Source organism: Emticicia sp. C21 (assembly GCF_003418935.1).
Taxonomy (GTDB): Bacteria; Bacteroidota; Bacteroidia; order Cytophagales; family Spirosomataceae; genus Emticicia.
Map to the genome: position 1 here is coordinate 230,687 of NZ_QVMT01000005.1, position 230,686 is coordinate 461,372.

The following is a 230,686-nucleotide window of genomic DNA, read 5'->3' on the forward strand; positions in this document are numbered from 1 at the left end:
CTTCATAAAACAAACAACGTTCAAATATTCATCATCAACCCAGTAAACTATCAATCAACAAATTAGTTTTAATCATTGGATTAAAACTTGCTTATAAATTTTAGTAATTAAAACCAGATAAAATATCATACACTGCACAGTACAAAACCCACAGAAAGTGGGCATCCCAAATAGATGTTCCCTTTTAAAATCTGTGATTCGTACATTTTAACATTTGAAGCATTATTAATGAAAGATAATTACGTAATTATAATGGCAGGAGGCGTAGGAACGAGATTCTGGCCTTTCAGCCGCACCACCAACCCAAAACAATTTCACGATGTTTTAGGCGTTGGTAAAACTATGATTCAACAAACTGTTGAGCGTTTTGAAGGTGTTTGTCCAAAAGAAAATATCTATATAGTTACGAGCGAAGAATATTACGATTTATGCAAGCAACAAATGCCGTATCTGTCAGACGACCAGATATTGTTAGAGCCGAGTCGTAGAAATACAGCCCCTTGTATTGGGTATGCCTGTTATAAAATTGCTTCCAGAAATCCAGATGCGAATATTGTGGTAGCACCTGCCGACCATATTATTTTAAAAGAAGATGAGTTTCGTGAGAAGATTAAAATAGCGTTACATTTTTCAGCAAAGAACGATGTATTGGTTACACTGGGTATTAAACCTACCCGCCCGGATACAGGCTATGGATATATCCAGTTTATGGAGTCAGAGGGAGATATTAAGCGGGTAAGAACTTTTACAGAGAAACCAAATCTTGAATGGGCTGTAAAATTTATTGAAAGCGGAGAGTTTGTCTGGAACGCAGGTATTTTCATCTGGAATGTACAGACAATCAAGAAATCTTTTGAAATGTTCTTACCTGAAATGGCCGAGGCTTTCGAAGAAATCAAGAAAGATTTTTATTCTGATAGAGAAGCTGAAGCTTTGAAAAAGGCATATCCACAGTGCAAAAATATCTCGATTGATAATGGTGTGATGGAAAAAGCCGAAAATGTTTTTGTTGTGCTTTCGGATATTGGCTGGTCTGATTTAGGTACCTGGAAATCGTTATATGACGTATCTCCCAAAGATGAAAACCAGAATGTGATAGACGGAGAAACCTTGCTATACGATACAAAGAACTCGATTATCAAAACTCCTCACGATAGACTGGTCGTAATCAATGGCTTAGATGGCTATATTGTAGCAGAGTCTGATAATGTGCTGATGATTTGTAAAAAAGAGGACGAACAGAAAGTAAAAGAGTTTGTGGCAACAGCCGGAAATAAAGGGAAAGAATTTGTTTAGTAACTGATATAATACAGTACAATAGTAAATTGCCACAATGTACACCAAGGTACGATGTTACACAATTGGCTCTAATAGTGTAACCTTGTGTTTCTCTTGTTTACATCGTGGCAAAATTGTTTACTAAAATTAAGGAATAATATATGAAAAATAATAAATTCTGGATAGTAGGCATATTTCTGACGCAATTTGGTTGCTCAAACCTGGAGCGTTTAGATACTACTGAAGTAAAGCAAGAAATGGAAGGCTACAAAATAAAGCGTATTTCGCCCGCACAGATTATGGAGCAAGTAGAGATTCTGGGTAGTGGTATTGCGGCCACTTTGACCAAAGATTTTGAGAAGCAGATGAAAGAGGCTTCAGAGGCACGTACTGAGGAAATCTGTCAGCTGAAAAATATGCGGATAATAGATTCAGTATCTAAAAAGTATAACCTAAAAGTCCGTTTATTAGGTCAGCCCGATATTGGGAGTAATAAAAGCCTGTATCCTAAAGAAAAAGAGGTATTGGAAGCCTATGCCGATAATGCAATGCAAAGGCTGCCTATGAGCAATAATATCCAGAGTATAGACGATTCGCTTTTTGTATATACTGCTCCTATACGGGCCGATAAAGGTGTAGGAAAGCTCTGTTTCAGCGATGATTCTGGTTTTGCTATCTGGAGTATTGTTCTGAAGAAATCAGAGGTTGTAAAAAGTATCAAACCTAAGAAATAGAAAGAGAGCTACCCAATAGGTAGCTCCTTTAAAAACAAAACTATAAAAAACCTAATTTTGAAAATCCTTAGTTGTTATTATTATTATCTCCTGCCTTCACATCATCATTTCTCACCGATTTTGTTTTCTTTTGCTCAACCATTCTCATATTACCAATTTTGTAGCTGAAAGTCAGTTTCACGTTTTGGTTATAGATATTGTTGATGCTTGTTTGCTTGAATTGAGCAGTATTTAATGTTGACTTCATCACCATACCTCCCAGGAAGTTGTCTGTAGCTAAACCAAGACTTCCTTTCTTGTTTTTGAAATCTTTTCTGAAACCAACCGAGTACATATAGAAGCTACCTTGTATACCCTGTAATTGTATCTGGTTACCTCTGAAAAAGCTGAATCCTTGAATACCCCAACCGTTTTTCAATTGGATTTGCGTCTGTAAACGGCCACCGATTACTACACCCGAATTGCTTATTAGTGTAGATTTACCGTCCAGGCCTTGCGCTTGTCCTTCCAGGTAGTTATAGAACACATCAATACCTGCATTCACTGACCATTTTGGTGTGATGCTTACGTTTCCGTAAATATTAGAACCAAATACCTGTTGTGTACCGATATTCTGAAATGTTGTGATAATAGCACCAAGCAATGTATCAGAAGGAGAGCTCAGACGAATGATTGAGTTATTTGTCTGACGACCAAACACTGAAGCATTCAGATATACTTTTTTAATGTTTGAACTGGCACTTAATTCAAAGTTATCAGTGATTTCAGGGCGAAGGCTTGGGTTACCGATGGTAATATTCTGAGGGTTAGCTAGATTAAAGTTTGGGTTCAATTGTTGTAAGCCCGGGCGTTGAATACGTTTGTTATAAGCCGCTTTCAAGGTTGTATTACCAAAAGTCTTCGAGACGTTTACACTTGGTACCAAGTTTCCGTAAGCCGGAATATTAATGTCTTTTGTCTGGTCTCTGGCATCAATGGTAGTATATTCGTAACGGGTACCTACTTTAAAAGTATATTTATTCTTGGTTGAATACGTATAAGACAAATATACCGAAGCAATGTTCTGTGAGTAATCTAACAAACCGGCAGGGTTTCTTACATCAGAAGCAAACTCTCCTGTTGAACCTGCAACCAGATAACTGAAATCGCTATTTACCTGACGGAATATACCTTTCACACCTAATTCCAACATCTGATTAGTTTTGATTGGTGTCTGGAAATCTGTTTGTAAGGTAACCTCCTGGTTTATATTGTTATTGAGGTTTTTCTGTCGGCTCAATGTAGTGCCTGAATCGTTCAATAAATCAGCTAAGAAATTATTTTTAAGATTACTCTTGCTGTATTGAGTTGAAACCGACCATTCTTGCGAAGGTTTGAAAGTACGTATATAATCTAAATTAACATCAACAGAGTTTGACAAGTCTTTACTATCTACATTTCTAAAAGAAGTCGAATTTAAAACGTTGTTACTATAGATATTTGTGGTAAAATCCTGAGTTCTGATAAAATTACGAGTACCAAAGTTAACACCTGCGGTTAAAGACTGGTTTTTAGAAATATCATAATCGAAACCTAAGTTATAACGGCCAAATAAACCGTTATCAAAAGCATCAGCCGTTTGTTTAGTTAATATTGTATTCCCATTTACTAAAGTACTTTGGGCTAATGAAACACCTGCTTTGTTATAGAAAGCACGGCCACCGCCACCCATGGTCACACCTAATTTACCTTTACGGATGCTACCATTCAAACCTAAGTTAGAACCACGAATACCTGCACCAGCATCAACGTTTAATGTTAAGCCTTGAATCGTACTTTTCTTGGTAATAATATTAATGATACCTCCTGAACCTTCAGCATCATATTTAGCAGATGGCGAAGTAATCACCTCTACCGATTTAATCAAGTCAGAAGGAATCATTTTCAAGGCATCAGCAATACTGCTGGCAATGATTGTAGAAGGTTTGTTGTTGATTAAAACTCTGATGTTTGAAGTTCCACGTAAAGATACGTTGCCGTCAAGGTCAACAGTCAATAAAGGTACCTTGCGCAATACATCAGCGGCATCACCACCTTTAGATGTAATATCTTTTTCTGCATTATAAACCAATCGGTCAACTTTCTCTTCAATCATTGATTTTTCGGCTGATACTGTTACTTCATCCAATTGTTTGGCACTTGTTGCCAGCTTTATCACACCTAAATCAATGTCTTTTCCTTTCTCAACTTTTATATTATCAATTGTTTTTTCAGCATAACCAATGAAAGTTACCACCAATTTAAATTCACCTGCAGCTACTCTTGATAAAGTGAATTTTCCTTTTTCGTCAGCCATTGCTCCGTCTACTACTTTATTATCTTTATTGTAAAGTGCAATGTTGGCAAACTCCACTGCTGTGGTTACGGCTTCATCAATTACAAAACCTGTAATCTTAGAGTTACCTTTTGGTGCATTGCCTTCAAGATTTAAAGTTGGTGTCTGTTGTTGGCCCAGACGTCCGTTTCCATCTCCTCTCTGACCACCTCTACCTCCCGGGCCACCAGGACCTCCTCCGGGAAATTGTGCCATTATGGAAGTGCTGGCCAAAGAAATTAAACTTAGAATAGTGATAAACTTTTTCATTGTAATTATTTTTTATGTTTTGTTTTTTCTGTCGCTAATGATTTAACGACACAAAATAAACGTGTGTTTTTTGTACATTTTTATAGAATAGATGAAATACAGAAGATAGACGATGAAAGATGAAATAAGGCTTATGTAGATAGAAAAACGCTTCAAAATAGACGGAAAGAGGGTTTTGATTGCGCTTTAAGGATTTTTGTCTTCGAATTGAGAACTTTGGTCTGTTTGATGATAATTGAATTATTTTAATAGTATAGATTTGTTTGCGTTTTGTACTTTCCGCATCTTATAAACTAGCTAAACTATAAACTTGAAAAAGTGCAAAATTTTATAAAAACAATTTAACAATTAATGACTATACTTAATAGAAAAATATCAGTTGAATACCTCTTTCGTCTGCTGTTTCATATATTGTTCTGGGGAGTATGGGTGGTTTGGCCCATTATTAATGCCTACCTGAATGACACCGAAAGAGACAGATGGTATTTAGGACATATTGCACCACTATCCATTACGCACGTCCCTCAGTTTTTTATCAATACATTAATATTAATGCCTTATTTCCTTCGCAAAAGGGGCGTTGGGTCTTATATATTCTCCGTAATTGTATTGAGCTTTGTTTTCATAATTATTCAGTATTTTTTGAAACTCGGATTGTGGGAAAACCCTGTTGATATGAATGGGCATCAAATAAAGCTTTTTGAGATGAAGACCATGTTTCCGATTCTTTTTGTGAGTGCCATAAGTACCGTATATGGACTTATTCTTTATATGGCAGACCAGGAAAAGACTAAGCAGGAGGAAAAACAGGAAAAATTGCAAGCCGAGCTATCGTTTCTTCGCTCACAAATCAGCCCACACTTTATTTTCAATGTACTTAACAGTATTGTATATCTTATTCGCACCAAATCAAGTGCAGCCGAGCCCGTTACCATTCAGTTATCAGAATTAATGCGTTACATGTTATATGAGGCCGATGACGTGCAGGTATCTTTAGATAAGGAAATTAATTATCTGAATAACTATATTGATTTGCAACGAGTGAGGTTTGAGGAAGATGTAGAGATAAATATGAAAGTAGAGGGGAATATCGGCTCACAGATTATAGAACCCATGTTATTGATTCCGTTTGTAGAAAATGCTTTTAAGCATGGGGTGGGGATGATAGATACTCCTATAATTGATGTACTGGTAAGATGCGAGGGCCAGGACCTATATTATGAAGTAAAAAATAAGATAGCTCCTGAATTAGCCGAAGATAAAGACAATAGCTCAGGTATTGGTTTGAAGAATGTGAAACGCAGATTAGAACTCTTATACGCTGATAAGCACAAGTTAGAGATTAAAAAAGAGGATAATTGGTTTATTATTTCTCTATTTTTACAATTAAAAACGATTGGCTCATGACACTCAGATGTATTGCCGTTGATGACGAAAGTATGGGACGCAAACTCCTCGAAGAGAATATCAAACAGATACCTTTCCTGGAGTTAGTTCGTACCTGTAAAAATCCTTTTGAAGCCATGCAGGCTTTACAGGAGGAGAAAATTGACCTGATGTTTCTGGATATTCAGATGCCCGGCATGTTAGGAACCAAGTTTCTGCAAAGTTTGAGAGAAAAACCACTCGTAATCTTTGTAACTGCTTATGCAAACTATGCAGTTGAAAGCTATGATTTAGATGTGGTTGATTATCTGATGAAACCCGTCAGCTTAGAACGCTTTACTAAGGCAACGTATAAAGCCTTAGAAATATATACCAAAAACCACATGGCTGCTACGGCCCCTGCCACAGTATCTACCGAGCCTGCTACAAAAGCGGATGAATTCCCTGAGTTTTTCTTCATTAATGTTGAGTACTCATTAGTGAAGATTGTCATTAAGGATATTACGCATATAGAGGGTTTGAAAGACTATATCAAAATCTTCCTGACAACCCAGACCAAACCTATTCTTACTAAATCGACCATGAAGGCAATTGAAGAGAAACTGCCTTCAAAGCAGTTTATGCGTATCCATAAGTCTTTCATTGTCAATACCGATAAAATAGAATCAATCAGAGGGCAACGGATTAAGATAGGCATACATGATATTCCTGTCAGTGAATCAAGTATTGATGAGTTATTAAAGCTATTGAATTATTCTAAGTAATAAGAGTTGGTAGAAAATATCTGGCCTTTTCCACTATGTATGGCATATTGTCTCTAATATTTATTTTTACTTATACAAAAACCCGTTTACCAGTTCAAACTATGATGAACAAGAAATTTACAAAACTCTTTGTAGGAGGACTATTTATTGCCCTGCAAAGCCTTGCCCAGGTGCCCGAAGAAAATCGCTTCACCAAGGTTGTACTCGGTGAGAAACTAGATGAACCGATGGAAATGGCCTTATTAAAAGATGGCCGTGTGCTATTCGTGGAGCGTAAGGGAGCCTTAAAACAGTATAGTCCTGTAACGAAAGAAATCAAAATCTTGGCCACAATTCCGGTTAATACCAAATATACGAACCGTGAAGGTGTAAAGCGCGAGGCAGAAGAAGGCTTGATGGGTTTGATACAAGACCCGAATTTTGAGAAAAATCACTGGATTTATATGTATTATGCTGATCCTGATGTAGCTAAGCACGTATTGGCTCGTTGGGAATTAAAAGGTGAAGAACTGGTAGAAGCTTCAAAGAAAGTAATTCTGGAAGTACCAACTCAAAGACATGAATGTTGCCATACTGGTGGTGGTATGGTATTCGATAAGGCAGGTAATTTATTTCTGACCGTTGGTAATAATACAAGTAATAGTAATTCAGAGGGATATGCAACAATCGATGAACGCCCGAATCAGGAAGACTGGGATGATCAACGTGGTGCTTCCAATACCAATGATTTACGTGGTAAAATCCTGAGAATTAAACCGGAAGCAAACGGTACTTACTCAATTCCAAAAGGAAACCTTTTTCCTGAAGGAACACCTAAAACCCGTCCGGAAATTTATACAATGGGTCACCGCAATCCATGGAGACCAAGTATTGATAGCAAAACAGGTTATTTATACTGGGGAGAAGTTGGCCCTGATGCCTCGAAAGATTCGGAACGTGGTCCTCGTGGATACGACGAGTTCAATCAGGCCAAAGGCCCGGGCTTTTTTGGTTGGCCATATTTCATCGGTGATAGCAAACCTTATACAGACTGGGATTTTGTCACCAATAAACCAAAGTTGGATTCAAAGTTTGACCCTGCCAAACCTATCAACGATTCTCCGAACAATACAGGTTTGAGAGAATTACCTCCAGCACAAAAAGCCTTTATCTGGTATCCGTATGCAATTTCAGAAGAATTCCCGTTAGTGGGTAGCTCTGGCCGTAGTGCTACGGGTGGTCCAGTATATCACCGCTCTGATTTCCCGATAGCTAAACGCCCTTTTCCTGATTATTATGAAGGTAAATGGTTGATTGTAGAGTTTATGCGTGGCTGGATTATGAGTGTAACGATGGACGAAAACGGCAACTATAAATCAATGGAGCGTTTTATGCCTAATACCGATTTCGGTAGCGCTATCGATATTGATTTTGCCCCTGACGGAGATTTATATGTATTAGAATATGGTACGGCGTGGTTTAAAGGTAACGACAATGCAAGATTAGTAAAAGTAGAATACAATGCGGGTAACCGCAAACCGGAAGTACAGATTGCTTCGGATAAAACGGGTGGTGCTATTCCGTTAAAAGTAAATTTCTCTTCAGAAGGAAGTAAAGATGCTGATGGCGATGCCCTGACCTACGAATGGAAAGTGAGTAATAAAACTGCCGGCACAAGAGTATTTAAAACAGCTAATCCAACAGTAAGTTTTGATAAAGCAGGGGTTTATAAAGCTACTTTGACTGTAACAGATGCCAAAGGCGCTAAAAACAGCCAGTCTTTAGATATTAAAGTAGGTAACGAACCTCCGATAGTTGCTTTTGATATCCTGAAAGGTAATAAAACGTTCTACTTCCCGAATAAACCAATTGAGTATGATGTAAAGGTAGACGATAAGGAAGATGGTAGCCTGAGTAATGGTAAAATCAAACCAGAACAAGTGGCCGTGAATATCGATTATATGCCTATTGGTTACGATAAAATTGAAGTTTCTCAAAACCATAGAGGAGCTGACGCCGCAGCCTTCGCATCAACCGGTCAACGTTTGATGGCAGCCAGTGACTGTAAAGCCTGCCACGTGATTGATAAAAAATCTGTTGGTCCAAGTTATACCGATATTGCCAATAAATACAGAGGTAATGCCGGAATTACTGAGCAATTAGCTAAGAAAGTAATCAGTGGTGGTATGGGTGTCTGGGGAGAGCATGCCATGAGTGCCCACCCGACATTATCACAAAGTGATGCTACTTCAATGGTTGAATACATTTTAAGTATTGGTGAGAAAAAAGATGTGAAAACTTATCCGACTAAAGGTAGTTATACAACAGCTATTCCTGCCGGACAAAAAGAAAACGGCTCATTTGTGCTAAGGGCTTCTTATAAAGACAGAGGTACGAAATTGATGCCCGCTTTAGCTTCTGAGCAAACGATTGTATTAAGACACCCATTCCTGGATCCTGAATTAGCCAATAAAGCCAAAGGCACACAAAAAGTAATGACTCCATCTAAGTCATTTTTTGTAGTAGGTGATAACGCTTATATTGGTTATGATAAAATAGACTTTACTAATATAAGTCAAATAGACTTTTTAGTAATGGCTACTACACGTGTAGGTGCTGCTGGAGGTGTAATAGAAGTTCATTTAGATTCTCCAAACGGACCATTAGTAGGCAAAACAGAAATGGTAGAGGTGAAAGAACCTGCTCCATTCCGTCCGCCTGCCACTACACCAGCTGCTCCGGCGCAAGGAAATGCTGCTAATCAGCAACAGCAAAGACCTGCTAATACAACGGCTCCGGCTATGCCTGATATGAATGCGATGATGCGCAGAGGAGCAACTAAAGCAACGGTGAATGTTTCAACCAGTGGAACGCATGATGTGTATTTCGTCTTTAAAAACGAAAAAGCATTGCCAACACAAATATTAATGCAGGTAATAGGAGCAGAATTTAAAAGTAATACTAACTTGTAATTCTTTTCAACTCAATTACTATTTAACCTCTTGATATGATGAAAATCTTAAACTTAAGAACAATCCTTTTAGGGATTGTTCTTTTTTCGTTCAATTTCGTTTCGTTCGGGCAAAAACTGGCTTCCGGGCCACAGGTACTTACTTTCCATTCTGATGTGGATGATACCGAACAGCCTTACGGCTTATACTTGCCCAAAAACTACAATGCCAAGAAAAAGTATCCGCTTGTGGTAATGCTTCATGGCGCAGGTTCTAATCATCGTCTGGCTTTACGTCGGGTTTTTGGTAAAAGTAATGCTGAAGGAGAGTCTGATGTAGAAGCAAGTCGCTATTTTCCTGAATGGAAAGATGTCGATTATATTGTGATAAGTTCTTTTGCCCGTGGTACTATGGGCTATCAGGGCGTAGCAGAAAAAGATGTCATGGACATGGTAGCCGATGCTAAGAAACGCTTTTCTATAGATGAAAACCGTACTTACCTGACTGGCCTTTCAATGGGTGGTGGTGGAACCATGTGGATTGGATTAAGCTATCCTGATATGTGGGCAGCTATTGCCCCTGTTTGTCCGGCCCCTCCTGGTGGAACACTCGAATTAGTACCTAATGCAATTAATTTTCCTGTTTATTTCTTTCAGGGAGATGCTGACCCTGCAGTAAAAGTAGATTCTACTCGTAAATGGGTGCAACGTTTCAAAGATGCAGGTGTGCAGGTAGAATATACCGAGTATCCGGGTGTGAAACATGATAGCTGGGTAAATGCCTACAAAGATGAGTTTATTTTCGATTGGTTTGCCAAGTTTAAACGTAATCCTTATCCTGACCATGTGCGTTTTGCGGCTACTCAGTATAAACACAATAAATCTTATTGGGTAACTTTAGATGAATTTACACCGGGAACAACAGCATTGATTGATGCGAAGTTTACTACAAAAAACCGTTTGGAGATTAGCACCAAAGGTTTAAAAACTTTCACACTTAATCTGACAGACCATCCAAGTTTCAAATCAAAATCTCCTTTGGAGTTAGTGATTAATGGACAAACCATTCGCGCAGAAGCAGGTGCTACTTTGACATTGACACAAAGTGGAGATGCCTGGGCAGTAAATACATTGAATACTTTAGCTTCGGCCAAGAAACGTGGTGCAGAAGGCCCGATGTCAGAAGCAATTGCTGACCGCCATGTATATGTCTATGGCACAGGTGGCAGTCCATCACAAGACGAATTAGCTAAAAGACGCGCAGAAGCTCAAAAAGCTATGGAATGGTCTACCTATAGAGGTGATTTCTTAGGTAGAGTTATGGTTTTTCCGCGTTTATTGAGTGATAAGGAAGTTCGTCCAAGCGATATTGAAAGCTCAAACCTTATTCTTTTTGGTACTAAAGAAACAAACAGTTTGATTGAGAAATATAGTGATAAACTGCCTGTATCATTGAAAGCAGCGGCTGAGGGCTATGGCCTGGCTTATGTATTTCCAGTGGATAATCGTTATATATTAGTTAATTCTGGCTTACCTTGGTGGACATTATCAGACAATCCGAATGCACCTACCCGTCAGAACACACCTGCGCCAATGAATGTTCTGGGCAGATTCCAGGATTTTGTGCTTTTCAAAGGAACTATCAACAATGTGGTTTCAGGTGGAAGATTCAATAATGACTGGACATTACCAAACACAGAAGTAGATAAAATGAAAGCCTCAGGAGTGGTGGTTTTTAAATAATAGACTTTTATTAAATCAATATACGTGCATTGTTCCGGATATAATTTTCCGGAACAATGCACGTTTTAGTTTAAATCATTGAAATTTTGGCATTAGATTTGACTTATTTGGAGAAATTCTTGTAGCTTTGCAACCCTAAATGAGAAAAAATACTTACATATCACGTTCTTTTGGACTTTTAATGTTCATCATTGTGGTTGTGACGAGTGTGATGGGTAAACAGATTTACCATGCACATTCGAATCAAGCTCCTGTTGCTACAGAAAAAGTAAAGCCTAATAAGGCCGAAAAAGGAGAGCAGTCTAAAGAACAGACTGTTGTAAGTGAAGTGTCTCTGGAAGTAGTAGTGCCGAGTCATGCCTTCGATTTCGGCTATGATGCTATCATTTTACCTCTTCCGCAAGTAATTTATGTAATTGTTGAGACTTCTGTTAAAACTTTTACAAAACCGCTTTATAGGCTATCGTATTTCGAAAAATTGTATGAGCATCATATTGCTCCCAACGCCCCGTAATTGATGACCCTGAAAAGGGTACCTCTTTCTTTTTATTCATGAGTCCTTCATGAAGTAATTTACTCAATTCAATTTTATTTTTTAAACATTATTCCCTATAATGAGCAACAGAGGTGGAATTATAGCACTTTTAGTGGCATTTCTGACACTTAGTGTTTACTTTTTATTACGTACCTGGAAAGCAAACGACATCAGAAACGATGCTGAAGCATTTGCTACTGATAAATCAGGTAAAATAGATTATGCTAAAAAACAAAGATATCTTGACTCTTTGTGGAAACAGCCGGTATTTTTAGGTACAACAACCGAAGACCTTACCAAACAAGAATTAGGCTTAGGTCTTGACTTGCAAGGTGGTATGAGTGTAATTCTTGAAGTATCTCCTGCCGAAATCGTTCGTTCTTTGGCCGGAAGCTCAAGAGATTCAAGAGTAGCTACTGCTCTTGCCAATGCGCAAAAAAGAGCCGTATCAAGCACAACAAACTTCGTCGATTTATTTGCTGATGAATTCAAAAAAGTAGCGCCTGATACCAAATTAGCGAATGTATTCTCTAATAGCTCTAACCGTGGCACGCTTAGCCTGGAATCATCAGATAATCAGGTTGTAAGCTATATCAAAAAAGAAGTAGATGGTGCATTTGACCGTGCGTTCAGAATCATCCAGACACGTGTCGATAAATTTGGTGTTGCTAACCCTAACTTACAAAGATTGTCAGGTACTAACCGTATCCAGGTAGAATTACCGGGTGTTGATAACCCTGACCGTGTGCGTAAATTATTGTCTGGTGCAGCGAAACTAGAATTCTGCGAAGTATATACGATGCAGGAAATCGCTCCATCTTTCGATGGTTTGGCAAGTATCTTATTGCAAATGGATATTGATGCAAAAGGTAAAACAACAGCAACTACCGGAGCTAAAAAAGATACAACAGCTACAGCCACTGCAGCGAGTACAGATACATCTAAAAACAGCTTAAGTGCACAGTTAACAGGTGGTGGCGTCAAAGGCGATTCAACTAAAAAAGATTCAGCTTCATTGGCACAACGTCAGAACAATGCATTCAGTAACCTTTTTATTCCAACGGGTTATGGTGTAGCAGTTCGCACAAAAGACGTAGCACGCGTAAAAGAGGTAATGGACCGTTCAGATGTTCGTGCTTTGTTCCCTGCTAATTCAAGCTATGTATTTGACATTAAACCACGTGCAAACGGCACAAACGTGAACGAGGAAATCGTGGATATGTATTTCGTGAAAGATTTAGGCAAAGCCCCTTTAGAAGGTGATGTGGTAACCAATGCTAACCAGGATTATGACGAGCGCGGAAAACCAGCCGTAGAAATGCAAATGAATGCAGAAGGTGCCAGAAAATGGAAAGCCCTTACAGGTGCAAACATTGGTCGCCCGATTGCTATCATTCTTGATAACTATGTATATTCTGCTCCTAACGTAAACGGTGAAATCTCAGGTGGTCGTTCAAGCATCGCTGGTAACTTCACAGTTGAAGAAGCGCAAGACTTAGCAAACGTGTTGAAAGCCGGTAAATTACCTGCACCAACCAATATTATCTCTGAAGACATTGTAGGTGCTACGGTAGGTTCTGAAGCTGCTCAGGCAGGTATTATCTCGTCATTGGTAGGTTTATTGGTAGTATTAGGCTTTGTGTTGATTTATTATAATAAAGCCGGTGTAATTGCCGATATCGCCCTTATTGTTAACTTATTCTTATTATTAGGGGTTATGGCATCATTTGGTGCTACGCTTACACTACCAGGTATTGCAGGTATGGTATTATCGGTTGGGGTGTCTGTCGATGCTAACGTACTAATCTACGAACGTATCAAAGAAGAATTGGCCTTGGGTAAAACGTTTAAAGATGCGGTAAGAGACGGTTTCAAAAATGCGATGTCATCAATCATTGACTCAAACGTAACGACATTGATTACCGGGGTTGTCTTATTTGCCTTTGGTACAGGTTTGATTCTTGGTTTTGCCACTACCCTTTTGATTGGTATCTTCACCTCATTATTCTCAGCAATCTTCGTTTCTAGATTATTGTTCGAATACTATATTGGCAAAGGAAAAACCATTTCTTTCTCTACTAAATGGTCGGATAAACTTTTCAAAGATTCAAAATTCGACTTCGTTTCGAAACGTAAATTATATTACACTATTTCTAGTGCGATTATCATTGCAGGTATTATCTCTATCGCAGTTAAAGGCTTCGGTTTAGGTGTAGACTTCTTAGGGGGACGTACTTATATCGCCAAATTTGAGAAAACGGTTAATACCGAAGATATTGAAAATGCTTTGAAACCAACTTTCGAAGGTCAGGCGATTGAGGTAAAAACATTCGGTGGTTTTGATCAGGTAAAAATCACGACTCCTTACAAAATCGAGAATACCAATACAGAGGTTGAGCAGGAATTACAAGCGAATGTAAATAAAGCAATCACTAATGTAAATGGTAACTCAGGTAAAGTAGTAAGTTCATCTAAAGTTGGACCAACCATTGCGAATGATGCTATCTGGGGTGCTGTAAAAGCAGTATTACTATCAATTATACTGGTATTTGCTTATATCTATATCCGATTCCGTAAACTCGCTTTCGCTTATGGTGCATTGGTGGCCTTATCTCACGACGTCTTGATTATTCTTGGGGTGTTCTCAATCCTACGTGGTTTCTTGCCATTCTCTTTGGATGTTGACCAGGCTTTTGTAGGTGCGGTATTGACTATCATGGGTTATTCAATGAACGATACGGTCGTGGTATTTGACCGTGTACGTGAATATTTAGCTGAAAAACGTGGGGTAAGAGAAGATATTCCAACGGTTATCAACAATGCCTTGAACAGTACTTTGAGTAGAACAGCCGTAACCGGTTTCTCTACCCTATTGGTACTATTAGTATTATTGATTTTCGGTGGTGAAACTATCCGTGGTTTCGTATTTGCTATGTTTATCGGGGTAATCGTAGGTACTTACTCTTCACTGTTCGTAGCAACACCAATTGTTGTAGACGGTATGCAACGCGATATCAAGAAAGAAGATGAAAAACTGGCGGCTGCTCCGGTAGTAGTTGAAACCAAAAAGACTAAAAAGTCTTAATAGTTAGCGTTTATACAAATAAAGCCCTGACTTGCAAAGGTCGGGGCTTTTGTTTTATATAGATATCTGAAATAAGGTAAATCATGCCTTATGTTCAGCAATTTCTATTAATTGACTGATATGTGTGATAATACTGGTATCTGGTCGGGTTTCAATACCTTGTCCGATTACCTGAAAGCCTGTTAGAAGAATCTTGATATTGGGAAATCTTTTTTCCAGTTTGCTGACATACTTCTGGGTTTCATCCTGAGAGGGATGTGAAGTAATGGCAGTAAATATATAGTCTGGCTTTTGAGTATCGCATACGTAAGCCAATTCATCAAAAGGTAAGGTCTGCCCTAGATAAATGACTTTATTATTGCGACCCCTCAATACATAATTGGCAAAGAGTAAAGAGAGCTCATGCAATTCACCTTCGGGCAAAAATAAAACGAATTTTTTAGAATGAGGATTATGTCTTATTACCTGTCCATCAATCGCTACAATCAATTTCTGGCGAATCAGATTTGAAATAAAATGCTCTTGCGCTGGGCCGATAGACCCTGTCACCCATAAAATACCGATTCTATTGAGAAACGGATAAATGATATTAATCATCATATCCTCAAAGCCGAATTTCAACGCATTGGTAGACATGATTTTCTCAAACTTTTCTTCGTCGAGGTCAATCATGGCAATGGTCAACGCATGAATCTGGTCAGGATAATTCTGTTTTTTGTCAGTAATACTAATGACCTCAGTCGACAATCGTTCAGCAGAGAGCTTGGCGATTTCAGAAATTTTATACTCGTGTTCTTTCAGCAGAGCGATATTCAGAACCAGTTTTAAGTCCTGGTCATCATAAATACGTATGTTCGTATCTGTTCTTTTAGGCGCAATAATATTATAACGTTGTTCCCAGATTCTGAGAGTATGCGCCTTAATGCCGGATAATTGCTCTAAATCTCGTATGGAGTAGTTACTCATTATATGTTAGGTTTTTCGCTTGAAAGGTGGTGTTTTACTAAAGGTGGAATTTTAAATAAATTCAACACAGCTTTGGTTTATAGTATAGATATAACTTAAACCAATAGAATTTGTTTAAAAAATTAATGTCTAAGGTTTTATGTATAAATGATGTTAAAGATAATCAAGAAAATTGAGTAGTTTTGCACCCTGATTTATAGGAATGATAAATCAGTTTATTGAAAATAATTTTAAAACGCATAATATGACTACCGAACAATTGAAGGAGTTAAAAGCCAGAGTAGCGGCTTTAAGGGGGTATCTTTGACTACGATAGTAAGAAAGAACAGTTAGATGACCTCGAAAACCAAACTGCTCAACCGGAGTTCTGGACAAATGCTGAAAAGGCTGAAAGCGTAATGAAACAAGTACGTGCCCTGAAAGGTTGGACAGTAGGCTACGAAAAGGCAGAAAGTGCTATCGGCGACCTTGAAACCCTATTTGAGTTTTACACGTTAGGCGAGGCTACCGAAGAAGAAGTAGACGAAGAAGGAAAGAAATTTGATGAAATACTGGCAGAACTGGAATTGAAAAAAATGCTTTCGAATGAGGAAGATCAGTTTAGTGCAGTATTGGAGATAAACGCAGGTGCAGGAGGAACAGAAAGCCAGGACTGGACAAGTATGTTGATGCGTATGTATATGATGTGGGCCAATAAAAAAGGCTACAAGGTATCAGAACTGGATTATCAGGATGGTGATACAGCCGGAGTGAAATCCGTATCATTGCAGATTGAAGGCCCAATGGCCTATGGTTTCCTGAAATCAGAAAATGGGGTGCATCGTTTGGTAAGGGTTTCACCGTTCGATTCTAATGCCCGTCGCCACACTTCGTTTGCCTCAGTATACGCTTATCCATTAGTAGATGATACTATTGAGATTGAGATAAAAGATGCTGATATTGAAATCCAGACATCTCGCTCAGGTGGTGCAGGTGGACAGAACGTAAATAAGGTAGAAACAAAAGTACAGCTGACTCACAAACCCACTGGTATTATGATTACCTGCCAGATAGAACGTAGCCAGCACGCTAACCGTGAACATGCGATGCAGATGTTAAAATCGAAATTGTATCAATTAGAGGTTGAAAAACGTAATGCGGCTAAAGCAGAAACGGAAGCTGGCAAGATGAAAATTGAGTGGGGTTCGCAGATTCGTAGTTATGTATTAGACGACCGTCGCGTAAAAGACCATCGTACCAATATTCAGACATCTAATACCGAAGCAGTTTTAAATGGTGATATTGATGAATTTATCAAAGGCTATTTAATGGCTAGTTAATCGGCTCTGCTTATAAACAAAAATGCCCTGTAGAAATTCAAGGTTTTGAACCCTACAGGGCATTTTTTATTTTAAAAGATTTCTCTTTTTCCAGATCAAACTTATACTTGGAATAATACTCTGCATCTTTCTTCCCTTTTGTAAAAGCATAGTAAAGAATACCAACACCTAGTAATACAGCCGGAATACTTAGTATCTGGCCCATATTTAAAGTCATACTGTCTTCAAATGTTTCCTGATTTTCTTTTAAAAACTCGTAGAAAAAACGCAAGGTAAATACCCAGATAAGCGATATGCCCAGTAATAATCCATGTGGCGTTTTTTCTTTTGTGCGATTCCACAAATAGAATAATAGCCCCCAAAGTATAAGGCAGGAAAGTGCTTCGTATAATTGCGCAGGGTGTCTGGTAAATGTTTCCGGGGTCATTGTCAAAGAACCATCAGGATTCATGCTGAATACATTGAAACGAAAAGCCCAGGGTACATTACTTTGTTTTCCTAAAATCTCGTGGTTCATCAGGTTTCCTAAGCGAATAAATGCTCCACCTAAAGCAGCAGTTATCACAATTCTGTCAGTAACCCATAAAAAAGGCTGGTCTTTATGTTTTCTGCTATAGATAAACAAGGCTATCAGGGTACCAATAAGAAATCCGTGACTGGCAAGGCCACTATAAGGTGGCATAATCATATCTATCAGGAATTTGCCGGGATTTTGCTTGAAACTGTCAAATTCATAGAAAAAATAATGACCAAAACGAGCACCGATAACCGTAGCAATTATCATAGTAAATAAAAGGATATCAAGGTCTTTGGCAGGTTTATGTTCTTTCTTGAAGACATGAGACATAATCTGGAAACCAATCAGGAAGCCAGAAGCAAAGAGTATTCCGTACCAACGCAGTTCAAATCCGCCAAGTTTCGCAATGATTGGATTGACATTCCAGGGGATTTCTAAAAATATCATATTCTAGTGGTTTGATTTTTTCGCAAAACTATAAGTTTTATCTGATACTTGGATAAAAGGAGATTTTACTTTAATGTAAACCGGGGATTATTTTATAATGAAAACAATACAGTATTAATGCTCTAAAAGCGTGAGCCATGGAATTAAATGTTAAGAAGAGAGGGAAAGATTGAGATCGAAGCTAGTCAGGATTGATAAAAATAAGGGTGTCTGAGTTTTTCTTCGCCAATAGTATTTTGCAGTTATTGACTTTTAGACACCCTTATTTTTTATTTCGATTTGGCAGGTTTAGCTGTTTCAAATGTATGAGTAGAATAATACTCAGCATCTTTTTTGCCTTTTGTAAAGGCATAATATAGAACACCAATGCCTAATAAAACAGCCGGAATACTTAATATCTGCCCCATATTCCATGTCATTTTATCTTCAAATGCTTCCTGATTTTCTTTCAAAAACTCATAGAAGAATCTTAGCGTAAACACCCATATAAGGAATATTCCTAATAATAATCCATGTGGCATTTTTTCTTTGAAGCGGTTCCACAAATAGAATAGCAATCCACAAAGAATCAGACATGAAAGCGCCTCATATAGCTGTGCCGGATGACGAGTGAATGATTCTGGAGTCATCTTCATAGATCCATCAGGATTCAAGCTGAATGTATTAAAACGGAAAGCCCAGGGTACATTGCTTGGTTTGCCTAAAATTTCATGGTTCATCAGATTTCCTAAACGAATAAACGCTCCACCTAATGCTACGGTTATTACCACACGGTCGGTAACCCATAAGAAAGGCTGGTCTTTATGTCTACGACCATATAGAAAAAGGGCAGTAAGAATACCGATAGTAGCTCCATGACTAGCCAGACCATTATAAGGTGGTACAATCATATCAATCAGAAATTTGCCCGGGTTTTGAAGGAAACTATCGAATTCGTAGAAGAAATAATGTCCAAAACGAGCGCCAATAACTGTGGCAATAATCATCACAAATAAAAGTGCATCAAGGTCTTTTTCAGGTTTATGTTCTTTTTTGAAAATATGCGACATTATCTGGTAGCCAATCAGGAAGCCCGAAGCAAATAATAATCCATACCAACGCAGTTCAAATCCACCAAGTTTTGCAATAATGGGATTGACATTCCAGGGAATTTCTAAAAATATCATGTTGTAGGTGTTTGATTTTTTCTCAAAAATATAAGTTTTATCCGATAGATGGTTGCAAAAGTTTTAAAGAACTATGAAGATACGTTTAAAAAAGTATAATTTTGTTAACTATACTTTTTAAAATGCAAGCTGTGAAAAAGTTTTTGAACGATATATATGAGGGGTACTATACTTTTCAGCTCTGGCATATAGGCCCGACGCTGGCACCAACCTATACTCAAGACAGATTTCCTTTTATTTTCTTAGGCTATTATGCTGGATTTATGCTATTACTTATCAGAATATTTTTCAGAATTCTGTCAATATATCATCTTACCCATCTGACATATATCTACCTTATCACAGCTTTTGGTTTTTTAATCCCGTATCTATTTATTTATCGATTAATCAGAAAAGAAATTGGCAAAAGAGACTTAGTACATCAAAATGAGATTGAAGCCCGTAAACAAAAGCTATGGAAATTCTTAATATTTATCCTTTTTTCTCTAATATCTATCATCTTTTTACCTTTACTTTATGATTTATGCTTGCTTTGGTAAAAGCGTAAATTAGTTCTACTATATTTAGAGAAATATCCCTTAAATTTGCAACAGAAACTTCTGCAAACTATCTATTGTTATACTACATAACCCATTAACCGGGCAAAATATCCTTGTACCAGCAATATTTTAATAAAAACATTACTCTTTGACAACCAGCTATCAATCCAACGATTGGTAAGGCTTTAAATTTTTACTCGTTTATGAAAATAAATATCGGAATCATCGGAGGGGCAGGTTATACAGGCGGAGAACTATTAAGAATCTTATTAAATCACCCGAATACAAATATTGCTTTTGTTAATTCTAAAAGTCAGGCGGGCAAACCGGTATACTCTACGCATGGTGATTTATTAGGTGAAACTGACATCAGATTTGCCGATGAACAGGATTTCAGCAAAGCAGATATATTATTTCTTTGTTCTGGGCATAATGAATCGAAAAAATTCTTAGCTGAAAACGCCATTCCAGAAAGTATAAAGATTGTTGACCTAAGTACTGATTTCCGTGATGAAAGCAATGGCTTTACCTATGGTTTGCCGGAATTGCAAAGAGAAAAGATAAAGACAGCTTCTAAAATTGCTAACCCTGGTTGTTTTGCTACAAGTATTGAATTAGCAGTATTGCCTTTAGCTAATGCAGGTTTGATAAAAGAAGACATACATGTAAGTGCGATTACCGGAAGCACAGGAGCAGGACAATCATTATCAGCCACTACACATTTTAGTTGGAGAAATAATAATATTTCTATTTATAAAGCATTTACGCATCAACATCTCAAAGAAATCACGCAAAGTATTAAATCTTTACAAGCTGATTTCGGAAAAGCCATAAATTTTATTCCCTATCGTGGGAACTTCACGAGAGGAATTATGGCGAATATTTATACCAAGTTTGAAGGTACAATAGCAGAAGCACATGAGCTGTATCAGCAATACTACGCCGCTCACCCGTTCACTTATATAAGCGATGAAGCAGAAATAGATTTAAAACAGGTAGTAAATACCAATAAATGTATTCTGCACCTTGAAAAACACGGTGATAATCTGCTGATAAGCAGTATTATTGATAACCTAACCAAAGGGGCATCCGGGCAGGCTGTACAAAATATGAACCTGATTTTTGGATTAGATGAGACAGCAGGATTGAAATTGAAGCCGGTTGGGTTTTAATATTGTAGAGACGTAATGCATTACGTCTCCGAGGGCATATCCTGATCAGTAAAAGTTATTTGGGGAGATGTTTTTCAGTAAAATAGTTTTTTTCTGCTTAAAGGCCAATAGAGACGTATTGCAATACGTCTCTACAAAAAATCCTAAAATATCTTCATCCACTTCCCTTGTTCTTTCATTACCATTTCTATAATCTCTCTTACTGCGCCTTTCCCTCCGTCTTTTGTTGATTTGTATAAGGCTATCTCCTGAATTTCATCTACAGCATCGGCAGGGCAGACTGATAACACATTCCTATGTTTCATAATCTCCCAATCAGGTAAATCGTCTCCCATATAGATAGTCTGGTCGGCTGTTAGATTATTGTCTATTAAATACTGGTCGAAAACAGATAATTTCTGGTCAGTTCTTACGCCTAAGAAAATATCTTTAATTCCCAATGGCGAAAGCCTTTCTCTAACGCTTTCTTCTTTTCCTCCTGAAATGATAGCAATATGATATCCTGAGCGTACGGCCTTTCCCATCGCATACCCATCTTTTACATTAAAGGTACGGGCTAATTCTCCACCTCTCAGCGCAAGTACAGTAGAATCGGTTAAGACACCGTCTATATCAAAAATAAAGGTAGTGATTTTACGAAGCTTAGATTTTAATTTTAGGTTCATGAAAAAAATAAGGTAATTTGAAACCACAATATTCGTGTAAATTCGTTTAATTCATGGCAAATTCTAAAAAATAAATTCGTGTTCAAGTCTCTCTCTCAAAAACTTTTCGGCTTCTTCTTTAAAAGCATTTATGGGAAAACGATTATTGTATTGTTGGGACTAATGATTCTGCTGAACCTGACTTTTCCACTAAAAATAAACACGAAATATTCCACCTTAATTACTGCCTCCGACGGCACACTATTACATGCTTTCTTAAGTCCCGATGATAAATGGCGCATGTATGTAGAATTAAAAGAAATTACGCCAACTCTTCGAAAAGCCATTATTACTAAAGAAGACAAGTATTTCTACTACCATTTTGGGGTTAATCCAATTGCTATTATCAGAGCATTATATAATAATGTTACTAAAGGTAGGCGCACTTCGGGGGCAAGTACGATTACGATGCAGGTAGTGCGTATGCTATATCCAAATGAACGGACATATTGGAATAAGCTATCTGAGATTGGAAAAGCTACACAATTGGAAATTTTTTACTCGAAAGAAGAAATTCTTCAAATGTATCTCAATCTGGTGCCTTATGGGTCTAATATTGAGGGAATCAAATCTGCTTCTTATTTATATTTTCAGAAATCGCCAGATAGATTGAGTCTGGCGGAGGTAACTACTTTGGCTATTATACCTAATAGACCCACAAGTTTGCAATTAGGTACTAAAAATCCTCTGATTGTGCAGGAAAGGAATAAATGGTTGGAGCGATTCAGAAAAGAAAAAGCATTTGAGAATCAGGCAATTAATGACGCAACCAAAGAGCCACTTCAAGTAAGTCGACATGAAGCGCCTAAATTAGTGCCACATCTGGCTTTAAGATTGAAAAAGCAGTATCCTGATGAGCCAACTATCAGAACTTATATTAAACAACCTATACAAGCAAAAGTAGAACAGATTGTCGGGAATTATGCCAACAGAGTTCGGGCGATGAATATCCATAATGCCGCTGTTCTGGTTATCAATAATGAAACCATGCAGGTAGAAAGCTACGTAGGTTCAGCAGATTTTTATAATAAGACGGATGGAGGGCAGGTAGATGGCATTCAAGCCATTCGTTCACCCGGAAGTGCCTTAAAACCTGTTCTTTATGCTACTGCCTTCGATAAAGGACTCATTACTCCCAAAAACATTATTAATGATGTACCAACGAATTTCAGCGGTTTTGAACCTGAAAACTTTGATAAGAAATTCAATGGTAAGGTAACAGTAGAATTTGCTCTGGCTAATTCATTAAATATCCCTGCAGTAAAAGTTGTAAGAGATTTAGGAAAGAAAGAATTGATAGAGGTATTAAAGAAAGCCAATTTTCAAACTGTAAAGAAGCAGGAAAAGGATTTAGGTCTTTCAATAGTGCTGGGAGGATGCGGAGTAACCTTAGAGGAAATGACGCAATTGTATGCCGTATTTGCGAATCATGGAAAATGGGAGAAAGCCAGATTGAAAAGAGAGGCAAAAGAGAGTAGAAGTGTATCGCCATTAGTTTCTCCGGAGTCTTGCTTTCTGATTACGCAGATTTTATCCCAAATTAAGAGACCAGATTTGCCTAATAATTTCGATTACACTTATCGCTTACCTAAAATCGCGTGGAAAACGGGTACTTCTTTCGGAAAACGTGATGCGTGGAGCATTGGCTATAATAAGAAATACACAATTGGAGTTTGGGTAGGTAATTTTTCGGGAGAAGGTGTTCCTGAATTGAGTGGAGCAGAAATAGCTACGCCTTTATTGTTTCAAATCTTTAATAGCATTGATTACAATTCCAATAACGAATGGTTTCAGCAACCCAAAAATGTGGTTTCTCGACAGGTCTGTGCCGAATCAGGTGATTTGCCGAATGAATACTGCCCCAATAAAATTCTGGATTATTCTATCAGGAATGTCTCACATACCCATAAGTGTGCCCATATCAAGCAATTTTTTGTCAATTATGCTGAAACTATCAGCTATTGTACGCAATGCTTACCTATGGATGGCAATTACAAGGGAAAGAACTACATGAACTACGCCCCTGAACTCATCAGTTTTTATGAATTGAAGCATATTCTTTATGAGCGTATTCCGCCTCACAATCTAGCCTGCACCAGAGTGTTTGGCACTGTTAATAATCTGCCTGTTATCACTAATCCTAACGAGGGAAGCGAATATTATATTAATGCTAAAGACCCACAACAAATGCAATTGGCTTGTCAGGCGGCAAATGACGTGAAAGAGGTGTATTGGTATCTGAATGATAAGTTACTTAGAAAAGCAAAAGCCAATCAACCTGTCTTTTTTGTACCGACTGCGGGTAAATTACGGATTTCATGTACTGATGATAAAGGAAGAAGTAGTACTATTTCAGTGACAATAAAGTCGGAATAAAACAAAAGAGAGGAACTCTTACGAATCCCTCTCTTGCTGTTGAAATTTCAACAATATTAATAACGATACATTTCTGATTTGAATGGACCTTCTGTTGATACACCGATATAAGCGGCTTGGTCAGCATTCAATGTATCTAATTTGGCACCTACGTGAGATAAGTGGAAAGCAGCTACTTTCTCATCTAATTGCTTAGGCAATACGTATACTTTCTTCTCATATTTGTCACTGTTGGTCCACAATTCGATTTGTGCCAATGTCTGATTCGAGAACGAACATGACATTACAAAAGATGGATGACCCATTGCACAACCTAAGTTTACTAAACGACCTTCAGCTAGAATGATAATTTCTTTACCATCGATTTCGTACATATCAACCTGTGGTTTGATAGTAGTTTTAGAATGTCCGTAGTTGTTGTTCAACCACGCCATATCGATTTCGTTATCGAAGTGACCGATGTTACAAACCACAGCTTTATCACGCATCGCTTTAAAGTGACGGTCACGGATGATGTCGATGTTTCCGGTTGCTGTTACAAAGATATTCGCACGGGTAGCTGCTTCGTCCATCGTAACTACCTCATAACCGTCCATAGCTGCCTGAAGTGCACAGATTGGGTCGATTTCAGTTACCAAAACTCTACACCCTGCACCACGCAATGAATCTGCCGAACCTTTACCTACATCACCATAACCAGCTACAACTGCTACTTTACCAGCCAACATTAAGTCAGTTGCACGACGAATCGCATCAACTAATGATTCACGACAACCGTATTTGTTATCAAATTTAGATTTAGTTACAGAGTCGTTTACGTTGATAGCCGGTAAGTGTAAAGTACCGTTTCTTTGACGCTCGTATAGACGGTGAACACCGGTAGTTGTTTCTTCTGATAAACCTTTGATATCGCCAATTAACTCAGGATATTTGTCAAACACCATGTTTGTTAAATCACCACCATCATCCAAAATCATGTTTAATGGTTGTTGTTCTTCACCAAAAAACAAAGTTTGTTCAATACACCAGTCAAACTCTTCTGCAGTTTGTCCTTTCCAAGCATAAACCTGAATACCAGCGGCAGCAATAGCAGCAGCAGCGTGATCTTGCGTTGAGAAGATATTACATGATGACCAAGTAACTTCAGCACCCAACTCTACCAATGTTTCAATCAAAACCGCAGTCTGGATAGTCATGTGTAAACAACCTGCTACACGTGCACCTGCTAATGGTTTTGATGGACCGTACTCTTTACGAATAGACATCAAGCCCGGCATCTCTGCTTCAGCTAATTTGATTTCTTTACGACCCCAATCGGCAAGGGCTATGTCTTTTACTTTGTAAGGAATGTAATTTTTTGTTGACATTATCTTTTAAGTTAATTTATCCTTATTAAATTGTTAATTTAGTTGGTTTTTCTAAATTACTGACAAAATTAGGATAAATTATTGTGATAATAAATTTTATTTGGATAATTTTATTTAGGGATAATAAATTGTGGGGCATCCGGGTAACGGTCGCTTCTAGTTCGCCTCACATTTTTCTAATACTATAAGCAAAACAACCCCTGTCCCTCTTGGATAGAATAAAGGCGAAGTATGACTTGACACAATAGACAGCTAATTTCATAATTCTTTATTGTCACATAAAGAACTCTAATCTAACTAATTATTCTTCAATCGCATCTTTCCATCGGTCAGAATAATCTCATCTTTTTTGTCCTGTTTTTTGTAGCCGTTTCCTTCGGGGTCAATGTTTGAGTCGAATCCGGTAGCCTGGGTGATCACTTTGTTTTCCATTTTGTCTTTCAGGCGGCCCAATCCACCAAATACAGTAGCTGATGCTTTCTCTTTCCAATAGGTACCAGTCAATTTGCTGCTAAATGTAATATCTATGAAACCATCACCATTATTCTTCACTTCCAAGGTCTCGTCATTGTTCTGAGATTCTCCCATATGGTATTCCATACGAGGTTCTTTGATTTCTTCTACATATCTGATGGCTGCAATACCTTTATATTTGCCCAAATCCTGTGCTTTTTTGATATTTTCTTTGGTGTCGGGATTATCGGCATTTACAATCAGATAAGTACCTGATTCTACAGCAGAGCGACCATAGAAATCACCCAGCCATATACGTAACATTTTGTCGGGTTTGTTAGCATTACCAGTAAAATATCCATAGTTGCCGATTTTAATCTGGCGGGGCTGTGTTTTATATTCAGTGCCATTAATCATAACACTCATGGTATTATCGTTTGATACTTGGGCCAAAGCATTTGCCGTAATAAATAGCAGAATGATGAATGCATAAGAGGTTTTCATGTCTTTATTGATTAAGTATATGAGATAATAATGGGCATCTATACCCGAAAAACATGCGAATAACGCTATTCCTGATAAAGCGTATAAATTTTTAATGATTATTGGTTTATAAAATTTACTGAAAGGTCGAAAGTATATATTTTCGGTTATATGGCATTTAATAGACGCTCTATTTGATTTAGTCAGGAGTATAGTTGAATCTATAACTAATGATGCCGAATTAAAATCTGTCTACCTGATTAAATAGCAAGGATTTATCTTTTGGTTTTTACTATATTTGGTTATTCTATTTCAATTCTTCTAAACCTTAACTATGAAAAAATTACTCTTCGCGCTCTTTGCCTGTTGGCAGATAAATACCTTTGCCCAGACAACTGAAGAAAAATATGCTGAAGACCCTGCGTCTATTGAACAGGCAGGTGTACCTAAAGGAGAAATACTAAAATTTGAATTTGCTGATTCCAAGATTTTTCCGGGTACCTGGCGCGAGTATTGGGTATATGTTCCGGCACAATATACACCTGATAAACCGGCCTGCGTATATATCAATCAGGATGGTATTCAATGGAAAGCTCCTACGGTTTTTGATAACCTGATTCATAAAAAAGAAATGCCGGTTACGATTGGTATTTTTGTGATGCATGGAAGAGTAAAGGCGGCTAATAGTGAAACATCTCTAGATCGCTTTAACCGCAGTTATGAATACGATGGTTTGGGAGATAATTATGCAAGATTCATTTTAGATGAAATTCTCCCTGAAGTAGAAAAGAAGAAAACGAGCGATGGTCGTGCTATTCGTTTATCAAAAAGCGGAAATGATAGAGCTATAGGCGGCTCAAGCAGTGGAGCAGTTTGCGCTTTTACAGCTGCCTGGGAACGCCCTGATGCCTTTTCAAGAGTATTTAGTGCCATTGGTACATATGTGGGTCTGAGAGGAGCCAATGAATATCCGACACTCATTCGTAAATACGAACCTAAGCCTATCCGTGTTTACTTGCAGGATGGTACCAATGATTTGAATATTTATGCAGGCGACTGGTGGAAATCGAATGAGCTGATGGAAAGAGCCTTGATTTTTTCTGGCTATGAAGTAAATCATGTTTGGGGTGAGGGTGGACATAATGGCAAACATGGAACTGCTATCTTTCCTGAGGCTATGCGGTGGCTTTGGAAAGATTATCCGAAACCTGTCACAGCAGGTAAAACCAAGAACCCGTTTTTAAGCGATATCCTACTTGATAATGAAGGGTGGGAATTGGTAGGTGAAGGTTATACTTTTACAGAGGGTACGGCTGCCAATGCGACAGGAGAAGTATTCTATCAGGATATTCCTAATTCAAAAACCTATAAAGTGGGATTAGATGGTAAATTGACAACCCTGGATATTGATGCTAAGAAATCAAGCGGCACGGCTTTTAGTCCTGATGGGAAAAGGTATGTAGTGGCAGGTGGAACAAAGCAAATAATCAGCCATGATGCAACAGGTAAAGAAACAGTCGTAGCTGATAACCAGACAGGAAATGATATTGTAGTAGCTAAAAATGGCAATATATACATTACAGCGCCTAATGGTGTAAGCAATCCAAGCAAATTGTATTTGATAAGACCGAATGGCGAAAAGATAGAAGTTGATGAGGGCTTAAAATTTGCCAATGGCTTGACTCTCTCGCCTGACCAGACACAGTTATATGTAACCGAATCAGCCTCTCATTGGGTATGGGTATACCAGGTTCAAGCTGATGGCAGATTATCTCATAAGCAAAAATATGGGTGGCTTCATGTACGCGATACGGATGAAAATGCTTGGTCGGACGGATTAAAATGTGATAGAGATGGCAGAGTATATGTTACAACACTCTCAGGAATACAAGTACTTGACCAAACCGGGCGAGTAAATGCCATTTTACCAGTACCTAAAACCAAGGGACAAGTATCAAATCTATGTTTCGGCGGGCCAAATTTTGATGTGATGTATATTACTTGTGTAGATAAGGTGTTTCGTCGGAAAGTGAAAGTAAAAGGAGCGAATACTTTTGATACGCCTAATAAACCGGCAGCGCCGAGGCTTTAACCTGTGGTTTGCGTGTCACGACTCTACTCTGACGAATATGGGCGTGGAACATTTAATGGTACTCTAAGTTAAGTAATAATTGGCTTAAATCTTTTGTTAGGTAAAATGGCAAAATTATGAAATTTATCAATTAATTGATAAAAATGCAAAAACAGCATTTAAATAAAAAATTACCGTAAAATAAATTTCTTAAAACAATGGCAATGAAATAAAAATAATTTATGTATATTTGGTTTATTAAAAAACAACATTCTGTGATATAAAAAACACTAAAACGCATACATTTTTTTGTGTCCGCCATTTCCTGCTTCTATTATACAGAAGTACTTATTTCTATTATTCTAAAGTATAAGATTCAGCTTTTCTCAATAAATTTCCTCAAAGTAGTCTTTAGAAATTTTTCAATTAATGTTTTAAAAGCATTTTTTCTGAACCTCATTATTTAATTAATTGTATTACCTAATATCTTAAAAATGTCATGAAAAAGAGTATTTTATTTTTATCAATATCAGCTATGTTAATGTTTTCATGTAGCATAAACCAACCTTCACCAGAAACCAAGCTTTATGCAGATTTATGCATTAGCCCAGATAAGTATAATTTACCTATTAAACTATCAGAATTTAAGGAAGCAAACGCTGTGATAAAATATGGCACCGGTGCTTCTTATGCTTATTTCTGGTATATTCAAATTGAAGGCCATGAAAACACACCTTTTACTCCTTGCATGTTCCCGGAAGAGTTTAAACGTAATGGAATGAAAGTAATAATTTCAGGAACTTCGTACACTTTAAATTGCAAAGCGGGAATGCCATGTGGAGGAATGGCAAGTGGACCCTTCGTAATCGATAGTATTAAACAGGTGGAAAATTAAATATTTTAAGTGATTATAAAGTTATAGGTGTTTTTTTGAGGATGCAAATTTTATTCACGTTTCTCCCAAACGGTGACTAGTCTTATGTAATGAATACCCGTGTATTATTTATCCATATAAAACAACAAATGTGATGAAAAAAAATCTGATTTTTTTAACCCTCTTTTTTCTTTCTTTTTTATCCTTTGCTCAACCCTCAATCACCTTAACTGGTTCTCCTGCAGACTTAAATAAGATTGAGGAAGATAAATTAAATGAAATATTCATGGAATATAAGGTTTTTACATTTTCTAAAAGTGAGTTAGAACTCGCAAAATCAAAAAAGAATATCATCTTTAATCTACCAGGTACATCCTTTCCTCAAGAATCTTTCGAATTCATAGATTCGGATTTATTTGCAGCGGATTACAAAAAAGAAAGTAATGAAGTCAAATCTCTGCTTGAAAATAATAGCTTTTTAAGAGCTATAAACCTTGAGAGGGAAACATTTAGTTTAACAATCAGTAAAGAATCAATTAGTGGACGATATCATTCAGGAGTGGATGGTGATTGGAATTTTTCAACAATCCGACATTTTTTTGGTAAAGATTTTAGTGAAGAAAAAGTCGTAGTTTATAGGTCTGATTCATACAAAAAAGGGCATGAAGATATGTGTGGAACGGAAGGGATTGTTCAAAATTTAAAAAAGAAATATAGAATTAATACCTTTGGAATAAATAATTATTGTCGGAAGATATTTGTGGCGATAGAAGGTGATAATGAATGGAATTCTTTCTTCGGAGTTAATGCTTCCTCTCAAATGGCTAGTATAATGAATACTGTTACCACAATATTTGGAAGTGAATTATCAATGGTAGTTCAGGTATCAAGTTCAACTCTTTGGACAACTACAGATCCATACACAAGTACTTCAATAACTAAAGGTCCTGCTCTAAGTGAATTTCGTAATTGGTGGAATAGTAATAGAACAGGTATCACCAGAGACTGTGCATTATTATTTTCTAAAAGAACTTTTGCACTAGAAGGAGGCCTTCAATACGTAGGAGTAGCATATGCTAATTCTCTTTGTAGTTCAGATGCTTATGGGATGATAGCAAATCCATTAAATATAGAAACAATAACTTGTCATGAATTAGCACATATTGTTGGCCATACGGGACATGATGATAGCCCTACAGGAACAATTATGGAGACGGCTAATTCAGGGAATATTAGTTCTTTTTCTAATTATTCTAAGGATTTAATCTGGAATAACTTAGCTAGTGGACTAGAAAACTGTATAATAACAGGTAGCTTTCAAATGTATAAAGATGGCATTCTTATTACAACCTCTGATATCAATTATGTATGCTTATCTAATTGGTATAATATGAATGCGGCGGGAATAAATAGTATTACTTGGAGTGTTCAAAACTTTGGAACAAGCGCATATATAGTCTCTTCAAGTAGCTCAAGTGCAACAGTATCAGCAGGAAGTAACGCTGGTACTTTTACAGTGAAGGCAAGTAAATCAAATGCTTGTGGTAATATTGATAGGTATTATCAATTCGATGCTTCGAGTTGTTTTAGGTACTCTGTTTTCCCTAACCCTTCAAGTTCTAAATTAACAATTGCTTTTGATGATTTAAATTCAATTGAAAATTTTCCTAATAAAATAGAGTTAATTAGTGATGCCACAAAATATTCGGCACTTTCGATTAATCTTTCGGAAGAATTTACTAAAAAAACAATCAAAGATGGTAGCAAGATAGAGCTTGATGTTAAAAGTCTTCCAAGAGGTATTTATTACTTAATAATTACCAACTTAAAACTCGAAAATAAACCTACAGAAACTGTTCGAATTCTAATAGAATAATTTTATTAAAGAAACTTAGAGCTTTTAATAAATTAAAGATTCAGTGTATGTGCAACGGTAATATTTGTCAGACATAGCCGTTGCACACTGAATTCATATTATGCCAATTTAATCTTCTTACCAGTGCGTGCAGCCTCATAAATAGCCGTCAGATATTTCATGTCTTTTAAGCCTTCTTCCCCTGAAATATGGCTTGGAAACATTTTGGTTTCCAGAAACTCACGAGCGATAGCTTCCAGCATATTAGCCTGATGATGCACAATTGGCAGATTCAGTTCTCCCTGACTTGTGCGGCCCTTAATTGGCCCGTAGCTATAAGCAGGACTTAACTGAACGAAGCCTTTTTCATAAGTAATATATAATTGTTCAATATTGGTTTTATATGATGTAAATCCATTGACAGTAACTGCATCGGGGAAGTCAAACTGCCATGAGAGAGACTCTTCCACATCTTTAAAACGAGTAGGGTCAGTAATAGGGCCAAATTGGGCTGTTACGGCTAAAGGTTCTTTACCTGTTATATACCGAGAGCCTTGTACACAATAAATGCCTACGTCCATCAATGGGCCACCACCTGCCATTGGTTTTTTCAATCGCCATTGAGTTGGGTCGCCAATGGTAAAGCCAAAGTTTGAGTTAATGAATTTTACATTACCAAAAACTTTCTCACGGCTCATTCTGATGACCTCCTTAGTAAAAGGCTCAAAGTGCATGCGGTAACCTACCCCCAACTGCACTCCGGCATCTTTACAAGCTTTTATCATCTCCTGGCATTCTTTTACCGTATTTGCCATAGGCTTCTCGCACATTACGTGTTTACCTGCTTTCGCTGCACGTATCACATATTCGTGGTGCATAGAGTTGGGTAGCACAACATATACAATATCAATATCTTTATTATCGGCTATCTGGTCAAATGTCTGATAGTTATATACATTCTTTTTCGGAATATTATATTTCTTCATCCATTCTTCGGCCTTAGATGGCGTACCTGTTACAATACCTGCCAGATAACAATTAGGAGTTTGTTCCAAACCAACGGCTAACTGATTTTTCGCATAACTCCCTAAACCCACTAAGGCAATACCCAATTTCTTGCCTTCATATTTGGATTTTGATTCGGGGATACTCACCAGAGAGGGAACAGTAAATGCTGCTGCTGTAGTGCCGAGCCCTACACCTAAATTTTGCAGGAATGAACGGCGAGATTGATTTTCAGTCATTAGATTCAGGTTTAATAGTTTAATTATCAATTCGATAAGTCACGAAAGCTAATTGCTTACTATCGGGAGACCAACTTGGTACATTAATAGTTCCCTGTCCGCCAAAAAATACTTCAGTTAAATCTTTAATTTTTTTGGTTTTCAAATCCATCAGGCGAAGTTTAACATCTTTACCAAACGGATGAGCCGCTTTCTGGTCTTCTATATAAGTAATAAAAACAATCGATTTACCATCGGGTGACGGGTGCGCAAACCAATTGCTATATTCATCATTGGTGAGTTGTTCCTGCTCGCTTCCGTCAGGTTTCATACGGTAAATATGCATTTTTCCGGTACGGTGCGAATTGAAATAGATGTATTTCCCATCTGGAGAATATTCCGGGCCATCATCCAGACTTTGGGCATCAGTCAATCGTTTTTCTTCGCCACCGTTAACAGGGATACTATATACATCAAATTCGCCATTTCTTGAAGCGCAATAGACTAAGGTTTGTCCATCAGGAGAAATGCCATGCCAGTAAGAGGGAGCTTTTTCTGTAATGAGTTTAGGCGTACCACCGTCGATTGGAAGAGTGAAAATGCGCGAAGTGCCGCCTTTATTCCCTCGCATAGTACTATCGTTATGGCTGATAACTATCATTTTGCCATCAAAGCTGATGCCATGGTCGTTATTGCATTTATTGGCAATGCCTGTATTGATAATGCCAAGTTTCTCACCGGAAGTAGAGACTCTTTCTAGTAACCCTTTGGCATTGATAATGAAGTATTTACCGTCTCTCGACCAGTTAGGGGCTTCAAAATGACGTTTTTCTTTGAGTATGATTGTTCGTTTGCCTGACTTTATGTCGATGGTTTCCAGTGTGCTTTCCACGTTCTGAGGTGCTTGGGCAAACACAGCAATGGGGAAGATAAAGAATAAGATTTTCATAGAATTGAATACATTAGGCTTATAGTTGAATAGAAACCAAATGTATTCAATTTTTAATCAATTTACTAGACTTATAGTACGGAATTCTCTGGTTTTCCGCCTAATTTATAAGGATAATCTGTCGTATAATGTAGTCCTCGGCTTTCTTTACGTTTCATAGCACAGCGAATCACTAATTCAGCGCATTGCACCAGATTGCGCAATTCACAAAGCTTTACTGAAAGCTTGGTTTTCTTGTAGAATTCTTCTGTTTCATCTTTTACCAGTTTCAGGCGACGTAAAGCGCGTTCTAAACGGAAATCAGAACGGACAATACCTACGTAGTCAGACATCATGCGTTGCACCTCACGCAAGTTGTGAGTAACCAGAATTTCTTCATTCGATTGTTCTGTACCAAATTCATTCCAATCAGGCACATTTTCCTGGAAGCTGATTTTGTCCACATCTTCCATTGCCTGATGAGCAATGCGATGTCCGAAAACGGCTGCTTCCAGTAATGAATTAGATGCTAAACGGTTAGCTCCATGTAGTCCGGTAGAAGAACATTCACCGCAGGCAAACAAGCGATGAATAGTTGAATGTCCATATTCATCTACTAAAATACCTCCACATAAATAATGTGCGGCAGGTACTACGGGAATCATGTCTTTAGAAATATCAAGCCCTATACTCAAGCATTTCTCATAAATGTTTGGAAAGTGCTGTAATATTAGTTCTTTAGGTTTGAATGAAATATCAAGATAAACATGATCTTCTCCCGATTTCTTCATTTCTGCATCTATCGAACGAGCCACTATATCACGGGGAGCCAAGGAGCCACGAGGGTCGTAGCTTTGCATAAATTCTTCGCCCTTTTTATTTTTCAATACCCCACCCTCACCACGTACGGCTTCGGTAATGAGGAAACTTGGATATTCACCCGGATTATATAAAGAAGTAGGGTGAAATTGTATCATTTCCATGTCTCTAACTCGGCCTTTGGCTCGATATATCATGGCAATACCGTCTCCCGTAGCAATCACTGGGTTGGTTGTGGCAGAGTAAATATTTCCTGCGCCACCAGTAGCCATTAGTGTAACCTTTGAAAGGATAGTTTCTACCTGATTGGTATGCACATTTAAGGCATAAACGCCAAAACAGGTAATATCACTCGTTTCACGTGTAACCTCAATCCCCAAATGGTGCTGGGTAATGATTTCAACGGCATAATAATGCGTCAGAATCTCAATATTCGGGTTTTTACTTACCTGTTCAAGCAAAGCCCGCTCAATCTCTTTGCCTGTAATATCTTTATAGTGTAGTATTCTCTTCTCTGAGTGTCCACCTTCACGTGTCAGGTCATATTCCGAACCATGTTTGTCGAAGTTAGTTCCATAATCAATTAATTCCTGAATACGGTCAGGGCCCTCGGTTACCACTATCTCTACAATTTTTCGATCGCAGAGTCCATCTCCGGCAATCAATGTATCGCTGATATGTTTTTCAAAAGAGTCGGTTTCAGGGTCAAAAACAGCAGCTATACCACCTTGTGCATATTTGGTATTCGTTTCGTCGGCGTTTACTTTCGTCAGAATCAATACCTTTCCTTTGGCTGCTGCTTTTAGCGCAAAACTCAAGCCTGCAATACCGGAACCTATCACTAAAAAATCTACTTTTTGCATGAGATAAAATTTGAATACTTTTCAATAAAGTTATTGAAAGCGGTCTTTAAATTATTCAAATATAGGGGTTAGTTGTTTAGTTTTACAAAACCTCCATCAATCAGGTAATCGCAGCCTGTAATGAATCCTGCTTCATCAGAGCATAGATATACAGCCAATGAGCCAATTTCCTCCGGTTTTGCCATACGGCCAATCGGTTGGGTTTTTGAAAGTTTATCAAACATTTCTTTTTCTTTACCCGGATAAGTCTTTTTCAGGAATCCATCTACAAATGGGGTGTGTACACGAGCAGGAGAAATGCTGTTACAACGGATATTATGTTTCAGGTAATCTTTAGCTACTTGTAAAGTCATGGTATAAATAGCTCCTTTACTCATCGAATAGGCAAACCTGTCGGGAATCCCGACTGTAGCGGCAATAGAAGCAATGTTAAGAATCACTCCACCGCCTTTCGCTCTGAAATGTGGGATAAGGGCTTGGAGACAGTTATAAGTACCTTTTACATTCACATTAAATACCTTGTCAAAATCTTCTTCTGAGGTAGTTTCAACCGTGCCTATATGAGCTATACCTGCATTATTCACCAGAATATCAATGGTATTTTCTTTAGCTATTTTGTCAATGGCTTTTTTTACCTCTCTTTGCTTGGATACATCTACCTGATGAAAGTAGGCTTCGCCACCATTAGCATTAATCAGGTCTGCTTCGCGTTCGGCTTGGTCGACATTTAATTCAAATATATGTACTGCTGCTCCTTGTTTAGCAAAAAGTCTGGAAATCGAAAGGCCTATGCCGCTTGCACCTCCGGTTACGATGGCTACTTTATTATCAAGACGAAACATTTTACGGAAAATTAATAGATTAAATTTGCTGACTAATACTTGAAATTTTCGTCAAAATTAGCAGTCAATTCGGTAAGTAAAAATAATTCTAAATACATTTGTTAAAATGATAGATGCATTTGTCTTTTATATTTTACCTAAAAGATTTTATTTCTCATAAATATTACTTGAAAAGGACTTATGAAAATTCAATTCTACGGAGCAGCGCAACGTGTAACCGGAAGCAAACACCTGATAACTACCCAAAAAGGAACAAAAATATTATTGGATTGTGGCTTATTCCAGGGTATTAATACTTCTGAATTAAATCTGAATTTTGGCTTCGATGCGAAAGAGATAGATATTCTGGTATTAAGCCATGGACATATAGATCACACAGGTTTAGTGCCAAGATTAGTAAAAAAAGGATTCAAAGGACAGATATATGCTACTAATGCTACTAAAGACTTATGCGACATTATGTTGTATGATTCTGCCTATATTCAGGAAAAGGATTTAGAAAGAGTCAATGAAAGAAGACATAAACGTGGAGAGTCTCTACTGGAACTGTTATATGGGGAAGAGGATGTAAGAAATGCTCTGTCATTATTCAAAACGATAGATTATCGTACCCCTTTTTATTTAGAAGAGGGTGTAAAAGCAGAATTTTATGATGCAGGCCATCTATTGGGAAGCGCAGGTATCTATCTGACATTTGAGGAAACTCAAGGTACTAAAACATTATTCTTTACAGGTGATGTGGGTCGGCCGAATGATAAAATACTGCGCAGCCCCGAAGCATTTCCACAAGCAGATTATATTATTAGTGAATCAACGTATGGTGATAGATTGCATGAGCCGGAAATTGATATGAAAGCTCACTTGCTTAAAATTGTTCATGATACCTGTGTGGTTCGTAGAGGAAAACTGATTATTCCGGCCTTTGCCGTTGACCGTACGCAGGAGTTAGTCTATGCCTTAGATCAACTGGAAAGTGAGGGTAGGTTGCCTAAGATACAGGTATATGTAGATAGCCCGTTGGCTGTAAAAGCAACGATAGCAATGAAAGAAAACGAAGAATGCTTTAATCCTGAAATTCTTGATTATATCAAGCACGATGGCGATGCTTTTAACTTTGATAATCTGCATTATATCAGTGAGGTGAATCAATCAAAAGCCTTAAACTCTTATAAAGAACCTTGTATTATTATTTCAGCCTCGGGTATGGCAGAAGCGGGTCGAATCAAGCATCATATTGCTAATAATGTTGAGAACCCAAATAATACTATATTATTGGTAGGTTATTGCTCACCCGAAAGTTTAGGGGCTGTTTTAAAAGGAAGACCTGAACACGTAAAAATATTTGGTGAGTTACACAAATTAAATGCAAAAGTAGAAGTGATGGATTCGTTCTCTGCCCATGCAGATTATTCCGAATTGATTACTTATCTGGGTTGTCAGGATGCTTCAAAAGTAAAGAGTTTATTTTTGGTGCACGGAGAGTTACCTACACAATTAGCTTTTAAGAACCGATTGTTATTAGCAGGTTTTAAAAATATTCTGATACCTGCCCAGGGCGAAGGATTCGATTTGTAATTGAGTGCTTAAATTGCGGCGCGACCGTCGCTCGGTTCGCGCCACAATTAACCGTGAATCTTTTCTCCGATTAGGGAAATTAATCATAGCTTTGTATAAAAATTTCAGGTGTTGATAGATTATTGGCATCTTTGCACTTCATTGGCTATTATTAATAGGTCTAAAAAATTTTCAAATGAAAATCGCCATTCACGGCCGAAAATTCAATGTAGAGTCTGTACCTTATATACAGCAGGTTTTTGATGAATTAAACAAATACAAAGTTGAAATTCAATTATCAGAAACCTTTAAACGTGTTTTGCTACAATCTGGCATTCAACTGCACTGCAAGAATGTCTACACTACTTCTCAGGAAATATTTAATGCAGATATTGCATTCAGCCTTGGGGGTGATGGTACTTTTCTTGAAACCCTTTCGCATGTCGGTAAAAGAGAGATTCCTATTCTTGGCTTTAATTTTGGTCGGTTAGGTTTTTTAGCCGCTATTTCTTACGAGGAAATCGAGACAACTATTGCCCAATTGGTAAACAGGCAGTATGATATTGATGAACGCACCATGCTTGCGGCATCAGCCGAAACAGAATTATTTGAAGAGGGCATGAATTTTGCACTGAATGAAGTAGCCATTTCCAAAACGGATACTTCTTCAATGATTGTGGTACATGCTTATATTAACGGAGAGTTTCTGAACAGTTATTGGGCGGATGGGCTTATGGTTGCTACCGCTACCGGCTCAACAGGCTATTCGCTCAGTTGCGGAGGACCGTTGGTAATGCCGCATTCGGCCAATTTTATCATTACGCCTATTTGTCCACACAATCTGTTTGTAAGACCCATGATTGTATCAGACGACAGCGTTATTTCGCTGAAAGTAGAAAGCCGTAGTAATAATTATCTGGTTTCTATGGACTCCAGAGCTAAGATTATTGCCACAGAAGAAGAAGCCACCATCACCATAAGAAAAGAGGCTTTTAAGGCCAGAATGATAAGAATGGACGGCAATAATTTTTTAAATACATTAAGAAATAAACTAAAGTGGGGGGTAGATGCCCGCAACTGATAATAAAACTTTTAATCTTACGTTAAATAATTCAGACTAACATTGCTATTCCATTATGAAATTTTTAGACTTCAAAGGAGCATTATTAAAAACGGTATTTTGTTTTTCTTTGGTACTTTTGATTACTGATGAAAGCTTCGCGCAAGGGGGGATGTTCAGCAAAAAAAATAAAATTAATCAGTACTCGTCGATTAGCATTGGGGGAGGCTCATCACATTATTTTGGTGATTTGTCGCCTTACAGTACTTTTTACTATGGTTTATATACCAATGTTCGTTGGAATGCTACTATTAATTATACCCGTCAGTTTACTCCTCAGTTTGCGGCCAGAGTAAGTTTTACGTGGGCACGAATCCTGGGAGATGATTATAACTATTCACAAAGAAATCTGACTAAATTCCATACCTATTATTTAAGAAACCTGCATTTCAGAAATGATATTAAGGAATTTGCCCTTACGGGGGTATTTAATCTTTTACCGCAAACCGGTAAAGGTCAGCAAGGCAGAAGAGCTTTTATGCCATACGGATTGCTTGGAATAGGTTTTTATGGCCACTCTCCTAAGGCAAGAGAAAACGCTACCGTTGATCCTACTACTGGCGAGGTAACATTAGGTGGTTGGTTAAACCTGAAAGAGTTGCAAACCTCGGGCCAGGGAATTATACCTGACCAGCCGAAGTCTTATTCTCTTTTGCAACCCGTATTTCCAGTGGGTTTGGGTGTAAAAATGAAACTTACTGAAAAACTGGATCTTAACCTTGAGGGAGGTCTTAGAATAACACCATTTGATTACCTGGATGACGTTGGCAGTTCGAAATATCCTAATCCTACTGTTCTTGCTGCTACCTCTCCAACAGGAGCACTTCTTTCTAACAGAGCTGGTGAAAATATTTCTGCCAGAACGGGTGAAGATAGAACACCGGTATTTGTACAGATTATGACCGATCCGGCCTATAGATATAATTTAGCTGGCGCTGGCATACAACCAAGTACAAATGCAGAGCAATTTGTGGGATTTTCGGCAAATACAATTAGAGGAAGCTCAAGATGGGATAGTTATTTTGTAACACAGATTACTATCAGTTATATCATCGGCAGTTCAGTTAAATGTCCACCAATTAAATAACATTTTAACTCATCATTATTTCATTGTTTATTTGATTTTTTTGTGAAAAAAAGCCTTTTTCTGATTTTATTGATTGGTGCATTACCTAAGCTGCAAGCCCAGATGTGGGAAGTTGGTGCAGGTTTGGGCGGCATGAATTATAAAGGCGATGTACTGCCTAAATTTAAGCCATTGGTAGTAGGCCCCGGAGCCAACATATTTGCCAGAATGAACTGGAGTCGCTCACTTTCGTTGAAAGCTAACGGTGTGATTGGTAAAATTCATGGAAACGACGCGGATATGGGTGATCCATATCATAGAATACGTGGATTTAGCTTCAATGCAACCATTTTTGAAGCAGGGGGCCAGATAGAATATAATTTTTTGAATTTCAGAACAAACGCTTCTCGTATTGTCAATAACTGGACACCTTATGTATTTGGTGGCGGAGCTGTAACTATGAGAAGTACCAATTATACATTACAGAACCTGATAGATACGGGTAATGGTTTTGTTTTCAATGGCACTACAACTGGTAGTAGCAGTACCCGTATCAATTCCTGGATTTTAGGAATTGGTTTTAAGAAGGAATTAAATGCCCGATGGAACTGGGGAATGGAGTTTGGTACCCGATGGATTAATGATGATTTTCTGGATGGTTTGGGGTACTATAAAAATGGTACCTATGATAATGATCCCCTTCCGGCCGCCGTTACAGATTTCGTGATATTGAACCGCAAACGTAGTGTGCCGGGTACCCGGGCAAAAGATATGTATTACTATACTAATATCTCAATCAGCTATTTATTCTACAAAGTACACTGCCCGCCAAGAAGATAATCAATCTATTTTGGGCTTCTATACGAAAGATTCTGCTGTTTTTTGTTAAAAAATATTAACAAAAGTCTACAAATCTGTAAAAACTTATCAAACAAAGTTCTTTTTTCCTAACTTTGCAATCCTTTTTATTAATTAGCATCATTGTTGGTTAATTACTCATCAATTGATAATAGGTTTTTACGTGAAAGAAAACATTAATTTAAGCAATTTACCTAAACACATAGCCGTTATTATGGATGGTAACGGACGCTGGGCTAAAAAGCAGGGTGCTATGCGCATATTTGGGCATCATCATGGGATAAAGTCTGTAAGAGAGACCGTAGAAGGCTGTGTGGAACTGGGTGTAAAATACCTGACACTTTATACGTTTTCGACTGAGAACTGGAATCGCCCTAAGCTCGAAGTAGAAGGTATTATGCAGTTGCTTATTAAAACAATTGGAGAAGAAGTACCCGACCTGAATAAAAACAATGTTCGCCTGAAAGCTATCGGCGATTTAGACTCACTACCCAAGTCTGCACGAAAAACATTACAGGATTCTATAGACCTGACAAAGAATAATACTGGGCTTACCTTAACCCTGGCGCTAAGCTATAGTGGTAAGTGGGAAATCGTAGAAGTAACCAAAAAAATTGCTCAACAGGTAAAATCAGGAGCATTAGCCATTGAAAATATAACAGAAGAGGTGTTTGCTTCATTTTTAGCAACTGAAAAAGCACCAGATGTAGATTTGATGATTCGCACCGGTGGCGATCATCGCATCAGTAATTATCTACTCTGGCAATTAGCCTATGCCGAGTTGTATTTTATGGACGATTTGTATTGGCCTGAGTTTCGTAAACAACACTTATTCGGGGCTATTTATGAGTATCAACAGCGTGAAAGACGCTTCGGAAAAACGAGTGAGCAATTACCTTCTGTAAAGGTATAAAACATATGATAATGATTTTTACTAGTAAAAAGTATCAGTTTAACCACCCCCCTTTCGGGATAAACACTACTACAATTAAAAAAGGTATCCTTTTTATTGCCCTCCTATTTTCTTCTACAGGAATATTTGCTCAATTAAGAATTGGTGTGGGAGCCCGGGCCGATCAGGCTAAAGATAATGGTGTTTCTTATGAAAGACCACAGGAGTATACCATTTCGAAAATTACGGTAAGTGGTATTAAATTTCTTGACCCCAATACCTTGATTTCTGTTTCTGGCCTTAGTGTGAATGATAAAATCTCCATTCCAGGTGAGAGAATCAGTACGGCTATCCGTCGTTTGATGGAACAAGGGATTATTGAAGATGTAGCCATTAATATCACCAAAATAGATGGTGATAAAGTAGAACTGGACCTGAATCTTCGTGAACGCCCGCGATTGAATAAGTTTACCTTTAAAGGGTTGCGTAAAGGGGAAATTGAAACGGTAAACGATAAGGTAAAAGCAAATAAGGGTAAGGTAATCACTGATGCCTTGATCAAGAATATTCAGCTGACTATCAAAAAGATATATGTCGATAAAGGCTATTTGAATACAAGTGTACAAATCAAGCAGGTAGTAGACACTATCCGTGCGAATAATGCCGCTTTGATTGTAAATGTTGACAAGAAAAAGAAAGTAAAAATTGATGATATTCAATTGATTGGTGTAGAGGAATTGCCTGACTGGAAAGTATTGGCAAAATTGAAGAGTACCAAAATAAAAGCACCATTAAGAATCTTCACTCCTTCAAAGTTTATTCCTAAGAAATTTGAAGAAGATAAAGAGAAATTGGTAGAATACTACAATAAAAAAGGATATCGTGATGCTCAGATTACTTCTGACTCTACTTTCTCGACAGATGGTAATAATCTGAAAATAGTTTTAAATATTAACGAAGGAAACCGCTTCTATTACCGCAAAATTACCTGGACAGGTAACTACTTACGTAAAACAGAAGATTTACAAAGAATATTGGCGATAGATAAGGGGGATATTTATAACCCTGAAGAGTTGAACAAAAGAATCAATGGTATTCCGCAAGGAGACGTGAGTTCGGCTTACATGGATGATGGCTATTTGTTTTTTAGCTGTGTACCCGTTGAAGTAGCCGTTGAAGGTGATTCTATTGATATAGAAATGCGTATTACTGAGGGTAAACAAGCTACTATCAACCGCATTATATTAAATGGTAATACCAAAACCAGCGACCACGTAGTCATGCGTGAACTTCTGACTCGTCCGGGACAAAAATTTAGTAAAACTGAGCTGATAGAATCACAACAGATATTAGCCAGAATGAACTATTTTGACCCACAGAAGATTGAACCCAAACCTATTCCACAAGCAGATGGTACGGTTGATATTGAGTATAATGTAGAAGAAAAACCGAGCGATAATATTGAGTTATCAGGTGGTTGGGGTGGTTTGCAAGGTTTTGTCGGTACATTCGGGGTAGTATTCAATAACTTCTCTGCCAAAAATATTGGTAACTTACAAAAATGGCGCCCTTTACCAGCGGGCGACGGTCAGAAATTAGCCTTACGTTTGCAAGCCAGTGGTAGATTCTACCAGACTTACTCTATTTCGTTTACCGAACCCTGGTTAGGTGGCAAAAAACCTAATTCATTTACAGTGAGCCTTTTCCATACTTCGTCTGATAACAGAGCTTATCAGCGTGCTTTAGAAAGACAATATGGTGCAAACTCTCCATATCTGGCTATGTTGGGAGGTACAAGCAGTATCTATAATGGTTATTTCAAGAATACAGGAGGATCAATTACTTATGGTAAACGTCTGAACTGGCCTGACAGAAGCTTTAGCCTTAATGCTTCATTATCTTATCAAAGATATAATGTAGATAATAGTTACTTTATTCCGGGTTTCCAGAAAGGGGTTGCTAATGATCTTTCTGCTATTGTATCGATTTCGAGATATTACTTAGATAATCCGCAGTTTACGCGTTCAGGTTCTCAGTTTAATCTGACTGCTACTTTTAATCCTCCTTACTCTGTATTGAGAGGGGCACCTGCAGCAGATAAATTTAAATGGATTGAAGGACATAAATGGATGTTTGATGGAGACTGGTATACACCAATTGTCGGTAAGTTTGTATTACATGCCAAAGCTAATTTAGGCTTTCTGGGTAAATACAGTGCCAGTTCAGAATATAGTCCGTTTGGTCGTTTCATCTTAGGTGGTGCAGGTTTAGGTATGCAGAATGCGATGAACGTAGGTGCTGATCTAATTGGTTTACGCGGATATGAAGAGGGTATTGTACATGAATTATCAATGGATGAAGCTGAAAGACTAAGAAAAGGTGAAATTACTTTGAGCCGTTTAGGTGGTTTGGCTTATAGCAAATATACTGCCGAAATTCGTTATCCGGTATCATTAAATCCACAGGCTACAATCTTCCTTCAGGTATTTGCTGAGGCTGGTAATAGCTGGGGTAGCTACAAAGACATTAATCCTTTCAAACTACGTCGTACGGCTGGTATAGGTGCAAGAATTTTCATGCCTGCATTCGGTTTGTTAGGTCTTGACTTCGGAAAGGGCTTCGATCCTATTCCGGGACTTCCGAACCGTGGGTTGAAATCGTTTACCTTTAGCATCGGTCAACAAATAAGATAAGTTTGTTAAATTCTGTTAATAAGATACATGCTTGGCTTTACCAACGTTAATAAGGCAATTAAGTAGCCGAAATGACGTTAATATTTGACCAAACAATAAATTATTAACCAAATATTATCCATTCGTAATTATTTTTGAATGAAAAAGACAATATTTTTGCTATTTTTGGCACTCTTTTCTGTACAGTCTTTTGCACAAAAGTTTGGGTACATTGATTCGGAGTTTATTACCAGTAAAATGCCCGACTATAAAAAAGCTCAGGAGGATATGGAAAAGTATTCTGAAAAATGGGTGCAGGATATTCAGACCAGATACACAGAATTAGAAAAATTGCGTCAGCAATATCAGCAGGAAGAAATTTTATTGACGGCTGATATGAAACGTGAACGTCTAAAAGCATTGGAAGATAAGGAGAAAGAGGTAAAGGAACTGAACAACAAGGTTTTCGGCATGAACGGTTTATTGTTTGCTAAGAAAAAGGAAATAATGAAGCCGATTATGGACGATATCTACAAAGCCTGTGAAAAAGTTGCCCGCCAGAAACAATTAATGTTTATTTTTGACAAAGCATCAGATATAAGCATGATTTATACAGACCCCCGCCATGATTATACCGATTATGTGATGGAGTCTTTAGGAATTTCGTTAAAGGAAGACAAAACTCAAAATAACCAAGTAACCAAACCAAAAAATTAGTAACAAAATGAAAACAAAGCTTTTTGCCTCTTTGATTGCGGCTATAATGTTTGTAGGTATTACGGCGAATGCTCAACAAAAAATTGGATATACCAATGTTGATTACATTCTGAATAACCTGCCAGACGCTAAAGATATAGAGACTAAATTGAAAACTGAAAAGGCACAATACGACAAATTGTTGCAAGACAAAGTTTCAGATTTTCAGAAAAAGTACGAAGATTATCAAAAAAATGCTCCTTCTATGTCTCCGGTAATCAAAGCAGACCGTGAGAAAGAATTGCAAAACCAAAACAATTCTATCCAGGAATTCCAACAAAATTCTGAAGGTGCATTGCAACAAAAACAACAACAATTGTTGGCTCCGGTATTAGACAAAATTGACAAAACTATCAAAGATGTAGCTAAAGAAAACGGCTATATTTATGTTTTCAATACTGATGCAGGCCCTGGTACTACACCAATTTTGTTAGTTGCTCCAGATGCAGATAACATCTCTGATCTGGTATTCAAAAAACTAGGTGTAACACCTCCGGCTAAAACAGCAGCAGCTTCAACTGCCCCTGCTACACCAGCAGCAACTCCTAAGAAAAACTAATTATTAGTAGTTCTTTAAATAGAAAATCCGCAGAATCTTGATTCTGCGGATTTTCTGCTTAATAAGCAAGTTAATTTTATCTTGTTAAGAAAAGTAGTGTAAAATCAATGAAGGTTTTCAAATCAAAAGAACAACGAAACTTAATTGTCTTTTTTACCTCTATAGTAATTATTTGTTTAATCTTATATGCCAGAACCCGGTATATTATGAGTCAGTGTACAAAAGTAACAGTTGGTACAGTAAAGAGAACTACTTTTGTCAATGACTCCGCTGTCAAAACTGTTTATTTCGATATTGAATATAATGGCGAAAAATTAACGATTGATGACGATTATGGAGGGAAAATGAAAAATAAGGGCGAAAGATATTTCATTGTTTTATCATGCACAAGACCTAATTTTAGCGAAGCCTATTGGGACATTCCTGTACCTGACACTTTAAAATTTATACCTCAAAATGGTTGGGACAAAATACCTTATAATTTGGAGAAGATTAAATAGAAATAAAATAGGTGTACCAAAGTAAGTATGCTTTTAGTACACCTATTAAAATAAATTCCATTTTAACTAATTCAATTAAATAGCCAATTGATTAATACTATTTCCAAGATTCTCTACTACTTTTTTGCTGTTTGCATCGGTTGCTTTGGCTTTTGCGCTCGCCAGGCTTGTTTTGGCTAAAGCTAATTCTTGTTTTGCTTTTGCAGCATCTCCAGCTTTTTTATATAAACGTGCCGACTCATATCTTCCATTAGCTATATCAAGTGGTGTTTTTAATTGTGGTATCGCCGTATTTAACCAATTACGTACCTGTGTAGCTAGTTTACCATCAGGGAAATTCACATTATAGAAAGTAACATAATAGACCAGCATCTGTGGTTGTGAAGTCTGACTAACCTGATTCTGAATGAAAGCCAGCGCTTTATCTGGCCCTTGTTCACGGATGAGTGCCTGTGCTTCTATCTGCCAGGTGTTGCTTGTAACATATTGCCCTGCCCCTATCAGATTCATGTATTGTTTTAGCTTATTTACCTTAGCTAATGAATATTTACTTGCTTTGGGGCTATAAATAGCCATTTGCACCAACATACCCATCGCATTAGTTTCAGTGCCTGCATGCCCTTTGGCTTCTTCGTATTTACGGGCCGTAGCAAGGTTTCTTAACCAGAACTCCGCAAAACCATTATCCACATCCATCAGGCATTTTTTGGCTATTTCCCAACTCTCTTGAGAACTCAATTTATCTTTTGGATAAACTCCATATAAGTCATTCGCTACTTTAATATTACGCGTAGTATCTTGTGTAATACGAAGCAGATAGGCCAGACCTGATAGCATACCTATATCGCGGCTACCAGCCTGGTATCTTTTCCAGGCCGTACCTGATTGGGTATTAGGGTCAAGGGCTGCTTTGGCATGGTTTACGAAATCTTTAGGTGTATTAACAGGGTCAGTATGATGTAAGATATTCTGGTTTTTATCGAAGTATAAAAACAAAGGGAAACCCGGCAAATAGATTTTCTTGTCGTTCAGAAACTTTACCTGCTTGGCATCGCTCAGATTGAGTTTATAATTAATAAAATTCTGATTATAGAATTTGCCGACCTCTGCATTTTTCAATGTAGGTTCAAGGCTCATACAAATAGGGCAGTTTGGGTGAAAACACTCTACAAAAACAGGTTTGTTCTGTGCCTTAGCTTTGGCAAATGCACCTTGTATAGTAGGCTCCCAGGTAATACCCTGAGAAAAAGCAAGACAAGAAATGAGAATAAAGGTAGTAGATAAAAGTATTTTTTTCATCGAAAACAGGGTGGTATTTGGTATGAATAATGATGATTTATTTGCAAAAAACGTTCCATAATATAAGAAATTGCTCATAATGGATACTTCTACTCTGAAACAGTAAAAATAGCGGATTCATTTCATAATATCTCCTTAAAAATAAAGCCACCATCTTATGGCAAGATGATGGCTGCAGAAATATTAAACAGGTTTACAATTATGCTAATTCTTTCTGTACTTTTTCAAGAAGTTTTTTAGTAGCCATAATACCGTCTGCATTTGATAAATAGCTAGTATCACCACCCATATCTCTCATCAAGCCTCCTTCGTATTCAATGCCTACATATCCACCAGTCCAGCCGGACGCTTTGATGATTTTGAATATCTTGATGAAATCAGTATCAATATCGTTACCATTCGCATCGAATTTATGGGTTTTAGCGCTGATACCTCTGGCATAAGGCATCATTTTTTTCGTTCCCTCATATTTATCATGCTCTTTCACACATTTGGTTGCCATAATGCCTTTCAAATCCTGTGTGACAGGTTTGCTTCTTTCAGCACAAAAATTTCCAAAATCAGGTAAGAAACCTTTATTTTTAGATTTTACGCTCTTCATTACACCTACTAACCAGTCTGGATCGGTTGAATAGCCAAAGTGGTTTTCCACAATCACATTCAGCCCGGCTTTTGCTGCATTTTCGCATACTTTTTCGTAGCCATCTGCTGCGGCTTTACCTACTTCTTCCATTGTTCCTTCTTCGCCTTTGCCAGATAGAGCCGACATAGCATCACCCAAATTAACCCGAATAGACGAACAGCCTAAATACTTGGCAGCATCAATCCATGAATTGTGTGCCTCTACGGCTTTCTGACGTTGAGTTGCATCTAATGAAGCGATGTTAGCACCGTCAACCATAATCAAATGGTTTTTCATGCCTAAATCGTCGCAACGTTGTTTTAATTCTTTCAGATACGTCTGGTCGGTATGTTTATTATTGAAGAAGCCAGATACATATTCTAAAACTGAAACACCGAATTCATTTTTTGCTCTGGCCGGGAAATCCATGTTTTTCATTTTGCCGGTAAATAATTCAGAGGCAAATGAGAATTCGGCAAGGGATATTTCAAAAGTAAATTTTTTGGCAGACTCTGCCGCAAAAAGCGTTTCGGGTAGTAAAGAAGATAAGCCAAGCCCCGCAGTAGCAAGACCCAATTGGCTAAGAAATTCACGACGGTTATTCATAAATTTAAGTATTGAGAGAGTGAAAGATTATGGTTCAAAAGTTACTGAAAACGGTACAAATAATGCCCCTTTAGATTTATCATTTTTGAAAACAAAGTATAAATCCTGGAAGCCATTCGTTGTCGGAATATTTACTGGGTAAGTCTTAGGTTTTTTTCCTCCTGTAAATGCCGCCATGTCGTCATTGGGCTCAACAAAGTCTGTTTTTCCTAAAAGTGGACCTTCTGCTGAACCTGTATGCACCTCAATAATTCCCCCTTGCGAGTTCAGTTGTTGTTTAGGTGCGGCTACAACGAAACTTAGTGTTTTTACACCTGTTAAGTCAATATTTTTTGCAGCGGCATAAGTATTAGCTCCCATCACAATCAATAGGTTTGTTTCACCCATTTTAAACTTCATGATATTTTTTGAAGTTTCCTCTGAGTTGCCTAGCAATAAAGTAGGGTTTTTCAGAACTATCAATTGCTCGGCTGTTTGAGCAGGTAGACCGTTTGCCCCTTTGTCAGTATAAGTAGCCAGAAGTTTATAAACACCCTTGCTTGGGTCTCCACCTTCAGGTATTTTGGCCGTTACATTACCTTTTGGTGGTAGCAAGGTAGGAGGGATTTTCTTATCGGCCAGACTTAGAATGTATTGTATCATCTGATTAGCTTCCGGCAAACCAATATTCGGGTGTGCCGACATAGCAACATCTCCCCAGACACCAGCACCTCCTTTAATAATTTTATCTGACAGAATAGCTACAGCATTGCTATTCGATTTATATTTTCTGGCAACTTCTATAAAGGCAGGGCCGACCGATTTTTTATCAGGAAAATGGCAGGCTTTACAATCACTTTTATCAATCAGGTTTTTTCCTGCAGTGAAGGTAACGGGCGCAGCCTGATGACCTTTTGACTGTGGCACATCTTCGGCATCCTGATAGGTAGCTGTGATTTTCACTTTTGAAGCCGGGATACGTTTATCTGCTAAACTACCATCTTCTTTATCTGATACACGTACCTCATACCCAATATCTTTATTCGGGAAGAAGAATGTTTTATTCCCTTCTGTTTGTTCCAAAGAAACTTGCGGAGGCTCGTTTCCGGCTTTTATAATCAATTCTTTTGAGTCTTTTAAGCCTTGAGCATCAGTGACAGTCAGAACGGCTTTATAAGTGCCTAATTTCTTGAATGTATAGCTTGGGTTCGCTTCAGCTAATACAATTGGAGCACCACCTGCCTGTGGCATTATTTTCCATTCATATTTTAATTCATCTTTATCAAAATCTTTAGTTCCCTCTGACGAAAGCTGCACAGTTAAAGGCAATGCTCCGGCTTGCTTATCCGATTTAGCTATTACCAATGGTTTGCGGTTTCCACCATTATATTCTATTCGTATAATTTTCGATTCCGGATTTGCTAAAAACCAGCCCTGACCGTATTCAATCATGTATAAATCGCCATTCGGGCCAAAGGCCATATCAATCGGGTGTTCTAATTTCAGATTAGGCAGGAAGCGTTCCATTTTTACATAATCTCCCTGCTCGTTCATCGTTACGGCAATAATCCAGTCACGCATCCATTCGTAGATGAAGAGTTTATTGTTGTAATAATCAGGATAGGCACGTTTTGCATTCTGGAAAAACTCTTTATGATAGACTGGTCCGGCCATGGCACTGCGTCCGCCTGTGCCTAGTAATGGGAATTTTTTGGAATCGGCAGCCGGATACCAGATAAATGCTTTCTGTGCAGGAGGTAATTCCTGCAAACCTGTATTATTAGGCGAATTATTGATTGGTTTTTCAGGATTAAATTTTTCTCCTGATTTCATGGTAGTGAAATCAAAATCCCAATAGGATTTGTTATCGCCTACAAAATAAGGCCAACCGAAATTACCTGCTTTGCGTGCTTGTCCGAATTCGTCTTCTGCAGCTGGTCCTAAGCCCGTTGAATCTTTCCCTGCATCGGGGCCTACATCACCCCAGTATAGGAAGCCATTCTTTTTGTCAATAGAAATACGATAAGGATTTCGGTGTCCCATGGTATAGATTTCAGGACGGGTTTTAGGCGTGCCTTTCGGGAATAAGTTTCCCTCTGGAATTGTGTAAGTACCATCTGCCTCAGGATGAATTCGGATGATTTTTCCTCTTAAATCATTGGTATTAGAAGACGATTTCTGGGCATCATAAGGGCTTCTACCCGGACGTTCATCAATAGGTGCATAACCGTCTGATGCTCTCGGGCTTGTATTATCTCCTGTTGACAGGTATAGATTACCCGCACCATCCCAATCAATAGAGCCCCCTGTATGACAGCACTGGTCTCTTTGAGTAGGAATTTCAAGAATAACCTTTTTACTGTTCAAATCTAAGGTATTCCCTTTCATTTCGAAACGGGCTAAGATATTCTTAGGGTCGTTTCCGGCCGGTGAGTAATAAAGATATACCCAGTGGTTTTGGGCAAAATCAGGGTCGATGTTTAGCCCTAATAGACCATCTTCGGCTTCCGGTTGTCCACCATCAGCGAAGTTGTATTTAGTGCTAACCGGAATTGAAGCTATCACTGTCGTTTTCCTGGTAACAGGGCTATACATTTTTACTAAGCCATGGCGCTCAATGAAGATTACTCTTTCATCTGGCAAAACGGCTAGTTCCAGTGGTTCATTCAGGTTTTCTGTCAGAACAACTTTTTGAAAGCGGTTTTCTTCGGGTACCTGCGCCAGAAGATATAGGGGCAGAAGACATATAAGAAAACTCTTGAATAATGTTTTCATAGATTAAATAGAGATTGTTTAATAGAATATCAGGGCATTTTGCCTTGAAAGAATACGCTTAAGTTGGGTAATGATTTAAGGGAAATGTTTTAAGACATGAGAAGTAGGATTGTTTATAAGTGAAAATATATAGGTCAATGGGTAAAGATTACACAATATTATAAATTTTTTCATTGTGTACAAAAAACACAAAGAATTTTTTAATTTTGATTTTTGAACGCAACTAATGATGGATCAAAGACTAAAGGAATACCTTGAACTTACGCTGAAAGAAGTGTCTATCGACTGTGTGATTTTCGGTTTTCATGCCGGAGAATTGAAGGTTTTATTGTTGAAATGGAAAGGCACAGATGGATGGAGTCTGCCCGGAGGACGAATTTATTTAGAAGAATCTGTTAATGATGCTGCAGTACGTATTCTGCAAGAGAGAACAGGCTTGAAAGAAATCTTTTTGCAACAGTTTTATACCTTCGGAAGCAATGACCGATATAAAAATATGGATGTGGAGGCTTTAATCAGGAAACTGGAATGGACGTTTGGGACAGAGTTCTATGACGAAAAGTATATGAAAAGGAATGTATCGCTCGGATACATGGCTTTAGTAGAATTTGAACAAGTAGTTGCTACCCCGGACTGGTACACAGATGAATGTATGTGGTGTGAAATATCTAACGTACCCGAATTACTTTTCGACCATAATGAAATGATAGATATAGCTTTAAAAGCTTTAAGGCGACAGGTAAGTTATCAACCTATTGGATATAATCTATTGCCTGAGAAATTTACGATGCCTGAATTACAGCGATTGTATGAGACTATTCTTGGCAAACAACTAGACCGCCGGAATTTTCAGAAATTGGTATTGAGTTATGGTATTTTAGAGAAGCTACCCGAAAAGCGCGTAGGAGGGGCATTTAAAGCTCCATTTCTTTACAGATTTGATAAAGAGAAGTACGATAGGGCTACGAAAGAAGAGATTTTGTTTGCGATATAAAGTAAAAGGCTCGATTCAATGTCGAGCCTTTCGTTTATTAGGTATATTACTGTTATTTCTCCCAATCAAAAGAGCGCTTCACTGCTTTTTTCCAGCCTTTGTAGAGAGTATTGCGTTGGGTAGCTTTCATTTTTGGCTTCCAGCGTTTGTCTACGCCCCAGTTCTGAATCAAATCATCAAAGCTTGTCCAGTAACCCACGGCTAAACCAGCCGCATAGGCTGCTCCTAAGGCAGTCGTTTCAATCATCGTCGGTCTGATAACAGGAACTTTCAGCATATCAGACTGGAATTGCATCAATAGCTCATTCACTACCATACCGCCATCTACACGCAAAGAGCTGATTTCAATACCTGAATCATTCTCCATGGCATCTAATACGTCTTTGGTCTGATAGGCGGTAGCTTCTAATACCGCGCGGGCAATATGTCCTTTATTAACATAACGTGTCAAACCTGCGATGACCCCTCTGGCTGATGATTTCCAGTAAGGTGCATATAAGCCTGAGAATGCGGGAACAACGTAAGCTCCGCCATTATCTTCTACGCTTTTGGCTAATTTTTCTATATCAGTACTTTTCTGAATGATGCCCAGGTTATCTCTTAACCATTGAACTAAAGCCCCTGCAATTGCTACCGAGCCCTCTAAGGCATAATGTACTGGTTGGCCTTCAAACTGGTAGGCTACGGTTGTTAATAAGCCGTGTTTTGATGGTACTAGTTCTGTCCCTGTGTTCATCAACATGAAACAACCTGTACCATAGGTGTTTTTGGCTTCTCCGGGTTGGTAACAGGTTTGTCCTACCAAAGCAGCCTGTTGATCGCCTAAATCTCCTGCTAATGGAATGCCTTGTAGTACTTCTGATGTAATCTTGCCATAAACTTTGCTGCTTGGCTCTATCTGTGGCAACAGTTGCAAGGGAATATTCATGATTTCTGCCAATTCAGCATCCCATGCCATTGTTTTCAGATTCATGAGTTGGGTACGGCTGGCGTTGGTTACATCAGTAATATGCAAGCCACCATTAATACCACCTGTCAGATGCCAGATGAGGAACGTATCCATATTGCCAAAAATGGCTTGTCCTTTTTCGGCATCTTCTCTTACGCCGGGGACATTATCTAAAATCCATTTGATTTTCAATCCGCTGAAATAGGTAGCTAATGGCAAACCAGTACGGTCTTGAAAAAACTGCGAGCCGTGGCTTTTCGTTAGGGCTTTTACGGTATCATCTACACGGGTATCCTGCCAAACGATGGCATTATAATAGGCTTTACCTGTACGTTTATTCCAGACAACCGCTGTTTCCCGTTGATTAGTGATTCCACAGGCTACTATATCTTCTGTTTTAATGCTTTTTTCTATACGAGCTCTGGCGATTACCTCCAACGTGTTTTTCCATATTTCTTCCGGATTATGCTCAACCCAACCCGGTTTCGGATATATCTGTTCGTGCTCTTTTTGTCCGACTGAAACGATAGTACCTTTGCGGTCGAAAATGATACAGCGAGTACTGGTAGTGCCTTGGTCGATGGATGCAATGTATTTCATAAGATTGAATAGATTGATTTGACACAAGAAAGGCAAGAGTTAATCTTGCCTTTCTTTACATATAAATAGGTTTTATTTACTGATTTTCGAGCCCGAGAAACCATACCAGGCAATGTAAGCAAACATGGCCACTGGTAATAGCATAGAAGTAGCCATTGAAGTACTATCGGCAATAGCTCCCATAATAGGCGGGAAAGCCGCACCACCTACAATACCCATAATGATAAATGAAGAACCCAGCTTGGTATATTTTCCTAAGTCTTTCACGCCCAAAGAGAAAATAGTAGGGAAAGTGATACTTTGGAAAAAGAAGAACGCCATAAGGGCATATACTGCTGGTTGGCCTTTTACCTGTGAGGCAACTAATAATGCCAATACGATACCGGTTGAATAAAGACCCAATAGCACATTAGGTTTCACGAATCGCATCAGGAATGTACCTACAAATCGGCCTATCATAAATACCAACATACCTACGGAAAGTAAGCTGGCAGCATCTAGTTTAGAAACGCTGATGGCTTCCATTACAAAGTTGATAAATAAGCCCCATACACAGCCTTGTACACCTACGTTTAAGAATTGTGCAAATGCCCCTAAGGCAAAATGTTTATGTTTAAATAATGCACTTAGCGATTCGCCAAAAGACGCGTTGTCTTTACCTCTATCTTCTTCATGAGTACTTGCTTCCTGAATTTCAGGCATTGGGGTTCTCAGAAATAATAAGGCAATCACTAATATAATAACTCCTACAATTAAATAGGGTAATTGAACCGATTTAAAACCCTCTTCTACCGATTGCGTATGCTCACTGAAAACCAACATTCTACCCACTAGCGGCCCGATAATTACTCCTAAACCATTGAATGACTGAGCGAGATTCAGACGTCTGTCCGAAGATTCTTGTGGCCCTAGTACTGTGGCGTAAGGGTTAGCCGCTGTTTCAAGAAAGGCCAGTCCGCAAGCTAATATAAATAGTGAAACTAAGAAGAATGTCCACGATTGTGCTTCAGTAGCAGGATATACCAGAAATGCTCCACCTGAATACAATAATAGACCTGCCAGAATCCCTTTTTTGTATCCCCATTTTCTCATGAAAATACCTGCCGGTAGCGCTATTAAGAAATAGGCACCATAAGTAACCACCTGTACCCAGGTAGATTGAGAAATAGTAAGATTAAGGGTTTCCTGAAAGTGTTTATTGAGTACGTCGAGCATACTGATGGCAAAGCCCCATAAAAAGAAAAGACTGGTAACCAGAATAAATGGAACGAGATAGTTGTTTTGAGTAGCGTTAGTCTGGAAGCTTTGTTTGTTCCCGGAAATAGAAGCCATAGTAATTTTTAGGGTTAAAATTGAATGTGTTTACTGTTTGCTCAGTAATTTGTTCAAAAATGATAATTTTTTAAGAAATAATAAGATAATTTTAAAATAAATCTCTGCCTAAAGCCATAATTAAGCGCATTTAAGAATAGAACAATAAAATAGCGAGGTGATTAGCCTCGCTATGAGTATTATATAGGAATGATTTAGCTTAACTGAGGAATTGTTTGACATAGTTACGGGCAGTCAGAATAGCCGTTGTTACATCATCAATATTACCCTCATAGGCTTTATCTTCAACCTCAATAACCACTGGCCCTCTATAACGTACATCAGTCAAAGCAGTAAAGAAGCCTCTCCAATTTACGTCACCCAAACCAGGAAGTTTTGGTGAATGGTATTCTAAAGGATTTGCCAGAATACCTACTCTATCCAGTTTATCACGGTACACTTTTACATCTTTGATATGTACATGGTGTAAACGGTCTTTGTATTGATAAATCGGTTTTATCTCATCCATCATCTGGAAAATCATATGTGATGGGTCATAGTTCAATCCGAAAAGAGGAGTCGGGAAAGTTTCGAACATGGCATCCCATACCGCAGGAGAAATAGCTAAATTTTTTCCACCCGGCCATTCGTCATTGGTAAAAAACATCGGACAGTTTTCGATACCTATTTTAATGCCTTCTTGTTCAGCTGTCTCAATGATGGGCTTCCATAACTTCTTGAAGATTTCGAGATTATCTTTAATATTCTTTTGCGGATCACGACCTATAAATGTATTCATAACCGGCACACCCAATTTATTACAAGCTCTGATAACTTTCTTGATATGCTCAATATAAAATTCAGACTTTTTAGTATCCGGATCAAGTGGATTTGGGTAATATCCGAGGCCAGAAATGGTGATGTTTCTTTCGCGGGTATAGTCTTTTATATATGTAATGTGTTTATCATCCAAATTATCGACATTGATGTGTGAAACACCAGCATAACGGCGAGCATCGCCATTATCTTTAGGCCAACACATCATTTCGATACAAGAAAAACCATTTTTTGAAGCAAAATCTACTACGTGTTCGAAGCCGAAATCGGCTAAGATAGCACTAACAAATCCGAGTTTTAACATAATTGTATGAAGGAGGTTGATAATTAGGGCGTAAATTAAGGCTTTTTTGTTCAATCGTCGAAAAAATAAGTAACGTTTATGAGGTAGGGTGGGAAGAAAATTTTTAATTTTTTTCATTTTTCGGCAACCAGATGCATTTATTTCTCGTATATGTGGAAAAGTAGAAACAGTAATGGGGAAATGTTTCTACAATGCTGGTTTGTTTAATTTATGGCCAAAAATGATGAACAAGAAAAATCGTTAAAAAATATACAATGGATAGATTTTAACGATTTTTCGATAAAAAAGTTAAAAAACTTTTGGTTTTATAAAAACTTATTATTTAGTTTTGTTTAACAATAATAACGCAAAAAATAAACAAGCCATGACAACTCTTGAATTTAACTACGCAATTTCAAAGACCTCGAAGTCTCTAAAGCCATTTGCCTTTCGATTGACAAAAGATTTAGAAGACGCCAATGACTTATTACAAGATACACTTGTAAAAGCATTTATGAACCGTGATAAGTATACCGATGGTACTAACCTGAAAGCATGGCTTTATACCATCATGAAAAATACTTTTATCACTAATTATCAGAGATTGCTTAGAAAAAATACGTTTATTGACACAACTGATAATTTGCATTTTATTAATAGTACCGATAGTAGTGTTGAGAATAATGCTTATTCTACTTTTGCTATGGAAGATATTAATAATGCAGTTGAGACTTTAGACGAGAGTTACAAGCAACCGTTTATGATGCATTTCAGCGGTTTTAAATACCATGAGATTGCTCAAAAATTGCAAGTGCCGATTGGAACAGTGAAGAACAGAATACATATAGCAAGAAAAGAATTGAAAGAAAAATTACAAGTATATGCCTATTAATACAATTGTATATAAATAACATTAGTCATGGAGATGGTTTACTATTGAACCATAAACAAAGAATTTTTTCGAGTCTAGTGGGACTCTGATAAAAAGAGGAAGGTTTTTAAAAGTTATCTGTATTACGGATAACTTTTTTAGTTTTTTGGGGATGCTATTATAGGTTCTAGCCACAGAGTTACTCCGGGTTTTGCACAGAGTTGCAAAGTTAGGTATATAAAGGCTGTTCCGTGCAACTCTGTGAGGTTAACTCCATTCTACTCCGTGGTTAGTAAAGTTTTAGATATTCATCCCACCAGAAACCTCAATTCTTTGGGCGTTTATCCATCTGGCTTCTTCGGTGCATAAGAAAGCTACTACTGCACCAATATCATCTGGTAAACCTACACGGCCTAAAGCAGTTACACTAGCTACCATTTGATTTACTTGTGCATTATCGCGCACTACTCCACCACCAAAGTCAGTTTCAATGGCTCCAGGAGCTACAACATTTGCCGCAATCTCTCGTGAACCTAACTCTTTAGCTAAATATCTGGTTAGTGTTTCAATAGCACCTTTCATAGAACCATAGGCTGAATAACCAGGCGTAGAAAAACGAGCTAAACCTGAAGAAATATTAATGATTCTTCCACCATCATTTAATAGAGTTAGCGCCTTTTGTGTAAGAAAGAAAACACCCTTATAATGAATATTTAAAAGTAAGTCAAATTCTTCTTCTGTCGTTTCTGCAAAAGAAGTATGGCGACCAACACCTGCATTATTTATCAGAAAATCGAAATTTGTGGTATTGAAAGTATCTTTCAGAACAGATTTTAATTGGTCAAAGAAAATATCGAAGCTTTTAATATCGCCTGTATTCAATTGTAAGGCTACAGCTTTTTGTCCTGCTTTTTCTATGTCGGCTACTACAGCAAAAGCCTCTTCCTTTTGGGTATTGTAAGTAAGAATTACATCAATTCCTTTTTCGGCAATTTTCAATGCCATGTTTTTTCCTAAACCTCTGCTACCTCCGGTAACTAAAGCTATTTTATTCGTTGTTATCATCTTGTTTTGTGTATTAATTTGATGACACAAAGGTAGAGTAGGTGTAGTGAATCAGTCTTGCGAGTTTCAAACTGTTATTTGCAAAATTCAAATAAGAGAGATATATTGAGAATGTTTAATACAAATTGAACCTAAAAATTATTTTTTTCTCCACCTTTCACACAACATATAATCATACCATTCTGCTCCTCCTTGCGGTTCATTTGGCAATCTCATTGACTCTAAATTAACACGTAGAGAAAATATAAATTGTGAAACTCACTAAAAATATCTATATCATGTTCGGTATAGGAATCACTATTTCTAACTTCTCAAGAAGGCGTGAATTCTCATTGTAAAATTTCCATCTATCTCAACCATGATTAGCAAAGAAAAGAAATATTTTTTCGCAACTTTCAAAATAACCGTCTGCTAGAAGGCTTTCTTCATAAATTCCATCTAGGCTTTTTTCCATCTTTCCATATTCATATACTCTCTAAATTCTGTCATATCTTCAGGCTCGCCAGGTAATATATCTTTTCGACTTGCTACACCAATTCCACAGACATCACTATGAAACTCCGATATTCTATTTATTTCATCTTGATTATATGAATCAATTCCAAATAGACGACTATTCTCTGTGTAAAATTTCCATCTATCCCATCGGTAGTAAGTAAAAAACTTAAAAATTGCATCATGTGTTCTAAACCAATCTATAGTTTCATCTTTAAAACAATCCTCATAAATTTTTTCCAGACTAATTTCTGTTTTCATTTTGACTATAACCTTTATTATATTAAGATAGACGGGTTTGCAAAATTCAATCTTATTTAATTTTGACCATATTATCTACTAAGAAAATTACTTATCTAAATTCTCATCAATCATCCCCTGGACTTTTTCTTTGATTGTGGTTTGAACTTTGTCTTTAGCGAAGATGAATGTTGTGAGAATGCCTACATAAATAAGAAAGATAATCAGATAACCTAGCCAGGCGCTTTTCAGCCAGATATTGAGGCCGACCGCCATTAATATACTAAGGAAGATGATAACAGTTATAGATAGGATAAACAGGAGTAATGCGTAAATTGCCTGAACGGCGATTCCTTCAATTTTTTCTTGAAAACCAAGCTTTGTTAATTCAAATTTTGCTTCAATGAGTTTAACGATGTTGTCACGAAACTCGTTGAATTTTAGCAAATCTGCCATAGTATCCTGTTGGATTGATGTTTAGGTGGCAGGTTGTATCAGATACCTGCTTTTTGACGGATGCAAGGTAGATAAAACCTGGCATCTGACAAAAAACTTATGAAGATTTTCAGTCTCTGCGGGCAATTCACAGAGACTGAAAAACGAAAATCAGACTTTTGGAGGTAATAATTTATACATGACCGGCGTAACAATACGAGTCAGAATCAACGAAGAAATCAGACCGCCAATCATTACCAATGCCAATGGAGAATAGAGTGGTGAGTGCTCTAATACCAGGGGTAGCAAACCACCAATAGCTGTGAGCGTAGTTAATACGATGGGAATAAAGCGGGTTTCACCTGCTTCTTCAATAGCTTCATCAATACTTAATCCCTGTTCTTTTCTTAAATAGTTGGTATAATCAACCAACAATATGGAATTTTTGACCTCAATTCCTGCCAAGGCAATGATACCTACAATAGCCGTGAAAGACAATGAGTAGCCAGTAAATAGTAGTATAAGAATCGCCCCAATCATACCTAATGGAATAACCGACAATACAATAATGGTACTCTTGAAAGTCTTGAACTCCAGAATCAGAATAGCCATGATTCCGAAAACAGTAATCAGAATGATAGTACCCAAACCGCCAAAAGTCTCTTGTGAGCGTTCTACCTCGCCTGCCATTTTGATTTCGTAGCCTTTGGGTAATTTCAGACTTGCTAATCTGGCTGTAGCTTCTTTGGTTACATTAGGCGTAAGATAGCCGCTTTGTATAAAAGAAGATACAATGGTATAACGATCGCGGTCGTAGTGATTAATTCTATTCGGCGAGGTTTCAAAATTAAGATTTGCCACCTGTTTCAGAGGTATCAGATTACCCATTTGGTTGGCAATGAACATTTTCGAGAAAGCGTCCATCCCTGCGTGTTCGCCACGAGGAAGACTGATATTAATATCTATTTCGTCTTCGTCATTCTGTTTATATGTACCCATATTTACTCCAGCGATACCCATTCTTACGGTTCGGTCAATATCTACTGTCGGGATACCCAACATTCCAGCCTTGTCTTTGTTGATATTTACTCTTAAATCAACGTTTTGTGCCGATAGTGGGTTTGTTACATACATCGTACCAGGTGTTTCTTTAAACAGTTTCTCTACCCGAAACGAAATCGCACGCAATGAATCAAGGTTTTCGCCAAATATCCTTACAGCTAAAGGCGCTTCTACCGGAGGGCCTTGTTCAAATTGAATTACTCTGATTTTAGCACCTGCATACAAATCAAACTTCTTACGTAATTCATCAATAAATTCTTCTCTTTCAGGTACTTCGACCTCATCCTGTAATTGTACGAAAATCTGTGCGAAGTTAGATTGTGTACCGCCTACAGGCAATACATTATAATAAATACGAGGATTTGATTTACCTACATTAGAAACATAGTTCTTAACAAGTTCATGTTTACTCAGTTCTTTTTCAACAAAAACAGCTGCTTTATTGGTCTCAGCCAGATTAGTACCTAATGGTGTATTAATATTAATTAAGAACTGAGGTTTTTCTGAACGAGGGAATACACTTGTTCCCACAACCGGAATCAAAGCCAGACTCCCTAAGAAAATAGCGAAAGCTACCAGGAGACTGATAATAGGATGTTTTAAGGCCAAGTGCAATACCTTACGATACGAACCTTCAATACCGCGTTTCATTAATCTCAAAACTATGTTTTCGCCATGCTCTTCTCTAGGCATTAATTGACTGGCTAAGAAAGGCACAATAGTCAATGAAACGAATAGAGACGCGATAATTGTCGTGATAACGGCCATTGGTAAACTTCGGATAAAATCTCCGGCTGCTTCTGGTAAGAAAGCAAGCGGCAAAAAGGCGAAAATTAAAGTAGCTGTACAACCTAAAACCGCTAAGCCGATTTGTTTGGTTGCTTCAATGGCAGCATCTCTGCGAGACATACCTGTGCGGAGGAATCTGGCAATGTTTTCAACCACTACAATAGAGTCATCAACCAAAAGCCCCAGAGCAATTACCAGACCTACCACGCTTAACTGGTTAATTCCAAAACCTGCTAAATCGAGCATAGTTAATCCCATTGCCAGGGATAGTGGGATAGAAATCATTACGATGATAGCAGCTCTGAACCCTAGTGGAATAAGCGTAATTAATACCAATAGGATGGCTATACCAAAGTCACGAGCCAGACCTAATAAACGAGTGGAAACACTCTTAACCTGATCAAAGCTTTGCTCGAATTTAATATTTGGTGGGAGACTGTTCTTAAAATCATCTATAATCGGGCGGATTTGCTCTCCTGTTTTGAAGATATTACTACCTGCTTTCATAGTAGCCGTGACAAAAACCGCTCGTTTACCATTCAATCTACCAATGTAGCTTTCTTCCTCATAATTCATCTTCACGTCGGCAATATCTTTCAGATAAGTAACAGTAGTGCCGGAGCTACTAACAATCGTATTTTTGATTTCGTCGACACTAGCATAACTTCCCGATGTTTTTACACTGAACTTACGGCTCCCGATTTCAATGTTGCCCGCCGGAATATTGGCATTTTCAGACTGAATGGCTCCTAAAACTCTATTAAGCGGAATACGAAGCTGTGCCATTTTATCTAGATTAATAGAAACACTAACTTGTTGTTTCGGGAATGCCCAGGTCTCGGCTGTCTTGATAGATTTTACTTTTAATAGATTATCCTTTAAGGTTTTAGCTTCTTTTTCTAAGTCTTTGTAAGGAGTTGTCTCAGACATCAGAGCGCATTGAACGATGTTTACACCTTCTGGCGTATATCTGAAAATATCCAGACTATAAAGGTCTGTTGGTAAAGAGCCGCGGATAGCGTTGATTTCTCTTACTACCTCATTATATTTTTCTTCAGTATCTGCAGTATGCTGAAATTCAATGACTACACTGGCTACTCCTTCATCAGAAGTGGAAGTAAACTTTTTAATATCGCTGATACCAGAGATTCTGTCTTCGATAGGGTCAACTATTAGTTTTTCCATATCAGCAGGAGATGTACCCGGATATACCACGACAATATTGTTGAAAGTAGCCTTTAAGTCCGGGTCTTCGGCTTTGGGCATATTCAACAGAGAGTTGATACCAACGGCTAATACCATTATAAATATAATGATAGTAAACTGGTAGTTTTTAACGGAAAATTCTGCAAGACGCATGGTAATGATGAATTAAGTGTAATGATTTTGCCGCTCTGACGAATGCTTGTCGGCGGCTTATATCTACAATTGACACATTTCTACTAATCGGCTTTAAGAATTAAAGCCAGTCAACATAGCATGAATTGTTCTGAGAGGTAAAGCTTATTATTTGATTACCTTTACCTTACTTTTATCACTCAGGAAATTAGCTCCTTTGCTAACAATCTGTGTTCCTTCTGCCAATCCGGAAGTAATAGCTACATCATTTCCGAATATGGCTCCGATGCCAATAGGATTTTTGCTGACTGATTGATTGTCAGGATTTAACGTATAAACAAAAGCCTTATCCTTATCCGCTTCGACTAATGCTTCTATAGGAATAACCAATGAAAGTGGGCCTTTGCCGGAAGAAATTTCGGCTTTAGCTACGAAACCTGAAATCAGTTTTTTACCATTCGATTGAATCTGTAATTCGGCTTCAAAAGTACCGGTCGCTGGATTAACCGTTTGGGCTATTTGCGTAATTCGGGCATGAAAAGGCTCATTTGGATAGGCATCCAGGTACACACTGGCTGCATCACCTAATTTAGCTTTTACAACGTCTTTGTCAGCCAAACCTACATTGACGATATACGCAGATTCGCCAGTACCTAAGATAAATACAGGAGAAAATGGGGTAATTAGTTCACCTTGCTCTGAAATCTTGCGGAGTATTCGGCCACTGGCAGGGGCATATATTTTAGATAGTTTCTGATTGAACTCTGCTACCTGTACGTTTTGTTTGGCTACGTCATAACCTGTAGTGGCATCCTGCACATTGGTAAGCGTGGTAGCTTCATCGGCATAGAGTTTTTTCACTCTTTCCAAATCTCTCTCCGATTTTTCTAAGCCTAATTTCGCCTGTTTTACCTGTGCGTCAATTTCAGATAAGTCTAATTCGGCTAATAGCTGTCCCTCTTTCACAAACTGGCCTTCGTTCACATATACTTTCTGAATCATTCCTCCCGTTTTGAAAGCGAGTTTCATCTCTGATTTGGATGATAATACACCACTGGCAACGATAGGCTCGTTTAATGCTTTTTTACCAACCGCTTGTACTTCAACTGGTATAATTTCTTCCGTCGACATGGCTGTTTCCTGTTTCGTTTCTTTCTTCTTACCACAACTCATCACCAGGAAAAATAGGGATGCGTAAATGAGCGGAAATAATTTCGTTTTCATATATAAATCTGTTTATTTCTGATTAAGTCCTAATTGTTCTACTTTTTTCAACCAATTCTCGCGGTAGTTCTCTTTTGAAAGTCTCAAAGGTCCGATGGTCGTGGTGCGCACAGGTTTGATTCCACAAAACTCTAAGGTCATTTGTTTCATGGCATGGTAGGTGGGTCTGCCATAACGAAACCAATAGAACCAGGCTGGTTGGTCGAGGGTACTAATGATATGGCCTGTTTTGCCTACCAAAAGTTTATCCCACCAAAGCGAGTTTTCACGTTTTTTAAAGGCAAAACCGGGAAGAAAGACTCTGTCAAGAAAACCTTTTAATAAGGCCGGAACAGAACCCCACCAAACGGGATAAAAAAATACCAGATGATCAGCCCATTTTATTTTCTCGATAGATTCCACCAGATCAGGCTCTAATTCTGTACGCTTCCTATAGCCAAAATGAAGGTTTGGGTCGAAATCCAGTTCATTAATAATAATTTCCTGAATATCTGCTCCTGATTGTGCTAGTCCTTTTTTGTAGGCATCAAATAGCGCAAAGTTGAAGCTTTCGCTGTCAGGATGCCCTTGTATGAGTAATACCTTTTTCATGCTTGTAGTGAGGTTATGAGTGCATTTAAACTTAATAACAGACAAAGCGGCGAGTAAAATCGGGTATCTAATTGGGCAAACTTCGTATTTTTGATTTTCTTGAAAAATCCTACATACCGGAACTCACCAATAGCCCTGATCAGAAAAATAAAGGCAATAATCCTGAGTGCATAAGCGTCTATCCACAAGGGTAGGTTTAATTCTATCAATCTCACCTTATCAATATGCAGTAGTGCCATAAAGAGTAAACCAAGAGCCACCACTAGGGTTTCGAATATTCGGGGTTTCAAAGCTAATTTTCCATCTGTACTGGCAGGTAGAACGGCATCACCACCCCATTTACCACCCAGAAGCCAATAGAAATGAATAGCAGAAATAAGACCTAAGATACTCGTATTAAAGATTGCGTAAAACATATTCGGGTATGTTTAGGTATGAATAAGGGATTATCTTACTGCGGCAACTTTATCTAAGGTGGCTTTTTTCAGCAAAATGTCGTACTTGGCCAAAGACTCCTGCAATTGGGCAGTTATCACTTCATTCTGAGCTCTCAGGTACTCTACGAGAATGGCTTGACCATTACGGTAGCGGCTATCAACCACTTTGAAATATTTTTCGGCTTTTACTGTACCGTCTTTAGCGGATGGCAATGTTTTTTGTGCAGCTTCTAATTCAAAATAGGCTTGAGAAACCTGTAATTGAATCTGTTTCTGCACTTCTTCCAGCTTGGTTTCCAGAATACTCTTCTGAATTTTTGCCTGTTGTATTTTTGATTTCTTTTCATGTCCATGAAAAACATCCCATGTTAAACCTAACTGACCAATGATATAAGCCTGATTTTTAAAAGTATAGCCATTGCCCTGAAACCCTGTGGTTCCTCCCACGAAGACCTGTGGCCTGAGCGAGTTCATTTCCTGTAACTTAATGGCCGAAGCACTGGCCTGAATATTCGCTTTTAGCTGACTAATCTCCTGACGGTTATTAATAGACTGCTGGCGAACATCAGTTACATTTACTTTTGTATTGGCATCAAGGAAGACAGTATCAGCGATTATTTCAGTCATAAAATCACGATTCATTAAGAAATTGAGATAGGCTTGTGCAGTGTAACGATTCTTGTCCATTACAGCTACTTGCTGGTCAAGCTTGCTGACTTCATACTCAGCAGAGTAAATCACATCTTTGGTAGCAACGTTATTATTGACTAATTTTTCATTCAGTTTTACGAAATCGCTTAACACTATACGAGAGGCTGAAAATATCTTTTCCACTTCTAAAGTTTGCAGGTATTGCAAGTAAGCAATGGTGATATTATAACGCACTTCGTTTTCAATAATTCGCTTTTTAGCCTCTTGGGCTGTCAGTAAATCACGCTGAATAAGCAGATTATAGCGAATGTCAGTATTGTAGATAGGATACTGAAAACTGAATTTGGTGTCGTGGAAATTATTAGGGGCTAATAACTCATTTACGTTCTCCACCTGTGGGAAATTGCTCGTATTAGTCAGCTTATTCAAGGTAGAATAAACCGGATTCAGTAAGTCACCTACCGGAAATGATAAGCGACGGCCACCTGCTGCAACTGTATAAGTAGGTGCAAAGGTAATTTTCGGTGAAAAATTTGCTTTTGCCTGTTTGATGCTTTCCTGAGCTTTTTCTATTTCTAAGCTCTCCTGTTGAAGTGCCAGGTTATTTTTCAATCCCTCCTGAATGTATGATTCGAGAACAGGCGAAGAAACCTGAGAAAAAGCGATGACAGGGGTGAGTGCTAAGAGTAAAATTAGGTTTTTCATATTTCACTGAAGCTTTTTCAATTAATGAACAGTGTTAAGTAAAAGTGCCAAATAAACCCGTCTTTTAGAAGACGGGTGGAAATAATTATATTCTTACGCCTGTAACCACCATATTGGAAGTACATTTGGCTACAATTTTATGGTCGGCAGTATAGATTCCACATTCAATATGGATTACAGTCTTGCCCGCTCTGATAATTTTTGATTTTACCAACAAGGTATCTCCCGCCTTGGCAGGGGCTAGGTAATCAATACTTAGATTGACGGTAGTATAAAAACTCTCTCTCCCCAACATATAAACAGTCATTCCCATCACATCGTCCATCATGGATGCGGCTGCACCACCGTGAAGAATATTAACCGGATTCGTCATTTCTTCTCTTACCACAAACTCTACCGTAATCGAACCCTCTTCTACTGCTATTAGCTTACCATTCAACCATCTGCCCAGGTGAGAGGGACTTATATCTGCGGCATGTTTGCCAATATTGGCTTTAAAAAATTCTGCAATCTGATTCATGCTTTTTCGTTTTGATGAATTTTCTTAGATTAGTTTTATAGCTGTATATTAAATTCTTCCCTGAATTAATTCTACAAATCGCTCATAGGCGTGCTCTAAACGAGGGATTCGTTCTCCCTCTCGGAACATCGTTGTGCGTTTTCTTAAATGAATCGTTACTAAACCGTGTACATTTGCCCAGATCATCATCGAAGTGCCCTCTACATCATCAATTTTAAAGTATCCGGCATCTATACACTCACGGACAATCTGACGGAGCATATCAAAGGCTACATGTCCATCTTCCCATATTTCCTCCCGACATTCAATCGTTTCTATAGGTGATGACATCAGGAACATCAACTCATATAACTCAGGGTTTTCGAAACCATATTGCATATAATACCGCCCCATGGTTGTTAGTCTTTCAAAAGGGTCTTTGATATTTAATACGCGCTGAAACTGTTCTATGAGTTTTTGAAAAGACTCCTGATGTAAATCAAATAATAACTCGCTTTTATCTTTATAATACAAGTAAATAGTTCCGGGGCTATACTCTATCTCATCAGCGATATTACGAATGCTTGTTTTTTCAAACCCTTGTTCAATGAAGAGCTTGCGGGCGGCATTCATGATGAGTCGCTTCATTTCGGCCTTTTCTCTTTCTTTTCTTTCGGTAATACCCATCTATGCTAAACTTGGTTAATTAACATTGCAAATAAAATGAACGGTGTTCAGTAAAACAAATGATTTGAGATTTTTTTGCTGAAAAATACATGAACGGTAAGATTTACAGGGGTTAGAGGAATGGGGAATAAAAAAGCCCACATATATGGGCTTTGATTTAATTATATTTCAATCACATTAAAGCTATAATCAAGCGGATCCATCGTCTCTAATAGCTTTTTGATGAAAAGATTATCGTTCAAATAGAAATTCAGGAAATTTTCTTTTCTTTCCTGCAAACCTCCTCCCGGGAATAATTTCTCTTTCAAAGCTAATAACTGGTTGACTGAGCCTTCCTGATTGCGTTCTTCGGCTCTTTTGATGCGTTTTTCGAGATGTTCTAAAGAGTTAATGCTTTTAGCTTTTACTGCTTCTACCGGGCCTTTCATGGTGGCTTCTATAATCAGGGCTTTTTTAAGGATACGCTCAAAAATATCGTTGATTTCATCAATCTCGAAAGCAAGGCTCAATGATTTTCTTGAATTCTTTTCTACGAAGCTTTTGCGTAAGGTTACTTCATCAGCAAAGAGTTCTTCGGTAGTAACCCCCAGTTTATCTATCTTCTTTCTGCTGGCATCGTTGACAACTAAAGCAAAATTACGCGGCATCAGCAAAGGGAATTGCTCCTGATAATGGTCAAATACACCTTTCAGTTGTAGCCAGTAAGGCACTTCTGATGGCCCACCGATATAAGCCAAATTAGGCAGAATCGTTTCCTGATACAAAGGTCTTAAAACCACATTCGGGCTGAATCTTTCAGGATTACTATCTACCAATTGTAGGATTTCGGTTTCTGAAAAGGTTGTGTCTGTGTGTAGAACTTTATATTCGCCATCTCCTTTGATGATTCTTTCTCTCAAACCGTCTTCCAGATAGAAGAAGTTAATTTCTCTTGGGGTGATTTGGGTATGGTAGCCTGATGTATGAAGTTTTTCAGAAGTTTCGGTAACGAGTTTGCTAGCGGTGTTGTGTAGAATGTCGTCTTTGATAATCGGGCTGAAAACAGATTTCAGGGCTGCGTCGTCGGCATCTAAACAAATCAAGCCCTCGCTCTCAAACAAATGACTCATATAACATCGTACCGCATTAGCCAAAGTACCATGATTTAAATACGCATTCTGGAAAAAATCTACTCTTTCGGGTATCTGGTCACAAATCGCTCTTAATTCTGCCGGATTCATACGCCCTACTGCTCCTTTCTGCGTTGTTTCCCATTTATAGTTTTTGCCGAATAGGTTAAAAACAGAAATCTCCTCAAAATCATGATCTTCACTTGCCATCCAATAAACCGGCAAGAAATTATATTCCGGAAACTCAGCTTTTAGTTTTTTGGCCAGATTGATAATGGTTACAATTTTGTAAATCACATAGAGCGGCCCGGTAAAAATATTCAACTGATGCCCTGTGGTTACTGTAAAGGTTTTATCATCTAATAGAGGAGAGAAATCTGGTTTGGAGTCAAGCGTTGCATATTGTCTTTCTAAAGCATCGACCAATATCTGGCGCTTTTTCTGGGTAAATACTCTTGATTGAATAGCTTTTCGGAATCCTTCTATATCAGGAAATTGGTTATAAAAAGTAGCTAGCGTTTCGTTTTTTGTGATATAATCTAAAAACAATTTTGGGAAAGCTCCAACGGCTTTCAACTCTAAGGTTTGCGAGGGCATATGTAAGGCGCGATTTCTTTATTTTCCAATAACACGAAAAAGAATAGACAGGTTTCAAATATACTAAATCGAAAGGATATTATTTAAGGGAATAAATTTTATCATACCTATAGCATTACTTAAAATAAGTAACGAAATTAAAGTCTGATTCTGAGAACTTATATGATTTTTTTATGAAAATACTCCTATTACTCTTCTTATCGTGTTATTGCGTTGCACAAGTTAAATCAGTTGATGTTTGTGTTTATGGTGGAACATCAGCTGGGGTAATTGCTGCGTATACAGCTAAAATGTATGGTAAAACTGTAATACTCATAGAGCCAACCAAAAGATTAGGTGGATTAACCTCCGGTGGACTTGGGCAAACAGACATAGGAAATAAATACGCCATTACTGGCATAGCCAGAGATTTTTATAGAAGAATTGGCAAACATTACGGTCGTTTTGAGCAATGGACCTTTGAGCCATCTGTAGCTGAAAAGACCTTTCAGCAATATATTAAAGAAGCTAATGTAGAGATACTATATCAGCATCATTTAAAGCAGGCTGAAAAACGTGGAACTAAGATTGAGAAAATTCTGGTAGAAAACGGTAAATCAAATCAATGGATTCAGGCAAAGGTTTTTATTGATGCCACTTATGAAGGAGACCTGATGGCAAAAGCAGGAGTAAGTTATACGATAGGTAGAGAAGCTAAGTATGTTTATAATGAAAAGTGGAATGGCATACAACTACTAGATAAACACCAGTTTCCCGATGGTATTGACCCCTATAAAAAACCAGGCGATCCGGCAAGTGGATTGCTTTGGGGCATAAGTAATGAAAAACTGGCAGAAACAGGGTCAGGAGATAAGAAAGTACAAACCTATAATTTCAGACTATGCCTGACAGATAGTCTTGAAAACCAGATTCCTATTACAAAGCCACTTAATTATGATGCCTCGAAATATGAATTGTTATTGCGCTATATTGAAAAGAAACAACCTAAAGAACTGAACTGGGCGCTGATGCATATTCAGCCAATGCCTTACCGGAAAACAGATATTAATAATTCAGGGCCTTTTTCGACGGATATGATTGGGGAGAATTACGATTATCCTGAAGCGGACTATACAACCCGCCAGAAGATTCAGCAAAAACATGAAGATTATATCAAGGGATTTCTGTATTTCTTAGGCAATGATACACGAGTGCCGGAGCATCTGAGAAAGGAAATGAAGAAATGGGGTTATCCGAAAGATGAGTATATGGAAAATAATCATTTCAGTCCGCAGATGTATGTGAGAGAGGCCCGAAGGATGATTGGGGAGTATGTGATGACTGAGCATCATTGTGAAGGCAGGCAAACGGTAGGAGATGGTATTGGCATGGCTGCTTATACGATGGACTCTCATAATTGCCAACGGATAGTGGTAAATGGGATGGTAAAGAATGAGGGAGATGTGCAACAGGGTTTAGGAGGATTGCCACCTTATCCGATTTCGTACTGGTCTATTCTACCCAAGAGGACTGAATGCACGAATCTTTTGGTTCCGATTTGTTTGTCTGCTACACATATTGCCTATGGGTCAATCCGGATGGAGCCTGTTTTTATGGTATTAGGTCAATCGGCTGCGGTGGCTGCCAGTATGGCGATTGATTCGAATAGAATTTTGCATGAGATTGAAGTAAAAAAGCTGCAACTTGAATTAGATATGAATCCATTAGCCAATAAAAATCAGGCGGAAATATTAATTGATAATGATTATTATCAGGTAAAACAAAACGGCAACTGGACTGTTGCACCCAGGGGCTATGGACGATATGGCAAAAACTATCTGATAGATGAATCGAAGGGAGCCGAAGAAAAATCTGTTATTTATAATCCTGGAATTCGAGTTGCAAAGAAGTATAAGATTTATGTCTATCTCCCCCGTTTTGAACAGTTATCGAACCAAATCAATGTTAATATCGTGACTGATTCAGGCAAAAAGAGCGTAGTGTTAAAACCACAAAATACAGAAAGTGATTGGTTATATGTAGGAGAGTTTTTCTTTGAAAGAGGATTTGGGAATACACTTGAAATCACCAATCAGGGGGCAGATGGAGCTGTAATTGCAGATGCGGTTTTGTTTATGCCGGAGAATGAGTAGATGATAAATTGCCATAATGTACACAAAATGCACGATGTTGCACAGTTGTGAAACTTTGTGTAACATCGTGTACATAGTGGCAAAACTATAATGAAGTTCTATTCATACATCCCCTCAATCAAATCCTTATACTTATTCATAATTACCTTTCTCTTGGGCTTCAGCGTTGGAGTTATTTCACCATTTTCAATCGTCCATGGGTTGGCCAATAATTCAATTTTCTTTACTTGCTCATAAGGAGCAAATTCTTTATTGAAGCGATTGACTTCGTCCATGATTAGTTTGTGTACATCATGATTCTTTACGACTTCAGCATCAGTAGTATACGGAATATTTTGTGCTTTGCACCATGCTTTCAAGGCAACAAACTCTGGGATAATCAAAGCCCCTGGGAACTTCTGTCCCTCGCCTACTACCATTATTTGCTCTACGTAAATAGATTCCTTAATTTTGTTTTCCAATACCTGTGGCGCTACGTATTTACCACCTGATGTTTTGAAGATTTCTTTTTTGCGGTCGGTTATTTTCAGAAATTTACCTTCTACTAGTGTACCAATATCTCCTGTATGCAGCCAGCCATCGGCATCAATGGCTTCTTTGGTTAGTTCAGGCAAATTATAGTAGCCTACCATTACGTTCGGGCCTTTGTAAAGAATTTCGCCGTCCTCAGCTATTTTTATCGTTCCGCCATCAATCACAGGGCCTACTGTACCGATTCTTAAATCCAAAGGTTTTACGCGATTGGTTGCAATTACCGGAGAGGCTTCTGTCATACCATATCCTTCTGAAACCGGAATACCAGCCGCCCAGAAAACTCTTGCTAAACGTGGCTGCAAAGCTGCTGCGCCTGAGCATATCATTCTGATATTTCCGCCAAGGGCTTCCTGCCATTTGCTGAAAACCAGTTTCTGCGCCAATTTTAATTGCTGATTATACCACCAGCCACCACTGACATTCGGGTCATATTGCAAGCCAAGGTCTAATGCCCATAGGAAGATACGACGTTTAAATCCTTCTAAGCCATATCCGGTAGCTACGATTTTGTCATATACTTTTTCAAGAAGGCGAGGAACTGTGGTAAATATTTGTGGTTTTACGTCTTTCAGGTCTTCGGCAATAGTAGCCATATTCTGAGCATAATAGATAGATACACCTAAACGCATATATAGATACAATACCATACGCTCATATACGTGATTCAGAGGTAGGAAACTCAATGCACGACAGTCTGCATCAATAGGGAAATAATCTTTGCACCCTTCAAAATCACTGATGATATTCTGATGGGTGAGCATTACTCCTTTAGGCTTGCCGGTAGTGCCTGAAGTATAAATCAAAGTCAATAAATCATCGGTTTTGATAGACTTTTTAATAATGTCTACTTTTGATTTATTTTCTTCACTGTCTATATCTGTTATATCTTTCCAATGGTTGGCTCCTTTAATTTTATCAAAGGTATAAATAGCCTTAACTGATGGAGCTACCTTTATGGCTTCTTCTGCTTTTTCTAACAAATCCTCATCCCCAACAAAAACATAACTGATGTCGGCATCCTGAAAGATATATTTATAATCTTCAACCGTAATATTCGGGTATAGTGGCACACTCACAGCACCCACTTGCTGAACTCCAAAGTCAACAATATTCCATTCGGGGCGACTTTCGGAGATTATGGCAATTTTATCTCCCTTTTTCACGCCAAGTTTTAAAAAGCCATAGCTAAGCTGATTGATGGTATCAATAAACTCACTGGCAGAAACCTTTACCCATTCGCCTTTGATTTTAGAGGCAAAAACGTCGGGTTTATTATACTTGGCAATTGATTCGGGTAGTAAATCGAATATACGGTTGATTGGTTGCGACATAGTTTTAACAGGCGTTTGAATATTGGCAAATGTAAAGAAAATATTCCCCGACAATACAAACATCTAAAAAACCTGATTGTTTTTTTTATTGAATGACCAAAATGGTGAGCATCAAGTGAGGCTCACCATTTATAATCGAAAGAAACTTGCCTATACTATACGGCGTCTACATCAACTACTACATCTACCTCTTTATGCTCTTTTGTCTGGTGAAGCGCATCGATCATTTCTCTCAAAAACACTTTCGCTGCTTTGATATTCAGTTTGTCTTTTTCAAGCTTTATCATAATATCAAACAAGAACTTATTACGGATACGCTCAATCAGCGATTTCTCAGGACCCAATACTCTTGCTTTACCCAATTTTTCCAGGAGTTTTTCGGCTAACCAATGAGCAGCTTTCTCGGCTTTTTCCTGTTCTTCATGTTTGAGCGTAATAGAAATCACTCGCGTAAAAGGCGGATAGAAATAGCTTTCGCGTTCGGATATTTCATGGGTGTAGTAACCAATATAATCGTTTACTACTACTTTTTGCAATAATGCCTGTTGTGTATCATTCGTCTGAATCAATACCAAACCCTTTTTTGCGCGCCGTCCGGCTCGTCCACTTACCTGTGTCAACATCTGGAAAGCCCTTTCTGCAGCCCTGAAATCAGGGAAATGAATCATACGGTCGGCATCAAATATTCCTACCAGGCTGACCTGATCGAAATCAAGTCCTTTGCTAATCATTTGTGTACCCACCAGAATGTCTGTACCGCCCTGTTCAAATTCGCTGATAATGTTCTGATAAGCGTTTTTGGTACGGGTAGTATCTAAATCCATGCGTGTAACACGGGCCGTATCAAACATGGCCTTTAAATCTTCTTCCAGTTTTTCAGTACCAAAACCAATGGTACGCAATTTACCAGAACCACAAACGGGGCAAGCTTTTGGAATTTCTTCCTTATGCCCACAATAGTGGCATCTTAATTCTGTTGAGTGCATGTGATACGTCAAACTCACAGCACACTGCTGACATTCAGAGACCCAGTTACATTCCTGACAGTTTAGGTAAGGCGAATAACCTCGTCTATTCTGGAAAATGATGGTCTGTTCCTTATTAGCCAGGTTCTGTTGAATCTGATTATACAATACGCTGGAAAAATCATTTTTCATGGTTTTGGCCTTGCGCTCTGCCTTTAAGTCTACCAGTGTAATGTCAGGTAATTGGGCTTCACCATAACGCTTATTGATAGTTACTAAGCCATATTTTCCTGTTTGTGCCTGATAATAACTTTCGATGGATGGGGTTGCAGAGCCCAGTAGGATTTTAGCGCCTTGTTTTAAGCCCAACATAATACCTACATCGCGGGCATGGTAGCGAGGGGCGGGGTCAAATTGTTTATAAGAAGTCTCGTGCTCTTCATCAATGATTACCAGACCTAGATTGTCCATTGGTAAAAATATAGCAGAGCGTACGCCTACCACAAACTGGTAGCGGCCTTCTACAATACCTCTCCAGACTTCTACTCTTTCGTTATCAGAGAATTTAGAGTGATATACACCCATTTTATCGCCGAACACCCTTTTAAGCCTGACTACTATCTGGGTTGTTAAGGCGATTTCGGGCAATAGATACAATACCTGTGAGCCTCCATCTAATACTTTCTGAATTAAATCAATATAGATTTCAGTTTTACCGCTACCTGTGATACCATGCAATAGTACGATGTCGCGTTCCGAAAAATTTTGCATGATTTCGTCACTTGCCGCTTGTTGGGCATCTGTCAGAGTAATTTTCAGTGGCTCTTCTGGCACCTCATCACCAAAGCGAGAGACAATTACTTCAAATTGCTCCAGAATACCTTTATCGATTAGTGTAGATAAGGCAGAGTCGGAAGTTTCGCCCTGAGTAAAAATAGATTTATCAACACCCAGGTTATTTCTTTCTCTAAGTTCGTTGACAGGAATATTTTTCAGGTATTCCATAATGATCGTTTGCTGCTTAGGAGATTTGGTCAACGAGTCAATGAGGTTGAATACTTCTTCGCTTCCCTCATATACGCGCTTTAAGCGGAGTTTCTTGGCAATTTTCGGCTTATATTTCTCTTTTACTTCTTCATACATAATGATGGCATGCTTACCAATCAGCGATTTAATCATCGGATTGATATTCGTTGCACCCACAAATTTGATGGCATCATCATAGGTAAGAGAAGTGTGAGTTTTCAGAATCTCCAGAAACTCTATCTCTTTTTCTTCCAGTAATTCGGGATGATCAAAATCAGGATTTAACTGCATTCTTGACTGACTACTTACTTTTAACCCTGAGGGTACGGCTACATTCATCACCTCTCCGATACAACACATATAATATTCAGCAATCCACTCAAAAAGCCATAATTGTGAGGGCGTAACAAGCGGGTCTATATCTAATAACTCAAGGATATATTTAGCCTGGTATTTTTCGGGTGGTTTGGTATGGATTTTCCCCACTAGGGCAGTTACTACTCTGTTTCGGCCAAACTGTACAATCACTCTTGCTCCTATTTTTATATCAGCTGCAAAATGGCGGGGAACGCGGTAAGTAAACATGCGTGGAATGGGCACAGGCAAAATTACATCAGCAAAGTAGGTGGTTTCAGTGGAAAAAGTATCTTCTGTCATCTTCAGATAATGGGATTAAAAATAAAACAAGCACATAATAGTTATTAACGATTATTTGCGTAATCGTTGTTCATGGGCTATCTAAGCTACTAAAAACCTAGATAATTAACAGTAATTGTAGATACTTAATTCAAAACACTGAAGAATTGAACAGGATAGAAGAAGGATAAAAAGTAGATAAGGATTTTGTTCTTACCTACTACAAATATAGAGAAAAAATCTTAAAAAATAGTATCAAAAAGCAAATAAGCATTTAAAGAAATTATGATTACCGCTACTACCCACGACGTATATTTTATCAGGTTTGAGTTCACAAATTCACCCATCTTCAATTTGCTTGAAGTAAAGGCTACCAAAGGCACTACGGCAAAGCTTAGTTGTAGTGACAAAATTACCTGACTCAGTACCAGCAAATCAGAAGTACCTCTTTCGCCGTAGATAATCGCTACAATTAAGGCTGGTATAATGGCAATAAGGCGAGTAATTAATCGGCGTAACCAGGGTTTTAGTTTGATATTCAGAAACCCCTCCATTACTATCTGTCCGGCAAGAGTACCTGTCAACGTCGAGTTTTGTCCCGCAGCCAATAAGGCTACTGCAAAGAATAAACCTGCCAGTTTCACACCCAGAATCGGGTCAAGTAAGTGATAGGCATCGGTGATATCGGCTATGTGCTGATTATCTGAAAAATGGAACGTAGCCGCTGCCATGATCAGTATAGCTGCATTGATAAAGAATGCGATAAACAAAGAAGCTGTAGAATCTATTGTCGCAAATTTAATAGCACTCTTTTTGGCCGCAGATGTATTCTCAATTTTACGGGTTTGCACGATGCTTGAATGCAAATATAAGTTATGTGGCATTACGGTTGCACCTAAAATCCCGATAGCAATATAAAGCATCTCAGGATTCACTACAATTTGTTGATTAGGTATTAATCCTTTAGCTACCCCAAACCAATCAGGATTTGAAACAACCATTTCATAGCCAAAACATAGCAAAATAATCAGAATTAATCCTCCAACAATTACTTCAATGATACGAAAACCTTTGTTCTGTAAGAATAGAATGAAGATTACATCTATGGCTGTAATGACGATCCCATAAGTTAATGGAATTCCAAAAAGCAGATTTAAGGCTACTGCTGCGCCAATTACTTCGGCCAAATCACAGGCGGCGATGGCTATTTCTGCCAGAATCCATAAAACAAACGAAACCGGTCTTGAATAAGCATCCCGGCAAGCCTGCGCTAAATCTCTGCCTGTAGCAATACCTAATTTTAAGGAAAGATGTTGCAAAAGCATGGCAAAGAGATTAGATATTAAAATAACGGAGAGAAGCGTATAACCAAACTTGGCACCTCCGGCAATATCTGTTGCCCAGTTACCTGGATCCATATAGCCCACAGCTACCATCAGGCCCGGCCCGATGAATGCAGAGAATTTTTTCCAGAAACCGCCTGATTCCGGTACATCTATAGTTCTATGTACTTCTGATAGCGATACATTACTTGATGATTTCTTCCATCCTTTATTTTTTTCAATGGATACAGTCTTATTCATAGAGGTCATATTACACTAAATCTATAACTCATGCAATATTAAAAACAAAAATATATAAATCAAAACTATTTTTTAGGTTTGTCTAAAAATTTGATTAATTGGTTAGAAAACTTACTTTTGTGGGGTATTATCATCAAGCTAAAGGCTATGACTTCATTTACCGAAGAAAATTATCTGAAAATTATATACATGCTTACTGAGCAGAACGGGGGGAATGAAGTAAGCACCAACGAACTGGCCGAGATTACACAGACCAAAGCTGCTTCGGTATCAGATATGCTACGCAAATTGGCGGAGAAAAATTTGATTAATTACCGTAAATATCAGGGAGTTACCCTAACCAAAGAGGGCCAACAAATTGCCTTGAGTGTGATTCGTAAACATCGCTTATGGGAGGTATTTCTGGTAGATAAATTAGGTTTCGGCTGGGATGAAATTCATGACATAGCCGAACAATTGGAGCATATAGATTCGAAAGAGTTAACTGAGAAGTTAGATAAGTTTTTGGGTAGTCCTCAATTTGACCCTCATGGCGACCCAATTCCTGATTCGAAAGGTAAAATGCCCTCGATGGCCTCTTGCAAACTTTCAGAAGTGCCGATTGACCAGACAGTGGTGATGGTAGGTGTATTGGTACATTCGCCAGCATTTTTGCAGCATTTAGATAAAAATCATATTACTTTAGGTTCTACTATCAAGATTCAGGAAGTGAGTGAGTTTGATAAATCATTTACAGTTTTACTGAATAATAATCAATCAGTTTTTGTGAGTAATGAAGTTGCTAAAAATCTGTTGGTGAAGTAAGCCTTGTTAAAGTTTTATAAAATCACTCAGGAATAGGTATGATTTCATAATTTTGGGCGTTAAAAAGAATATTTCGCAGGCAAGAGAATAGATTCTATTCTCTTTGTTGTTTACAAATAAGCCAACCATGAAAGGTTTGGCAGACATTAATGAATCCTTCATGAATATATTAGATAAATACTTAATCAAGCGATTCCTGACAACCTATGTATTTGCGGTAGTGGTAATTGTACTGATTATTATGGTGATTGATTTTGTAGAAAAAAACGATGATTTCATTCAGAAAGAAGCACCGATGCGTGCCATCCTCTTACAATATTACGCCAACCTTGCACCTTATTGGGCTAATTATATCAGCCCCTTAATGATTTTTATCTCTACTGTATTCTTTACGGCTCAGATGGCTGCCCATACCGAAATTGTGGCGATTCTGAGTAGTGGGGTTAGTTTCAGACGATTGATGCTCCCGTATTTCATTGGAGCTTCTATTATTGCTATTTTTTCTTTTGTGATGGTAGGCTGGATTCTTCCACGCGCTAATACAGAGCGTTTGGCTTTTGAAAATGTCTATGTAAATGATAAATTCTATTTCTCCACCAGGGATTTCCATATAGCTGTAGCACCGAATACCTATGCCTATATGTCGAGCTATAATAATGAGGCAAAAACGGGTTATGATTTTACTTTAGAGAAAATAATTAATAATAAACTGGTAGAAAAGCTTTCAGCCAAGCGTATTACCTGGGATGATAGTACCAAGAAATGGAAGATACACGATTATAAAATCCGGACGCTTGGTATTATGAAAGATAAGATGGTATATGGTACAGCCCCTAAAGACACGGCAGTGAATCTATCGCCTAACGATTTTGAAAACGAGCACCAGATACAGGAGTCTTACACAATTCCTGAGCTTCAGGAGAAAATCAGCCTGATAAAGAGTCGGGGTGCTGAAGGAATAGAATCATTTGAGATAGAATTATATCAACGTTTTGCTACGCCTTTTGCTGTAATTATCTTATCTATTATAGGTTTGATAGTATCTGCCCGCAAAGCCAGGGGTGGGGTTGGCTTTCAGATTGCTATTGGGTTCGTGCTAGCGTTTGTGTATATCCTCTTTTATATCATGTCAAAAGGGATTGCTGAGTCGGGTAATATGCCGCCTATTCTGGCTGTCTGGCTACCAAATATTGTCTTCGGTGTGATTGGAACAGTTATGTATTTTACAGTTCCTAGATAGAATCAGCAAAAACTTATTGTCGCAAAATGATTTTTGCCGTATCACGGGCTTTAATAGCCCAGAGCTCGTGCATTTTGCCTGAGAAATGCAGTTGGTCGCTGGCAATATAAGAGGCATCAGTATGTTCACGTGTGACGGTGGTAATATCTAAAAAAGGAACGCCTACTTTTCTGCATTCATCTTTAGCTACGGCATTAAAGTCATCAATTTCTTTGGCTATTTTCTTGGTATCGCGGGAAACTGCAAAAGGCGTGACACCATAATCAGGAATTGACAGAACAAATACTTTTTTATAATCACCATGTGCAAATCTGGCGCTAATTTGTAACAATTCTCTGAATTCGATTCTGTATTTTTCAATACTTTGCCTCCGATACTGATTGTTTACACCTATCAGTAAAGATACCATATCGTATTGATTCGTGTTTTTGCTGTCGGCAATGGCTTGTGTTAATTCTTCCGTTGTCCAGCCTGTGCGCGCAATAATATCGTGTTTGGTAATGGTAAAATCACTTTTCAATAAATCAATCAGATACATACTCCAACGATCTTTTTCTACAACACTTTCGCCAATAGTATAGGAGTCTCCCAGAGCTAAGAAAGTTCTGTCCGGCCCTGTTCCGATGGGATTTGGAATAGAGACTATTTCGGTGGTATCTGTCATAGCACATGATAAAAATAAAGCTATAGATAAGATGAAAGCGATGATTTTTGACATATAAGCATTAATCAGTTTTTGAAAGACAAATTATTAACCTACAATTATATTTATAAATATATACGGGAATATAGGGATAGAAGTCCTATTTTTGCAAAATTTTTATTAAAACCTAAATTTCCGTTTCAGCGGCTGATTTAATATGAAAGTTGTTTTAGCATATAGTGGAGGATTAGATACCTCGTTTTGTGTAAAATATCTGACCGAAGAATTGGGTCATGAAATACACTCAGTATTGGTTGATACGGGTGGTTTTACAGAAGAAGAAATCAAGGATATTGAAACAAAGGCTTATGAATTAGGCGTGAAACATCATCATACAGCTCGTATGGTAGATGAATATTATCAGAAATGTATACGTTATCTGGTATATGGCAATATCCTGAAAAATAATACTTATCCACTTTCTGTAAGTGCTGAACGTATGTTTCAGGCGGTAGCTGTGGCTGATTATGCCAAACAAATTGGAGCAGAAGCCGTAGCACACGGAAGTACAGGTGCCGGAAACGATCAGGTACGTTTTGATATGGTATTCAGAATTGTATTACCGAATGCGCAAATCATTACACCTATCCGTGACCTACGTTTATCTCGCGAAGCTGAAATCGAATTCTTGAAATCAAAAGGCGTAGTACGTGAATGGCATAAAGCGGCGTACTCTATCAATAAAGGTTTGTGGGGGACATCGGTAGGTGGTAGAGAAACTTTAACTTCAGACGGTTTCTTACCGGAAAGTGCCTTCCCGACACAGGTAACGAAGAAAAAAGGTAGTGAAGTAACACTACAATTTGTAAAAGGTGAATTGAAAGGGGTAAATGGTCGTCGTTTCAAAAATCCGGTAGATGCTATTCGCCGTTTGTCTGAATTAGCTTCTCCGTATGGTATCGGTCGTGATATTCACGTGGGTGATACAATCATTGGTATCAAAGGTCGTGTAGGTTTCGAAGCTGCTGCTCCGTTGATTATTATTAAGGCCCACCATTTATTGGAGAAACATGTATTGACCAAATGGCAACAATACTGGAAACAGAATTTAGCTGAGTGGTATGGTATGTTGTTGCACGAAGGACAATTCCTAGAGCCATTGATGCGTAATATTGAGACATTCTTGGCAAGTACACAAGAAAACGTAACTGGAGAAGTGCGTGTACAACTAACGCCTTATCATTTCCAATTATTAGGTATCAAGTCTGATTACGATATGATGTCGCCGGTATTTGGTAGCTATGGTGAAATGAATAATGCCTGGAGTGGTGATGATGTAAGAGGTTTCTCGAAAATCATGTCAAATCAGGTAATGATTCATGAGAAAATAGCTGAATTGGCTGGGAAGAAGTAATTCTTAGCTATAAATTGTAAAACCCCATAAATTGTCGAGTTTATGGGGTTTTTGTTTTATTCATCTTTTCTTAATCCAAGGGACAGCGAATAAAACGGTCCGCCGTCGAGTTCGCCGCCTAAGATAACAAAGGTTAGTATTTTATTGACCGACTTAAGTCGGTATATTAGTGAAATAATTAAAAAGGCCCTTTCGCATTAATCTTAGCAGCCTGTTTAGTAGCTCCCGGCATTTCTCCTCTAATATCTTTCTCTGTTAAAGGCTTACCCGTTTCTCTATGATACCAGTCAGGTGTCAGTTTTGTTGGACTTGTATCTCCTGTTTCTGTCTGCCAGCGCTCCAAAGTGCTCTTAAGCTGATAAATCGTTGATTTATATTTAGGGTTATTTATCTGATTGTTAGTTTGAGCTGCATCGCTTCTCATATCATAAAACTCGGCTGTTGGTCTGGGATTTATGAATACTTCTTTTTGTAGTGGAGTTAGTTTTTCTTTATTCTCTTTCAAAGCTAATGCTGATGGGCTTTGGTTTGCATCAATCGGGCCGCCATTATCTAATCCAGGGCGATTATTAATTAAATAGAGAAAGTCTTTAGTGCGTACAGCTCGTTCGTAGGCTTCGTAATCATGCCAGTTGTGTTCAGCAAAAATGTATTTTCTAAAATCAGCTTTTGGTGTTTTTAATAAATTGGTAAAGCTTTGCCCTTGAATAGTATTGGCTGGTTTTACACCTGCTAAATGCAATAGAGTTGGGGCGATATCTATGGTACTAACCAGTGCATCTGTTTGTTGCTGGCTTTTGATGCCATTTTTCCATTTGATGATAAAAGGTGTTTTGATACCTCTATCATAAAGCAGAGTTTTATTACCGGAGAAAGGACGGGCATTATCAGCCGTAAAAATGATGATAGTATTATCTGCAATGCCTTGTCTTTCTAATTCTTTCCACAATTCACCGATATAATAGTCCAATCTCCCAATTTCATTGTAGTAAGAAGATAGGTCGTGTCGGGTATCTTTGGTATCAATCAGGGTATTAGGAACACGAACTTCTTTATCTGGATTATGAGTGATTTTAAAATTATCTGCCGACCACTCTCTATGGGCATCGAAAGGAGATAGCCAGAAAAAGAAAGGTTTACCTTTAGGTCTTGCCTGCAGGATATTAATCCATTGGTCTTCACCACCTAAGCCATTCAGTTTTTCTCCTGCCAGCAATGTATCATAAGCACGTTTGGTGTTTTTACCCTCGTGCCATTTACCCATTAATGCTGTATAATAGCCTGCTTTTCGCAATTGTTCGGGAAAATAGGTCAGATGCGCTGGAAGTTCGGTATGCAATTCGGCTGCTCCCGTATTATGCGGGTATCTGCCTGTAAGAATACTCGTTCGGCTTGGGCTGCATGAACTGGAAGTGACAAACATATTGTTGAACAATAAGCCATCTTTGGCTAGTTTATCAATATTAGGTGTTTTCACTAAGGGATTACCATAACAACCAATATCATCATAACTGATGTCATCACCGATAATGAAAATAATATTGGGTACAGTAGCTTTAGGTCTGTTCAACCAGGCAGATAAGCTTATGCCTGTCAATAACAGTAAAGCTATACCTAAATACTTTTTCATTGTTTTAGATGATTACAGGTGATATTTTTTAGTAGTTATAATATCTACTACGGCTTTGCAATTGTCAAAATTGGCTTCGTACATTTCAAATTCGTTGGTCAATACGGCGCTTGCCATACTTACGTCAGGTTTCCGATATTCCATCTGGCTATTTACAATGCCTTTGCCTGTCATGTGCAACGCATGAACGCCTGCTTCTAATAGTTGTGCAGCATTCCGGGCGGTCACACCTCCACCTGCCATAATTTCAATACGGTTGTCTGCTTTTTCGGCCAACGTTTTTAATAAGTCTATTCCGTCGGTGACTGTGTTTTTCTGCCCTGATGTTAATATTCTTTCACAACCCAATTCAATAATGGTTTCAAGGGCTTGAAATGGTTCAGCACATACATCAAATGCTCTATGGAAAGTAACTTTCATTGGGTGGGCCAAGTCTACCAGTTCCTTTGTTCGGGGTATATCAACACTTCCGTCTGGATTTAAAAGCCCGAATACAACACCATCAGCCCCTAATCCTTTAGCAGTTTGAATGTCTTCTTTCATTACATCAAATTCAGTATCTGAGTAGCAGAAATCACCCCCACGCGGGCGAATCATCACGTATAATTTGATTGTGAGATTCTGGCGTGCAAGTTTAATTAAGCCTGCTGAGGGGCTTGTACCACCTTCAAACATTCCGCCACATAATTCAACACGATAAGCGCCTGCCTTTTGGGCTGTCAGACAGGATTCTAAGGAAAAGCAACAAATTTCTAACATTCTGTTTCTATGGTTCTTTTATGCAAAGAAACAGATTAAAAGCCTTTTCTGAAGCATCTAATCTGTTTTCTTTAAATTTCAATTTCTGTTATTAGTACTTTATTAGTTTCCTCGTTACAAAGTCTTTCCCTACCTGCATTCTAATCAGGTATTCACCTGCGGCCAGATAATTCAGATTCAGGTATTGTTTCTTGTAGGTTACATTTCCCAGATTTTTTTCAGATAATTGCTGACCTTTCATGTCCAACAACTGATATGAGACTTCTTGCGAGACTAGTAAATCAAAAATGATTTCGCAATAACTTTCTGCCGGAATAGGGGCTATATAGATTTTATGGCCAACAAGCGGTTCGTTGCCTAAAATAATCACATTTACTTTGGCTTCTCCTGATACAGTACCTTCTCCACAGGCATTTTTGATTGAGGTTAGTTTAAATATAGTACTTTCCTGAATCTTGACGGAGTGGATAATTTTATTTTTGTCTGTAGTTCCTTCCTGATTATTGCCTAATTTATAAGTAAAAGGCGGGCTTGAAGTGAATGATAATTTTAAGTTAGCCATATCTCCCATGCTTACTGTTGTGTCTCCTGAAATAGTTGCTGTGAGTGGCTGCGTATTTGCATAAACTTTTACACTGGGTGTAAGCACAGAACAATCTCCATTGTCAATAATCGCTTTGTAGACACCATCTTCATTGACTTTTAAAGCAGAAGAAGTTTCACCAAGACTTATATTGTCTTTAAACCATTCATACGTATATCCAGGTTCTTTACTGGCTTCAATAGTTCTGGATTCTGTATTCAGGCAAATAGCTGAGTTACTCGGTAGTGGTGATATTTGATTTTTGGTCTGCATAAGGTCTACTTTGATGATATTACTTATGGCCTCACAGTTGTTATATTTTAATTTAGCATAGTAGTTGCCCGCCTGGTTCAAAGTAAATCTTGTTTGCCTATCGGCTAATTTTTGTTGATTATTATACCATTCAATGCTAAAATCTAAAGAATCAATTCTGGATCTATCATCTACAGCTACTAAGAATAAATCAATTTTTTTGCCATCACATATAGTAGTATTGGACGGAAAAGGTGTATTCCAGGAATAGGTTATCCTTGGGTTAAAGTTTTTCTTTATTAAGAATGACTTGATAAAAATGCAACCACCATATTGTCGGGTTTGTACGGTATACAACCCCTCTTCATAGGCTCTGGGACTAAAATAATCTCCCATTAAGTTACCATTATAAAACCATTGAAATTCTGTTATGCCACCACTGCCAGGTGGATCAAAAGCTAGCCTGGCAAAATCTGAACAAACACTAATGGTATCAGTAAGGAGTGTGATAGGTCCGTTGTTAATATCAAAAACGGTTGTGTCTGATAAAATTGCACAGGATTTTTGTGCAGGAGAGTAAGTTTTTGCCCAATATTTTCCTGACTCTTTTATTGTGAAATAACGATTGGTATAGTCACTATTAGGGGTTCTGGTTTCGATAAGTTTTCCATCTCTATAGAAATCAATATACCAGTCATAGGTCCCGGTATAACCGTCGCTTACATCAAGGCTATAAAAAGCATTTTTATCCTTGCATAAAGAAACAGTTTTCTTTTCGTCAGAAAAAGGGTAATTATGACTCAATTTCCCATATAGGGTGTCTCTACGAACAATTTCTATTTTTTTAGAATTGGCAATACACTCTCCTTGAGTTAGCTGTAAATAATAAACACCCGGCTCAGAAGCTGTGTAATTAATATCATTGGCTTTTGTAATATTTTTATCATTATGTTTCCATTGAAGACTTAAGCCATATTTTTTTAAAAAGGCAATGTTTTCCTGTTGATTATCAATAGGTACAGCTCTATAGCCATTATGATAAAAGGTAGTCTTAAAACTTTCACATAAGGCAACTTTATTATTAATTATCGCTCTGTCACCAGAAATTTCGTTAGATAAATTCTGCCCTATTTCTACCGAGACAGAATCTGAAGTCGCTTCACAAGACCCTTGATAGACAGTTAATTTATAATAACCACTTTCTTTGGCTTCAAATAAATCTTTTTTAGCCCCTTCCTCTACTACTTTTCCATTATGCCTCCAGCTGTATTTTGTATAAATAGAATTATCAAAACTAGCAGATTGTAAAGGAACTACATAACCTTTGCAGGCAAATGAACTTCCGACAATTGAATAAATGTAAGGTGTTGCTATCTCACACTTTTTACTTTCCAATAATGCTTCTAAAGAGCGGTCGCTATAGTTTGTTTTTGTAGAATCGAATAATTGTGTATCAAAACCAGAGTCAAATTCTTTCCAAAAGGCTTTATCAGTAATTGTGTATGCTCTTACAAAATAGGGAGAAAGAAAAGTAATAAATAAAATGTAAGTGCTTAGTAAACTTTTAGTCATAATGATAATTAAAATGGGTCAAATTAATTTAAAAGATATTGTGCTAGTATTTTATCAGTTTCCTGGTTACAAAGTCCTTCCCCACTTGTATCCTAATCAGATACTCTCCGGCTGTGAGATTATTCAGGTTCAGATATTGCTTCTTATATGTTACTTGTCCCAGATTCTTTTCAGATAATTGCTGACCTTTCATGTCTAGCAATTGATACGAGACTTCCTGAGAGACTGGTAAATCAAAAATGATTTCGCAATAGCTTTCTGCCGGAACCGGGGCTATGGTGATTTTATGCCCAATCAGCGGCTCATTCCCTAAAATAATTATATTTATTTTGGCTTCTCCAGATACAGTACCTTCTCCACAGGCATTTTTAATTGAAGCTAGTTTAAATATAGTACTTTCCTGAATCTTGATGGGTTGAATAATGGTATTCTTATCTGAGGTTCCTTCCTGATTATTACTTAGTTTGTAAGTGAATGGTGGGCTTGACGTAAAAGACAACTTTAGATTAGCTGTATCCCCGATATTCAGAGTGGTATCACCCGAGATGGTTGCTGTTGGTAATTGCGTAATTGAATAGATTCTAACCTTAGGTGTAAGCACGGAACAATCACCACTCTGAATAAGGGCTTTGTAAGTACCTGTTTGACTAGCTTTTAATGTGGATGACATTTCGCCTAAAGCGGTATTATCTTTAAACCACTCGTAGGTATATCCGTTTTCTTTGTTGGTTTCGAGAATCTGGAATCCGCCATTAATACATATACCCAAGCTATCAGCTTTTGGAGTAATCTGATTTTTTATTTGTGATACCTCTACTTTAATGCTATTACTTTTTGTTTCACAGTCTCTGTATTTGGTTCTGACAAAATATTCTCCCGGTTGATTGGCATTTATAGAAGAAACAGTATCTGGTAGTTTTTGTTGGTTTCTATACCATTCCGTGGTATAGCTCGAATTGTAGGCTTGCTGAATACCACTTTGGTTATAAGAAATCAACCTATTATCCGCGCCCTCACAAAAATTAATCACCCCGTTTACCGGGTCTTTATCAATCGCTATTAATCTTGAGCCTATATTTCTTTTTACCAGAATAGACTGTATTGTGCTGCATCTATTACCCTCATTGATTTCTACTGTGTATATACCTTCTTCATTAGGCACGTATAAATAATTACTATTGCCTCCTATAATTTTATTCTTAAAACTCCACTGATACCCATTAGAGTCGGTTTCGCGAGAGATATCCGGTGCGTACAAAGTGATAGAATCATTACATGAAAAAACAGTATCCATCGGTAGCTGCAAAGGCCTGTCGGCAAATAAAACATTACTTGTATCTGTGTAAGCTATACAATTTTTTTGGTTTTCCGGATATAGTTTTATTGAATACTTGCCTGAATCTTTAATAGGGAAACTGTTCATGGTGCTATTATCATTTTTCACAGAGTAACTATTGATAAGCTTACCATCTTTGTATAATTCTTTGTTCCAGTTATACATGGCCCCGTAGGTTTCATAAGCATAAAGGTATAAGGCCGTTTCACTGCAGACAACAAGGGTATCTTTACCCTTTATAGTACTATAATCATAATTATTTATCAATTTTATCGACGAAACATTTTGTCTGACAACCTCAACTTTATTAGAATTAGCTATACAATCCCCTTGTCTCATTTGAAGCTGATAAAGACCGGGCTCATTTGAAGAATAATAGGCTTTATTTGCACCTGCAATATTTTTATTGTCTCGCTTCCATTGAAAACTAAATCCATACTTTGCAGCTAATGCAGTATCGTTAACCGAAGTAAAATAATAATTTGTATGATAGAGATTAGCGGAGGTCTGGTCGCAGATAGTTACCTTATTGTTACCGATATCAGTGTTTCCCTCAGCAAAAATTTTATTAAGCAGGTTTTTATCACCTATCTTAATCAAAACAGAATCAGAGGTTTCTTTACATGAACCCTGAGAAACGGTAACTTTATAATACCCGGTTTCTTTAGCCTCAAAAGCATTTCTATCAACTTTTTTCTCTATGATCTGTCCATTGCGTTTCCATTCATAACCCGTGTATGGAAAATAACCTCTCTCTGCCAAAGGAACAGAAAAACCGGTACAGGCATTTTGGATACCAATGAGAGATGTTAGATTAGCTTTAGGCACCGCTCCCTTTATAACTTCAATCCTCTCTGATTCAACGGCACATCCGCCCTCGACGAATGCTACGGAATATAAACCACTTTCTTTTGCTTCAAAATCAACCTTTGTTGCTCCTGCTATATCAGCGCCATTCTTTCTCCACTGAACCGATTGATTTTCGCCAACAAAAACGCTCGTTCTAAGCTTCGTTGAATACCCTTCGCAGTGCATCATAGTTCCGGAAATATATGCATTCCCGACTATAGCATAAACAGGAAGTTTAGCCCCTTTTATGGCAAATGTTTTACTGTTGGTTATGAATTTCCCGTCTTCATCTTCAATAATAAAATACATATCGCTGCCACTTATATCAGGCATTGATAGCAGAATACTGTCTCCTGAAAAAATGCCTAAATGATAGCTTTCAGAGAAGGTTTCTAAAATGATTTTAAGTTTTTTATTTTTAGGTAAACTGGCTGGTAGTTTCAGTTTGAGTTTAAATTTTTCCTGATAACAATAAGTCTCTTTCAGGTTTGTAAACTCAACAATATCGTTACAGACTAAAGGAGGAGTAATAGCATGCGGTGGAATTGTCAAAGGATAGGAGCAAACGGTATTAGTAGTATAATCAACAGATTGCAAGGTAAAAAACTCCTTATTTTCCGTTGGCTCTATTTTACCTAAATTGACATACTTCTCACTCATACCGCCATATTCGTCATAGACTTGAAAAGAACGCCAATTGGAATCACCGCCAAATAAACTATAATTTAGATAATAGTAGCCCGGATTTGCTTTAAATTTCACAACAAGGTCTTGATTGAGGCAAAAAGGACTGGCAAATTCAAAGGAAATAACAGGTTTTTTAATGACAACTACTTTTACAGAATCTTTAAACGAACAATCATTGACCTTTGTTGATAGAACATACCATCCGGCGTGCTCAGGCTGAACCTTATCAATATTGATAATAGCCTCGTTTGAAGTAAATCCATTGGGGCCTTTCCATAAAATGCTACCGCTTTTTACTTTTGATTCAAGTCTGAACTTTGAGTCCTGACAAAGATTTGTTTCACCAGATATCTGGTTTCCATAAACAATAGATTCTGTATTTACTGAACATAAATCTTTTTGCAAAACGGCATAATAGGTGCCGGTTTCATTTTTATTCAGTGTTAGAGTAGACGAGGTCTGGTTAGGAATAATGGTTTTGTCTTTGTACCAATAATAACTTACACCCTCATATTGAGTGGCCGCAAGAATACTTGATTCACACGATGTTGAAGAAATACTTAATTGGGTCGAGATTGGTTGTGGTGCAACAATTTCTACTGTATCAGTGATTGATTCGCCATTTACCGTACAATTGGGGTCAGAGATTCTAATATGATATTTACCTGTTTCAGAAATCAGAAAACCAGTATAATCATATAAAGAAGGTTGTTTCTTTTGAACAAGCACACCATTTTTATATAGAGTTACTTCATCAGATGTTATGTGTCTTACCTTTAATTCAACGTATGCATTGTTACATAGGGTAATCTTTTTGCTGTCAATTTTTTTATCGTTATAATACAAATAGGCTTTATTTTTAGATAAATCTAAACTTGAAGGTTCAGTTTTACAGTTGCCCGTTTGGTATTCAACTCTATAGTCTCGAGATTCAAGAAATTCAAAAAAATAACCATCCAGATTCGAAAAACTATGCCTTAATTGATTGGTCTTATTGTCGTAAAAATTTAGTTGATTATTGCCTTTAAAATTGGGATTTTCAAGGTAAATTGTTTTTGTTCCGCAGAAAATATATTGAAGTCCGGAGATTAAATTTAATGGTGAAATTTTTGTATCTAGAGAAATATATACCGGTTTAGTATCGATAACACAATCACCGCTATACTTGGCAGATGTATAATAGAGACCCGACTTAGTCGGATGAAAATAATACCCCTTGGCAATATGTTCTCCATTCAGATACCAATCGGCGTCATTAGGAGTACTCAGGCTATAATCATAATCTTTACATAGTTGAATTGTATCTCTCTTTAGTTCTTCTCCAAAAGGCTCGAATCGTAAATAATTCGTTATTTTATTATCTTTATTTGCCTGGACATTCACAGGTTGAGAAGTAGTTGAACATGACTCGGAGGTAACTCTTACGGTATATATACCTGAATTCTGTGGAAAAATGTAATACTGAGTCTGGTTAGGCATATCTACCCCATTTTTTTGCCACTGATAGCTTACCTCGTGAAAAGTAATGCCAGGATTTACAGTTATTGCCTTAGGAGAACCGATATTCTCACAGATTGTCAGTTCTTGTGTTGAAAGTTTCGGTTCAATATTCTTTAAGAATACCAAATGTACTTTCCCGATTTTATAAGTACAATTTTTACTCTGAATCTCAACCATATATAGCCCATCAATATCTGTTTCGAGCGATGCAGATTGCGTCACCAAAGTATCATTTCTGAACCATCGGAATTTCAAACTATCTGATTCAAGATAATTTACCTGAAGATTAGCCTTTACATTTTTACAAAAATTTAAACGCCTGTAATCATTCCCAAGATATTCGGATGACATAGCAGATTTTTTATTGACGGTCATCGTATATTCCTTCTCACATTGCCCCCAGATAAAAGAAACCGAAACAAAGTATAAAACAACAAAAAGCAGTAGACGTTTAGCCATAGCGGATGATAAAATTAGATAGTGATTGGTTAGATAATCAGAAGAAGTCTCAGTCAACAAGCAAAACAGTTTGATAACTTCATTAGATTAATGGAGCAAAAATACAGATATTTTTGGTAGGATAATATCTGGCAGAAAATTTCTTAACTATAGGTGAAGGTATTTTAAGTAGTCAATTCTCTGAAAACCTCTTCAATAGCTTTACCACCTTTTTTGAGTTCAGAAAGGGTGCCATCAGCCACTATTTTGCCTCGGTTAATAATCACAACACGGTCGCAGATGGCTTCTACTTCTTGCATAATATGTGTGCTGAAGATAACTGTTTTGTCTTTGCCTACGTTTTTTATGAGATCGCGTATTTCTACCAGCTGATTAGGATCTAGTCCGGTAGTAGGCTCATCTAAAATCAATACATCAGGATTATGAATCAATGCCTGAGCAAGACCTACACGTTGGCGGTAGCCTTTTGATAGTTGTCCGATTTTCTTGTGTTTCTCAAGCCCTAAGCCTACTCTTTCAATCGTTTCATCAATTTTGATTTGTAGCGTTCTGCCTTTTAAACCATAGAGTGAGCCTGCAAAATCTAAAAATTCCTTTACGTACATATCCAGATACAAAGGATTATGCTCCGGAAGATATCCGATATGTGTTTTCACTTGCATTGGCGAAGTCTTTACATCGAAGCCATTTACTTCTGCTGTGCCCTCGGTTGCCGGAATATAACCTGTCAGGATTTTCATGGTTGTTGACTTCCCTGCGCCATTTGGCCCAAGAAAACCTATGATTTCTCCTTTGTTAACTTCGAATGATATATTATCAACGGCTCTTTGAGTACCGTATACTTTACTTAGATTCTGAACTTTAATAGACATTGCTGAGCGGTTCTATGGTATATATACTGATAGATTGAGGCTGATGAAATCTCGATTGCAATCAGTGAAAAGGTTTAATTACCTATTGTAAACGTAAAAATAGGTTTTCTCGTGAAAAGATTCTCTAAAAAATGTCTTTCCTGCGCTTTTTAATTAAATTTGTTCGTATTCAACCATTTAAACAAGCGATGAAAAAAACAATCCTATTCCTCCTTATTACTATTCAGTTTGCCTTTGCGCAAGACAAAGTCGTTCGCATGGGTATTGTCGGCATGACACACGACCATGTATTCCAGATTCTTAATAACGTTAAACACGATGGTGTAGAAGTAGTAGGCTTTGCCGAACCAGACAAAGCTCTTGCCATGAAGTACTTTGCCAAATACAAATTGCCCGAGAGTCTTTGGTACGCCAGTCTGGACGAAATGCTTGAAAAAGCTAAACCGGAAGCCGTTTGTGACTTTAGAAGTATTATCGAGCATTTAGAAACTGTACAGAAATGCGCCCCTAAAGGCGTGCATGTAATGGTAGAAAAACCATTGGCAGTTAATCTTGCAGCGGCTAAACAAATGGAGACCTTGGCTAAAAAACATAATATTCAGTTATTGACCAATTATGAAACTACCTGGTATGCGAGCAACCATGAGGCATATAAAATGATTAATGAAGACCATGCCATTGGCGATATCAGAAAAATAGTGATTCATGATGGTCACTCTGGCCCTAAAGAAATTGGTGTAACCAAGACTTTTATGGACTGGTTAGGCGACCCTGTGAAAAACGGAGGTGGAGCTATTATAGATTTCGGTTGCTATGGTGCCGATATTATGTCTTGGATAATGAAAGGTGAAAGACCTACTTCGGTAACAGCTATTACCCAGACTATAAAACCGGATATGTACCCGAAAGTGGATGATGAGGCCACTATTATCGTGACCTACCCGAAAGCGCAGGGTATTTTTCAGGCCTCATGGAACTGGCCTTTTGATAGAAAAGATGCAGAGTTTTATGGCAAAACAGGCTATATCATTGCCGACAGAAGCCTGCAAATGCGTGTAAGAAAAGGTAATAGAAATGCCCCGCCGGAAGAGAAAGTGGAAATTAAGCCTTTGGCTTCGCCAATGAATGACCCTTTCAGTTACTTTGCCGCTGTGGTAAGAGGCAAAGTAAAATCTGAAAATGATTTGGGTTCCTTGAAAATCAATATGGTAGCGATGGAAATTCTTGATGCTGCCGTGAAATCATCAAAGGCCAGGAAAACCATTGAATTGAAGTAGACATAGTTCGGTAATTTAAATCCTATAGGGATGATATATCGGTAGAAAAAAATCGACTAAAATAGTCGTAAAGTCCCGTAGGGACGATATGTTTAATATACCGTCCCTACGGGACTTTAGTAATTTAGGGGCTCAATTTTCTACCGATATACCATCCCTACGGGATTTGTAAGTGTCTTATAGTCAATATTTTACTTGTTAGCCTTACATTAAAAAAATTATTTAGCGCCTATTACCTCACTAATAGTCGAAACACCATTTTCGTTAAAGGCTTCGATAGCGAAATAGTATTTCTGCCCGACAGTTAAGGCTCTTAATTCAAGACTTGATGGGGCATCTCCCCAAATCTGGTAAGTCTGATATAGCTTATCCGGAGCGATGCCCCATAATATATTATAACCTACCGCCTCAGGCACTTTTTGCCAGCTAATATCTGCATTACGATCGTCTTTTTGTCTGGTTACGGTTAGTCCTTGTGGAGTAACAGGAGCAGCACCTGAACCTTTTCCAAAAATGCGTATATCGCTGATGGCGAGGTTTGGCATTGGCACGTGTATATTCTCAAACTTAATATAGCGTGCTTTTACAGGTTTTGCCAATTCTTCATACGCATTCGGGCGGTCTCTTTTCTCATGGGTATTATCTGCAATCTTCGTCCATGCTTTACCATCTATTGATGAATACACTCGGTATTGAATATAGACTTTCGGCAATGCACTATCATAAATATCAGATTTATAGTCAGTATAGTTAATCTGGAATGAGTGTACGGTTTGTGATTTTTCTAAATCAATGGTCAGTGTTTCACCGCTTTTATTGGTTTTGGCAACCCAGAAAGTTCTTGGGTTTTCGTCAGTGACTAAGTTTGGTGAGAATTTATCTTCCTGTACTGACGATGAGATACACGGCTTTTTGTAGGATAGCAACATCCAACCTGCAAATAATTCGTTTTTATCTTTCCACTTTTTAGTTGGTAATAATTGCGGAAAATCGGCAAAGCGGGTATTGGCATACATTTGTCCGTCTTTATTAAAGCCTGTGGGCACCATTTCAATCCGACGTTCAAAATTCCAGTTGACCGCTATCCAGGGGGTGCCTGTATTCCAATAGTTGCCGTATAAATCCTGAAAAGTATTACCATGACCCATGCCTGTCATAAAGCCTCCGGGTTTATACGAAACCGGGTTATAAGGCGCGTAGGTAAATGGGCCTAATGGATCATCACCTACATAAGTGCCATTGGCATATACATTAAACTCTGTTCCGGGAGCGCCGTATTGCAGGTAATATTTACCATTATGCTTGGTCATCCAGGCTCCTTCGGTGAATGGCTTTATAGTATCTCTATGGTCTCTGCCGAAGCGTTCCCAGCCGTGTTTTTCGGGGTGTAAGTAGATTAAGCCTTTGTAATTGTCTTTCTCTTTATAGGTCAGGTTTTTGCTTTTGTCTAATTCGGCACCGAAAAGTGGATACACATTTGATGATCCCCAATACATAAACCAACGATCTGTGGCATCGTCATGAAATAGGGCCGGGTCCCAGGGACCAATGTCTTTGGGTAATTGAGGTAACCAACGGTTATAGAAATGCAGTTTGCCGTTTTCAGGTGTAGTCGTATAGAAAATAGGTCTTTGCTGGAATGTTGATTGGAACAAATAAAGCGTATCTCTTACCGAAATGGCTGCAGGAGCACACATATCTTCCATCGGCCAACGGTTTGGGATAATGTATTGCCAGTTGAGTAAGTCTTTTGATTTCCAATAGCCTCCCTGAATGGTATGAAAGAGATAATATTCATTTTTATGGGTGATAATCACCGGGTCAGCACCCGAGCGATAGGATATTTTTTCGTTAGTTTGCTCCCAGTTATACTGGTAGTTAATATCCATCGGGTTGCAGAAGGTTTTCTGCTTGAAGGGTTTAGGCTTAGCGATGTTTAACTGAGGGCTTTGCGCCAGGCTGATTGTCGTACAAAATAATAGGATTAGTAATTTTGAAATGGTTTTCATAGGTATGGTTTTGTTAATGCAAATATAAAATAAGTATGCAGAAAACCATGGAGATGAGCATTTTGTGTATATTGGGTTATTAATGTGACTGTCTTATGAGATTTTCATTTCTTCTACCTTTATTCTTCTTGTTTTTGGATTACAAAAAAGAGGGTAATAATCTTTTTGTAGAAAAAGATTATAAGCAAAAGACTGTTTATGATATTAGAAATTCGGAAGAAAAGAGCCCCGAATTTATAGGAGGACTTGTAAAAATGTACTCATATATAGGAAAGACTTTAAAATATGAAAAAGAGAATGGTCTTTGCGTATGTGTGAATGTGAACATTCAGTTTGATGTTTTGGAAGATGGCGAACTTGATAATGTTACAGTTTATAAAAGCAAGGGCGTTTGTCCAAAATTAGAGAAAGAATTAGTGACAGTTTTTCAAAACATGCCAAAATGGAAACCTGGGAAAAAAGATAATGTATCCGTCAGAACCAATAATGTAATAATTCCTGTAAGAGTTACTATGGATGATGAGTAATACTGACTAATCATATTTTATGAAATACCTATACCTATTATTTTTATTAATATCATTGATTAGCTGTCAAAAAGAACTTAATGAAGTTGTTTTAGCGAAGAACCCACGAGAAAAGGAGATAGAGAGGGTAGAAATAGAAGACCCAGTTTTTAAAGGCGGGGAGAAAGAACTGTTCAAATACATAAGTACAAAAATTAAAAGTTATGGTTTTAAAGATGATACCTGTTGTAAAGTAGTGGTACGATTTAGTATTTCGGCTTATGGACGAGTTGAGAATGTTAATATATTGAATGGGGGTGTATGTTTATTTAAAGAAGAGCTAATTAAAATTTTTCAAGATATGCCAAAATGGAAACCTGGCATGTTTAATAAAGAATCTTCTAAATTTGTAATATATTATTTACACCAGCGAAAAAGGCTACTTATTCATTCTCTTGATGAGTTCTTATATAAAACTAGAAACGGCCCCTAAAGCGCCGTTTCTAGTTTTATCATAACCTAAATTATTATCTAGAATAATTTGGAGCCTCACGCATAATCTGAATATCGTGCGGGTGGCTTTCTTTGATACCTGCGGCTGTGATTTTTACAAATTTTGCTTGTTGCAAACTCGTAATATCTCCTGCGCCACAGTAGCCCATACCTGCTTTCAGTCCGCCTACCATCTGGTAAAGAATTTCAGCTGCACGGCCTTTATATGGTACACGTCCTACGATACCTTCCGGTACTAATTTCTTAATATCATCTTCCGCATCCTGGAAATAACGGTCTTTTGAGCCATCTTCCATGGCTTCTACTGAACCCATACCGCGATACGTTTTAAATTTACGTCCTTCGTAAATCACCATTTCACCCGGCGCTTCTTCTGTTCCGGCTAATAATGAGCCCATCATCACCGTATTAGCACCTGCAGCAATGGCTTTGGTAATATCACCCGAGAAACGGATACCCCCATCAGCGATTACCGGAACACCATATTTAGCAGCAGCTACCGCCGAATCAGCAACGGCTGATAATTGCGGCATGCCGATACCGGCAATAATACGGGTGGTACAGATACTACCTGGTCCAACCCCTACTTTAATAGCATCTGCTCCTGCTTTAGCTAAGGCTTCGGCAGCTTCGGCAGTAGCAATGTTTCCGACAATCACATCTAATTTCGGGAATGCCGCTTTAATGCGCATCAGGGTCTCAATTACACCTTTTGAATGTCCGTGAGCCGTATCAATACTCACTACGTCAACTCCTGCTTTTATAAGACTTTCTACACGTTTTTCAATATCTGCGGTTACACCTACGGCTGCTCCGGCAATCAGGCGACCTAAACGGTCTTTAGCTGCATTTGGGCGGTCTTTCTTTTTAAGAATATCTCTGTAAGTGATTAAGCCGATTAGTTTGTAGTCTTTGTCAACAATCGGTAATTTCTCAATTTTGTAGTTTTTCAGAATCTCTTCTGCTTCTGCCAAACCTGCTCCCTCATGACCTACAATCAGGTTATCTTTAGTCATGATTTCTACAATTGGTTTAGCCATTTCCGTCTGGAAACGTAAATCTCTGTTGGTAACAATACCTTTTAATTTATGGTTACCATCTATGACTGGAATACCGCCAACTTTAAACTCTGCCATTAAACGTAAGGCATCGCCAATAGTAGCGCCTTCGCTTAGCGTAATAGGATCGATAATCATGCCACTTTCCGAACGTTTTACCTTGCGCACCTGTTCGGCTTGTTGTTCGATGGTCATGTTTTTGTGAATGATACCAATACCCCCTTCCTGCGCCATAGCAATAGCCATTTCATACTCTGTCACAGTATCCATCGCTGCTGAAATGAGAGGAATATTTAATTGTATATTTTTGGTCAGATAAGTTTTCGTTTGCGTATCGCGGGGAAGAACTTCTGAATAAGCCGGAACGAGGAGAACGTCGTCGTAAGTGAGTGCTTCGTAAAGCAACTTTGAAGAATCTAACATAGCAAATAATTTTCGTTTTCTTATTTGCCAAGCAAAATTACGGAAAATATTTGGATTGACAATTCTATCCCGTTAATTAATTGAAAATTAATATAAAAAGCCCTGTAAATTCTATTTTACAGGGCTTCGTTTATTGTAAAATCAGCAATACTAAATATACTGATTGATAATCATCTCAAACAATTCTTGTTTACCACTGATTTGTGCCGGTTCGCCGTCTCTTAAGGCAATACCTCTTAAATCAGTCAATGATAATTTACCAGATTCAAAGGCAGCGCCATCGCCACCATCAAATGAAGCATAGCGTTTTGTACGTAGTTTTTTATACTCTGATTTCTCAAGAATGTTATTCGCAATTAATAATGCTCTTGCAAAAGCATCCATACCTGCAATATGTGCGATGAAGATGTCTTCCAAGTCAGTAGAGTTTCTACGGGTTTTAGCATCGAAGTTAATACCACCGGTAGTAAATCCACCAGCTTCCAGAATAACCAACATTGCCTCTGTCAATTCGAACAAATCAATCGGGAATTGGTCAGTATCCCAGCCGTTTTGATAATCTCCACGGTTAGCATCGATACTACCTAACATACCTGCATCAGCTGCCATTTGTAGTTCGTGGGCAAATGTATGTCCTGCTAATGTAGCGTGGTTAACCTCAGCATTAATCTGGAAATCTTTATCTAAACCATAGTTACGTAAGAATCCGATTACTGTTTGTGCATCGTAATCATATTGGTGTTTCGATGGTTCACATGGTTTTGGTTCGATATAGAACTTACCTTTGAACCCTTGGCTACGTGCGTAATCACGAGAGATAGTCAGGAATTGTGCTAAGTGGTCAATCTCACGTTTGGTGTTCGTATTCAGTAAAGACATATAGCCTTCGCGACCTCCCCAGAACACATATCCTTCACCACCTAGTTCGATGGTTGCATCTATGGCATTTTTTACCTGTAAACCTGCATGGGCAACTACCGCGAAATCAGGGTTAGTAGAAGCACCATTCATATAACGTGGGTGAGAAAACAGGTTGGCTGTGCCCCACAATAATTTCACGCCACTTTCTGCTTGTTTTTGTTTCGCAATAGCAACAATGGTTTGAACATTTTTTTCAAACTCACTTTGCGAATTGCCTTCAGGAGCGATATCGATATCATGAAAACAATAGAAAGGCGTACCTAACTTGGTCATGAATTCGAAAGCTGCATCAACTTTATCTTTTGCTGCCTGAATCGGGCTGCTGTTTAAGTCCCAAGGGAAAACTTTAGTGCCCGGGCCGAATGGGTCTCCACCGGTTCCGCAGAAGGTATGCCAGTAAGCCGTTGCAAAACGTAAGTGTTCTGCCATTGTTTTGCCTGCTACTACTCTGTTTGCATCGTAGTATTTGAATGCCAGGTAATTGTTAGATTCTTTTCCCTCATAAGCAATAGGTTCTTTAATGAATGGAAAATATTCTTTTTCACCTATCGTAACTTTCAATTTTGTCATGATTTCTGCTCGGTTGAATATGAATAATTTTAAATGATAATGCGAAGTAAATTATTAAGTGTCAAATTTACAATTATTTTTTCCGTTTTTTATCTGTCTTTTCGGAACATATTATTCAGGATAGCCAGAAACAACAAAAATCAGACATGAAAATGCCTGCTCAAAATTGAAATAAAATTTTGATTTAAAAAAGATGAAGTAAACTCTCTTACTTTAAAGAGTGATTTTTGTACTTAAATTTGAAGAACAAGATAACTAAAGCAAGAATCAACGTTACGCCATTAGCTGCGATAACCGGGAAGGCATTTACTTTAATGCCATAAACCAGCCACATGATTACTCCTAAAGTAAAAATCAAGAACATGGCCAAAGACACATCTTTAGCAGATTTGGTTTTGTAGATTTGTAGTACTTGCGGCACAAAAGCAACTGTTGTTAATATGCCCGCTATGTATCCTAAGGTTTCCATAATTTTCTAGCGATAATCTCGTATGATTCAGATAGGTATTTTTCTAAAAATGAATCATATCTGCTAAAATAACGGAAAAATTATACTCATCAGTTCATTTTACCTAATAATCACAGGTAATACTTTGTATAGTACAATTTTTATAAAAACCTTATTCACTCAATAGCAATTGTCAATATTATCTCTTTGCGATAGCCTCATCTTCGTAAGCTACGGCTGATACCACTTTGTCTACTGGCTTTTTCCAGAATCTGAAAGCTATGCTTACACATAGTACACCAATTGCCAGCCACGCCAAGTCTGTGCCTGCAATAAAGTATTGTTGATTGGCAAATGTTTTCCAGAACCAATCACCTGTGGTAAGGCCATTGGCTAAAGGTACGACTAAAGAAAGAATGCCTCCTACATATAGATAATTGCGGGTAAGATTTGCTTCTGTTTTCCAGAATAGACCAATGATGGTGAAAAATAGCCACGATAAGAAAAAGGTAGTATTTACTAATGAAGCGTGGTTAGCTAAACTGCCCGGAATAAATCGTTCGGCCATAAACAAGATGGGTACTGCAGGAAATAAGCCAAAGCAAATAGCCAGGTAACTCATAGTTACTCTATGATGAAATAGCTTTTGTTTAACTGTATAGTTTTTCTTATTCCGAGCTTCTTTCCATAATAATACGCCACTGATTATGACAAAACAGGTAACAATGGCTAAGAAGAAATAGACAATTTTTAATAGTATCCCTCCAAATGTCGCAAAGTGTACGCCTGCAATGCCATATAGTACTGATTGAACATAGGTTTTCTTGCCGGGCATCATTTCTGCTAATACTCTACCATCTTTCAAACCGATAGCCAAAGCACCGTCTCCTGAAAAATAGGATGGGTCTTTGCCATAAACAGACAAGAGCGCATCTTCACGGCTAAAATGTTTGATATTGACTGTCTGCACCTCAAAACCCGGATATTGTGCTCTGATATTATCTAAGGTTTGATTGATACTGATGTTTTCATTAGAAAAAGGAGATTTTTCGTTGAGTTCAACCGCATCGTTAGGCCTTAGCATGGCTAAGACTTTCTTCTGGTCGCCACCGAAGAAGAGAAAGACTACAGGTAATAAGATTAGAATTGAAAGGATATAATAAGCCCCTGTAATGGCATACATCAGCTGAAATGGCAAACCTAATAAGCCAAAAACTGTGTGTGAACTCGTCCAGATTTGTTTGAGTGAGCCTTTTAGAGAGAAGCCGTAGAATTTGCTGACAATATTTCTCCAATGAATCAGCACACCTGTCAATACAGCAAATAGAAAAAACAGAGCTACAAAGCCGGAAACATATCGGCCAATATAAAAAGGAACCTGATCGAAAAAGTGGAGACGATAGAGTGTCTCTCCAATAGTAGTCGGCGGCTCTCCTATATTTAATTCATTGGTTTGTGGATAATACTCTCCATGAAAATGGTCTTCTCCATTTTTATCTTTGGTTGTAGTATGTCCAAAGAAACCTACTCGTGGTTTGTGTTTCGTTGGCATATACAAATACATATCATCATCCAGATTAAAATTTGGCTGCTTTTTTTTCAGAGTTTCAACCAAAGCATCATAATTAACCGATTGCGTAATAGGCTTTCTTGCCCTGGCATCTTCCCACTGATAAAATTCATCACGAAAGAGAGTAAAAGCACCCGCAAAGAATATTACATACAGCGCGAAACTGATGACTATACCCGAAACAGTATGGGTATGAAATACAATATTATAAGCTCTGTTGGGTAGTCCGCCTAGTTTCATGATAATCAGCGAGTAAGATAGATGATAATTGAAAAAAGAATAGTTAATAATATATATAAGCCCAATATTTTCCAGGCACTTTTAGAAAAAAAGGGCAGAATCATCAGGATGCCCCACAACAAGAATAGTGTAAATGTCGAGGTAAGCATCACGATATCCCGCCCATCGGTTGGTAATAAAGTAGCAATGAATAGATGAAATGTAATTGATAGAAAATATCCGCCTAAAATGGCAGTTGCGATTTTAATAGCTCTTTGTCCGGGGCTGGTTAAATATTCCTTTTTGGCAGGCATTATAGTAATAAGATAAATAATAGTTTAGGATTTACTGCTGAGACGCTCTCTGACAACCAAAGCTAGTTGTAAGGCAACAATAGCCAACATATATATACATAGGGCAAGCAAGACTCCACTTGCCCATCCCCAGTCTACAACCAATAAGCCTGTACCTGCTAAAATAAATATAAGATTTATCCAGGAATTACTTTTAATACTTTTAAAGCTTTTTGGAAAATACTTCGACTTCGAATAGTACAAAAAAGTGCCTATTGTTATCAATACGATAGAAATCATAGAATGGTTTGAATTTTAATGATGCAAATATTATATTTATTTAGACTAAATCCAAATAAAATAATACATTTGTGTTTTCAACTAAACACGAATGAAAACAACTATATTCTTATTTTTGCTTATACCCTATTATCTGCTTGCAAAAAATTTTTCTATCAAAGGTCAGATAAAAGGTGTTTCAGGAGAGCCTCTCTCCTATGTAAGTGTATCTTTAAAAAGTACAAATAAAGCTGCGCTAAGTGATAGCAGTGGCAAGTTTGAAATCAAAGGGATTGCTAATGGTGAATATGTGCTGATAGCTAGTTCTATTAGTTTTCAGACTGTTGAAAAGTTTGTTAGAGTAAATGGGTCTTCTTTGTTCGAAGAATTTATCTTGAAAAGCACAGATACTGAATTACAGGAGGTAGTGGTTACTCAGGAAAGGCAAAGCAGAATGCAGGAAACCAAGCCGATTGCTATTAAAAGTATTGAAATAAAGAATGTGATTACCCAAAATGTATTGCTGACTGATGTAATAGACCGGGTGTCGGGTGTAAGAATCCGACGCTCAAGTTCTTTGGGTGACCGTTCGGATATATCTATTAATGGTATCAGGGGAGATGCCATCAGGGTTTATATTGATGGGATTCCGATGGAACTGCTTTATCCTAACTTCGATATTTCGACCCTGCCACTTGGTAATGTAAAGCGATTGGATATTTATAAAGGTGTTTTACCTGTTGATGTAGGGACAGATGCATTAGGTGGTGGAATCAATATTATTACTGAGCAGAAATCCCATAATAGTCTGAGAGCTTCGTATAATGCAGGCTCATTTAATACACATCTGGCCGATATTAATCTGGGTCTGACTAATAAACAGAACTACTTTCTGAATCTTTCAGCAGCTTATAATCATTCAGATAATGATTATACCATGAAAGCCCTGGTTTATGAAACCAATAAGGTAGAAAAAGTAAAACGCTTTCATGATAAATTTCAGTTTTTCTATGGTGGTATTACAGCCGGAGTACATAGCAAGTCGTGGGCAGATGAATTACGATTGACGCTTAACTACTCAAAAGGTTATAAACAATTGCAAAATGGAGCCAGAATAACACATATTCCTTATGGAGAAGTTGAATATCATGCTGAGAATATAGCGGCGACTGTTAAATACGATAAATCGTTCCTGAATGAAAAAGTGATTTTCAGAACTATTGGCAATTTCAGTGACCAGTTATTGAATTACAGGGATACCACGACTAACGTATATAGCTGGAGTGGAAAAGTAGTAGGAACTAGTACTCCCGGCGAATATACTGGCGAACAACTGACAGATAATTATAGTCGTAGTCTGATTAACAGAAGCAGTCTGATTGTTCAATTAGCGCCGAAACATAAATTATTGGCTTCTAATCTCTATGCTTATCAGCGTCTGAAAGGCATAGATTATTTAGAGAAAAACATTGAGAAAGATTATCTGCGTATACCACAGTCTTTAACTAAAAATATCTCAGGTGTCCAATATGAAGGCCTTTATTTCTCTCATCTCACTTTTTCTGCGGCTATCAAAAGGTTTGACTTTATTCTTAACGGTGCAGAGAATAACACTTTTGTAATGGTAAAGAAAAAAGATGGTTTCTGGGGCTGGAATGTAGGCTTCAAATATGACATTAATGATAACATGTTTGCTCGTGCTTCCTACGAAAAAGGCTTTCTGATTCCTCAGTTTTATCAGTTTGTAGGGAATGGCGCAGATATTCTTCGCAATACTAACCTGATGCCTGAGAGTAGCAATAACCTGAATGCAGGCATTTCTTATTTAGATAAATCAGACCGATTATTCACCTTATCAGGTACCTTAAATGGTTTCTATCGCCGCCAGAATGATATTATATTTCTGGGAACCAGCATTGCAAGAATTTATGAAAACGCTGATCAGGTAAGAACGCTGGGTGTAGAGGGTGAAGCTACTGTAAGATATAATAAAGCTTTTAGCCTAAGCACCAATATTACGTTTATGCGTAAAAATTTTACAGAAGTAAAAGACCCCATGAATCAATATCTGCTAGGGGCGGCTTTCCCGAATAACCCGAATTTCTTTGGTAATGTAGAGTTTGCCTGGCAGAAGAATAACTTTGGTATTAAAAACGCGCTTTTCAGAGTTTATGCTTTCTACAATTATGTAGCACCTTTCAACCATATCCTGATAGGTAAAGACAATAGTATTAAAACTACTCCTGACTCCTTTGTGCCTGTGCAGCACAGAGTCGATGTGGGATGCTCTTATAAATTTCCAAAGCAAAATCTTACTGCTTCCATCAATGTGCTCAATGTACTAAATGCCGATTTGTACGATAACTTCCTGGTACCAAGAGCGGGTACAAACTTCAACGCGAAACTGATTTATGAATTATCTAAATTTTAAACATACAATGAAAATCAAACTCCTATTTGTTGCCTTACTAGCCAGTTTTGTAATTGCCTGTAAGTCGGATGAACCTACCAATCCGGCCGAAGAATCACCTTATTATCAGGATGGTTATCTGGTAGCCTCCACTTCAGAAACTACTGCCGGATTCAGCTATTTTGCAGGTTATTATCCTACTGTGCCATCGGGTAATATTGACCTTACTACTAAATCGAGCTATAATTACTTTTATCCAAGAGCCGTATGGAAGAACTTTATATTCAGCAATAACCTGAAAGGAGAAAACGTACTATCGAAACTGGCGGTTTCAAAACAAACCGGAACTGTAGTGGAAGTGGCTTCATTGCCTTTATTGACAGGGCTGAATCAGGTATTAATTATTTCTGATAATCTGGGCGTATATACTACGTGGGACAAAAAAGGCGTAACCCTTTTCAACCCGACTACTATGCAGAAAATAGCTGATGTAGATATGTCGAAAGCGAAGTCTACGGGCCTTTCAAGAGAAAACTATTCGCATCTGGTTTATAGAAAACAAGATAATAAGCTATTCCTCTTTGCAGTGGTTGACGACTTTAATACAGGCGCGTTTTATGATGCCTTAGATGTATATGCTGAAGTAGTGAACCTGGGTACAAATCAATGGGAAAAAACCTTGACTTTCCCGAATGCCACGTATCCGATTTCAAGAGGAATGGAGAATCCTTTGATTGACGAGCAAGGCAATATATTCGTGATTACGCAAGGACAATATGGTCTTGACGGACAAGTAGGGCCAAATTCAAGAAAAAGTTCAAGACCGAAAATCTTAAAGATTCCGGTAGGAACTACTGAGTTTGACCTTAATTATGCGTTTAATCCGGTTGATAAAATCGGGCAAACTAACCTATTATTTCAATTGATTCTTGGCGGTGTATATTATTCAAATGGTATTGCTTATGCCTGTATCTCAGGCCAGCAAGACCCTCCGGCTTTATTAGCCTTAATTGGTAAATTAGCTGCCGGAACAATTACAGAAACAGAATATGCGCAATTGAGAAAACTGGCATTTTATGGTGCTAATCAACGGTGGGCTAAGTTGGATTTAAATGCTCAAACGGCCACCATTATAACAGATATTCCACTGACTGCAGGCTTTGCCTATCCAAGTACCAGTGTTCATGATGGAAAAGTGTATTTGCAAACCTACAACGAAGATTTAAAAATGAATGGCTATTATGAGCATGACCCAGCCACCGGAACAAGTAAAAAGCTATTTGATTTAACAGCAGGAGGTTTAGCTACTAATTTGATAAAATTGACTAAATAAGGTAAAACTAAAATCCCCATCGAATAATGGGGATTTTAGTTTTATTTCAACCTCTCCTTCTCCAGACTCTGCAAACGAACCTCAAAAGAATCATTCTGTTTTTTCAATTGTATATTCTCTGATTTAAGTGTATCATTTCCTTTTTCTAAGGCCGATATCTTCTCATTCAATTCTTTAATAGCTTCTACCAGAACGGGTGTTAGACGGGCATAATCAACAGATTTAAAACCTTTAGCATCAGTTGTTACCATTTCGGGGTAAAACTGCTCTAATTCCTGTGCGATAAAGCCTGTCTGGCGTTGATTTGTGAATGACTGTTCAGGGAACTCCTGTATGCGCCAGTCATAATTAACACCTCTGAGTTGTAACACATTATTTAAAGAGTTTTGTAGAGAAGTAATATTCTTTTTATAACGTAAATCTGATACACAGTTATAGCTTGCGGCGCAAAGGTTGCCTGTAATATAAGCAGTGCCTTGTACCTGAAAATTCTCAGACCTTGCATCAAGGTTGGCCATTGAACGATTAATCCCAACCTTACTGTCTGAGAAATCCCCCCCAATTAAAGGTGTTGTCGAGATGGTATTATCAATATATAATTTATTACTGCCTGTTTCGCTATATCCGGCTTGTTGTCCGATGGCTACATTCCCACTACCAGAAGTATTTGAAAATAAGGCTTGATGTCCGATAGATACATTAGTAGAGCCTGAGGTGTTTCCTTGTGAAGCTCCATAACCAACCGCTACATTCAAACCGCCATTACCATTGCCCGCCAGGGTATTTCCACCCAAGGCGGTGTTAAAACCTCCGGTTGCATAACGCATAGCATAAGTGCCCACGGCTGTATTATAATTAGTGCTTGCTACTTTGCCAGCTGCGTCGTAACCTACCGCTACATTCAAATAACCTCCTACATTTTCATCAAGAGAATTGTTTCCTATAGCAATATTCCAATAACCTATGGTATTAGCATACAGGCTATTATTACCAATGCCTATATTAGAATTACCACTCGTATTAGAATACAATGAATAAACCCCTATTGCTGTATTATTATCACCAGCCATATCTGGTGAACTGGCATTATTATAAAGGGCCCTACGGCCTACTGCTGTATTGGCATCACGGGTATTTACTCTTAAGGCATCTTCTCCTACGGCCGTATTAAACTCTCCCAAAGGATGTTTGGCACTTATCTGGCTTGGTAGAATAGTAACGCTGCTGGAATTATTATGCAGATAATAATGGCCTTGCGAAAAAGCCAGGTTTGTGCTGATAAAAAGAAGTAAAATTGATTTTCTCATGTCAGTATGTATTGATAACTGACTGAAAGTAAGGGGTTTGTTTAGTTAAATAAAAGTATTTGCCAGAAAACCAATCTATTAATTTATTGAGTGGCCTCCTGCATAAAAAACAGCTTTATAAATATTTTTTATCAGGCTTGTGCCGAAACGACCTTATAACTATAAGCTAATCCCATAGCTACACTATTAAAATTATCGCCTGATTTAATCTTATGCTCACCAAAACGCCTGGTGAAAATATTCTTCAAAGGTCTTACCATAGAAGTACCACCCGTCATGAAAATAACGTCAATATCTTCCTGGCTAATCTGATATTTTTCTAAAAATGCCATCAGGTATTCCTCAATCTTATCCAGATTCTTATTAATGACTTCTTGTCCGAAATCGTCTATCGTAATAGATTCTTTGAAATCGATTTCATTCTGATTAAACTCAAAAGAAGTTTCATCGTTATAAGTGAGGTCCATTTTGCTTTTTTCTATCTGCTTGAAAAGAACGTATCCCAGATTATCCTCAATCAGGGTCAAAAGGTTTTTGACTTTAGGATTTTTACCGGTAAATCCATAAGATTTACTGATATTGGTTCGCATACGTAGCGTGTCCAGAAAGTTCATTTTCTCCCATGAGCAGATATTCTGGAAGTAAGACAAAGGCAAGTCTATTAATTTACCGGGGGTTATTTCTTCTTTTACGCCTCTGCCAAAGTGGCCAGTGCCTTTATGCCACATAATATCAGAATCGAAACTATCGCCACCGATATATATACCGCCTTGGGCAATCATATCAGCCCCTCTGTCAGCCTGATTAACGGCTTCAGGATTCAGACGCATTAATGAAAAATCAGAAGTTCCACCGCCAAAATCGGCTACTAATACCAATTCTTCTTTTTTAATCTGGCGCTCGTAGGTGAAGGCAGCCCCGATAGGCTCCATCTGGAAATAAAAATCGGTGAATCCGGCGATTCGTGCGGCTTTTGATAAGCGTTCTTGTGCTAAGGCATCTTTTTCAGAATTTTCATCAAATACTACAGGACGACCGATGACGGCAGTCGTAACATTTTCACCTAAGAATTCATCCGCCTGTTTTTTTAGATGAATCAGAATCAATGATACCAAATCTTCAGCCTTGTATCTTTTATAACCGATAACCGTATCTATAAAGCTTTTATTTGGTAATACCTTTTTAATAGACTTCATAAAGCGTCCACGTCTTCGGTTTTCCACATAGCGCTCTATGGCTTCATTGCCTATTGAAAAAGTAATTTCTTCACGTGCGCTTTTAGTTTCCGGGAAAAACAATAGTGAAGGGGTAGTGAATAATTTAACAACGTTGTTGGTTTTAGTATCAAGAATTACCAGGGCAGAGTTGGTCGTGCCAAAATCAATTCCGTAAATAAACTGACTCATGATTGAAAATTTCCGTGAAATATTAATGGGGAAAGGAACAACAGCTAAATTGATGGAAAAAGTTTCCCAGAGTGAAATAAAATGTTTGTAGAGACGATCGGTTCGCCGCGCGATGCATGGCGTCTTCATTGGTCTGTGGAGATGAGGCTAATGTCTATAGGTTTTATCCTTCAAACTATAATTGTTGGATTCTATAAACCCGGAAAGACGCATAGAATACGTTTTTACAAAAATGGATCTATTAAATCTGAGTTATATTTTACCTAACACCAACGGCGTTTGTCGCTAAAAAAACGGCTTGGTCTAAATTCACAGCAATATCCCTCTGAAACGAAAAATAGCCGATATATTTGCGCCCAGAAACACTACCGCAGGTGGAATGATTGATAAGAAGACTTTTATACGTTTCAATCTGATATTCTGGATACTCTACTTTTTATATGAATGGTTGGGTGGAGGCGCTATGACCGAAAACTATCATGCCTCTCTTATCAAAGCCTGCGTTTATATGCCAGCGGCATTTATGGTTTCTTATCTTTCAATTCATATCTTATTTGAAAAATACTTTCTGACAGACCGGAAGACCATTTTCTGGGTAGGTTTAATTTTCGTGGTCATTGTTTCTGTTTTTTTGAAGCGGGCTATTAATTATTATTACGTCTATCCCTATATAGAGCCACACCCTTATCCAAGTCCGTATCTTTATTTTCCTAAGTTGCTATATGAGTTTGTAAACCTGTACTTTCTCGTATTTCTTTATAGTATGTTCTATTTTATGCGGGGTTGGTATAAGCAGCAAGAAGCTATTCAGGACCTTAAACAAGAAAAGACCGCTGCCGAGTTAGAGCTATTGAAATCTCAGGTGCAGCCGCATTTTATTTTTAATACGCTCAATAGTATTTACGCCGAAGCCTTTAAGAAAAGTCCTGAAACAGCGCAGCAAATCATCAAACTATCCAATCTGATAGAATATACTTTGTATGATTCGAAGAAAGAAAAGGTTGCTTTGGAAGACGAGTTGAAGTATATCAGAAACTATGTTGATTTACAGAAAATAAGAATCGGTGATAAGGTGGATATATCGTTTAATATTTATAATAACATTAATCATATTCTGATTCCGCCGCTTTTGTTGCTACCTATTATTGAGAATTGCTTTAAGCATGGGGTGAATAATTCTATTAAGCCCTCGTGGCTGAGAATTGATATTTCTGTGAAAAAGAATGAATTGGTTGTAAAGGTTGAAAACAGTGTAGAGCCTGATGCGCAAAGCCCCAAACTGCATAATGGAGGTTTAGGTTTAAGTAATGTAGAACGACGATTGGCATTACTATATCCCGGCAAGCATGATTTTAAAATCTATAGTGAAGCGAATAGTTTTTTAGTGGTATTAAAATTAGTATTTGAATAATGGCTTACCGCTGTTTAATCATTGATGACGAATTGCCTGCAAGAGAGCTTATCAAGGCTTACCTCGAAGTTCTGCCCGACTTCGAGGTTGTTGGCTTGTTTGATAATGCTATCGATGGGTTTATTTATCTGCAAAGCAACGAAGTCGATTTATTGTTTCTGGATATTCAGATGCCCAAGATGTCGGGGTTAGACTTATTGAAAGCCTTGCACAAAAAGCCTAAAGTGATTCTGACAACCGCTTTTCGCGAATATGCAGTGGAGGCCTTTGATTTAGAGATATTCGACTATCTGGTAAAGCCTATCAGTCAGGAACGGTTTTTAAAGGCCATTTCTAAATTCCTGCACTTTCAGGAGATAACCAAGGCGGTTAATCCCGAGCCGAATGCTTTTAATCAAGCCTATTTGTTTCTGAAAGTCGATAAAGATCAGGTAAAGGTATTTCTGAATGATATTCTGTATATCGAGGGATTAAAGGACTATATCAAGGTTTTTACCAATGAGGGGCTATATGTAGTGTATGAGCGATTGGGTTATATGGAGGCTAAATTACCTGAATCAAAGTTTATCAGAGTACATAAATCGTTTATTGTAGCTATTGATAAAATCAGTACTTATAATAACGATTCCTTGAAAATTCAACAACAAGAAATACCCATCGGCCGGATGTATAAGCAGGTATTTCTGAATAAAATGGGAGGATAAGGGAGAAAGGAACAAGGAGAACGGAAAAAGGAAAAATTTTCTCCATTCTCTTGTTCCTTGTTCCGTTCTCCATGTGCCTTGTTCCAAAAATTAATATTTTAATTTAAACATTTATATGAAAAAAGTAGCATTAGTTTCATTCCTATTCAGTACGATAACTTATGTTTCATACGCTCAAGCCCCTGTAGAAACAAAAGCGCCAAACTCAGCTTATAAACCAGCTTTTGCCGGACAAACCAGAGCTAATGGCATAAAAACCAAAACCGCTTTTGGATTTAAAGTGCTTACCGAAAAACTGACCTCTCCGTGGGGTGTAAATAGTCTTCCGGATGGTAGATTGATTATTACAGAAAAAGCGGGCAACCTACGTATTGCCAAAACCAGTGGAGAATTAAGCAAACCTATCACAGGCTTACCAGCCGTAAACTCAGACGGACAAGGAGGTCTTTTGGGTATTACTATCGACCCGGCATTTGAAAAAAATCGAATGGTTTATGTAGTTTTCTCAGAAAATGTAGAAGGCGGAACACATACTTCCGTAGCGAAAGGAAAACTATCGGCTGATGAATCGAAAATTGAGGGTGCCACAGTTATTTATCGTGCAACACCTGCCCACAAGGGTACATTACACTATGGTGGCCGTATAGTATTTGATAAGAGTGGAAATCTGTTCATTAGTACAGGCGAACGCTCGGATATGGTAACTCGTCCGCAAGCGCAGGCGCTTAATTCAAGTTTAGGCAAAGTGATTCATATCACAACTGATGGCAAGCCTGTTGCCGGAAATCCATTCGAGGGGAAAGAAGGGGCGAAACCTGAATTGTATTCTTATGGACACCGTAATGTGCAAGGCTTGGCATTTCACCCGACAACGGGAGAGCTTTATTCCAATGAATTTGGACCGAGAGGTGGTGATGAAATTAACCATGTGCGCGCAGGTAAAAACTATGGCTGGCCTACTATTACTTATGGTATTGAATACAGCGGTAAAACCATTGGTGATGTGATTCAGCAAAAAGAGGGAATGGAGCAACCAGTCTATTATTGGGACCCGTCTGTATCACCAAGCGGGATGACGTTCTATAGTGGAGATTTGATTCCTGAGTGGAAAAACAATCTATTCGTTGGTTGCTTAAGCGGTATGCACATTGCTCGTCTGGTAATTGAGAACGATAAAGTGGTAGGTGAGGAGCGTTTGCTTTCGGAAGAATATCAACGTTTCCGTGATGTAACGCAAGGCAAAGATGGAGCGCTATACGCTATTACAGACCAGGGGAGGTTATATAGAATCGCGAAAAAGTAAGTTTTAGTTAAGTAAAATAAATTGTAATTAAAGTAGAAATCCCCTTATCATTAGGGGATTTTCTATTTATATGCTACCTAACTAATGCGCAGAAAAAAGATATATCAAAGCCGTTTAAATCAACGAACGAAACTACTTTTCTTCCGTAAAATGTTTCGGGCTCAATATTCATCGGAATATTTTTGCTTTTTAAGTTGTCGATAATCTCATCAACAGAATCAACGTTAAACCATAAGCTGATATTTTTTTTCTCTGAAATACCTTCTTCTTCGTCTATACCAAGCATAAAAGTAGCCTCCTGCCATGCCATTTCAGCCCAATTAAGGCCATAATCCTGAGGAGCTTCCCAAATATGATTGGTAGCGGTACACATAAAACCAATATTTCCATACCATGCCATTGTTGCATCTAAATCTTTCACTTTCAGAAAAGGAACACATTGTGCCATCGCCTTTAGTATTTATAGTGGATACATTATTTCAGGGTTAAATGCTCTCTGCAAACTCTTTGAGACTAATTGTCGGTTTACCCAATTCTTCCCATGTTTGCGCAGCTTCAAATTTTTCAGGGTATTTATTCAAAGCCTCTACAATATGGTATCCATAGTCAAATTTCTGTATGAAAAAGCCCATAATTTTCATCATAAACATAGGTGCCCACATGGTGTAGAGTTTCTCTTTTTTATAATGTTTGATAAAATACTTTGCTGCTTCCTCTTGCGTGAAAGCTTCCGGGCCTTGTATGACGTAATCTCTGCTCTCCTCTTTGAGAATCTTAAAGGAATTTGCTACTTGTCTGGCATAATCCTCTGCAGCGATATAATAAAGCGGGTATTCAGATTTCCCGCCGATCGCAATCATATTGCCTTGTCTTGACTGGTAGGCAATACTTTCCATAAAAGTAGAAGGATAGAAAATAGTATAAGGAATGCCAGATTCTTTGATTTTTCTGACGGCCTCCTGCTTGATTCTGAATATCCACCAATCAAAACCATTCATTCCCTGGTAGAGATGGACTAAAGATGAAAGGTAGGCTATTCGTTTAATATTTTGAGCTTTGGCAACCTTTATAATAGTATCTAAGCCTTGCTGCTCTGTATGAAATTCATTCTCTTTTTCAGTTTGAATTACTGATAGGCTTAGAAAAATGCCATCCTGACCCTTGATAGCTTTTTCTATATCAGCTTCATTCTTTAAATCTCCTTGAATGATATGCGCTTTCAGGAAGAGTTTTTGAGCAAGGGTTGAATCTCTTACCATTACAGTGACTTCAAATCCTGCATCAATTAATGCCTTGGTTACGGGTTTCCCAAGCAGTCCTGTTGAACCAAAAACTACTATCTTTTTCATAAGGTTATGCGATAAAAAGAGATATTTGACGACGAGTCAAAGTTATCTGATTTAGTCCCTCAAGGCAAACAAAATTTAGATGAAGGGAAAACTTTATTTATCTTTACCGCAGGAAAAACTAAAGAAAATAAGATGAACTACATTGCTTTTGATGACGCTCAGATAAGAAATCAATTGAAACCCTTTACTTTTACCAAGCCCGTAGCCGGAATCAGGTGTGGGATTCTGACCATTGGCCAGAAATGGGAAAAGACATTAGAAACTACCATTTCCTATCTGACCGAAAACTACCTGCAAGAGAAATTTACACATATCAGCACCAACGATAATATCTACATCAACGGAAGTGTCTGCCCCAATTCTAGTATTCTGAGATTAATCCACCACTTAAAAGACGGAGAAAAATTAATTAATCAAGGTATTGTTTTAGCTATTAGAACTTCTCAGACACTCACTTTCCCGATTGATTATACCTCGTTTAATACTGTAGAACTTTTAGATGTTCAATCAACAATCGCACAAAATCTGTTAGGCCCTCAGCCAACAATCATACAAAATCTGCCGGATATTTATTTGAAAAACGGCGACCAGATAAAAGCTGATTTTCCATTAATTACCAAAGGCCGACAATCACAGACTATTACAGACCCATTTACCCGTATCTATGCTCCTGAAAATGTTTTTGTAGAAGCAGGAGCAAGTATTAAGGCAGTTATTATTAATGCCGAAAACGGCCCTGTATATATCGGAAAGAATGCAACTATTCAGGAGGGAGCAATTATTATTGGTCCATTCTCTGCTGATGAAGGAAGTATTGTGGCTTGGGGCGCTAAAATGCGGGCAAATACCACACTAGGGCCTTTTTGCAGAGCAGGAGGTGAGGTTGGTAATTCGATTCTATCGGCTTATAGTAACAAAGCACACGATGGTTTTCTGGGTAATTCGGTCATAGGAGAATGGTGTAATTTAGGTGCCAACACCAATAATTCTAACCTTAAAAACGATTATTCTGATGTAAAACTTTATAGTTATGTTACTAATCGCTTAGAGAAAAGCGGTGAACTATTCTGCGGTCTTTTCATGGGTGATTACACCAAAGCAGGTATAAGCACCATGTTCAATACAGGTACGGTAGCAGGAGTATGTTCCAATATTTTCGGGGCAGGTTTTCAGGATAAGCATATTCCGTCTTTTAAATGGGGAGGCGTAGATTCAGGTTATGCGCTTTACCGATTCGATAAAGCCATGCAGGTAATCAACGAAACCATGAAACGGAGAGATAAACAACTGTCAGGAACCGACCTGCAAATTCTTCAATACATTCACGATACAGAGTCTTCTATTTGGTAAGAATCTCGTAACTTTGCACTATGCTTTTTCGTGAAATCACAGGTCTTTCTGATATTAAACAATCGCTTATTGGTACGGTAGCCAATAACCATGTGGCGCATGCCCAGCTATTTCATGGAAATGAGGGGACGGCAAACTTATCATTGGCGTTGGCTTATGCTACTTATGTGAATTGTGAAGATAAACAGGCTGATGATGCCTGTGGCCGATGCCCAAGTTGTATAAAGATGAGCAAGCTGGCGCATCCTGATGTTAATTATCTTTTCCCGACAGCCGGCGGTAAAAGTGTACTTTCTGAAAACTTTATGCCGCAATGGCGTGATTTTGTGAAAGAAACCCCTTTCGGTAATTTATCTGACTGGCTAGAGAAAATCGGCGTAAAACAAGGGAATATACCTGCTGAAGAAGCCCGACAATTAATTCAGAAACTTTCGCTGAAATCATATGAGGGTGGTTATAAAATTGTGATTATCTGGAATGCTGAATGCTTGCATAATACGACAGCTAACGCTCTGCTTAAAATTCTGGAAGAACCCCCTGAGCAGACGCTGTTTCTATTAATAGTGAATAGCATGGAGCGCTTACTGACTACTATTATCTCTCGTACGCAAAGAGTAGCAGTCAGGACTTTTTCGGAGGCTGAAATTATTGAGTATTTATTGAAGTATCAGGATATTTCGCAGGAAAGAGCTAAACAGATTGCCTTTCTATCAGAGGGTAATTTACATAGGGCTTTAGAGATTGTTGATAAGTCGGAAGATGATGACCATGCCTGGTTTGCTAATTGGATGCGTATGTGTTATGCCCTGAATCTGCAGAAACTGGTGCCTATGGCTGATGAATTTGATGCTAAAAGCAAAGAGCAGCAGAAAGGAATGTTGGAATATGGTCTGGGCATATTCAGAGAGATTTTTCTGTACCGGAATGGAGGAGAATCGCTTATCAGATTAGAGAACGATGAACTGATTTTTGTACAGAAATTCTCAGCGGCTATCAATCTCAATAATTTAGAACAGATCACAGAAGTGCTCAGCGAATCGCATTTTCATCTGGAGCGAAACGCCAGGGCTAAAATAGTGTTTTTAGACATCTCGTTAATTATAGCAAGGTTAATGATGAAAGGATAATAGATTATGAAAATAAAAATCGGGACTCGCGGGAGTAAACTGGCTTTATGGCAGGCTTACTATGTAGAAGATAAGCTCAAAGCCAAGGGAGTAGAGACAGAAATAGTGATTATCGAAACCAAAGGCGATAAAATACTCGATCGCTCTTTATCAAAAATCGGGAGCAAGGGAGTTTTTACTGAGGAACTCGAAGACCAGCTTCGCACCGGTGAGATTGATATAGCGGTACATTCAGCTAAAGATTTACAATCCGAATTAGCTTCTGATTTAGAATTGATTGCCTTTACAGAGCGCGAGCAGGTGAATGATGTGATGGTAAGCTATAATAAGAACTTATCACTACAAAGTGGTGAGAGTTTTGTGGTAGGTACTTCATCAACCCGTCGGGTAGCTATGTTGAAGCATTATTATCCGCATATTCAGATAGTTGATATGCGTGGTAATTTGCAGACACGCCTACGTAAACTAGAAGAAAAACAATGCGATGCCTTATTGTTAGCCTATGCAGGAGTACATCGGATGAATTATGATGATTTGATTGTAGAGCATCTTTCATTGGGTGAATTCGTGCCGCCGGTAGGGCAGGGATGTGTAGCGATTGAGGCAGCCAAAACGTTGGAAGATGAGAAGAGATTGATGATAGGCATGTTAATCAATGATGCACAAACAGAAAAATGTCTTCGGGCAGAAAGGGCTTATCTGAAGAGATTGCAGGGAGGATGTTCAATCCCTTCATTTGGTAGAGTCACGTTTGAAGAAAATGAGGATGGAGGACTTCATCTGAAAATGACAGCCGGATTGATCAGTTTAGATGGACAAAAATTAATAAAGGTCATAGAAGAAGGTTCTGTCGATGACCCAAGTGGATTAGGCGTAAGAGTAGCCGAAAATGTATTAGCTAACGGAGGGATTGAGATTCTGAAAAATATCCGGGAAGGATTAGCGCAATAAAAGCAAATGCCCAATTATAGGATTGGGCATTTTGTTACTTTTTTAAATAGTTCCTGACAAATTCAACCCAATCGGCTTCTTTTTCACTGATTTTAACATCGGGGGCGATACCTACATTATCTATAGGATTTTGTGGCAAACGTGCGCTTTTTGCCAGAGCAAAAGCTACCCGCCACCCATAACAAGGCATACCCCAGTCTCTTACTTCTATATAATCGGCTAAACCTTTTGTATTTTCGCCGAAAACTATGGTTTTCTTACTTTGTTTCGCTTCCAGAATAAATTGTTCTGCCGTGCTGGCTGTATTTTTATTGACAAGAAAAGCTACTTTTTTCGGATTAGGTGCTACGCTTGCTAAAGGAAATTCCTTATCCGGCCCGTTCACAAATCTTCCGCCATTTGCTTCCATTAATCGCAATACCTGCTGTAGTTTAGGAGAAAGACGTTCTTTATAGGCAGGGTAACTCTGAATTGCTTCTAATTCATGTCTTACGGAAACAGTATTTTCAAAGGTTGAACGGAATACACCTCCCTTTCTTACTATACTACTAGTATTAATATAAGGAAATAAAGATTCATAGGCAGCATCATCACCACCAGGATTATTCCTTAAATCAATAATCAGATTTGGCGAATTATCCAGGATATGCTTGTTGCTGCTAATCATTTCCTTGATGTATTCCGGGCCATTGACTAATGTAAAAGGGGGAAGCACAAATAAGGCCGTTTCATTGTCTAATTGTTCGATTCTGAAATCAACAATTCTTTGTTTAATATCCTCATCACTCACTTCTTCTTTCGGAATCGGAAATACCTTAATGAATTTGTAGAGGTTTTCCATAATCAGAAAATTCTTTACCTCCCTTGTAAAACTCGTTTCAGTTGAAAAATCAGCGTAGTAATATTTTGTTGTATAGCGTAAAGGCGTGACCTGAGTCATTTCAAACTTTACTTTGCCTGTTTTCCAGGTGGCATCTCTGTCGGCTAATAAGAAGCCTGTGTATTTCTTAGGGTCTTTTTTATCTTTTAAGATGCCTACTTTATAGGCTTTATCATCACTTTCCCATATTCCCTCTGCATTATCCAGTTTTCCCTCATTCTCTTTCAGGTATTGTGTGAAACTTATCTCGTTGTAGGATAATACCGGAACTTTGCTTGCGCGGGTAGCTACCACTTCGGGGCTATCATCGATAGTATAAGGAGTGATAGGGGTAATGAATACATGGCCATCCTGAAAAAAATCGAACCACTTTTTCAGATGATAGAAGCACTCTCGGTCGTTGGTAATGCCTTTGGCTTTTTCTTTGATTTCGGCAGATAGCTGGTCGAAAGCAGTCTGGTTGTCGGGCCTTACTTTATCAGACCAACCGGCATAGTTATCTTTTAATTTCTGATAGGCAAAATCGAAGTTCTGAGAGCATAGGCAGGTTTGTTGAGCAAAAACTGCATGACTACTCAGTAGCGCAAAAAAGGCTAATATTAACTGATTCTTCATTGATTTTAGCACGGTAAAAGCACGTTATATGCCTTTAAAATGGGTTATTGATACAATAAACCTCTTTGCTAAAATCGTGCCTAAAAATGATTACCAGCTTGGAAATACTTTACTGCCATCTTCGGTATTCTCGATTTTCAGATAAGTTTGTATTTCCTGTTGCAATTCATCTACGTGTGAGATGATACCGACAATACGGTTTTCTTTACGGAGAGACTTTAAAGTTTCGAAAACAATCAATAAAGATTCACGGTCTAAGGAGCCAAAACCCTCATCCAGGAAGAAAAAATTATGTTTAGATTGTACGCGATTATGGATATTATCGGCTAATGCCAGCGCTAAAGATAAAGCCGCCTGAAATTTCTGTCCGCCCGATAAGGTTTTGAGTAGCCGAGTTTTGCCACCATTCAGTAAGTCTCTTACTTCAAAATCATTATCGGCATTTACTTCCAGATGCAATTGATGGCGAGTCATACGATGGAAACGTTCGTTGGCAGCATGTGAAAGATTTTTGAGATAAATACTCGAAACGAAATCTACGAACCCATTGGCTTTAAAAAGTTTGTAGAGCGTATCTAGGTTATCTTTTCTGATTTCTAATCTTTTCTTATCGGCTAATAATCTTTGTTTATTTTTCAGATTCTCTTTTCCATTTTCAATCTCTTTTTCCAGACTACCCTCTTCTTTCTTTAGCTCATTGAATCTGACTTCATTGGTTTTGATAGCCTGTTGAATTAAAGTATGTCTTTCAGGTTCGTATTGTTTGCCCTCAGCGTCTTTGGTCAATTGTTCGAAAGCTTGTTGGGTAGCCTGTAAATCAGTCTGGAATGCCTGTATTTCTTTGCGTTCTTTATCAATCAACAAGTTTTGCCGCAGAATGGCTAATACCTCTTCGTCCGACTCAAAACCATCTATCTTCAGTTGATTATTTATATTTTGCTGAATTAATTCTAATGCTTTTGCATGGTTTTCAAGGTTTGCCTGAAGTGTTTTCTGGCTGCCTTCAATACCTTTGATGTTTCCTTCTATCTTCCGATGCTCTTCATCCAAACGGTTAAAGGTTTCTACAATTCTTTTGTGAGTGGTTTCTATTTGCAAGCGTTGGGCCTCTATCTCTTCAAGGTTTGTATTTTCAAAATCTTTCCAATGGAACAGGCTTAATTGATTTAATAGAGAGGTTTTTTGCCCTTCAAAACCTGCTAATTGTTCGGTCAGGATATTCAGGCCTCTTTCAAATTTGTCTGTTTTCTCCACATTCTCTCTTTCGATGTCTAAGCCCAATTTTTTCGTGGTCTTCCCAGCCAACTCTAATTCTGCCCGTAGACTTTCTTTTTTGGCAGTCAGTTGTCTGATTTTAGTGTCAAAATCTTCATTTGAACTTAACACATCAGGATGATGCAAAGAACCACATAATGGACAAGGTTCACTATCTTTTAAGGCATCAGCAAATTGTTGAAGCGATTTCTGCACTTTCAGGTGTAATAGTTCTTCATCAATTTTCTGTTCTATTTTTTGTTCTTTGAGTTCCAGCTTTCGTTTTTCGAGTTGTTGCTCGTGTATATTTTTATCCTGAATTAACTTTTGAATCAATTCTTCTTTGGCCCTGAGCATCTCCTTGCCCTTAGTGATTCTATCTTGTAGTGTGTTTTTTTCTCTATCAAGGTTGTTTAAGCCTTTCAGCACACTTAATTCTTTCGCTTTAGCCAGATATTCTTCGCGTTTATCGTAATCAGGCTTTATTGCGTTTAATTCATTCAGAAGAGTTTGTAAGCGTTGCTGATTTTGTGTTAATACTGTCTGATTTTTTTCTGCTTCTGCCTTGTCCCTTTTATAATCTACCTCTTTGGCTATCTTCTGCTCAAATAAAAATTTAAAGTTGATAACGCACTTTTCGTATAATTTTAGCCTTTCATCGCGTTGTTTAAACCATTTTTCCTGTTCTTTGAGTGCTTCTAATTTGTGAGTGGTATTGCTTAAATTGGCGAATAGTTTCAGTAGCTCTTCCTGCTGTTTTTCCTCTTTGCGTTGTTGCTGCAATTCTATATCTATACTTTTGCTAAACTCTCTTTTGAGTTTTAAATCGTGTTCTTTTTGTTCAATCACTTCGGGCGTTTCTTCGCCTAAACTTAGCAATTGCCCATCAACTATGTTTAATTCTGATGTGTTTCGCTCTATTAATCGCTTGTTTTTTTCGAATAAGTCAAACTTTTCAAGGCCGAAAAGTACTTTCATCATTTCCGAACGTTCTTTGCCCTTGAGTTCTATAAACTCCTGAAAATTGCCTTGGGGGATAATGACCGTCCGGCGGAAGTTCTCGTAGCTTAGACCAATTACCCGCTCGGCTACATCATCAGTTGTAATCGGGCTCCAGTTATCGTCCATCCACTGATAAGCCTTACGTTCTATATTTACCTCTTTAAAATTCCTGCGATTCCTTCTGCCTCTTACGTAAAATCTATATTTATTATCTTCTTTTCCGGCCAGACAGGTAAAATCAATTATCAACTCGTCAGAGCTAAGGTTAGTCATATTATAATACCTATCATCGCCCGATTTATTCAGGCGTTCAGTATCACCATAGAGCGCAAACATAATGGCCTCCAGTACGGAAGATTTACCACTGCCTACCGAGCCGAAGATGCCAAATAGAGAAGCACTCGTCAGGTTGTTGAAATCAATTTCCTGTTCAGTTTTATAAGAATAAAGACCTTTTATCTTTAAATGTTGAGGTATCATCGTTGGATTGAGTTGTTTACTGTTCGTTCCCTTCTGCCAATACTTCTTTTAGCAATAGCATGAGTTCATCGGATACTTCCTGCCCTTTTTTATTTCTGAAATATTCTTCAAAGAGTTTTTCAACACCCATCGAAAGGTCTATTGCCATACCTTCGCTGTCTACGCCATTCAGATTTTTGATTTCCGGGATAATCTGTATCAGGCCATCATGAGCATCTAATAAACGTTTTTTCTCACTTGCTTCTAAATATTTATCCGAAACTATGGTTAGTTGAATCAATGCATCAGGATTCTCTGCAAGCCAAACCAGGGCATCATCAATATTATCAAATTTATTTTTCAATAATACTTTGCCTTTGGTTAAGGCGATGGGTTTATAATTAACCAAACGACCTGCTTCGGCTTCCAGCAATACCACATATTTAGTCTGATTAGCTTCTGAGAAACTATAGGCCAATGGGCTGCTTGAATAGATAACCGGACAAGGTGCGGTATCTATTACTTGATAACGATGCAAATGCCCCAACGCAATATAATGTACTTGCGAGGGCACATTTTCGGAATAGATAACTGATGCGCCACCAATGTGCAGAATAGGGCGTTCATCTTCGGGTTCTTCGGGCATTTCACCCCCTTTTTTCATGAAGAACAGGTGAGAAACCATCAGATTGAAACCCTCATCATCCATATATAAATCAGCTAAACCCTGCCAGTGGTTTTGCAGATGAACCCGCAGGGCATCTTCTGTTTCTATCACTCCCAAAAATGTTTTTAGGCGTTGCTCATTGGCATAGGGTGTCAATAAAACACGTAAGGGAAAATCACAGCCTGGTATTTTTATTTCTATATAGCCTACGTCAACGCTTGTGACCTCTAATCCTGCTCTGGTTTTAATGGGTTTTACGATAAAATTCGGGAAGCCTGCAAAGACAATCCCACAGGCACGGGCGAGAGCATCAGGCACTTCGATGCGTTCGGGAGAGTCATGATTGCCTGCAATGGCTACTATGGCACGGCTACCATTGGCTGAAAGCCGATGGAGGGTAGAATATAATAATTCCATCGCTTCGGACGACGGATTGAAATTATCAAATAAATCTCCGGCTACTATCACGGCATCTACGGCCTCACGCTCGGCAATCTCACAGATTTCTTCCAGAACCTCTCGTTGTTCGTCCAAACGGTGGTAATTGTCTAGTCTTTTTCCTAAATGCCAGTCAGCAGTATGTAAGATTTTCATTGCTTTTGTTTAGGTTATAAGACTTTTGTTAATAAAAAAGCCACCAATTTCTAAAAATGAGTGGCTTTCAATTGATTATATCAAAACTTGAAAAATCAGCTTTTTACCAACTCTAATACATCATCTAAATACTCACGGGAATTGCTTAGACGAGGGACTTTGTTTTGCCCGCCTAATTTGCCACGTTTCGACATCCACTGATAAAAAGTACCGTTATCTACAAAATGTACTTTCGGCTCTAACAATGCCATATTCTTGAAACGTTTGGCATCATAGTCTGAGTTTACTTTGCGTAATGTATCATCTAAGACTTTTACAAAAACGTCTTTGTCATCCGGTTTATTAGAAAACTCTATTACCCATTCGTGTCCGCCTTTATTATCTCCCCCCATGTAGACAGGCCCGGCGGTATAATCTACCATCGTAGCACCAGTAGCCTTGCAGGCTTCGGTAATAGCAACATCGGCATTTTCAATAACTACTTCTTCACCAAAAGCATTGATAAAATGCTTGGTGCGGCCACTCACTTTGATTCTGAATGGATACTTGGAAGTAAATTTTACGGTGTCGCCTATTTTATATCTCCATAGACCTGCGTTAGTCGAAATCACCAAAGCGTAGTTTTTATCTAACTCAACTTCGTCGAGTAAAATGGTTTTCGGATGGTCTTTTTCCCATTCTTCCATTGGAATAAATTCGTAGAAAACACCATAATCTAACATCAACAGCATTTCACCTACGCGTCCTAGCTCGTCCTGAATGGCGAAGAAGCCCTCAGAGGCATTATAAGTTTCGAGATAGGTCACCTGGTCTGATGGGAAGAATTTAGTTTTGAATAACTCACGATAAGGTTGAAAAGCTACAGCTCCATGTACGAATACCTCAAAATTCTCCCATACTTCCAACATATTTTTCTTACCTGTTCGTTCCAGAATATTTTCAAGTAAGACCACTGTCCAGGTGGGTACACCCAGGATACTGGTTACATTTTCCTGTGAGCAAATCTCAATCATCTTCTCCATCTTTTCCTCCCAGCTTTCCAGAAGAGCTACCTCGACAGGAGGAGTACGGATAAAATCTGCCCAGGCAGGTAGATTCTTCGTAATCACAGCTGAAATATCTCCGGCCTGGGTATTGGCATTAAAGGGGTTGCTATGAAGTGTGCCACCTATTGATAAGCCTTTGCCTTCAAATAGTTTTGCGTCAGGGCGATTGTTGAGATATAATGTCATTACATCTTTACCCCCTCTGTAATGGCAATCTTCCAGTGATTCTTCAGATACCGGAAGAAATTTACTACGGGAATTGGTGGTACCTGATGATTTTGAAAACCATTTAATATCAGAAGACCACAGTATGTTTTGTTCTCCTTTCAATACCCTTTCGATATAAGGATAGAGCTCTTCATAGGTAGAGATAGGAACCCTCTCCTGAAAATCTTTAATAGTTTCTATGCTTCCGTAGCCGTATTTCAATCCCCATTCGGTATAACGGGCATTTTCAATCAGTTCATGGAATATTCGATTTTGCGTTTCAACAGGATATTGCAAAAACTCCTCAATACGCTCAATACGTCTCTTGATGAAGAAGCCAAGTATGTCGTTTAAAATGCTCACGCTCAGTAAAGTCTGCTTAAAAAACGGCCTAAATTATATAAATTTCTTTGTTCACGCACTATGTCAAAATCCTTGTTTTCACTAACAGCAGTTAAAGCATTAATCCTGTTGATTTACAGCCCTTTTGCCCGATCAGGATAATCAGTAATTACGCCATCACAACCCAATGCTTTCACTTTTTCCATTTCTTCTCTCTTATTAACCGTCCACGGAATCACCCTGATGCCTAAATCGTGTAATTGCTTTACACGTTCAGGGTTTACTTGTGTATAATATGGGCTCCAGATGTCTGGCTTAAAGCCCAATTTATCAATATTTGCTTGTATATCGTTGTTGGCTCTTGGGTCAAGCAATACAGCAATATCCATTTTTTTGTACTTACCTGCCTGAATCTGAGCATTCCAGTATTTCAGGATATTGTAATCGAAACTTTGCATGTTTACACGCTCCATAGGTAATTCTTTCGCAATGATATTATACACTAAATCTGAAAACTCCGGATAATCCGGTTGGGTTTTACCGATTTCTTTTTCATTGCTTTTAATCTCTACATTATATTTAACCGGAGGCAACCCTTTTTGTTTAGTGTATTTTTCAATCTCACGTATCATTTCTGTAAACAAAGGCTTATAGGTTTTCATTTTTTCCTGCTCCGGAAAGCCCTTGTTGCCGCGCAAACCTACATCATATTTTTTTATCTCCTTATAATCTAACGTATATAGATTTCCCTGAGTTTCTTTCGTAACCAATTCTCCTTTGGGGTCTGTAGTAATATCAGGATTAAAGTAAGTATCGTGCGATACAACCACCTTTTTATCTTTTGAAATGACAACATCTAATTCAATAACATGGGCACCTAAATCGATGGCTTTTTTGAACGATGGAATGGTGTTTTCAGGAACCAGACCACGTGCGCCACGATGTCCCTCAATTTGAAAAGGCATGGTTTGAGCGAAGGTTAAAATAGGAAATAAGAGCAATACTAAGATTTTCATGTGTATATAAGGTTGAATAATGAGACAAATTTAAACATTCCACCAATAGGTAAATTTTACAACCAGGCTTCGGTTCCGAACTTTAAAGGTATCAGAAAAATAGTTATCAGTATAAACCAGAAATAAATCTGATGCCGGACTATATCGCCATTGCAGGCGTGTATTGATATTAAAGTTGTTGTTCTGATTATTGAATTGTACGAAATTAGTCAGAAACAATTTATTTGTAAAGGTAACATCGATTTTCGGCCCAAGTAGCCAGAGATTATATTGTTTATTTATTAATTCTTTAGGCAGGATGGGGTCTTCTTTGAATGCCAGACGGTTGTAGTTGGCGCTTAAGGTTATAGCCACAAAAGGCTGAAAGCGGTAACCAATATCACCATTCAGGCGCAGACGTGTTCCATTGGCATAATAGCCACCATAGCGCGTAGAAACAAAATACGTTAATAAAGCCTGTGGTTTAGAGGTATAATCAAAACCTGCTGAATTCCATTGGTGCTCGCTACCTGTTGGCAAATAGGCTCTGGCATAATTGGTCGGGTCGAATGGGCTCAATAGTTTTACATAATTATGCGCTGCCCATACCATTAAAGTATTTGTTTTACGGAAATTGATTTTGTAAGCTATAAACTTCTCGTTTTCTGTTTCCTGAGAGAAGTCTTTGGTAAGGTAATGTGTCAGCATTACCTGTGGTCCATGACTCAATACGGCACCGCCTGGTTTTGGAAAAAATAAATAGGCTATCTGCGGGTTGAGCTTACTATAATTGATACGTGGTACATATCCTACTTCTGCCGAATAAGTCTGACCTACCTGTTCAACCTGTACTCCTGCCACCCATTTTTTATTGGTATAAAGAATGTTCCCGGCAAAAACGGCATCCTTGTTTTTTGTATTAGGTCCGAAAGAATTTAAGTATAAAAACTTACCTGTCCAGTCATTATTTTTAGAGGCGAGGTTATATTCAATGCCAATATTACGGTTAAATTGAGAAAGACTGTTCAGTCTGATTAAAGAATCGGACAAGCCTCCATAATTTAAGGTCTCTTTATTAACAAACATAATAGCTACATTAGAACGGGCAAACATCCGGCGCTGTAAGGCTATTACCCCAAAGTTTTGTGCAGGTACACCTACTTCATTTTTCCCGGTCTGCATATCCATAAATCCGATACGCCAGTCTTTATTCAATTTCCCGCTTAGTCGTGCGCCAAAATTGATAGGCGCATTTAAGCCGATTCGGCGCGAGAAGAACGGACGGATATTAGTATAGCCAAAATTGGCAAACAAGTCACCGTTTTCTAAGAAAAATTGTCTTCTTTCAGGAAACAATAGTTCAAAGCGGTCAAGATTGGTTTGCTGCTGGTCGACTTCCACTTGTGAGAAATCAGGATTAACTGTTAAATCAAGATTCAAGGATGATGTAAGGCCAATCTTCGCATCAAATCCGATATCACCTCTCAGTTTGGTTGGTGTTTTAGCTTCCTGATTGGCACTGATACCCCCAAGTGCATAAGGGATAATAGAGATATTAGAACCTGCTTGTGGTGGTGGCTGATCCCATACCAAAGAGGCACAATAAGCCAAAGAAGCTGTTGGGAATTGACGAGGGACAGGCGCCCAGGCCGATTTTTCAGTGGTTTTTAAGTCAAGTCGGCTGAAGTTTACTCCCCAACGCGTAATACCTTTTTTATAACGGAGGGTCTTAAAAGGAATGGCTGCTTCCCATATCCATTTGTCATCGTCATATTTTACTTCCGAAGTCCATTTATTTTCCCAGCTAAGGTTCGCAGCACTACCATTGTAGAGCAAGCCATCCCATTGCGCGCCGTGTGCATTGGCGCCGAAAGTAAAACCGTTAGTCTGGTCGTCGAAAGTATCTATAAATAGTAAGTCATTATCGTTTTTCCCGAAGGCAAAATCTCTTTTCAGAGATTCAACCATATAAGGGCCGGGGGCATAGTCATAATTGATGAATAGTATATAAAGATTCTTGTCATCATAGGTCATTTTTACCTCTGTTTTCACAAAGGCTCTGCTAGTATCCATCGGCAAAACCTGGTAAAAGTCAGTAGCGAGCTGTGCTTCTGCCCAAGCTCTTTCGTCAGGTATACCGTCTATTTTAATAGAAGAGGTGGCAGCATGTATGCGATACTCAATTTTATCGTTTTTCTTTTGGGCATAGGTAGTAAGAGAGAGAAAAACAAAAAGGTACAGTGATAGGGTAAAGTAAAAACGTTTTTCAAAGATAGGTTTCAAGTTTTTTATAGTTATAAGGTTGAGACAGTAAAGTTACGAAGCTAAAACGCAAAAACCTCACAAGTTTTTTAAAACTGTGAGGTTTTTACCTATTATTTATCGAATCTAAGTCTCTGTATTATTGTGCTGCTGCTTCTTCTGATGGGTCGCTTACTTTTTTCGATTGCATATCGAAAATCAATGAAATACGCCATGTATTAGCTAAGGCGCTACCTTGTGAAACCGGAATCAGATAAGCAAAGTCGATACCGTAACTGTTTTTCAATCTTAAGCCTAAGCCTGTAGTCACGTATTTATCGCCACCTTTATAGCTGCTTTGCATAAAATAACCAGTACGTACGGCAAATACATTGTTATACCAGTATTCAACACCTAAAGAAGCCGTGAACTCTCTTAATTCCTCTTTGAAACCATCAGGTGCATCAGCAAAAGACGAGAAGATAGCCTGAATAGAGCCAACCTCTGCCGGGTTTTTACCTTTAATGATGTTTCCGTTATTGTCTCTTAATGGAGGCGTAGGTACCAACAATTTATTTACATCAGCTAAGAAGTTGAACTGATTATAGTTATCTATTTTGTAGTTTAAGTTACCACCCAGTTTAAGGTTGGTTGGCAAGAAGTAACGGTCTCTGCCATAGTTGATTTTACCACCAAGGTTCTGAATAACTGCACCACCTGAGAAAGCAGCACCTTTTTCACGGTTTCTTACGGTTGGCGAATCGTTCATATAGAAAAACGAAAGGTCACCTGCTACTGTATTTCCCGGTTTACTTGCTACATTGTTAATTACCTGCGAGCCGATAAGATTTGAGTGAATATATTTGATATTCAAACCCATTGCCATATCACGATTCAATTTGCGGCTATATCCGGCAGCGATATTAAGGTCTCTTGACTGGAAAGTACCGGTATTTTCACCAAACATATTCGTGAACTCAAATTTACCCTGATTGAAGTAGGTCATTGATAAACCTATTACCTGATCTCTGGCCACTTTTTTGAAAACCGCCGCATGAAGAAGCCCCATATCATCTACTAAGTCTCTCAACCATGGTGTATACGAAACGGTTGAACCAAGGCTACGGTCAACGAATGGTAATTTGGCTGTATTCCAATACATAGAGTTGGCATCTGGGGTAGAAGCCGCTCCTGCATCACCTAAAGCTGCTCCTCTTGAATCAGGGGAGAAAGTAAGAAACGGAACAGCAGAAGAAACTACTCTTTTTTCAGTAGAGGGTTTTACTTGAGCCTGTGCTGAGAAAGAATTTATTAAAACTACACTTGCCAAAATGGCCAATAATTTGCTTTTCATGAGAGCTTTTTTTTCATTCTACCCAAAAATGGGGTACTTTAATATGATGTATGTATTGGATTCTATGAATTAAGGCATCAAATATAACAGATTTTCTTATTTACTTCCAAAATACTAATTTTCCTGAGGCGTAAGTTTTTATTCTATGGTCTAGAAATCTGGCAGTAATCCGGTAAAAATAAGTACCAACAACCCAATCTTGAGGGTCAATATTCATGCCAATGTCCAGTTTACTAAGGCATGAATAACATAACTCTGACTTCTCGAAAATTGTTCTGCCCAGTTTATCAAAAACCCTGACTTCAAACTCAATATCCTCACCTTCAGCATTATGTTCAATCAGAAAACTGGTTGCTCCCTGAAAAGGATTAGGGTAATTGTATGCTTGCAATAACCTGAACTTTTCGTTCTCTACTATGAACTCTAACGATGCCTCCGAGGAATTATTATAGATATCCCAGATTTTTAATTTAACGGTAAAGACACCTGCCGGGAGCTTGCCGAAAGCATATTTCAGAACACCTTTCGTATAATCTTCTTCACTCATAAAGTATTGATTGACAATGACTTGTAGTGTGTCATTGAGCGTAAGGATCATTTCGTGCCCGATTCCGGCCTGTGATAAATTAATGCCGCTTTCGTCGGTAATACGCGCTTCCAGTACGTTATTTGTATCTACAAATAGTTCAATTTCAGGACCTTTCGTATCGATGCTTGTAGCCGTCTCACTACCTCCTATCAATATTCTCTCAAAACTACCGATGGCATCGCTACTGCTATCAGCCAGAACGGCATAACAGGTGATTTTTCCCTGCCCTAACTGGTAATTAATATCTTTGGGAACAATAAAATTGACCGTGAATGCCCCGTTTTTAACGGCTACTTTACCTTCAAAGATTTTATTCTGATAAGTCTGATAGATAAACTTATCTGTTTTTTGCCCTAGCGTACTTATCGTTGAGGGTTTATCGAAAACAGAAACAATTACATAACCATTAAAATTTGTTTTTAGTTGATCAGACCCTGCTTCTTGTACGATTCCTTCAATATTTACTTTCTGTAGTGCTTTCAGTGTCTGGTTTTCAGGATTCTGATTGTTAATTTTTGTAATGGTTACTTTATCTGTCGGATACGCAAGCTTCATAGATGGGTCGCCTAACAAAGAAAAGTTACGGTTATTTACCCCACTCAACGAATTATTTTTGGTATCTCTGAAAATATCGCCCAATCGCCAACTCATCTTTTGTTTCTCTAAGACGAAAGCTGAGTAAAATGCGTTGTTTAGCAAAAAATTTGTGTAAGAATAAACGGGTCTGGTTGTAGTTAATAAACCGATAGCTCCACCTCTTGGACTAAGCATTGCTATTTCAGCACCAGATACTACTGAGGGGTCATCAAAACGGCCAAAGGAACAGGTGGCTGTTAGAAACAAGGGCATATTGCCTAAATTTCTCCAGGCTTCAATCTGGTCGATGGTTAGTATCTTTTCCTCTGTCCAACCATCAGGGCCACCGTGACCGCTATAATTGACTATCAGACTTCCTTCATTAACCGCTTTATTTAATGATTTATTAGCATCAGGGGCAATAGAGCCTGAAGAAGTGGAAACTTGTCTGAAATTATCTAAATAGATTTTATTGATAGCTACGTTTACATCCTGTGCACCAATCAGACCGGCAATCCTATCGGCATCTTCCTGATGAATATTGCCGTCGCCATCGTCGGCTACAAAGCTGAGCTTGCCGCGCCAGCGGCCTATAGTCTTTTTAGTCTGGGCATAGTAGATGAGTTTGTCTACCACATTTTTTGCTTCCTCAGTTGATTTAGCCGGAAGCCTGCCTACACTAATATCTAGTGTATGATTTCCCTGATTATTTTCTTCCCACCCGCCCTCATGCGTTTCAAGAAATCCAAAATAATCATCAGACGAGAAGCTAAAAATCGGATTCAATGATTCCCGGCTTTCGTAAGTGGGGATATACAATTTCGGGTTGACGTATGAAAACTGATTATTGTTTTTGTAATCGTAAGTAGCATCGCCGAATAAAAGCAGATATTTAAACTTAGCAGGAATTCTTAACCATAAAAAACGGGCAAAATCACGGATAGCACTTATATCAGGTTTGCCAGAGGCAAATTCATTATAAACTTCATCTACAGTGGCTACTAATACTGATAACTTATCATTTGTCCTTCTGAATTCAGCTAATCTTTCTGCTTGCGCTTTCCATTCGGGGAGCGTAACAATTAATAAATCGGGCACCTCTGCTTCATGCAGGTTCTGATTCGTTATTAGTTGAATCGTATTAGGTTCTAAAAGGTTTTTATCAGAGAATAGAACAAAGGTTTTTAAGGTATCTTGTGTATTTATCCCGAAACTGGCTTCTGAACCGTTGAGTGTATAGGTTATATTATCTGGCAATTGTGCATTACTAATATCCCAGATTTTAGATTGTGCATTGGCCTGAGTTAGTTTGAATTGCGTGTTGGCATAGTTGAGACTTTCTAAAGACCTAACCAAGGTTTGGCTCTCATAGAATTGCAAAGTGCGTTTGGCCTGTATTTCAAAGTAATTGAGATAAGCTGTTGCCGATGCCTGATTGAATTTATTGAAAGTATATGTCAGTTTGAGAGCATTTCCGGTTGGAGCAGTTGTGGTGAAAGTTGAGGTATTTTCTTTGCCTTTTAAATCATAAATGCCTTTGGCATCATATTGCCCTGCAATAATTGGCTGGAATGTTTGGATGCCAATAGGGGTATTATTAAATTTCAGATTGATTTGTGTTGAAACGTATGCTGTACCGACCGCAGAAAAAGTGATTTTTATGGGGGAATTGGCAACTAAGCCTTCAATCGTCTGGTCGAAAGATTGTTCGGTATTGATTCCAAAGGCCTCACCATACCATTCTCTTCCTGAGCCACTTAATTCTTTTGCTCCTGAACTTATCAGGTTTTTCTGGTTAAGTTCATGAAATCTGAAATCATCAAAAGAGGTGATTGTTTGGGAAGATTGTACTGTGTTGCCATTTTTAACCCTCAGCCCTTTTGTTTCACTAATAGTCAGGAAGTAGAAAGTTGAATCTGAATAATAGTTATTCTGATGTTTTAATCTTTGTGCAGTAGCGTCATACGATACAGTATTCGGGCTTTCGGCGTAGAAAAGTACATAATCACTATCATCAAATTTGCCATCAGCTTCTCCCACTACCTCAATGGAATTTTCTATTAAATCAGTTGGGCGGGGTTGGTTATTAACTTGCGGCAATAATGCTCCACCATTGCCGTATAATCTTATATTCTGCGGATTGATTTTGCTGATCTCTATCCCGGCTTTTCTCAGGAAAGCGGCATTAATTTTATGAACGCCTGTCTGAGTAGTAGCTATTTTATACCAGGTGCCTTTGCTTAAAACGGAAGATTGCGCCTGAATGAATGGGGCGTATAACAGACCCATAAAGCCTATGCAAAGCCATCTCCCGTATTTCAAGGAGATAGACCAAACGCCGGAAAAGACTTTATTTGGGTAGTAAAGATTCATTTATTTATTATGCTTCTACTAAATCGACCCTCGCGGTGGCCAGAATAGTATACCTTCTTTTGCTAGCTCGCTCCATACAAAGGATGCGTGTACGACGTTTTTCTAATCGTTGGAAAACTGTATTCCGAAAGGTAAACCATTGATTGTCGCCAACTTCCGACAATAAAATGCCACTTTTTTCTCCCAACTCAAAACTCTGCAAAGCTCTGGCCAATGGCGCATAACTTACTGACGAAGCTGCAGGATTACTCATATAATGCGTCAATGGAATTAATATTGTTTCAGGAAAAACGTTCAGATTGAGGATTGGTGACATCAATACCTGGAAATTTTTTTTCCATTCTTTGCCATGCGGCTCAATTTTCCTGCGCGATTTGCCTAACCAGGCTCTTTGATGCGCTATTTCATGCACATAGGTTATTACAAAGGCATATAAGCTCAGGTCATTATTAACTGTAATTTTATGCTGACCATCCTTATATATATAATTACCAAAACAGGTACTACGGGAGCGGGAGATTTTAAACGAAAAAGGTTGTTCTTTCCATAAATCAAAACAATATTCCACAGCATCGGCAGGTACATGCTTGGTAAGCATTTCGTGCATTTTTTTGGCTACTTGTGGGGTATAACTATTCACCGGAGGCGCAGCCGCAGGTATAGGTGTTGGTTCCTGGAAATTCTTTTTAACTATCTTAAATAACTGAGAAAGGGACATTAGAAAACACTTTTTATCAAAATTCAATCTCATTTCTACTCTTTTGTTATACAACAAATGCAGTAGATTTCTGGTATTCAGGTTTATTCTAACTAGCTAACAAAAATAAGCCGATAAATATTTCATTTTGGCTATTAAATTATGATTTTACGGTTAATTAATGATTTCTAGCTGATTCTACTCCAGTTGGTTTCGTTGCTGCGCAGGTTTTGGATATGGTGCCTGATGGGTGCATTTTCAGCACTCTGGATATCGGGGTCGTTTTCTAATATCTCTATAGCTGCCTCGCGAGCATATTTCAGTATTTCACCATCTTTGGCTAAATCGGCTACTTTTAAGTCCAGCATTCCACTTTGTTGGGTACCTGCCATATCACCAGGTCCTCGTAATGATAAATCAACCTCCGAAATCTCAAAGCCATTATTGGTGCGCACCATGGTTTCTATGCGGGTACGGGTTTCTTTGGCTATTTTATAATCGGTCATCAGAATACAATATGATTGCTCGGCTCCTCGCCCTACACGACCTCTCAACTGGTGCAATTGTGATAGACCGAAACGATTGGCACTTTCAATGACCATTACAGAGGCGTTGGGTACATCAACCCCTACTTCAATAACGGTCGTAGCCACCAGGATCTGGGTTTCTTTATTTTTGAAACGCTGCATTTCGTAATCTTTCTCTTTCCAGCCCATTTTGCCATGAACTATGCTCAGCATATATTCGGGGAAAGCTCTGGCTATACTCTCATAGCCATCCATCAGATTTTTGAAAGAAAGCGTTTCAGATTCTTCAATCAATGGATAAACAATATATACCTGACGGCCTTTTCTGATTTCGCTTCGTAGAAATTCAAATACCCGTAGACGGTCAGAATCATATCTATGACTCGTTTGAATTGGTTTACGACCCACAGGCAACTCATCAATCATGGACACATCTAAATCTCCATAGAGGGTCATAGCCAGAGTTCGAGGGATAGGGGTCGCCGTCATGACCAGAATATGAGGTCTGAAATTTGGGTTTTTCTCCCATAGCTTTGCTCTTTGGGCAACGCCAAAACGGTGCTGTTCGTCGATGATGCATAAGCCTAAATTTTTGAACTGCACATGGTCTTCGAGTAGGGCATGTGTACCTACCAGAATATTGATGCTGCCATCCTGCAGACCCTCAGCCATGATTCGTCTGGCTTTTTTGCCTACAGAGCCTGTTAATTCGGCAATTTTGATACCTATTAAATCGGCAAAGCGTTTGAGTCCTGTATAATGTTGGTCGGATAGAATTTCGGTAGGTGCCATCAGACAAGCTTGCGCATTGTTGTCAATAGCCAATAGCATGGTAATGAATGCTACGATGGTTTTACCACTTCCTACATCACCTTGCAATAAGCGATTCATTTGCTTACCTGATTTCAAATCCTCAAAAATCTCACGGATTACCCGTTTTTGTGCCCCTGTTAAATCAAAGGGCATGTGGTGCTGGTAAAACTCGGTGAGTAACTGGGTTTTGGTAAATATCTGTCCTGCGTAATTCTCTCTTCTAATTAGCTTTTGCTTGATTAGACGAAACTGATTGTAGAATAATTCTTCAAATTTCAGTCGTCTTTTGGCCTGTTTGAGTGCCTCAAAATTGATGGGTATATGAATATGGTAAATCGCCTCCTGCTTAGAAATCAGGCGGAATTTCTGAATCAGTGGTTTGGGTAAAGTTTCATGGATATGCTGCACCGCCGATTCCAGCAACGTTTTCATCCAGCGGCTTATCTGCTTACTATCCACATATCGTCTACGGATTTTATCAGTAAGTGGATAGATCGGTTGGAAGTAGCCTCCGCGTTCGTTTTCGGGGGTAAGCACATCCATTTCAGGGTGACTTATCTGCCATCTGCCATTAAAAGATGTTGGTTTGCCGTAAACAATATAATCCCCTTGCAGACGCAAGGTTTTTTCCAGAAAAGTGATGCCCTGAAACCAGCTTAACTCCAGGATTCCGGTGCCATCGGTAAACTGCGCGATTAGTCTTTCTTTAGAACCCTCGCCCATGCGTTCCCAGGAGCGTAAGCGGCCTTTAATCTGGGCACCGGGCATGGCTTCATTCAGTTCGCTGATGCGATGAAATTCTGTGCGGTCTTCGTGACGAAAGGGATAGTACTCTATTAAATCACCAAAAGTAAATATATTCAGTTCCTTATTAAGGAGTTCGGCTTTCGCACTACCTACACCCTTGAGGAATTCAATTTTTGTATCAAAAAAAGATGTTCTTCGCTCGCTCATAATCCCTAATTTAGTAGCAACGGCAAATTTGAGCAAATTTTTTTTGATTTTTTATAAAAAAGCCTTTACATTTGCAGTCCATAAATGGAATGGAGGTCTTAGCTCAGTCGGTTAGAGCGTCGGATTGTGGTTCCGAAGGTCGTGGGTTCGAGCCCCATATTCCTCCCTTGATATTCCCCTTGAAAATGTTTTCGAGGGGAATTTTTGTTTTTATGCTTATTTTAGCTTGAGCGCTTTAGAATAAAGTCCTATTTATCGCAGGTATAAGTATACTGTTCATAGCTTGTTAGCGTTCCATTACGGAAGAGGGTCATTTTAGAAATATTATCCTGTCTGTATTCAAAAACTGTCTTGTAAGAATAAGCTATTTCTCCTTTACTATTGAAAGTTGACTCTGTTTTTTCAACTAATTTATTATTTTTATAGGTAAATACCTCTTCGGATTCCTTATACTTGTTGTCAACAAATACAGTAATTTTTATGACATTCCGATCAGCCCCATACTCGTATTTTTCAGTTTCAGATATAGAGTTATCTGGTCTTAAAGTCTGCTTTTCAATTAATCTGTTCTGTGCATCATATTTATACGCATTATCAAACACCTGTGCCGAGATTCCACCAGGTAGATTACGGTTAATAGTTCTAATTAATAAAGTATCCTTATAATAGTAAGTCTCTTCGTAATGCAACGAAACCTGGTTATCTCTTGAACTCTTAAAAATAAGCTTACTTTTTTTTGAATCAGGGTTATAAGAATATTTATACAAATAAGTAATCGGACCCAAAACTGTATTCTCTTCAATCAATAGCTTGCGGTCATAGAGATAACTTGTTGTGTTTGATGCAGATTTTTTGTTTGTTATCTGTCCATCTGAGTTATACTGGTATAATTCGGTATCGGTAACAGTACCATTTGCTCCAGCATAATCATATTTTATTGAAGCTAATTGCCGTTTGCTATTATAGGTATAAGTCTCCCTATATGTTATTTTACCCTGAGAGTCAAACTTAGTTCGTTTGGCAACTAAGCATATATTACCCAATGATGGAGAGATATTTTCCGGTTCTTTTTTACAAGCGTTCAGGAAAAAGGCAAATGGTAATAATACCAAAAGAGAAAATTTTATAGAAATAGAACTTTTCATAATCAGGCAAAAGCATTTTAAATAGTAGTTATTAGAAATCTCATTCATTTCGGTAGATTATAACTAATTTCATCTTCCATTAAGCAATAATAGAGAACAATAATGGAATTGCAAAAAATGATTATTTAGTATAGAGGTTATTAGACTTATTAATGCTTCAACTCCCACACATTTTCAATAAATTGCTATTGTAGCAATTGAATTATCTCCAATCCCACAAAAATTAATATCTAATTACAATAAATACCCGCTAGATTCAATTATTGAATTTTACGTATAGCTATTATGCACTTCAAAGCCACTAAAGTCAATTTAAAAGATATTCTTTCCTATCGGGATTTGTATGTGCAGGAAATGAATCGCCAAATCAGATACAATGCCTGCCATGAACGTGGCTGGTCGGATTCTTATCTTTTATATGTTGATGAAATAGTGATTGGATATGGCTCTGTAAAGGGGCAAGAGATTGTGGATAGAGATACGATTTTTGAGTTTTATCTGCTTCCCTTACATCAGCATTTGGCAACACGTGTTTTTGATGTGCTGTTAGAGGTTTCAAACGCAAAATATATTGAGCCACAAAGCAATGCCTTATTGCTTACGAGCATGCTTTATGAATTTGCTACAAATATAAGGGCTAATGCTATTTTGTTTGAAGAAGATAGAATAACTAATTTATCAGTTTCTGAGATAGTTTTTCGTTCAAAAGAAGAGTATGAGAAAACTTTTAGCAAAAAGGTAGAAGATGGAAGTGGTTATGTATTAGAGAAAGCCGGAGAGATTGTAGGTTCAGGAGATTTTCTATTGCATTATAACAAACCTTTTGCAGATTTGTATATGGAAGTAACCGAAAGCCATAGAAACAAAGGTTTAGGCTCCTACCTGATCCAAGAATTAAAAAGGGTATGCTATCTAGAGGGCAGAATACCAGCAGCCCGATGCAATGTTCATAATAGGGCTTCCAAGGCTACTTTGCTAAAAGGGGGGTTGAGGGTTGCAGGGTGTATGCTTTTGGGAGAAGTAAAAAAGGAAGTATAGTAATATTCAAATTTTAATCACTCATTCACTCAATAAATCATGACTTACAACATTCTAAACGGCGATGCTTTAGCATATTCTTTCGGAGAGGCTGGTATTGCAGGCGAAATTGTTAGTACCAGAGAAGCCCTGATTGACGGGAGCCTGGCTGGAGATACTTTGACTGAATTCTGGCAAAATCGAGCTGATAGTTTGGGGATTAGTTTAGAAGAATATCAATCTTATTCAGCTAGTGAATTTAATAAAATTCTGAATGCACCAGACAATTCCACGTTTAATCTTTGGTTTGGGTATGATTTATTTTGCCAAGCCAATGTCTGGTTTGTTTTATCATTGATTGATGGCTTAAAGATTAGTAAAGAAGTATATATGGTTTATCCGACTTTTCTGGCTGAGGCAGACATCTGGAAAGAATTTGGGCGTGCTGATTCTGACGACTTGAGAGTAAGTTTTTCAAAAAAAGTACGCTTTACTGAAGAGGATTTTCAGTTAGCAAGAGAATTATGGAAAGCCTATAAAAATCAGGATTTACTTAATTTGGCTCAATTGGCGGAGAGAAAATCGGTTTGTTTTCCATACTTAAAGGAGGCAATTCAGGCTCATATTGAGCGTTTTGCTCTAGATGGAGCATTGAGCAGACCGGAACGTGTGCTGACAGCTATTCTACAAAAAGGGGAGACTGATTTTTATAAAGTTTTCGGTCAGTTTAGCGAACAGGAGGGTGTTTACGGCTTTGGTGATATGCAGCTAAAACCGATTTACGATAAACTGACGGCACAAGAGTGCTGATATTTCAACAAAAAAACTTCATGGCGTTTGACGAGTTTTTGCTGTTTTTATTAATTTCGTTTACAAATATTTATCTGTATGCTTAAAACTTTGTTTTTGATTTGTTTTTCATCGATGGCTGTTGCGCAGGGCATTAAACCAAATGTAATTGGAGATTGGATAAAAGAAGATATTCAATTAAGGGATGGGAGTCCGATTTTAGATAAGGCAGTAAAGAGTATACAATTGCGCTATATTTTCGATAAAAACGGTACTTCACGGGTGGTTTATGATGGTAAAGCCGGAGACAGACCTTATCGGATAAAACATGATACACTTATTATTGGAAGTGATACTTTCTACAAAATAGAGAAAGCGAGTGATATTAAACTGGTTCTTCAACAAATCTCAGCTGACTCTGCGGCTAATTCTCTCAAATTGATATTTACGCCTGCCAATCTGTATAATATTGGCTTTATGCCGGAGAAATATCGCACCAAAGGTGGAGATACGATTTATGTGTATAAGCCTAATTATCTGGAGCCTTTCTTTATGGATGCCGACATGAATGCAAGCCAGTATATTTCTGATAACTTCGATTTTCCGGAATACAGAACAGGTGATTTTTATACCAGATTTATTATTACTACCACAGGAGAAGTAAAAGGAATTGAGATTTTAAGAAGTACTAGCGAACGGTTTAATAATAAACTGATTGCTGCCATTAAGAAAACCGAAGGAAAATGGAAGCCTGCTATATGGGAGGGGAAACCCGTAAATGTAGAAGTAATGATGGGTTTTGATCTAGGTTGGTCAGAGAAACAAGCCGGACAAAATTCTTCAATCTCGCAAGAATCAGACGAAGAGAAAATTCAGGAATCAAATGAATTTCTGGCAGAGGGGAAATATAATCTGACTCTAAGAAACTATAACGAGGCTATAAGAAATTATACATGGAGTCTGGATAAAAATCCTTTGAATATTGATGCTTATTATGGCAGAGCAAGTGCCTATGCTATGAAAAAGGATACCAAAAAAATGTGTGAAGATTTACTACAACTCAAAAATCTGCAGCAAGCGAAGGGTACTGAGTTATGGAATAAGTTCTGCAATAAATAATTTAGTGATTGAGTGATTGAGTGATTAAAATATTTAATAACCAATTTTTCAATCACTCATTCACTAAATCATGCAATCACTCAATATTTTTTACGAGGCTATCCAGCTGAATTCGTATTCTAAGGTTGGTACTTTCGTGCGTTCTGCTACTCTTCTCAGGCGGCTTGGTAGAGCCATCAGGTAATCTCTGGCGCGTTCACCTGCATCGTTTAAGCTGGTTACGCTGGCTATTTTCCATTCGTCTAATAGAGACTCCATGATTTCGATGTAATCCATTGTCGTATAAACCCCTAAACGTTGGGCTGCATCAGAGAAATGTGAGAATGTTTGTCCGATTTTTACGCCTGATTCTCTCAGGAAGTGTGCCGGCATCACAATTTTCTTTTTCATCATATCTTCAAAGGCCAGCATCATTTCTGATGGATCAACTTCAAAAATATTGCTGATAAAAGTCTTATATGCTTTGGCATGTCGCATCTCGTCAGACGCAATCACCCCGCACATTTTAGACAATAAATTATTGCTGTATTTTTTGGCTAAAGTAGCTGTGCGACGATGCGAGATATTGGTAGCTAATTCCTGAAAAGACGTATAAACAAAGTTACGATAAGGGTCACGGCCTGTACCAATATCAAAGCCATCGGCAATGAGATATTGGGTTGAGGTTTCCATAGCGCGCATATTTACACGGCCTGATAAATACAAAAATTTATTCAATAAATCTCCATGACGATTTTCTTCGGCTGTCCATCCACGTACCCATTTTGCCCAACCGTTGGGTTCATCTACCTGGTCAATTCCCACTACATCTACTAACCACGATTCGTAGGTTGGTAAGGCTTCTTCTGTGATGGTGTCGCCGATTAATACCGCTATATAGTCATATGGCAATTCTCTGGCATTCTCTTGTATCAGTTTTACTTCTTGAAAAAAGTTTTCGTTTGTTGAGTCAGGAAGAAAGTCTGAAGGTTGCCAATTAGTCTCGATGGGTTTCAGGAATTCGTCGAAAAAGTAGTCAATTTTTTGTCCGACAAATTTCATTACCTCTAATCTTGAATTGGATAATTCCATGATAATATCTTTTAAAGCTCTGTTATTTTTAAAAACGATACAAGTTAAATGTTATTTAGCTAAAAACAGTAAAATATTGAGTCAATTTGTGATAGAAACCTTTTTCTGCCTATTTTTGCACAAAAAGAAAATTGCATGAAAAAAATTCTTGATTACGTATTGAGTGTTATTTATTTACTCTATTTTGGATTATTATTAATTGTTTTTCATGTAATTCAGGTAATTGCTTTCAATGTTTTTGGCAAAAAAGCCCATAAAAAATCAGTCGACCTCTTTAATCTGGCGCTTAATACAAGTTATTATGTAACAGGTACGAGCGTTCGTTTCAAGCAACTGGAAGAGTATCCAACCGACCGACCTATCATCTTTATCGCTAATCATCAGAGTACTTTTGATATTCCGGGCATTATCTGGTACCTCAGAAAACACCAACCTATTTTTGTATCTAAACAAGAATTAGCTCATGGGATTCCGGCTATTTCTTATAACTTACGTATCAGTGGTGCGGCTTTGATTGACCGCAAAGATGGCAAGCAGGCTGTCTCAGAAATTCTACGGCTAAGTAAATATATTCATGAAAATAATTTCTCGGCTGTTATCTTTCCAGAGGGGACACGTTCTAAGACAGATGAAATGAAGCAATTTGCTGAAGGTGGTATTTCGGCTTTGTTGAAAAGAGCGCCAAATGCTTTGGTAGTACCGATAGCTATTCAAGGTACACGTAGATTTAACCCAACGAATGGGATGTTTCCATTAACCTCTTTCTCAAAATTATCATGGACAGCGTTGAAAGGGATTGAGCCTAAGGGGAAGACTACGAAAGAAGTGGCTGATGAGGCTAGAGCGGCTATACAGGCCGTTTTGGATGGGAATAAGGGATGATTTAAACACGGATATAAACAAAAAAGACATAGGTTACCTATGTCTTTTTTGTTTATTCGTAGAGACGTAACGGTTCGCCGCGCGATGCATTACGTCTTCATTGGTCTGTCTATAACGAGAATAATTATCTATCTTTTTAAACCCATTTATCTAAATCCGTTTATTGGATTGGATAGATCCTTGGAAACGTATCGCATCGCAACGGCGAACCGTTATGTCTCTACTATAATATCACAACGCCGCTCCTGCAGTCTCCACCTCCGGTGCGATTTTCTTTACTAAGCCTTGTAATACTTTGCCCGGCCCACATTCTACAAATTTGGTGGCACCGTCTTCGACCATGTTTCTAACGGTTTGTGTCCAACGCACAGGTGCTGTTAATTGGGCAATCAGATTGGCTTTGATTGTGCCAATATCTGTTGATGGGATGGCATTTACATTCTGGTAAATCGGACAAGTAGGAGTCGAGAAATTGGTTTCTTCAATGGCTTTTGCCAATTCTTCGCGAGCAGGTTCCATCAAAGGTGAGTGGAAAGCGCCACCAACTTGTAAAACCAGGGCTCTTTTTGCTCCGGCAGCTTTCAGTTCTTCGCAGGCGATATTTATACCCTCAATGCTTCCTGAAATAACTAATTGTCCCAGACAGTTATAGTTAGCAGCCACTACTACATTATCTGCTGATTTCTCAGTGATAGCCGCACAAATATCTTCTACTACTTTATCGTCTAGATTTAAAATTGCAGCCATTGTTGACGGGTTCAATTCACAGGCACGTTGCATAGCAGCGGCTCTTTGCGCAACTAATCTCAAACCATCTTCAAATGACAATGCTCCTGCAGCTACCAAGGCAGAAAACTCACCTAATGAGTGTCCGGCTACCATATCGGGTTTAAAATCAGGAAGATTTAAGGCTAGTATAACCGAGTGAAGAAAGACAGCTGGTTGTGTAACATTGGTTTGTTTCAGGTCTTCGTCTGAGCCCTCAAACATAATTTTGGTGATGTCAAAACCGAGTATTTCGTTGGCTTTATCGAAAAGCGCTTTGGCCTGGGGAAAATTTTCGTACAAGTCTTTGCCCATTCCACTGAATTGAGCCCCTTGTCCCGGAAAAACGTAAGCTGTCATAAGTAAGATTTTGTATTGTCTGTTGGTTGTTATTTTGCTTGCATGCTTTTACGAATATCAATTCGCTCAGGCACAATCATAGCCATAGAATAGCGTTGACGAATGGCATTGTAGAATCTTTCAGCGTCCATGCGGCTTGTGAAATCTCCTGCTTTAAGTCTGTAAGTAGGCTGACTGAATGTAAGATAGGTATTCAAATCAGGGAAATTCTGATAGATATAGGATTTGGCTTCATCTACTTCACGGCGTTCGTTCCCTACATATACCTGTATTCTATATCCGGCTGAATAACGGATATTTTTGTTATGCACCGACATTGAGTCCAGGGCTTTGTCAACCTGTTTGTTGACATTCATAGGAATCTCGTCTTTAACGGCATTATATACGTTGTCTCTGTTGATTTTGCCGTCTTTGCTATCAATATCAGGTTTTTTATCGTATGATAGGCGAACGGCTGATAAATCTTCTTCATATTCACCAACTATGCCGCCTTTAGTAGGTGTGGCAGCTCTTTTACAAGAATAAAAAACTCCCGTCAGAAAAAGACAAAATACTACTTTGGTGAGAATCTTCATAGGTTTTTGTTTTTAAATGGGGTTTCTGTTAACAATAATTCGTCAAAATTATAAAATATTCTTTTTACAGGATATAACACTTTTAAACTTATTTCTGTTTTGCTAAAAACGATCTGAGCTGACTTATATTTCAAGCGATAAATAGAAGTATAAAAAAATGCCCCGTTGTGCGGCGGGGCATTTTTCTTAGAAAATATATTTCGTGGAAAGAAAATGTGAACTATGGTCTTCTACAATTTCATTGAAAATCTTTTTATTTTCTACCGTTTCTTTAGTTGCGACAACTGTTCTGATAGAGAAAGCTCTCAGGGCATCTTCTACCGAAAGTGTGCCCTCTGCCGAGTCTTTTCTTCCGGTGAAAGGGAAGGTATCCGGCCCTCTCTGGCATTGGGCATTTATATTAACTCGACTTACCTGATTTACTAATGGGTCAATCAGATTAGCAATCTGGTCTGGGTTAGTACCGAAAATACTTACTTGTTGTCCGTGTGAAGAATCAATCAGGTACTGAATAGGTTCTTCTACATCGTCAAACGGTACTACCGGAATCAAGGGACCGAATTGTTCTTCTATATATACTTTCATTTTATCATTGACCGGATATAAAACAGCCGGGTAGAAGAAAGAGTTAACTACTGTTCCGCCACCTTCATTGATAACCTCTGCACCATTGGCTTTAGCATCTTCAATACACTCGGTTAAGTAGGCAGGTTTGTTAGGCTCTGGTAGTGGAGTAAGGTTTACACCTGCTTCCCAAGGCATACCGAATTTCAGTTTTTCCAGTTCTTCGGTAAATCTGTTGAGGAATTTCTTTGCAATTGAACGGTGAACCCAGATGATTTTGATGGCTGTACAACGCTGACCATTGAATGATAATGAGCCTAATATACATTCTTTGACTGCGAGTTCTACATCGGCATTTTTCAATACAATCCCTGCATTTTTGGCATCCAGACCTAATACGGCTCTCAAACGATTCACTTTAGGGTGCATTTTCTTCAAATCGTTGGCTACTTTGCTAGAGCCAATCAGGGTCAGAATATTGATTTTACCACTTTGCATAATAGGCGGAATTACATTTGCTCCACGACCGTAAATGGTATTTACTACGCCTTTAGGGAAACACTCTTTAAATGCCTGTAACATTGGGTAATGCAAAAGCGTACCATGTTTAGGTGGTTTAAAAAGAATCGTATTACCCATCAGAATAGCCGGAATAAGGGTCGTATAAGTTTCGTTCAACGGGTAGTTAAACGGCCCCATACAAAGCACCACACCAAATGGTGAGCGGCGAATTTGCCCGATAATGCCCTGCTCTATTTTAAATCTTGAAGAAGCACGGTCTATATCTTTCAGGCAATCGATTGTATCGACTATATATTCAACAGTACGGTCAAATTCTTTAATTGAATCAGCCAGAGATTTGCCAATCTCAAACATCAATAGATTGACAATATCTGTTTTCTTTTCCAACATTTTCTTTACGAAGTTTTCCATACAGCCTATACGCTCGCTTACGCTCATGGTTGGCCATTCGCCACGGCCACTGTCAAAGGCTTTAACAGCAGCATCTAGGGCTTCCATCGCCTCGGCTGTATCTGTAATCGGGAAACTACCGATATATTTACTTTCAAACTTACCATCTGTTCCTTTCACATATACAGGTGAGTAAACATCTTGTGTTTTTCCTGTCCATTGGCGCATTTCGCCACCAACAAGATATTCTTTCTGGTGAACTGGCTGAATCTGATAAGCTTCCGGAATCTGGTCGGCGGTAGGAAAAATAGCCGTGATTTTCTCTTGCAGGTTATTCATGTTTTTTCTTTGGCTTGCGAGTAATTTAAATAATAGAATCTGATGGCAGCAAACTCATCTTCAGTCAGAAAAACACTATTTAAACATACTCTGGTGAAGTTTTGTTGTAAAACTGCGACGAAATTACAGCCCCTGATAAGAAAACCAAAGAGAATTTTATATTTGTGAAATATTGGGCAAAATACTACTAGTCTATGTTAATCCAATACTAATATGCCTGAATACTTGGAGATAAACGTATTTCTTCTGAATTTTGAGGTTAATACAATTTTTTTTAATACCTAAACAGACATAAAACATTGTTTTACGATTTTCTGAGAATCTTTTCTCCATTTCTTTTAAAGTTCTTTATCAAACGTATCGAATGGACTGGTTTAGAAAATATACCAAGAAAGGGAGCGGTAATGTTGGCTTCCAACCACTTCAATTCATTCTTCGATGCAGTAGTACTTTGCGGACATTACGACCGCAGAATCTGGTCTCTGGCACGCGGTGATGTATTCAAGAAGCCTTTGGCAAAAAAAATACTCAATAGCCTTTATATGATGCCTATGTACCGATTATCAGAAGGCAAAGAATATCTGGGCGATAATGATGATACTTTCAAGAAATGTATCGAGTTGTTCAGACAAGGTGAAATTGTATTGATATTTTCGGAGGGGTTATGTACTAATCAGACAAAGTTATTACCTCTTAAAAAAGGTACAGGTAGACTGGCGCAAAAGGCATGGGGTGATGGAATGGACGTGACCGTAGTGCCTGTAGGGATTACCTATAATAACTATAATAAATTCGGGAAGGTAGTTAAAGTAAATATCGGTGAGCCTTTGCACAAAGAAGAATTGCCGGAGGATGCTACAGAGGGAATATTCCTGAAAGAGTTTAACCGTATACTAAGCGAGAAGTTAACAAAGTTGATTGAAGTACCTTTGCCAAAAGCAAGTTTCTGGAAAAATCCATTTTACTATATCGGTCGTGTTGTGAATTTTCCGGTTAATTTCCTGGCTGAATCGGTTTCAAGAAAGGTTACCCGCGGCTCGGTTTTCTTTGATTCTATTACGGGTGGAATAGTAATGTTTGTTTTACCAGTTTACTGGATTTTAGTCGCATTAATCCTTTATTTTGTGCTATAAATTGTGTAAATTTGTTAGAAAATGATTAAATAAATCGTTATTATATTTTGTCAGTTTTTTAATAAAAATACACACAATTATAATGGTAGAAAATACAGCAAAGTTTCTCAGAAATATTCTTTTTATAGATATTGAGACAGTATCGCAGGAGGCGCATTTAGATGCATTAGATAGTAGATTAAAACAATTGTGGCTTAAAAAGGCAAGCTATTTTCAGAATGTTGAGAACCTATCGAATGAAGAGATTTACTTGAAACGTTCGTCTATCTACGCAGAATTTGGCAAAATCATTTGTATCGGTATTGGCGGCATTTTTTCAGACGATAATGATGAACTGGCACTACGCGTAAAGATGATTCGGGGAGAAACAGAAATGGAGATTTTAAAGGAGTTCAAGAATATTCTGGAAAAACATAAGGCAGGGGCAAGCCTGATGTTATGTGCCCACAACGGAAAAGAATTTGACTTCCCTTATATCTGTCGCCGCATGTTGGTGAACGAAATTACCCTGCCAAGGGTTTTACAGGTATCAGGCAAAAAGCCTTGGGAAATCAACCATATTGATACCCTTGACCTCTGGAAGTTTGGCGATTACAAGAACTATACCTCCTTAGATTTACTGGCAGCGATATTTGATATTCCGGGTGGTGAAACTGAAGTAAGTGGCGAGTTGATCAATGATATCTATTATAAAGAAAAAGACAAAGCCAAAATTGAACAGTATTGCGCTGAATACATTGTAGTTTTGACCCAGCTATATATGAAAATGAATAATTGGTCGTTAATCAATGAAAATAACATAGAAGTAATTTTATAGTATCAATTTTTAAACGCATGAAAAAAGTCCTTTTTATATTGTTATTTGCCTCTTCATTGGCAGCTTCGGCTCAGATTTTGAAACCAGCCAAGTGGACGTTTGCCCCATCAAAAACCTCAGCTAAAGTAGGTGAGACCATTGATCTGGTTTTCACGGCCAAGATTGATGATAACTGGTATATGTATTCTTCTGAACTGAAAGTAGATGGCCCATTACCGACATCAGCTAATTTTACTAAAAATGACACTTATGCTTTGGTAGGTAAACTGATACCGGTAAAACCGAAAGAAAAGTTTGATGATATATGGGGTGGCAAAGTGCAATACTTCGAGCATGAAGCCAAATTCATCCAGAAAGTAAAGATAACCAAAGCCAATCCGGTAATTGAGGGTAAAATTGAGTGCCAGACTTGTACAAATAAAGATGGCAAATGTGTACCTAATAAAGATAAATTCAAGTTTGATGTGAAGACGATTTAATAGCATAATGCATATAATGAAAAAGGCGTTTGAGTTCTCAAACGCCTTTTTCATTATAATCAGTTTCTTAAAATTTCCACCTCACAAAAGCTTCCATTGCCTCGTATTCTGCCAAACCTAGTTTATTGTAAAGGCTGGCTGTGGCTCTGTTACGCTCTTCAGCACGTTGCCAGAACTCGCGCGCATCAGTACCCTGGAATACCACACCATCTTTTTGTGACTGGTGTTTGAAGATACCCATACGTTTTTGTAGTACCTGGTCTGGCGACATAGGTACTGCCATTTCGATTTCGTGGATATCCCACTCTGCCCAGGCACCGCGGTATAGCCATACCCAACAATCTTTCATGAAGTTTTTATGTTTCAAACCTTCAATAGCAGCAAAAATAGCATCTAAACAAACTTTATGCGTGCCATGTGGATCGGCTAAGTCTCCTGCAGCATATACCTGATGTGGTTTTACTTCTTCTATCAGATCAGCTACTACTTTAATATCTTCTGCACTCAGTGGTTTTTTCTCAATACGACCTGTTTCATAGAAAGGCATATCCATAAAGTGTACATTTTCATCAGGAATACCTACAAAACGACAGGTAGCTTTGGCCTCACCTCTACGTATCAAGCCTTTTACATATCTTACCGCAGCTGTATCTACATCGCTATCTTTCTTGTTTTTCAAGAACTCTTTTGCTTCGCTAAATAAGGCTTGGGTCTCCTTATTTTCAATGCCGAATTTATGATTAAAGTCAACCACAAAGTCAATGAAGCGGATGGCCTCGTCGTCAGCTACAGCAATATTCCCCGAAGTCTGATAACCGATGTGTACATCATGCCCCTGGTCTACCAGACGCTGGAATGTGCCACCCATTGAGATAATGTCATCATCTGGGTGAGGGCTGAAGATAATCACACGTTTTTTAGCAGGCAAAGCTCTTTCCGGGCGATTGGTGTCATCTGCGTTAGGCTTACCGCCCGGCCAGCCCGTAATGGTATGTTGTAGTTGATTAAATACATCAATATTGATTTCGTAGGCTTGTCCGTGTTGGGCTAATAAATCACTCAAACCATTATCGTTATAATCTTTGTTGGTCAATTTTAATACCGGAATACCCAACGAAAGCGAAAGCGTAGTAACGGCCTTTTTCACCATTTTGCTCGTCCACTCTACGTCTTCAACCATCCAAGGGGTTTTCATACGGGTTAACTCTGATGCCGCTCTTTCGTCAATCACAAACAAAGAGTTTGGATGTGTTTGGAGATAAGAAGCAGGCACCGATTCTGTTACTCTTCCTTCAACCGCTTCGGCAATTACGGGTGCTTTTCTTTCACCCCATGCCAGTAGTACTACTCTTTTAGCATTCAGAATTTTAGATACTCCAAGTGTAATAGCCTTTTTAGGAACTTTTACCAGGCTACCGCCAAAATCTGAGGCTGCAGCTACACGGGTTGAGTGGTCTAGCATCATCAGACGAGTTCTTGAATTAATCAATGAACCCGGCTCGTTGAAACCAATATGACCATTGGCACCAATACCTAATAACTGAAAATCCAGCCCGCCCATCGCATCTATTTTTCTCTCATATTCATCACTAAAATCTTTTACCTTACTAGCCGGAACAGTGCCATCAGGAATGAAGTAATTTTCTTTCGGAATATCAACCTTATCAAAAAGTTGTTCTTTCATGAAACGAACATAGCTTTGCAAAGAGTCAGGCTCCATGGGAAAGTATTCGTCAAGGTTGAAAGAAACTACGTTTTTAAAGCTCAGATTTTCTTCTTTGTGCATACGTACTAATTCGGCATACACTGATTTAGGAGACGAACCCGTAGCTAAACCCAGCACACATTGTTTTCCTTGTTTTTGTTTTTCGCGGATCAAATCGGCAATCTCTTGCGCAACGGCTTTCGATGCTTCTTTTGAATCTTTAAAAATCTTGGTGGGAATCTTCTCGTAAGCAATAGGTTCATTTGTGATAATCTGCTGTTCCATTATAATTGTAGTTTTGTTTTAGAGGCACTAAACATGGAGAATTTTGGCAAATTTAAGGCTTTTCTCCTTACTAAGGCATTTTTTGTTACTCAAAAAGATTAATTTTTAAAATTTTTTAAAAATGTAAATCAGACACTTAATTGGTAAACGGTTTACTAAAACCTATTTTGTAGGAAAGCCACTACTTTTCAATTGCTCAAAAAAAGCTCTGGTTTTCTCCACGTTCTGCGCACCATTTATCTCAAAATACCAGAATGTCTCTAAATCTCCCCGGTGCATGGCGGCATTCATATCTCCGCTTTGTGATTTATGGCAGGCTTTTACCCAGTCGGCTACTATCATATAGCTATGCTTGTTGTTTTCGCCGAAGCCATATGAGCGGTCGAAGTAAAATACAGGAGCTTTTTCAAGAATTTTAGTTTCCGGATAATTTTCTAATTCTATGAATTTATAATCAGAATCTTTACCTGCCGATCTGCCACCCAATACGATTGGCTTATTGGCTCCTTTATATCTCTGAGCTGCTCTTAGTGCCATGATGCTGGCTGTTTTATGGTGCGCATGCTGGCCTGCATCGGGTACCAGGCAGAAAATGAAGTCGTATTTCCCCTGTTCTAAAATTTTATCCAGTTTTTTTTCAATATAGCCAATATCCCAGCGCTCACCTGATAAGAATGGCTCGGGGTTAATCTGGTAGAAATCATCTATCTGGTCGAAGAAGTGAAAGTTCCTGATGCCCATTACTTCACCTGAGCAAAGCAGTTCCTTCTTTCTGATTAATGGCAGATAGGTTCTTCCTGTAGCCGAATCGGTCATGTTCTTGCCATAATAGCTGGATGCCACTAAACCATTATAGCCACCTGAGCCATCGGTCATTAAAGCCACATCGGCAGTACCCTTCATTTCGTGGGTAACCTTGAAAACAGTTACCGGAAACATCGTTTCGTCGTCGGGATGGGCTGTTATGATTAATATTTTAGGGCCTTGACTATAAGCCTGGAAACAGAAAAGCACAAGCGAGAGGACAAAGCACAGGGCATGAGTAGCTTTTTTCATAGGTTAATAAACATAAATCAGGTTAGAAAGATAGCATATAATTGTTTAATCGTATTTGAGCCAAAATCTACCACACGTATATTCTTCCTGTCCATCCATCAATTCTGACTTTTGCAGTGGGTGGGCATGCACTAATTTTGAATCATCAAACACACACAATTAACAATCAAGTATAGACAAATATTTTTTAAAAGCCATGAAAACTAATTATAAAAGTTTTCATTATGATAGACGTTCTCTGGTATAATACAGCCGAGACTTAAATTCGGACTATAAGATTAAAAGTAATATTCATTCTCATATTTTGTTTAGGTTAGGGGTTTGGAAACCTCCTGTAGCTTTGCCGCAGGAGGTTTTTGGTTTATTTTCTAAAAATGAAAGTTTGCTTCTTTAACATATTAAGGGAAAAGAGGCTTACAATACAATAGCTAAATATAGAAATCAGTTTGGTAATTTAAGGGCATATTTCAAAGATTCACCCGCAAGCGTTGTTATAAGAGAGTAACTAATTTACCCCTTAAATTAACATTTTTATGAAAATTTTTCTTTTATTCCTTGTGCTTACCAATGTACTCGATTTTGAAAAGTTTATTAATGAATTTTCAGAAAACGATTATACGTTCGTAAATAAATTTCATAAGATTCCTAATAATCTTAAATCTCATCTAAAAGAGTTTAGAAAAATAAAATTTGTCAAAAACTCTAATTATAATCTTAGTGATTTTAATAATAAAATTCATCAAAGAGGATATCTGTATTTCTATTACTCATCAACTATTGCTATTCTGCATTATTCGCATGGAGGAAAAGGTAGCCATTATCATACATACATTATAAAATCCGATGGTAAATCAGAAGAATGGTATAAAAATTTGATCACTCCTAAACATAAGAATTTAAAAGAATTAATAGAAATTCTACGAAACAAGAATTTTTCAGAGCAAGTATATGATGAACTATAGAATCATTTATTCTAAAAAAATTGACTAACTTTAATTAAATCTGTTATTATTTTTAACTTATAAATAGATGCAATTCTTAATTTATAAGAATAAATAATATTAAATGCTTATGCCTAAACTAACAGGCTATAATCACAAATAGCGCTTGCCCATATCCGATGTTACGATAGAAGGTACTTATAGTCTCCCTAATGTTTACCATACTTACAAGTAAACTTGATGAAATAATTTTTATTATATATTTGCATAAAACACCCGATGCTTATACGCTACGTAAGAATGACCTTTCAGAAGGATAAAGTAGAAGATTTCTTAAAGATTTTTGATGAATCGAAAGAGCAAATCAGGGCTATGGAGGGTTGTCGGTATCTTGAATTGATGCGAGATGTTAACCATCCTGCAGTTTTCATGACACATAGCCATTGGCTTTCGGAAGACGATTTAAACAATTATCGCGATTCAGCGCTTTTTAAGACTGTATGGGCTCAAACTAAACCACTATTTGCCGATAAACCCTTGGCTTTTTCGGTAGAAAGTGTGGTTGTGGTGTAATTTTTGTCAGCGTTTTTTCGTTCCAATTGAAAATAGACTAGTCAAATGAAAAAAGTAGCCATTTTGGGTATTATAGGCTTATTAGCCATTACACCGGAGTTTTCGCAAGCAGCAAGCATTGACACTAAGGCTTCTGTTAGTGTAAAAAAAGAACTGGGCAAAGGCCGCAGAAAGAAAAGCGGTTCTTACAAAAAGAAAAGAGGCTTTATGTGGGGCTTGTTTAAAGGCAAAAACCAATGCGATTGCCCTAAGCATTAATCTATTCCAGAAACTTAGTCCGGTAAGTTAATGGCGTTATCTTTTTGATAGCTTTAAACTGCCTGTTAAAGTTAGAAAGATTATTAAAGCCACTCTCGAACGAAATCTCGGCAACACTCATTTTATCAGCCATCAATAATTTACAGGCATGTTCGATACGTATTTCAGCAAGAAATTGCGAGAAAGTACGGCGCGTGCGTTTTTTAAAGTAACGGCTAAAGGCCGACTCACTCATATTAGCTAGTTCGGCTACATCACTTAGCTGAATTTCTTCCTGATATTTCTGCATTACGTGTTCAAAAACCTTATTCATACGAGCTGAATCTACTTCATTCCGCAGTGAGATAGGGTTAGTTGTTAAATCCTGTTTATCTTCACTTTCAGCCAGAATAGTCAGAATCGAAATCATTTCGAGCAATCGGCTCATTCCTTTCAGATTTGGCAGATTCTTAAACTTCGGTTCTACTTTCTGTACCGTTTTTTCGCCAAATGACAGACCTCTTTTCGAGCGTTCTAGCAAAGCTTTTATGGCCTGACTTTCGGGAACCTCAAGAAATTTATCCCCCAAAAAATCTTCCAGAAAATGAATGACCAACGAACGGGCTTTTAAACCGGAGTCTTTGGCATAAAATTCTTCATCATTTCTATAATAATGCGGCAGGTAAGAGCCAATCATACATAAGTCGCCCGGGCCGTAATCAGTAATGCTGCTGCCGATAAATTTTTTTCCGGTGCTTTCTAAAATAAGTACAATTTCGTACTCCGGATGGTAGTGCCATGGCGTAGGAAAAAATGGACATTCCTGCACATAAAGATTAAATGAATAATCGGCAGGATTCGATATTTTGAGTAGTTGAGGTTTCATTTCTTTTGTCGCTATTAATGCCAGTTCGGTCTATACTCTATCTCTTTTGATAGCTAATGATAAAACATGTAAATATAAGGGCAAAATTCAATACTACTATGTTTTCTTGCCTAAATGTACGAATAACTTGTCAAAAAAATATTAGAAAATGACTAAATTTTAGTGGTAAAAGCCTATATCTATTCCTAATTTTGTAATTATTCCAATAATAAATTTTCATATTTTTAGCGGAAGCCTAATTTTATATTAACCTTAATTATTTGTATGAAACAACTACTACAAAGAATGTTGCTTGTGTTTGCTATGCTTTTAAGCTGGCAGTTTACACAAGCTCAAAGCCGACCTGTTTCGGGAAAAGTTTCTGATACAGGTGGCAGCGCCCTCCCGGGTGTGAGTGTTACGGTGAAAGGTACTACACAAGGTGCAATCACAGATGCTTCAGGTAAGTTTTCAGTTCAGGCCGCAAGTAATGCGGTTTTGGTGTTTAGTTACATTGGGTTTAAACCTATGGAAGTAAACATCGGTACTAAAACAACTGTTGATGTTGCTTTAGAAGAAGATGCTGCCGCTTTGAATGAAGTGGTTGTGGTAGGTTATGGTTCTCAAAAGAAAAGCCAGACTACGGGTGCGATTTCGTCGGTAAGTGCGAAACAAATTCAGGAGATGCCAATTACCAGTTTAGGTCAGGCTATGCAAGGCCGTGTTGCCGGGGTTGATGTTTCTCAATCAGGTTCGAGACCAGGTTCAGTACCCAAAATCCTGATTCGTGGTCGTCGTTCGTTCAATGCAGGTAATGACCCTTTATATGTAGTTGATGGTATCCCATTATCGGCAGGATATGAAGATCTGAACCCAAGTGATATTCAATCAATGGAGGTTCTGAAAGATGCTACTGCAACAGCCATATATGGTGCCAGAGGTGCCAATGGGGTTGTACTAGTAACCACTAAAAGAGGTGCAGTGAAAGGAAAAACTACAGTAAGTTTTGATACTTATGCAGGGGTGTCTGTACCATTAGATAAAATCAACTTATTCAGTGGGCCTGAGTTCCTTGAGTATGTAAGAGAGGCCTATCGTGCTACTAACCTTTATAAAGATGCTGCCGGTAATCCTGTGCCAACAGGTGTGGGCGATCCTGCTGCCGATGCGAAAGTGGCTGTATTAGGTGGTGACCCTGCGGTTGCCAAAGGTATTGCTAACGGAACCAATACTGACTGGCAGGATTTGCTTTTACGTAATGGTATCATGCAAAACCACTCATTAGGTGTGCAAGGTGGTAATGATAAAACACAGTTCTACATCTCAGGTGGTTATTTTCAGGATAAAGGTATTACCGCAGGTCTTGATTATACGCGTATGTCTTTAAGAATTAACGTTGATCACCAAATCAATAGCCATCTGAAAGTAGGTATCTCTTCTTATACAATGTATAGTATCAGAAACGGAGAAAATCTGAACCCTTATGGTATGACTATTCAGCAAAACCCGCTGGCTGTACCATATGATGATAAAGGAAATCTTATTTTCTCGCCAACTAACGATGCTTTGTTAACAAACCCGTTAGCGGAGATTGTACCGGGTGCACAGGTTGATGAAACTAAAAAATATCGCCTATTCAATAGCCTTTATGCTGAAGTTAAAATCATTGAGGGCTTAAAATATCGTGTAAACTTTGGCCCGGATTTTACTATCCAGAGATGGGGAAGATTTATTGGTGCAGCTACCAATGCCCGTAAATTCGGTGACCCACAAGCGTCTGTTCAGAATAACAATGGTTTCAACTGGACTCTTGAAAACTTCCTTACCTACAATAAAACATTTGGTGGTAAACACAATTTCGGAGCTACTTTATTGCACTCTATCCAAAGAGATAATTTTGAAGTGTTCAGAACTGAGGTGCAGGGCGTTCCGGCTGAGACTCAACAGTTTTATAACCTAGGTAATGCAAGCTCGGTATTATTAGTAGGTAGTGGATTAACTCAATGGACTATCAACTCTTACATGGCTCGTGTAAACTACGATTTCAATGATAAGTATCTATTAACTGCCACGTTGCGTCGTGATGGTTCAAGCCGTTTCGGTACTAATACCAAGTATGGTAACTTCCCTGGTATCGCTTTGGGCTGGAATATCAGCAACGAACCATTCATGAAACAAATTACCTGGTTAGATTTATTGAAACTGAGAGCAGGTTGGGGTGTGGTAGGTAACCAAGGGGTGGCTCCATACCAAACGCAAGGTTTATTGACCAGAACAGCGTATGCCTGGGGTTCAGTTGCGGCATTTGGTTATAGACCATCTACTATCGGAAACCCTGATTTAAAATGGGAATCTTCAGCTACTGCTAATATCGGTTTAGATTTCAGCTTCCTGAGAGGCAGAATCCAGGGTTCATTAGAATTGTATGAAACTAATACTACTGACCTATTATTATCTGATCAGTTACCAGGTTCAATCGGTTTCGGTGCTGTAACAAGAAACGTTGGACAGACTCGTAACAGAGGTATTGAGTTAGGGTTTACTACCGTAAACGTAAATTCTCCAAGCGGTTTCAAATGGACAACAGACTTTACCTTTACCAAAAACACAGAGTCAATCATTTCATTATATAATGGTAAAATTGATGACTTAGGAAACCGTTGGTTTATCGGTAAACCATTGAACTCATATTTCGATTTCAAGAAAGTAGGCATCTGGCAATCTAATGAGGCTGACCTGGCTAAATCTTATGGTAGTGAAGTAGGTCAGATCAGAGTTCAGGATACAGATAAAGATGGTAAAATCACTGCTGCTGACCGTGTACACCTAGGCTCTGATATTCCTGATTTTAACTTAGGATTTACTACCCGCTTTGAGTACAAAGGCTTTGACCTATCAGCTTTCTTATTCGGTCGTTTTGGAAATATGATTGTGAGTGGTTTCCACCAAAACAGAAACCAGTTAGCAGGTCGTTACCAACAAATAAAGGTTGATTACTGGACACCAAATAACCCTACAAACGAGTTCCCTCGTCCGAAGAGTACTCAGGAGTTCCCGGTATACAACACTACTTTGATTTACTACGATGGTACTTTTGTTAAGTTAAGAAATATCAATTTCGGCTATACTTTCTCTCCGAAAATTGCTAAGAAACTGGGTATGGAGTCACTACGCTTATATACTAGTATTCAGCAACCTAAAATCTGGTCTGTATATCGCGACAAATACAATGGTATTGACCCAGAAGCAACTATTACCTCTTCTGGTAACGGAACAACATCAGTTAGTGAAAACGTCGTTCCAGCTACTTCGGTTACAACCTTTGGTTTGAATGTGAGATTCTAAGTCGGAAAAATTTAATTATCAAGAAAATGAAACTAAAAAATATATTAAAACCAATCAAGGTCTTGGGAGTAATGTCAATCCTTTTGACAACTCAGTCTTGCAAAGATTTATTGGACGAGAAAGTGGTATCAGGTATCGGCAACGATTATATGAATACTGCTAAAGGATTTGAAGATGCCGTAAAATCATCTTACTCAGCACTCAGATATTTCTACGGAAGCCAGCAAGGCTTAACGCTTACAGAATACGGTACTGATATTTATGCTACCGGTGCCGATGGTGGTTACAAAGGATTCCATTTCTATGATACGCAGATGCAACCTACTGTTGATTATCTGATTAATACATGGGATGAACTCTATCGTGGTATTAATACCTGTAATGCCGTTATTGACAGAGCTCCTAAAGCGGCCGTTTCAGATGCTATCAAAAAACTTAGAGTAGCTGAAGCTAAATTCTTAAGAGCGCACTACTATTATATACTGTTCATGCAATGGGGTGGTGTAGACTTAAGATTGACTGAAACATTGGCTCCTACTAAAGAAACCAAAAGAGCTTCTGATGCTGAAATGTATAACGCCATCATCAAAGACTTGAACGAAGCCGTAGCTGATCTGGAAGCAAAAGGACACTCTTCTGACTATGGCCGTGCGACTAAGGCTTCTGCTGAAGCGCTTTTAGCTAAGGTTTATTTAGTAAAAGCTTACTCGGCTCAGAAAGCGGCTGACGATTTTACAAAAGCTGCAGCACTTTGTAATAATGTTATTAAAAACTATGGTTTCAAATTGTTAGATGATTATGCACAGGTGCATGACGAAAACAATCAGCAAAACAGTGAGGTTGTTTTTGCAGTACAGTATACCTCTGACCCATTGACCAACCTTACGAATAATACAGGTGCTGTGAATGGTGGTAATAACCTGCACTTGTTCTTTGGTATGCAATATGACGTGCAACCGGGTATGAAACGTGACGTATTCTATGGCCGTCCGTTCAAACGCCTGCGTCCTACATCTTACTTGTTGAATACTGTTTTTGCAGACAGAACCAATGACTCTCGTTACAAAAAGACTTTCAGAGATACCTGGTTGAGCAATAACCCTGGTGCTAACCTGAATGCTTCTTTTGATAACTCAAAAACCAAGCTTACTTTCGCAGCAGGTGATACAGCGATATTTATTCCGGGTTATGAAATGACTCTTGACGAGCGTGCCAAGAAAAAATATCAGGTATTGGTACCAAGCAGATATGATGAGGCGTTATTCCCGACTTTAACCAAATTCTTTGATACCAAACGTCCGGACTTAACGTATGAAGCAGGTAGCCGCGATTTCTTTGTGTTTCGTTTAGCAGATATTTATCTGATGTTGGCAGAAGCACAATTGAAAGCAGGAAATATTGCAGAGGCTACAACAGCATTAAATGCAGTACGCTACAGAGCTGGCTGGCCGGGTAAAAAAGATGCGATGCTGATTACAGAAGCTCAAATGAATTTCGAGATGATTATCGAAGAAAGAGCAAGAGAGCTGGCTGGTGAACAAACGCGTTGGTTAGATTTGAAACGTTGGGGATTATTAGTGGAAAGAGTAAAACAATATAATCCGCAAGCAGCAGTTAATATTACGGATAAACACTATGTGCGCCCTATACCGCAGACACAGATTGATAGATCTGCTAAAGGAGTATTTGCACAGAATCCAGGATTTTAGTTAGTTTTGTTTCATCATAGTTCATAGGAGAGGCTCCTTCATTTCAAGGAGTCCTCTCTTTTTAGGTTTTGAGCAAATACAATTTTTTAATAATAAACAAATTCAACCCATGAACCGCAGAGACTTCCTCACTCAGGCGTCGCTACTGACCGCATCTTCACTGATTTCACTAGAAAGCTTCGCCGCTGCCAAAGGCAAACATAAAATGGCTTATTCGGCTATTACCTGGAATGGCAATGATCTGGTAGCTATTAAGGATATTGCCGCTTTAGGTTTCAAAGGCATTCAATTGAGAGCGAACACCTACGCACCTTTTAAAGATAAACCACAGGACTTAAAAGATTTATTAGACCAGAACGGTCTGACATTGGCTATGTTTTCGAGCGGAAACGTAGGTATTCAGGATGATATTTCTAAAGATGTAGAAACACACCTAAACCACGCGCGCTTTGTAAAAGCCTTAGGAGGAAAATCATTGCAAATTACTAATGTCTCTCGTCCAAAAGACAGAAATCCGACAACAGAGGAGTTAAAGAAATATGCCAGGAATATGTCGGAAGTAGCTAAACAGGTAGTAGGAGAAACGGGTGTTCAACCGGCATGGCATAATCATATGCACCAATTAGGTGAAACACCGGAGGAAGTAGAAATTGTTGCTACAAACATGGATACCAAATACATTAAGCTAGAGCTTGACGTAGCACATTATACACAAGGTGGAGGAAACGCAGCTGATGCCATTATTAAATATAAAGATATTCTACACGCTACGCATATCAAGGATACCAAGCCTAATGCAGAAAGCAGATCGGGGTATCAGTTTGTGGAATTAGGACAAGGGCGTGTAGATTTTCCGGCTATTTTCAAGGCATTAGAGAAAATTAAATTTGATGGATGGAATGTGATAGAACTGGATGCTGTGCCTGTAAAAGGAAGAACAGCCCTAGAGAGCGGACAAACCAGCAAAAAATATTTAGAGTCGATAAATATTAAGTTTGCTTAGTAAGTTTAGGTTCTTAATCAAATTTTAGGAATTTTTAGCCAAATAGGTATTAGACTGGTAACTACATAAAGCTTAATTTTGAATAAAAATTATTCAATCCTATTCATACCTAAATGAAAAAAATACTAATAGTATTTCTGGCTGTTAACTCGTTTCTCTACACGGCTACGGCGCAGAAATGGACGAATCTTTTCAATGGAAAAGACCTGAAAGGTTGGAAACAACTGAATGGTAAGGCTAAGTATACCATTGAAAACGGAGAGATAGTAGGTACTACTGTATCTGATACTCCTAACTCTTTTCTGGCAACCGAGCAGGATTATGGCGATTTCATCCTGGAATTGGAGCTGAAAGTCGATAACTCGATGAATTCAGGCATACAATTCCGTAGTTTGTCGAAGGCTGATTACAAGGATGGCCGTGTGCATGGCTATCAGATGGAAATCGACCCGTCAGACCGTGCGTGGTCGGGCGGTATTTATGATGAAGCCCGCCGCGACTGGTTGTATATTCCAAACTCAAATCCTGAGGGTAAAAAAGCTTTCAAGAAAGATGCCTGGAATAAGTATCGCATTGAGGCCATCGGCAATATTATCCGTACCTGGGTAAATGGTGTGCCTGTAGCTTATCTGGTTGACGATGTAACTGCTAAGGGCTTCATTGCCCTGCAAGTACATGCCATTGGCAAAAATGATGCGCCAGGTAAACAGATTCGTTGGAGAAACATCAGAATCCAGACCGGAAATCTGACACCTAGCCCAACTGATAATACGCCTGTTGTAAACTTATTATTGAACAATCTATCACCGCAAGAAAAAGCGCAGGGTTTCAAAATGCTTTTCAATGGAAAGGATTTTACAGGCTGGAGAGGTGTTCACCAAACCAAAATGCCTGAGAAACACTGGAGTGTGGTAGATGGAGCAATCAATGTAAGCCCGTCTGATGGTTCAGAAACAGGAAACGACATTGTAACAGATGAGCAATTTGGTGCATTTGAACTGACTTTTGAATTTAAACTAACAGAAGGCGCTAACTCTGGTTTGAAATATTTTGTGAATGAAGCGTTTGATTCTGGTGGAAAATCAGGTATCGGCCTGGAGTTTCAGGTATTAGACGACGAACGCCACCCGGATGCCAAGCAGGGAGTAGTAGGTAACCGTACTTTAGCAAGTCTCTATGACCTGATACCCTCTTACAAACTGGATAAACGTTTCCAACGCAAAATTGGCGACTGGAATCAGGCTCGTTTGGTAGTGTACCCTAACAACATTGTTCAACACTGGCTGAATGGCTTCAAAGTATTAGAATACGAAAGAAAAAGTAATATTTTTAATGCTTTAGTAGCCCGAAGTAAATATGCGAAGTATACTAACTTTGGTGCAGGTGATAAAGGCAATATTTTGTTACAAGACCACGGCAATAATGTGTCTTTCAAAAATCTGAAAATCAGAGAGTTGAAATGATTATCTAAACTGAACTAATGATATGAAATCAAAATATCTTTCTATCATACTACTTTGGGTAGGGTTTAGTGAGGCTTTTGCTCAAAAAGCTAAGCAGGCAGATTTAGGTTATCGCTCAGCTAAAATTCTGAAAGTTGGAGGTTTAGATTTTAAAGACCTGAACAAAAACGGTAAACTTGATAAATACGAAGACTGGCGGCTGCCGAATGAAGAAAGAATAAAAGACCTGATTTCTCAGATGACACTTGAGGAAAAGATAGGTTTTATGATTATCAGCACTACGCGTCTGGCAGGAGATAATTCATTTCAGGCCGGTGCTGCCAGAGCCGAGATTAGCAGTGGATTTAATGAAGAAGATTTGATGCAACCCATCAATATGTTTACCCGGAAACCACTACCTGTACCGATGATGTCGGCTGCAGGTACAACCAAGGGCATAACGAATTTTCATCTTCGTCATTTTATTCTGAGAGCCAATACAAACGCCAGAACAATGGCCGAATGGTCAAATAATTTGCAGGCATTATGTGAAAACTCACGTTTGGGAATCCCCGCTATTGTGGCTTCAAATCCGCGTAATCACATAACAGTTGATGCAGCAATAGGATTAAGTGTTGGCACGACAGCGTTTTCAAGATGGCCCGGCGAATTAGGCATGGCCGCCATGAGAGACTTGAAACTGACGCGTGAGTTTGCCGAAATAGCAGCCAAAGAATGGTCGTCGGTAGGTTTAAGAAAAGGCTATATGTATATGGCCGACTTAGCCACTGAACCCCGCTGGCAGCGTATTGAGGGTACTTTTGGTGAAGATGCTGATCTGGCCTCAAATATGATTCGTGAAATTGTTTTAGGTTTTCAAGGTACTAAACTGAATAAAAATTCGGTAGCGATGACTACCAAGCATTTTCCGGGTGGTGGCCCACAGGTTGGCGGACAGGATTCGCACTTTGATTGGGGCAAATATGCACATTATCCGGGTGGCATGTTTGATTATCATGTAAAACCCTTTATTGCAGCTATTAAGGCAGGTACGTCGGCCATTATGCCTTATTATTCGGCTCCGAAAGATAAGAATATGGAAGAGGTTGGGTTTTCTTATAACAAGGCAATCATTCAGGACTTGTTACGCAAGAAATTAGGATTTAAGGGGATTATCAACTCAGATACCGGCCCGATTGACATGATGCCCTGGGGTGTTGAAAAGCTGACTATTGTGCAACGTTATCAGAAAGCGCTTGACGCAGGTGTTGATATTTTCTCAGGTGGCGCAGACCCGGCTCTTTTACTTGAAACTGTTAAAACTGGATTGGTTTCAGAAGCAAGAATTAATGAGTCTGTGACGCGCCTGTTAAGAGAGAAATTTGAATTAGGCTTATTCGAAAATCCATTTGTGGATGCAGAAATAGCTGTAAAAACGGTTGGTAATGCAGAGTTTCAGAAAAAAGCCGATGTAGCCTTTCGTAAATCAATCGTTTTGTTGAGAAACGAAGGGCAACTATTGCCACTCAAGCAAAAGAAGAAAGTATACTTTGAAACCTACTACGAAAGAGGAGGACCTCCTGGGGGTCAGGCGCCAAACCCGGTTTCTGTAAATATTCCAAAAGAAAATAAATGGAATATTGAATTTGTATCAAGCAAAGAAGAGGCAGATGTCATTCTGGTATGGCTTATTCCTACAGGAGGTGGTCTATTCAGCTCGCAAGGGAAGCCTATAGATTTGAGTTTGTCGAAGAATAAAATCAACGTATCTCATATCAATGAATTAGTCAATGCTAAACCAACGATTGTAGTGGTTAATTATACTAATCCCTGGGTAATTGATGAAATTGATAAGGGTAGTGCAAAAACGATTTTAGCTACTTTTGGTACAACGCAAGATGCCCTTTTAGATATAGTAACCGGCAAATTTAACCCTACTGGAAAAATGCCTTTTAGCACGCCTGTTTCTCAGAAAGCAGCAGAGGAAAACAAATCAGATGTGCCGGGATTTATGGAAGCTAATTATGCTTTGTTCAAATTTGGTGATGGCCTGAATTATAAGTAATTTGGTAGTATAAGTAATTGATGAATTTAAATAAACACTCGAGTAAGTAATATTCAATCCAATAAAACTATGACAACCCGCAGAGATTTTATTATCAAATCAGTTCTGGCTACTGCAGCTACTGGTTTTTCGGCAAAAAGTTATGGCAAAATCATCGGCGCAAACGACCGTGTACGTGTGGGCTGTGTTGGTTTCTCTGACCGCCACCGTGCTTCTCACGTAGGCCCGTTCAAAGCCATGCAAAAAGAGATGAACTTCGAAATGGTTGCTCTTTCTGATTTATGGAATCGCCGTCGTGAAGAAGGAAAAGCTTTTTTAGATAAACAATTAGGAAGTGATGTTAAGGTTTTCCGTAATAACGAAGAGCTTTATTCATCTAAAATGGTAGATGCAGTATTTATTTCAACTGCTGATTTCCAACATGCATTACATACCATTGAAGCTGTAAAAGCCGGTTGCGATACTTATACTGAGAAACCATTGGCTGAAACCATGGAAGATAACCGCGCGGTATTGAAAGCTGTAAAGGCATCAGGTAAAATTGTTCAGATTGGTTCGCAACGCAGAAGTGGTGAAAACTATTTTGCTGCTGAAGACTTCATTAAATCAGGCAAATTCGGCCCGATTGTGATGGTTGAATTGATGTGGAACGTAAACCAACCGGGACGTTGGAGAAGACCAGAATTAACTAAAGATCTGAAGGAATCTGATGTTGACTGGAAACGTTATCTGATGAACCGTCCGATGGTTCCGTTTGACCCACGTAAATATCTTGAGTACCGTTTATTCTGGCCTTATTCGTCGGGTATTCCTGGCCAATGGATGAGCCACCAGATTGATACTGTACACTGGTTCTCTGGTTTGCCACACCCACGCTCGGTAGTTGCCAATGGTGGTATCTATCAGTGGAAAGATGGCAGAACCAATGCTGATACTTTAACTGTAGTATTTGATTACGGCCCATTGAATGATAAATCAACTGGCTTCCAGGTACAATTTACTTCTCGTTTCTCTAACGCAGCAGGTGATACTAAAGAGTTGTACTACTCAAACGGTGGTATGATTAACCTGGATACTAACGAAATCTCTGCAACAGGTGGTTTACGCGAGCGCGAAGCAAAAGCTATGGGCTTACAACCAAACTTGTTGCCAACTGTGAAACTGGAAGGTGCAAAAGTAGAAGCAGGAGCTAATACAGGTGGAGACCCACTGACATTTGCCCATATCAGAAACTGGATGGAGTGCGTACGTAGCCGTAAAACTCCTCATGCGCCAATTGAAGCAGGTTATTCGCACTCAATTGCCACTATCATGTCGAACGCTGCTTACCGTACAGGTTTGAAAGTTACTTTCGATGAGAAAACACAAGAGGTATTAGCGGGTGGAAAACCGTTTAAGTACTAAGAATTTGTATTGATAAATTAAAAGGTCTGGAAGATGGTTCTTTCAGACCTTTTTTGGTTTTCTATATTTCAATCATTATTTTTTTGCCTTTTTGTAGAGACGTACTGCAATACGTCTCTACGAAAGGTAAACTATTGCACTCTCAACTCCCGCTTCAAAATCTTTCCTGATGCCCCCATAGGCAGGCTACTCATAAATTCTATTACGCGCGGATATTTATAAGAAGCTATCTGCTCTTTTGTCCAGTTAATAAGATCTTTATCGGTAATTTCGGCATTGGGTTTCAAAACTACGCAGGCTTTTATTTCTTCCCCATATTCCTGACAAGGCACGCCAATTACGGCTACCATTGAAACGGCAGGATGTTGCATCATCAATTCTTCAATTTCGCGTGGATAGACATTATAGCCGCCGCGGATAATCATATCTTTGGTTCGATCAACAATGAAGTAGAATCCATCATCATCTCTGATGCCTATATCACCTGAGTGCATCCAGCCATTAATAATGCTTTCGGCAGTGGCTTCCGGGCGTTTGTAGTATCCTTTCATGACGTTGTGCCCTCTGTAACAGATTTCTCCCTTTTCGTTATTGCCTAATTGATTGCCGTTTTCGTCCATGATACATATTTCTACACCCCAAACCGGAATGCCTACTGAACCTGGTTTGCGGAGCTGGCCTTTGTGATTAAATGATACTACCGGAGAGCCTTCTGACATACCATATCCTTCCAGAATTTCTACCTCAAATTTCTTCTCAAAATCGTGCAAAACCTGTACTGGTAAGGCTGCTCCTCCAGACATACAGAGCTTGAGGTTATTCTTAATGGCTATCATATCGAACTTATGGGTATCGGGGTAATTTAATAATCCCCAGTACATAGTTGGTACGCCTGCAAAATGGGTGATTTTTTCGTTTTGCATGAGGGTAAGCACCATTTCTGCATCGAAGCGTGGGACTAGTACAGAAGTTGCGCCTCTATATATGCTTGCCAGCATGCAGACCGTTTGTCCGAAAATATGGAATAGAGGTAGCACCAGCATGGATTTATCATCCGGGCCTAAATCCTGTAGGTCTTTGCTCAAGCAAGCATTCAGGAATAGATTAGAGTGTGTTAATTCTGCGCCTTTTGGCCGACCTGTAGTGCCGGAAGTATAGATAATAACTGCTGTATCGTCAGGAGAGGTGAAATGGCTTTGAAATACAGGAGATTGCCCTGCCATGAGCATGCCCAGGGTTTTAGTGCCTTCTATGGGAGAGGCATCTGTAAAAGCCGGGGTTATCAGAAAGAAATCTTTGCAGGTATCTGTTAGTTCGAAACCTGCGTGACCTTCTTGTCCCATCGGCATTTCGGGAGTGCCAACGAAGCAGAAATAAGCCTTGGCATCTGAATCCTGCAAGTGGAAAGCTATTTCGTGGCGTTTCAATAATACGCTTAAGGGAACTACCGTAGCACCTGTTTTCAGAATCCCGAAGTAAATCATCGGGAAATAAGGGAGATTAGGACAGGTAAGGGCGACTTTATCGCCGTGACTAATACCTAAAGACTTCAAACCATTGGCAATCTGGCTGGCAATGGCATCTAATTGTCCGAATTTAATTCTTTTATCAGCAAAAACAAGGGCTTCTTTGGCAGGTGAATTGCGAGCATGGTGCTCCAGAATGGTTGACAGGTTAAACATTTTTAACAGGCGTTTTTTGTTTGTGCAATTTAAAGATTAAGTTGTACTATTAAAAGGCATTTTTTGAGTAAATCGGGTAATATGGAAGAAACCTTTTTTTTCCTGAAAATGGGGTAGTTTACAAGGTTTTTAGATACTAACACTAAAAAACTAGCCAAAAAGCACACTGCAACGGAAGATAAATCTTAACTTCGCACCAGAAACCTAATATCAGAGACAAAAAGCAATGAAACATTTAAACCTGAAGCTATTGATAGCTTATACCTTTATATCTATTTCTGGTTTTGCTCAAATCAATACGCCTGCGGCAAGCCCATCAGCCACTATTTCGCAAGGGATTGGTTTGACTAAAATTACGATTGATTATAGCCGTCCGTCAGTAAAAGGACGTAAAATATTTGGTGATTTAGTGCCTTTTGGCAAAATCTGGAGAACAGGCGCAAACAAAATTACCTCAATTAAGTTTGATGATGATGTAGTAGTAAACGGAACGCCTGTAAAAGCAGGCAGCTATGGCCTTTATACAATCCCGACAGCCACAGAGTGGACAGTTATTCTGAACACAGACGATAAGCAATGGGGTTCGTACGGATACGATGATAAGAAAGATGTCTATCGTTTCAAAGTGAAACCAGCGAAAAGCAAAAGCTTTGTAGAACAAATGGCTATTGACATTGAGGGAATCAACCCAACTACCTCAGATATTGCTATTAAATGGGAAAACACAGAAGCAAAGTTCAGAGTAGAACAACCGGTTGATGCGAAAATCATGGCGGAGATTGAAGAGAAGACATCTAAAGCTGATGCGACTATTGATACTTATTTCTCAGCCGCTGATTATTATTACCAAAAAGGTATTCATTTAGATAAAGCTTTGGTTTGGGCTAATAAAGTGATTGAGCAAAACAAAGAATACTGGGCGTATCAGTTGGTGGCCCGTGTAGCAGCTAAACAAGGAAATTGTGCAGTAGCCTTACCAAACGCTGAAAAATCGATGGAATTAGCGAAGAAAGCAGGCGATGATGCTTATATCAAGCTCAATCAGAGTGTTTTTGCGCAGTGTAAGAAATAAACAAGCCAATCCGGCAATTCTCCCAAGCTGTTTTTCGTAATAGGCTTGGGAGTTTTTACTTATTTAAAATGTATGTTAGAGCAGTTAGAAGCCATCAGAGAAAGATTTGAGGAGGTATCTCAACAGATTACGATGCCGGAAGTGGTATCGGACATGGCGAAATTCAAGCGATTAAGCAAAGAGTATAAGGACCTTGAAAAGATTGTCAATCAGCTCAATGCCTATAAGAATATCCTGTCGAATTTAGAGGGGGCTAAGGATATTATTGCCAATGAAAAAGATGAGGAAATGCGTGAGATGGCAAAAGAAGAATTGGATATTCTGACACCTCAAAAAGAAGAAGCAGAGGCTATTCTGAAAGAGATGTTGATACCGAAAGACCCAAATGACAGTAAAAACGTGATTCTGGAGATTAGGGCAGGAACAGGTGGCGACGAAGCTTCTATTTTTGCAGGAGACTTATTCAGAATGTACCAACGCTATATTGAACGTCAAGAGGGCTGGACAATGACCCTTTTAGACCATAATGAGGGAACCTCTGGTGGATATAAGGAAATTATTGTGCAGGTTGAGGGTGAAGATGTGTATGGCAAGCTGAAATTTGAATCAGGTGTGCATCGGGTACAACGTGTACCGGCTACTGAATCTCAAGGACGTGTACATACTTCTGCGGCATCAGTAGCCGCTATGCCAGAGGCCGATGAAGTAGATGTGCAAATAAATATGAATGATATCAGAGTAGATACGTTCAACTCTTCAGGTGCGGGTGGACAATCGGTTAATACCACTTATTCAGCTGTTCGTTTGACACATATGCCTTCCGGGTTGGTAGTTTCCTGTCAGGATGAGCGTTCACAGATTAAAAACAAGGAGAAAGCTCTTTCTGTATTGCGTTCAAGATTGTATGATATAGAAATGGCTAAGCACAATGCTATGATTGCCGATGCCCGTAAAACATTGGTTGGTAGTGGTGACCGCTCAGATAAGATACGTACGTATAACTATCCGCAAAGCCGTGTAACTGACCATCGTATTGGCCTGACAGTTTATAACCTCCCAAGCGTAATGGATGGTGCGATAGATGATTTCATTGAACAACTCCGTATTGCTGATAATGCTGAGAAGATGAAGGAGGGCTTAGGCGCATAATATCTGGGAGAAGGGAAAACGGAGAAAGGAACAAGGAAAATGTAGATATAGCTGATTTCCTTTCTTCTTTCCCTTTCCTCCAGCTTCCAAATGTTTTCCTTTCTCCGTTTTCCTTTTTCCAAACAAACATTTAATCCTCCCCAACAATTATGGTCTTATGCCTCGCCACTAATAATCAACACAAAGTAGAAGAATTGCAAGCATTGTTAGGTAGCAAATATCAATTGAAAACATTGGCTGATATTGGCTGTTATGATGAAATTCCTGAGACTGAAAATACGTTTCAGGGTAATTCACGTCAGAAAGCCTTGTTTGTTAGAGAAAGATTTGGGGTGAATTGTATTGCGGACGATTCAGGTTTAGAAGTAGATGCCCTGAATGGTGAACCAGGTGTTTTTTCTGCCCGCTATGCAGGGGAGCATGGCAATCATGGGAAGAATATGGAATTGCTGCTTAAAAACCTGGGAAATAATCAAGATCGAGGTGCACAATTCAGATGCGTGATTACTTTGATTCTAGGAGATGATATTCACCAGTTTGATGGTATTATCAGAGGAACTATTACACAAGAAAAGCGAGGTGCACAGGGCTTTGGATACGACCCGCTTTTTGTTCCTGACGGATATGACCGAACTTTTGCTGAAATGAGTATCGAAGAAAAGAATCCTATCAGCCACCGTGGCTTGGCTGTAGCGCAGCTAATTGATTTTCTGGATAGACTGCCTCAAAAATAATTATTGTCTTGTCAGCAAGTGTCCTGAAAAATACATATAGTTGCCAGTACTTCCAAAAAGACCTGTATTAGTAAGGGCCTGCTCGGAGGTGCTGCTCTGAAATACTTTTAATTTGACAACGTCATTAGTAAATAATTTTATATCTAAGGATAAATGCTGCGAAAAGGCATTCTGCTGCCCGGCCTGATATTCTCCATATACTGCTTCATCATTTTTAAACAAGCTTAATCTCCCATAACCATTAGCAGGTGAAAAGCCAGTCCAGGTGATGGTAGCATCGAGATGATAAATACCACTTACTGGAGCTGTGAAAGAGGTATTTGAGAAATTATTATTCAAATCATAGGTTTCAGTGCTAAACGGAATAGTAATCTCGGCGCTTTGCCCTACAGTTAAGTTAGACTCACCGCCATAGGTAGCCGAGAAAGCCACAGCACCTTGCCAGGTAGCATTTCCACTGGCATCAGAGGTGAGTACTTTACCCATTCCTTCACCGACTCCGGTCATTTGCAAACCGCCATTTGTTTTTAAGGCTTTTCCCTGCCCTGTATTATTGATTGAAAGCAAATAATTAGGGTTTGAACCTGTAGCCGTATAAGGCAAAGTCAATTCTAATCCTGACAAATCTATCCAGCTACTACCATTACAATAAAACATTTTATTACTGGTAGTATTAAAAATCTGTTTTCCTTTGGCAGCCACATTACAGGTAGGATTCGCTGTAACTTTTGGAATGCTGATTGCATAAGGTTCTAAGAGAGTAGCTTGCGAAAAAGCAGCTATGGAAACAAATTGTAATAAAATGAATAGCTTTTTCATAATTATAGCTGGTTAAAATTATTGCTAATCCTTATTTTTCACTTTCAATCCTATCTATATTTTTTGAGATTACTTCTTTAGCACTTTTCAGTTTTTCGATTCTTTCTTTAAGTGTAGTATTATATTTCTCTAATTCGGCTATTTTCTCATGCAAGGCTTTAATAGCTTCTATCTCAATAGCCGTATAAGACCCATAATCTGCCGAAAGATATCCATCTGCATTTTCATTAATCTTATCCGGAAAAACTTCGCGTAATTCCTGTGCTATAAAACCATATTGAAGCCCTTTCTGCGTGCTGTCTTTCATTTCATAAGTAACTCCTTTCATTTGTAAGACTTTAGCCAATATTTCCTCACTATTCAAAGGAGTAATATTCTTTTTTAAGCGGCGATCAGATGGAATAATCCAGTTACCATTACCAGATGTTTTAAACGCTTGTCCTTCTACTTGTAGAGCTTCTGTGCGTGTTAAAAAGAAGTTGCCTCCAGCAAGATTTAAATTACGATTAATAGCTACTTTCTTCATATAGCCAATGCCACCTAATAAAGGAGTAACAGTGTTACTATTAGATATATGCAACATGTTATTTTGTGTAGAAGTATAGCCTGCATTATAGCCGATAGCTACATGATTACCTAATTGATTATTATTATATAATGCTCCATTACCAATTACTACATTTTCAGCCAGTCCTGTTGCTACTGTAAAGGCATTATTTCCTACAACTACGTTAGATACTCCTGACTCATTACCTATAGCTGCCTGGTAGCCTATTGCTAAATTACTTGAGCCAGTTACATTATTTTGTAAAGCATAAGCCCCTATTCCTGTATTATATATGCCTTTAGTGTTATTTGAGTAAAGTGCAAAATAGCCTACAGCAATATTACTGCCATTGGCATTGCTATATATACTTTGTTCATATAATGATTTCACTCCTATAGCTACATTACCTCCTAATACAGTATTGTTGCGAAGGGCAAAACTGCCAAAGGCAGTATTGTTAGAGCCGGTCGTAGTAAATTCTAAGGTATTATTGCCAAAAGCCTGATTAAAAGTAGGAGTAGTACTACTATAAAGGGCAAGGCTTCCAAAAGCAGTACTTCTGGTACCAGTCAGAGAATAAAGAGCATTATTACCAACAGCAACATTTTCATATTGGTTTGTAATATTTCTTAATGCTCCGGCTCCTAATGCTACATTATCATTTTTAGTTGAATTCGGTAGTTTGCCGATAATGCCTGAAGGAATAATGGTTATACTTTCATCGCTATCACTATTGACATATATCTGTCCGAATGATAATGAGGATATGAAGTAAAATAACAGAATAGGTATAAGCTTTTTCATATTTATATGTATTAATACTTAAATTTTAGATTTATTTTTCTGTTATATTAGTCGATTTAGCAGGCTCGGCCTTTACAGTTTCTAATTGACTTACTTTTGTTAAAAGTGTATTAAGTTCTGTATTCAAAGTTTTAAATGCTGTTTCTAATTCTGTTTTATCCTTTCGTAAAAGCATAATTTTTTTATTTAAAGCTTTAATAGACTCTACAATCATTGGGTCGTACGAACCATAATCTGCTGACAGATAGCCTGACAAATTTTCTTTTACTTTAGATGGGAATATTTCTCTTAACTCCTGTGCTATAAAGCCATATTGTATGCCTTTGTTATTTTCATCTTTCATTTCATAGCTTACTCCCTGCATTTGTAAGACCTTTTGTAACATCTCCTGAGTATTCAGTAATAGAATGTTCTTTTTTAAGCGGCGGTCAGAAGGGAAAACCCAACTACCGTTGCCAACTGTTTTGAAAGCTTCTCCTTCTACTTGTAGTATTTCATTACGGTTTTTAAAATCATTAGGATTAGCTGTTGATACTATATTTCGAGCAATTCCAACTTTTTTATTAGTAAAATCTCCTCCTATTAAAGGTATATCATCATCAATAGGAATAATATATAATTTGTTATCTCCGGTTTCATTTATTCCTGCTTTGTCACCAAGTGCTATATTACCTGAGCCGAGATTCTTTTTTAAAGCCTCACTCCCAATAGCTGTGTTTTGTGAGCCGGCAGTATTTAGAACAAGAGCACTAGTTCCTAAAACCACATTATCATTACCCGTCAGCATAGCATAAGCAGCACTGTACGCTAAAGCAATATTTCGGGCCCCTGTTTGGTTTTTATAAAGGGCATTACCACCTATAGCAATATTCTGACGACCATTAGTAGCATCGGTAGGATTATTGTGCATTAAAGCTTGTTCCCCTACTGCTACATTGTCGCTATTGTTTCCGCCATCATAGTCTTGCTCACGAAGTGCATTCTGACCAATAGCCACGTTTCTGGAAAGCGAAATATTACTTTCAAGTGTATTTCCACCAAAAGCTGTATTTTCATTACCAGTCTTATTATTGTGTAAGGCACCTCTTCCAAAAGCAGAATTTAATACGCCTGTTGAATTACTTGAAAGAGCTCTATAGCCAACTGCAGTTAATTGAGAGCCGGATGTATTAAAATAAAGTGTACGATGGCCAATAGCAATATTTTTGGTTCCTGATGTGATAGAATAGAAAGAAAATTCTCCTAAGCTTACATTAGTTACATCTGATAAGGCGGGAATAGTACTTCTTATGCCCTGTGGCACAATAGTCATGCTTTTATTATAATCTGTTATTGTGAAAACCTGACCAAGTGAAGCAGAAATGTTTAGGCAAAGCATAAACCATGTGAAATATATTTTCATTTTTGATAAATTGCTTAAAGAATGATAGTTTTAATAGACAGACTATAAAATTCTGATTGAAGTTTATTTGTTCAACTGTTGAGTTCGTTTTTCTAAGTTTTCGGCCAAAAGCATTGTTTGTTTATAAAGCACTTCTTTAGCAGGAATATCTTTCTTCAAATCCTCTACATTTTCGTTAATTGCTTTGATTGCTTCTATCAGAATGGAATCATAAGAACCATAATCTGCTGATAAATACCCTGCGGCATTTTCCTTAATCTTTGTTGGAAATATTTTGAGTAAATCCTGAGCAATAAATCCGTAGTGAAACTCTTTATTGTTTTCATCTTTCAGCTCATAAGTTACTCCTTGCATGAGTAGCAGTTTTTCTAACATTTCATCCTTATTCAGGTAAGTTATATTTTTCTTTAAACGACGGTCAGATACAAATTTCCAGTTTCCATTTCCCAGGGTTTTAAAAGCCTGCCCTCCTACTTGAAGCGCCTCTGTCCTGGTTCTGAAATCATTAGGGCCAACGAGCGTCAGATTCATATTAATAGCTAACTTTTGAGCTCCGAAATCTCCACCTATTAAAGGTGTATCTGTTTCACTGTTAGCAATATATAATTTATCGTCTCCAGAGGCATTGTAACCGGCTCTATACCCAATAGCTACATTTCCTGAACCATTATTATTTAGTAAAGCTTCATTTCCTATAGCTACGTTTCTTGAACCAATAATATTACTCCACAAAGCTTTATAACCAATCGCTACGTTATTATCATTTTGCTTGGCACTATATAATGCCTGATAACCTATTGCTATATTATTTGCTCCAGTTGTATTAGAATAAAGAGCACCGTTACCAATAGCTGTATTTTGTCTGCCATTATATGCATCGGTAGGGTTATTGCTATATAGAGCTGAATGCCCGATAGCCGTGTTTTCAGAAACAGTACCTGCATATGATTGCGAGAACAAAGCATAAGCACCGATAGCTACGTTTTTTGAAAGAGAGATATTACTGTTAAGTGAATAAGCACCTATAGCAGCATTCCCATATCCAGTTGTGTTGTTTTCTAAGGCATTAGCACCAAAAGCTGAGTTTAACACGCCTGTTGTATTGGCAAATAGGGCAAAATAGCCGCAGGCTGTATTATTAGATTCATCATTATTAAATAGAGCTTTATCGCCGATAGCAGTATTATTCTTACCTGTTGTAACAGATTTCAGAGCTCCTCTCCCTAATGCTACATTGGTAGTTTCAGTTGAGTTCGGAAATTTTCCTTGTATACCCTGAGGTGTAATTGTGATACTCTGATTTTCACCTGTTGCTGCAAAAATCTGGGCGAATGAAAGAGAAGTAATTGTATTAAAGAAGAGAATCAGAAAGGTAAGACGCTTATAAAACTGTTCCATGAGTTTGTGTTTTTAGAAATTCTATTCGGGATTTGATAGCTTTTAAGCGCGCATTAATTCATTATTGCGTTCAATAACCATTCGTATTTTACGGCGAGAGACCTGTATTTGTTTGCCAGTATTCAATTTAATCATACCCCTTCTGTCTTCGTGCATTTCTACTGTTTCTGCATGATTCATATTTACCAAAGTGTCACGATGCGTACGCACAAATTCGGCTTTAGAAGTGAGTAAGGTCTCATAAATACCTAGTGTATAAGCAGATAAATACTTTTTACCATCGGTAGTATAAATAATGGTGTAATTGATTTCGCTTTCTAAAAAAAGGATGTTTTTGATAGGTAATTTGATTTTACCTCTGTCTCCTCTGATTTGGATTCTACCTGATTCAATCATTGGAAAGTGTACATTTGGAATAGGAGTTTTCATTGCTTTTTCTTATTTTGTGTTTGATGGTTCAAATTTATATGGCTTAATCAGATGTACTGAAATTGATTTTGTAAACGGCAACACTGGTTTTATTTTCGGTTAATACGGGCTTTTCTACTTATTTAAAATCTGGGTTTATGATAATGAGTAGCAGAAACACAATTCCCATTAAGGCTACAGGAAATGCCGGAACCCATATTACTATCAAGGCCGCTTTCAGGTGATTATGGAGTTTAAGAAAGTAACCCAGAGTTAATAAGGCGATATAGGCTACTATAATCAGAGTAATCACCACATTATCTGTGGTCGATTGTTCGATTGCATCCACTACCAGATGAATAAAGGCAATGAGTATCGCAATGCCGTTTATCACCGCACCTATTTTGAAAAATGTGAGCATGAGATTAGTGTTCATGGTTTATAAAATTTCGATTTCATCTTTTTTTGTAGAATTATATTTAACCAGCCATTTATCTCCCATTTTTGGAATGGAAACTCTGGGTACAGTCAGTTCAACAGAAGTTTTAAATGCACTGGCATCTTCTGCATATACCAATAATTCTACGATTAGAACGGGATTATAATTTAGGTGTCGGCCTGTTTCTTTTACCCCTAATACAATTGCTTTTGCTACGTTGTCCATACAGTTTTTGTGAGCCTCGAAGCAAAGTAAAGTCAGCCAATCGCAAAGCAGAAATACGTTTTGCGAACGGCACAAAAGAGTTTGTTTTCGGTAGGAGAGGCTTATTATACCCCTAAAATACTAAGGATTTCTTCTTTTTTACGGCGAGAGATTTCAACCTGAGAGTTGTCTTGTAAAACCAGATAATCTTTATCAGCCGAAAGGCCTGTAATATGTTTCAGGTTTACGAGATGAGACTTGTGTGGACGGATAAACGATTGACTATCTAAGGTCTCTTCAAAATATTTAAGGTTTTTTGATGCTAGGAAGGGTTTACGAGTAGTAGAATAAATGAGAGTATAACTCCCGTTAGCTTCCAGACGAATAAGGTTTTCGAGTCGGAAAAAGAAAACACCCTCGGTAGTTGGCACAGCCAGCTGAAACTCTTTTTCTTCCTTGTTTTTAAGGTTTTGCTTCAGGTTATCATAGAGTGCCTGTTGGTTAGTTCCACGCTTCTCTAAATGCCTTGCAATGGCTGCTTTTAGTTCTTCAGTGTCAACCGGTTTTAATAGATAGTCTAAAGCACTGAAACGGATAGCTTTAATCGCATATTGATTATAGGCTGTCACGAATATAATATCAAAATTTATTAGCTCGCAGGCAACCAGAAAATCGAAGCCGTTGCGCTCAGGCATTTCAATATCCAGAAATATAATATCAGGCTGATAAGAATTAAGCGTGTCTAAAGCATTTTCAACCGACTCAGCCAGTCTGATTTCGCTGACTTCGGGAATTTCTGTTTTCAGGTAATGGCTTAATAGATTTCGGGCAGATGCCTCATCATCTATTAATAGTGCTTTTATCATAGCCGTATGTTTTTAATAATTACTAACCCACTGCAAGCTCGATGACTACCTTGGTGCCTGTCGGATTCCCCTCAGTATCTTCTTTATCAATAATCTCTATTCGTGCGTGTTGATTGTATTGTAAGCTTATGAGATTCAAACGGTCTTGCGTGATTCTTATGCCTTTTGATATATGTTTCTTAGTACTAGTCTGATTCTTCTTCAATAGATGGGATTTTTGTCGGCCTATCCCGTTATCTTCTATGCTACATACCAAAATATCATCATTCACCAAGTCAAAACTAAGAGTAAGTACCCTATTATCTTTTTTAGGCAATAGCCCGTGCCACAAGGCGTTCTCTACAAAAGGTTGCAAGAGCATAGGTGGAATTTCGATTGTTTCTGTATCAATGTCCTCTTCATCGTAAATGATTTCGTAGGTAAATTTCTCAGTAAATCGCAACTTTTCTAATTCGAGATATAGATTCAGCATTTCTATTTCCTGGCTAAGCGGCACCAGGTTTTTGTCAGAATTTTGAAGTACCAAACGCATCAATCTAGAAAACTTCTGTAGGTAGTTCTGGGCTTCTTTATATTTCTCGAACACGATACATTCCTGAATACTATTGAGGCAGTTGAATACAAAGTGAGGGTTCATCTGCGTACGCAAAGCCGTTAGCTTCGATTCAGCCAGTACTTTATTAAACTCCAGTAGCTTGCGCTCCTTTTCTTCCATCAGTTTACGTTGTTCCTGCCGCTTCTGGAACAATTGCCAGACCCAATAAGCAATAGCTAAGAATACAGTAAACATGATTAGCCTGAACCACCACGTTTCCCAGAAAGGAGGTTTTACGTAGATATTAAATACAGTAGTTTTTTCCTGTCTTTTACCCTGGTTATCAATTACCTTTACTAAAAACTTATAGTTTCCGCCCGGTACATTTGTATAAGATGCCGATAGGCGTCGTCCGCAGTATACCCAGTTATCATCATAATCTTCCAACTTATAGGCATATTGCAAGGCTACATTATCCCGATGGTCGGGCGAAGAAAAGTTAATAGTGAAATAGTTCTGCTTATAGGTAAGATTAAGTCTGTCTTTTTCAGTAAAAGGCATTTCTTTTTCAAAAACCTGAATATCGGTAATAATAGCTTTTTGTACTGCTTCCTTGTGCTGTAATTTCTGTGGATTAATCACGAGTATTTCATCAAAAACAGAAACAGTAAATTGTCCTGTTTTTGGATTCTTTTTAAAGTTTGCCCAGTACTCATGAAAAGGAAGACGTGTTTTAAAATCAAAAACAGCGTAGGTTTTAGTTTTGATATTCAGATAGCCTAATGTACCTGCATGGGTTCCGATCCAAAGATTATTGAGTTGGTCAAATTCTAATTTTGAAACACTATTGGTAAGCAGACCTTCAGAAGTAGTCATTTTATAAAGACACTTCCCATTAGTGTCAATCTGATAAATGCCATTATTAGTACCCACCCATAAATACCCATTTTCGTCTTCTACTGAATTATATAAAGCAAGCCCTTTCAGGCAATCAGCCTCAAGCTTATCAAATTTTTGTTGCTTCTTATTAAAGAACCAGATGCCATTGGCCGTCAAAACAAACATTTCGCCGGGCTTTTTCTGATAGATGGGGTGACAATATTCTGCTTCTAATAGATATCTTTTTATCTGTTTGGTTTTAAGGTTATAAGTATAAAAACCATCCATGTAAACATATAACCATAGGGTATTGTTCTCTTCTTCCTCCGGTAAAATTCCTTGAGACCTGAAAATTTTAGTAATATAAGGCCTGTTTTCATGAAGTATAGATATCTTTTCTATATTTAAATGTGGTATATCAACATTACGAAATTGTTTGGTGGTCGGATTAAAAGCTATCAGACCGTAATAAGTAGTACACCAGATTTCATTATTCACTAAAGTAGCGGTTAATATCTCATTTCTACTGAGGTCTTTTGTTGAAATAAAATACCTGTCAGGCGTAGCCTGAAGGTTTTTCAAATAAAACAAGCCATCTTCCTTGGCTATCCAATAGTCACCGTTTTCTCCTAATAACATATCGTTAATTGAGGCAAACTCTACGTCAATATAGGCTTTATAACTAGGTATATGAATAATATTCTCTAAGGCATGATTCATCCGCCAGCGACTTACACCGTTTAATGTACCAATCCATACAGTACCTTTTTTATCTTCATAACAATCATAAAAAAAACCGTAGCCCAAGTCGTTAGGGTCAGCTATGGCATAATCAAATTGTTCTATATCCTTTGCTCCTTTTTTTAAATAAAATGAGCGGTACTTCCAGGATGAAATCCAGAGTGTACCTTGTGAATCGACAAAGAGCTTATTTGCTCCATCGCCAAATTCTATCAATGGTTTTTTGAGTAGTTCTCCCCAACGCCTGTCTGCTTTAGTCTTAAAATTATAATGATGAAAAGACTTATCAGCCTGATCGCTATACCATAAGTTATTTTCATTATCAAGCGCTACGGCATTAATAATATGCTGGTTATTCAATACTTGCCATTGCTTGGGGTTATTGGTTTGATTATAGATTTTTGAGACTTCATAGTCAGCAAAATGCAGGCCATGCTCTGTTGATATCCAAAAGCCATTGCGAAGACTATCCTGGGCTATACCTAATCTAAAAATACCAATGTTCTTAAGAATTTCATCTCCTTTAAAGTGAACAAACTTCTGTTTTTTTGTATCAAACCAGAATAAGCCTTCGTCATAGGTAAATGCCCAGATTCTTTTATACTTATCACGAAAGAGCTTAATTATGTTAAGAGATTTAGTATAGTTTTCGAATATAGCAGTAGTAAAAGTCTGTGTCCATTTATTAAAAATACTTACGCCTACAGGAGTAGACAGCCATAATGTACCGTCTGTATTTTCAACTATTGAATTTACATAATCATCAGGTAGTCCGGGCGCATTTTTGTTCGCTTTATTAAATACCTTAATACTAGAGCCATCAAAACGATTCAATCCGTTGAGTGTACCAAACCAATAATAGCCCTCACTATCATGTAGAATGTTTATTACCTTTTTATCAGCCAGACCGTCTTTGGTCTTGATATTATCAAAGATATATTGTGCCGAAAGATTTTCGGTGAGAAACAAAAGAAAGAGAAAGAGTTTGAGGAATCTGACTATCAAGTTTTAGGGCATAGATGCCGTAAAAGTAGAAACTTTATAATAAAAAGCTAATAATTGCTCTGAAAAATTAAGAAAATTGCCATACAATAAAAAAGCGAAGCCTTGGCTTCGCTAATTCAATTATCATAGGTAAAGTATATTTGTCAAAAGAAAGGCTAAATAATAGATATTTATGACTACAAAATTCAGCTATTTTTCTACAATAAACTATTCCATCATTATCAAATACTTGTACTTTATTAACATATTTTATAAATTTGTTTTACCGATAATGATAATAAAGCATGAAAGTAGAATACGAGAAAATCTCCCCTGATACGGGTAGTTCTTTCCGTCTTATTCACTGGAAGTCAGAAAATGACAGGTTCTTCTGGCACTATCACCCGGAGTATGAAATCGTTTTTGTACGCAAAGGTTCCGGTAAATTACATATTGGTCAGCACCTGACTAACTATGAAGAGGGCGAACTGGTTTTCATTGGTCCAAACCTGCCTCATACGGGCTTCGGCTATGGCGTGATAGGCGAACATGAAGAAATAGTTGTACAACTCAAGGAGGATTTTCTGGGCGAAAGCTTTATGTATACGCCTGAAATGCAGCAGATTAAGCACTTGTTTGAAAAAGCCAGGCAAGGATTATCTTTTCATGGAAAGGCTAAAAAGATAGTAGCTTCTAAACTGCAAAAAATGCTCAATCTATCGCATTTTGACCGATTGGTAGAGTTACTGAATATCTTTCAAACACTTGCCACGACTTCTGAATATTCGGCACTCAATGCACCCGAAGCTTTATTTGATTTCAGCCATAAAGATGAAAATCGTATTAATAAGGTATATGAGTATGTAGAGCATCATTACCGTGAACCGATAGATATTCAGGTTGTATCCGATTTGGTGAGCCTTACAGTACCCTCATTCTGTCGGTATTTCAAGAAAATCACACACCTTACTTACACCGATTTTGTGAATGAGTATCGGGTAAATCAGGCGTGCAGACTATTATTTGACAATCTTTCTATTGCCGATATTTGTTTTGAGGTAGGCTTCAATAATATTTCGCATTTCAATAAAACTTTTAAGCAACTTAAGGGCAAAAGCCCCCGTGAATATAGGCTATCTCTAACCAAATGATTGAATTAAACAAAGTATCTGTACAAAAAGGAGACCGCACGGTCTTGCACAATATTAACTGGCAAATTAAGGAAAATGAAAACTGGGCTATCATTGGGGGAAACGGAGCAGGCAAAAGTACTTTGTTGGAGATTATAGCCGGAAAGATATTCCCGTTTAAAGGTACGGCTCATATACCTCATCATTCAGCAATTGCCTTTGTCGCTAAAGATTATAGTTTTAACCGGATTGTGCAATCAGCCACGCAATATTATCAACAGCGGTTCAACTCAATGGATGCAGAGATTGCACCCACGGTGATAGAAATCCTGCAAAACCAAATTAAACCGATTGGGACAGTTAATGAAAGCTCCATTAAATTACCTCCGCCGGAGTTTTCAGATGAAGAAATATCTCACGTATCGGGCCTGTTAAAGATTAACCATTTATTAGACCGAAGTATCGTTACGCTATCGAACGGAGAAACCCGGCGGACATTGATAACTTTATCTTTATTAAGAAAACCAAAGTTTTTACTATTAGATAATCCATTCATTGGGCTGGATATTGAAAGCCGATATACTCTACATGAGGTATTGAATCAGGTATCCCAATCAGGTATTCAGATTATTATTGTGAGTTCAATAAATGAACTACCGGATTGTATCACGAATGTGATTGAATTAAAAGAGGGTGAGGTTAAAAAAATTTATGCAAAACCTTTTCAGTTTACGCATAAGCGTATATCTAAGGAAAAATTATTGTATCCTGAAATTTTAGCGAAAATAGAAAGTAACCCACCCAAGCACGAGTTTTCCAGTGCCATTAATATGCGCAATATTGTTGTGACGTATAAAAACAAAAATGTGGTAGATGGTGTAAACTGGCAGGTAAAAAAAGGTGAAAAATGGGCATTAATGGGACCGAATGGCTCCGGCAAAAGTACGTTACTCAGCCTGATTACGGCTGATAATCCACAGGGCTATCAAAACGATTATGAATTGTTTGACTGGAAGCGTGGTACAGGAGAAAGTATCTGGGATATTAAACAGCGCATAGGATATGTTTCGCCAGAATTGCACCTCTATTTCAATCGCCATACCGAAGTATGGAAAGCCGTTGCATCCGGTTTGTTTGATTCGGCAGGGTTGTTTAAAAAACTTACGCCCGAAGAGCATGTCATCGTAGAAGACTATCTGAAATTATTGAATATTCATCATTTATCTAACCGGCAGATTACGCAACTTTCATCTGGTGAGCAGCGGCAGGTATTCCTGGCAAGAGCTTTGGTTAAAAACCCATCATTGCTGCTATTAGATGAGCCTTGTCAGGGGCTTGATTATAATCATATGGTTTATTTCAGGGATTTAGTTGATGAGCTGGTATTGGCCCTTAATAAAACTTTGATATATGTAACGCATTACCCGGATGAGATTCCTGCTTGTGTTGATAAGATAATCAGGTTGGAGAATGGGAAGACTGTAGAAATGGGAGAGAGGAAGGTTTAGATTTAAATGGATTTTTGTTTTGTTCTTAACATGGGTGGGAATGTGGCTTCGGCCGAGCGGCGGCCGCTCCGTTCAGTCACCGGAAAATTATTGGTCTCTCGGTGGCGGAGCGAAGCCTAAGCCACTATCAAGAGGAAATGGCGCTTTAAAAATAAAAACAATATTTTCCTTGTAAAATGAATTTTTATTCATTTATATTTGTGCTGCAATTGTGATAGATGAGAGCAAAGGACGAAAATAAAGAAATACTGATACTGGAATCTGCCTTAAAAATGATCGCACGCATTGGTTTGGCGGGATTGAAGATGTCTGATTTGGCTAAGGAAGCACATCTGGCTACCGGAACACTCTATATCTATTTCAGAGATAAAGAAGAATTAATCAGGAAATTGTACTTATATCTATTAAGAAAATCATCTGCTAATGTAATACAGGGTATTCTTACTAATGAGCCGCTTAAAAAGAGAGTGAATAAAATATGCTATAATTTTCTGATATATAATCTTGAAGGCCCTGAATATGGCGCTTTTTTTGAGCAATACTATCGCTCACCTTTTTTCCACGAAACAGAAAGTGTATTGGCAGAGGAAACTGCGGTAATGCAGCCTTTCTATGAGTTAATCATTGAAGGACAGCGGCAGGGAATTATCAAAGAAACTGAACCAGAACTACTGGTTACCCTTATTTGCGGCATGCTTGAAACTATGGCTAAAGTATCTTTTTATTCACAGAAAAGTATTTCTGACAAAGAGTGGGAAACAATTTTCAGTATAATCTGGGATGGTATTAAGAGCTAGATAAATTTCTATTTTTTTAATCTATAAATGAATAAATATTCACTTTAAATAATAATATTATGAATAATCGAACGATTCTAATTACCGGAGCATCATCTGGCATAGGTAAGGTTACCGCCAAATACTTTGCCGAACGTGGCTGGAATGTTGCCGCAACTATGCGTACACCCGAGAAAGAAACAGAATTAGCTAAAATGCCGAATATAAAACTCTATCAATTAGATGTAACCAATGATGAGAGCATTACCAAGGCACTTGATGGAGCTATTAAAGATTTTGGGAAGATTGATGTATTGGTCAACAATGCCGGATACGGTGCTGTGGGTGTTTTTGAAAAGGCAACTAAGGAACAGATACAAAAGCAGTTTGATACCAATGTATTTGGTGTTATGAATGTTACAAGACAGATTTTGCCTTATTTCAGGGCTAAAAAGGGTGGAACTATTATCAATGTAAGTTCCATGGGTGGTAGGCTCACTTTTCCGCTTTATAGTGTATATCATGCTACTAAATGGGCATTGGAAGGTTGGTCTGAATCTTTACAATTTGAAGTCCGCCAGTTTGGTATTAAGATTAAAAATATAGAACCAGGCGCCATTAAAACTGATTTTATGACCCGCTCGATGGATTTATTCAAGAAAGAGAGCCTGAAAGATTATGACAGATATGAAGAAATTGCTACTTACAATACCGAAGAATCATATAAAAGTGCACCAGATAGTATGGTAGTAGGTAAGACGATTTTCAAGGCGGCTAATGATAGCTCCTACAAATTGCGCTATCCAGCCAGCGGGCAAGCTTCCTTGTTTTTGTTTTTACGCAGGTTATTGCCTTTTGGTGTTTTTAATGGACTTGTACGCGGGGCTGTAGAGAAAGGGTTTAAAAACTAAACCCTTTCTTTGGTGATCAGTCTATTTAACCGTGAACGTCTTTTTATCTACCCCTACTCCTTTAATCGTTAACGATTTCCAATGGCTAGGTAGTTTGGTTTTTAGCTGGATGATCCCTGCATCGGTAATATCCAATCCTGCCCAGCCGTTGATAAGGGTTTGTAGGTAACCGCCTGCTCCAGTTGCAAAATATGGATTAGTACCGCCTGCCGTTTCGGCCAGTACACCGAATGGTGGTACTTCATTAGGCTTGTAGCTATCTAAGTACTGCTTATACGCAGTTTCAGTATCTCCTAAACGAACATTCAGAATAGAAAAAACACCATGCGCCATTGCCGGGCTTTGTCCTTTGCCTCCCGGTTGGTTATCACCTAAAGCTTTCCAGTAGAAATCCAGGTCTTTTTTAATGATTTTAGGGTCAGTTATCTGTTTCATTGGGTATGCTAAAAGATTCACATCACCTTGTTTGATAGGTTCGCCATTATAGCTGGCATGCTCACGGGTAGTTCCGTCAGGGAATTTCAAAATGATGATACCTTCCTGTACTTCTTTCCATGTCGGGTTTTCAGGTATGCCTAATTCTTTGGCTGCTTTATTAGCAAAGCCTAGTACTTCTTTGGCCATACCATTGGTGTAGGCATTATCATCCACGTTTTCAGCCCACTCGTCAGCACACACTACGTTGATTATATGATATTTTCCATCTGTACCTTTTTCAACTCTGCTAACCCAGAAATCAGCTACTTCTTTTAATAGAGGGTAACCTCTTTCTCTCAACCAGATTTTATCCTTAGTAACCTGATAGTATTTCCAGAAGGCAAATCCTATATCACCTGTAATATGGTGCTGGAATGGCCCTGTTAAAGCCCATACAGGCGTAGCTTCCTGCCCTGAATCATCAGATTCCCAAGGGAACATCGCTCCCTAAAAACCGTGTTCTTTGGCGTTGGCTTTAGCAGCTGCCAGGCGCTCAAAGCGGTATTCTAAGATAGATTTAGCCAATTCCGGCTTCATTACTAATAAAGGTGGGAACATCCATATTTCTGTATCCCAGAAAACGTGACCGTTATAGCCCAAACCTGATAGCCCCATTGGTGAAAGGCTGTAGGCTTGTCCTTCTCTGGAAAATGAATATAAATGGTATAGAGAAAAACGGGCGGCTCTCTGAGCCTCTGTGTCACCTTCGATAATAATATCCGACTCCCAGATTTTAGCCCAGGCTTCCTTGTGTTTTTTAAGTAAACGTTCTCTTTTTTCGAGGGCTGCAAAAATGGTTAAGCGCTCGGCTTCATTATGTGGGTCGGCTACGTGGGCCGTTGAAATCACTGAACCTACTACCGAAAACTTATAGGTTTCACCTGCTTTCAGTTTACGGGTAAATTTCATGCGGTGCATGCCATTATCCCATTCTTCATGTATTATCTGAGGTTCTTTACCTCGTTCTTCTTCAAACAAAAAGGAGTTAGAAGCCGCAATGGTATGTTTTCCGGTTGGCGTTTTGGCAACCGAAGTCATTAAAGGAATCAACGAATGTGGGCGGTCTATCAGGTGATAGTAATTTTGTACGTCTCTCAGCATATCAGGCGTTTGCATGATGCTGATGGGCGTAATTTCAACGTCCTGTCTGGCTGTAATTTCCATTTCAATCATGGCGGAGTGAGGCAGGTGACGTAGTGCCAAAACGTTAGATTTGACAGATACTTTATTGCCCAAATCGAAAGTAGTGGTGAAGATGGCATTCTGCATATCCAGAGTCTGGGCAAAATTGCTGATATTCTTCTTATCAATTAATCGGCCGTCTACGTTCAACTCCATATTGGCAAACTCGAACACTTTCATGATGTTGGATACCCGACCACGGCCGTAGGTATCAAAAGCACCATTTAATACAATATCTTTTACTTTAAGAGGCTCAGGCGACGAGATAATACCAACCATTCCGTTGGCTATTGTAACACCGTAATAATTGTTAGGGTCGAAGTTCTTAGCGGTTATCTGCCATTGCGCAAAAGAGAAGTGCGTAAGCAGACATAGGAAGAGAATTTTCCCGATTGTGATTTTTTTCATAGGTAAAGTTTTAAAATAATACACTAAAAATAGCGCTTTTATAAAAAAAATCAAATTTGATTTTCCTGTCTGATATTTTAAGCTAATTTTAAATCTGTTACCAAACCATCCCTATTTTAACCGATGAAAAAGGTTTTGTTATTCTTATTACTGCCTCTTATTTTTTTTGCTTGTAATTCATCAGACTCTTCTAAAGGTGACTCTTTGCAGGTAGCCAAACCTGAACCCATTTTGCTAAGTTCTACAGATTCTGTTTCGATTGATTTACTGGAACTGAAAGAGAAAGGTTTATTAGAAAAAACGCAGGTAGTGACGGTAAATGAAGATCCGGTTTATTTTAAGAAGAAACGGTATAATGCAATTTCGTTAAAAGAGATACTGGAGAATTACTCTTCAGCAAAAAATCAGAATGCTGCTGAAACCAAAGTAGTATTTGAATGCGAAGATGGTTATAAGCCTGAAATGCCACTTGAAAAGCTATTAGCATCGAAAGCCTATCTGGCGGTTGATGATGTAGATGCACCTAAGGGTAAAGAGTGGGAAGTACTTTTGAAAAATGGTGAAGAAGTAAAAATAGCCCCATTTTATGTGGTTTACGAGGGAGTTTCTCCAACCGACGCAGATTACAAATGGCCTTATAATTTAGTAAAGATACATTTGGCACCTCTACACGAAAACGATGCGGCTTTAGTACCAAAAGTAGAATCAGCTAAAGCAGGTTATGACCTATTTAAGAAATATTGCCAGACCTGCCATAGCATTAATAAAATTGGTGGCAAAATGGGACCTGAGCTGAATTTTCCGAAGAGTGTAACGGAGTACTGGAACGTAGAAGATTTAAAAGCTTTTATTCAGAAACCGGAGAGTTATAGAAATGAAGTGAAAATGCCGAATCTGGGTATTAAACCTAAGGAAGCCGAAGAGATAGTGAAATATCTGGAGTATATGAGTAAGAATAAGATTAACTAAGAGCTTTCTTAAAATATGCGCATAAAAAAACGCCTTTCCCATTGAAAAAGGCGTTTCCGTCTAATTAAAACCGATAATAGAAATATTAATATGTATATAACGTATTGTATTAAAATCTCCTAATTTGGCGCGAAATCGCAACAAAATGGAACACTACGTTATATGCGTATTAATGTTTGTGTTACGCTTGTGCTACGTTTTTTAATCCTATTCGTCTTTATAAACCTCGTTCAAAGTATCTAATCGAATGTGATTTATCTTAGAGTAACCCTCAGTAGTTCGTACCTCAGCATGGCCAATTCCCTGCGAAGTTTTGTAAATATCGCCTTGATTAGCCGATTCGCTTATAAACGAACCTCTTGCAGAATGTGTGCTAAAAGTTATATCCCATTCTAAGAGTTTGGCGACCTTTTTTAGATTTTCATTAATAACCACAATAGCATTATCCATCTTCTTCCTAAATGCTTCTGCGTTAAGTCCTGAAACATATTTTAGGAATGGGAAGATATACTCTTCCGAACTTTTTCCTTCAATATATTTCTCTATAAGAATTGTTGCTTTTTTGCTTAATAATATGTCTCTAAATTTCTTTTTTCTGCCTGATTTTTCAACTTCAACTATTACTCTACCATTCTCATAATCTTTGACTTTTAACAACATAGCTTCTCCGATTCTGATACCCTGACAAAAATAGCAAAATAGGAACACCTCTACAGCTTCTTGAAGTGATAACTTATCACGCAAGTCCAGATTCCATAATTCTAAAATTTGGTTAGGGGTTAATTTTTGCGCTTTTTCGGTTTCATAGCTGAAACTTATGCCTTTAAACTGCTTAATAATGTACTCACTATAATTAGGGTTTCTCACTAAGACCGCTTTAATAATTGAGAAGTAGAGGGCAATAGATGATGCGGCCATCGGCTTACCGCGTTTGGTATCAGTAGTTAATAGGTAGATTTTGAACTCTCGTATTTTCTCATTAGTCAATTCATCAATGAAAAAATCTTCACCGGAAAACTCATGCTTAGTATCATTGTAGTCAATTTTTCTTTCAAAGAACAAGAACAGTTTTTTAAAAGCGTCTCGGTAAGTATGACTTAATTGATATTGTTCCGATAATCTTTTCTCTTTTAACTCCAAATTAATAAACGGAATTATGGAAGAACCTGTATTGACCTCATTAGCTTTTAAAATAATTGATTGGGCTGTAATAGGTTTATTTTCATCCTTTAGTTTCCTCCAGGCTTTTTTTAGTCGTTCAATCTCATTTATGATTATACGATTATATTCATGGTATTTGTGATAAGATGATAATATCCATGAGTCCTCAATGAAAACTTCTTTTTTACCCTTTTTCATTTTTAGCTGTCCTGATGGATTGAAATGCTCTGGATGGATAAATAATTCTGTTTTGTAGTATTTTGATAGTCTGTTATAATGCACCCTGATTTCAATTCTCTGCCTTTCATCTTTCCGAATGTGGTGATGAAGCATGACGATAAAGTTAGGTATTACAGCCATTTGCTAATAATTTTAACAGGTTGGAAATTAGCTTCAATTTACTACAAATTAGGAATCCTAACACGTTACTTAGTACATTACCACACTAAAAGATTTCTTTATAGGCACCCGTTATCCTTTTATTTACAAATCCCCACAAATACCTGCGATTTCTTTACAAATCCGAACGATTTCTGTATAACGATTCCTATAAATCTAACTTCACAAATCGTGTGAATCCTATTTTACGATTCATTAAAATTCCTGATTATTGACGATGCACGATTCCTAAAAAATATAGCCCAAAACCAATTCATTCAAACCTATATAGGTGTAAAACCAATGATAAATTATCATAAATAGCTTTTATTATTCATATATTTTGATTATATTTCATCATATTTAATTCAAAATTTAATCAATTTATTCATTACCGTCTTTCAGAATGGCATCATCAATAGTATATTTTCTATCCAAACAACAAAAGCCTTTGACCGATGCGTTAAAGGGAGCAGTAGCAATTGCGGTTTCGCCCAATACAACAGTTTATGAGTCTGTTAATAAATCTTCCGGTGCGGATTCAGGTAGAGTAGTCATCACTTATCCTGGAGGTTCAAGAATTGGGATAATTCAGGAGATTGGCTACATCGGACAAAAACTATTTGCGAAAGTTACCCTTTACACCTATTTCTCTCATCCATTTAAAACAGGTTCTGTTATTAAACAAGTACTTATTCCAATTGAACGCTTATTGTTCGACGCAAAAACTATTCCAACTAATAAGGTTGAGTTATATGCTATGGGCAATAACACAAATATCAGGTTAACTCCCAGTACGTCCAGTAAAAGCTTAGAATTATTCAATAGAGGTCAGTTAATGGGTAGTAGCGATGGTGTTCTTGTTACATCTCCTGATACAGTCAGTAATTATAGGTGGTATAGAATTACAACTGTCACAGGAAAGTTAGGCTATGTAAGGCAGGATGTAGTAAACTCTAACAAACCAGCAGCATCTCCAATCCCTATCCCATCAGGTAATAATAAAGTTATACCAACAGCTGAACAAAAGAACTCTGAATTAGATGGAAATGTACTTGACACGGGATACGCTTCAACTCGAAAAGCTATATACTATGGAATGGTCGCAGTAGCCGTAGTTATTGGTTTCTGGTTGATTAATAAATTTGCAGATTCATACAGAAGCCAATAAACAAAAGAGTAAAATTATCACTTAAATTAATTAAATTATAACAATGGAAGAAGACGAAAAAACAGGTACGGGGTCAGACTTAACCCCTTATGAATTAGAAGGTGTAACGGTAAAAGGTAAAGCAAAGAAAAAAGGCTTATTCGCAAGCATCGGGGATTTCTTTTCAAACCTTTTTAGTTCAAAAAAAACTATCCAAAGAGATAGTTCTGCTAATGGAGCAATACCTATTGTTATACAAAGAACTAAGACTCCAATTCTGCCCAGCATTCTTGCTACAATTGGTGAATTAGCTGAACCAATAGCGAGTGTTTTTATTGCCAAAGAGCAAACCAAAATTGCACAGACATCTATTCAGGCTTTGGAGCAACAACTAAAAATTGCCCAGACTGAAAATGACAGAGCAAAGATTCAGGTTTCTATCGAAGAAATTGAAATGAAAGAAGAATTCGAGCAACAGGAAACCTATCGTAAAATGATTAATGGAGTAATGATTATTAGTGTCGTGGGTTTAGTTGGTTTCTTCTTTTATGTGATGTTTGGCAAAGGTAATAAAGATGCTTTACCAAGACGTGCGTAGATTATTTAAACAAGCAATTACACTTCATTTTACAATCCTGTGGGTTTACCTGATTCAACAAATCCACATCAGGAAAACAACGCCATTGATGGCGTTACTGCAGATATTATTTCATTTGAATATCTTAATGATTTATCACCCTATTCAGGTCTGTAAGAAAAGCTAAATAATTTACTTTAAAAGTTTTCACACTTTGATTATCCAATTTAGCTTCTAACTTATCGATATCCACAGACCACATACCTTTTTCAGGTACTATATAAAGTAGTTCAATAGGATTAATATCATTCAGAAAATCTAGCCCATTGCAGTTTAATAGTTTATCCAAAAAAGCTTCTTCTATCTCTAAAAGTCTTACATGTTTCCATTTCTCATACACCTTGATTAACTTATTTTGCCGACTATTCTTAGCAATATAATCAGAATGACCATTATTTCGATAGCAAGTCAATAATGTTCCATCTGAAAAATACGATTGAAATATACACCCCATTGAAAGCCGACCAATATCCTGAGCCAAAGTTTCTTTTGATGGCTCATTACTATACCCTGCACTCGATTCACACCTACCCAATAATTCTCCACTATCAGCATCAGCCATGAGAGAAATTGCATTAGAATAGAATGGTTGTCCATTTTCGTAATTTATTTTATTTGCAAGATAGTGCCCTATTTCATGAAATAATACCCTCTTTACTTCTTCATTATCATACCTATCTTCTATTTTGCTCATAATAATTCTTAGAGATTAGCAAAATACTAATAAGAAAGGGGCATTTAGCCCCTTTCTTATTAATTTCTATTGCTCTATTTTTGTAAAAACTATTCGTTCTCTTTCTATATGACTTAATTTATAAAGAAGTCTGTTTTCAATACAATGAAGGACACTTTTATAAAACATAGCTTTTGCCTCATCAGTAATATTTTCCCCTCCTAACGAACCAGTCTTAGGATGCACAAACATTAAATATATACATTCATTATATATTACAGCATAAAAGTAAACTCTGTACCCTCCAGACCCATCCAATCTCTTCTTTATATAAGGTCTATCAGCAGAATTATTTAATCTTTTTCCAGTAATAATACTTTGAGGGTCGCCAAGCAAAAAGTGTTCTATTATTTCTTTCTCTAGTTCTTTATATGACTTCTTTCTTATTAACCTTTCATACTCATTTTTAAATTCTTCAATACAATAAATGTCCATTACAGCATCTCTAATTTCTTGGTAGTATCAGTAAATTCAGTCATCTGTGGCAAAACAAAGAAGATTGAATTCAAATCTTGATAATTTTCCTTCATATCATCTATTGCCTGTTTAAACATCTTTAATTCTTGAACTGCTATTCCTCTCAATCTCAATGGATTTAAATCTGCGTAATGTCTGATAACAATAGAATGTATATCCTTAATAATTTGTATTATTTCGGCAAGCTTTTCAAGGCATTCATCATCAACGTTATTCAGCCAAGTAAGTTTTTCAGCTCTTTGGTTAAGTAAATCAAGTTCTTCGGTTTTTTCCTTTAGATGAGATTTAAGTTCTAAAATTTTATCTAAAAAATGATTAACAATCTCTTCTTGTGTTTTCTCTACCTGTGCTTTACTTTTAACATCAAGCATTACATTGAATGTATCGTTGAGTTTATCAATATTTTCTTCACAAGTTAACATAAATATTAAGTATTTAATAATTTGAGTTATAGCCTTCTAAACTCACAAAAAACTATTCCATGATATTACCATGAAATATAAATACACAGCAAATGCGAAATATTCTTTGGCAAGAATGCGCATTTTTATACAATAACAATAAAAATGCAAATATTATTCCAAAAGAGAGAGCTTAGCCAAAAAGGCGATTTTAAGGCATTTGAGTAGGTTTTAAAAGGTGATCATGAGTAATTTTAAGCTTTCAATGTCGAAATATCGTCATTGGTTTCGATATTTCGACAGTAAATATGATGAACGGAAAATATTTTTCAAAACATTTTAACAAATTTTTACAAAAAACATACTATTGTTTTCACCCATTAAAAACTTATATCATACACAGGTTTTAGTGAGCTACGCCTACATTCACAATTAACTTTCTGTGAATAAATATCAATAAAAATACCAGGTTAATTAACTTAAAACCCGTAAACTAATTCGGCTCAACGTTCTCAGCTTTTTCACACCTCAGCTGCTCACTCAATTTTTAGCGTGCATCGAACTGAATAATCAATTTGATATTTAGCCGGATTTAACGCCATCTACATCGTGCCTTGAGATATTTTTTTTTCAACTGGCCAACCACGCCAATTACGACGTTTTAGGCCCGAATAATTTACCTACATAACGCCCGAATTGGCGTTGATATATCTATACCATCTGTGATTTACTTACCATCAGCACTACCGGCCAATTCACAAAATAATTCTCACTTGTCTCTACTACTTCAATCACACTAATGACCGGATAATAAAAATGTAATTTAGTATTAGTTAAAGTGTGTTAATAATAGGAATTTTAGACAGCAGAACTATTTAATTGACTTCCATAATCCTATTGTTTCCCCGAGTCTCATGAGAAATTTTTTATTGATAACCCTAAGTATTTTATTTTACACAATTTTTAATCCCTTATTAGCCCAACTACAATGCGGTACTGATGAAATCTACAGGAATAATCCTGCGTTGAAGAAACAAGTAGAAGAACAAATCAAACATATCCAGAATTCTACGAATATAGTAGATCCTAATACAGTTTACACCATTCCGTTGGTATTCATTATTTATCATAAAGGAGAACCAGTTGGTTCAGGCTCAAATATATCAGATGCCACCATTCTGAATGAACTAAGTAAATTAAACGATACCTTTAGGGCAAGAAATCAGTTTGCAGGCCTTAATGATACTAAAGTACAATTCGCTTTGGCCAATTGTGGAAGCTTCAATAGTATAGTAAGAGTAGATGCCCGAAGTGTTCCTGATTATGAAAGTAATGGGTTAACCTATGGCAGTTTTACAATGGAAACTCAATTAAGAGCATTACATAACTGGAACGATAGAGATAATTATATTACAGTAGAACTAGTGCATAAATTAAACGGAGCCTCAGGATATGCTGGCTATCTAGCCGGATATACTTTTATTGATGTAAATATTTTCTGGTATGGATTAATGGCACATGAAATAGGTCATGTTTTAAATCTTATGCATACTTTTGAAGGAGACAACGGTGGCATTCAATGTCCTGCGAACAACAATCCTGACACAGATGGTGATAATATCAGTGACACGCAACCACATAAAAGCGGTGATAATTGTTATGCTTATACCTCAAGTACCATAAATCCCTGTTCGGGCATTGAGTTTGGTGATACGTTTGAAAACTATATGTGTTATAGCGGCCCTTGCTGGAAAAAATTTACCCCCAAACAAATTGAGAGGATAAGAAATAGTGTGTCTACTTACATGCCCAACTGGTTTAATTCTCCTTATTTGTCAGGACAATCAACTCCACCTATAGGTATTTCTAACCTTAAATGTGGTTCAGGAGCAATTACCCTGTTGGCTTCGGGTTGCAGTGGCACATATACCTGGTATAGTGATAATACAATCGAAGTCCCTATAGCAACTGGGTCAAGTTATACCACACCTGTTCTCAACACTACAACCACTTATTACGTTACTTGCCAATTACTTACTTGCACTGTCTCTGTAAGAGTACCTGTTCAGGCTATTGTTACCCCCCAAAATGAATGTTATTGTGAGTCTTATGCTTCTGAGACTACGGATGAGGATATTTTTAATGTAACGTTCGGAACAATTAATAATAATTCGGATTGCAATTCTTTTGGCGGGCCAGGTTCTTCCCTAAATAGTTATTCAAACTTTACTAATCTCGCACCTGCTATAGTAGTAAAGGGCATACAATACCCTTTTTCTGTGAAGATTAACACTTGTGAAGGTAACTATAGGAGTGCTATAAAGATTTTTATCGATTTCAATAATGACAAAGATTTTACTGATGCCGGAGAGGAAGTATATGTTTCTCCATCTTCTACTCGTGGAGCTTATACAGTCAATGGTAATATAACTATTCCTACTACCGCTTTGGCTGGTACTACACGTATGAGAGTAGTAAATGAAGAAACCGACATTCCTTCGGCAATTAGTTCTTGTGGTTCTTATGGGTATGGTGAAACAGAAGATTATGCCATTACTATTACAAGTTCATGTCCGGACGACCTTATCTATGAAAGTATCACTCAAGGTTCCGGTATTTATAGAGCGGTGAATACTATCAACAGCAGGGCTAATATATCAAGCCTCACTACCTATATAGCAGGGAAATTCATTACACTTTTGCCTGGTTTTTCAGCAGGACCTGATGAAGTATTCAAAAGCGAAATTGGCGGTTGTAATTAATTCAAGCTGCTATTTAAATTAATTCAACCAAGTTGATAGTTCTTGTTACTAAAGTTATTTGATAATACCATAATTTGCGTTATGATATCTATTGTAAACGTAAATAATTAGTCATCAGCACTACTGACTATTTCACAATAACAATTTTCACTTACCTCTACCACTTTAATAGCTGATTCTTTAGCATCACAATTGATAGGCTGCTGTTCTGTCGTACCCTTATCAGCAATAGCCATTCTAACTAAAGCACACCCTGCCGAAAAACAAGCTATCTGAGGTTTGTTGCATTCTTCTGTGCATCGATTTATTCTTTCTTCTCATAATAATGATGTGAAAAATTGAGGATTATTGACAGGCGTCGATTCACGGTAATAACTGTGATTAGAATAGATAGTTCTACTACTGTTGGCTCACATCAATTGTGAAAATATTAATGTGATATTATCCTGGTCTGTCACACCTGAGTACTCACAATTGTGAATATTGGAGCGTGATTAATACCAGGTCATTCACACTTGATAACTCACGGACTGTGATAAGTTGACTGTGAATAAATAAAGCTTCATCACAATCGATTACTCACGACTGTGAGTAATAACATATTTATCTTATTCGGTGATTCACATTTAAAGCAATTTTTCAACAAGATATTCAAGATATTATTAAAAATTCGGCTCTAAGATAGTTATATAATAGTCATTCTTAAGTTTATATTATAGTTTAATGAGTTTACAAAGAAGCCTGTCAATTGACAGGCTTCTTTTATATAAATTGCATGTAAAATGGAGATTTATGGAAAAACTCTACAAAATCAGACATAAAAAGCGTATTGGTATATAGTTTGAAGTATGACAATTGATAATCACCATGGGTACATGGATTGATTATTTATTGTAATACAATCTCGAAAACCGTGTGAATCTTTCGCACGGTTTTTCTTGTAAATCGCAAATAAAAAGCCCCCACATAGTGAGGGCATTTATTAAGTTATGATGATTTTTTAGAATACTTAACAGTCCGAAAACTGGTAAGTATTCTAAAAACTATTAACAAACAAAACATATAAAATCTAAAAAATAACCCTCACAAGCTGTGAGGGGATTTTCGGCAACACTGCATTGTAAAACTATTAAACTTAATCTTTATCTAACTAAAATGTAAAAAATAAGGCTTCATAGTCGTAAAGCCCATTCCATCTATTTAACTAATAAATTACCATAAAATATTTATGGCAAAAGGTAGTAAAAACCAAGACTATGAAAGAACTACAAAACGCTACAATCAGGTTTTTAAGAAATCCCTCTACTAAAAGCAAAGGGATTTTATTGTAAAACTTTAAACGAAAGAAAAATGGCGCAAGAATACAAAAAACATCTCAGAGCTACTTTAAAACTGTTTTATCTGATAGGGCATTGCTCCTCTTTGCTTTCCCTGAAACCGCAATACTACACTACTAAAATCTAAAATCGCTACAATCTTCTCACCTTGATTTGGAGTAAAGCACCGAATGGAATGAATACCAGGCAAGACTTCTTCTAAATTCTCTTTTTTAAACCATCTATAAAGCATCACTTTTGTGCAACCATACCGAGTGCAAAGTTCATCTCTATTCATAGGCACATTTATTGATTTTTTCATATTTACCCCAAAATATTAATAATTGCTTGACTTTGACTTACTGTAAAACACCTGATTTTATTGATATTTGGGACAACACTTTCAAGGTTATGTACCTCTATCCAACGTCTAAAAGTGGTCTTAGAGCATTTATACCGAGCGCAAAACTCAGTACGATTAGTGGGGAGTTCTTCTCTTTTTTCCATATTGCAAAATCTATTTTTGTGGTGGTGATATTCTTCCCACTACTTCAACCATATATCTAACAACTGCTGAATTCTGATAACCTCTAAACCCTGTAAATCTTAGTACTTTGAGTTCTTTCAAATGTTCATCAGTAAAGAGAGCAACAAAGGTTGCCTGAGACATACCCTCAAAATATATCTCCCGAATTTCTTTAATAAATGCAGTCTTGTAACCTCGCTTTTCAGTACTATATAATGTTTTTGCCATAGCAGAAAGAATTAAAGAATTTTCATTAAATAACCAACCTACACCAGCGACTAACTAAAAAATAGCCCAGTAAAAAATGATTCGATAAAATTGATGATTTTTTGAAATGGCTTAGTTTCCATAAATATTTAATTTAGACCAGGTATTAACGCCATTTTTGGAGTGTATTTTCTTGGTAATTGAAATTATAAAAAATCATTTTCGAAGAATCCTAAACCACGATTTAACAACCTGTAACCATTCAGACAAACGTTCTTTCTTAATCAAAAATACCAGTAAGATAAATATCAGATTGACAGATTTAAGCCATGATTGGGAATAGTACCGCAAAAAGAGAAAGCATCAGGTTTTAAGCATCATTTTCACTATCAGGACTTTCATTTGTACAGTCATACCCTGTAATTCCTTGTGTAAAACCTATGGCACAAAATTCATAAGCAAGCCCATTAGAACCCATTCTCAATTTATAAGATATTACTACTTTCACATACCTACCCGTTCTATCTCCATGAATATCTACTTCTCTAAATAGTACTGTATCTTCTACCCTGAAATGCCTATCGTCTTTGATTACTTCAAATCGCTTTTTGCCTGTCCAAAAGGGTTCAAAGTCATGAGTTGAGAGTTTGAATAAGTGGTGTTTCATTACTCAAGAATGTGGATATAGTAACAGAAAAGGACTAAAAACGACGAGAAACACTATACTTTTTCTCTTCTTTTGAAACAATCTTAACCCCGTATTTTTTTAATAATTGTTTTTTTGACTCCTCAGTAATGAATTGTTTCTTAATTGCTGCTTTATTAGGCTTTAAGGTCATTACATCGGGATAATCAATAAATAGTTTCTTTAATTTAAGAAACCCACCATCTATAATTTCCTCATTATTGGAAGCACTATAGGATAGGTTAAAATCTCCCATTCTGAATGTTTGTCCATTCCAGCCGGTTGTATTATTTTTAGCGTATTGCTCAAACTCCAGTTGAATGGCGGCATTTTCAATTTTTAATTCATCAATTAGGCTCTTATTCTCGAAAAACTTATGTAGTCTTTCTTCTAATGCTTCGCCTTCTGTGGGTTTGCTGAAAATTCCCATGCTGATAGTGATTTAAGTATGAATAATGAACTTTGCTTATAATGGAGCATTACTCCTGATAGGTTGATTCAAAATTAAAAAAACCCAACAAACCACTTTGGGGATTGTTGGGGTTTCTATCGTATTTTGCAGGGTTCTTTTGGTTAAATAGGTCTTTACTATGTTTAGATAGATTTCTATATGTTAATTGTATTTCCGAAAGCTTAGTACTGATTTTAACTCTATTCAGGTGATTCACCTAAATACTTATAAATGGTTTCTACCTCCTTTGGTGTCAGCACTTTTTGAAACTTCATGAGTTTCAATTTAGGTATCCTATTTAACCATTTGTTAAAGGTTGGCATACTTACTTGATACCGTTGCGAAAGTTGTTGTTTCGTTTGGGCTTCATATCTTCTACTTTCCATCAGTATAAAAGGTTTTTCTGTATCAAAAATTCATTAAAGTCTTTATGCTCTGAATAGAGTAGTGACCTATCGGCAATTTGCCATTTTTCAAGACCTTGTAACTTTTCTGTCCATTTGTTTCCAGCCTCATCATTGTCTAAGAATAGATTAATTTGCGTAATGTGTTCAGGCACATTTGGAAGTAGTTTATTAAAATTGGATAATGAATTAAGTACGTAGGTTAAATTATCAAAGTAGAATCTATTGTAATATTGTAAGCAACTCAAACAGGAAAAGAATCCCTCAAAAACATTGCATATATTAGTTTGGTGGTGAGGTTGTAGAGTGGTATAATAGTTTGGCTTAGTTTGCCCTTTAAAACCGTCCTTATTAAATCTTGTAGGCGGACTACGTAAAGCATATCCTTCTAAATCATTAGCAAAGCCTATTGAAAAGTAGTGAGTATGTCCATTTATGTAATCTATCTCTTTTAGATAGGTATTAGCCAGTCTTAATCCTATCTGACGAAATTCTATATAATCAATCAAAACCCGTCTTTTCAGCATACCAACATTGACTATTTCGATCTCCTGTTTTTCTACTGGTTGATTGGTAGAGGTAATTAAGTTCTTGAATGATGTAAATTCAGAGGTAGCCAAACGGTGGCAAGCATCTGTAAAATCGCAAAATTCCAATGCTTGAACCAAACGCAAAATATCACCACACTTGCCTGTTACATCTTGATTACTGCTATAATCCTGATATACGTTCTTTAAGGCATTTACTCTGAATGATGGTGTACGTTCCTGAATGCCAATTGAACTGTAATACCATTCACCGTTTTTAAACTTCACAGGCTCGTATCCATGTGATGCTAAGTAATCGGTAATCTTGCAGCTATCCTTTATTTGTTGTATCTGGGCTTTGGTGTAGTAGGGTTTTGCGTTACTCATAGTGCTTTGTGTCAATTGTTGGAATAATTCAATTTTTTGCCCCTGCACACATATATATAAATATTCACATTCACGTAGTAGTATATATAAGTGTGAAATGTGAAGTGTGAACTTTAAAATTGATGTGAATAAGAGTGCAATTTTTCATCTTGCTTTTTCTTTTTGCGGTAAATATTTCACAATTCACAAGACCCCTTATATATAAATGTGAATATGTGAATAGAGGTGTATATATGTGTATATTCATGATGTGAATAATTAAGTTGATTCGATTTGTTCTAAGAAAAACATTAATTTATAACTCATATTACCAGCATCACCAATGATATTGGTATGTAAAAACTTTTCAATCTTTCGGGTAACCTTGTTTGATATAGCCGTCGGCATTGTATTTGGCTCAGTATCCTTAAAGTGCTTTCTCAGGCGTTCTCTAAGTACCTTATCAGGTAATGTTAAGTCGTCTGCAAAGATGGTTCTTGCGAATTCTACTTCTTCAGTTTCCTGTGAATAGGCTCGTACTATCGGGCTTGTTTTGTCCAAGCGTTCCAAGCGTCCTTTCTCGTTGTAACGGTATATGATTTTGTCAAAATCATCTGTATGTCTTGTCATAGTAGCCGTTAACTCAAAAATTTTCTTTTCTCTATTTTTGGCAACTGATATAGCACCCACGCATTTACGCTCTGCTTGCTGCCCTAAATGCCCTCTGGTTTGTTTGTTCCCTCTGTTTTCGTGTATAACTCCAATTATGCCTACTTTGTAGTTTACAGCGTAGTTTTGTAGCAATTGTATAACTTCATTACAGTCCTTTTCTTCGTTGACTGAGGTTACTAAATCAGCTAATCCATCTATCAGCACGATAGAAGCGTTTTCAGCCTGTTGAATTATCTTTTCTATTAATTTTACTCGTTCACGAGGAAATAAAGTGAGTAGATGAAAAATGTAGATGTTTTCGGGTAAATCCTCTCTGCCTAATGCTCTTGTAATGGAATTCCTAAACTTTATCATATCAGCATCAGTCATTTCAGTATTAATGTATATTAGCGACTTATCAGGCTGAAACTTACTTCTTATTCCGATGTTCTGATAACCTTCTTTAATTTCTTCCATAAATGCCGTTTCTATCATAACTCTTAGGGCTGTGGTTTTTCCGCCTTTGGGCATACCCGTAACAAGACTTAATCCACCGTTGATGGCAAATGTACTTTCGTCGATGGTAATTAGTTCCTCTATAGGTGTGGCTTCTGATTGGGCTGTAATGAGGTATTTGAGTAGTTCAGCATCAAATTTGTTCGTTGTGCCTTCCATGCAGTCGAATTTTTATTAGGTATTTTTTTGTGCCATGTTTTTGTGTCTTGCCTATCTTTCAGACCCAGCGAAGAAATTCGATTCAGGTGCTACTAGTGTAGCAATAGTATTTTTTAACTATTCTTACACTAATCAAAGTCATATGTGAATTCAAGTGGAAAATCGTGCTTTGTAACATTCTGATATAAGAAATCAGCAGATAGTTAGTTTTCTATTGAAACTATACCCGTCACAATAAATATCTTTGTAATATGAGATAATGGTACTTCAAAATCGTCATAATCAGGATTGATAGAGGTAAGTTTAATAAAGCCTTCTCTATCTGATTTCCTAATTCTTTTTAATATTCGCTCTTCATTTTTCGTGAAAATGAAGTAAACTTCACCATACCTGATGTATTGGAAGAAATGAGGGTATTCTTTCACAATTACTCTATCACCGGGTTTATACCGTGGAGACATACTTTCACCATAAACAGGGTAAATGGCATAGTGTGGTAATAATTCTGATTCGTTGGCTTGATTTGATATTACATTATCATCTATACTTAATTGGTTTGGATGACCAAATTGTACGTTACTTGTGTTAAATGCCTTTCTCATAGTTGTAAAAATTATAGATTGGTATAGTGAGTTTTCTTTATGTTAAGAAATAAAGACTATAGATTCATATTATTTGAGGTTATGCTTGCTGAGATATTGATTAAGAAATTTTATAGTCCCTGCTTGAATTATAGATTTATATCAAATCCGTTAAGGGTACCTTAAAGTATTCAGATAGAGTGCGAGCTTCTGTAGCAAGTAAAGGTTTTTGGCCTCGTACTATTTGCCAGAACCTAATTCTATTGATACCAATATGGGTATAGAAGCGTTTGTCAGGAGTAAACTTTGTTAGGTTTTTATTTTCAAAATTGATTATTACCTGACTCAAAGGAGTTTGAGAAATAAGTGTTTCCATTATGTTTTAAATTTGATTACTACAAAGTTAAATATTTGATAACAAAAGTCAATAATATGATGCAAAAATATTATCAAAATAAATGACTCATTTTTAAAAAGTAATCATTTTATTTGCATATATGTTATGAAATTAAAGAATGTTATAAAATATTTAACATGGACAATGTAAGTCAAACAATAAAATCAATTCGAGAAAGGAAAGGAATAAAACAAGCAGAAATTGCCAAGTCTTTAGGGATAGAAAGGACTAATTACCATCGTCTGGAAAATAGGGGAGTAAAACTCACTATTGAACAGTTATCACAAATTGCAGATGCTTTAGAGGTTTCTATATCAGATTTATTAGATATAGAGAATACTAATATCTCAAGTAAGGAACCAGAAAGGCTTTTGGATTTAGAAAACAGGGTTGTAGAACTAAAAGACAGATTAAAAGATAAAGAAACTTTGCTTGAAAATGCTGAACGAAAGCTCACCCAATACAAAGACTTTTTTGAATTTTATTCAGATTGGTTAATTCAACAAAAGGCAATGGAACTTAAATTGGGAAAAATCCAAATAATAGATTATGATGGTAAAATTATTCAAACAATGAATTTTGATGAATATGAAAAATATGAATTATCTAAGGCAAGTAAAAAGAAGAAATTAGAGCTATTGCAAGAAAAAGTTACATTAAATAAAAAAGAAAAATTTGAAGTTCTAGATGAATTAATGAATTACCCTGATACAGATATGTTTTTTATGAGTGCATTAATTGCGTATATTATTGACGATGAAGATTTTGATAGATATTTTGTGAAAAAAGGATATAAGAAACTATTATATAAGTAAATGAATATTTTTTATTAGAAAATAGGTAAAATTAGGTGTAATTGTAAATAATAGTCATAGATTAAATAATTGATATTCAGGATTTAAAATGTCCTGTATTTAATAGATAAGTAATTGATAGTAGTAATACTACAGTTACGATAGTCAGAAGTAATTACAACAATTGGAAGACATGTTGTTATGACTTTAAGGTATATCTCTACTTATTAAAAGCTTGCAAATCACTAATCCAAAGACTATTCTTATAAAGAAGTGATTATAATGGGTGTAAAATTTAGAATGTTCTCATTTTTTATAATTTTAATAACTCCACATATAAAGGTATTGAGCTCTATTATTGTAAAAAGAGGTTCCGCCTCCAAAAATATATATTTTGCCATTATAAGATAGAACTTTATAAGCTGCTTCACTTGATTCAGTTCCGGCAGTTGTATACCTTGAGAATTCAAAATTATTAGATTCAAAATTTCCTGACTTTTTAAGTTCAAAAAGAAAAACGTCTGAGCTTCCTTGACTTTGAAGAGGTATATTCATAGTTGTTGCGCCTGTAGCATAATTTCCGATAGCATAGATAAGAGAATTGTTAGGAATCACAGATATGAAACTACCTCCATTAGTTATGGTTTGCAAATAGTCAACATATGGAGATTCATAGAAATAAAAGCTGCTTAAAAAAGAAGATGGAATAGATGAAGTAAGGGATTTATTGCCAAAGTTTATGGAGCCATTAAAGTACCCACATAAATATAATTTATTATTTATGAATTTTATTTCTCTTGGAGTTACTTCATCATTAGCAGAAAGACCAAAAAATCTATTAGCACCTGCTATAGATAAAAGAGAATTAAATTTTAATATAAAAGTGTCTTTCCCTCCAGTAGATGTAAAAGAATACGTACTTGCTGTAAAATTGTTAATATAAGTGCCTGCTATATAAAAGTATGGAGATTGATAAGTTAAACTCTCGGGCAAATCATCATTTGTACCGCCTACCTTTGTAGCCCCTAATAAATTTCCATTTACATCAAACTTTGATATAAATGTATCATATCCACCACTATTGCTTAAACTTATAGAGTTATTGCCTTGATTAATAATTAAAGGGCTACTTTTATATGCTCCTGTTATGATAATATTACTATTTTCATCTATGAATATAGATGAAGAAATTTCATCTGAAATCCCTCCTATATTTTTAATCCAATTAACTGTTTTTGAAGTGTCAATTTTGGCAATAAATATATCTTTCTCACCATTTGAAGTTATTATCTTATTTTGCCATGATATACTTTTTGAGTAATTGCCAATCAAATATATTTTGTCATTTTTAATAGTTATATCTGAAACTTCCGAACTAAATCCGCTGTCTGGATACTGACCTGTGACTGGTAAGCCTGTCACAGTGGTTGCCCATTTGAAAGCTCCTGAGGAGGAAAATTTCAGTACAATACCAGTAGGGAGTCGAAAAAGGTCAGATGAATAGTTAGAGCATACTGAAATCGGGCTGCTATAACAGCCAAAAATCCGACCAGCTAAATAGAAATTGCCTGCATTATCGACCGAAACAGCATTAATTACAATGCTTCCTGCTGTTTGTGGACCCGTTTGGCTAGAACCAATAATTTTTGTAGTTAGTTTTTGGGGTAGATGAAATGGAATAGAACCAGAATCCGTTAAACAAACCCAAATATTTCCATTATAAACCCGGATACAATTACTATCAATATCGTAAACAAGAGACCCTATTTTAGGTGCCTGAATTGCTGAAATTGCTTGGTTAGATAACTTAGGTATTGTTAGTACATCACTATTTCCCTTATTATTTAATTCAAGACCACCAGGAGTAATGGAAGTTGATTGAGCAAGACAGAATTGTATAACAAACAGAATTAGGATAGATAGATTAATAGCAGTTTTTTTCATATCACAGATTAGCGTTAAAGTTATTAAGGCAAAAGTATAAAAAACTTTTCTCTTTTATAGACTTGAACAAACTGTTATATAAAATACATTAATATTAAAATTTGTAAAGTTAAGGTATTTGTTACTATCTCCCTATCTGTGTTACGTTTTTGTTGTGTTGATTTGAATGTTGAAGTGATTTTCAGGTATAAATTGTTGAAAATAAGGCAATTACAAACGAATTGCCTTATCTATAATAATTAAAACCGATAATTAAAGCCGTAATTGAGTCCAAACATTTGTAATCGCATATTCAGATCTACCGTTGAATTCATGCCAGAGAATAAGGCTCTTTGATACGAAGTGCCGATATTAGCCTGCCAGTGTTTGCTTATGAGGTAACTGGCTCTTAGTCCGCCTAGCCCACTGAAATTGACAGGTTTATAAATTTTACTATCGTTACTAATAGTATTTTTTCCTCTTACCAAGCCGTTATCCGTAAAGATGCTGTTTTGCAAAAAAATGTCGGTCGAGATACCTGCCAGTATATTCAGCCCCAGTTTCTTGGTTAATCCTATTTCATAACCTACCTGCATTGGTACCATCAGATATTCGTATCTATTATTGAATTGAGAAGCATCTGCTACTACTGTATTACTGATACCTCCAAAAGCATAGTCTTTAGCAGAGTTCTGTAATAAGTAATCGCCCAGAAAAGTGTTTACATAACCATTATTCTGGAAAGCATAAGTATTGGTTTGTAAAGTTGAGTTACCTCTCAGATATCTTACCCCACTTTCTACATGCCATTTTTTGGCAATTTTATAACCTACTGCTACACCATTATTGATAGCTAGACCTGCCTTTATATCATTTTGTGGTCTTGAAACCTGTACATTTTTATCTCCGGGGCTTGCCGCAGAACCGTTGGCTAATTGCGCATATTCATTAGCTGAGCTATAGGCCAGGCTATTAAGATTGCTGAATTTCATATTGGGATCAAACGGAGCAACGCCTGATTGCAGCCCAACCCAGAATTTTGAGTCGTTAGAAGCTAGTGCTGTATTTTCGGTATTTTCAAGGGCTTCGGCATCAAAAGCTAACTTGTTTCTATTCATTGTATATCTGCTACCGAGGTAACGATATTTTTTACCGTCAAGATTCTCAACGCTTGCCAAAGTAGCTCTACTCTCTGTTAAGGCTTCTGCACTAAGTGTTGGAATGGCTTCTTCAACAGGAGCAGTCTCGGCTGGATTTTTATTGGCTATTGCCGTATTATCAATTATACCTGTTGATTGAGTGACTGTTGGTAAACCAGAATTTTTGTTTTCAATTTTACGGGCGTTTATTGCCACAATGCTTTCCTGATTACCAAGTGCTGGTTGAGTGCTTATCTTAATTCGAGTTTCCTTAGTAGTATTATCTACCTCAGGCAATGCTTCTGCCGAAGCCATAGCTTCTTGTCTTGCTGTTGGCGCTTCAACTCCTTTTGTTGTATTAGCTGATTGCGTATTAGGTATATTTAATTTATTCTCCGCAGGTTTTGCAGGATTTTGAGCTACATCAGTATTTGTTTCTCTATTAAAAAATAGGATACTTCCCAGCACCAAAGCTAAGGCTGCTGCCAGACCTGTTGCCATGAATGATGGTTTAAGGAAAAATAAAAAAGGACTTCTTTTCTTCTTCTTGTCTAACTCTGACTCAATACGTCCCCACAATTCATCTGAGGGAGGTACTGAGGCACCTTCAAACGCCTTTCTCCATTCTTCTTCAAAATTGTTTTGTTTTTGAAATTCCATTTGATTTTATCACGAACTTTGGCGTTCGTGTACTTCATGAGTGTTTACTGTTAAATTTTATTCACCGGGGTTTTACTTTCCACTTTTCTTGCGCTGCTCCCCAGCTTTTGTTGCAAGAGTGTTCTCGCTCGCGAGTATTGCGACTTTGAGGTGCCCTCAGAAATACCCAATAACTCTGCTATTTCATTATGTTGATAGCCCTCTACGGCATACAGGTTAAAAATTGTTCTGCAACCATCAGGCAGGCTATTGACCATGTCCATCAATTGTGTAAACTGGAAGTTCGATAGCGTAAAGTCTTTATCTTCTACCGTATCACTTACCAATTCACTATCAGTATGTTGCATCCAGTTGGGTTGATTCTGTAATTCTTTTAAGGCTGTATTTACTACTATTTTTCTAAGCCAGGCCTCCAGCGGACAATCAAACCGAAAGGTGGGTAGCTTCTGATAAATCTTTATAAATGCATCCTGTAAAACATCTTCTGCATCAGCCTTATTCTTCATGTACCGCATGGACGTAACCAACAGCTTACCCGCGAACATCTCATAGAGTTGTCGCTGCGCAATCCGTTCTTGCCGTATGCAAGCCTGCACTAAATCATATTCACGGTGCATGAAAAGGGTAAGTTTTAAATCCAACCGTATGGATTGAAAAGGGAGTTTATGTAAAGAGACCCTGATTTTTCCGAAATGGTTGGAAGTTCTGTGAAATATTTTGTTAGTAAAATGTTTTAGCCTTAAAACTACAAGAATCTTGCCTTTTATGCTTGTAGTTCAGTCTTTTATCTTCCGCCACTAGATAAAAAACAACTATAATTTCTTGTATTTTGTTCCGTTTTCATAACTTTGTATATTACCCATTTAGTATAGACTGATGACAACTGATACACTTGCCAAGCCAATGATGTTCGATTTGTGGCGTCAGAATCATTATATATATAAAGATAAATATACCTCGCATCAGACTTCGTATATTGAAAACCTCCTGCCTGAAATCGCTGTTCAGCTCAATGTGTACGAAATTCTGGATATTCTTCAGAGACGTTTAGGGGCTGAAGCACTACAGAGAGCATTAGATACCAATCAACATATTCAAAGTCCGGTTAGTCATTATCAAGATGGAAGCTGGTTAAAGAAATCTAATATGGTGGGTATTAATGTACGTACTATCGGCAATTTCTTTAATGTCATCAAATATGCACTGACTATTCCAAAATCACAGGATTCTATTCATCTGTTGCCTATCTGGGAGCCGGGAGTGGTAGGAAGCCTCTATGGAATGGTGAGTTTTAATATCAATCCACAGTTTTTCAGTCAGGAGTTAGCCACTGCTATTCCACAATTGAATAGTGTTGAAAAACAATTGGTTTTTGTGGTAAATGTGCTCCATGCCATGGGTAAAAGCGTGGGTATGGATGTAATACCGCACACGGATAGATTTTCAGAAATGGTGATTGCTAACCCTCGCTTTTTTGAGTGGGTAAGGCGGGTAGGAGGACGTATTTCAAGCAATTCTGAAACGCTTTATCGGGAAATAGAAGAAATTATATGGTTATACCTGCACCGTCATGGTACTGCGAATGGCTCGCCCTTATCTTATTCAAGAAATGTTTTCTTTTCTCCTGAAATTCCTATTCTTACGGATGAGCAACGCTTAGAAATCTTGTTTGGCCATAAAGGTGATTATCAGGGACGACTTAGACGTAGAGTGGAGTTAATGCAGGACATTGTGTATCAGGGATATGAAACGCTACCGATGACAATGGCGCCTCCTTATAGGGGTCTGCATATTAATAATGAAGAGTTTATTCTCGATGATAATGGTAACCGCTGGTATACCTATGAATTTAATGAGCCACAGGCTATGTCGAGGGTATTCGGGCCATTGGCACGTTATAAATTCTATCATTCAAAAGATGATAACGCCCAATGGAAATTAGATTTTAATAACCCGAACAAAGCTGTCTGGAATTACTTCTGCCAGAAAGTGTCAGAGTGTCAGAAAATCTATCATTTCGACTTTATGCGGGGTGACATGGCGCATGTACAGCCTCGCTCAGAGGGCGTTCCTCAAAAGATTGACGAGTATTATGACCCTCTGAGAGCCGTTAAAAAATATGTACAAAAGCAAGGCATACCTTATTTCGGCTTTTTTGCCGAGACTTTTCTGGTAGAGCCTGATTTTATGGGGTATGGCAATGAATTAGACCATCTGGAAGCCATTGAAGCGGATAGTACGCTAGGGGATTTGCAATCGACGGTAGTAGGCTCGGCAGAATATATGCAGAAAATCAGCCAATACCTTTATTGGTTGAAAAACAGAAAGTTTGCGCCGAATTATACAGTTATTACAGCCGATAAAGATGACCCTCGTTTCGATGTTTTTTACCAGACAGGTAATCACCTGCGTTTCTTTGTGGCTTTATTTCTGACAGATATGCCAAGCTATATGGGTCTGGGGTTTGAAACCCGGAATCTGCATGTAGAAAGAGGTGTGAATGAGGAATATACTAAACTCTATGTTTTTGAGATTCAGGACGATAAGCAGACAGATAAAGTAACACATGGGGTATTTAGCTGGGGCAAGAACTTTGAGCAGTTTGCGATGTTCGGGCAGTTACGCGCATTGGCTGAAAATATTTGGGATGAAATTAAGGAAAGAGAAGTGCATTGGTTATTAGCACCTGATGAAAATCAGAAGTTGATGGTATGGACATTGCAAGACCATGCGAAATATATATTTGTGGCTAATCTTGACGCGAACAATTCGATAGATGAAAATGTTTTAAAAGAGGTGACGTTCAATCACCCGATCAGTTTGCTGTTTGATACGGCGCAGTATTCGTCACAACATGAGTGCCGGATATATGTGTTGAGTTAGAAACATATTATAAATACACATAACTCTGGCGAAAGCCTTTATAAAAGATAACACCAATGGATTTCGGAAAACTGCCGGATGTCTCGGGCGTAGATTTTACACTTCCGCCTGATAATCCACTTACAGACAAAATATTATCATCGAAAAGTACTGATACTCCTGTTGAAGTATATCTTGGTCCTCCGATATGGGCATTGAAAGAGTGGATAGGTAAGATATATCCGAATAATGCTAAGGAGAAAGATTTTCTTCATTACTATACCCGCCAGTTTAATACCATAGAGCTCAATGTTACGCATTATCAGATTCCAACCCCTGCTATGATTAGCCGTTGGAAAGAAGAAGCTATTAAGGGTTTTAAATTTTGTCCTAAATTTCCGCAAGCTATCAGTCATGACCGACAGTTGATTGGCGCAGAAGCGCTGACTGAAGAGTTTTGTAGTGGGGTTTTGAAATTAGGCGATAATCTGGGGAGAACTTTCCTGCAATTATCTCCCACTTTTGAACCTAAGAAATTAAAGAATCTGGAAAACTATTTAAAGGCTTTACCTGCCGGTTTTCCGGTATCGGTTGAGTTCAGGCATGAACGGTGGTTTGCCGATAAACGTATATGGCAGGATACCTGTGCCATGCTTGAAGCACTGGGGGTAGGAACAGTGATGTCTGATGTATCTGGCAGAAGAGATGTATTGCACATGACACTCACAACTAATGACCTCATGCTACGCTTCGTCGGCAATGAATTAGACCCCACTGATTATACCAGAACAGACGAATGGTGCCGCCGGATAACAGAATGGATAAAAAAAGGGCTAAAAAATATTTATATTTTTATTCATTGCGGAGATAATACATTTGCTCCGGAATTGACACATTATTGGATAAAAAACCTCAATAAATTGAATAATTTACGTATACGAGAACCGAAGATTACGCCGCAGGTTGTACAAGGCAGTCTCTTCTGAAATAATTCTTGCATTATTACATTGAAGTCTATAAATTGCAGAAAATTAAACTAAGGTCTTGATTCAAATTTCATATTGTTTCAAAAAGATTTTAGGAAGAAAAAGGCCATTGAAAACTCAAAGATTTTTTTTCCTGACAAATTTAGCGAACAAATAAGCCCAACACCTTGTTGGGTTTTATTTTTTATAGGGCATACCATTTGAATAAATATATTTAAAACAAGCGGATGAAAAGTATTTTAGTGTATTGCGGTGCCAATTACGGAAAGAACCCGGCCTTTAAGGAAGCTGCCGAAGCATTGGGCGCCAGATTTGCCAAAGACAAAATTAGATTAATATATGGTGCCGGAAGTGTTGGATTGATGGGTGTAGTAGCTGATGCCGTACTAACCAATGGCGGACAAGTAACCGGGGTGATACCTGATTTTCTGGTAAAGATGGAAGTGGGGCATAAAGGTCTGAGTGAAATACATGTAGTAGAATCAATGCACGAGCGCAAGGCATTGATGGAGAAACTTTGTGATGGGATTATTACTTTACCGGGTGGCTATGGAAGCATTGATGAGTTATTTGAGATATTAACCTGGGCACAATTGGGTTTACACCAAAAACCCATTGGCATCCTGAATGTCAACGGGTTTTATGATTTTTTATTGAAACAACTCGATGTGATGGTGCAAGAAGGTTTCCTGAAACAGGAAAGTCTTGACTTGCTGTTGGTATCAGATAATATTGAACATTTGCTACAGCAGATGGAAAACTTTAAGCCTATTCCACATCAAAAATGGTTGAAGAGAGGTGATACTTAATTATTGCTTTTTCTGCTTAGTTTCGTCAAAGTATATTGTTGGTGATTCTTTTACATGTTTCAGGTATACATTATTATAATAATCGTTAGTCATTATATCTAACTGTTGCTTATGCTTGCCATAATTAGTCGCATTTTTCAAAACCCTACTACTTGAATAGCTCGCTATATCACTTGGTTTATATTTTGATACTGCGCTGTTAGGAACTCTCTTACTATCTATCCAAACTCCATACTCCTTAGGGTCTTTCCATTTTTCCATCATTTCTTCAGTAGCCACCATCTTTTCCCAATATAAAACCTGAAAGTCTTTTTTTCTCTCTTCTTCTGATAACTCTTTATATTCTCTATGGGAAGTCTTTCCATCTTTATCCCTCATTAATACAGTAGCTTTATGATAGTCAACATCCTCCTTAGTAATTTTATTAGGCTTTAAAGCCGATGTAACAGTCGGCGGAGAATTAAGCTTTACTTTTTCAGGCTCTTGTGCCAATAATTGAAAATCTGCCAGACAAAAGGCTAATACTACGAATAGCGAAACAATTGCAGCTTTGCGTATAAAAGCTGTCGAATCGGAAGTGGTTTTAGTCATCATCGTTAATCTTTTTTTAGTTATCTGAAAATTTAAGTTGCTTGTTAAAGTTAGCCCGCTCGTTTGCGCAGCCTTGCTGAGTAGCAGGTATTGATAGGCTGGTACATCATGATAAGTTTTGTTGACGGCTTCATCAGCCAGAAATTCATGATTCAATTGAATAGCCTGCTTGAATAAATAGAGTAGAGGATTGAACCAGAAAACGACGCGTAATAATTCAAGAAAAACTACATCTAAGGAGTGCTTCTGCCGTACATGCGCCAGTTCATGGCTGAATAATTCAGGTTCAATCAGGGTATTGGCATAATACTCTTTACTTATGAAAATATAGTTCAGAAAGGTATAAGGCAATACCTTATCTTCTAATAATACGAGTTTTGCCCCCTGCCATTTTACTGTAGCGTTTCTTCGTATACTCATAATGATTATGATCAGATTTCTAAGAAAGCGAACAAGAAAGAAAACAGAAATAAGACCACTCAAGACAATGAGATAATCTAACCATGAGGTTGTTTTCTTCGCTTCTACTACCTCTGCGGGGGTAAAGACCTGCGATAACATTGGTGGTGTAGCTATCCTCTCTTTTAAAAGCACCAGATTATTATCTGCGTTTGTGGATGATAGTTCGATGCTTACCAAAGGAATTGTAAAAGCAAAAACAAGGCTTAATAGCAGATAAAATCTATTAAAAACATGCAACTTTTCAGACTCCAGAAAGAGCTTGTAAATACTCCAGAGTACCAATAAGCATACAGTCGATTTAAAAAGATAGATTATCATTGGCCTTTCTTTTTTTGAATTTCTTTTTCAATAATTTCTTTCAATTCATCTAATTCTTTGCCCGATAATTTGGTTTCGGTAGTAAAAAAAGAAGCAAACTGCGAGGCGGAATTATTAAAAAAGGTCTTAATCAACCCATTTACATGATTGGCAAAGTAGTCGGTTTTGCTGATTAAAGGATAATATTCTCTTGAATTGCCATATTCTTTAAAGCCAACAAAGCCTTTCTCAATCATTCTTTTCAATAAAGTGGCAACAGTAGTAGTTGCAGGTTTGGGGTCGGGATAAGCTTCAAGCAAATCTTTCATGAATGCTTTTTCGGCTGTCCATAAGTATTGCATCAGGTTTTCTTCAGTAGCTGATAACTTCATATTCTACAACATTAGAATTTATTCTACAAATGTAGAAATAAAAAATTATCCTCCAAATATTATTAACTAATTTTTTAGTTTAATTCTTTAAAACTCTTTGATTAACCATGCTACTTTATGTTTACGCAGATAGAACTGACGTTCATCAGCGAAAAATTCTGCTTTATCATTTAAAACTTTCAGGCATGGGTAAACGTTAATAGTTTTGCAGCCAACTTCTTTTTGTTTTATTTTTTCCACATAAAACATTTATTATCAACGGTAATTGCTTGAAAAAATCCAATTTATGAAAAGAATATTCCTATTTATTCTGAGTCTGTTTTACTTGATAAACCTACATGCTCAGGAAAAGTCTACGGTGAGTGGTTATATTAAGGATGCCGCCAATGGTGAGGGTCTGATTGGCGTTTCAGTGTATGTGCAAGAGATAAAAACCGGGACAACTACCAATGCTTATGGCTTTTATTCGCTTACACTTCCTAAAGGACAATACAATCTGGTTTTTACGTACGTAGGTTATGAGAAAGTACTAAAAGCAGTTGATTTGACACTCCAAGACCAGAAACTGGATATTGAACTGAAAGATGATTCGAAAGTTTTGCAAGAAGTGGTAGTAACCACCAAAAAGGCGGACGAAAATGTAAAGAGTTTAGAGATGTCCGTTAATAAGGTCGATATTAAGACCATTCAGAAGATGCCCGCTTTATTAGGTGAGGTTGATATTATTAAGAGTATTCAGTACCTGCCGGGTGTGACATCTGTTGGAGAAGGTACCTCAGGTTTTAATGTTCGGGGTGGTGGAATTGACCAGAATCTGGTTTTATTGGACGAAGCACCAGTATATAATTCCTCACATTTATTCGGCTTTTTCTCGGTTTTCAATCCTGATGCTGTAAAAGACGTGAAGTTGATTAAAGGGGGTATACCTGCGCAATATGGTGGAAGGGTTTCTTCAATTCTTGATGTAAGGATGAAAGAGGGAAATGCTAAAAAGTCACAATTTTCAGGAGGTATTGGTAGTATTTTCTCCCGTTTTACGTATGAACGCCCTATCTTTAAAGATAAAGGCTCTTTTATTATAGCGCTTCGTCGCTCATATATAGATATTCTGGCGAAACCTTTCCTGAAAGACGATTTAAAAGGCTCACGCTTTTATTTTTATGATTTTACTGCTAAAGGGAATGCGCGGATAAATGATAAGAATACGCTTTTTCTATCGGGTTATTTTGGAAGAGATACTTTTGGGGCTGATTTTGGATTCAACTGGGGCAATGCAACTACCAGTTTGCGATGGAATCACGTATTTAATAATAAACTATTCCTGAATAATACGATTTTCTATAGTAACTACGATTATGCCCTCCAGACTGATTTAAAAAAGAAAGACACGCAGGATGCTTTCCGCTGGAAGTCAAATATTATCACCTATAGTATCAAACCTGATTTTACCTATTACCCGAATGCCAATAATACTATTACGTTTGGTGGGCAGGTGACTTATTATACCTTTAATCCGGGACAAGCGGTGGCTATCTCAGGTGGGGTTGAACGGGCCATAGGTCTGGCTGATAAATTTGCTGCTGAATCTGCCTTATATATAGGCAATGAACAAAAAATCAATTCTAAAATCTCACTACAATATGGCTTACGCTATTCCTTATATGATTATTTAGGAAAAGGTAATGCTTTGGAATTGGGAGAAGCACCTGCAGAAGGTGAGCGCCGACCTGTAATAAATAGTACACCTTTTAACTGGGGAAAGTCAATCAAGAAATATGGTAATTTTGAGCCTCGTTTTGCTGCTAATATTGGTTTGGGTGAAAATAATTCCATTAAGCTGAGTTATAACCATCTGGTGCAGTATCTACACTTATTGTCTAATACCACGGCTTCGTCGCCATTGGATGTATGGACACCTAGTAGCAATAATATCAAGCCTCAGTTAGCCGACCAGGTGGCTCTGGGATATTTCCATAATTTTGATGATAATATGTATGAAACTTCAGTAGAGGTTTACTACAAAAAACTATACAATCAGATTGATTACATCAGGAATGCTGATTTATTGTTAAATCCGAATGTAGAGGGGGATTTACTATTTGGAGATGGCAGAGCCTACGGAGCAGAATTTTATGTAAAGAAAACAAAAGGGAAATTTAATGGCTGGGTGAGCTATACCTTAGCCCGTACAGAAAGAAAAATACCCGGATTGAATCTCGGTAACTGGTTTCCAAGTAGAATTGATAAGACACATAATTTAGCTGTTGTAGGTATTTATGATTTGAACAGTAAGTGGTCTTTCTCAACCAATTTTACCTTTAGTACGGGTACACCGGCCAGTTTCCCGACTAATAAATTTGTATGGCAGGATATTGCCTTGCCTCATAATTATTATGATACCCGCAATACTTATCGCATTCCGGCCTCCCATCGTTTAGATATATCTGCGACCCGTCAAAACAAACATGCGTTCTTCAAGCGTGGTACGAGTGAGTGGGTATTTTCAATATATAATGTCTATAATCGTCGTAATCCGTTTTCGGTGTTTGTTCGTCAGAACGAGGCTGACCAGACTAAGACCGAGGCTGTGCGATATGCCGTTTTCGGAACGATTATTCCGGCAGTAACCTATAATTTTAAATTCTGATAAATCTGACACTAATTAAGATAGCGAAAACAATGAAGAAGATATTTTTAAGCATACTGGTGACATTTATTTCTGTCTCGCTCTTTTCGTGCGAAGATGTGGTAGATATTGATGTGCAAGAGGGTGTTTCTCAATTAGCTGTTGATGCCCTGATTAATAATAAGGCTGAAAAGCAAACCATTAAACTTTCATTATCGCAAGCCTATTTTGATAATTCGGCTGTGAAACCTGCTTTGGGTGCCACCGTAAGAGTTTTTGATGAGGATAGTGTGGCGCATGATTTTGTGGATATTAAGAATGATGGCAACTATATTTATGATGGCACAACCAAACCTTTAGATAAATTGGGCAAGCAATATGTGCTATATATTAAATATGGCGCAGAAGAATATGTGTCCTTATCAAAACTTAATAGAGTACCTAAAATCGATTCTATTAATTATAAAGTAGAGAAGTTCCCCATCAAACCTGATAATGGCCCACAGGAGGGTTTTCAGCCTCAATTCTACGCCCATGATTTTGAGGGAGAGGGGGATTGTTATTGGGTTAAAGCAGCTAAGAATCATAAGTACTTCAATAAATCTACCCAGATTAGTGTAGCCTATGATGCAGGATTTAGTCCGGGTTCAAAAACAGATGGTTTGTTATTTATTTTACCAATCCGTCAGTCTTTAGGTGGAGAGTTATATTCAGATAAAGATACACTTACAGTTGATTTATATTCAATTACCAGAGAGCAGTTTTATTATTTACAGATAGTGCAACAGGTATCTTCCAATGGTGGACTTTTCGCCACGCCATTGTCTAATATACCGACTAATATTCTTAATTATAATTCACAATCAACCAAGAAGGCTGTGGGTTTCTTTGGGATAATGGCGGTTAGTTCGGCGGAGGCGGTTATTGATAAGGCGAAGGCAAAGCCTAAGGAGTAGTATATTTTTATTATTTGTAGAGACGTATTGCAATACGTCTCCGAGGGCACGTCTTACCATTTGAATGTATTTTGGTGCGAGATTTAAAAATAGAAATTAATTAATCCAGTATTCACTGACCCTTGGAGACGTATTGCAATACGTCTCTACGAAAAACTCAATACAAAATCACCATCATACTCCGCGCCCCATGTGCCCCAATCACCAACGATTGCTCTATATCGGCGGTTTTAGACGGGCCGGCTATGAATGCGCCATAATTGCCAATAGTATCCAGTTTTTTGTAGGCTTCGTGCATATTGGCTACTATGTACGTTTTATCCAACACTAAAACCAGATGCTGGGTAATAAAAGGTAAAGCTCGGTTAATCATATTCACCTCCGGTATCCATATAGCTCCGTTTTCAGCTACACCGATTATACCATCAATTACAGCTAAATCTACTTGCTCTAATACTTCCTTAGAGGTATTTATATCTATCTCAACACTTGCTTTTACAAGCTTTGAAGCCACATTCTTTAAATCCGAATAATGGGTATCAATTACTCCCTGACAATCAGTTTTGCTATCTATTTCAATCGCATGTCCACCAATGCCTGCCAAAACGGTTTTAAATCTTTCTATGCTGCCATCTCCTTCAAAAGCCGAAATAACAGGCAGCTCAAGAAAAGAGGGTTTATTGGCTTTTACGCTGGCTAATATTTTTTCTCTGCTAGTCATCTCAGGACTTTTTGTTTTTGCTATACCACTCTTTAAAGCTTTGCTTCGGTGCATCAGGCAATTCACGTGCTTTTGCCCAGGGATTCATGCTTTGGGCGTGAGTCATGCCATGAGGCAATATGCGCAAAGCACTTCTGGCTACTTTACCACCTAAATCATATACCTTAGGCATAGCCAACATCTTCGCCAGACCTTTCATTCCCCATTTTTTAGCTGCTGGTAGCTCATTTTCTTTTGATACCACCTGCCGCCATTTATATAGCTGCACATGAATATCAATCTTCACCGGACAAACATCAGAGCAGGAACCACATAAAGTACTGGCAAATGGGAGAGAACTATACTTATGTAAATCAATATTGGGCGATAGGATGGCACCTATTGGCCCCGGCACAGTGAAATCATAACTATGTCCACCGCTACGGCGATACACAGGGCAGGTATTCATGCAAGCACCGCAACGGATACATTTCAGGGAGTTTCTGAAATCTGAGCGACCTAATTGTTGTGTACGGCCATTGTCAACTATCACAATGTGCATTTCTTTACCATCAGCTGGCTTGGTGAAATGTGAAGTATAAGTCGTAACAGGTTGTCCTGTAGCACTTCTCGCTAATAAGCGGATAAATACTGATAAATGCTCTACTTTAGGAATGAGTTTTTCCATACCCATACAGGCGATATGCACGTTGGCCAGATTAACGCCTAAATCGGCATTGCCCTCGTTGGTGCATACCACAAAGCTACCTGTTTCAGCTACTGCAAAGTTGACACCCGTTAACGCTACATCGGCTTCTACGAACTTTTGTCTGAGGTGTTGGCGGGCGGCTTCTGTTAAAGCCTGCGGGTCTTTTTCGCCTTTTGGTGTGCCTAAATGCTCATGAAAGGTTTCGCCTACGTCTTCCTTTTTTAGATGGATAGCAGGCATTACGATATGGCTTGGTGGCTCGTTTCTGAATTGTACAATGCGTTCACCTAAGTCGGTATCTACTACTTCTACCCCATTCTTTTGCAGGAAAGGATTCAGATGGCATTCTTCGGTAAGCATCGACTTACTTTTTACCATCTTTATTGGCCCTGTCTTACCTTTGATTGAAGAAGCATTTCTGATAATATCCAGTACAATTCTATTATGCTCTTCGCCATCGGCTGCCCAGTGCACCTTTACTCCATTTTTTATGGCGTTTTCTTCAAATTGAAGCAGGTAATTATCCAGATTACTAAGGGTATGGTCTTTAATCTGGGAGGCAAGCAACCGCAATTCCTGAAACTCAGGAATTGGATAGATGGCCCTATCTCTTTTCTGACGGACAAACCACAATGTTTCATCATGCCAGGTAGTCCGGTTAAAATCTTTGGCGAATTTCTCGGCTAGTGCAGGGTGGTTCATGGTTGGCTTCCGTTCAAAATTTCTGCAATGTGCATCACTTTCATAGGCAATTGCTGCCGTTTTACAATTCCTTCCAGGTGCATCAGGCAAGACATATCTCCGCCTGTCAATACTTTAGTGCCGTTTCGCACGTGGTCGGCTATTCTGTCTTGTCCCATCCGTGCTGATACTGCTTCTTCGGTAATACAAAAAGAGCCACCAAAGCCACAGCACTCATCATTACGCTCTAACTGGGTTATCTCAATACCTCTTAGTTTTCTAAGTAGTGTTAGAATCTGTCCGCCTTTATCTCCGATTATTTCTGAGGCATTGGCCTGACGAAGTCCTCGTTGTCCGTGGCAGCTTAAATGCAATCCTACTTTATAAGGGAAATCGACAGGTATTTCTTCTACTTTTAATATGTTTTCCAGAAAGTCAACCAATTCATATACCCCTTTTCTCACTTTTTGTACGGCAGGTGTCTGGTCGATTATGTCGTAGTGTTTGCGAACATGATAGGTACAACTACCTGAGGGCGTAACGATGTAATCATAATCGGCAAAGGTGTCAACGAAATGATGATATACCTCTTTAGAGTCCTGTTCGCAGCCACTATTAGCCATCGGTTGCCCGCAGCAGGTTTGCTGGGTTGGATAGGCTACCTCAACACCCAGTTTCTCCAATAATTGCAAGGTATTAATACCTACATTCGGATAAAACTGGTCAACATAACATGGTATAAATAGGGCTACTTTCATGAATACAAATTATTTCTTTCACTTATTAGGCGAAATAAATTTAAAAGGCTTCAATATATCGTCCCTACGGGACTTAAAAACTTATTTAACTATTATTTCTACCGATATATTATCCCTACGGGACATTTATTAATTATTTTTTCAATAGTCTAAGTCCCGTAGGGACGGTATATCCGTAGAAAAATTAAACTCATTCAAAAGCTAATATCCCGTAGGGATAATATATTTTAATTTAACTAAAAACTATTTCTTTCTTTTATTCTTATATTCACAAGTCGTATTATCAGACTTTACATAATAAGATTTATAATTCTTTGCTTTAGGATCAGTACAACCGCAAAGGTTCAACAATTCAACCTTACGGAAATCAACCGGATGGCTTTCGCTTTGTAGGGAGATATAGCCCTCAGCTAAAAGCTTGCCCTCAACCATTAAACTTGGGTCATGGCCGCTTACGTTACCACCTCCAGTTTGAGGTTTGGTATATTCCAATACCTTTTCGCCGTTGATAAAGTGTTGAATAAGAGAATCACCTAAAACCAAAACTTCTGCCCGTACCCATTGGTCGCCATTATAGGTTTGTGAAGTAGAGTTGATACAGTGGCGTTTATCTAGTTTATCCTGATAAAATACGTTTGTACCCGGTGTACACAAGTTGCAGGTAGTACGTTTGCCTTTATCCAAACCACCTAAGAGTTGAACTTCTATAGAGATTGGGAAATCCTGGTCTTTACCCATTGTTTCTGGTGCCTGACAATGAATCATGATACCGCTATTACGCGTTGCCCAGCCTGGACCATTAGTGGCCTGGTCGCCCACAAAGCGGTATTCAGTAGCGATACGATAATAAGAATATTTGTCTTTGTAGAAGATATGTCCGAACATTTCGTCGAACGATTTATAACCATCATAACGCACCTGCATCATTCCATCTGCCACTCTGAACGTATTAGCGAAATTATCATTCAAAGCATGATTACGGATTTTTGGCTGCCAGCCATCCAGGTTTTTCCCATTAAACAATTGTTTCCATTCTTTAGCGTCAACTGTTTGCGTTTGGGCAAAAGTCATAAGTGGGAAACACAATACACTTAAAAAGGTCAGAAGTTTTTTCATTAGTTGAATAGTCAGTGAGTAGATTAAAACTGTCCATGCAAAATAACATCAAGTTTTGCAAAGAAAGACAAGACCTGAGGAGTATTTTGCATTAAAAGTTTATATATGAATTTTACAGACCTGTGGCCACGCTGAATTTACCTCTTTTGCCAACTAAACTTTCACGTACTTGGGCATGACGGAAAGTTGCCACAGGGTCGATTGCTCCACCTACCTGACGGCTTGCTTCTGAAACCAAGGCTCTCACATCAGTAAAGAAAATATCTCTTAATAATTCCTCTGCTTTTACCACATCATTATTATCTTGTGCATCGGCAAGAGCAACTCTATCTACCAACAAAGTCTTGGCATAAGTCGATAAAATCGCGTTCACCGATTGTAATAAGTCTTCAATTGGGTCTTTAGTATTATGGCTTGCATCAATCATCCAGGCTAATGGCGGATTCTTCACATTAGAGTCTTGCATACCGTCTACCAATTCATTGAAAATCAGGAAAAACTGATATGGCTTTATACTGCCTGTTGTTAAATCATCATCACCATACATAGAACCGTTGAAGTGGAACCCACCTAAACGTCCGAAATGCATTAGTCGACCTACAATTTGCTCGATATTCGTATTTGGTAAATGGTGACCTAAATCAACCAATACCTGTGCATTTTTACCGATTTGCTGACAAAGGGAATAGGAAGTACCCCAATCAGGAATGACCATTGAGTAGAAGAATGGCTCATAAGGCTTGTATTCAATTAGCATTGTCCAGTCTGACGGCATGGCTTCATAAATAGTTGCCAATGAATCTGCTGTACGTTGGTAAGCTTTACGGAAATGCGACTGACCCGGGAAGTTTGACCCATCGGCCAACCAGACTGTTAGTACTTTTGAATCTAATTGCTTACCATATTCCACACATTGAATATTATGCTCAATAGCCAGGTTTCTGCTATCTGACTTAGTATGTGACAAAGAACCAAATTTATAAGAAAAAGGCTGGTCTTTCTGGTCCTGAAATGTATTGGAATTAACCGAATCAATCGTCAGATTATTAGCTTTCAATAATTGCTTGATAGCTACAGCATCAGACGGAATATCCCAAGGGATATGTAAGGAGATAGAGTTAGAAGAGCCATTTAGTTTATGAATCAATCCCACATCTTCAATTTTTTCTTCCAGATTGCGAGGCTCTCCACCGCTTGGAAAGCGTGCAAAGCGTGTACCACCTGTACCTAATGCCCAACTAGGGATAGCCACCTGAAAAGCCTTGATTTTCTCGATGATACTTTGTGCATTGATACCTCTGCGGTCGAGTAATTCGTTGATATAGGCTAATTTAAATTGATGGTCGGCTTCTAAAGTCTTATTATGGTCTTGAATACTATCAGTAGTGAGCATGTTTGTATAGGTTTTGATTATGAACCTGTTTAAACAGATTCCGAGTTATAGGCTCTTTCGCCTGATAATATAAAACGGATTTTTTACTTTGATTTGTTTTTTATCCAACAATAAAGCTGCGGCAGTGCGGCCCATGGTTTCAAAATCTGTAGTAATAACCGTTATTTCCAGTAATTCTTTTAAAGTAGTTTCATTGAAAGACACAATGCCAATATCTTGCCCTAATTCGTAATTCGTTTGTCGGGTTTTCTTGATTAAGTCGGCAAGGTCAGTTTCCTCTACTACAACATAAGCTGTTTTGGGCTGCGGGATTTCGTCAAAGGCATTCTCTTTAATGGCATATTCTTTTTTAGAATTGATGCAAAAAAAGCGAAAACCAGTGACTATTTCTTTGGGATAATTACCATCACTGGGAAAAATCAATACCATGCGCTGATATTTTTCGAGCAAATCATTAGCAGATTCTAAGGCATCAAAAATATCGTTTTCAAAGTCCTGATAAACACTTAGTACAGGTTTATGATAATCAGGTAAATCTTTATCCAGAATAACTAATTCTTCGGCAGGAATCTTCTCTATGGTCTTTAGTGCTGCAGGCTTTTCAGTTTCAGGGAAGAAATGAGGCATAATTACATAATAATTATACTTACCTAAGCTTTTTTCTATGATTTCGTCAAAAATGCGGGCATTATAATGATGAATCTGCAAATCAACTGATGCTTTATCTCCTAATACTTTCAGAAACGCATAATATATGAGCTTTTTATAAGAGCTTAGTTTGTTGAAAATCAACAAAATCCGCATTTTATTATGCTCTTTGCCATTGATATAAAAACCTTTGCCTTGTACCGCAGTAATAAAGCCTTGTTCCTTTAATTCCCTATAGGCTTTTTCTACGGTATCACGCGCCAGATAATATTCCTCACTTAATTCACTGATAGAGGGTAACTGATCATTTTTCTTTAAAACTACTCGCTCAATATCCGTAATGATAGACCGTACAATCTGCTTGTACTTAGGAGTCTTGTCATTGGGGTTGAGTTGTAATTTATACATTTTTTCGAATAGTTTAAAAAAGATCCCATCCCTGCCGCGCGGCGTCCGCCTCAACAATGAGGAAGGGTAATAAAAAAACTGATTGCAGTTTTAATCCTTGTTTAGGATAGAGACTTGTTACTCCTCCCCATTGTTGGGGAGGGTTGAGGGTGGGATTATCTTACAAAAGCAACTGCCACACCACCATCAACATTCAGAATATTTCCTGTTGATTTTGATAGACTGCCGTCTACAAATACCCTTACGGCTTTGGCAATGTCTTCTGTCAATATCTCCTCGTTCAGCAATGTACGAGCGGCATACATTTTAGGCAGGTCTTCTACTTTAATACCATAAGCTTTGGCACGACCTTCTGCCCATTCACCTTCCCATATTTTGCTACCACGTAATACGGCATCCGGGTTTACGGTATTTACACGTATTTTATCTTTACCAAGTTCAGCGGCTAATAAGCGGCTCATATGTGCCTGTGCCGCTTTAGCAGTACCATAACCTACATTATTTGGTCCTGCGAAGAGTGCATTTTTGCTGGCAATATTTACAATGTCACCATCCAGACCCTGTTGGCGCATAATCTTCACCGATTCCTGCGATACGAGGAACTGTCCTTTTACCAATACATCCTGTAGTATATTCCAATCGGCTAAAGTATGGTCTTCTAAGGGTTTAGAGATAGATAATCCGGCGCAGTTTACTACAATATCTACCCCGCCAAACTGCAATATTCCTTGTTTCAGTGCCTCAGCAATAGGTTCTGATTGTGTTACGTCAATTCCGGCAGTAAGCACTACATCTTTGCCATATTGCTTACGTAATTCGGTTTGTGTTTCTTCCAGGCGGTCACGGTCTGCCGCTATAATACAAGCGCCTTCTCTCAATAATTCTTCACAGATTGCTTTGCCAATACCTCCGGTTCCACCAGTTACAAACGCTATTTTGCCTGATAATGATTTAGGCTTAGGCATGCGTTGCAATTTGGCTTCTTCCAGCAACCAGTATTCTATGTTGAAGGCTTCCTGCTCGCTCAGACCTACGTATTCAGAGATAGCCTCTGCGCCTTTCATTACATTGATAGCATTGGTATAGAATTCTGCTGCAACGCGAGCTGTTTGTTTGTCTTTAGCAAATGAAAACATACCTACACCCGGATAAAGAATCACCACAGGATTGGTGTCTCTTACAGCGGGGCTATTTGGATGCTTGCAACGCTCATAATAAGCTACATAATCCGCTCTATATGCTTCAAACTGTTTCTCTATTTCTTCTTTAGTAGTTCCTTTTAAAACTAACGGACGTATTTTAGTACGCAGGAAGTGGTCAGGGCAGCTAGTACCTTTTTGGGCCAATCTTTCCAGATCACTTGAGTTGACAAATTCCAATACGCGGGCATCATCAGTGAAATGGCCAACCATTCTTCTATAGCTTGATGCCAAACCACGAAGCGTAGGCATTACTTCAGCAGCAGCGGTTTTTCTATCAGCCTCAGCTTTTGATTCTCTTACTGCACCCCCAAAAACAGGGCGTTTTTTGCCATAATTCTGCTCCAGATATACTGAAGCCATTTCTATGACTTCCAGCGTATTGATATAAGATTCATAAGAAGTATTACCCCAGGTAAATAAGCCATGACCACCCAAAATTACCCCTCTCAGATTCGGATTATTTTTAACGGTTTCTTCCAATTTCAAACCTAAGTCGAAACCCGGGCGTTGCCAAGGCAACCACGCCATGGTATCTCCCCAAATATCTTTCATAATTTGCTCGCCATCTTTACTGGCAGCAATAGCAATCAGAGCATCAGGGTGTAAGTGGTCTATATGTTTAAAAGGCAGCAAGCCATGTAGAGGTGTATCAATAGATGGGGCAGCACATTTCGGGTCAAATAAACAATGGTCAAATAAACCTACCATTTCGTCTTCAAAGGCTAAACCTCTGTAACGTTTTTTCAGGGCATGTAAACGGTCAACATACAGGTTGGCGCAACCTTTTTTGGTAAGTGTACCAATATCACCGCCAGAGCCTTTTACCCACATTACTTCTACAGGTTCGCCTGTCAATGGGTCTGTTTCCGTTATTTTGCAAGATGTATTTCCTCCGGCATAGTTAGTTAATCGTAAATCGGCTCCTAATAGGTTTGAGCGATAGATAAATAAATCAACTTCGTTATTGGCTAATTCGGCGGCTTTATTCTCGTCCCACAGGTAGCTAACATATTTGAATGTTAGGGTATTTTCCATATTTATTTAAGATTTTGTTGCTTTATAATCTGTAAAAGCATTTTTAAGCATTATCATCATGTCATCAAAGACATCCATGGGGTACCCACTTTTTTAAATATTCTGCTTTGTATTTTCAATTGCAGTGGCTAACCGTGTAGTTGAGAGTTGCATCCAGGAAATGGTCCCACGTGTTTTCTGCCTTTTATTTAAAAAATGTCTCTTTGTTTAGGATAATAATATTCAAATCTACTCTACTATCGACACAAAAATCAACAATTTTTTATAAAAATCCTCATGTACTCTCCTGTAAGATATTGTTTTCATAGAAAGATTTCTGATAGGAAAAAGTTGGGAATACCCCAAAAAATAAAGTGCCAGATTAGCCAGCACTTTATTATCGTAACCCAAAAAGTAAAAAATAATTTTTCCAGATGTTTTTTAAGCCATCCGTATAGTTGTCTTTAATTTTATTGTAGAAGTAACATTCTGCCCTGTTGTGCGTAAGAATCTTCTGTACTTACGACGGAACTCTGCAGCCTTTCTTCTTGATATAATAATTTTCTCGTCATGGATCAGTACTTCTCCTCCACGACAATTAAAATATAAGTCTTTTACGTGTTCTAAATTGATGATGTAAGAACGGTGAAGTCTCACAAAATTAGTAATCTCGTCTAACTCCTCTTCAAAGATTCTCAACGTTTTAGAACTGATAATTTCTCTACCATCGGCAAGCTTAAAAATTGTGTAATTTTTCGCGCTCTTCAAGTATAGAATATCACCGAGCTTAACCATGTTACGTTTGCCAGCAACCCGCATGGACATGTTAGCACCAGTAGCTTGGCTTTCCACATTTTGGACGACCGTAAATCCCTCCGGGCTGAACGGTGTCTTGTAAATCAGCTTATTCATTCTAAGGAAAGCTTTAAAATTGTTGAATTTTATAGCAAGTTAATTTCAACGTATAACTATTACAACAACGATTCGGTAAGTGGCAGTATAAATTAGATAAGTGGCAGATAATCTTAAATAAGCGAACTTATTACGAAGTTGAAAAAGCGATACTAAAATTTACATTTGCATAATTGGGTGTTTTTTTTTAATAATTTCAAGAAAAACTGATTAAACGGATACGTTTATAAACGGAAATTTTTAGCAGAAATGACGAAAAAAAAGGTACAGAAACGGACGTTTCTGTACCTGAAATATGTATAAAAAACATGCCAATTTTTAATTGGATGTGAATAAAATTTGTACTTAAATGAGAATAATTTTTTGAGTCCGAAAACTAAATATTACTCAACCACTCCAGGAACTCTGATTTACGGCGCCGAGAAACCGGAAGTTCTGTCCCTTGCTCGGTTGTAATTGTTCCGCCTTCACCTTTGGTATATCTTTTTATGTAATCTCTATTGACAAGGAAAGAGTGGTGAATACGGAAGAAGTCGTAGTTGGCCAATAAATCTTCAAAGTCTTTGATACTTTTAGAGACCGTTATTTTTGTGTTATCGTTCAGATAAATATGCGTATAGTCTTCGTCTGCTTCGCAATAAATAATGTTATTGACAGGCACAAACTGAAAACCATTGAGAATAGGAAGTGGTATTTTATTGGATTTATCACGAGGATTCTTCAGATTCTGAATCAAGTGGTCGAAATTCTGCTGACTATTTTTCTTTTCAATACGCTCTTTCGCTTTGCCAATGGCTTGCTTAAGTTCTTCGATATTAATGGGCTTTAAGAGATAATCTAAAGCGCTGAATTTAATAGCCGTAACAGCATAGTGATCAAATCCTGTAGTAAAAATAACTTCAAATTTCGGGTTGGTGAATTTCTCTAACAGGTCAAAACCGCTGCCGTGCGGCATCTCTACATCCAAAAACACAATATCCGGCGATTTTTCCTGAATAAGTTGATAAGCCTCTTGTATTGAATTAGCCGTGCCAATTACCTCTACTTCTGTAGAACAGAAAAGGTAAATGATGCTGCTTAAAGTTTCAACACTTCGATTTTCATCATCAACTATAATAGCCTTATACATAAAAGGTTTTGTTTACAAGTTTACTCTAAGTCAATAAGATTGTCATCAGCCATAGGAATCATGCCAATAGCCACACAAATATTAACCGCTAATTATATAGTATGTATAGGGAGAGGGATACTTACACAAGTACAAAAGAAAAGAAACATTCTAAATTAACCAAATTTTGGAAATTTAATTTCAATTGTTGTGCCAATATCTGCTCCGGGTTCATGTGGTGGTTTTATTCGGTCTTCTACCAGAAAATGAATGTCGGCATCTGCAATCAGATTGAATGTTTGCAGACGTTCTTCGGTAATTTTAAGTCCCTGCGACTTATAGCCTTTTCTGGATTTTGACTGAATCTGTTTGGCGCGTTCTCGTCCTACACCATCATCTTCTATTCTACATACCAGGTATTTGCCCTGGTTAAAAAAACTCATATATAAATTACCCTTGGTTTCTTTATATCGCAAGCCATGATTAATTGCGTTTTCGATAAACGGCTGTAAGATCATGGTCGGAATCTCAACAAAACGATTCACATCAGAGGCAACATTCAGATGAAGCTCAAACTTATTCTCAAAACGCAACATCTCAATTTCGATATAAAGGCTCAATAGCTTTATCTCATCTGCAAGAGTGATATATTTACTACGCGACGAATCTAAAAAGAGCCTTATCAGGTTGGCAAATTTTGATAAATAATTGTTGGCAGAAATAGTATCCCGATTCAGAATAAAACTTTGTACGGCATTTAAAGCATTGAATACAAAGTGCGGGTTCATCTGCAATTGCAGCGTACGCAACTCCAACTCGGTTACCTGGCGATGGTGCCTCTGCTCTTCATCCGACCAGAATTTTAGAAAACGCTCACGGCCATAAAACAGACCAAATAAGGTAATGAAACAAGACCCCCAGAACCACCACGAACGCCACCAGGGATATTCTATCTTAAATTCTACTATAGCAGGTTGGCTCTCTTTCTTTGCCGCATCAATGGCTATCAACTCAAAATGGTAAACAGCCGGTTTCAGACTATCTACTTTTACTGCGGTTTTATTGGTGAAAAACCACGCTGAGGGTTTTGCTCCCTCAAAGCTATTTTCTATAATACGGTACTTGTAGGTCAGGTTATTTTGAGCGGGAATAGCCGAATATTCAAACTCCAGCACATTATTATCGTAATCAACATGATAGTTTTCCTGAAAAGGCATATCACGTCCTGCTATTTCAACACGGGTAATTTTAGCTTTGAAGTTATTTGCTTTTCGGGGAGTATCTGTCTTTTGACAGTAAGCAGTATTGTTGGCGAATAAGCATATCAAAACAATTATTAAAAGCGGCTTTAGCATCAGGGGAATCGGTAGATTAAAATAGGTTAACCTTGTGTTGTAAAAATACATTTTAAAATGCGAATCTGAAAGCAGTACCTACTATTTGTTAATTGTTTACCCACTTGGTGAAGCAATTTACGTACCAAAATCAAGTAGAAATAGAGATAAATACAAACATTTATGAATATTAATTCATCTTTTTGAAAAGGCTATGATTGAAAATCTTCTTTGTTGCGATAAACACTTTGGATTTTGCCCAAAATCGCATTAATTTTAGCTTTAACCTTTTTGAATCAATTCTCTTCTACTCAATCATAAAATCTGTTGTCGCTTAATATGCTAACTAAACAATATGTCATAAAACCAAGCCTTTTTCTACTATCCTATTTTAGTATAATCTTTTCAGCAGTTGCTCAAAAGCCTAAACAGGAAATAGACAAAAATCAAGATTACGGAATACTATACAAGTATAATGATAGCCTGCAATACGAAACCTATCCCCTTTCGGATGGTTGGGGCTATCGGCTATATATCCGTTATAAATTATTAGTCAATCAACCTAATATACCTGCTGTATCAGGTAACGCAGCTTTCAAAAAAGAAGCTGACGCTCAAAAAATAGCCAAACTTGCTTCTTCAAAAGTTGCGAATGGACAAATACCCCCTACATTGACAGTAGAAGAGGTTCGGAAGCTAATAAAATATAAATAAAAAAGCCATAATTAGCTTTATTATTAACTAATTATGGCTTTTTTATTTATAAGAATAGTTTTAAACCAGATTCAATTCCGCCTGAATGGTTTTTACTTTCTCTTTTAAAGATTCGAGCGTATCATCAAATTCATCTTTTTTCTTCAGTTTGGCTCTTACACCGACATAAAACTTGATTTTAGGCTCAGTTCCTGATGGACGACAGGTAAACTTAGTGCCATCAGCCGTGAAGAATTGTAATACATTCGATGATTCAATTCCCATTTTGCCTGATGGAATAGCTGTTGTTTCACCTGTTTTCAAATCAGTAGTGGTCAAAGCTTTATAATCGTCCATGCGGATAACTTTTGAACCTGCCAGACTCTTTGGTGGTTTCGCTCTAAAATCAACCATCATCTGCTGAATTTCTTCTGCACCTGTTTTACCCTTTTTGGTCAACGAAATCAAGCCTTCATAGTAGAAACCATTTTTCTGATACATTTCGGCTAAGAAATCAAATAAGCTGATGCCTTGGTCTTTAGCAAAGGCAGTTAGTTCGGCAATCATGGCGCAACTCGCAATCGCGTCTTTGTCACGTACTTTATCACCAATCAGGTAACCATAGCTTTCTTCACCACCACCGATAAAAGTTTGTTGTCCTTCCAGTTCTCTGATAACCTGTGCAATATACTTAAAGCCTGTCAGGGTATTATAGCAATTAACCCCAGCTTTGGCTGCCATTTCATCAATTAAATCTGTGGTTACAATGGTTTTAGCCACAAACTCTTTACCTGTCAGTTTTTTAGCTTTTTTCCATGCTTTCAACAGATAATAAATAATCAAACTTGCCGCTTGATTACCATTCAGTAATTGCCATTCTCCTTTCGGGTCTTTAACCGCCATACCTACGCGGTCGGCGTCAGGGTCAGTAGCAATTACTAAGTCAGCATTAGTTGCTTTAGCTTTTTTCAATGCAAGGCTCATAGCCTCTTGTTCTTCTGGGTTCGGATAAACCACCGTCGGGAAGTTACCATCCGGGGTTGCCTGTTCATCAACAATATTCACATTGGTAAAGCCCAATTGAGCCAGTGCTTTTGGTACCATCGTGATGCCTGTACCATGAATAGACGAGAAAACAATATTCAAATCAGACTGGCGCTTAATCATGCGAGGATTTACCGAAATGCTTTTTACTGCTTTCAGATAAGCCTTGTCAAGCACCTCGCCAATCATCTTGATGCGTTTCTTTACACCTTTAAACTTGATGTCTTTTACGTTTGTAATGGCATTTACCTCTGCTACAATATTTTTATCGTGTGGTGCTACTACCTGAGAGCCATCAACCCAATATACTTTATACCCATTATATTCTCTTGGGTTATGAGAAGCCGTGATAACGATACCACTCTGGCAACCCAACTGACGCACCGTAAAAGATAATTGCGGTGTAGGGCGAAGTTCTTTATATAAATAAACTGTAATTCCATTAGCTGAAAGAATATCGGCTGCTACACGGGCAAACTCCGGTGAAAAATTACGACTATCATGCGCGATAGCTACTTTTATCTCCTGGTCAGGGAATGCCTTATTCAGATAGTTTGCTAAGCCCTGAGTAGCCGCGCCAACAGTATATTTGTTCATACGGTTAGAACCCACACCAATTTCTCCACGCATACCACCTGTTCCGAACTCCAGATTTTTGTAGAAAGAATCCGTCAGTTGAGTCGCGTTATTGTCAGCAATAAGTTTCTGAATAGCAGTTTTGGTTTCTTCATCATACCTGCCTTTCAACCAGGTTTTGATATTCTTCTCTGCTGTTGTATCTAGTTTAAGATTTTGTAGCATGACTATCCGAATGATTTTAATTGTAAAAGATTTTGGGCAAATTAAAACAAGTTTTTGATGTTTTTCAAGAATGATTTAGATTTTACTAATATTTCTTTAAATCATGCTTTATGAAGCCACAAGAATAGAAAATTAATGGCTTATGGCGTCTTTTTTTCTCTAAAAAAGGAGTGGACCCCAGAGTAATACAATAGTATGATTTCGCCAGAAACCTCCCCAATTGCTTTGAAAACACAGCTCTAAGTCGGAAATTTAGAAGATGCACAGTTGGGGACGTACGGTCTTGAATTACAATTCGCGACTAGCCGTTCACGACTGGCCGTCCGCATAACAATTACTGCAATGGAAGAATGGATAAAGACTGGGCGTCCCCGAAGTATCAGGGTTTTTGGGAATTTGTCAGAAGAGGCAAAGAGTGGGCTGTCCAAAAGGTATCAGAAAAGGTTACCAATGTGGTGGGAACCTTTTTGAACAAAGGTAGCAATAGGCTCCTAGTACCACCCACTCACACGAAACCAAAAAAGGTTACCAATATGGTGGGAACCTTTTGCCAAAGGACAGTGATGATTTCCAGGTACCAGCCACTCATACGAAACCAGAAAAGTTACCAATACGGTGAGAACCTTTTTGCCAGAGGGTAGCAGCGCAGCGATGGTTTCTGGTTTAATCAATAATCTATCCTGTTTTTCTGTTTTAAAAATTTGTTATAATTTTATAAACTCAATAACAATACTTCTTTACTCAATGAAAAAATACTTCATCACCTATTTACTACTCTGCTCGCTTGCAGCACTGGCGCAAGACAAACCTAAACCCCCCCTTACCTGGAAAGACGTTGCTGCATGGAAAGCTATTCCTGCTTTTGGTGGCACACAACTCTCGGCTGATGGTGCATGGTTTGCTTATGTGCTAAATCCTAATGAAGGAGACGCAGAATTGATTCTTAGAAAAACGGGTGATACCACCAAAATCAAATACCCGATTGGCTCGAGTACATTCTTCTCAATGAATTTCTCTGAAGATGCTAAATGGTTTGCATTCAAAGTTTATCCTAAAGACAAAGACAAGAAAGCTGCCGCTAAACCGGGTGGCAAGCCAATTCCTGAAAAAGTATTTCTGATTAACCTGGCTAATAAAAAGAAAACCGAATTTGAAAGAGTAAAATCTTTTGCTTTCAATGGAGAGAAATCTTCGGTTTTGGCTTTGCAATTGACTCCTGCTAATGCACCAAGCGGCCCGAATGCCGATGGCCCGAAAGGTTCAGACTTATTATTATATGACCTTACATCTGGTAAAACCCAGAACATCGGGAATATTTCGGAATTTTCTTTCAATAAACAAGGTGACTGGCTGGCATTGACGGTTGACGCAGCCGAAAAAGCAGGAAACGGCTTATGGTTGCGCAATATGAATACCAACGTAGTGATGATTCTGGATAATGATAAAGCCTCTTACAAATCTTTGAACTGGACAGAAAAGGGCGATGGCCTGGCTTTATTGAAAGGTACAAAGGATGAAAAATATAAAACCGAACTGAATAATGTAGTAGGGGTGAAGAACTTTAGCTCTATACCTGAACTAAGCATTTATGAGCCTAAGAAAGACTCGACCGCATTTCCGAAAGGCATGACGATAAGCGCAAATAGAACTCCTTATTGGTCAGAAGACTTAGGCCGTTTGTTCTTTGGTATAACCAAAACTGAACTGTCTAAGAAAGAAACGCCGAAAGCTGATGCTAAAAAAGA

Annotated in this window: 181 protein-coding genes, 1 tRNA gene and 1 pseudogene (1 of these 183 only partly in view); 77 read left to right on the plus strand and 106 right to left on the minus strand. The window is 37.9% G+C overall.

Annotated elements, in window-relative coordinates:
• Positions 1 to 228: 228 nt before the first annotated feature.
• Both D0T08_RS13670 and D0T08_RS13675 read left to right on the plus strand, forming a co-directional pair.
• Entirely contained in the window at positions 229 to 1,296 is a 1,068-nt protein-coding gene (locus D0T08_RS13670) for a mannose-1-phosphate guanylyltransferase (RefSeq protein WP_116983216.1), read from the plus strand.
• A 143-nt stretch (positions 1,297 to 1,439) separates the two neighbouring features.
• Positions 1,440 to 2,012: a hypothetical protein gene (locus D0T08_RS13675; RefSeq protein ID WP_116983217.1), complete on the plus strand. Its 573-nt coding sequence runs from the start codon at positions 1,440 to 1,442 to the stop codon at positions 2,010 to 2,012.
• Between the two features lie 67 nt (positions 2,013 to 2,079).
• Here D0T08_RS13675 and D0T08_RS13680 read toward each other — a convergent pair whose 3' ends face one another.
• Complete coding sequence (locus D0T08_RS13680; protein ID WP_116983218.1) at positions 2,080 to 4,635, minus strand: TonB-dependent receptor domain-containing protein; 2,556 nt, start codon at positions 4,633 to 4,635, stop codon at positions 2,080 to 2,082.
• A gap of 351 nt (positions 4,636 to 4,986) precedes the next feature.
• Here D0T08_RS13680 and D0T08_RS13685 point away from each other — a divergent pair, with 351 nt between their 5' ends.
• From D0T08_RS13685 to secDF, 6 genes are all read left to right on the plus strand, one after another.
• Positions 4,987 to 6,042, plus strand: coding sequence for a sensor histidine kinase (locus D0T08_RS13685; RefSeq protein WP_116983219.1), 1,056 nt, complete (start codon positions 4,987 to 4,989; stop codon positions 6,040 to 6,042).
• The gene (locus tag D0T08_RS13690; protein ID WP_116983220.1) at positions 6,039 to 6,785 is read left to right on the plus strand and encodes a LytTR family DNA-binding domain-containing protein; all 747 of its coding nucleotides are present in this window, start codon (positions 6,039 to 6,041) and stop codon (positions 6,783 to 6,785) included. The genes D0T08_RS13685 and D0T08_RS13690 overlap by 4 nt, the downstream gene beginning before the upstream one ends.
• Positions 6,786 to 6,889: 104 nt before the next feature.
• Positions 6,890 to 9,736 carry a PQQ-dependent sugar dehydrogenase gene (locus D0T08_RS13695; RefSeq protein ID WP_409012928.1) on the plus strand — a complete coding sequence of 949 codons (2,847 nt, stop codon included), beginning with the start codon at positions 6,890 to 6,892 and terminating at the stop codon, positions 9,734 to 9,736.
• 35 nt (positions 9,737 to 9,771) lie between these two features.
• Positions 9,772 to 11,457 carry an alpha/beta hydrolase-fold protein gene (locus D0T08_RS13700; protein ID WP_229238960.1) on the plus strand — a complete coding sequence of 562 codons (1,686 nt, stop codon included), beginning with the start codon at positions 9,772 to 9,774 and terminating at the stop codon, positions 11,455 to 11,457.
• A gap of 139 nt (positions 11,458 to 11,596) precedes the next feature.
• A complete protein-coding gene (locus tag D0T08_RS13705; RefSeq protein ID WP_116983222.1) occupies positions 11,597 to 11,971 on the plus strand; it encodes a hypothetical protein in 375 nt (124 codons plus the stop codon).
• A gap of 100 nt (positions 11,972 to 12,071) precedes the next feature.
• A complete protein-coding gene (gene secDF, locus D0T08_RS13710; RefSeq protein WP_116983223.1) occupies positions 12,072 to 15,077 on the plus strand; it encodes a protein translocase subunit SecDF in 3,006 nt (1,001 codons plus the stop codon).
• A gap of 81 nt (positions 15,078 to 15,158) precedes the next feature.
• Here the strand turns inward: secDF and D0T08_RS13715 are convergent, their stop codons facing one another.
• Positions 15,159 to 16,043, minus strand: a complete 885-nt coding sequence (locus D0T08_RS13715) for a MerR family transcriptional regulator (protein WP_116983224.1) — start codon at positions 16,041 to 16,043, stop codon at positions 15,159 to 15,161.
• 244 nt (positions 16,044 to 16,287) lie between these two features.
• Between D0T08_RS13715 and prfB the strand changes: the two genes are divergently transcribed.
• Positions 16,288 to 17,362, plus strand: a protein-coding gene (gene prfB, locus D0T08_RS13720; protein WP_116983393.1) for a peptide chain release factor 2 whose coding sequence is annotated in 2 segments (ribosomal slippage) — positions 16,288 to 16,347 and positions 16,349 to 17,362 — 1,074 coding nt in all. Because the reading frame shifts where the segments join, the coding sequence is not laid out codon by codon here.
• Positions 17,363 to 17,414: 52 nt separating this feature from the next.
• On the opposite strand, the gene lgt (D0T08_RS13725) is transcribed toward prfB, so the two are convergent.
• Both lgt (D0T08_RS13725) and lgt (D0T08_RS13730) read right to left on the minus strand, forming a co-directional pair.
• Entirely contained in the window at positions 17,415 to 18,326 is a 912-nt protein-coding gene (gene lgt / locus D0T08_RS13725; RefSeq protein WP_199538160.1) for a prolipoprotein diacylglyceryl transferase, read from the minus strand.
• A gap of 269 nt (positions 18,327 to 18,595) precedes the next feature.
• Positions 18,596 to 19,492 carry a prolipoprotein diacylglyceryl transferase gene (gene lgt / locus D0T08_RS13730; RefSeq protein ID WP_199538161.1) on the minus strand — a complete coding sequence of 299 codons (897 nt, stop codon included), beginning with the start codon at positions 19,490 to 19,492 and terminating at the stop codon, positions 18,596 to 18,598.
• 131 nt (positions 19,493 to 19,623) lie between these two features.
• On the opposite strand from lgt (D0T08_RS13730), the gene D0T08_RS13735 reads away from it, so the two are divergent.
• Together D0T08_RS13735 and argC are read left to right on the plus strand one after the other, a co-directional pair.
• Positions 19,624 to 20,031, plus strand: coding sequence for a hypothetical protein (locus D0T08_RS13735; protein ID WP_147322772.1), 408 nt, complete (start codon positions 19,624 to 19,626; stop codon positions 20,029 to 20,031).
• Positions 20,032 to 20,234: 203 nt separating this feature from the next.
• The gene (argC, locus tag D0T08_RS13740; protein WP_116983226.1) at positions 20,235 to 21,203 is read left to right on the plus strand and encodes an N-acetyl-gamma-glutamyl-phosphate reductase; all 969 of its coding nucleotides are present in this window, start codon (positions 20,235 to 20,237) and stop codon (positions 21,201 to 21,203) included.
• Positions 21,204 to 21,346: 143 nt separating this feature from the next.
• Here argC and D0T08_RS13745 read toward each other — a convergent pair whose 3' ends face one another.
• On the minus strand, positions 21,347 to 21,868 hold the full coding sequence (locus D0T08_RS13745; RefSeq protein WP_116983227.1) for an HAD family hydrolase: 522 nt from the start codon (positions 21,866 to 21,868) through the stop codon (positions 21,347 to 21,349).
• 78 nt (positions 21,869 to 21,946) lie between these two features.
• Here D0T08_RS13745 and pbpC point away from each other — a divergent pair, with 78 nt between their 5' ends.
• Complete coding sequence (pbpC, locus tag D0T08_RS13750; RefSeq protein WP_409012925.1) at positions 21,947 to 24,283, plus strand: penicillin-binding protein 1C; 2,337 nt, start codon at positions 21,947 to 21,949, stop codon at positions 24,281 to 24,283.
• Positions 24,284 to 24,339: 56 nt separating this feature from the next.
• On the opposite strand, the gene ahcY is transcribed toward pbpC, so the two are convergent.
• Positions 24,340 to 25,650 carry an adenosylhomocysteinase gene (ahcY, locus tag D0T08_RS13755; RefSeq protein WP_116983229.1) on the minus strand — a complete coding sequence of 437 codons (1,311 nt, stop codon included), beginning with the start codon at positions 25,648 to 25,650 and terminating at the stop codon, positions 24,340 to 24,342.
• Between the two features lie 297 nt (positions 25,651 to 25,947).
• Positions 25,948 to 26,607, minus strand: coding sequence for a hypothetical protein (locus tag D0T08_RS13760; protein ID WP_116983230.1), 660 nt, complete (start codon positions 26,605 to 26,607; stop codon positions 25,948 to 25,950).
• A 313-nt stretch (positions 26,608 to 26,920) separates the two neighbouring features.
• Here D0T08_RS13760 and D0T08_RS13765 point away from each other — a divergent pair, with 313 nt between their 5' ends.
• The 3 genes from D0T08_RS13765 to D0T08_RS13775 all read left to right on the plus strand — a co-directional run bounded on the left by D0T08_RS13765 (position 26,921) and on the right by D0T08_RS13775 (position 31,407).
• A complete protein-coding gene (locus D0T08_RS13765) occupies positions 26,921 to 28,678 on the plus strand; it encodes an SMP-30/gluconolactonase/LRE family protein (protein WP_116983231.1) in 1,758 nt (585 codons plus the stop codon).
• 478 nt (positions 28,679 to 29,156) lie between these two features.
• Positions 29,157 to 29,552: a hypothetical protein gene (locus D0T08_RS13770; RefSeq protein WP_147322773.1), complete on the plus strand. Its 396-nt coding sequence runs from the start codon at positions 29,157 to 29,159 to the stop codon at positions 29,550 to 29,552.
• Between the two features lie 133 nt (positions 29,553 to 29,685).
• Positions 29,686 to 31,407: a M12 family metallo-peptidase gene (locus D0T08_RS13775; protein ID WP_116983233.1), complete on the plus strand. Its 1,722-nt coding sequence runs from the start codon at positions 29,686 to 29,688 to the stop codon at positions 31,405 to 31,407.
• A 98-nt stretch (positions 31,408 to 31,505) separates the two neighbouring features.
• Here the strand turns inward: D0T08_RS13775 and D0T08_RS13780 are convergent, their stop codons facing one another.
• From D0T08_RS13780 to D0T08_RS13795, 4 genes are all read right to left on the minus strand, one after another.
• The gene (locus tag D0T08_RS13780; protein WP_116983234.1) at positions 31,506 to 32,630 is read right to left on the minus strand and encodes a Gfo/Idh/MocA family protein; all 1,125 of its coding nucleotides are present in this window, start codon (positions 32,628 to 32,630) and stop codon (positions 31,506 to 31,508) included.
• Between the two features lie 19 nt (positions 32,631 to 32,649).
• On the minus strand, positions 32,650 to 33,558 hold the full coding sequence (locus tag D0T08_RS13785) for a DUF5050 domain-containing protein (RefSeq protein WP_116983235.1): 909 nt from the start codon (positions 33,556 to 33,558) through the stop codon (positions 32,650 to 32,652).
• A 71-nt stretch (positions 33,559 to 33,629) separates the two neighbouring features.
• Positions 33,630 to 35,219 carry an L-aspartate oxidase gene (gene nadB, locus D0T08_RS13790; protein ID WP_116983236.1) on the minus strand — a complete coding sequence of 530 codons (1,590 nt, stop codon included), beginning with the start codon at positions 35,217 to 35,219 and terminating at the stop codon, positions 33,630 to 33,632.
• 68 nt (positions 35,220 to 35,287) lie between these two features.
• Positions 35,288 to 36,061 (minus strand): SDR family NAD(P)-dependent oxidoreductase, encoded by a 774-nt coding sequence (locus D0T08_RS13795; RefSeq protein WP_116983237.1) that lies wholly within the window; start codon positions 36,059 to 36,061, stop codon positions 35,288 to 35,290.
• Positions 36,062 to 36,241: 180 nt separating this feature from the next.
• On the opposite strand from D0T08_RS13795, the gene D0T08_RS13800 reads away from it, so the two are divergent.
• From D0T08_RS13800 to D0T08_RS13840, 9 genes are all read left to right on the plus strand, one after another.
• The gene (locus D0T08_RS13800; protein ID WP_116983238.1) at positions 36,242 to 37,636 is read left to right on the plus strand and encodes an MBL fold metallo-hydrolase RNA specificity domain-containing protein; all 1,395 of its coding nucleotides are present in this window, start codon (positions 36,242 to 36,244) and stop codon (positions 37,634 to 37,636) included.
• Between the two features lie 175 nt (positions 37,637 to 37,811).
• Complete coding sequence (locus tag D0T08_RS13805) at positions 37,812 to 38,696, plus strand: NAD kinase (RefSeq protein ID WP_116983239.1); 885 nt, start codon at positions 37,812 to 37,814, stop codon at positions 38,694 to 38,696.
• A 55-nt stretch (positions 38,697 to 38,751) separates the two neighbouring features.
• Entirely contained in the window at positions 38,752 to 39,822 is a 1,071-nt protein-coding gene (locus tag D0T08_RS13810; protein ID WP_116983240.1) for a hypothetical protein, read from the plus strand.
• A 42-nt stretch (positions 39,823 to 39,864) separates the two neighbouring features.
• Positions 39,865 to 40,641 carry a DUF6089 family protein gene (locus D0T08_RS13815; RefSeq protein ID WP_116983241.1) on the plus strand — a complete coding sequence of 259 codons (777 nt, stop codon included), beginning with the start codon at positions 39,865 to 39,867 and terminating at the stop codon, positions 40,639 to 40,641.
• 181 nt (positions 40,642 to 40,822) lie between these two features.
• Positions 40,823 to 41,572: an isoprenyl transferase gene (locus D0T08_RS13820; protein WP_116983242.1), complete on the plus strand. Its 750-nt coding sequence runs from the start codon at positions 40,823 to 40,825 to the stop codon at positions 41,570 to 41,572.
• An 11-nt stretch (positions 41,573 to 41,583) separates the two neighbouring features.
• Positions 41,584 to 44,244, plus strand: coding sequence for an outer membrane protein assembly factor BamA (gene bamA / locus D0T08_RS13825; RefSeq protein WP_116983243.1), 2,661 nt, complete (start codon positions 41,584 to 41,586; stop codon positions 44,242 to 44,244).
• 138 nt (positions 44,245 to 44,382) lie between these two features.
• On the plus strand, positions 44,383 to 44,940 hold the full coding sequence (locus tag D0T08_RS13830) for an OmpH family outer membrane protein (RefSeq protein WP_116983244.1): 558 nt from the start codon (positions 44,383 to 44,385) through the stop codon (positions 44,938 to 44,940).
• 7 nt (positions 44,941 to 44,947) lie between these two features.
• A complete protein-coding gene (locus tag D0T08_RS13835; RefSeq protein ID WP_116983245.1) occupies positions 44,948 to 45,538 on the plus strand; it encodes an OmpH family outer membrane protein in 591 nt (196 codons plus the stop codon).
• 206 nt (positions 45,539 to 45,744) lie between these two features.
• Complete coding sequence (locus D0T08_RS13840) at positions 45,745 to 46,038, plus strand: hypothetical protein (protein ID WP_147322774.1); 294 nt, start codon at positions 45,745 to 45,747, stop codon at positions 46,036 to 46,038.
• A 75-nt stretch (positions 46,039 to 46,113) separates the two neighbouring features.
• Here the strand turns inward: D0T08_RS13840 and D0T08_RS13845 are convergent, their stop codons facing one another.
• From D0T08_RS13845 to D0T08_RS13855, 3 genes are all read right to left on the minus strand, one after another.
• Positions 46,114 to 47,337 (minus strand): thioredoxin family protein, encoded by a 1,224-nt coding sequence (locus tag D0T08_RS13845; RefSeq protein ID WP_158561266.1) that lies wholly within the window; start codon positions 47,335 to 47,337, stop codon positions 46,114 to 46,116.
• 199 nt (positions 47,338 to 47,536) lie between these two features.
• Positions 47,537 to 48,565 carry a sugar phosphate isomerase/epimerase gene (locus D0T08_RS13850; RefSeq protein ID WP_116983248.1) on the minus strand — a complete coding sequence of 343 codons (1,029 nt, stop codon included), beginning with the start codon at positions 48,563 to 48,565 and terminating at the stop codon, positions 47,537 to 47,539.
• A gap of 27 nt (positions 48,566 to 48,592) precedes the next feature.
• On the minus strand, positions 48,593 to 51,319 hold the full coding sequence (locus tag D0T08_RS13855) for a PQQ-dependent sugar dehydrogenase (RefSeq protein ID WP_116983249.1): 2,727 nt from the start codon (positions 51,317 to 51,319) through the stop codon (positions 48,593 to 48,595).
• Between the two features lie 226 nt (positions 51,320 to 51,545).
• On the opposite strand from D0T08_RS13855, the gene D0T08_RS13860 reads away from it, so the two are divergent.
• Complete coding sequence (locus tag D0T08_RS13860; protein WP_310586259.1) at positions 51,546 to 52,313, plus strand: NrtR DNA-binding winged helix domain-containing protein; 768 nt, start codon at positions 51,546 to 51,548, stop codon at positions 52,311 to 52,313.
• A 52-nt stretch (positions 52,314 to 52,365) separates the two neighbouring features.
• Here the strand turns inward: D0T08_RS13860 and glpK are convergent, their stop codons facing one another.
• The 3 genes from glpK to D0T08_RS13875 form a co-directional block, all read right to left on the minus strand.
• Positions 52,366 to 53,862, minus strand: a complete 1,497-nt coding sequence (glpK, locus tag D0T08_RS13865; RefSeq protein WP_116983251.1) for a glycerol kinase GlpK — start codon at positions 53,860 to 53,862, stop codon at positions 52,366 to 52,368.
• A gap of 72 nt (positions 53,863 to 53,934) precedes the next feature.
• Positions 53,935 to 55,194 carry an L-fucose:H+ symporter permease gene (fucP, locus tag D0T08_RS13870; protein WP_116983252.1) on the minus strand — a complete coding sequence of 420 codons (1,260 nt, stop codon included), beginning with the start codon at positions 55,192 to 55,194 and terminating at the stop codon, positions 53,935 to 53,937.
• 199 nt (positions 55,195 to 55,393) lie between these two features.
• Positions 55,394 to 56,314 carry a sugar phosphate isomerase/epimerase gene (locus tag D0T08_RS13875; RefSeq protein WP_116983253.1) on the minus strand — a complete coding sequence of 307 codons (921 nt, stop codon included), beginning with the start codon at positions 56,312 to 56,314 and terminating at the stop codon, positions 55,394 to 55,396.
• Positions 56,315 to 56,678: 364 nt separating this feature from the next.
• Between D0T08_RS13875 and D0T08_RS13880 the strand changes: the two genes are divergently transcribed.
• Positions 56,679 to 57,185, plus strand: a complete 507-nt coding sequence (locus tag D0T08_RS13880) for an RNA polymerase sigma factor (RefSeq protein WP_116983396.1) — start codon at positions 56,679 to 56,681, stop codon at positions 57,183 to 57,185.
• A gap of 279 nt (positions 57,186 to 57,464) precedes the next feature.
• On the opposite strand, the gene D0T08_RS13885 is transcribed toward D0T08_RS13880, so the two are convergent.
• The 11 genes from D0T08_RS13885 to bshC form a co-directional block, all read right to left on the minus strand.
• Positions 57,465 to 58,229, minus strand: coding sequence for an SDR family NAD(P)-dependent oxidoreductase (locus D0T08_RS13885; RefSeq protein WP_116983254.1), 765 nt, complete (start codon positions 58,227 to 58,229; stop codon positions 57,465 to 57,467).
• A 438-nt stretch (positions 58,230 to 58,667) separates the two neighbouring features.
• Positions 58,668 to 58,985 (minus strand): hypothetical protein, encoded by a 318-nt coding sequence (locus D0T08_RS13890; protein WP_116983255.1) that lies wholly within the window; start codon positions 58,983 to 58,985, stop codon positions 58,668 to 58,670.
• A gap of 87 nt (positions 58,986 to 59,072) precedes the next feature.
• Positions 59,073 to 59,420: a phage holin family protein gene (locus D0T08_RS13895; protein ID WP_116983256.1), complete on the minus strand. Its 348-nt coding sequence runs from the start codon at positions 59,418 to 59,420 to the stop codon at positions 59,073 to 59,075.
• A gap of 150 nt (positions 59,421 to 59,570) precedes the next feature.
• Entirely contained in the window at positions 59,571 to 62,609 is a 3,039-nt protein-coding gene (locus D0T08_RS13900) for an efflux RND transporter permease subunit (RefSeq protein ID WP_116983257.1), read from the minus strand.
• Positions 62,610 to 62,756: 147 nt separating this feature from the next.
• The gene (locus D0T08_RS13905; protein ID WP_116983258.1) at positions 62,757 to 63,812 is read right to left on the minus strand and encodes an efflux RND transporter periplasmic adaptor subunit; all 1,056 of its coding nucleotides are present in this window, start codon (positions 63,810 to 63,812) and stop codon (positions 62,757 to 62,759) included.
• A 12-nt stretch (positions 63,813 to 63,824) separates the two neighbouring features.
• Positions 63,825 to 64,403, minus strand: a complete 579-nt coding sequence (locus D0T08_RS13910) for an NAD(P)H-dependent oxidoreductase (RefSeq protein WP_116983259.1) — start codon at positions 64,401 to 64,403, stop codon at positions 63,825 to 63,827.
• Entirely contained in the window at positions 64,400 to 64,819 is a 420-nt protein-coding gene (locus tag D0T08_RS13915) for a DUF3995 domain-containing protein (RefSeq protein WP_116983260.1), read from the minus strand. The genes D0T08_RS13910 and D0T08_RS13915 overlap by 4 nt, the downstream gene beginning before the upstream one ends.
• 30 nt (positions 64,820 to 64,849) lie before the next feature.
• The gene (locus D0T08_RS13920) at positions 64,850 to 66,196 is read right to left on the minus strand and encodes a TolC family protein (RefSeq protein WP_116983261.1); all 1,347 of its coding nucleotides are present in this window, start codon (positions 66,194 to 66,196) and stop codon (positions 64,850 to 64,852) included.
• Positions 66,197 to 66,281: 85 nt separating this feature from the next.
• On the minus strand, positions 66,282 to 66,716 hold the full coding sequence (locus D0T08_RS13925; protein WP_116983262.1) for a PaaI family thioesterase: 435 nt from the start codon (positions 66,714 to 66,716) through the stop codon (positions 66,282 to 66,284).
• A 48-nt stretch (positions 66,717 to 66,764) separates the two neighbouring features.
• A complete protein-coding gene (locus D0T08_RS13930) occupies positions 66,765 to 67,382 on the minus strand; it encodes a TetR/AcrR family transcriptional regulator (protein ID WP_116983263.1) in 618 nt (205 codons plus the stop codon).
• A 161-nt stretch (positions 67,383 to 67,543) separates the two neighbouring features.
• Positions 67,544 to 69,088, minus strand: coding sequence for a bacillithiol biosynthesis cysteine-adding enzyme BshC (gene bshC / locus D0T08_RS13935; RefSeq protein WP_116983264.1), 1,545 nt, complete (start codon positions 69,086 to 69,088; stop codon positions 67,544 to 67,546).
• A gap of 173 nt (positions 69,089 to 69,261) precedes the next feature.
• Between bshC and D0T08_RS13940 the strand changes: the two genes are divergently transcribed.
• On the plus strand, positions 69,262 to 71,220 hold the full coding sequence (locus D0T08_RS13940) for an FAD-dependent oxidoreductase (RefSeq protein ID WP_116983265.1): 1,959 nt from the start codon (positions 69,262 to 69,264) through the stop codon (positions 71,218 to 71,220).
• 98 nt (positions 71,221 to 71,318) lie between these two features.
• On the opposite strand, the gene D0T08_RS13945 is transcribed toward D0T08_RS13940, so the two are convergent.
• The 3 genes from D0T08_RS13945 to D0T08_RS13955 all read right to left on the minus strand — a co-directional run bounded on the left by D0T08_RS13945 (position 71,319) and on the right by D0T08_RS13955 (position 77,295).
• A complete protein-coding gene (locus tag D0T08_RS13945; protein ID WP_310586260.1) occupies positions 71,319 to 73,148 on the minus strand; it encodes an AMP-dependent synthetase/ligase in 1,830 nt (609 codons plus the stop codon).
• Positions 73,149 to 73,240: 92 nt separating this feature from the next.
• A complete protein-coding gene (gene priA / locus D0T08_RS13950) occupies positions 73,241 to 75,733 on the minus strand; it encodes a primosomal protein N' (protein WP_116983266.1) in 2,493 nt (830 codons plus the stop codon).
• Positions 75,734 to 75,954: 221 nt separating this feature from the next.
• Positions 75,955 to 77,295: an Nramp family divalent metal transporter gene (locus tag D0T08_RS13955; protein WP_116983398.1), complete on the minus strand. Its 1,341-nt coding sequence runs from the start codon at positions 77,293 to 77,295 to the stop codon at positions 75,955 to 75,957.
• Positions 77,296 to 77,442: 147 nt separating this feature from the next.
• On the opposite strand from D0T08_RS13955, the gene D0T08_RS13960 reads away from it, so the two are divergent.
• Together D0T08_RS13960 and D0T08_RS13965 are read left to right on the plus strand one after the other, a co-directional pair.
• Positions 77,443 to 78,099, plus strand: coding sequence for a metal-dependent transcriptional regulator (locus D0T08_RS13960; protein WP_116983267.1), 657 nt, complete (start codon positions 77,443 to 77,445; stop codon positions 78,097 to 78,099).
• A 160-nt stretch (positions 78,100 to 78,259) separates the two neighbouring features.
• Positions 78,260 to 79,339 carry an LptF/LptG family permease gene (locus D0T08_RS13965; protein WP_116983399.1) on the plus strand — a complete coding sequence of 360 codons (1,080 nt, stop codon included), beginning with the start codon at positions 78,260 to 78,262 and terminating at the stop codon, positions 79,337 to 79,339.
• 13 nt (positions 79,340 to 79,352) lie between these two features.
• On the opposite strand, the gene D0T08_RS13970 is transcribed toward D0T08_RS13965, so the two are convergent.
• Positions 79,353 to 80,057: an SGNH/GDSL hydrolase family protein gene (locus D0T08_RS13970; RefSeq protein WP_116983268.1), complete on the minus strand. Its 705-nt coding sequence runs from the start codon at positions 80,055 to 80,057 to the stop codon at positions 79,353 to 79,355.
• Between the two features lie 142 nt (positions 80,058 to 80,199).
• Here D0T08_RS13970 and D0T08_RS13975 point away from each other — a divergent pair, with 142 nt between their 5' ends.
• Positions 80,200 to 81,396: an argininosuccinate synthase gene (locus D0T08_RS13975; protein WP_116983269.1), complete on the plus strand. Its 1,197-nt coding sequence runs from the start codon at positions 80,200 to 80,202 to the stop codon at positions 81,394 to 81,396.
• Positions 81,397 to 81,574: 178 nt separating this feature from the next.
• On the opposite strand, the gene D0T08_RS13980 is transcribed toward D0T08_RS13975, so the two are convergent.
• The 5 genes from D0T08_RS13980 to gldA form a co-directional block, all read right to left on the minus strand.
• Positions 81,575 to 83,026: a sulfatase gene (locus D0T08_RS13980; protein ID WP_116983270.1), complete on the minus strand. Its 1,452-nt coding sequence runs from the start codon at positions 83,024 to 83,026 to the stop codon at positions 81,575 to 81,577.
• A gap of 12 nt (positions 83,027 to 83,038) precedes the next feature.
• On the minus strand, positions 83,039 to 83,785 hold the full coding sequence (locus D0T08_RS13985; RefSeq protein WP_116983271.1) for a copper homeostasis protein CutC: 747 nt from the start codon (positions 83,783 to 83,785) through the stop codon (positions 83,039 to 83,041).
• Positions 83,786 to 83,876: 91 nt separating this feature from the next.
• Complete coding sequence (locus D0T08_RS13990) at positions 83,877 to 86,192, minus strand: T9SS type A sorting domain-containing protein (RefSeq protein ID WP_116983272.1); 2,316 nt, start codon at positions 86,190 to 86,192, stop codon at positions 83,877 to 83,879.
• A 43-nt stretch (positions 86,193 to 86,235) separates the two neighbouring features.
• Positions 86,236 to 91,023 carry a T9SS type A sorting domain-containing protein gene (locus D0T08_RS13995; RefSeq protein ID WP_116983273.1) on the minus strand — a complete coding sequence of 1,596 codons (4,788 nt, stop codon included), beginning with the start codon at positions 91,021 to 91,023 and terminating at the stop codon, positions 86,236 to 86,238.
• Positions 91,024 to 91,187: 164 nt separating this feature from the next.
• A complete protein-coding gene (gene gldA, locus D0T08_RS14000) occupies positions 91,188 to 91,895 on the minus strand; it encodes a gliding motility-associated ABC transporter ATP-binding subunit GldA (protein WP_116983274.1) in 708 nt (235 codons plus the stop codon).
• A gap of 188 nt (positions 91,896 to 92,083) precedes the next feature.
• On the opposite strand from gldA, the gene D0T08_RS14005 reads away from it, so the two are divergent.
• The gene (locus D0T08_RS14005) at positions 92,084 to 93,172 is read left to right on the plus strand and encodes a Gfo/Idh/MocA family protein (protein ID WP_116983400.1); all 1,089 of its coding nucleotides are present in this window, start codon (positions 92,084 to 92,086) and stop codon (positions 93,170 to 93,172) included.
• Positions 93,173 to 93,390: 218 nt separating this feature from the next.
• Here D0T08_RS14005 and D0T08_RS14010 read toward each other — a convergent pair whose 3' ends face one another.
• Positions 93,391 to 95,181 carry a family 43 glycosylhydrolase gene (locus D0T08_RS14010; protein ID WP_116983275.1) on the minus strand — a complete coding sequence of 597 codons (1,791 nt, stop codon included), beginning with the start codon at positions 95,179 to 95,181 and terminating at the stop codon, positions 93,391 to 93,393.
• Between the two features lie 95 nt (positions 95,182 to 95,276).
• On the opposite strand from D0T08_RS14010, the gene D0T08_RS14015 reads away from it, so the two are divergent.
• Positions 95,277 to 95,708 (plus strand): energy transducer TonB, encoded by a 432-nt coding sequence (locus D0T08_RS14015; protein WP_116983276.1) that lies wholly within the window; start codon positions 95,277 to 95,279, stop codon positions 95,706 to 95,708.
• A 19-nt stretch (positions 95,709 to 95,727) separates the two neighbouring features.
• The gene (locus D0T08_RS14020; protein ID WP_147322775.1) at positions 95,728 to 96,180 is read left to right on the plus strand and encodes an energy transducer TonB; all 453 of its coding nucleotides are present in this window, start codon (positions 95,728 to 95,730) and stop codon (positions 96,178 to 96,180) included.
• Positions 96,181 to 96,214: 34 nt separating this feature from the next.
• Here the strand turns inward: D0T08_RS14020 and guaB are convergent, their stop codons facing one another.
• From guaB to D0T08_RS14050, 6 genes are all read right to left on the minus strand, one after another.
• Positions 96,215 to 97,681: an IMP dehydrogenase gene (gene guaB, locus D0T08_RS14025; protein WP_116983278.1), complete on the minus strand. Its 1,467-nt coding sequence runs from the start codon at positions 97,679 to 97,681 to the stop codon at positions 96,215 to 96,217.
• Positions 97,682 to 97,831: 150 nt separating this feature from the next.
• The gene (gene xylA / locus D0T08_RS14030; protein WP_199538162.1) at positions 97,832 to 99,172 is read right to left on the minus strand and encodes a xylose isomerase; all 1,341 of its coding nucleotides are present in this window, start codon (positions 99,170 to 99,172) and stop codon (positions 97,832 to 97,834) included.
• A 208-nt stretch (positions 99,173 to 99,380) separates the two neighbouring features.
• Positions 99,381 to 99,641 carry a SemiSWEET transporter gene (locus D0T08_RS14035; RefSeq protein WP_116983279.1) on the minus strand — a complete coding sequence of 87 codons (261 nt, stop codon included), beginning with the start codon at positions 99,639 to 99,641 and terminating at the stop codon, positions 99,381 to 99,383.
• A gap of 178 nt (positions 99,642 to 99,819) precedes the next feature.
• Positions 99,820 to 101,430, minus strand: a complete 1,611-nt coding sequence (locus D0T08_RS14040; protein WP_116983280.1) for a PepSY domain-containing protein — start codon at positions 101,428 to 101,430, stop codon at positions 99,820 to 99,822.
• 5 nt (positions 101,431 to 101,435) lie between these two features.
• Positions 101,436 to 101,723, minus strand: a complete 288-nt coding sequence (locus tag D0T08_RS14045; protein ID WP_116983281.1) for a hypothetical protein — start codon at positions 101,721 to 101,723, stop codon at positions 101,436 to 101,438.
• 24 nt (positions 101,724 to 101,747) lie between these two features.
• Positions 101,748 to 102,002, minus strand: a complete 255-nt coding sequence (locus D0T08_RS14050) for a hypothetical protein (RefSeq protein ID WP_116983282.1) — start codon at positions 102,000 to 102,002, stop codon at positions 101,748 to 101,750.
• Between the two features lie 91 nt (positions 102,003 to 102,093).
• Here D0T08_RS14050 and D0T08_RS14055 point away from each other — a divergent pair, with 91 nt between their 5' ends.
• Positions 102,094 to 104,412: a TonB-dependent receptor gene (locus tag D0T08_RS14055; protein ID WP_116983283.1), complete on the plus strand. Its 2,319-nt coding sequence runs from the start codon at positions 102,094 to 102,096 to the stop codon at positions 104,410 to 104,412.
• A gap of 7 nt (positions 104,413 to 104,419) precedes the next feature.
• On the plus strand, positions 104,420 to 105,724 hold the full coding sequence (locus tag D0T08_RS14060) for a hypothetical protein (protein WP_147322776.1): 1,305 nt from the start codon (positions 104,420 to 104,422) through the stop codon (positions 105,722 to 105,724).
• A gap of 41 nt (positions 105,725 to 105,765) precedes the next feature.
• Here D0T08_RS14060 and D0T08_RS14065 read toward each other — a convergent pair whose 3' ends face one another.
• Positions 105,766 to 107,031 carry a tail fiber domain-containing protein gene (locus D0T08_RS14065; protein ID WP_116983285.1) on the minus strand — a complete coding sequence of 422 codons (1,266 nt, stop codon included), beginning with the start codon at positions 107,029 to 107,031 and terminating at the stop codon, positions 105,766 to 105,768.
• 131 nt (positions 107,032 to 107,162) lie between these two features.
• Positions 107,163 to 108,437, minus strand: coding sequence for an Hsp70 family protein (locus D0T08_RS14070; protein WP_116983286.1), 1,275 nt, complete (start codon positions 108,435 to 108,437; stop codon positions 107,163 to 107,165).
• 379 nt (positions 108,438 to 108,816) lie between these two features.
• Here D0T08_RS14070 and D0T08_RS14075 point away from each other — a divergent pair, with 379 nt between their 5' ends.
• The 3 genes from D0T08_RS14075 (at position 108,817) to D0T08_RS14085 (ending at position 111,855) form a co-directional block, all read left to right on the plus strand.
• Positions 108,817 to 109,848: a sensor histidine kinase gene (locus tag D0T08_RS14075; protein WP_116983287.1), complete on the plus strand. Its 1,032-nt coding sequence runs from the start codon at positions 108,817 to 108,819 to the stop codon at positions 109,846 to 109,848.
• Positions 109,848 to 110,552 carry a LytTR family DNA-binding domain-containing protein gene (locus D0T08_RS14080; protein WP_116983288.1) on the plus strand — a complete coding sequence of 235 codons (705 nt, stop codon included), beginning with the start codon at positions 109,848 to 109,850 and terminating at the stop codon, positions 110,550 to 110,552. Before D0T08_RS14075 ends, D0T08_RS14080 begins: the two co-directional genes overlap by 1 nt.
• A 115-nt stretch (positions 110,553 to 110,667) precedes the next feature.
• Positions 110,668 to 111,855, plus strand: coding sequence for a PQQ-dependent sugar dehydrogenase (locus D0T08_RS14085; RefSeq protein WP_116983289.1), 1,188 nt, complete (start codon positions 110,668 to 110,670; stop codon positions 111,853 to 111,855).
• A 73-nt stretch (positions 111,856 to 111,928) separates the two neighbouring features.
• Here the strand turns inward: D0T08_RS14085 and D0T08_RS14090 are convergent, their stop codons facing one another.
• Both D0T08_RS14090 and D0T08_RS14095 read right to left on the minus strand, forming a co-directional pair.
• Entirely contained in the window at positions 111,929 to 112,303 is a 375-nt protein-coding gene (locus D0T08_RS14090; protein ID WP_116983290.1) for a glyoxalase/bleomycin resistance/extradiol dioxygenase family protein, read from the minus strand.
• 37 nt (positions 112,304 to 112,340) lie between these two features.
• Positions 112,341 to 113,204 carry an SDR family oxidoreductase gene (locus tag D0T08_RS14095; protein WP_116983291.1) on the minus strand — a complete coding sequence of 288 codons (864 nt, stop codon included), beginning with the start codon at positions 113,202 to 113,204 and terminating at the stop codon, positions 112,341 to 112,343.
• Between the two features lie 132 nt (positions 113,205 to 113,336).
• On the opposite strand from D0T08_RS14095, the gene D0T08_RS14100 reads away from it, so the two are divergent.
• From D0T08_RS14100 to hemC, 3 genes are read left to right on the plus strand one after another with little or no spacing between them, the layout of a single operon-like run.
• Positions 113,337 to 114,554, plus strand: a complete 1,218-nt coding sequence (locus D0T08_RS14100) for a putative sugar nucleotidyl transferase (protein ID WP_116983292.1) — start codon at positions 113,337 to 113,339, stop codon at positions 114,552 to 114,554.
• Between the two features lie 20 nt (positions 114,555 to 114,574).
• Positions 114,575 to 115,681: a DNA polymerase III subunit delta' gene (gene holB / locus D0T08_RS14105; RefSeq protein ID WP_116983293.1), complete on the plus strand. Its 1,107-nt coding sequence runs from the start codon at positions 114,575 to 114,577 to the stop codon at positions 115,679 to 115,681.
• Between the two features lie 6 nt (positions 115,682 to 115,687).
• Positions 115,688 to 116,632, plus strand: a complete 945-nt coding sequence (hemC, locus tag D0T08_RS14110; protein WP_116983294.1) for a hydroxymethylbilane synthase — start codon at positions 115,688 to 115,690, stop codon at positions 116,630 to 116,632.
• 34 nt (positions 116,633 to 116,666) lie between these two features.
• Here hemC and D0T08_RS14115 read toward each other — a convergent pair whose 3' ends face one another.
• The 10 genes from D0T08_RS14115 to recG all read right to left on the minus strand — a co-directional run bounded on the left by D0T08_RS14115 (position 116,667) and on the right by recG (position 134,817).
• Positions 116,667 to 118,127 carry a S41 family peptidase gene (locus D0T08_RS14115; protein WP_116983295.1) on the minus strand — a complete coding sequence of 487 codons (1,461 nt, stop codon included), beginning with the start codon at positions 118,125 to 118,127 and terminating at the stop codon, positions 116,667 to 116,669.
• 90 nt (positions 118,128 to 118,217) lie between these two features.
• Positions 118,218 to 120,863 carry an SbcC/MukB-like Walker B domain-containing protein gene (locus D0T08_RS14120; RefSeq protein WP_116983296.1) on the minus strand — a complete coding sequence of 882 codons (2,646 nt, stop codon included), beginning with the start codon at positions 120,861 to 120,863 and terminating at the stop codon, positions 118,218 to 118,220.
• Between the two features lie 16 nt (positions 120,864 to 120,879).
• Positions 120,880 to 122,103 (minus strand): exonuclease SbcCD subunit D, encoded by a 1,224-nt coding sequence (locus D0T08_RS14125; protein ID WP_116983297.1) that lies wholly within the window; start codon positions 122,101 to 122,103, stop codon positions 120,880 to 120,882.
• A 95-nt stretch (positions 122,104 to 122,198) separates the two neighbouring features.
• Positions 122,199 to 123,719, minus strand: coding sequence for a GH3 auxin-responsive promoter family protein (locus tag D0T08_RS14130; protein ID WP_116983298.1), 1,521 nt, complete (start codon positions 123,717 to 123,719; stop codon positions 122,199 to 122,201).
• Positions 123,720 to 123,832: 113 nt separating this feature from the next.
• On the minus strand, positions 123,833 to 124,714 hold the full coding sequence (locus D0T08_RS14135) for a glycerophosphodiester phosphodiesterase family protein (RefSeq protein ID WP_116983299.1): 882 nt from the start codon (positions 124,712 to 124,714) through the stop codon (positions 123,833 to 123,835).
• 30 nt (positions 124,715 to 124,744) lie between these two features.
• Positions 124,745 to 126,967, minus strand: a complete 2,223-nt coding sequence (locus D0T08_RS14140; protein WP_116983402.1) for a DUF5916 domain-containing protein — start codon at positions 126,965 to 126,967, stop codon at positions 124,745 to 124,747.
• 127 nt (positions 126,968 to 127,094) lie between these two features.
• A complete protein-coding gene (porV, locus tag D0T08_RS14145) occupies positions 127,095 to 128,288 on the minus strand; it encodes a type IX secretion system outer membrane channel protein PorV (RefSeq protein WP_116983300.1) in 1,194 nt (397 codons plus the stop codon).
• 100 nt (positions 128,289 to 128,388) lie between these two features.
• Entirely contained in the window at positions 128,389 to 131,826 is a 3,438-nt protein-coding gene (porU, locus tag D0T08_RS14150) for a type IX secretion system sortase PorU (protein WP_116983301.1), read from the minus strand.
• 7 nt (positions 131,827 to 131,833) lie between these two features.
• Complete coding sequence (locus D0T08_RS14155) at positions 131,834 to 132,544, minus strand: SprT-like domain-containing protein (protein WP_116983302.1); 711 nt, start codon at positions 132,542 to 132,544, stop codon at positions 131,834 to 131,836.
• A 167-nt stretch (positions 132,545 to 132,711) separates the two neighbouring features.
• Positions 132,712 to 134,817: an ATP-dependent DNA helicase RecG gene (gene recG, locus D0T08_RS14160; RefSeq protein WP_116983303.1), complete on the minus strand. Its 2,106-nt coding sequence runs from the start codon at positions 134,815 to 134,817 to the stop codon at positions 132,712 to 132,714.
• Positions 134,818 to 134,908: 91 nt separating this feature from the next.
• Between recG and D0T08_RS14165 the strand changes: the two genes are divergently transcribed.
• Positions 134,909 to 134,984 (plus strand) — tRNA-His (locus D0T08_RS14165).
• A gap of 81 nt (positions 134,985 to 135,065) precedes the next feature.
• Here D0T08_RS14165 and D0T08_RS14170 read toward each other — a convergent pair.
• Entirely contained in the window at positions 135,066 to 135,962 is an 897-nt protein-coding gene (locus tag D0T08_RS14170; RefSeq protein ID WP_116983304.1) for a hypothetical protein, read from the minus strand.
• A 285-nt stretch (positions 135,963 to 136,247) separates the two neighbouring features.
• Between D0T08_RS14170 and D0T08_RS14175 the strand changes: the two genes are divergently transcribed.
• The 3 genes from D0T08_RS14175 (at position 136,248) to D0T08_RS14185 (ending at position 138,887) form a co-directional block, all read left to right on the plus strand.
• Positions 136,248 to 137,000 (plus strand): GNAT family N-acetyltransferase, encoded by a 753-nt coding sequence (locus tag D0T08_RS14175; RefSeq protein ID WP_116983305.1) that lies wholly within the window; start codon positions 136,248 to 136,250, stop codon positions 136,998 to 137,000.
• A 39-nt stretch (positions 137,001 to 137,039) separates the two neighbouring features.
• Positions 137,040 to 137,789, plus strand: coding sequence for a DUF1835 domain-containing protein (locus D0T08_RS14180; RefSeq protein WP_116983306.1), 750 nt, complete (start codon positions 137,040 to 137,042; stop codon positions 137,787 to 137,789).
• A 78-nt stretch (positions 137,790 to 137,867) separates the two neighbouring features.
• On the plus strand, positions 137,868 to 138,887 hold the full coding sequence (locus D0T08_RS14185) for an energy transducer TonB (protein ID WP_116983307.1): 1,020 nt from the start codon (positions 137,868 to 137,870) through the stop codon (positions 138,885 to 138,887).
• A 90-nt stretch (positions 138,888 to 138,977) separates the two neighbouring features.
• On the opposite strand, the gene D0T08_RS14190 is transcribed toward D0T08_RS14185, so the two are convergent.
• Positions 138,978 to 139,958 carry an acyl-ACP desaturase gene (locus D0T08_RS14190; protein ID WP_199538163.1) on the minus strand — a complete coding sequence of 327 codons (981 nt, stop codon included), beginning with the start codon at positions 139,956 to 139,958 and terminating at the stop codon, positions 138,978 to 138,980.
• A 135-nt stretch (positions 139,959 to 140,093) separates the two neighbouring features.
• Between D0T08_RS14190 and D0T08_RS14195 the strand changes: the two genes are divergently transcribed.
• On the plus strand, positions 140,094 to 140,840 hold the full coding sequence (locus D0T08_RS14195; protein ID WP_116983308.1) for a 1-acyl-sn-glycerol-3-phosphate acyltransferase: 747 nt from the start codon (positions 140,094 to 140,096) through the stop codon (positions 140,838 to 140,840).
• Positions 140,841 to 141,071: 231 nt separating this feature from the next.
• Here D0T08_RS14195 and fabD read toward each other — a convergent pair whose 3' ends face one another.
• The 3 genes from fabD to D0T08_RS14210 all read right to left on the minus strand — a co-directional run bounded on the left by fabD (position 141,072) and on the right by D0T08_RS14210 (position 144,355).
• On the minus strand, positions 141,072 to 141,965 hold the full coding sequence (gene fabD, locus D0T08_RS14200) for an ACP S-malonyltransferase (RefSeq protein ID WP_116983309.1): 894 nt from the start codon (positions 141,963 to 141,965) through the stop codon (positions 141,072 to 141,074).
• Positions 141,966 to 141,994: 29 nt separating this feature from the next.
• Entirely contained in the window at positions 141,995 to 142,540 is a 546-nt protein-coding gene (locus D0T08_RS14205; protein ID WP_116983310.1) for an SPOR domain-containing protein, read from the minus strand.
• 186 nt (positions 142,541 to 142,726) lie between these two features.
• A complete protein-coding gene (locus D0T08_RS14210) occupies positions 142,727 to 144,355 on the minus strand; it encodes an NADP-dependent glyceraldehyde-3-phosphate dehydrogenase (protein WP_116983311.1) in 1,629 nt (542 codons plus the stop codon).
• Between the two features lie 299 nt (positions 144,356 to 144,654).
• Between D0T08_RS14210 and D0T08_RS14215 the strand changes: the two genes are divergently transcribed.
• The 3 genes from D0T08_RS14215 (at position 144,655) to D0T08_RS14225 (ending at position 146,784) form a co-directional block, all read left to right on the plus strand.
• Positions 144,655 to 145,488, plus strand: coding sequence for a 1-acyl-sn-glycerol-3-phosphate acyltransferase (locus tag D0T08_RS14215; RefSeq protein WP_116983312.1), 834 nt, complete (start codon positions 144,655 to 144,657; stop codon positions 145,486 to 145,488).
• A gap of 82 nt (positions 145,489 to 145,570) precedes the next feature.
• A complete protein-coding gene (locus D0T08_RS14220; protein ID WP_116983313.1) occupies positions 145,571 to 146,305 on the plus strand; it encodes a ribonuclease H-like domain-containing protein in 735 nt (244 codons plus the stop codon).
• 17 nt (positions 146,306 to 146,322) lie between these two features.
• A complete protein-coding gene (locus D0T08_RS14225) occupies positions 146,323 to 146,784 on the plus strand; it encodes a protein-disulfide reductase DsbD domain-containing protein (RefSeq protein ID WP_116983314.1) in 462 nt (153 codons plus the stop codon).
• A 67-nt stretch (positions 146,785 to 146,851) separates the two neighbouring features.
• Here D0T08_RS14225 and nagB read toward each other — a convergent pair whose 3' ends face one another.
• Complete coding sequence (gene nagB / locus D0T08_RS14230) at positions 146,852 to 148,774, minus strand: glucosamine-6-phosphate deaminase (protein ID WP_116983315.1); 1,923 nt, start codon at positions 148,772 to 148,774, stop codon at positions 146,852 to 146,854.
• A gap of 162 nt (positions 148,775 to 148,936) precedes the next feature.
• A complete protein-coding gene (locus D0T08_RS14235) occupies positions 148,937 to 149,830 on the minus strand; it encodes a PIG-L family deacetylase (RefSeq protein WP_116983316.1) in 894 nt (297 codons plus the stop codon).
• A 533-nt stretch (positions 149,831 to 150,363) separates the two neighbouring features.
• Between D0T08_RS14235 and D0T08_RS14240 the strand changes: the two genes are divergently transcribed.
• The 3 genes from D0T08_RS14240 to D0T08_RS14250 all read left to right on the plus strand — a co-directional run bounded on the left by D0T08_RS14240 (position 150,364) and on the right by D0T08_RS14250 (position 151,602).
• The gene (locus tag D0T08_RS14240; RefSeq protein ID WP_116983317.1) at positions 150,364 to 150,792 is read left to right on the plus strand and encodes a hypothetical protein; all 429 of its coding nucleotides are present in this window, start codon (positions 150,364 to 150,366) and stop codon (positions 150,790 to 150,792) included.
• 258 nt (positions 150,793 to 151,050) lie between these two features.
• Complete coding sequence (locus tag D0T08_RS14245; RefSeq protein ID WP_116983318.1) at positions 151,051 to 151,344, plus strand: putative quinol monooxygenase; 294 nt, start codon at positions 151,051 to 151,053, stop codon at positions 151,342 to 151,344.
• A 45-nt stretch (positions 151,345 to 151,389) separates the two neighbouring features.
• Positions 151,390 to 151,602 (plus strand): hypothetical protein, encoded by a 213-nt coding sequence (locus tag D0T08_RS14250; protein WP_229238962.1) that lies wholly within the window; start codon positions 151,390 to 151,392, stop codon positions 151,600 to 151,602.
• A gap of 1 nt (position 151,603) precedes the next feature.
• On the opposite strand, the gene D0T08_RS14255 is transcribed toward D0T08_RS14250, so the two are convergent.
• On the minus strand, positions 151,604 to 152,467 hold the full coding sequence (locus D0T08_RS14255) for an AraC family transcriptional regulator (protein ID WP_116983319.1): 864 nt from the start codon (positions 152,465 to 152,467) through the stop codon (positions 151,604 to 151,606).
• Between the two features lie 285 nt (positions 152,468 to 152,752).
• Between D0T08_RS14255 and D0T08_RS14260 the strand changes: the two genes are divergently transcribed.
• From D0T08_RS14260 to D0T08_RS14285, 6 genes are all read left to right on the plus strand, one after another.
• A complete protein-coding gene (locus D0T08_RS14260; RefSeq protein WP_409012929.1) occupies positions 152,753 to 155,791 on the plus strand; it encodes a SusC/RagA family TonB-linked outer membrane protein in 3,039 nt (1,012 codons plus the stop codon).
• 26 nt (positions 155,792 to 155,817) lie between these two features.
• Positions 155,818 to 157,500, plus strand: a complete 1,683-nt coding sequence (locus D0T08_RS14265; RefSeq protein WP_116983321.1) for a RagB/SusD family nutrient uptake outer membrane protein — start codon at positions 155,818 to 155,820, stop codon at positions 157,498 to 157,500.
• A 109-nt stretch (positions 157,501 to 157,609) separates the two neighbouring features.
• Entirely contained in the window at positions 157,610 to 158,503 is an 894-nt protein-coding gene (locus tag D0T08_RS14270) for a sugar phosphate isomerase/epimerase (protein WP_116983322.1), read from the plus strand.
• 113 nt (positions 158,504 to 158,616) lie between these two features.
• The gene (locus D0T08_RS14275) at positions 158,617 to 159,966 is read left to right on the plus strand and encodes a DUF1080 domain-containing protein (protein ID WP_116983323.1); all 1,350 of its coding nucleotides are present in this window, start codon (positions 158,617 to 158,619) and stop codon (positions 159,964 to 159,966) included.
• 22 nt (positions 159,967 to 159,988) lie between these two features.
• Positions 159,989 to 162,010 carry a glycoside hydrolase family 3 N-terminal domain-containing protein gene (locus D0T08_RS14280; RefSeq protein WP_116983324.1) on the plus strand — a complete coding sequence of 674 codons (2,022 nt, stop codon included), beginning with the start codon at positions 159,989 to 159,991 and terminating at the stop codon, positions 162,008 to 162,010.
• A gap of 69 nt (positions 162,011 to 162,079) precedes the next feature.
• Positions 162,080 to 163,414 (plus strand): Gfo/Idh/MocA family protein, encoded by a 1,335-nt coding sequence (locus tag D0T08_RS14285; RefSeq protein ID WP_116983325.1) that lies wholly within the window; start codon positions 162,080 to 162,082, stop codon positions 163,412 to 163,414.
• A 131-nt stretch (positions 163,415 to 163,545) separates the two neighbouring features.
• Here D0T08_RS14285 and D0T08_RS14290 read toward each other — a convergent pair whose 3' ends face one another.
• A complete protein-coding gene (locus D0T08_RS14290) occupies positions 163,546 to 165,096 on the minus strand; it encodes a long-chain fatty acid--CoA ligase (protein WP_116983326.1) in 1,551 nt (516 codons plus the stop codon).
• A 226-nt stretch (positions 165,097 to 165,322) separates the two neighbouring features.
• On the opposite strand from D0T08_RS14290, the gene D0T08_RS14295 reads away from it, so the two are divergent.
• The 3 genes from D0T08_RS14295 to rdgB all read left to right on the plus strand — a co-directional run bounded on the left by D0T08_RS14295 (position 165,323) and on the right by rdgB (position 168,051).
• Positions 165,323 to 166,168: a DUF2911 domain-containing protein gene (locus D0T08_RS14295; protein WP_116983327.1), complete on the plus strand. Its 846-nt coding sequence runs from the start codon at positions 165,323 to 165,325 to the stop codon at positions 166,166 to 166,168.
• A 72-nt stretch (positions 166,169 to 166,240) separates the two neighbouring features.
• Positions 166,241 to 167,317, plus strand: coding sequence for a peptide chain release factor 1 (gene prfA / locus D0T08_RS14300; RefSeq protein WP_116983328.1), 1,077 nt, complete (start codon positions 166,241 to 166,243; stop codon positions 167,315 to 167,317).
• A gap of 149 nt (positions 167,318 to 167,466) precedes the next feature.
• Positions 167,467 to 168,051 (plus strand): RdgB/HAM1 family non-canonical purine NTP pyrophosphatase, encoded by a 585-nt coding sequence (gene rdgB, locus D0T08_RS14305; protein ID WP_116983329.1) that lies wholly within the window; start codon positions 167,467 to 167,469, stop codon positions 168,049 to 168,051.
• On the opposite strand, the gene D0T08_RS14310 is transcribed toward rdgB, so the two are convergent.
• The 9 genes from D0T08_RS14310 to D0T08_RS14350 all read right to left on the minus strand — a co-directional run bounded on the left by D0T08_RS14310 (position 168,052) and on the right by D0T08_RS14350 (position 178,062).
• Positions 168,052 to 168,870, minus strand: a complete 819-nt coding sequence (locus D0T08_RS14310; RefSeq protein ID WP_116983330.1) for a C1q-like domain-containing protein — start codon at positions 168,868 to 168,870, stop codon at positions 168,052 to 168,054.
• A 31-nt stretch (positions 168,871 to 168,901) separates the two neighbouring features.
• Positions 168,902 to 170,221, minus strand: coding sequence for a tail fiber domain-containing protein (locus D0T08_RS14315; protein ID WP_116983331.1), 1,320 nt, complete (start codon positions 170,219 to 170,221; stop codon positions 168,902 to 168,904).
• A 31-nt stretch (positions 170,222 to 170,252) separates the two neighbouring features.
• Positions 170,253 to 171,623, minus strand: coding sequence for a tail fiber domain-containing protein (locus D0T08_RS14320; RefSeq protein ID WP_116983332.1), 1,371 nt, complete (start codon positions 171,621 to 171,623; stop codon positions 170,253 to 170,255).
• Between the two features lie 63 nt (positions 171,624 to 171,686).
• Positions 171,687 to 173,021, minus strand: coding sequence for a tail fiber domain-containing protein (locus D0T08_RS14325; protein ID WP_116983333.1), 1,335 nt, complete (start codon positions 173,019 to 173,021; stop codon positions 171,687 to 171,689).
• Between the two features lie 42 nt (positions 173,022 to 173,063).
• Complete coding sequence (locus D0T08_RS14330; protein WP_116983334.1) at positions 173,064 to 173,450, minus strand: LytTR family DNA-binding domain-containing protein; 387 nt, start codon at positions 173,448 to 173,450, stop codon at positions 173,064 to 173,066.
• A gap of 118 nt (positions 173,451 to 173,568) precedes the next feature.
• On the minus strand, positions 173,569 to 173,865 hold the full coding sequence (locus tag D0T08_RS14335) for a hypothetical protein (RefSeq protein WP_147322777.1): 297 nt from the start codon (positions 173,863 to 173,865) through the stop codon (positions 173,569 to 173,571).
• Positions 173,866 to 173,868: 3 nt separating this feature from the next.
• The gene (locus tag D0T08_RS14340) at positions 173,869 to 174,093 is read right to left on the minus strand and encodes a hypothetical protein (RefSeq protein ID WP_116983336.1); all 225 of its coding nucleotides are present in this window, start codon (positions 174,091 to 174,093) and stop codon (positions 173,869 to 173,871) included.
• Between the two features lie 104 nt (positions 174,094 to 174,197).
• Positions 174,198 to 174,938, minus strand: a complete 741-nt coding sequence (locus D0T08_RS14345) for a LytTR family DNA-binding domain-containing protein (protein ID WP_116983337.1) — start codon at positions 174,936 to 174,938, stop codon at positions 174,198 to 174,200.
• 22 nt (positions 174,939 to 174,960) lie between these two features.
• The gene (locus D0T08_RS14350; protein WP_116983338.1) at positions 174,961 to 178,062 is read right to left on the minus strand and encodes a histidine kinase; all 3,102 of its coding nucleotides are present in this window, start codon (positions 178,060 to 178,062) and stop codon (positions 174,961 to 174,963) included.
• A gap of 320 nt (positions 178,063 to 178,382) precedes the next feature.
• On the opposite strand from D0T08_RS14350, the gene D0T08_RS14355 reads away from it, so the two are divergent.
• From D0T08_RS14355 to D0T08_RS14370, 4 genes are all read left to right on the plus strand, one after another.
• Entirely contained in the window at positions 178,383 to 179,228 is an 846-nt protein-coding gene (locus tag D0T08_RS14355) for an AraC family transcriptional regulator (protein WP_116983339.1), read from the plus strand.
• A complete protein-coding gene (locus D0T08_RS14360) occupies positions 179,225 to 180,715 on the plus strand; it encodes an ATP-binding cassette domain-containing protein (protein ID WP_116983340.1) in 1,491 nt (496 codons plus the stop codon). The genes D0T08_RS14355 and D0T08_RS14360 overlap by 4 nt, the downstream gene beginning before the upstream one ends.
• A 218-nt stretch (positions 180,716 to 180,933) precedes the next feature.
• A complete protein-coding gene (locus D0T08_RS14365; protein WP_116983341.1) occupies positions 180,934 to 181,512 on the plus strand; it encodes a TetR/AcrR family transcriptional regulator in 579 nt (192 codons plus the stop codon).
• A gap of 59 nt (positions 181,513 to 181,571) precedes the next feature.
• Entirely contained in the window at positions 181,572 to 182,402 is an 831-nt protein-coding gene (locus D0T08_RS14370) for an SDR family oxidoreductase (protein ID WP_116983342.1), read from the plus strand.
• 21 nt (positions 182,403 to 182,423) lie between these two features.
• Here the strand turns inward: D0T08_RS14370 and D0T08_RS14375 are convergent.
• Positions 182,424 to 184,469: pseudogene (locus D0T08_RS14375) on the minus strand (glycosyl hydrolase family 95 catalytic domain-containing protein).
• A 123-nt stretch (positions 184,470 to 184,592) separates the two neighbouring features.
• Here D0T08_RS14375 and D0T08_RS14380 point away from each other — a divergent pair.
• Entirely contained in the window at positions 184,593 to 185,438 is an 846-nt protein-coding gene (locus D0T08_RS14380) for a cytochrome c family protein (protein ID WP_116983343.1), read from the plus strand.
• Between the two features lie 207 nt (positions 185,439 to 185,645).
• Here D0T08_RS14380 and D0T08_RS14385 read toward each other — a convergent pair whose 3' ends face one another.
• Positions 185,646 to 186,959, minus strand: coding sequence for a tyrosine-type recombinase/integrase (locus D0T08_RS14385; RefSeq protein ID WP_116983344.1), 1,314 nt, complete (start codon positions 186,957 to 186,959; stop codon positions 185,646 to 185,648).
• A 424-nt stretch (positions 186,960 to 187,383) separates the two neighbouring features.
• Here D0T08_RS14385 and D0T08_RS14390 point away from each other — a divergent pair, with 424 nt between their 5' ends.
• The gene (locus D0T08_RS14390; protein ID WP_116983345.1) at positions 187,384 to 188,148 is read left to right on the plus strand and encodes a hypothetical protein; all 765 of its coding nucleotides are present in this window, start codon (positions 187,384 to 187,386) and stop codon (positions 188,146 to 188,148) included.
• Positions 188,149 to 188,191: 43 nt separating this feature from the next.
• On the plus strand, positions 188,192 to 188,725 hold the full coding sequence (locus tag D0T08_RS14395) for a hypothetical protein (RefSeq protein ID WP_116983346.1): 534 nt from the start codon (positions 188,192 to 188,194) through the stop codon (positions 188,723 to 188,725).
• 124 nt (positions 188,726 to 188,849) lie between these two features.
• Here the strand turns inward: D0T08_RS14395 and D0T08_RS14400 are convergent, their stop codons facing one another.
• From D0T08_RS14400 to D0T08_RS14410, 3 genes are all read right to left on the minus strand, one after another.
• Positions 188,850 to 189,458 (minus strand): hypothetical protein, encoded by a 609-nt coding sequence (locus D0T08_RS14400; RefSeq protein WP_116983347.1) that lies wholly within the window; start codon positions 189,456 to 189,458, stop codon positions 188,850 to 188,852.
• Positions 189,459 to 189,524: 66 nt separating this feature from the next.
• Positions 189,525 to 189,932 carry a hypothetical protein gene (locus tag D0T08_RS14405; protein WP_116983348.1) on the minus strand — a complete coding sequence of 136 codons (408 nt, stop codon included), beginning with the start codon at positions 189,930 to 189,932 and terminating at the stop codon, positions 189,525 to 189,527.
• Entirely contained in the window at positions 189,932 to 190,396 is a 465-nt protein-coding gene (locus D0T08_RS14410; protein ID WP_116983349.1) for a hypothetical protein, read from the minus strand. Before D0T08_RS14410 ends, D0T08_RS14405 begins: the two co-directional genes overlap by 1 nt.
• A gap of 893 nt (positions 190,397 to 191,289) precedes the next feature.
• Between D0T08_RS14410 and D0T08_RS14415 the strand changes: the two genes are divergently transcribed.
• Positions 191,290 to 193,137, plus strand: a complete 1,848-nt coding sequence (locus D0T08_RS14415; protein ID WP_116983350.1) for a GEVED domain-containing protein — start codon at positions 191,290 to 191,292, stop codon at positions 193,135 to 193,137.
• Positions 193,138 to 194,523: 1,386 nt separating this feature from the next.
• Here the strand turns inward: D0T08_RS14415 and D0T08_RS14420 are convergent.
• From D0T08_RS14420 to D0T08_RS14455, 8 genes are all read right to left on the minus strand, one after another.
• On the minus strand, positions 194,524 to 194,775 hold the full coding sequence (locus D0T08_RS14420; RefSeq protein WP_147322778.1) for a hypothetical protein: 252 nt from the start codon (positions 194,773 to 194,775) through the stop codon (positions 194,524 to 194,526).
• A gap of 195 nt (positions 194,776 to 194,970) precedes the next feature.
• Positions 194,971 to 195,207, minus strand: coding sequence for a hypothetical protein (locus D0T08_RS14425; protein ID WP_116983352.1), 237 nt, complete (start codon positions 195,205 to 195,207; stop codon positions 194,971 to 194,973).
• A 349-nt stretch (positions 195,208 to 195,556) separates the two neighbouring features.
• Positions 195,557 to 195,853: a DUF3850 domain-containing protein gene (locus D0T08_RS14430; protein ID WP_116983353.1), complete on the minus strand. Its 297-nt coding sequence runs from the start codon at positions 195,851 to 195,853 to the stop codon at positions 195,557 to 195,559.
• Between the two features lie 34 nt (positions 195,854 to 195,887).
• Complete coding sequence (locus tag D0T08_RS14435; protein ID WP_116983354.1) at positions 195,888 to 196,301, minus strand: hypothetical protein; 414 nt, start codon at positions 196,299 to 196,301, stop codon at positions 195,888 to 195,890.
• A 221-nt stretch (positions 196,302 to 196,522) separates the two neighbouring features.
• Positions 196,523 to 196,708 carry a hypothetical protein gene (locus D0T08_RS14440; RefSeq protein ID WP_116983355.1) on the minus strand — a complete coding sequence of 62 codons (186 nt, stop codon included), beginning with the start codon at positions 196,706 to 196,708 and terminating at the stop codon, positions 196,523 to 196,525.
• On the minus strand, positions 196,708 to 197,640 hold the full coding sequence (locus D0T08_RS14445) for a toprim domain-containing protein (RefSeq protein ID WP_147322779.1): 933 nt from the start codon (positions 197,638 to 197,640) through the stop codon (positions 196,708 to 196,710). Before D0T08_RS14445 ends, D0T08_RS14440 begins: the two co-directional genes overlap by 1 nt.
• 258 nt (positions 197,641 to 197,898) lie before the next feature.
• On the minus strand, positions 197,899 to 198,945 hold the full coding sequence (locus D0T08_RS14450; protein ID WP_116983357.1) for a hypothetical protein: 1,047 nt from the start codon (positions 198,943 to 198,945) through the stop codon (positions 197,899 to 197,901).
• A 203-nt stretch (positions 198,946 to 199,148) separates the two neighbouring features.
• Positions 199,149 to 199,547 carry a S24 family peptidase gene (locus D0T08_RS14455; protein WP_116983358.1) on the minus strand — a complete coding sequence of 133 codons (399 nt, stop codon included), beginning with the start codon at positions 199,545 to 199,547 and terminating at the stop codon, positions 199,149 to 199,151.
• A gap of 513 nt (positions 199,548 to 200,060) precedes the next feature.
• Here D0T08_RS14455 and D0T08_RS14465 point away from each other — a divergent pair.
• Complete coding sequence (locus D0T08_RS14465) at positions 200,061 to 200,738, plus strand: helix-turn-helix domain-containing protein (protein ID WP_116983360.1); 678 nt, start codon at positions 200,061 to 200,063, stop codon at positions 200,736 to 200,738.
• Between the two features lie 300 nt (positions 200,739 to 201,038).
• On the opposite strand, the gene D0T08_RS14470 is transcribed toward D0T08_RS14465, so the two are convergent.
• The 3 genes from D0T08_RS14470 to D0T08_RS14480 all read right to left on the minus strand — a co-directional run bounded on the left by D0T08_RS14470 (position 201,039) and on the right by D0T08_RS14480 (position 205,056).
• On the minus strand, positions 201,039 to 202,661 hold the full coding sequence (locus D0T08_RS14470) for a hypothetical protein (protein ID WP_116983361.1): 1,623 nt from the start codon (positions 202,659 to 202,661) through the stop codon (positions 201,039 to 201,041).
• 239 nt (positions 202,662 to 202,900) lie between these two features.
• Complete coding sequence (locus tag D0T08_RS14475; RefSeq protein ID WP_116983362.1) at positions 202,901 to 204,439, minus strand: hypothetical protein; 1,539 nt, start codon at positions 204,437 to 204,439, stop codon at positions 202,901 to 202,903.
• Between the two features lie 50 nt (positions 204,440 to 204,489).
• Positions 204,490 to 205,056, minus strand: coding sequence for an RNA polymerase sigma factor (locus D0T08_RS14480; RefSeq protein WP_116983363.1), 567 nt, complete (start codon positions 205,054 to 205,056; stop codon positions 204,490 to 204,492).
• A gap of 259 nt (positions 205,057 to 205,315) precedes the next feature.
• Between D0T08_RS14480 and D0T08_RS14485 the strand changes: the two genes are divergently transcribed.
• The 3 genes from D0T08_RS14485 to D0T08_RS14495 all read left to right on the plus strand — a co-directional run bounded on the left by D0T08_RS14485 (position 205,316) and on the right by D0T08_RS14495 (position 209,096).
• On the plus strand, positions 205,316 to 207,322 hold the full coding sequence (locus tag D0T08_RS14485; protein WP_116983364.1) for a hypothetical protein: 2,007 nt from the start codon (positions 205,316 to 205,318) through the stop codon (positions 207,320 to 207,322).
• 56 nt (positions 207,323 to 207,378) lie between these two features.
• Entirely contained in the window at positions 207,379 to 208,287 is a 909-nt protein-coding gene (locus tag D0T08_RS14490; RefSeq protein WP_116983365.1) for a DUF72 domain-containing protein, read from the plus strand.
• 227 nt (positions 208,288 to 208,514) lie between these two features.
• Positions 208,515 to 209,096, plus strand: a complete 582-nt coding sequence (locus tag D0T08_RS14495; RefSeq protein ID WP_116983366.1) for a TIGR00730 family Rossman fold protein — start codon at positions 208,515 to 208,517, stop codon at positions 209,094 to 209,096.
• Here D0T08_RS14495 and D0T08_RS14500 read toward each other — a convergent pair whose 3' ends face one another.
• The 3 genes from D0T08_RS14500 to D0T08_RS27595 all read right to left on the minus strand — a co-directional run bounded on the left by D0T08_RS14500 (position 209,097) and on the right by D0T08_RS27595 (position 211,078).
• Positions 209,097 to 210,467, minus strand: a complete 1,371-nt coding sequence (locus D0T08_RS14500) for a M56 family metallopeptidase (protein ID WP_116983367.1) — start codon at positions 210,465 to 210,467, stop codon at positions 209,097 to 209,099. It abuts the gene before it with no gap.
• Positions 210,464 to 210,838, minus strand: a complete 375-nt coding sequence (locus D0T08_RS14505) for a BlaI/MecI/CopY family transcriptional regulator (RefSeq protein WP_116983368.1) — start codon at positions 210,836 to 210,838, stop codon at positions 210,464 to 210,466. Before D0T08_RS14505 ends, D0T08_RS14500 begins: the two co-directional genes overlap by 4 nt.
• An 87-nt stretch (positions 210,839 to 210,925) precedes the next feature.
• On the minus strand, positions 210,926 to 211,078 hold the full coding sequence (locus D0T08_RS27595) for a hypothetical protein (RefSeq protein ID WP_158561267.1): 153 nt from the start codon (positions 211,076 to 211,078) through the stop codon (positions 210,926 to 210,928).
• A 46-nt stretch (positions 211,079 to 211,124) separates the two neighbouring features.
• On the opposite strand from D0T08_RS27595, the gene D0T08_RS14510 reads away from it, so the two are divergent.
• Positions 211,125 to 213,485 (plus strand): TonB-dependent receptor, encoded by a 2,361-nt coding sequence (locus D0T08_RS14510; RefSeq protein WP_116983369.1) that lies wholly within the window; start codon positions 211,125 to 211,127, stop codon positions 213,483 to 213,485.
• Between the two features lie 32 nt (positions 213,486 to 213,517).
• Positions 213,518 to 214,420: a DUF4249 domain-containing protein gene (locus tag D0T08_RS14515; protein WP_116983370.1), complete on the plus strand. Its 903-nt coding sequence runs from the start codon at positions 213,518 to 213,520 to the stop codon at positions 214,418 to 214,420.
• A gap of 157 nt (positions 214,421 to 214,577) precedes the next feature.
• Here the strand turns inward: D0T08_RS14515 and D0T08_RS14520 are convergent, their stop codons facing one another.
• The 10 genes from D0T08_RS14520 to D0T08_RS14565 all read right to left on the minus strand — a co-directional run bounded on the left by D0T08_RS14520 (position 214,578) and on the right by D0T08_RS14565 (position 226,424).
• Entirely contained in the window at positions 214,578 to 215,141 is a 564-nt protein-coding gene (locus tag D0T08_RS14520; RefSeq protein ID WP_116983371.1) for an LUD domain-containing protein, read from the minus strand.
• Between the two features lies 1 nt (position 215,142).
• Positions 215,143 to 216,531 carry a lactate utilization protein B gene (locus tag D0T08_RS14525; RefSeq protein WP_116983372.1) on the minus strand — a complete coding sequence of 463 codons (1,389 nt, stop codon included), beginning with the start codon at positions 216,529 to 216,531 and terminating at the stop codon, positions 215,143 to 215,145.
• Positions 216,528 to 217,268, minus strand: coding sequence for a (Fe-S)-binding protein (locus tag D0T08_RS14530; protein ID WP_116983373.1), 741 nt, complete (start codon positions 217,266 to 217,268; stop codon positions 216,528 to 216,530). Before D0T08_RS14530 ends, D0T08_RS14525 begins: the two co-directional genes overlap by 4 nt.
• 243 nt (positions 217,269 to 217,511) lie before the next feature.
• A complete protein-coding gene (locus tag D0T08_RS14535; protein WP_116983374.1) occupies positions 217,512 to 218,384 on the minus strand; it encodes a DUF1080 domain-containing protein in 873 nt (290 codons plus the stop codon).
• 112 nt (positions 218,385 to 218,496) lie between these two features.
• Positions 218,497 to 219,777, minus strand: coding sequence for a TIM barrel protein (locus D0T08_RS14540; RefSeq protein WP_116983375.1), 1,281 nt, complete (start codon positions 219,775 to 219,777; stop codon positions 218,497 to 218,499).
• A gap of 45 nt (positions 219,778 to 219,822) precedes the next feature.
• Complete coding sequence (locus D0T08_RS14545; protein ID WP_116983376.1) at positions 219,823 to 220,833, minus strand: GntR family transcriptional regulator; 1,011 nt, start codon at positions 220,831 to 220,833, stop codon at positions 219,823 to 219,825.
• Between the two features lie 155 nt (positions 220,834 to 220,988).
• The gene (locus tag D0T08_RS14550) at positions 220,989 to 223,070 is read right to left on the minus strand and encodes a bifunctional aldolase/short-chain dehydrogenase (protein ID WP_116983377.1); all 2,082 of its coding nucleotides are present in this window, start codon (positions 223,068 to 223,070) and stop codon (positions 220,989 to 220,991) included.
• A gap of 420 nt (positions 223,071 to 223,490) precedes the next feature.
• Positions 223,491 to 223,961, minus strand: coding sequence for a LytTR family DNA-binding domain-containing protein (locus D0T08_RS14555; RefSeq protein ID WP_116983378.1), 471 nt, complete (start codon positions 223,959 to 223,961; stop codon positions 223,491 to 223,493).
• 376 nt (positions 223,962 to 224,337) lie between these two features.
• The gene (locus D0T08_RS14560) at positions 224,338 to 225,090 is read right to left on the minus strand and encodes a LytTR family DNA-binding domain-containing protein (RefSeq protein WP_116983379.1); all 753 of its coding nucleotides are present in this window, start codon (positions 225,088 to 225,090) and stop codon (positions 224,338 to 224,340) included.
• Between the two features lie 155 nt (positions 225,091 to 225,245).
• Positions 225,246 to 226,424 carry a sensor histidine kinase gene (locus D0T08_RS14565; RefSeq protein WP_158561268.1) on the minus strand — a complete coding sequence of 393 codons (1,179 nt, stop codon included), beginning with the start codon at positions 226,422 to 226,424 and terminating at the stop codon, positions 225,246 to 225,248.
• Positions 226,425 to 226,742: 318 nt separating this feature from the next.
• On the opposite strand from D0T08_RS14565, the gene D0T08_RS14570 reads away from it, so the two are divergent.
• Positions 226,743 to 227,117 (plus strand): DUF4907 domain-containing protein, encoded by a 375-nt coding sequence (locus D0T08_RS14570; RefSeq protein ID WP_116983381.1) that lies wholly within the window; start codon positions 226,743 to 226,745, stop codon positions 227,115 to 227,117.
• Positions 227,118 to 227,177: 60 nt separating this feature from the next.
• Here the strand turns inward: D0T08_RS14570 and D0T08_RS14575 are convergent, their stop codons facing one another.
• The gene (locus tag D0T08_RS14575; protein WP_116983382.1) at positions 227,178 to 228,941 is read right to left on the minus strand and encodes a phospho-sugar mutase; all 1,764 of its coding nucleotides are present in this window, start codon (positions 228,939 to 228,941) and stop codon (positions 227,178 to 227,180) included.
• 744 nt (positions 228,942 to 229,685) lie between these two features.
• Between D0T08_RS14575 and D0T08_RS14585 the strand changes: the two genes are divergently transcribed.
• Positions 229,686 to 230,686, plus strand: the start of a protein-coding gene (locus D0T08_RS14585) for a prolyl oligopeptidase family serine peptidase (protein WP_116983384.1). The gene runs 1,948 nt beyond the window's last position; the window shows 1,001 of its 2,949 coding nt (coding positions 1-1,001); the start codon lies at positions 229,686 to 229,688; its stop codon lies off the right edge, out of view.

Excerpts from the sequence above, each read along its gene's own strand:
- D0T08_RS13670 (WP_116983216.1), top strand. The coding sequence starts at position 229 with ATGAAAGATAATTACGTAATTATAATGGCAGGAGGCGTAGGAACGAGA.
- D0T08_RS13675 (WP_116983217.1), top strand. The coding sequence starts at position 1,440 with ATGAAAAATAATAAATTCTGGATAGTAGGCATATTTCTGACGCAATTT.
- D0T08_RS13680 (WP_116983218.1), bottom strand. The coding sequence starts at position 4,635 with ATGAAAAAGTTTATCACTATTCTAAGTTTAATTTCTTTGGCCAGCACT.
- D0T08_RS13685 (WP_116983219.1), top strand. The coding sequence starts at position 4,987 with ATGACTATACTTAATAGAAAAATATCAGTTGAATACCTCTTTCGTCTG.
- D0T08_RS13690 (WP_116983220.1), top strand. The coding sequence starts at position 6,039 with ATGACACTCAGATGTATTGCCGTTGATGACGAAAGTATGGGACGCAAA.
- D0T08_RS13695 (WP_409012928.1), top strand. The coding sequence starts at position 6,890 with ATGAACAAGAAATTTACAAAACTCTTTGTAGGAGGACTATTTATTGCC.
- D0T08_RS13700 (WP_229238960.1), top strand. The coding sequence starts at position 9,772 with ATGATGAAAATCTTAAACTTAAGAACAATCCTTTTAGGGATTGTTCTT.
- D0T08_RS13705 (WP_116983222.1), top strand. The coding sequence starts at position 11,597 with ATGAGAAAAAATACTTACATATCACGTTCTTTTGGACTTTTAATGTTC.
- secDF (WP_116983223.1), top strand. The coding sequence starts at position 12,072 with ATGAGCAACAGAGGTGGAATTATAGCACTTTTAGTGGCATTTCTGACA.
- D0T08_RS13715 (WP_116983224.1), bottom strand. The coding sequence starts at position 16,043 with ATGAGTAACTACTCCATACGAGATTTAGAGCAATTATCCGGCATTAAG.
- lgt (WP_199538160.1), bottom strand. The coding sequence starts at position 18,326 with ATGATATTTTTAGAAATCCCCTGGAATGTCAATCCAATCATTGCGAAA.
- lgt (WP_199538161.1), bottom strand. The coding sequence starts at position 19,492 with ATGATATTTTTAGAAATTCCCTGGAATGTCAATCCCATTATTGCAAAA.
- argC (WP_116983226.1), top strand. The coding sequence starts at position 20,235 with ATGAAAATAAATATCGGAATCATCGGAGGGGCAGGTTATACAGGCGGA.
- D0T08_RS13745 (WP_116983227.1), bottom strand. The coding sequence starts at position 21,868 with ATGAACCTAAAATTAAAATCTAAGCTTCGTAAAATCACTACCTTTATT.
- ahcY (WP_116983229.1), bottom strand. The coding sequence starts at position 25,650 with ATGTCAACAAAAAATTACATTCCTTACAAAGTAAAAGACATAGCCCTT.
- D0T08_RS13760 (WP_116983230.1), bottom strand. The coding sequence starts at position 26,607 with ATGAAAACCTCTTATGCATTCATCATTCTGCTATTTATTACGGCAAAT.
- D0T08_RS13765 (WP_116983231.1), top strand. The coding sequence starts at position 26,921 with ATGAAAAAATTACTCTTCGCGCTCTTTGCCTGTTGGCAGATAAATACC.
- D0T08_RS13770 (WP_147322773.1), top strand. The coding sequence starts at position 29,157 with ATGAAAAAGAGTATTTTATTTTTATCAATATCAGCTATGTTAATGTTT.
- D0T08_RS13775 (WP_116983233.1), top strand. The coding sequence starts at position 29,686 with ATGAAAAAAAATCTGATTTTTTTAACCCTCTTTTTTCTTTCTTTTTTA.
- D0T08_RS13780 (WP_116983234.1), bottom strand. The coding sequence starts at position 32,630 with ATGACTGAAAATCAATCTCGCCGTTCATTCCTGCAAAATTTAGGTGTA.
- D0T08_RS13785 (WP_116983235.1), bottom strand. The coding sequence starts at position 33,558 with ATGAAAATCTTATTCTTTATCTTCCCCATTGCTGTGTTTGCCCAAGCA.
- nadB (WP_116983236.1), bottom strand. The coding sequence starts at position 35,219 with ATGCAAAAAGTAGATTTTTTAGTGATAGGTTCCGGTATTGCAGGCTTG.
- D0T08_RS13795 (WP_116983237.1), bottom strand. The coding sequence starts at position 36,061 with ATGTTTCGTCTTGATAATAAAGTAGCCATCGTAACCGGAGGTGCAAGC.
- D0T08_RS13800 (WP_116983238.1), top strand. The coding sequence starts at position 36,242 with ATGAAAATTCAATTCTACGGAGCAGCGCAACGTGTAACCGGAAGCAAA.
- D0T08_RS13805 (WP_116983239.1), top strand. The coding sequence starts at position 37,812 with ATGAAAATCGCCATTCACGGCCGAAAATTCAATGTAGAGTCTGTACCT.
- D0T08_RS13810 (WP_116983240.1), top strand. The coding sequence starts at position 38,752 with ATGAAATTTTTAGACTTCAAAGGAGCATTATTAAAAACGGTATTTTGT.
- bamA (WP_116983243.1), top strand. The coding sequence starts at position 41,584 with ATGATTTTTACTAGTAAAAAGTATCAGTTTAACCACCCCCCTTTCGGG.
- D0T08_RS13830 (WP_116983244.1), top strand. The coding sequence starts at position 44,383 with ATGAAAAAGACAATATTTTTGCTATTTTTGGCACTCTTTTCTGTACAG.
- D0T08_RS13835 (WP_116983245.1), top strand. The coding sequence starts at position 44,948 with ATGAAAACAAAGCTTTTTGCCTCTTTGATTGCGGCTATAATGTTTGTA.
- D0T08_RS13840 (WP_147322774.1), top strand. The coding sequence starts at position 45,745 with ATGAGTCAGTGTACAAAAGTAACAGTTGGTACAGTAAAGAGAACTACT.
- D0T08_RS13845 (WP_158561266.1), bottom strand. The coding sequence starts at position 47,337 with ATGAAAAAAATACTTTTATCTACTACCTTTATTCTCATTTCTTGTCTT.
- D0T08_RS13850 (WP_116983248.1), bottom strand. The coding sequence starts at position 48,565 with ATGAATAACCGTCGTGAATTTCTTAGCCAATTGGGTCTTGCTACTGCG.
- D0T08_RS13855 (WP_116983249.1), bottom strand. The coding sequence starts at position 51,319 with ATGAAAACATTATTCAAGAGTTTTCTTATATGTCTTCTGCCCCTATAT.
- D0T08_RS13860 (WP_310586259.1), top strand. The coding sequence starts at position 51,546 with ATGATGGATCAAAGACTAAAGGAATACCTTGAACTTACGCTGAAAGAA.
- glpK (WP_116983251.1), bottom strand. The coding sequence starts at position 53,862 with ATGAAATACATTGCATCCATCGACCAAGGCACTACCAGTACTCGCTGT.
- fucP (WP_116983252.1), bottom strand. The coding sequence starts at position 55,194 with ATGGCTTCTATTTCCGGGAACAAACAAAGCTTCCAGACTAACGCTACT.
- D0T08_RS13875 (WP_116983253.1), bottom strand. The coding sequence starts at position 56,314 with ATGTTAAAACTCGGATTTGTTAGTGCTATCTTAGCCGATTTCGGCTTC.
- D0T08_RS13880 (WP_116983396.1), top strand. The coding sequence starts at position 56,679 with ATGACAACTCTTGAATTTAACTACGCAATTTCAAAGACCTCGAAGTCT.
- D0T08_RS13885 (WP_116983254.1), bottom strand. The coding sequence starts at position 58,229 with ATGATAACAACGAATAAAATAGCTTTAGTTACCGGAGGTAGCAGAGGT.
- D0T08_RS13890 (WP_116983255.1), bottom strand. The coding sequence starts at position 58,985 with ATGAAAACAGAAATTAGTCTGGAAAAAATTTATGAGGATTGTTTTAAA.
- D0T08_RS13895 (WP_116983256.1), bottom strand. The coding sequence starts at position 59,420 with ATGGCAGATTTGCTAAAATTCAACGAGTTTCGTGACAACATCGTTAAA.
- D0T08_RS13900 (WP_116983257.1), bottom strand. The coding sequence starts at position 62,609 with ATGCGTCTTGCAGAATTTTCCGTTAAAAACTACCAGTTTACTATCATT.
- D0T08_RS13905 (WP_116983258.1), bottom strand. The coding sequence starts at position 63,812 with ATGAAAACGAAATTATTTCCGCTCATTTACGCATCCCTATTTTTCCTG.
- D0T08_RS13910 (WP_116983259.1), bottom strand. The coding sequence starts at position 64,403 with ATGAAAAAGGTATTACTCATACAAGGGCATCCTGACAGCGAAAGCTTC.
- D0T08_RS13915 (WP_116983260.1), bottom strand. The coding sequence starts at position 64,819 with ATGTTTTACGCAATCTTTAATACGAGTATCTTAGGTCTTATTTCTGCT.
- D0T08_RS13920 (WP_116983261.1), bottom strand. The coding sequence starts at position 66,196 with ATGAAAAACCTAATTTTACTCTTAGCACTCACCCCTGTCATCGCTTTT.
- D0T08_RS13925 (WP_116983262.1), bottom strand. The coding sequence starts at position 66,716 with ATGAATCAGATTGCAGAATTTTTTAAAGCCAATATTGGCAAACATGCC.
- D0T08_RS13930 (WP_116983263.1), bottom strand. The coding sequence starts at position 67,382 with ATGGGTATTACCGAAAGAAAAGAAAGAGAAAAGGCCGAAATGAAGCGA.
- bshC (WP_116983264.1), bottom strand. The coding sequence starts at position 69,088 with ATGCCCTCGCAAACCTTAGAGTTGAAAGCCGTTGGAGCTTTCCCAAAA.
- D0T08_RS13940 (WP_116983265.1), top strand. The coding sequence starts at position 69,262 with ATGAAAATACTCCTATTACTCTTCTTATCGTGTTATTGCGTTGCACAA.
- D0T08_RS13945 (WP_310586260.1), bottom strand. The coding sequence starts at position 73,148 with ATGTTTGTATTGTCGGGGAATATTTTCTTTACATTTGCCAATATTCAA.
- priA (WP_116983266.1), bottom strand. The coding sequence starts at position 75,733 with ATGACAGAAGATACTTTTTCCACTGAAACCACCTACTTTGCTGATGTA.
- D0T08_RS13955 (WP_116983398.1), bottom strand. The coding sequence starts at position 77,295 with ATGAATAAGACTGTATCCATTGAAAAAAATAAAGGATGGAAGAAATCA.
- D0T08_RS13960 (WP_116983267.1), top strand. The coding sequence starts at position 77,443 with ATGACTTCATTTACCGAAGAAAATTATCTGAAAATTATATACATGCTT.
- D0T08_RS13965 (WP_116983399.1), top strand. The coding sequence starts at position 78,260 with ATGAATATATTAGATAAATACTTAATCAAGCGATTCCTGACAACCTAT.
- D0T08_RS13970 (WP_116983268.1), bottom strand. The coding sequence starts at position 80,057 with ATGTCAAAAATCATCGCTTTCATCTTATCTATAGCTTTATTTTTATCA.
- D0T08_RS13975 (WP_116983269.1), top strand. The coding sequence starts at position 80,200 with ATGAAAGTTGTTTTAGCATATAGTGGAGGATTAGATACCTCGTTTTGT.
- D0T08_RS13980 (WP_116983270.1), bottom strand. The coding sequence starts at position 83,026 with ATGAAAAAGTATTTAGGTATAGCTTTACTGTTATTGACAGGCATAAGC.
- D0T08_RS13985 (WP_116983271.1), bottom strand. The coding sequence starts at position 83,785 with ATGTTAGAAATTTGTTGCTTTTCCTTAGAATCCTGTCTGACAGCCCAA.
- D0T08_RS13990 (WP_116983272.1), bottom strand. The coding sequence starts at position 86,192 with ATGACTAAAAGTTTACTAAGCACTTACATTTTATTTATTACTTTTCTT.
- D0T08_RS13995 (WP_116983273.1), bottom strand. The coding sequence starts at position 91,023 with ATGGCTAAACGTCTACTGCTTTTTGTTGTTTTATACTTTGTTTCGGTT.
- gldA (WP_116983274.1), bottom strand. The coding sequence starts at position 91,895 with ATGTCTATTAAAGTTCAGAATCTAAGTAAAGTATACGGTACTCAAAGA.
- D0T08_RS14005 (WP_116983400.1), top strand. The coding sequence starts at position 92,084 with ATGAAAAAAACAATCCTATTCCTCCTTATTACTATTCAGTTTGCCTTT.
- D0T08_RS14010 (WP_116983275.1), bottom strand. The coding sequence starts at position 95,181 with ATGAAAACCATTTCAAAATTACTAATCCTATTATTTTGTACGACAATC.
- D0T08_RS14015 (WP_116983276.1), top strand. The coding sequence starts at position 95,277 with ATGAGATTTTCATTTCTTCTACCTTTATTCTTCTTGTTTTTGGATTAC.
- D0T08_RS14020 (WP_147322775.1), top strand. The coding sequence starts at position 95,728 with ATGAAATACCTATACCTATTATTTTTATTAATATCATTGATTAGCTGT.
- guaB (WP_116983278.1), bottom strand. The coding sequence starts at position 97,681 with ATGTTAGATTCTTCAAAGTTGCTTTACGAAGCACTCACTTACGACGAC.
- xylA (WP_199538162.1), bottom strand. The coding sequence starts at position 99,172 with ATGACAAAATTGAAAGTTACGATAGGTGAAAAAGAATATTTTCCATTC.
- D0T08_RS14035 (WP_116983279.1), bottom strand. The coding sequence starts at position 99,641 with ATGGAAACCTTAGGATACATAGCGGGCATATTAACAACAGTTGCTTTT.
- D0T08_RS14040 (WP_116983280.1), bottom strand. The coding sequence starts at position 101,430 with ATGAAACTAGGCGGACTACCCAACAGAGCTTATAATATTGTATTTCAT.
- D0T08_RS14045 (WP_116983281.1), bottom strand. The coding sequence starts at position 101,723 with ATGCCTGCCAAAAAGGAATATTTAACCAGCCCCGGACAAAGAGCTATT.
- D0T08_RS14050 (WP_116983282.1), bottom strand. The coding sequence starts at position 102,002 with ATGATTTCTATCGTATTGATAACAATAGGCACTTTTTTGTACTATTCG.
- D0T08_RS14055 (WP_116983283.1), top strand. The coding sequence starts at position 102,094 with ATGAAAACAACTATATTCTTATTTTTGCTTATACCCTATTATCTGCTT.
- D0T08_RS14060 (WP_147322776.1), top strand. The coding sequence starts at position 104,420 with ATGAAAATCAAACTCCTATTTGTTGCCTTACTAGCCAGTTTTGTAATT.
- D0T08_RS14065 (WP_116983285.1), bottom strand. The coding sequence starts at position 107,031 with ATGAGAAAATCAATTTTACTTCTTTTTATCAGCACAAACCTGGCTTTT.
- D0T08_RS14070 (WP_116983286.1), bottom strand. The coding sequence starts at position 108,437 with ATGAGTCAGTTTATTTACGGAATTGATTTTGGCACGACCAACTCTGCC.
- D0T08_RS14075 (WP_116983287.1), top strand. The coding sequence starts at position 108,817 with ATGATTGATAAGAAGACTTTTATACGTTTCAATCTGATATTCTGGATA.
- D0T08_RS14080 (WP_116983288.1), top strand. The coding sequence starts at position 109,848 with ATGGCTTACCGCTGTTTAATCATTGATGACGAATTGCCTGCAAGAGAG.
- D0T08_RS14085 (WP_116983289.1), top strand. The coding sequence starts at position 110,668 with ATGAAAAAAGTAGCATTAGTTTCATTCCTATTCAGTACGATAACTTAT.
- D0T08_RS14090 (WP_116983290.1), bottom strand. The coding sequence starts at position 112,303 with ATGGCACAATGTGTTCCTTTTCTGAAAGTGAAAGATTTAGATGCAACA.
- D0T08_RS14095 (WP_116983291.1), bottom strand. The coding sequence starts at position 113,204 with ATGAAAAAGATAGTAGTTTTTGGTTCAACAGGACTGCTTGGGAAACCC.
- D0T08_RS14100 (WP_116983292.1), top strand. The coding sequence starts at position 113,337 with ATGAACTACATTGCTTTTGATGACGCTCAGATAAGAAATCAATTGAAA.
- holB (WP_116983293.1), top strand. The coding sequence starts at position 114,575 with ATGCTTTTTCGTGAAATCACAGGTCTTTCTGATATTAAACAATCGCTT.
- hemC (WP_116983294.1), top strand. The coding sequence starts at position 115,688 with ATGAAAATAAAAATCGGGACTCGCGGGAGTAAACTGGCTTTATGGCAG.
- D0T08_RS14115 (WP_116983295.1), bottom strand. The coding sequence starts at position 118,127 with ATGAAGAATCAGTTAATATTAGCCTTTTTTGCGCTACTGAGTAGTCAT.
- D0T08_RS14120 (WP_116983296.1), bottom strand. The coding sequence starts at position 120,863 with ATGATACCTCAACATTTAAAGATAAAAGGTCTTTATTCTTATAAAACT.
- D0T08_RS14125 (WP_116983297.1), bottom strand. The coding sequence starts at position 122,103 with ATGAAAATCTTACATACTGCTGACTGGCATTTAGGAAAAAGACTAGAC.
- D0T08_RS14135 (WP_116983299.1), bottom strand. The coding sequence starts at position 124,714 with ATGAAAATCTTAGTATTGCTCTTATTTCCTATTTTAACCTTCGCTCAA.
- porV (WP_116983300.1), bottom strand. The coding sequence starts at position 128,288 with ATGAAAAGCAAATTATTGGCCATTTTGGCAAGTGTAGTTTTAATAAAT.
- porU (WP_116983301.1), bottom strand. The coding sequence starts at position 131,826 with ATGAATCTTTACTACCCAAATAAAGTCTTTTCCGGCGTTTGGTCTATC.
- D0T08_RS14155 (WP_116983302.1), bottom strand. The coding sequence starts at position 132,544 with ATGTCCCTTTCTCAGTTATTTAAGATAGTTAAAAAGAATTTCCAGGAA.
- recG (WP_116983303.1), bottom strand. The coding sequence starts at position 134,817 with ATGAGCGAGCGAAGAACATCTTTTTTTGATACAAAAATTGAATTCCTC.
- D0T08_RS14170 (WP_116983304.1), bottom strand. The coding sequence starts at position 135,962 with ATGAAAAGTTCTATTTCTATAAAATTTTCTCTTTTGGTATTATTACCA.
- D0T08_RS14175 (WP_116983305.1), top strand. The coding sequence starts at position 136,248 with ATGCACTTCAAAGCCACTAAAGTCAATTTAAAAGATATTCTTTCCTAT.
- D0T08_RS14180 (WP_116983306.1), top strand. The coding sequence starts at position 137,040 with ATGACTTACAACATTCTAAACGGCGATGCTTTAGCATATTCTTTCGGA.
- D0T08_RS14185 (WP_116983307.1), top strand. The coding sequence starts at position 137,868 with ATGCTTAAAACTTTGTTTTTGATTTGTTTTTCATCGATGGCTGTTGCG.
- D0T08_RS14190 (WP_199538163.1), bottom strand. The coding sequence starts at position 139,958 with ATGGAATTATCCAATTCAAGATTAGAGGTAATGAAATTTGTCGGACAA.
- D0T08_RS14195 (WP_116983308.1), top strand. The coding sequence starts at position 140,094 with ATGAAAAAAATTCTTGATTACGTATTGAGTGTTATTTATTTACTCTAT.
- fabD (WP_116983309.1), bottom strand. The coding sequence starts at position 141,965 with ATGACAGCTTACGTTTTTCCGGGACAAGGGGCTCAATTCAGTGGAATG.
- D0T08_RS14205 (WP_116983310.1), bottom strand. The coding sequence starts at position 142,540 with ATGAAGATTCTCACCAAAGTAGTATTTTGTCTTTTTCTGACGGGAGTT.
- D0T08_RS14210 (WP_116983311.1), bottom strand. The coding sequence starts at position 144,355 with ATGAATAACCTGCAAGAGAAAATCACGGCTATTTTTCCTACCGCCGAC.
- D0T08_RS14220 (WP_116983313.1), top strand. The coding sequence starts at position 145,571 with ATGGTAGAAAATACAGCAAAGTTTCTCAGAAATATTCTTTTTATAGAT.
- D0T08_RS14225 (WP_116983314.1), top strand. The coding sequence starts at position 146,323 with ATGAAAAAAGTCCTTTTTATATTGTTATTTGCCTCTTCATTGGCAGCT.
- nagB (WP_116983315.1), bottom strand. The coding sequence starts at position 148,774 with ATGGAACAGCAGATTATCACAAATGAACCTATTGCTTACGAGAAGATT.
- D0T08_RS14235 (WP_116983316.1), bottom strand. The coding sequence starts at position 149,830 with ATGAAAAAAGCTACTCATGCCCTGTGCTTTGTCCTCTCGCTTGTGCTT.
- D0T08_RS14240 (WP_116983317.1), top strand. The coding sequence starts at position 150,364 with ATGAAAATTTTTCTTTTATTCCTTGTGCTTACCAATGTACTCGATTTT.
- D0T08_RS14245 (WP_116983318.1), top strand. The coding sequence starts at position 151,051 with ATGCTTATACGCTACGTAAGAATGACCTTTCAGAAGGATAAAGTAGAA.
- D0T08_RS14250 (WP_229238962.1), top strand. The coding sequence starts at position 151,390 with ATGAAAAAAGTAGCCATTTTGGGTATTATAGGCTTATTAGCCATTACA.
- D0T08_RS14255 (WP_116983319.1), bottom strand. The coding sequence starts at position 152,467 with ATGAAACCTCAACTACTCAAAATATCGAATCCTGCCGATTATTCATTT.
- D0T08_RS14260 (WP_409012929.1), top strand. The coding sequence starts at position 152,753 with ATGTTGCTTGTGTTTGCTATGCTTTTAAGCTGGCAGTTTACACAAGCT.
- D0T08_RS14265 (WP_116983321.1), top strand. The coding sequence starts at position 155,818 with ATGAAACTAAAAAATATATTAAAACCAATCAAGGTCTTGGGAGTAATG.
- D0T08_RS14270 (WP_116983322.1), top strand. The coding sequence starts at position 157,610 with ATGAACCGCAGAGACTTCCTCACTCAGGCGTCGCTACTGACCGCATCT.
- D0T08_RS14275 (WP_116983323.1), top strand. The coding sequence starts at position 158,617 with ATGAAAAAAATACTAATAGTATTTCTGGCTGTTAACTCGTTTCTCTAC.
- D0T08_RS14280 (WP_116983324.1), top strand. The coding sequence starts at position 159,989 with ATGAAATCAAAATATCTTTCTATCATACTACTTTGGGTAGGGTTTAGT.
- D0T08_RS14285 (WP_116983325.1), top strand. The coding sequence starts at position 162,080 with ATGACAACCCGCAGAGATTTTATTATCAAATCAGTTCTGGCTACTGCA.
- D0T08_RS14290 (WP_116983326.1), bottom strand. The coding sequence starts at position 165,096 with ATGTTTAACCTGTCAACCATTCTGGAGCACCATGCTCGCAATTCACCT.
- D0T08_RS14295 (WP_116983327.1), top strand. The coding sequence starts at position 165,323 with ATGAAACATTTAAACCTGAAGCTATTGATAGCTTATACCTTTATATCT.
- prfA (WP_116983328.1), top strand. The coding sequence starts at position 166,241 with ATGTTAGAGCAGTTAGAAGCCATCAGAGAAAGATTTGAGGAGGTATCT.
- rdgB (WP_116983329.1), top strand. The coding sequence starts at position 167,467 with ATGGTCTTATGCCTCGCCACTAATAATCAACACAAAGTAGAAGAATTG.
- D0T08_RS14310 (WP_116983330.1), bottom strand. The coding sequence starts at position 168,870 with ATGAAAAAGCTATTCATTTTATTACAATTTGTTTCCATAGCTGCTTTT.
- D0T08_RS14315 (WP_116983331.1), bottom strand. The coding sequence starts at position 170,221 with ATGAAAAAGCTTATACCTATTCTGTTATTTTACTTCATATCCTCATTA.
- D0T08_RS14320 (WP_116983332.1), bottom strand. The coding sequence starts at position 171,623 with ATGAAAATATATTTCACATGGTTTATGCTTTGCCTAAACATTTCTGCT.
- D0T08_RS14325 (WP_116983333.1), bottom strand. The coding sequence starts at position 173,021 with ATGGAACAGTTTTATAAGCGTCTTACCTTTCTGATTCTCTTCTTTAAT.
- D0T08_RS14330 (WP_116983334.1), bottom strand. The coding sequence starts at position 173,450 with ATGAAAACTCCTATTCCAAATGTACACTTTCCAATGATTGAATCAGGT.
- D0T08_RS14335 (WP_147322777.1), bottom strand. The coding sequence starts at position 173,865 with ATGAACACTAATCTCATGCTCACATTTTTCAAAATAGGTGCGGTGATA.
- D0T08_RS14340 (WP_116983336.1), bottom strand. The coding sequence starts at position 174,093 with ATGGACAACGTAGCAAAAGCAATTGTATTAGGGGTAAAAGAAACAGGC.
- D0T08_RS14345 (WP_116983337.1), bottom strand. The coding sequence starts at position 174,938 with ATGATAAAAGCACTATTAATAGATGATGAGGCATCTGCCCGAAATCTA.
- D0T08_RS14355 (WP_116983339.1), top strand. The coding sequence starts at position 178,383 with ATGAAAGTAGAATACGAGAAAATCTCCCCTGATACGGGTAGTTCTTTC.
- D0T08_RS14360 (WP_116983340.1), top strand. The coding sequence starts at position 179,225 with ATGATTGAATTAAACAAAGTATCTGTACAAAAAGGAGACCGCACGGTC.
- D0T08_RS14365 (WP_116983341.1), top strand. The coding sequence starts at position 180,934 with ATGAGAGCAAAGGACGAAAATAAAGAAATACTGATACTGGAATCTGCC.
- D0T08_RS14370 (WP_116983342.1), top strand. The coding sequence starts at position 181,572 with ATGAATAATCGAACGATTCTAATTACCGGAGCATCATCTGGCATAGGT.
- D0T08_RS14380 (WP_116983343.1), top strand. The coding sequence starts at position 184,593 with ATGAAAAAGGTTTTGTTATTCTTATTACTGCCTCTTATTTTTTTTGCT.
- D0T08_RS14385 (WP_116983344.1), bottom strand. The coding sequence starts at position 186,959 with ATGGCTGTAATACCTAACTTTATCGTCATGCTTCATCACCACATTCGG.
- D0T08_RS14390 (WP_116983345.1), top strand. The coding sequence starts at position 187,384 with ATGGCATCATCAATAGTATATTTTCTATCCAAACAACAAAAGCCTTTG.
- D0T08_RS14395 (WP_116983346.1), top strand. The coding sequence starts at position 188,192 with ATGGAAGAAGACGAAAAAACAGGTACGGGGTCAGACTTAACCCCTTAT.
- D0T08_RS14400 (WP_116983347.1), bottom strand. The coding sequence starts at position 189,458 with ATGAGCAAAATAGAAGATAGGTATGATAATGAAGAAGTAAAGAGGGTA.
- D0T08_RS14405 (WP_116983348.1), bottom strand. The coding sequence starts at position 189,932 with ATGGACATTTATTGTATTGAAGAATTTAAAAATGAGTATGAAAGGTTA.
- D0T08_RS14410 (WP_116983349.1), bottom strand. The coding sequence starts at position 190,396 with ATGTTAACTTGTGAAGAAAATATTGATAAACTCAACGATACATTCAAT.
- D0T08_RS14415 (WP_116983350.1), top strand. The coding sequence starts at position 191,290 with ATGAGAAATTTTTTATTGATAACCCTAAGTATTTTATTTTACACAATT.
- D0T08_RS14420 (WP_147322778.1), bottom strand. The coding sequence starts at position 194,775 with ATGAAAAAATCAATAAATGTGCCTATGAATAGAGATGAACTTTGCACT.
- D0T08_RS14425 (WP_116983352.1), bottom strand. The coding sequence starts at position 195,207 with ATGGCAAAAACATTATATAGTACTGAAAAGCGAGGTTACAAGACTGCA.
- D0T08_RS14430 (WP_116983353.1), bottom strand. The coding sequence starts at position 195,853 with ATGAAACACCACTTATTCAAACTCTCAACTCATGACTTTGAACCCTTT.
- D0T08_RS14435 (WP_116983354.1), bottom strand. The coding sequence starts at position 196,301 with ATGGGAATTTTCAGCAAACCCACAGAAGGCGAAGCATTAGAAGAAAGA.
- D0T08_RS14440 (WP_116983355.1), bottom strand. The coding sequence starts at position 196,708 with ATGGAAAGTAGAAGATATGAAGCCCAAACGAAACAACAACTTTCGCAA.
- D0T08_RS14445 (WP_147322779.1), bottom strand. The coding sequence starts at position 197,640 with ATGAGTAACGCAAAACCCTACTACACCAAAGCCCAGATACAACAAATA.
- D0T08_RS14450 (WP_116983357.1), bottom strand. The coding sequence starts at position 198,945 with ATGGAAGGCACAACGAACAAATTTGATGCTGAACTACTCAAATACCTC.
- D0T08_RS14455 (WP_116983358.1), bottom strand. The coding sequence starts at position 199,547 with ATGAGAAAGGCATTTAACACAAGTAACGTACAATTTGGTCATCCAAAC.
- D0T08_RS14465 (WP_116983360.1), top strand. The coding sequence starts at position 200,061 with ATGGACAATGTAAGTCAAACAATAAAATCAATTCGAGAAAGGAAAGGA.
- D0T08_RS14470 (WP_116983361.1), bottom strand. The coding sequence starts at position 202,661 with ATGAAAAAAACTGCTATTAATCTATCTATCCTAATTCTGTTTGTTATA.
- D0T08_RS14475 (WP_116983362.1), bottom strand. The coding sequence starts at position 204,439 with ATGGAATTTCAAAAACAAAACAATTTTGAAGAAGAATGGAGAAAGGCG.
- D0T08_RS14480 (WP_116983363.1), bottom strand. The coding sequence starts at position 205,056 with ATGCACCGTGAATATGATTTAGTGCAGGCTTGCATACGGCAAGAACGG.
- D0T08_RS14485 (WP_116983364.1), top strand. The coding sequence starts at position 205,316 with ATGACAACTGATACACTTGCCAAGCCAATGATGTTCGATTTGTGGCGT.
- D0T08_RS14490 (WP_116983365.1), top strand. The coding sequence starts at position 207,379 with ATGGATTTCGGAAAACTGCCGGATGTCTCGGGCGTAGATTTTACACTT.
- D0T08_RS14495 (WP_116983366.1), top strand. The coding sequence starts at position 208,515 with ATGAAAAGTATTTTAGTGTATTGCGGTGCCAATTACGGAAAGAACCCG.
- D0T08_RS14500 (WP_116983367.1), bottom strand. The coding sequence starts at position 210,467 with ATGATAATCTATCTTTTTAAATCGACTGTATGCTTATTGGTACTCTGG.
- D0T08_RS14505 (WP_116983368.1), bottom strand. The coding sequence starts at position 210,838 with ATGAAGTTATCAGCTACTGAAGAAAACCTGATGCAATACTTATGGACA.
- D0T08_RS14510 (WP_116983369.1), top strand. The coding sequence starts at position 211,125 with ATGAAAAGAATATTCCTATTTATTCTGAGTCTGTTTTACTTGATAAAC.
- D0T08_RS14515 (WP_116983370.1), top strand. The coding sequence starts at position 213,518 with ATGAAGAAGATATTTTTAAGCATACTGGTGACATTTATTTCTGTCTCG.
- D0T08_RS14520 (WP_116983371.1), bottom strand. The coding sequence starts at position 215,141 with ATGACTAGCAGAGAAAAAATATTAGCCAGCGTAAAAGCCAATAAACCC.
- D0T08_RS14525 (WP_116983372.1), bottom strand. The coding sequence starts at position 216,531 with ATGAACCACCCTGCACTAGCCGAGAAATTCGCCAAAGATTTTAACCGG.
- D0T08_RS14530 (WP_116983373.1), bottom strand. The coding sequence starts at position 217,268 with ATGAAAGTAGCCCTATTTATACCATGTTATGTTGACCAGTTTTATCCG.
- D0T08_RS14535 (WP_116983374.1), bottom strand. The coding sequence starts at position 218,384 with ATGAAAAAACTTCTGACCTTTTTAAGTGTATTGTGTTTCCCACTTATG.
- D0T08_RS14540 (WP_116983375.1), bottom strand. The coding sequence starts at position 219,777 with ATGCTCACTACTGATAGTATTCAAGACCATAATAAGACTTTAGAAGCC.
- D0T08_RS14545 (WP_116983376.1), bottom strand. The coding sequence starts at position 220,833 with ATGTATAAATTACAACTCAACCCCAATGACAAGACTCCTAAGTACAAG.
- D0T08_RS14550 (WP_116983377.1), bottom strand. The coding sequence starts at position 223,070 with ATGGAAAATACCCTAACATTCAAATATGTTAGCTACCTGTGGGACGAG.
- D0T08_RS14555 (WP_116983378.1), bottom strand. The coding sequence starts at position 223,961 with ATGAATAAGCTGATTTACAAGACACCGTTCAGCCCGGAGGGATTTACG.
- D0T08_RS14560 (WP_116983379.1), bottom strand. The coding sequence starts at position 225,090 with ATGTATAAGGCTATTATAGTTGATGATGAAAATCGAAGTGTTGAAACT.
- D0T08_RS14565 (WP_158561268.1), bottom strand. The coding sequence starts at position 226,424 with ATGCTAAAGCCGCTTTTAATAATTGTTTTGATATGCTTATTCGCCAAC.
- D0T08_RS14570 (WP_116983381.1), top strand. The coding sequence starts at position 226,743 with ATGCTAACTAAACAATATGTCATAAAACCAAGCCTTTTTCTACTATCC.
- D0T08_RS14575 (WP_116983382.1), bottom strand. The coding sequence starts at position 228,941 with ATGCTACAAAATCTTAAACTAGATACAACAGCAGAGAAGAATATCAAA.